The organism is Paenibacillus sp. CMM36, from assembly GCF_053570945.1.
Genome location: NZ_JBSEDY010000006.1, coordinates 173,014 through 339,935, shown reverse-complemented (window position 1 = coordinate 339,935; position 166,922 = coordinate 173,014). Strand labels below are relative to the sequence as shown.

Here is a 166,922-nt window from a genome sequence, read left to right as displayed (position 1 = left end):
GGCACTCCCTGCGGGCAACGACGCTGGTGGCCAAAATCCATCAGGAACTGGACAGCCGGATTACGCTGCGTGAGGTGTTCCAACACTTTACGATTGAGCAGCAAGCCCAGCTCATCGCAACGCACGGTACAGACACCTATACGGTGATCCCTGCGGCGACGCAACAGGCGTACTACCCGGTTTCCTCGGCTCAAAAACGACTGTACATTTTGAGCCATCTGGAAGGTGGGGATCTCAGCTACAATATGCCGGGTGTATTAACCGTGCAAGGACCGCTTCAGGCCGATCGGCTGGAGGATGCGTTCCGTCAGTTAATAGCCCGCCATGAAACGTTGCGGACTTCCTTTGAAATGGTGGAAGGCGAGGTCGTTCAGCGGGTGTATGATCAAGTGGAGTTTGCAGTAGAGCACTTGCAGGTTAGGGAGTCTGAAGCCGAAGCCTATATCGAGTCCTTTGTACGCAGCTTTGATCTTCGCCAGGCATCACTGCTGCGTGTCCGTCTTATTCAAACCGGACCAGAGCGTCACCTCCTGATGTACGACATGCATCATATTATTTCAGACGGTGTATCGTCGAACAATATCGTGCAGGAGCTGGTACAACTGTACGAAGGGCAGGAATTGGAGCCGCTGCAAATTCAGTACAAGGACTACGCCGTGTGGCAGCAGCAGGAGATGCAGCGTGAGTCATACCAACGCCGGGAACACTTCTGGCTGGAGCATTTAGCCGGAGAATTGCCGGTACTGGATTTGCCAATTGCTTATCCTAGACCTGCTGTTCGCAGCTTCGAGGGTGCGATGTATGAATTTACAGTGGACGCGAATGTATCCGAGCAACTGCACCGAATTGCGACACAAACCGGAAGTACACTGTACATGGTGCTGTTGAGCGCCTACACCGTTCTGCTGTCCAAATACAGCGGTCAGGACGATTTGATCATCGGTACGCCGGTAGCAGGCCGCTTGTTGCCTGAACTGGAGCCACTGATCGGAATGTTCGTCAACACGCTAGCCATCCGGCATCAGCCGAGGGGCAACCAAACGTTCCACAGCTACTTGCAGGAAGCCAGAGATCGTACGCTGCAAGCCTTCGAGCATCAGGATTATCCACTGGAAGAGTTGGTGGAAAAGCTGGATGTAACACGGGATGCAAGCCGTAACCCGTTATTCGACACCATGTTTGTACTGGAAAACACAGAGTCGCCGGAAGCGCAGCTTGAAACGTTGTCCTTCAGCCCGTATGTTCGGGAGCATCGTATTTCCAAATTCGATTTGACTTTGTCTATGAGTGATGAAGATGGGGAGATGAAGGGTTCGTTTGAATATTGCACGAAGCTATTTGGGGCTGACGCTATTGAGAGATTAACCAGAGATTTGATAGCGATCCTGTCCCAGATTGGAATCGATCCAGATTTGCTGTTAAGCGATATTCAGGTGAACTCGGACGAGCAGCCGGAAGGCTTCTCACCGGATTCCATCGACTTTGTTTTCTAAAATGCAATGATTTCACTTTGCGTGTGCAGAGGGTGGCGGCTTGTCCGACTGCCCTTGCCTGCAAAGTATTCTTTTTCCGACACAATGATCATCTACTAACATTAAAAAAATAGCAAAAACAATTCCATTTGAAAATTTAAGTATTATAAAACAATTCGTCGAGTTTAGGTTGATTATGCACATTATATATTAGGGGAAGAGTATAAGATGGATTAGCTCCATTTTATGCTCCGAATTGTTTAGATTATTTAAAAGGTACCACTTTGAATAAGCTCAATGAACTCTAACAAAAGAAGACCCGCGTTTCAATAACGCGGGTCTTCTTTTGTTAGAAATTGCTGGTTTGATTCATATGCAGTTTAAAGACCAATTTGATTAAACCATCATTTTAATTACGATAATTCCAATCAATGCAAGAATTAAGCCGAATATCTCTTGACGACTCATTTTTTCTTTTAGATAGAATTGAGACACGTTCTAAAAGTGTCCCTTCATTTTTTTGATTTTTTGTTTTGCTCATTAAAAGTTACATCTGTTGAAGAAGGAACTTGTCTAATCTTAATTACAAAGGCTATAAAACAAGATGGCCAGTATGCCCCATTGCCAGTCTTGATACTGTCCTACTTGCAGATCTCGCTTGTATCTAACGACGCTAAGAGAGGATAATGATGCAGAATCCGACTAGCTGCACTAAAACGGCGTCTCTTCCCAAAACAAAGCAGCTAGGCAGGATAACAAGCACAGGCGTTAGTCCCGAAAAAATGCTATGACTGAAGCTCGACCAAGAGAAACTTAAGATCGAAACAAAGAGATATGAGCATCAAGCTTCAGTCTCAACTTGGATATTACATCTTTTATCTTTCTCATGATTTGGTGATGTAGCAGAGTGTGTTAATATGCGGTCAAGTATTTTTTTAGTAAATGGCATAAAGTAATTGAGTATTAGCCCCCCTAAACAAACGGTTAACAAGGTTCCAATGCCAATGGGTCCGTTTAAAAGGACTGCTATGATCAAGAATATAAGGTAGATGAATGTTCTCGAAAAAAATAGATTTGTTTTAGTTAATTCCTTTATGATTAATGTTAATCGATCAACTGGAATGGGTGCAAAATTTGTCTGTAAATATGTTGCAGTTCCTAATCCTACAACAACTAAACCAATTCCAAAACAAACAACTTTGCTGTACCATAGTTCAGGTGTTATCAAATTGTGCAGTAAAAAAAGCCACATATCAATACCAATACCCGTTATAAATGCTGTTAACAACCCCAAAACTTCTGGTGTTTGTCTTTTTAAAAGCGAATTACAACCTATCAATATTATAGCTATTATGATTTCCCAACTTCCCACAGTAAGCCCCACATTTATAGACAGTCCTACTAAAAGTGCATCAAAAGGTGAAGCCCCAAGGTCTGATTGTATAGTGAACGAAATTCCAAGGGATAATATAAAAATTCCTAATACGAAAAAAATATATTTCAATTTACTCGACCTCTTTAAAATATTTTTTTGTTGCAAATGCAATAAAAATAAGGTAAATTCAATATATATCATTTTTATTGCATTTGCAACAAAACAGGGGTAAAGGAGTCCATTATGAAGGAAGTACTTCGTGAAATTGGAATGATCGCAAGAGCATTAGATTCTATAAGCAATATTGAATTCAAAGAATATGACCTTACAAAAGGACAATATTTATACCTTGTACGAATATGTGAAAACCCAGGAATCATTCAAGAAAAGTTAGTTGAGATGATAAAAGTAGATCGAACAACCGCATCTCGTGCTATAAAAAAACTTGTTATCAACGGATTTATTGAAAAGGAAGAGGATCAGCATAACAAAAAAATTAATAAACTCTTTCCAACAGAAAAAGGGAATAAAGTCTATCCTTTTATAAAAAGAGAACATGATTATTCGGATAATGTTGCATTAGCGGGTTTTTCGGAAAGTGAAGTAAACACCATTTTTAATCTTCTTCAAAGAGTAAGAAAAAATATAGGTGATGAATGGGAATTTGTAAAAAAAGGGAACAAGAGAAATTATTGATTTACATGAAGGAGCGATAATTTAAAGTGACTGTAAAAATAATAAAGTGCAGCCGTGAAGATCTACAAATACTCCAAGAAATAAGTATTGAAACATTCAACGATACTTTTAAGGATCTGAATTCACCTGAAAATATGAAGGCCTATCTGGAAAGAGCATTTAACTTTAAACAGTTGGAGAAGGAATTGTCCAACGACTCTTCAGAATTCTTTTTCATCTATTTCAATGAAGAACTTGCTGGATATTTAAAGGTAAATATGAACAATGCCCAATCCGAAAAAATGGGTAATGAGTCGCTCGAAATTGAGAGGGTTTATATAAAAAACAGTTCTCAAAAACATGGGCTTGGTAAATATCTGCTAAATAAAGCTATGGAAATTGCAATGGAACATAATAAAAAGAAAATCTGGCTTGGTGTATGGGAAAAAAATGAAAACGCCATTGCTTTTTATAAGAAAATGGGGTTTGTTCAAACTGGTGTACACTCTTTTTATATGGGTGATGAAGAACAAATTGATTTCATAATGACCAAAACAATGATATAAGTTTAGGGAGATATACGAATTTTTATTGATTTTATATTGTGATTGATTCACTACTGTGTATAATGTTAACTAAAATTGAATTCAAAAATGTTTTCTAGGGTTCCGCGATGTAATATCGGCTGGTCCGAGAGAAAACTCACAGTCGTCGTACTGTGCCACGGAGGGATAAAAGCCTGGGAGAAAAACTGCTGTATGCAGTATTCTCTCAGGCTTTTTTTTATTGCTGCTATAAATTCATACTACATTTCCAGCATTATCTAAAAGGAGGAAGCACAGAATGAACAAGACATGGTTATCTGTTGTAGTTGCGGCATTATTCGAAGTTGGATGGGTCATCGGCCTGAAACATGCCAGCGGCTGGTTAGAATGGGGGGGCACTTTAGTTGCCATTTTAGTAAGTTTCATACTCATGATTATGGCTTCCCGTACGCTTCCGGTAGGTACGGTGTATGCAGTATTTGTCGGGTTGGGAACGGCCGGCACTGTATTAGCAGAAATTTTGTTGTTTGGTGCTGAGGTAAAGGGATCTAAATTGTTGCTAATCGGGGTGCTTCTGCTCGGAGTTGTAGGACTCAAAATACAGAGTAAAGAGAAGAAACAAGGAAAAGAGGTGCACTGACGTATGAACTGGGTATTTCTTATTTTGGCAGGCGTATTTGAGATGATGGGAGTTCTCATGATTAATAAGCTCCATAAAGACCGGAATTTCCTGTCTGCTTTTTACTTGCTTGCAGGCTTTGGATTGAGCTTTTTGTTTCTATCCCTGGCCATGGAAACACTACCAATGGGAACGGCCTACGCTGTCTGGACCGGTATTGGAGCTTCTGGCGGAGCCATATTGGGCATGATCTTCTACAGTGAACCGCGTAATACCGCGAGGATTCTGTTCATCGCGATGGTACTCGGTTCAGCAGTTGGCCTAAAGCTGGTAAGCTGAATAATGATGGAATTAGAAAAACTGCTGCTCATCTTAGAACAGCAGCGAACTATCTGAATGCTTATGGTAGCTAGAAAAGACCAGCGTGCAGACAAAGTATCGATAAGAAATTTTGTCTGCATGTTTTTTTGCATACTCTTAGCCTTCTATCTCTGATCTTCAGGATCGCCGCGTTGTGTTTTCAGTTTTAGAAAATGAAGAGTCATTTGAAGCTTCAGGCGAATATCACCATCGCTTAGATCAACCTCGAAAAGCTCACGTATCCTGTTGATTCGATAGAACAAAGTATTTCTATGAATAAAAAGTGTTTTAGCAGCAAGATTTGGAGTGTCCACATATTGAAGATAGGCTTCAAGGGTGGGCAGTAAACTTGTTTTGTGGCCATTGTCATAAGCAATTAACTTTTGGATAACTGGATGGCAGAAGTCAGCGAGATCGTTCTGTTCCGATATGATCCTTCCAATATGCTCGCAGAGATAGTCCTCATACATATACACTGGCTTGTTTGAATTAAGTTGGAAATCAATCTCGACGGCGGTTAGGCATTGCTTATAATATTTTCGCAAAAAAGTTAAATGACTAAAGCAGTTACTCAGCGAAGCAGTTAGACCGTTTACTTGGAGAAATTCTAGAAATCGTTTGTCTTCAGCAATGATTTTACAGGATGAATCAACGAGGGAAATGAGAAATACAATGCGTCCCTGATATACGATCCAGCGGCTATCCGGTAGCAATTGGATCATATGCTGTGCAACTAACTGAACTTTCCCGTACACCAAAGCTGTTATCCAACAGTCGTTGGTCTCGGGATCGCGTGAATAATAAGGAATAAGAGCCATACGGGTGAGTTCGTACAGAATGGATTTCTTCATGCTCTCAATGAGTGGTTGGAGCGAGAAGGTGCTTATAGCGCCCTTCATAGAACGAAGCCGGAAACCCTGGCTTTTGCATTAAGTGATTCCCCGACCGGTCTTGCCAGCTGGATCGTAGAAAAATTTCGAGGTTGGAGTGACTGTGACGGAGATATGAAGAGGTCTTTTTCACTTGATCATATCCTCACCAACATATCGATTTACTGGTTTACCAATTCGCTTGCTTCTTCCATACGAATATATACTGAAGGTACTCAAATGCCACTGCATTTCACCGAAGGTCAGCGCGTTACTGTTCCAACAGGGGTTTCCTTATTTCCCAAGGAGCTGCCCACGCCTCCCCGAAGCTGGGTAGAACGCGTCTATAATATTACGTACTGGGAGAAAGCGAATAAAGGCGGTCATTTCGCCGCTATGGAAAATCCTAAATTGTTTGCCGACCATCTAAATCATTTTTTTCATACATTAAGCGTCTGATAGCCTCTATCCTTCGGGGAGCAATGCAGGGGGGATAAACAACAACGGAATGGACAAGAGAGCAGGGTACGTGCTCACGCTTTATCAGTTCTAGGGGCGGGATAACCCACTAATACTTGATGGTTGTTGGTCATTAAATATACGGAAGAATTTACGCACATAGAAGCTGTCGTTGGGGCATCTTGGTTCACTCCCATCCGTTAAAAATTTAGTTCAGAGCAATATCCTGACTCTCTCTCTTAGATATACTTTTTAATTGGAAGCAACCTTAGCACAGTGCAATACCGAACTGAGGTTGCTTCAGTTATCTAAGACATACTACCGTTTACTTCAGATAGGTTCCCGTTTCTCCAATTCCACCTCTACCATTCAATACATATACCCTTGCATTTCCTTTGCCGGAGCATGTCAGGGTAATCTTGCCATCAGTAACGGTTTTGGAATCACCGGTCACCGCATCCACATAGGTTCCGTTCGGAATTCCGGTAAACGTGGCGTTTCCTGAAATCGTGACCAATGCAAAGCTGTCAATGCCTTTGGCACTGTCGGTATATCTTCTCTTAAACGCCAGATTGCCCGACACATTCTCTGTGGAATACTGGCCTTTTTGCAAGGCGGGAACAGCTCTTCTGATTAAATTAAGCTGTCTGATATGTTTCGCCAGAGGATGGTTGAGCGATTCCGCAAGCGTGCCAGTAGCATTTGTGTATTTGCCGTAATCTTGTACCGTAACATTGCCTTCCACGTGATCGCCGAAATATGCTCGTCCCGTTTTGCTTAGCGGTGCGTTTGGACCTGTATCAATAGTTGCCCCTTTTTGAAACTCGATTTCGGAGCCGTAGAAGATAGCGGGTATTCCGCGGAAGGTGAACATCAGATCGAGATTCTCAGCCCAAGTGTCCTGTGTGCCCGCGAATCTTTGATTTTCCGGAGCCTGGTCAGGAGCATAGTCATGCGAGTCGACATAGGTTACATTCCACGTAGCATCATTATAGTATTGGTCGCCACTTCTCATATTGAATGCTTCATGCGCGGTCTTGAATGCCCAATGCATTGGAAAATCAATCACATCCATGCCCGATTTCATCGAATAGTCAGGCGTATGATAGGTATTTCCGTTTAAGAGAGCATTGTTCGAGGTTGGCTGTCCTGCTGTAGTAGAGTTGTCCGTCCACTCTTGTTCAACTGACGCTTTATTGGAGGCGTAGTCATTCTTTCCATCGCCCGGATACGATTTCGAGCTTTTCCAAGTATAGAATGGCGTCGAGATCGCCGGAATTCCACTGTTCCAAACATCTCTGTAACGTGTGGCTACTTCTCCAAAAATATAGAAATCCGAGCCGCCTCTTGTTTTCCAGGCAGGAATATAGTATTTATTGAAAATATACCGGCTCACATGCTTCACCGTATCGACACGGAAAGCGTCAACACCCATGTCAATATAGTGATTGTAGGTATCAATTAAATATTTGTTAACTGCAGGGTTTTCCGTGTTCAAATCCACGCAATCTCCCGCTATCTGACCAGTCTGAACCGTATAGGATTCCCAGGAAAGACTTTTCTCTGTATGGTAAATGTTATTGTTCGTTCCCTCGTTCTTCATTAAGGCGAGCCTTGCCTGATACTGCTGATCGGGTGTCATAGTATCATAGTTTGGTGGCAGCTTATCCGTAGTTTTCACCAAGTTGTTAGCAGTATCCGGTTTAGCCGGATCTTTCTTGAACATGGGGTACAGATTCTCTTCACCGAAATTACCCGTATGATTGACGACGATGTCCTGAATAACCTTCAGCCCTTTGGCATGGGCTGCATTGATCAAATCCTGATAAGAAGCTCCCGCCGATTCATACCGTGGGTCTACTTTGGCAAAATTTAAAGCATGGTAACCATGGTAATCATAACCGCTGGCATTTTGCACAACAGGTGTAATCCAGATGGCGCTGAATCCGAGGGCTTTGATATAATCGAGCTTTTGAATCAGCCCCTTAAAGTCTCCTCTCCAAGCCGGGTCCGAATCTGGATTGCGCGCCTTTCCATCATCCCATGCGTGCACGTTGTTGCTCGGATCACCGTCATAGAACCGAGAAGTAATCACGAAATAGATGGTGTCTTCCCGAAAATCCTTCTTATTTCCAATATTATAAACAAAGCTCTGCTTGGTTTGATTACCAGCGCCGTCTATAACGAGAAATTTTAATGTCGTAGTCTTGGAGATAAGAATAGACGGTCCAGTCAATCCGGTCAGCGCGTTGCCGAGAATATAGACTTTTGAGCTTGTGGTTGGTTCTGTACCATCCTCCGTATAGTATGCCTTGGTCGTTGCCGCCTTGTTATCTTTCAGGTTAAAGGATACAGTCACCGAGGAATCAGAATGCCCGGCAGGCAAATTCGCTGTGATTGTCGGAGCTTGCAGATCTGCATTCAGGTCAATTACATAATCAAAAGAGGATGCATTTCCAGTTTGACCGATTGAGTTGATACCGAAGGCCTTAATGGTCAAAGAGGAAGCAACTTGGATTGGAGAGGTATACAAGGTCGAGGATGTCGTAGGTGTCGAACCATCTATCGTATAGTAAATCTTATCATCACTGTTGGTGCTGGAAAGCGTCACCGTTTGGGACGAATCATATGTTTTGGGTACAGGAGAGGCGGAAATCGCCGGAATTTTAGGCATTTCCGGGCTGACATCATACCATGTGTTATCTGTGTAATACCAGCCCTCTTTCACACTGCGGGACAAGTCGGCCGTTTGTTTGCCGCTACTGTCATTGAAAATGAGGCTTGAGCCTGTGGCATCGGCAATGGTGTAGCTGTACCAGTCATTTCCATCCGACTTCATCAGGATTCCCGGCCACGCCCCGCTTATCGGAACGCTTGCCGGATTCAGATTCCAGTAATGGATTCGAATCGCTGAATTCCAGCTTGAAGGTTTCTTAAAGTGAACCGTTAACCCAGTTTGAGTTGATTTAGTTGTTGTGGTAGGTGCATACGTTGCGGTAACGGTAGACGTGATCGAAGCGGTTGTCGATGGAAGAGCAGTCGCTGTGGAATTCGTGTAGGTGGCTGTATAATCGTTGTTACTCGAAGCTACGCCGGGTAAGCCGAAGAAGTTGAAGCAAAGCGATAAAATAATCAACCAAGAAATAAAACGCCCAGTTTTTTTTCTTAGCAAGTTAACAACCTCCTGATAATATTTAGTGGAATGGATTTTGCAACCGGTTGCATTAAAAGTAAAAAAAAGAAAGGCATTTATTTGGATAAAATAGATTCATTGATCGCCTCCTCTATGGTATGTAGGGAAATAATCATTGTACGCGCTTACAAAAGAAAATATAAAAAAAAATCCACAGGGCACTATACCAATGATTTTTCCTTTTATGATTATATCAACCATACTTTTACTAGTCAATGCAATTGCAGGGACATTATTCAAATCTAAGAAAACCAGTTCGTAATTGAAGTCAACGTCCAAAAAGTCTTGAAGGCACAGTGAATAATAATGAGGGAGAAAAAAGGCCGTTGGAAATTTATCTTTAATATAAGCATTGACAAGTTGTCAAATAAATGAAATCATGTCATTGAGCTCAATTATATGCAAACGATTGCCCATTTTGGAAGCGTATACATGTTGTTTTGCCCTCTTTTATTTACTCCTAATCTCTCAAGAGAGGTTGGTTGTAAAATAAAATTTAAAAGGAGAGTTTAGTATGAGGAGGAAGACAAGCCCCATCTTGAGGCGTACCTGGAGTATCGTTCTTTTTGTCGTATTGTTGTTGCAAACGATTGGCTTTACTCCCGAAGCACAGGCGAATGCCGATGTTCGGCAGTTAGGAGGTTCGGATGCGAAGCTATCGGCTGTCGCAAACTACGAACTCCCGGAAAGAACGAAGGATGGTCTTATTTTTCATGCGTGGAACTGGTCTTTTGACAACATCACCAGGAACCTTCCGGAACTGGCTCAGGCGGGATTTAAAGCGGTGCAAACTTCGCCAATCCAAGCCAGCAAGGAAGGGTTGACAGAAGGCAGCAAGTGGTGGATTTTGTACCAGCCCATCAACTTTAAAATCGGCAACTCTCAATTGGGAAGCAGGGATGATTTCAGACAGCTTTGCCAGGAAGCGGATAAATACGGCATAAGTATCATTGTTGATGTTGTCGCCAATCATACGGGGAATGCGGGCGGTGGAAATCAGCAGTATCAGCCGGCGCATAATGTTGATTCGGCAATCAAGAATAACAGCTATTTCTGGCATGAGGCCAGAGGTGTGGAAAACTGGAATGACCGTTGGCAAGTCACACAGTGGGGAATTGGTCTGCCCGACCTCAACACGTCTAACCAGGAATTGCAAGATATCATTATCGGCTTCCTGAATGACGCCATTTCCTTGGGCGCCGACGGCTTCAGATTCGACGCCGCCAAGCATATTGAGTTGCCCAACGATCCGGGGGGCTCCAACTTCTGGCCCCGGGTACTGGGTTCGTTAAACAATAAAGATAGACTGTTTAATTACGGAGAAGTGCTTCAAGGTGGAGCTGACAACTTTGCCGGCTATGCCAATTACCTCAGCTTGGCCGCCTCCAGCTATGGGGACAGTGTCAGAAGCGCCGTTGGTTATCACGGTGGCATCAATGTTGATGCGGCCAAATCTTTTAACGCTAATAATGTAAGCCCCTCCAAATTAGTTACCTGGGTCGAATCGCATGACACTTATGCCAACGACAACAGCGAATCGACGGGGTTGAACGATTGGCAAATCAAAATGGGCTGGGCAATCATCGCCTCCCGGGCGGAGACGACCTCTCTGTTCTTCAACAGACCGACAGGAGGTGGGAAATTTGCGAATCGGCTCGGCGATGCGGGGAATACGCTCTGGAAGGACCCGGACGTCGTTGCCATTAACAAGTTCCACAATGCCATGGTAGGTCAAGACGAATACATTAGGACGCAAGGGAATCAAATTATGCAGGTTGAACGCGGTACCAAAGGCATGACGATTGTGAATCTTGGAGGCAATGCTCAAATCAACTCCCCTACCAGACTGGAGGACGGCGTTTACCAGAACAAGGCCAATGGCGGTGGATCGTTTACGGTGTCGAACGGCAGAATTACCGGCCATCTGGACGGAGGCAGGATCGCCGTACTGTATAGCGCAGCGCAACAAACTCCGTCAGTATCCGTCGATCCTGGGGAAGGATCCTTTTTCACAGATTCTGTTAACGTGAGAATGAACTATTCCAATGCAGACTCGGCAACGTACACTTTGAACGGGGGGCCGGTGACTCCGTTCAGTTCGGGAGATATGGTCAGCATTGGCGCTGGAACTCCAATCGGATCGACGTTTGTTCTGAAAATAGTCGCCGCGAATTTGTCTGGTCAAACAGAGAAGATGTTCAGATATACGAAGGAGGAACCGAGCTCGGGCATGACCGTTCATTTCTACAAGCCTTCCGGCTGGGGAGTACCGAACATCTACTACTACGATGATTCCGTGACTCCGCTCAGGGAAGGCTCAGCTTGGCCGGGCGTGGCCATGCAGAATGAAGGCAACGGCTGGTATGTGTATAGAGCCCCGGACTGGACGCAGGCGAAGGTCATATTCAACTCAAATGGAAATCAGATACCCGGATCGCAAATGCCTGGATATGCCGTAAGTGGCGAGAGATGGATCAAGGAAGGACGGATTACTCCGCAAAATCCCGATGGGACAAAACCGACGGTTACGATCGATAAACCGGAAGGAACATTCCAAGGGGATAGTCAGGAAATCACGCTCAATTACACCGATGTCGACAGTGGTACTTAGAGACTGAACGGCGGTTTTTTACTACCGACCACAAACTAACGATAGGCACGGGTGATCTGCCCGGTGCCCGCTATACGCTGGAAGTGACAGCTAGCAACGCTATAGGGAAAACGAACAATAGCTATACTTTCGCCAAAGCACAAAGCCCAAGCGAGAAGATGTTGACTTCCAAGAAAGAAAATACAGCTGGGTCGGGAGGTCCAGGGGAGCGGCTTGTATGAATGGCTTTTGGGAAACCTATCTCATTGCATGAATTCTTTTACCCGCTAATGCAAGGTTGCGGCTCGGTCGTTTTGCAATGCAATATTGAGCTTGGCGGTTTAGATCAGCATTTGTCGAGGGACAAGAACATAGTCCTATTAAAAGTCGCTATTTTGGCGGCTTTTTTTGTTGTATAGGCTTTTCAAAAAAACTGAAACTTATTTAAGTTCGCACTTAGCCAGCTTTAGAAAGTTTTTTATATTATTTTGCTGCTATCCTTCCACTGAGAAAGCTAGTATAGAATCAGGATTTTGAGGCTTCTTTAAGGATGTTATTACATAAGAACGGATCTTAATACAATCTTAATGCTGTAGGCAAATTCGTAATACGGTACTGATTTTGCCCATGATATACTAAGGATTGAGAGATATATAATAGAGGGTGGGCACAGGATGGCAGCAAAACAGAACGATGCCGAGTCCATATTTGATCAAATTACTGACTTGCCGGTAAGGAAAAGAAGAGGAAGATTGAAGGTTTATGTTGGATATGCACCAGGTGTTGGGAAGACCTGTGCGATGCTTAGCGACGCCCACGAAGAGCAAAAAGAGGGTATAGATATCGTAGTTGGATATATTGAACATTATGCCCGGCCATACACTGCGGCGCTGTTGGAAGGACTTGAACTTCTTCCTTACATCAAAATTTCAAATAAAGAATCCTCAACTAAGGAATTTGATCTGGACCAAGCGCTCCAGAGAAGCCCTGACCTTATATTATTGGACGATTTGGCCCATACCAACGCGGCAGGATGCCGACATAAAAAAAGATATCAAGATGTCGAGGAGCTTCTTCGCGCAGGAATTCATGTATATACGACGATGAATGTTCAACAGCTCGAAAGCCTAACGGATATTGTTTACTCCATTACTGGCATTTCCGTTGACGAACGCATACCGGACAGTGTATTTGACAGTGCTGATCAGGTGGAATTAGTCGATATTGAACCGGATGATTTAATAGGACGTTTGAATAGGGGAAAGATTTATCCTGAGGGGGAGAATACACAGGCTCATTTATTTACCAAGGAGAAGCTGACGGCTCTACGTGAAATTGCTTTGCGTAATACAGCAAGTCAGTTAAACCGAATTGCGGAGCAAATCAGTGAGCAGGCGATAACAAATGAATCTGATACGAAAGAACATATTCTGGTCTGCCTGTCTTCGGCTGCTTCCAATAAGAAAGTGATCCGAACAGCAGCAAGAATGGCGGCAGCTTTTCATGGTCATTTCACCGCGTTGTTTGTGGAAACACCAGAAGTGAGAGAATTGACATCAAAAAATAAAGCGGAGTTAAGGGAAAACCTTAGGCTGGCTGAGCAAATGGGTGCACAAATCGCAACGATGTATGGAGACGATATTCCAGGACAGATTGCCGAATATGTCAAAACAAGCCATGTATCGAAAATTGTCCTAGGACGCTCCTCTTACAAGAGGAGAGGGCTTGCAAAATCCAATGTAATGGATAAACTAACGGCCTTGCTTCCTAATATTGAAATCTATATTATCCCCTATACTCAGTCCTCCTTATATAAAAGATTGCCTTTTTACGAAAAATACCCAATGCTGTCGTTGGCAGATACTATCAAGACCATTGTTATCTTGGCTGTGTGCACAATTATTGGCTTGTGGTTTAAGTATTTGGAATTCCGAGAAGCTAACATTATCACCGTGTACATTCTAGGGGTTTTGTTAAATGCAATTGTGACCAAGGGCAGAATGTATAGCGCCATTTCTTCGGTTATGAGTGTACTTGTGTTTAATTATTTCTTTACCGAGCCTTATTATTCTTTACAGGCTTATGATTCAGGCTATCCGGTCACCTTTCTGGTCATGCTGGCTGCTTCTTTCATGACGAGTACACTAACTATGCGAGTAAGAGAGCAGGCTCGGCAATCCGCGCAAAAAAGCTTACCGTACCGAGGTGCTTCTGGAAACAAGCCGGAAATTGCAACAGGCCAAAGACTCTCCGGCTATTATTAATGAAATGGCGCATCAAATGGTGAAGTTGTTGGACAGAATGGTCATTTTCTATTCAGTTGACCAAGGGGTACTGTTGGCGCCGCAGTTTTTTCCAAAGAAAGAATCTGCAGTTGATCCAGGGGTCTACACAGGAGGCTACGAACGTGCAGTTGCAGAGTGGGTATATAAAAACAACAAGCGTGCAGGAGCTACGACGGATACTTTTTTTGGCGCTAAGTGTCTATATCATGCGGTGCGTGGAGGAGATCAGGTTCTTGCGGTGGTAGCTATTGTAATGGATAAGGAAGAACCTTTAGAAGTTTTTGAAAATAGCCTAATGCTTGCCATGCTGGGAGAATGCGCGCTGGCGCTGGAGAAAGAAAAACTGAACCAAAGACAACAAGAGATCTCCATGCAAATCCAGCAGGAGCAACTCCGTGCCAGTCTGCTTCGGTCCATTTCTCATGATTTACGCACTCCTCTTACCAGCATCTCAGGCAATGCGGGGATTCTTCTTGGAAACTCAGAGGTACTAAACGAGGAACAAAAAAAAGGTCTATATACGGATATATATGACGATTCCATGTGGCTGATCAATTTAGTAGAAAATTTGCTGTCCATTAGTCGAATCGAAGGTGGTACTCTAAATCTTAATTTTCAGGCAGAATTAATGGAGGAAGTCATTTCGGAGGCTCTGCTTCATGTGAATCGCAACAGTGTGAAGCATGTCATTCAGACGGAATTGGATGATGAATTGATGATGGCTCGAATGGACTCCCGACTTATTGTTCAGGTATTGATCAATATGATTGATAATGCAATCAAGTATACCCAAGATGGCTCTCACATCACGATTTCCGCAAGACACGAAAGACATATAGTCGTTGTAGAAATCTCAGATGATGGCCCCGGTATTTCTTCAGAAGAAGTCAAGGTCAGACTGTTTGAGATGTTTTATACGGCAGACAACATTCATGGGGACGGACGCCGTGGATTAGGGCTGGGGCTTTCTCTGTGCAAATCAATTGTGAATGCTCATGGAGGTACTATTGGTGTTAAGGATAATGTCCCTAAAGGGACGGCTTTTTATTTTACCCTGCAAGCTGATTACGACAACCCTAGAGACACAGGGTTATAAATACCATACGGCTGAAACAGGGGAAGCATCGATTTTAGAAGCAGTATCCAAGCAGCCGGACCTAATGATTCTGGATTTGGGGCTGCCGGATATGGACGGTGTAGATATCATAAAAAAGCTTCGTGCATGGTCGAATATGCCTATTATCGTGGTCAGCGCACGCAGCGAAGATCGGGATAAAATAGATGCGCTGGATGCCGGAGCGGACGATTATCTAACAAAGCCCTTCAGTGTAGAAGAACTGCTGGCCAGACTTCGAGTCAGTTTACGAAGAATTCGAAATGACAGTGATAAGCTCCTGAAGGATGCTTCCAGCTTTATTAATGGAAATTTGAGAATTGATTATGCAGCAGGATGCGTATGGATTGGAGAAGAAGAAATTCACCTGACCCCAAGCGAATATAAACTGCTTTGCCTGCTGGCAAAACATGTAGGCAAAGTACTGACCCATAATTTTATTCTGCATGAAATCTGGGGCAGCCACAGCTATGACATTCCTGCCCTGCGTGTGTTTATGGCAACGCTGAGAAAAAAAATAGAAAAAACATCATCACAAACTAAGTTTATTCAAACACATATCGGAGTTGGTTATCGTATGCTTCAGGTTGGAGATGATGGCTAGGTAATCATATTATAATGATGTAATTAGAGATCATGCTCTTTTGGAGCATGGTCTCTTTATTTTTCATCTGTCATCTAAATCTTAAGGTGATCTTTATACCTATATGAAAACCCTAATCCTAAACTAATGGTGAAAATGTTACGCTGAATTCGGAAGTAGAGAGGATAAGGAGGTTTGGCATGTGAGATGGGCACTCCCATGTTCGTCTGTTTCATCGGCTAAGCTGTCAACTGAGTGGAAAGGGAAAGAGGTATGGGGAATGAATGAAATTTTAACAATTGCGGGTCTGATCTCAATTGTGCTGGCGGTGCTGTATTTCGTTAAAAAAATATATGATTTTATCGATTTGCAGAAGGTGACACGGAAGGATATCTATGAGAACTATGATATCTATAAAGCAGCTCAGAAGTTTGCTCTCGGTACACCCGTCGATGAGATCAGAGAAATCCTGACAAACAGCTATGAGTTAGACGATAACCAGGTTGAAGAGACAATGCTTTTGGCTCTTCCTCATCGGCACGATACAGATGGTGGTTATCTTGCCTTTATCAAGGCTGTAAATCGGGTGCTGGAACAAGAGGTTTACAGCTAAACGTTAGTAAGAAGGAAAAATATGAATCGTTAGGCCGCGTTACTGGTGTTTGCTCCCAACTTGGCCAGAGAACAATTTCTACAAGTGCTGAGTGAAGGAGAGAAATTATTTGTTGCTTTGGCATCCAATCCTGATCAACAACAACATTTGTAAGAATTAGGAGTAGAAAATGTTATTGAAAGCTTAGAAGGCTTATTCCACTTGTTGAAGACGGAGTGAGTCTTTTTTACATGCAGAAAATTCAACTACAATAAGCAATTAAAAACGGCAAGTCGATGTATGCAAAGAGGAAGAGAGAATAAGTTCTATGAATTCCATGAAAGCGTTTGACATATTTGAATATCAATCTATAATTATGAACAGAATTGGACCTCCCCGAGATGGAGGTATCCTGATTTTTTCAATCTGAATCGGATTAAGATGTCGCCAATTTTCAAATAGGTCGCTGCCTATGAGGAAGACGATAATTGATAGAGCTGTTATTCATAAACAGCAAGCTCATAACCAGGGGCTTGCTCTTTCATTTACCTAAGGAGAATGGGTCGGAATGACACTTAAAAAAAAGAATCTTTTTATTGTTTTTTCTCAGCGCATTTATTCCCTTTATCAGTATATTTGCAATTTCTTACTATACCATTGATTCCATTTTTGCGAATAAAATCAATGATGGAATTAGGAGCAATCTACAGCAGGTAACTTCATCACTGGAAAATTCAATTACCAACCTGAATCATGTTACTCAGCAATTATCCTATAGTGGTACATTAGGCAAAAAACTGGATGAAGTCTTGAAGCCTTCCTCCAATATATTTGAATTGATTGAGGCTAGAGATGAATTAAAGAATGAGTTAAATGTCGTAACGTTTACTAATCCGAATATAGGTCTGACCTTATACTATTTCCAGAAAGAAGGCACTACACAGTTCGCTAACTTTCCCATCAAAGATCGTTTTTCTCCCGAGTCTTTGCCTGTGCTTTCCAAATCATATGGCATTGCGTACTATGGTCCCCATATGAGTATGAACCGATTTGATGATCAGCTTGTTTTATCTGCTATGCGAAAGGTACAGCTGCCTCAAAGGGACGATGTATATATTTACATCGAATCCGGCTTTCGTCTTACACAGGATATACTGGGTTACAATCAATACAAAGGAGCTTTATCGCATTTAATCCTGAATGGTGAGGGCAACATTGTTTACAGTGAAATTCCAGAAGCGATGAAGGTCGGAGAGAATTTTTCCAGCATATCGAAAGGTACTGCAAAAGATGGAATATCCCGTGATTACCATTGGTTTAAGGAGGACTCCAGTCAGAATTGGAGCGTCATATCGGTAATTTCGCAGGCTAAGTATCAACAGGAGAAAAACCAGTGGTTGCTTCAAATATTACTGGTCGCTTTATTTTTTCTCGGCTTTACCGTATTTCTGGCTTGGCTTCTGTGGAAGATGGTTTACAAACCACTCGGTCTGTTCCATTCGGAAATTAACGGAATGTCTCAGAATCCACAAAAGGCAGGCAGCCAGACCCGCACTCAAATTCCCGAGTTTGATTTTCTGTTGGGGGAATTCTCAAATATGCAGCATCAAATCGGCGACCTGTTCAAGGAAGTGCAGCAGAAAGAGAAGATTCGTGCAGATTTGGAAGTGGAAAAATTGTTATATCAGATCAATCCTCACTTTCTGATGAATACGCTGGATACTGTGCACTGGCTGGCCGTCATGAACGGACAAGGGGAGATTGACAAGTTGGTGCAATCCTTAAACAAGCTGTTGTATTACAATTTGGGTAAATTAGGGCAAGTATCCACGATGGAAGAGGAAATTGATGCGCTAAGACAGTACCTAATCTTGCAGCAAATTCGATATGACTTTGAATTTGACGTACGTATTTCAGCGGATGATCAAGTGCTTCAAATACCTGTGCCTCGTTTTATTTTGCAACCGTTGGTTGAAAATTCACTTTATCATGGACTGAGTGACGAAGGTTTTATTCAAATTGAAGTTACACTTGCCAAAACGCTGAATATTTTAATACAGGATAATGGAGCAGGCATGACCGAGGAAGCGATTCAAAGACTTCTGAATAATCGTATAACTGAACATAAAAAAGTAGGGATGGGCATTGGACTCAATTATGTCCACCGCATGTTGAGGGCACAGTACGGAGATCAAGCACAACTGGTGATCGAAAGTGAATTGGGTACAGGGACAAGTATACTGCTCATACTTCCTATCAAAGGAGAAGATGACTGAGGATGATTAAGGTATTGATAGTGGATGACGATAAATTAGTACGAAAAGGAATAAGCTCTGCGATGCCGTGGAACGAGTTCAATATGGAGGTTGTAGGAGAAGCAAGTAACGGGTTGAAAGCACTGGATTTTCTGAAAGCCCAACCGGTCGATCTGATGTTGACGGATCTCGCGATGCCGGTGATGTCAGGTATTGAACTGATGCGAGCTGCAAGGCAGCTCTATCCAGAACTACATATTGTCGTATTAACACTGCATCAAGATTTCGATTATATCCAGGAAGCGCTCAGACTTGGAGCCATCGACTATATAGCCAAAGTTCAGCTCGAGAAGGAGCAATTCGAACACGTGCTGCATCGAATACATGCTCGGATTGACGAGCTGGCGAATACAAGACGAAAGCTGCCTCTGCTAAGTGAGACCAATGTCCATTATCGCCATGTGTATGCACTTGTTTCACTGGATCGCAAGTCAGGACAGAGCTGGCCGATTGAACTGACATCCAATGTAGACGAGATCCGATGGGAGGTTGAACGGAACTGTTGGATGTGGACGGCACCCATGGACGTAGAGGATCAGCTGTTCCATAAACTGAAGGAATCCCTGGATCAAGTTCCCCAAGGCGCCTTGCTGGTTATATCCGATGTACAAGACCGAACATGGTCGCAAATCCAAAACTGGATTATGAATTATACAGAAACGTCCTTATTCTATGCATACAACCCTTATGATCCTGTCATTGCCGTTTCGATGGATGTGGAGGACTCTTTTCCAATAGAACCGAAGGATGAAGACATGGATCGTATTAAGCAAAGTTGGTTCCTATCACCATGGACCCACAACGATAGTTACTACAACCAACTGATTGAACAGCTCAAATCACTAAGACTGCATAAAGGCCAGCTGATGGGATTGCTATACTCTATAGTTATGGAATGGAATCACCTTTTTGCCCAGACTACGCTGGGTAGAATCTCAATGATCCATTCTTTTCAATCCTGGTACGAGGTAGAAGAGTGGATCAAGCAGACCTCTGAGGGCATTCGTAAGTCAGATGAACAGACTTCGTATTCACAGGAAATTGTAGACGCCGTGAAAAAAGCGATTATGATCATGCACAATGATTTGGACCAAGCTTTTACAGCTTCAGGTCTGTCCCAGCAACTGAACATCAGCCGAAGCTATTTCAGTCAATGCTTCAAGGATCTGATGGGGAAAACCTTTAATGAGTACTCCCGATTTATACGAATAGAGAAGTCTAAAGAGTATTTATTGAATACAAACAACACGATTTTCTGGATTGCGGAGCGAGTGGGTTATACGGATGAAAAATATTTCAGCCGAATTTTTCGCGAATTGACAGGTCTGCTACCAAGCGAATATCGACACCTCGGCAGAGGGGATAAATAGCGTACTCTCCCAGATGACCAATAAACCGGGCGAAAGAGGGGAAAGCGATGATTAAGAAGATGGCTGCATGTGTTCTTGTCGTCAGCTTAATTGCAGTGACCGTATATTTCAGCAAACCATACTTCCGGGAATCGCCAATGGGACCAACGAAAACAATCTCGGACACTGCCGCTGCCGATCCATTTGGGAAATATGAACATCCCGTTTCCATCCGACTGGGATATGCGGTAGACCCAACAGGCGCGGATCTCTCTGGAGGAGAAACACTTGAGAAGAATATATGGAAAACGGTGATTAAACAAAACCTTAACATTGATGTCCAGGTATTATGGCAGGTATCGAAGGAAAATCTGAGTCAGAAAATCGACCTGGCTATCGCCAGCAATGATCTGCCGGATGCCATGATTGTAAATCAGCTGCAGCTGAACGAGATGATCAAGGCTGGTGAAATTGAAGATCTAACCGAGGCATACAATAGCAGCGCATCACCGGAAATAAAAAAAATTATTGATAGCACAAACGGATTGGCTATGGAACAAGTGACCTTCGCTGGCAAGATAATGGCTGTTCCTTCTGTGACAGCGGAAGACTTCAGCATGCTCTGGATTCGACAGGATTGGCTGGACCGTCTTGGACTGAAACCGCCGAAAACGGTAGATGATCTGGAAGCTATCGCCAAGGCCTTTGTGGAGAATGACCCAGATGGAAACAGTAAGCGGGATACGATTGGCCTTGCTTCAAGCACTGGACTGTATAACGATTTCAACAACAGTGCTTTTTCTTTTGATCTAACGCCAATCTTCGCAGCATATGGATCTTTTCCGGGATATTGGCTGAGCAAAGATGGAAAACCTGTATACGGTTCGGTTCTACCGGAAACGAAGGACGCCTTGGTCAAACTGCGTGAAATGTACGCCAAAGGCCTTCTCGATCCAGAACTGGGTCTCCGCAAAGAAGCGGAAGAAACAGTTATTAACGGTCAGGCGGGGATGTTCTTTCAAGGTTTTTATGCTGGGTACTGGCCCCTTCCGAGCGCTTGGCAGAACGAGCCGGAGGCGAACTGGCAAGCATACGCACTCCCACTGGATGCAAACGGTGCATACCATGTGAAGGTGGATAATCCGTCAAGTTCATTCTTGGTGGTACGAAAAGGATATGCTCATCCCGAAGCGATCATAAAAATTAACAATCTGTACCTTCGTGATGAGTTCAAGTACGGTACGCGTTTTATGCTGGGCCGCAATTTCTTAGCTCCGACAGATGAAGCACGATTTGAAACAAAGGCCGCGCAGGATATTCTGATGGGAACCAAAACACCCGCCGATTTCAAGGACAAGTCTGAATACAAATTGCTGGAAAATTTGGTTTCGACAATAAAACAAACCAAATTGAAGCCTTATGATCAATATGGTATTTCCTATTGGAATGAACACAGCAACAGCTTTATGCGGGGTTATTCGCTTCTAGTAGGCGGAAGAAATTTTTTCGATCCAAACATCCATAAAGTTCGAAGCCTTACCTATATACGAACTCCAACGATGGAGAAGGCTTGGGGTGAACTATCAAAACTGGAACATGATACATTTTTAAAAATTATTTTAGGCGCTGAACCGACCGATTCATTTGATCAATTTGTCGAGGAATGGAAGAAACAAGGGGGCGATCAAGTGACTGTGGAGGTGACTGCACTCCATAACCATCGCTGAAGACCATCATGAATGTGATACGATAAATTCTATAAGACACTGTTATAATTCCATTAATCAAGCCGACGATTCCTGTTTCAGGAGCTGCCGGTTTTTTTGTTCTTCACTTTGATTAGTAAGTAAGGATAGACAAATGTATGTCGGTAGGTAGGATAAATGCTTACAAGCCAACTTTGGCTTTTTGATCCCGAATGAAACCGCATACATTTCTCTATCCAAACAGACGTTCAATCCCTATCTCGATTTGTCTTCTCCGAGCTTTATAATGAAAGCGCAAACAACAATGATAGAGAAATATTCAGAACGAAGGGGAATCGAATGTGATGAGAACTAAATGGTTCATAAAAAGCAAATTGTTGACGAGACGTCTGGCTGCGCTGTCGATGTCTGCCCTGGTGATTTCAACCCTTGCAGCCTGTGGGGGCTCCTCCAACCCTCCCACTGCGGAGGAAGCGGGCAAGTATGAGGCAACACCGGGAGACCCATTCAGTGCCTATAAAGACGAAATAACCGTAACGATGGGGCGTGTGACTACAGCCAACCCGAAACTGCCGGCTGGAGATACGTATGAGAACAACGCGTATACTCGGCTGGTCAAAGAAAAGTTTAACGCTAAGATTAAAGACCAATTTGAAGCCAACGGAGAAGATTACAGCCGTCAGGTTTCTCTCGCCATCGCCTCTGGGGAACTGCCTGACATGATGCGTGTTGATTCCAAGGATGAACTCAAAGAACTGGTTGATAATGATCTGATTGAAGATATGACGGAAATTTACAAACAATATGCCACAGATAACATCAAGAACATTTACGACTCTTATGAGGGCCGTGCATTAGACAGTGCAACGATAGATGGACGTTTAATGGGACTTCCGGCTACTTCCCTAGATTCCGCGCCAACCATGGTCTGGGTTCGTCAGGATTGGCTGGATCTACTGGGAATCCAACTTGACGCAGACGGAGACGGGGCCATCAAGCTGGATGATGTGGAGAAAACGGCTGAGGAATTCCTGAAAAGAGATCCTGGCCAATCCGGGAAACCGGTAGGTATTCCCTTTGTGAACACCCTGAATACAAGTGACTATAATGCTTCTGCCTATACCATGCTGGGAGTTGCCTCCACCAAGGGTGCATTCCCTCAATACTGGATGAAGGGGAAGGACGGCAGCATTATTTATGGCTCGACAACAAAGGAAACCAAGCAGATGTTAGGCGTCATGGCAGATTGGTTCAAGAGAGGCCTCATCGACCCGCAATTTGGAACACGCACATTTGATGATATTACGGCACTGTACACCAACGGCCAAAGTGGTATTGCTTTTGGACCATGGCATATTCCTGACTGGGGTCTGAGCAGCGTGAAGCAGATGGATAAGAATGCGAAATTCACGGCTTACACTTTGGAGGATGCAGACGGAAAGGTAAACGTGGCACACGCCAATCCAGCTAATCAGTTTATCGTTGTGAGAAAAGGATATGAACACCCGGAACTCGCCGTTAAAATAGTAAACCTTTTCTACGATAAATTGGCAAATGATAAAAATGTGGAAACATCTATGCCAGAAGCCGCCAAGTATCAAGAGAACGGCGTAGACGGTTCTACCAGACCTTTTAATATTGAAGTCAACTCGGCTACCTCGCTGCTGGATGATTACTCTGACATTGTTCGCGGAATTAAAGGGGAGATTAGTTTGGATCAGGTCCGGACAACAGAATCAAAGAACAATATTAAAAGTATTCAAACCTACTTGAGCGATATGGATACGGATAACGTAACATCCTGGGCGAAATATCACTCGCGTATCAACGGAGTGGGACTCATCGACAAACTGACACGGGAAAACAAATTCGTTTGGATGACACCCGCCTTCTCTGGCACTACACCAAGCATGAAACAGACATGGGCTAATCTGACCAAGATGGAGCAGGAATCTTTCATCAAAATCGTGACTGGTGCAGAATCTCTGGATTACTTCGATACTTTCGTTAGCAATTGGAAGAAACAAGGTGGTGACCAGGTAATTCAGGAAATTGAAGACGAAGCTGCATCCGAAAAATAAACAATCATGAACTGCTAGAAGGGCTGCGATAAGCAGCCTTTCTTCAGGAAAGGGGTCCATCCATGAAACAGGGAAATGATAGAGCAAAAGGTCGGTTGGGCACGGGTGCCATGTATCATTTGATGATGCTTCCGGGGATTTTATTTTTACTGGTATTCAGCTATGTTCCGATGGTCGGTGTCATTACGGCGTTTCAGGATTATATACCAGCCAAGGGGATGTTTGGCTCCAAATTTGTAGGGCTGAAGCATTTTATTTATATGTTTAAGCTGCCGGACATCGCACAGGTTTTTAGTAATACGTTGGTGATTGCCATTGCCAAGATTCTATTGGGAACAATGATGGCTATCATTTTTTCCATCTTGTTAAATGAGATCCGCATCAAATTCGTTAAAAAATCCGTACAGACAATTGTTTATTTGCCACACTTTTTATCCTGGGTAGTTCTAGCATCCGTGGTTGTTAACATGTTCAGTTTGGATGGAATAGTGAATCAAATTTTGGCTTTTTTCGGTCTGGAGAATATTAATTTTCTCGGCAGCAACACCTGGTTCCAGCCGCTGATTATTGGGACAGACGTGTGGAAGGAGTTCGGTTACAGTTCCATCGTCTATTTGGCTGCAATTACTTCGATTGATCCGGGTCTGTATGAAGCGGCAGGAATGGATGGAGCCAGCTGGTGGAGAAAAGTATGGCATATTACATTGCCAGGTATGCTGCCTATTATCCTGCTCATGGGAGTGATGAGTCTGACCAATATTTTGAGTGCCGGCTTCGATCAAATTTATAATCTGTATAATCCGGTTGTCTATGAATCGGGGGATATTCTGGATACTTATGTATATCGGATTGGACTCGTTGGGCGACAGTATAGCTTCGGTACGGCTGTTGGTCTGTTTAAGTCAGTGATCGGTATTGTTTTGCTATTATCCGCCAACCATTTGGCCAAGAAATACACCGACCGAAAAATATTCTAAGGAGGCAAAGCCTATGCCGTATTCTGTAAGCCTAAAAGATCGAATTGGCCGGTTTGTCATCAATACCATCGTCATATTGCTGGCATTGATCTGCCTTCTTCCTTTATGGAATATCGTTGCGATTTCATTCAGCAGCAGCGAGGCCGTGTCAGCTAATGCTGTAGGTCTCGTACCGGTCAATTTTACAACAGCAGCGTATACGAAAATTATTGATGATGCTCAGTTCTGGCGTTCCTTTGGCATATCTGTTCTACGTGTTGTGCTTACACTTATTCTCAACATGATTCTTATTATTTTAATGGCATACCCGCTCTCCAAGTCGAGAAGGGAATTTAGAGGCAGAAACATTTATATGAATGTCATGATTTTTGCCATGCTGTTCAGCGGCGGGATGATCCCGAGTTATCTACTGATCAAAAACCTCGATATGCTTAATACAATTTGGTCGCTTGTTCTGCCGGGTGCGGTCCCTATATTCAGTGTCATCCTTGTCATGAACTTCTTCTCTGCTGTACCTAAGGCGCTAGAAGAAGCAGCATTCATCGATGGGGCGAATCCGCTCCAGGTCCTGTTTAAAGTGTATGTTCCCGTGTCCATCCCTGCGCTGGCGACGGTAGCACTATTCAGTATCGTGGGAACGTGGAATGATTTCTTCAGCGGTTTGATCTATATGACCCAAGTTAGCAATTATCCGCTAATGACTTATATTCAGTCCCTTAATGTGAACATTGCGGAACTTCTTCAATCCGGCACCAACTCAGCACAACTCAGCAACTTGACTGAAATTTCAAACAAAAATTTAAATGCGGCCAAAATCGTAGTCGCTGTCATCCCGCTGCTGCTGATTTATCCGCTGCTTCAAAAATATTTTGTGACTGGAATTGTTGTAGGATCGGTAAAAGAGTAATTATATGCTGTGACTTGCTTAAGATAAAAATACTATTTGTGTATTGGAAGGGTTGAAATGAACAATGGAAAATAAAAATTGGTGGAAAGAAATCGTTGTATACCAGATATATCCACGGAGCTTTCAAGATAGTAATGGTGATGGAATCGGCGATTTGAAAGGAATTGTTTCCCGTCTGGACTATTTGCAGCAACTTGGTGTCGGTGCAATTTGGCTATCACCAGTTTGTAAATCCCCTCAGGATGATTTTGGTTATGATATTTCGGACTATCGGGATATTGATCCGATGTTCGGGTCTTTGGATGATATGGGGATGTTAATTGATGAAGCTGGGAAGCGTGACATTCGAATCATAATGGATTTGGTGTTAAACCATACTTCCGATGAGCATCCCTGGTTTCAAGAAGCAAAAAAAAGCAAAGAAAATCCGTACCATGACTATTATGTCTGGAGAGATGGCGTTGAAGGAATACCACCAAACGATTTGGGTTCCATCTTTGGTGGTTCAGCTTGGGAATGGGTACCCGAGATAGGGCAATATTATTTACATCTTTTTTCTGTAAAACAGCCGGATCTCAACTGGGAAAACCCAAAAGTCCGACAAGAGATTTACGAAATGATCAATTGGTGGATAAGCAAGGGTGTAGGCGGTTTTCGACTTGACGTAATTGACTTAATCGGAAAAGAGCCAGATTTGAAAATTACCAGCAACGGGCCGAATCTGCATAAGTATATCAGGGAACTCAGCAAGGAGACGTTTCAAAAAGCTGGAGACCTGCTGACGGTTGGAGAAACATGGGGCGCTACGCCAGAGATCGCCAAATTGTATAGCAACCCGGACGGCAGTGAGTTCTCAATGGTATTTCAATTTGAACATATTAGTTTGGACGAACAAGAGGGGAAAGGGAAGTGGGATCTTAAGCCTCTAGATTTTCTAGAATTAAAAAAAGTGTTGTCTAAATGGCAGACAGAGCTGAAGGGGGATGCCTGGAACAGTTTGTTTTGGAATAATCACGACTTACCCCGAATCGTTTCTCGTTGGGGAGATGACGGAGAATACAGGATAGAATCGGCTAAAATGTTGGCAACCCTTCTTCATGGCATGCGAGGCACACCATACATTTATCAGGGGGAAGAATTAGGAATGACGAATGTTCAATATCCAATTGAAGACTATCGGGATATTGAGTTACTAAATTTCTACAAAGATAGAATTGAGAAAGGATACCCTGAAGATAAAGTTATGGAGTCAGTCTTTGCAAAGGGGCGTGATAACGCTCGAACACCAATGCAGTGGGACGCTTCCGACAACGCTGGTTTTACATTAGGGAACCCTTGGATTAAAATAAACCCGAATTATAAGGATATCCATGCACAAGAAAGTTTAAATAACCCTGAATCCATATTCCATTATTATCGGAAACTAATCCGATTAAGGAAAGATCATGAAGTGATCATATATGGGGATTATGAGCTGATATATCCCAAGAATAAAGATTTGTTCGCGTACACTCGAACGCTGAAAGGAGCCAAACTACTTGTAGTATGTAATTTTCAAAAATACACAACCCATCTCCCACTTCAGAAAGAGCTGGCAGAGACTAAGCAGCTGCTAATATCCAATTATCCAAGTAACATGTCTGAAATAGAAATGCGCCCTTATGAAGCGAGAATGTACCTTATCGATACACTCCATAAATGAAAAGGTCTCAGCTTTTTAGATTTTTTTTTTTGATGACAATAACCACAAATAGTAACAAAGGGAGGAGAATTTGAAAAATAGGAAACCAGGAATTAAGAACAAATTTCCGACCGATTACCATGTGATGAGTATAGTTAGGCGACAAAAAAGAAAGCCCATAAATAAGTGCAGCAAGGGGAAGAATCCATTTTTTAAATCCGACTCCAGTTATTTTTTCAAGTCCTATCACTGCACCGTTAAAAAATAAAGACATTTTGATGATCAAGCCAAGAAAAAGAAGCAAGGTGAAAAGGGCATCCATTCGTTCGAACAGATCTGCTAATTCAATCAACTGAACGGTTTCCAAAAGTGGAAGTGTGCTATTAGCGGCGATCTTAGGTCCCAGAACAAAAATATCCAATTGATTAATAAATGTTAGAGCAAGTGCGGTCACTATATAGGCAAAGAAAACGGGTTTTGTGAGATTCCGGCCTTTATGTACGAGCGGATAAAATACAAGAAATAACACAGTTTGTCCGAATGGAAAGGAGATAAGCTCAGGAATAGCGGCTTTAAATATGGGTTTCCATCCTTCCTCTAAAACTGGAAGGGAATTTTCCAAGTGAAAGAGACCAGTTGCCGGAATTAATATACTAATTATGGCGTATCCAAGTACAAAAAAAGGGAAAAGGAACAAGCAAAATAAGAAAAATGCTTTGTAGCCGTAACGAACCGTGTTGGATACAACCACGATTGTGATCAAGATGATGATCCACAAAGGGGTTTGGCGGAGCAATGTCATTACTGTCACCTCGCCTAAATCGCGTATGTTCCGAGAAGCTTCATATGTAAAATACAGCACAAAAAGTAAATTGATGAGTGTGCCCACATATTTCCCAGTGTAACGGCGAAACAACATGAACAAATCTAATTCAGGATCTTGATGGTGAATAACAAGATGGAGCTTTAGCAGAAGTAGTCCTGCTAAAGCTCCTATCAACATGACTAACCAAGCATCTTGATTTGCTTCAGCCCCCATTAAAAACAAAGTTGTACTTCCAACTTCAAATAAAGACATACAAATGATCAACTCGGATAGTCGGATTGTATTTTGACGCATGGCTTCAATTCACCTCTCCCTGTTTATCTTATTTCAACAGTTCGTTAAAAGATTTTTCGAATAATCCTGGACGTGCAAGCTTCATTTTTACATCTATTTTTATATCCATGTTTGCTAACTCTCCAGGCCACGTCTCTTTTATTTTTTTCCAGTCTTTTGGATACTTGTGATGGATTTTATTTCCAATACCGATAAGGTCGATATTCTTTTGCTGTAAGGCTTTCCAGCCTTCCTGAATTTGCAATTTGATCGTTTCTGCTGCTTGCATCTGCAATTGATGTGTACTTTGCATATTTTTCATTTCTCTTTGGGAAGAGGCTGACAGAAGATCACCGGTAGCTTTAACGTCAACGTTTAGGTAATAATGATTTAAATTCTTGATTGGCGTAACCTTAATCTTGGCTTTCCGGATGAGGAAAGCGGACGTAACATTCCCATCTACATAGTTTACAGTAGTGTTTTTAATCTGGTTGTTTAACCATGAAACCCCCATACTTTCCTTTTCATTTAGAAAGCCGACTCTCTTGTCTTTCTGAAAAATGCTTAAACCCGATAACTTGAGTTTATTTTTGGCGGAGGTTTCCTTGAAAACATCAACAGAGTCTAGTTTCTCCGGCTCTGAACCCTCAAGAGATATTTCTGGAACTCCGGCTGCGCCACTATCGGAGCTAATTTTCGAAATAAATTCATACATGGATATTGCGGGGTAGATTGATCCTAATTTGCTATCTCTTTCTATAATCTTTTCTAAAGCTTGACCAGGAATTTTCTCTGGTGGTACAAGCTTTTTTAAAAAATCACGAGCCTCTCCGTTGGCAATGAATACTTTTACAGTTTCTCGTGAATCAAGGTTGCGGAGGTAAATATCAATAATCTCTTCAATGCCTTGTTCTGCTGCTTTTTTTCCAATAACGAGTATATTATTTTGGGCAAAATATAGTTTACGCGGGTATTCCAGGCTACTCTTCGTAACGGTTTCTCTCAATGTTTTTCCATGTGTAGAAAAGGTATGTACAGCGCTTTGCGATGCCCCGGTGGAAGAACCACCTGATCCAGTCGTCATAGCTGATGGAATTATGATTTGATAGGTATTGATCCAGTCGCCCTTATGGCCATCAATTCCAGTTGCTGTTGTGATGGCTAATTCGTTCAATTCTGTACGATCTACGCACCCTGTAAGTAATAACCCTGCAATAAACAGAACATAACTAACTCTTAATTGCCGCACCATTGATCTCTCCTATTTTTGGGTATCAGACTTGTCATTATTTTTGATTTCATCCGAACTAGCAGGGTATTGGTGAGCTGCCTGTCTTGTCTGGTTATGGCCTGATTTTTCGCTAGGTCTGGTTTTCATAGCCCACCACGGAGCTCTGATGATAAGGTCCTTCATATTAGATTTAAAGGTGGGGCTGTAGGGCACAAAATAATCAACTCCGAATGATTTGAGAGATACAAGATGAACAAGAAGGGGGATAATTCCTATCAGAATACCGAATAAGCCCAGAGCCCCCGCCAGTAGCATAAGTGCAAAACGCAACAACCTGACTGCTGAAGCCATACCAAAATACGGGATGACAAAGTTCGATATAGCAGTGAAGGCAACAACGATAACCATTGCACCTGAGACCAGTCCGGCTTGCACCGCTGCCTGCCCGATAACCAGAGCTCCTACAATGGAAACGGCTGGTCCGATGACCCGTGGCATTCGCACACCTGCTTCACGAATCACTTCAAACATCAATTCCATCATTAATGCTTCAATTAATGCAGGAAAAGGAGTTCCTTCCCGTTGAGCCATCAGCGTAATTAACAGCGTGGTGGGGATCATTTCCTGTTGGAAAGTCGTCAAGGCTATAAATAGAGAGGGAAGCAACAATGAGACTAGAAAAGATACCACACGAAGAGCCCTTAAAAAAGTTGAAATGTCATATCTCTGGTAGTAGTCTTCGGCCGTTTGAAAGAAATTGAAGAAAGTTACAGGTGCAATCAGAGCGAATGGCGTCCCATCAACCAGAACAGCTACTTGTCCGTCTAAAAGGCTACCTGCGACAGTATCCGGACGCTCTGAGTTTAGCATGGTGGGAAAGAGACTAAGTGGTTCATCCTGTATGAATTCTTCGATATAGCCACTTTCAAGTATGCTGTCTGTATCAATGGATTGAAGCCGTTTTGTAATTTCCCGTATTACTTCTGGATTAGCGACATTTTCAATGTAAGCTAATATGACTTTAGTTTGTGTATATCGTCCAATAACGTGACTTTCAAATTTAAGGTCAGGTGTCCGCAATTTTCTTCTGATCAGTGTAATGTTAGTTGAGACATCCTCTGTAAATCCTTCTTTAGGACCCCGTACTACGGTCTGAGTACTGGGTTCCTGAATAGCCCGTCTTACTCCGCCTGCGATGGAAACTGCCAAAGCATAGTTGTTTCCGTTGATGACAATGACAGCATTCCCGGAGAGAATGGCTTGATATACCTCATTTTGCGAATGTATCATTTGAATATTTCCTGCTGGAATTGTCTTCTTTAATAGAGAGACCGTGCTATTTTCACCAAGCTTAGAGGAAGATTCAGAGAGTTTTTCTGTAATTAAACCTTCCATTAAATCGGAAAGTAAGTTTTGATCAATTAATCCCTCGATATAACATACTGCGAGATGACCGGCATGGGCAGGATTTTCGGAAAAATTACGAATGATAAAATCAGGACCTTGTCCGAGTTTCGATTTGAGTAAAGACAGAGTTTGGGGCAATGACGGATTAATGGGGTCAGTTGTTTGCTGATTGGACTTTTCACTATCTTGTCTACGCCTTCTTTCAGGTCTCAGAACGTTTCTAAACCAACCTAACAACACAAGTTAACCCCCTTGCTTTATTGATAAAGCATATTTTATCCTCTAAGACCTAAAATATACTTCTTAAGAGCAGTTGATTCCAAAGTTAACCATTAAAATCTAAAAAATCAAAAGCGGGCGCCGTCCAACAGAGGAGAGCGCCCGCTTTTGATTTTTTGGAAATAACTAAATTCAACTAGCAGGTCAGGGAATCAACTCGAGCCCTTCTCCCGGTTCCAACACTTTCCCTACCCCTTCCTTTAGAAGCGAGGCGAAGTAGTGAGGGTCTTGTTTGATATGAGGGAACGTATTGAAATGGATCGGCACAACTTGTTTCGCTTGAAGCCATTCAGTTGCCAGCGCAGCATCTTCTGGACCCATAGTATGGTTGTCTCCGATCGGCAGAAATGCCAAATCGATATTGCTGAGTTCTCCAATCACCTTCATATCGTAGAACAAACCTGTGTCTCCTGCGTGGTAAATCGTTCTGCCCTCTGCTGTGAACAGAATCCCTGTAGGCATTCCCGTATAGATGATTGTTTTAGTCTCCAGATTAACGAGGCTTGAGCTATGAAAAGCCTGGGTTAATTTCACTTTTCCAAATTCGAATTGATAAGCTCCCCCAATGCTCATGGCGTGGGTTCGTACACCTTGCCAACTGAGAACATCCGCTAGCTCTGCCGATGCGATTACCAGCGCGTCATTTCGTTTTGCAATTTCCACAGTATCTCCAACATGATCCCCGTGGCCATGGGTCAGAAGGATTACATCAGCCTGCACGTCGGCTGCTTCCAGATCGGTGTTGGAGTTGCCTGTAATAAAAGGATCAATAAGAATAATTGTGCCATGGGTTTCGATTTTTACAACGGAATGTCCATGATAAGATACTTTCATTTTTCTTCCCCCTTGGTCAAATCGGCGGTGCCGGGTTTATTAATGTGATGTAACAAACCATTGCCACGATATTGACTAATCTCCAATCGCTATCGAAACATACTCTTAGAAATTCTTCGCAGCATTGCGCGCTTTTTCAATTGCTTCGGCTTTGATTTGGGGAGCGCGGTCTCCCGCCGTGGACAGACCTTCCACAAATAGGCTATCAAAGTCTGTTACGCCGACAAAATTCAAAACCGTCTTCAAATGACGGCTTCCATTCTCGCGTTCCGCCACAGGACCTTCCGAATAGATGCCGCCGCTAGCTTGAATGTGGAATGCTTTTTTGTTATGCAGCAGTCCAACGGGGCCATTCTCCGTGTATTTGAATGTTTTGGCTCTGACGCAAAAGGAATCAATGTATGCCTTCAATACCGGAGGGTAAGAAAAGTTCCACATGGGTGTAACGAACACGTACTTGTCCGCAGTGACAAACTCTTCGAGCAAATGATTCAGTTGGGTTATTTTTTCTTGATGCGCGGCAGTCAATTGATCAAACGATGCTCCCGTTTGAAGCTTGCCCCATGCCTCCAATACATCTGCATCGATATGCGGAATGTCTCGTTGATACAGATCTACGTGCACAATCTTATCTTCTGGGTGACTTTCTTGATAGGCTTGTACAAATTGCTCGCCAACGGAAAGGCTGTAAGATGCTTCAGGATTACCAGGATGCGCAGTGATATAAAGAATAGTCGACATAATTATATTTTCTCTCCTTCTTATATAAAATTACGATTTAAACAATAAAAGGGGCGATGCCGTTGCCATAAGACCAGTTGTCTTTCGTGACTTCAATTAAATTGATAAAAACATCCTCGGTTCTAATGTTGCACTGCTCATGCAGTTGTTCAGCTAATGCCGCATAGAACTCTTTTTTTACTTCAGACGATCTGCCGACATTCAAAATGATTTGAACGATGAGAAATCCATCGCTTCTTTCAATGTCCAGACAGTTTGGATCAAAGTTGAAGTTCTCTCGGTTGTGTTCCTCGATAATCAAAAAACGATCATTTTCAGGCACTTGCAGCTTGTCCACGATCGTTTGCGAGACAGCCTCTTTAATACGGGCTTTAGCTTCGCTCGAACGTCCTTCCAACGTGACGATACGCGTTAAAGGCATGTAGATTACCTCCTCTTTTTGTTGATATGCTTTATTCTATCTGTTAAAATCCAGAACACGAATGTACATGAGTTCGTGTTAGTTCGTGTCAGAGATGCTCAAACTATTGAAGCCAGGTGATAAGATGGAAGACGAAAAATCTTTGAAAGATTGGCCCCATGATTGGATTAAAAAAATTCGTTCCAGGCCCGCTAGACATAACCTTTCCAAACGAACACGGCAAGTTGACTTGGCAAGGCAAGTTGGCGTCGATCCACGAACCGTTCAACAGTGGGAGAACGGAGATCGTCTTCCCAGCGTTGGCAGCCTCAAACGTTTGATTCAAGTCTTTTTGGAGGAAGGACTCTTCCTGGAGGGAGCCCAGCGGAAAGAGGCTGAGGAGCTTTGGCTTGCAGTAAAACGCTTTTCGGAAGTGCGCTCTGCAACAAAACGGGAGTTTCCGGATTTTGATGTCACTTGGTTTGAAACCGTTGCTTCGTTCGAAGGTTCCGCGCAGGAAGGTCGGGTTGCCACGCAAGCCGTTTCACTTGCAAGGCAAAGTCAGTTACCGAAGCCTCCTTCTCTCTTTATAGGAAGAAACCAATCCATGGCTGACCTGAAAGAACAGCTGAAGTTCCATTCCCTTGTGTCAATCGTAGGACCCGGAGGGATAGGGAAAACATCACTTGCTGTTCGAGTCGCTTCAACGCTTGCTGAAACGTATCCGGACGGTATTTGGATGTTCGAATTCGGCGCCGTAAAGGATCATCATTTTTTGGGCCAGTATCTGTTATCCACTATGGGACTGCAAAATCAAGGGAATCGAACTGATCTCCAAACCATATTAGATGTAATCTCCGAGAAAAGAATGATGTTTATTTTCGACAACTGCGAACACATCATTGATGCATGCGCGGCTTTAGCTGAATCACTCCTGATGGCTGCGCCAACACTAAGCATCATGGTCACGAGCCGAGAAGCCTTGAACATTTCGGGGGAATACGTCTATCGGATTCCCCCGTTATCCTTTCCAGGTGAGGAGTATTCGCTGGAGGTGCTTTCCGAAGAAGAAATCAAGGAATTTGAAGCCGTGCAACTGTTTATGGAACGTGCGCTTTTGGTTGCTCCTAAGCTTCAACCCACGCTGGCAAACTTGCAGCTTGTAGGTGCCATATGCAAAAAATTAGAAGGGATTCCGTTAGCCATTGAGCTTGCGGCTTCCAGAATGAGTATGTTGACATTAGAACAGATGGAAGAACGTCTGGCGAGTCTGCTGACATTATTGACTGCTGGAAAACGAAATGCTGTGCCTCGGCAAAAAACGCTGAAATCTACAATCGATTGGAGCTACGATCTACTAACCGGCAAGGAGCAACTGCTTCTGAGAAGGCTCAGTGTATTTTCGGGAGGGTTTACGTTGGAGGCAGTGGAGCGGATCTGTAGCTGCGAACCCGCATTGCCCACCCGTGATGATAAACTTGCTCGGGAAGATATGCTTGATCTGTTATCCGGACTGGTCAACAAGTCACTCGTCTCAATCGAAACCAGTGATGACTACCGCTATATCCGTTATTTCATGCTGGAAGCCATTAAGGAATATGCTGGCGAGAAGATGCGGGAAGAAACTGACGGCCGTAACAGACATGTTCTTCTTGAACGTCATGCTCAATATTACAGCCAAATTTTGAATCGTGCCGAGGCCAAGTTCAGGACTCGCGAGCGTGATGCCTGCCTTGATGAAGTGAGACGAGAATATGCAAACCTGCGCTCAGCCATGCAATGGTGTTATCAGAATGATGCACATACCAACTCAATTGGATTTCATATGGTTTCAAACCTTTACTGGTTCTGGCTTCATGAAGGCAGATTAAAGGAGGGGATTTTTTGGCTTAATCGTTTTCTGGAAAGTACCGTTCATAAAGAACTGCCTGGTGGAGATTTTGCCAAAGCATTGCATGGGCGGGGCGTCATTCAATTGGTTCAAGGAAACGTTGAAGAAGCCATGGTTTCAGCTGCACGCAGCGCTGAGCTCGCCCGTGATCTGAACCATTCTGCACAATTAGCCTCTTCTCTTCGTCTCATGGCATTTATTTATATCAACCAGCTACTTTTGAAAGATGTCGAGCCTCTCGTTAAGGAGAGCGTTGATATTGCCAGGAAAACGAAGGACATGTGGAATTTGGCGGCTTCGTTGCATGCTTACGGAAAGCTAAAGCTGGAACAAAAGGAGTATCATGAAGCATCCATGCTTCTAAAAGAGAGCGTGTACTTCTTCGAATCGGTTCAGGATAAATGGGAAGTATCCGGTCCGTACGAAAGCCTCGGTTATGCTGCCTTGAAACTTGGGCAGACCGATCAATCCATTGAATGCTTCAAAAAAAGCATTGCGATCAGCCAAATTTACAAAGGGACATGGATTCTCTCTCGCGGAATAGAAGGGTTGGCTATAGCTTTATGGGCAAAGAAGGCTTATCCAGAAGCGGTCATCCTTCTGAGTGCTGCTGAGAAATGTCGCGAAAGCTTCGGAGCTGCTGCCGTTCCGAATTTTCCCGTGGAGCATAATGCAGTGCTTCTTGATCTTCAACATGTTTTAATTGAACAGGAAATACGCGATATTTGGAACAAAGGAAAGAGTCTAACGAAAGACCAGATTCTCGCATATTCTTTAGAAACTTAGGTGTGATAGCCTCCCTGAAAATCTGATCGTCCAAACGATGGACAGCCTCATTGACAACACGAACAAGGTGATAGTACAAAGAAACCGTTCCTTTCGTAAATGGTGGGTCGCACTTCCATTTACCAAGACGGTTTCTTTTTGTTTTACATCTTTGAGAAAAGCGGTCTTCCTGTGGGGTATGCAGTTTATGAACGACCAATAAAAGTCAAAAAATTGGTGTCTGCATTTCAAGATCCCTCTTGACACTCATTTTTTTCTGTAACTATAATGATTACATTAAGAAGGGAGTTAGTAATGATAATATTCAGCGGATTTTCAATAGGACTCGAAAAAGTTCCACTGCTGAATGTTTACCAGACAGTGGAAGTCATGGAGTAGGGGAAGCTCTTTCATATCCACGAACAGCATAGCTAGAATTGCTATTAATAGCATTGTATCCTCAATTATTTTAATCATAACATAGGAGTGGATTTATCATGGCAACTGTATTGTACGTAACCGCGCATCCTTTAAAAGACGGTACATACAGCTTATCAGTCGGCAAACAGTTTATCGAAACCTATCAGGAGGCCAATCCAGGAGATGAGGTCATTCATTTGGACCTGTATCGCATGGATCTTCCGCAAATCGACGCCGATCTTCTAAGACGCTGGGGGCAGCCACCAAGTGGTCTTTCTTTCGATGAACTGAGCGAGGGATCGAAGGTCAAAGCGGTGCGAATGCGCGAGATTGCGGACCAATTCATGACTGCGGATAAAATCGTCATTGTCAATCCGGTATGGAATTATTCTTTCCCGTCGGTTCTGAAAGCGTACATTGACGCGGTTATAGTTCCGGGAAAAACTATTAAGCGAGCCGATAATGGGCTGCGGGGTTTGTCCGGTTTGATTGGGACGCAGCAGGACAAAAAAGTGATGCACATTCAGGCTTCCGGCACGGTCTCTCCCATGGGAAGTTCAAAGATGTAGAGCACAGCCATAGTTATGTAAAAGCTATCATGAATTTACTGGGCATTGACGATGTGCAGGCTATCTTTGTTGAAGGTATCAGTGAGCAGCCGGACCAAGCGCAGAGCATAAAGGAATCAGCAATCCGGCAAGCCATATTGGCAGCCAAAGCGTTTTGATGTGACAGCCTAAAGAAAAAGCGGAAAAATTCCAGGATTTTTTTCTGGTTTTTCTTTCTCTTTTTTGACCATGATGGGGGAATGTATTGTTGTTACACCTGATGTACGTTACCCAAATAAGTTGCATTATTACAATCCTTGATACTTAGGCAATTCCTTTGTTTTGGCGGCCACAATGCGGTCATCATTATGGAGCCGCTATGAGCCATAAGTGGAAATATAATGGTTAAACCCCAGGGACCTTATCCATCTGGAAGAAGCCCTGAGGTTTTTTGTTATTGAGCAGGGAGGTCTTGCCTGTAGTAATACGAAGCGGTCTCAAAATCTTTTTGGTGATAATAAGCTTCAGCTATAAGGATATACAATTCACTCATTTTTTTGTGCGCTTGCTTTTGTTATTGAGTTGGGCTTTTAAATCAGCTTCTTCCTCTGTGATTTCTATACTCTTTATTATGTTTAGAAACTCATTTAACAAATTGCTTTCAAGATATTGTTCCGCCCTTACCAATTGAGCAGGAATGGAGGGAGGAAGAGAAACGGTTTCCGGGGCCTCTTAAAAGTAATAGAGCAATTTAATCGCTCCGCAAGCTTGCTAATGATCTCAAAAGAGGGCATCGCATTTCCTTTCTCAATTTGACTAATCAATATCAGATGATGAATTGACCCGCAGCTGGTTAGCAGCAGGGATAAGCAAGGATTATGACCGGACTCGACCGTAAAATTCGCGAGGAAGGGGCGGAAGATCTAAGTACTGATACTGTAATGAGGGTGACTGTGAAGGCGCCTGTCTCCTTCCAACAATTTGCACAGAGACACGCAGAAATCTGGATGCGGGAATTAGACAGTACTATGACATTTTAGCCAAACTCAAACAGCGTGCACCAAGCTTGGAAAATTCCCTTGGAATCCTCGGCACTTCGCGTAGATATTTGTGTGTCCCAGCTTCCAACTGACAAAACCGAAAATATCTAGTCACGAACACAAGTTGAGAATTGCGCTAACAGAGACACTCGTTGAATAAATCAGTCTAAATCTTCTATAGAATTATTGCTCTAATAGGGGGGATTATGATTAAGCGAAAGGTGGCATCTTATAAAGCTGAAAAGCAAATCCAAGGGTCAATTCAAGTAAAAAAAGGACAGGGTTCACTTCAAACCGCCCTGCCCTTTCTTTATAGATGAGGATAAACGAGTGATAAGTTTATGGTTCGATCAAGGTTTACAGATCGATTCTCCAGTTGCCCATCATCTTGGCGACTTCCGGGTCGCGATACGATAAGAAAAGACTTTCCCGCGTATCGAGGGCCGAGATTTGTTCGATATCATCCGCGCTCAACTCAAAATCGAAAATGTCAAAGTTTTCGACGATCCGCTCTTTTCTCACCGATTTTGGAATTACAACGACTTCACGCTGAACAAGCCAGCGCAATACGACCTGAGCGACGGACTTGTTGTATTTTTCTGCGATCGAGAGCAACACTTCGTTTTTGAACATGTTGTTAAGTCCCTCAGCGAATGGGGCCCACGACTGGTGTTGAACTCCGTGCTCTTTCATAAAAGCTGCGCTCTCTGTTTGCTGGTAGAACGGGTGCGTTTCGATCTGGTTGACGGCGGGTACGATTTCGTTATGAACGATGAGGTCCATCAGGCGGTCGGGTAGGAAGTTGCTGACACCGATCGCCCTAATCTTGCCTTCGCGGTACAGGTCTTCCATCGCACGCCATGCACCGTAGTAATCGCCAAATGGCTGGTGAATAAGGTACAGATCGAGATAGTCGAGTTGAAGCTTCTTCAAGGATTTGGCAAATGCGTGCTTGGTACTCTCGTAGCCGGCATCCTGAACCCAGAGCTTGGTCGTGATGAACAGCTGCTCACGCGGTACGCCGCTGCGGTTAATCGCACGACCGACCGCTTCCTCATTCAAATAACCGGAGGCGGTGTCGATCAGGCGGTAACCAGCCATCAGCGCTTCATATACAGCGTTCTCGCATTCTTCAGCATCTGGAACTTGGTAGACACCAAAGCCGATGATCGGCATTTTCACACCATTGTTTAATGTTACGGTTTGCATTGTATTTCCTCCCATTGTCCAAATGTAAAACGCAAACGGCCGCAAAACTCGGAAATCGGGCACCTCAGTGGGCTTCCGCTTACGGTCGACTTGCATTACAATAAGCCTAACGCCTTCGTGTTACACGAAGTCAAGCCATCTTCAAAAATTTTTATTTTTCCAAGGAGGATTCCACATGCATACAGTCAAAGAAGCTGCCCAGATAACGGGACTCACCGAGCACGCTGTACGCTTTTACACGGATAAAGGCCTGGTACCAAGCGTACAGCGCAATCAAAACAACATTCGGATGTTCGACGAAGAATCGATCAACTGGTTGCATGGCGTCAAATGTCTCAAGCAATCCGGGATGCCGATTGAAGTCATTAAAATGTACGTCGATTTCTGTCTCGAAGGGGATTCGACCATTCCGCAACGCTACACACTCATGATGGAGCATAAGGAAGCGGCGCTCATTAAGCTCGAAGAAGCCAAACAGCACGTTGCCCATTTGGAACAAAAAACGGCTCTATATCAGGCCATTCTGGAGCACCGCTCTCCAGACACGACCAATCCTGGCAACTGGGATAAAATTCAGCATATGCATAGTGACGTTTTTTACTCGCCCTCTGTTCGGAAGGCTAGAGATCTACGTGAGACACAACCACTCGAAGAAAATCCTCTGTTTTAAATTTCTGGTTGGCTTAGGATGAACAAGATTCAGAACAGTCTAGATTGGACTAACGAGAGACGATAACTTAATCATAACGAGAAGGCAGCAGGCCAAATGGACCCATTGCCTTCGTTCAAATCCTCTGTTTTTACACCAAATAACAGCACTGAACGCATCGTAAAAGATCATAAAATGGTAACGTTGTTTCAAACATGAGTCGAACCGTCTGGGTAACTTAGTTCTCGGACTGATCTTCCCAATGTATGTATTTACCTTTTTGCGGGATCAGTCGATCAGCTAACGCACTTTCAGGAAAGCTTTCTATGCATCGTATGTACACATGATTTAAAAGGAGGCAGCACCCCACGCCAGCGGTAGAATTGACTACTACAGAGATTAGAATGTAAAGAAACGTAAGTCTGAAATAACAAGGGGCAGACTGAAAGATTTAATGGAACTGCGTCCAAGACTTAAACAGGCACAGTATGCAAAAATACTTGGGCTAAGCCAATTCAGTGTCTCACATCATATGCGAAAATTCAGAGAAGATTCAACTTGTGAATAGCTCACTTAACTACGTAATTGACCATTGCCCAATTATAATATACTATTGGTTAAAAATGTAATCAGGAGGCAGCTATATGTTTAACTCGGCAGTTTTAGAATCAATAAGTGACATAAACCTTTTGTATGAAATGCTGCAAGCAGAGTTTTCACTAGATGGTTGGGATGCTATGGTACATATTGCGGATAAACTCCACCACTCAATCAACGCATTCTATGAAGAAGACCAACTTAGACAAGCAAAAGGGCAGCCGAGAATTGATACTAAAAGACTTAAACGAAGTGTTGCTTTTTATTTTGGATATTCTATGGTGGCGAAAGGTATCGCATTGCAAAAGATGGGCGATTACTCAGCAGCCAGGGATTGTATTGAAAAGTACTCTGAATTGGGATGGATATCTGGATTGGACGATGAGGGGAAGGAGGATGTAGCACATTTCAGGATGATTGCAAATGCCAATACATATGTTTTGAATTTGCTGGAAGGTAATATGGAGACGCTTCCTGAATATGTGCAATTTATACACAATGCCGAGGAAGAAGAGTTGTTGCCGGGGATTATTACGATACTGGAGTCAGCTTTAAAACATAACTGTAACGTTGATTGGGCATTAAAAGAATTTGAGCCTAATTTGGACGCTCTGGATGGAGAGTACGAAACGGAAGCCAATATTCGTTATTATATAGATCATTTATATCTTATGTCCCTTTACCACTTTACTAATGGTAATATTTACAATGCATTAAATATATCCCTCAAGGGATTGCGAATGTCTGATAAACTTAAGGATGATACTGGATATAAAAAAATCAATGCATTATTTGTTTCATTTAGTGTTCATGCAACTAAAGAACAGCTGAATGAATATAATGTATTGAACAAAACTATCCTAGAAAGGGTGTTAAAAGATGAAAAAGGCATTAGGTATGATGGCAGTAGTATTGTTTCTGTTAGGTAACGTAATCATCCCTACTGGTGCAGCAACGATCCAACCTAACAATCACGGCATGAATAGCTTCCAACAACTTAATAATCATGGCATGAATAGCTAGGTTCGTATATTTGAAACCCCTTCTACAAAGAAGGGGTTTTTATTTGGTAGAATAGTTCCAAAGAATCATAACAATCTTCTAGAAATCTACTGATTTTTCTGAAGGATATCCACTCAATTCACAGAACACTATCATTGAGGAGAGGCGTGTCGAGGCAGGGGGTGCTTCGTGCCCTCATAAAGCCATTTCAGCAGCACAAAGACTTAATGTCTCGGCCGTCAATTCAAATATATCGGTTACATTGGGCGTTTTACATTGCAATAAAAACGATGGAGGGCGCTCAACGTGATAACACTGACTAGTAATCGTTACTGATAATATTCCCTCCATTCCTATTCCAGTCATAGGTTCAATATCAATTAACCCCATGCATACTAAATAATGAAAAGTTAAGTGTCGTTCAGTATTTAGTTCTAGCGGACCTGACAAAAGGCATTGTCAAACAGTTTTCTGGGAAATTTTAAGCGATCGTTATAGACGCTCCAAAGCAGATTAGCTTTTTATAATCACCCGAAAAGGTGGCTATGGAAAGCTTTTTTACCGGTTTAATGAATCATTAATACAATGATGGATGTAGTCGGTACGACGTACATACACAAATTTCGTTAGAGCGACGAGCATAGGTTTTGCTGAAATACAATAGTTCTTTGTACAATAAAGTTGTTTTCTAATGTCTAACAATTTCTTAATCCTGATGTCATTGGACTGTCCAATTAAGTGCAGCCTAAAAAAATTCGAAGAAAATCTCCCGAGCATGATACAAAAAAGGAAGAAGGTTCGTCTTCCTAATAGCTGCAGCTTAAAAGGAGGCAATTATAAAATGAGTATTCCGGAATCCTCACCATTCCGCAACATATTTTATGAGCATTATCCAACCGTACGCAGAAAACTGGCTGCGCTTGTGCGAGATGAAGCAGCAGCCGACGATCTGGCGCAGGAAGTATTTCTGAGGCTGTACAGAAATCCGCCGGACAACCCGGCAACCCTGGGGGCATGGCTACACCGGGTACTGACAAGAATCGGATACGATTATTTAGAGAAGAGAGCAAGAGAGAGAAAGCTGCAGAATAAGCAGGAGATAATGTATGAAGGGGAAGTCGCTTCTGAATCCGGCGAAGAGGCGCTGATGCGTCGATTGGATCAGGAAGAGGTTCAGGCTTGGCTGGACAGACTGCCCGAACGAGACCGCCAAGCGCTGCTTCTGCGCTACTCCGGCTACAGCTATGCGGAGATCGCGGAAGAGCTTAATGTCAGGTCGCCGCTAATAGGCAGTCTGCTCCAAAGAGCGACACGCAAGCTGCAGGCCACATCCAGCAAGGCTATAGCAAGGCAGGACTAATCAAATATTCGGAAAGGATTGAAATGATATGACAACTAAATTGCAGCATTCAGAAGCTGACAAAAGTACACATGAAGCCTGGGAGAGGTTGCTACAGAAGCTGGCCATGGAGCCGGTAAACGCCAAGTGGGAGACCGGGGACGCAAATAACAAAGAGGACGTTCTGAGGCTTGCCGATACCCTTAGGCCGCCAGCGGACTCAGCTGCAATTCAGGATTCGGAATCCAGTTTGAAAGTTGATGCTCCGGCTCCGGTTGCTTCTTTCCGCCGGCGGGCAGGCAAGGGCCGAAAGTGGGCCGCAGCGGTGGCGGCAGCCGTTATCTTTGGCGTCGTACTTACAACCCCTGTGGGAAATAACGCGCTGGCGGCATTTTTAAATCAATTCCGGGTGCAGGATATCGCTACAGTTGACGAAAGCACGCTCGAAGGTATGTTTAATCAACTGGTTCCGGGAAAATCGGCCGACATAGAAAACACCTTTGGCCAGTTTACATCGGAAAGCGGAAACGTACAGGGTGATTTTACGCGTGAACAAGCCGTCTCTAAGCTCGGATATCAGCTTCTTCCAGTAAATGTGGCCGGAACGAAGGAAAGTGTGTACGTTACTCCTTCACAAAAAATTACAATGATGCTGAATGTGGATGAGCTCAATAAAGCTATGCAGCGTGTAGGGGCAACGAAGCTGCTGCCGGAGTCGATGGACAATAAAGAAATAGCGTTTAGTACACATGAAAGCGTAAATTACGATTTGGGTACCGATCAGGACCACTGGGCAACTCTGACACAGATGCAGGCTCCAGAAATTACGGTAGATCCGTCCGTTGATACAGAAAAAGCGGTGGATGCCGTTCTTCAGCTTCCGATTCTGCCTTCCGATCTGAAAGAGAAGGTAAAGCGCAGCCGCATTCTGGCAGGTTCCATTCCTATGCCATATGTGGTTAATAAAAGTGCTGAAACTTCTGAGATTACCATTGGAGGAACCAAGGTTCTGGTTACAAACATGAAGTACAGATCAATGACGAATCGTACCGCTATCTGGATCAAAGACGGACAGGTCTTTTCCTTTGAAGGTGGGAGCGCCTATGAGTCAGAGTTTGATTTCATGAACAAGCTTAAGGAGCTGGTTGAGGCATGAGTAAGCCGACAATCGACGCTAAAGGATTAACCAAGGAATACAGCAACGGGCGCGGCTGCCGCAACGTGACCATCACCGTAGGGAAAGGGGAAGCCTTTGGCTTCCTCGGCCCCAATGGAGCCGGGAAAAGCACATTTGTGAAAATGCTGGTCGGGCTCATCCATCCGACGGCCGGAGGAGCAACCCTGATGGGTGCACCCATCGGAACGCTCGAAGCGAAACGGCAAATCGGGTATCTCCCCGAGCTGTACCGGTATCAGGAATGGCTTACCGGTGATGAGGTCGTCCGGTTGCATGGGCGATTATGCGGTTTGGACAAGCAGGTGATCGACAAGAGAGTTCCTGAGCTATTGCACATGGTAGGTGTGGGTCAACGGGGGAAGGACCGTGTTAAGCATTATTCCAAAGGCATGCAGCAGCGGCTTGGACTGGCTTGCGCGCTGGTGAATGATCCGGCCGTGATTTTTCTTGACGAGCCTTCTTCCGCCATGGATCCGGTTGGACGAATGCATGTACGTAATATACTTGAGGAACTGAAGCAGCAGGGGAAAACGATTTTCTTAAACTCCCATCTGCTTGAGGATGTGGAAGTATTATGCGACAGAATGGCACTCTTGAATAACGGACAGGTTCTCCGCCATGGGCGGGTAGCCGAAATGCTCCAGAAGCGAGTCTGCTGGCGTTTTAAAGTCGGCGGATTTTCGCCTTTTTTGCTGTCCTGGCTTATGGATACGACAGAGCTCAGCTTTCGAGTAATAACAGATGGAAAAGCCGAAGGCGGATTTACAGGAGAGAGGGGCATAGATGATACCGTCTGGCTTGAAGCGGAACTGGAGAGCGAAGAACAGGCAGGCTGGATCAATACGTTGCTGATCGGACAGGGGATGACGTTATATGAAGTCACCAAAGTTCGAGAACGGCTTGAAGAGTGGTTCATGAAGGCTGTTGCAGGGCTGAATCATAGGGGGGAACAGGAATGAGGATTATTTGGACCATGACCTGGAAGGAGCTACTGCGCAAACGGGTCCTCCTGCTGACACTTTTATTAACTGTTGTATTCCTGCTGGGATTTTGGTTTATTGCCGGCGCCATCGCAGGAGATTCTACCTCTAGGGTGATCACAGGCGGTACGAATAATGAAACTATGATCCAGGAATTTACGCTCGGGATGTTCATTTTGATGCTCGGTTTTTTCTTCGCAAGTTTTGTACTCGCCTTTTTAGCGATTTTTAGCTCATTTTCCACGATTGCGGGTGAGGCGGAGCAGGGGGTCATGCAGGCGATGCTGCCACGGCCGATTCCGAGGTGGAAATGGTATACGGGCCGCTGGCTGGGCTATGTTTCGCTTGGTGTAATCTATGCCTTGGTATTGTACAGCCTGATTTTGTGGATCACCGATGTGCATGCTTCGATCCCGCGTGATCCGGTAGTGCTGGTGCAGTCTTTTTTGCTATTTGCTTCAGTCGTTCCCTTGCTTGTAACCGTGTCCATGTTCGGATCCGGCTATTTGTCATCGGTTGCGAATGGTGTCGTCATGACGATGCTTTATGGGGCTGGTTGGCTCGGTGGCATGGTTGGAAAAATCATCGGCTCTGTGGGTCTGGAGCCAGGTCCCATGCAGACCCTGAACAATATAACGGGTGTCCTGTCCCTGATCATGCCTGCCGATGGACTGCAGCGTAAAATGCAGGCAGTGTTGTTCAGCTTTGAGAATATTAATGGACTCATCCCGGTAAGCACAAGTGGACCGTTTGGTATCGGCGAGATTCCTTCAACAGCCTTTTTGATATACGCGGCATTTTACACGGCTGTGCTCTTTGGACTCGGGTTGCGCAGCTTTGTCCGCAAGGATTTATAGGTTCTACTTTGAAGTTTCAGACTTCAGCAGCCATTCAAAAAAATTGTTTTAAAAGACCTTCTGAGAATAAAAAAGGTGGTCTAAAAAGACCGCCAAATTGCTTGCTTTATTCCAATAAATGAATCTATGAGTCTGTTTATCTATTTCGATCGTTCATTAGTTTCAGCCTCGTCTTTACGCCATAATCACGCTTAAAGCGATCAAAAAGGGCGCTAAGGTCTCCAAGTCTATAGAAGGTGATAACGACATTATTGCAACCATATCTACACAGCGATAATAATATTTTAATTGGGGCAGAACAAGATGGACTGCTGCTAGTTACTATTCTGACAATATGCATCTTAATTACAGTTTGATGTTACCCGTTAGAGAGCATCGGGTACAAGCTCAAACTTTAATCATTTGATGTTGACCTCTATGGATAATATTTCTATTTTCAAAAGACGTTTTAGGATAACCTAGAGCGTTTTTTTATTTTGAAAATCACCTGGGTATATGCCCATTTCTGCAAACGATGCTTATCTTTCCAGCGTAACAATCAATAGAAACCTACTATTTTGATTAACCATGTCAAGTTGGAGTTTTTCATCCTGTACAATAGAAAAAGACAGTGGTTTAGAATTTCTATTTGGCCAAAAGTATTCAAATATGACAGGCGAAGAACTGGTCATGGACGTGGAAAAACTATTAATCGCTTGAGCTTCATAAAATACAAATGCAATTGCTCTACATAAAAAGTTGACCTGATTTTTGCCCGCCAGCTACAGCATCTTCCGAAAATATTTTTCCACATCGTAGCCGATCATGGCAAGCATCCTTCCATCACAGGTTGCAAGTGAGCCGTCATTTGTTATCTCCCCAAATCAAATGTTTGAAAGGTCAGAAGTTTGTCAAAAATGGATATTATATCCTATATTTGCAATTCGAATAATCTTCAAAGGGGAGCTATACATGGTAAAAAAAATTCAGTTGCCATTGCAAACCTTAAGTCTGGTTGTCTCCTTTATGGTCTGGGTCTTGATCTCTTCCCTGATTTCTTACATAAGTCAGGATATTCCGCTGACGCTCGGACAAAGAGCGTGGTCCACCGCGATCCCGGTAATCTTGGGCTCTTTGCTGCGAATTCCGGCGGGGATTCTGACCAACCGCTTCGGGGCAAGGCTGATGAATACAGTCAGTTTCTTTATTCTGCTTGTTCCTGTCTACTATTTGAGCCAGGCCAATACTTTTCTGGATTTGGCGGTCGGGGGCTTCTTTCTTGGGATAGGTGGAGCCACGTTCTCGGTCGGTGTGACTTCACTGCCCAAATATTATCCCAAAGAAAAGCAGGGCACCATCAACGGGATATACGGGATCGGGAATCTGGGTACGGCCATCTCTACCTTTGGTGCACCGTGGGTGGCTGATGCGATCGGCTGGTCAAGAGCCCTTCAGTTTTTTTTGATTTTGCTCGCCCTTTTCGCTCTACTGAATCTGTTTTTAGGGGATAAGCACGAAGAGCGCGTACGAAGGTCCTGGAAGAATCAACTCAAGCAGGTTTATCGCAACGAAAAGTTGTGGTTTTTCAGCATATTTTACTTCATCACCTTCGGCTCCTTCGTAGCTTTTACAATCTATCTCCCCGGTTTTCTGGTCAGCTATTTTGAATTAAGCAAGGTGGATGCCGGACTCAGGACGGCGGGTTTTATCGCCTTGGCTACCTTTCTCCGTCCAGTAGGCGGGATACTGTCCGACAAGTTCAATCCTTTTGTAGTTCTTATGTTCGTGTTTGCCGGCCTAACCTTGTCAGGAGTTTTACTCTCTTTCGGATTGACCATGCCTCTTTTTACGTTGGGTTGTTTGATGGTAGCCGTGTGCGCCGGTATCGGGAACGGCGCGGTGTTCAAGCTGGTCCCGCTATACTTTTCAAAGCAAGGGGGCATCGCCAGCGGGATCGTCTCTGCCGCGGGCGGTCTGGGCGGTTTTTTTCCTCCACTGCTGCTTACCCTGCTGTTTGGGTGGACAGGCCACTACGCAATCGGCTTTATGGCCTTGTCCGAGGCCTCGCTGGCCAGCCTGATACTTGTTCTGTGGGTATTTTTCAGCAACAAGCTGGAGTTTGCGTCGGATATTATCAAGTCCACAGCCGATGCCGTGATGGTCACTGATGCCAAGGGCGTGATCCATACCGTAAACGCCGCCTTTACCGAGGTCACCGGATATCCCAAAGAAGCGGTGATTGGAAAAACTCCCAATATACTCAACTCCGGCTTCCAAGATCGCTCTTTCTATAATGCCTTTTGGGTCACTTTGCTGACCACCGGAAAATGGCAGGGAAAGATCGTCAATCGCAAGGCAAGCGGGGAGGTTTTTCGAGAGTGGCTCTCGGTAACGGCAATTACGAACGAGCAGAATGTCACTCATTATGTGGCTATATTCAGCGACCTTTCGCAGGCTGACTCCGTAATCGAGGAAGGTGAAGGCGGCGGGCTAGCGCAAAATCATTTCTCAAAAAAAGCAACAGGAAAGGAGGCGGGGGATTCATGTCAGGACCCGCATTGAGACATGTGGACAGTCATTCGATGATTCATGAGGCGGCCTTAGGCGAAGCAAGAGAACTTACCGAGCTGTTGGACAGAAGTATAAAAAAAGGTGAATTGGACAAAGCGGAGGAAATTGCCTACATCACGGTGGAGCATTGGGAGGGGCGTACGCTCCAGCACGCAGCCAGCGAAGAGGAAGGATTATATGTAGAAGCTGTGGGCATCAAGTCGGAGTTGAAGAACGTCATTATTTCCCTGACTCGCGATCATCAATTAATGCGAGAAATTGTCGCTGAGATTAAGGAACTGCTGGCGCAGAGCAAGGTGGGTGGCGAGCTTCTTGCTCGTTTTCAGGCTTTGATTATCGTTGATGAACTGCATAACCGGGATGAAATGAACATGCTGGAAAAAGAAGTGGAGGGACTGCTCCATGAAAAATGAGACCTATACACTGGCGGCGATGCTTCCCGACAAACCACTTCAATCTGTGGAGCCGAGACTGTATCGGCTACTGGTACAAGAGCTCGAGATGCTCCACCTTCATCCTTATGATGTGAAGGCGGGTGGCCGGACCGATGATCACGGCATCACCGTCTACCTCCGATTTGGCGAGGAATTGGGGCAGGTCACCAGCAGGAAATTTTCCTGGGCATTGGTGGAAGACGGCGATGAAGAGGTCTTGACCTTTTTTAAACAGTCGGCGGAAAAGATTAAGAAATCGATGATTGCCGATTATTTTAAAATGATGAAATTCTAACAAAGGTCGGCAGAATGAGTTGGAAAAATGGATACGAAAGAAGGCGAACCAGATGAATCAGGTGGAAACGGAACAATTTGTCCGGGATGATCGGAATGATTTGCTTGCCTTGCTTGAGATGAGATTCGGCGGAGTGCCGCAGCCTGTGCAAGAACAAATCTGCCGGCTGCAGGATCTGAACGAGCTTCAGCGCCTGATTATCGCGGCTTGCAACGCAGCGGATTGGGAAGTGTTTATGGAAGAGCTTCAGTTGGGACAAGACAGCTTCAAACTGACGGGGGAAAGGTTTAACCCGGTAAACCAGCATGGAAAGGAGCATCTGTGCAATGGCTGAGCATAAAAACAAGCTGCTTGATGCGTTGAAATACTTGCAACGCGGAGAGGCCATAAACGAGGGATGGACCGAGGAGAGCCCAAGATCCCGGGATTGGGAGAGCCTATACCGTGGCCGCTGGCAGCATGATAAGGTCGTTCGGTCGACACATGGCGTCAACTGTACCGGTTCCTGCAGTTGGAATGTTTTCGTCAAGGACGGCATTATCACCTGGGAAACACAAAAAACGAACTACCCAACCACAGGAGTCGACTTCCCCGAGTATGAACCCCGGGGCTGCCCGCGCGGGGCAAGCTTCTCCTGGTATACCTATAGCCCGATCCGGGTGAAGTATCCCTATATCCGCGGTGATTTGTACGACATGTGGCGTGAGGAGCTGGCAGTTGTTGAGGACCCAGTCACGGCCTGGAAAAACATCGTCAGCGATCCCAAAAAGCGTGACAGATACGTCAAGGCCAGGGGGAAAGGCGGCTTCGTTCGGGCGGATTGGGATGATGCCTGTCAGATGATTGCCAGCTCTATTATCCATACCATTCAACAATACGGTCCAGATCGTGTTGTTGGTTTTAGCCCGATCCCGGCCATGTCCATGGTGAGTTATTCGGCAGGGACACGCTTCCTGTCGCTGATTGGCGGGACCATCCTCAGTTTTTATGATTGGTATGCAGATCTTCCCCCTGCCTCGCCACAGGTTTGGGGAGAACAAACAGATGTGCCGGAAAGCGGCGATTGGTATAACTCCAAGTATTTTATTATCTGGGGGACCAACATTCCGCAAACCCGGTCTCCTGATGCGCATTTCATGGTGGAAGCCCGTTATAACGGCACCAAGGTGGTCGGGGTCAGCCCCGATTATGCCGAGTATGAAAAGTTTGCGGACATTTGGCTGCCAGCTAAAGCCGGGACCGATGCCGCGCTTGCCATGGCTATGACCCACGTCATTCTCAAAGAATTCTACGTGGATCAGCAAGTCCCTTATTTTACGGATTACGCGAAAAAATTTACAGACCTGCCTTTCCTCGTGATACTAGAGAAACATGCCGATGCGTTTCGTTCGGGCCGCTTCCTCCGGGCCTCCGACTTGGGAGATGTCCAGGAGTTGGCCGAATGGAAAACGGTAGTCTGGGACGAGGCATCAGGAGCGCCGATGGTTCCGAGCGGCAGCCTGGGCTTCCGTTGGGATCGAGACAGCAGGTGGAACCTTGATCTAGAAAAGCCCGACGGGACAATAGTGGATCCTCTGCTGTCATTTATTGATGCGGCGGATGAAGTGGCTCTCATTGACTTTCCTTATTTCGTGGAATCAGAGGGAGGGACAGTTCGGCGCGGAGTTCCTGTAAAGCATTTGCCGAGTGTGGAAGGCGGGACGATCAGAGTCGTGACGGTTTACGACCTCATGATGGCTCATGTGGGAGTACCCAGGCAGCAACTGCAAGGCGATTATCCGGCCGATTATAACGATCCGAAGCCTTACACTCCGGCTTGGCAGGAGGCGATTACCGGCGTCAAGAAATCTCATTGCATTCAGGTAGCGAGGGAGTTTGCCGAAAATGCGGCCAAGACAGGTGGGAAATCGATGATCGCCATGGGCGGAGGAACGAATCATTGGTATCACAGCGACCAAATCTACCGTTCCATTCTGAATTTGGTTCTGCTCACGGGCTCCCAGGGAGTAAATGGCGGCGGATGGGCCCATTACGTAGGTCAGGAAAAGGTGAGGCCAGTGGAGGGGTGGCAGCAGATCGCATTTGCAGGAGATTGGATCAAGCCTCCCCGCTTACAAAACGGAACCTCCTTCTTCTACTTCGCGACGGAGCAGTTCCGCTATGAGGCCAAGGTCAATGAGGAACAGAAACCATCCTGGGGCGGGCGGTTTAACCATATGCATCCTGCGGATGTCAATGCGCTGGCCGTAAGGCTCGGGTGGCTGCCTTCATTCCCGCAATTCAACCAGAACTCCATCGATGTGGCCAGACAGGTTCGAGAAAAAGGGTTTTCGGACGATCAGGAGGCCGTACAGGAAATTGCGAGAATGGTTAAAGAGGGAGAGCTAGATTTTGCGGTGGAGCACCCCAATGATCCGAACAATTTCCCGCGTGTCTTTTTCAACTGGCGGTCCAATCTGCTTGGCGATAGCGGTAAAGGGCATGAATACTTTGCCAAGCATTTGATCGGGGCGGACAATCAGGTGTTGACGGACCCGAGCCATTCGTGGCGGCCGGAGACGGTGAAGACGGATGATGTTCCGCCGGAAGGCAAAACCGATTTGTTCATCAGCATGGATTTTAGAATGACGAGTTCAGGGCTGTTTTCGGATATCGTGCTGCCAGCAGCGACCTGGTACGAAAAATACGATTTAAGCACGACCGATATGCATCCGTTTGTCCATCCGTTTAATCCGGCTATTGAACCACCTTGGCAAAGCAAAAGCGATTGGGACGCTTTTCGGGAAATCGCCAAAACGTTCTCCCAATTGGCGGAGAAACATTTGCCAGCCTGCGAGGATGTTCTCATGACTCCGCTCGGACATGACAGTCCAGATGAAATCGCCCAAGTTCACGGAAAAATCCGCGATTGGCGCAAGGGAGAGACGGAGGCAGTGCCCGGCAAAACGATGCCCCATTTTTTATTGGTGAAGCGTGACTATCCGAACGTGTATGGAAAAATGATTACCATCGGACCGAACATTAAAAAGGGCTATGGAACAAAGGGAATTAAAATTCCCGGCGACAAGGTGTACAGCCAGCTCATGGAGCGGCTGGGGGCATCGAAACATGAGGGGATTGGCAAAGGACAGCCGGATCTATTCCGGGATAAACAGGTAATCGAAGCGATTCTGCTGATGTCTGGCGCCACGAACGGAGAACGGGCCGTGGAAGGCTGGCGTTCGTTAGAGACCAAAACCGGCAAAAAGCTGGAGGACATCTCAAAACCTCGGGAAGAAGAGGCTTTCACGCTTCTGGATATTACTGCTCAGCCCCGGCATACGATCTCAACTCCGGTCTGGAGTGGCTTGGAGAAGGACAATCGGAGATACTCGCCCTTTACCTTAAATACGGAGTACAGCATTCCATGGCGCACTTTAACAGGCAGACAAAGCTTTTATCTGGACCATGAGATGATTTTGGATTTCGGTGAAGGGCTGCCGCTTTATTTGCCGCCGCTGGAGCACGTTCCTTTTTTTAAGGGTGAGAAAGAAGTGCCAGCGAATGGAAAAACGATGACGATCCGTTATTTGACCCCGCACCAAAAATGGGGAATTCATACGATGTTCATCGACACCAATCAAATGTCGACGCTGTTCCGCGGATGGCAGGTCGTCTGGCTGAACGAAAAAGACGGGGCTTCGATCGGGATCAAGGATAACGATTGGATTGAGGTATATAACCGGAATGGAGTCATCGCAGCAAGAGCGGTGCTGACTTACCGGATTCCAGAGGGGATCGCTTATATGTATCATGCCCAGGATCGCACGCTTGGCGTGCCGGGTACCTCTATCACCAAGCAGCGCGGCGGTACCCATAACAGTGTGACTCGAATTACGATGAAGTCGACACATATGATCGGAGGCTATGCCCAACTGAGCTACGGGTTTAATTACTACGGGCCGACAGGAAGTCAGAGAGATACGATGACAATCATCCGACCGTTAAAGGAGGTTGACTGGCTTGAGGATTAAAGCGCAAGTCGCCATGGTCATGAACTTGGACAAATGCATCGGCTGCCATACCTGTTCGGTGACCTGCAAGAACACGTGGACCAATCGGCCCGGAACGGAATACATGTGGTACAACAATGTGGAAACCCGGCCGGGTCCCGGTTACCCTCGGGCATGGGAAGACCTGAGGAAATTTAAAGGCGGGTGGGTTCTGCGCAACGGAAAGCTGGCACTCCGGGCGGGGGGGCCAATCACCAAACTGGCGAATATTTTTTACAATCCGAATATGGCCAGCCTGGACAACTTCTATGAGCCGTGGACCTATGATTACGATAACTTGATTCATAGCCCCAAGCGGAAGCATCTTCCGGTCGCGCGGCCTGTATCACTGATTACCGGAGAATATATGGACAAGCCGGAATGGGGCCCGAACTGGGATGACGACCTGGCTGGCGGGAGTGAGATCGTACCGCTGGACCCGAATGTCAAGCAGCTTCAGGAACAGATCGCCATGGAGTATGAGAAGACGTTCATGATGTACCTGCCCCGCATTTGCGAGCACTGTCTGAACCCTTCCTGCGTGGCTTCCTGTCCATCCGGAGCTCTGTACAAGCGGGAGGAGGATGGCATTGTACTTGTAGATCAAGACGCCTGTAGGGGGTGGAGATTCTGTACCAATGGCTGTCCCTACCACAAGGTATACTACAACTGGAATACGCACAAGGCGGAAAAATGCAATTTCTGCTACCCGCGGACAGAAGCGGGCATGGCCACGATTTGCTCGGAAACCTGTGTGGGCCGGATTCGCTATATCGGTGTCGTCTTCTATGACGCAGATCGAGCCAAGGCGGCAGCTTCCGTGGAGAATCCGCAGGATTTGTATGAATCCCAGCTTTCGGTGTTCCTTGACCCCTTCGAGCCGGAAGTGATCAAGGAGGCGAGAAGAAGCGGGATCAACGATTCCTGGATCGATGCGGCACAGCGCTCGCCGATCTACAAGCTTGCCATGAAGTGGAAGGTTGCTCTGCCACTTCATCCGGAATACCGCACGCTCCCTATGGTGTGGTATGTTCCACCGCTTAGCCCGATTATGAACCATATTGAAGAAGACGAGCTTCAGACCGATCACTATATTCCCGCCGTCGATCAAATGCGGATTCCAATGGAGTATCTGGCATCTCTGCTTACGGCAGGGGATACCTCCGTCATCCGTAGAGTGTTGCTTAAAATGACCGCCATGCGTGTACATAGGCGGCAGCAAGCCGTTGGCGGCATGGATGATCTCAGACACAGCCAGCTTTTGGGAGAGGCGGGAATTACAGTGGAGGAAATTGAAGAGATGACCCGATTGTTCGCTGTTGCCAAATATAACGAAAGGTTTGTGATCCCAACCGCTCGGAGGGAAATGGATGGCGCGAAAGAGCTTCATTACAAGCAGGGGGCCTGCAGCATCGAATCCATTACCCCGTCAAGCGCGGTCACGTCACATCTTTTCGCAAGGGAGGACATGGATGATGGAACATAAGCCCGTTTTGCTGGCGGCCTGCGCCAGATTGCTAGGATATCCCTGTGAGGATTTTCAGGAAATGAAGGAGGAACTGCTTTCAGCTGTCCAAGAGGAAATGAAAGATAATGAGCTGGCGAGCAGGTTTGGCCAGGCGGCCGAGGCTATCTTCTCGGTTCCTCCCAAGGAGCTTCAGGAAATTTATGTTTGGACGTTCGATTGGAAGGAAAAGACCGGACTCTATCTGACCGCTCATGAATTGGGTGACAGTCGGGAACGTGGGGCAGCTCTGATTTTGCTTCAGCATATTGTCCGGGATGCGGGCTTTATGATGCCGAGCGGGGAGCTGTGCGACTTCATTCCGCTGTTGTACGAGCTGCTGGCGGTAAGGTCCGACAATGTTCATGTACGCGCGCTTGAACTCCGGCTGGCCGCAGCCACAGAGCGGATTCGGAAGCATCTGTCTGAAGACAGTCCCTATTCCGAGTTGTTGAACTTTCTGATGACCGATGTTTTCGAGGTCCCTACGGAAGAAGAAATTCGCATGCTGGAGAGCAAGCGGGAGAGCGCCGATCTGGATGAACTGCCTTACCCTATCCTGTTTGGCATGGACGGTACGGCTCGTAGTGATTCAGGCTTACCTGTCTATAAAACGTGCAATGGAATGGGGGTATAATGATGACTGGTATCTTTTGGTGGGTCGTGTTTCCCTATCTTACCTTGGCGGTGATGATCGTCGGCTTGCTCTATCGGTTTGCTTTTCGTCAGGTCAGCTGGACGGCGCCTTCTACGGAGATTTTTGAAAAAAGATGGCTCAGAATCGGTTCGACTGTGTTCCATTACGGGATCATTTTCGCGTTTGTTGGCCATATCATGGGTGTGTTGATCCCGCGCAGTGTTTATCATTTCTTCGGCATATCCGATGAGACCTATCATATATTTGCGATCGCGGGGGGCGGCTTTGCCGGTCTGATGGTCGTCATCGGTCTGGTTCTTCTGCTTATGCGCAAAATCCTTAACCGTCGGGTAAGGGCCCATGCGGGTTTTGGTGATTATTTTGCAGTGATTTTAGTCCTGATCATCGCAGCCATCGGTACCTATATGACCATCGTGTATAATACGACTGTGGTGGCCTATGAATACCGTACGACCATCGGGCCTTGGTTTCGCAGCCTGTTCACCTTTAATCCGCAATACGGGTTGATGCACATGGTTCCTTTCGTGTTTCAGCTTCACATCATCCTGGCGTTTCTTCTGTTCGCTTCCATTCCGTTTACCCATCTGGTCCATATGTTTTCTTTTCCCGCACGTTATCCGGCAAGATCTCCGCAGCAGTACCGTTCCAGAAACAGTTACCGGAAACGGGAGAGAACCTGATTTCTATTTCGATATGGACGAAAATTTCTGATGACAATAATAGCTGTTCATGAAGAGCATCTCTGCTTAACCAATGAGAAACTGATTGAAAAATATGCTTCAGCTTTTGGAAAACCAGCTTTATCCGTGCATTCTCTGAGACATTCATTTGCAACCCGTTATCACCTAGAGAACATTAATGTGCCCAGATTGAAAAACAACCTTTATTGATGGTGGGCGATCAAATTAAGATTGAAGCTCTTGGAGGACAGAACATAGGATGTAGAAAGTCGCCCTTAATGGCGGCTTTTTTCTATAGTAATGGATTCAGAATGATGGTTTGCGTCCAAGGAGAATTCTTTTATGGAATACATAGACAAAATTGTATAATAATATATAATTCCCCACTTGCAAGAGGTGATTTCAGTTTCATCATTGATCAAACGACCAAAGTGATGAACTTATAGGTGGGGAGGTTTATCAGTGCTTCTGAACTATTGCCATGACTATATTATGTTTTTTGATTGGTTAGTTGCAGAAAACTTTACTAAGGAATCTATGATTGATGAGGTAGGATTCAATGCTCAGCGCGTACTGATGGAGTACATGAAGATAGCTTTTGCAGACATTAATTGGGTAGAGACGATGGTAGATGATGAAGACGAAGGACTCACCGGAGACGAAACGGAGGCTTTAAGTATTCAATAAACCGATTCCTGAATATCGTAAGAACCCACATTGTTCTGCCAAGAGATGCTTAAATTCTTTCCTGACGATTGGCAGGCAAGCACTCTTATGGATTTAGCAAATAATCCTCGTGTTTCAGTCTGTTCAGGTCAGAGTGTAGGAAAACCGGGCTGGAAGCAGCAACGACCCTTTATTTTCTGCGGTGGATTTTTGTGTTAATGAAGGGGCAATTTTTTACCCTGCCATCGCATTAACTTACCATTGAGGATGACATGGATAGTGTTTTATTATCAAATAACAGCCCCCTTACAAAATTTAATATAAAACAAACATTTTGAATTGAGCAATTTTTTTCCTATGGCAAGGGTTGTATGTCCATCCAATCCTACGGGTGGTCAAAAGGGGCTTATTGAAGGGAGCGAGAAGTGGTGAAGTGGGGCAATAACCTTCTTCGGAGAAAGTAATAGGAGGGCAGTTGTTTTCGAACAAAAATTACCGGCCAATGTCGGTAACGAACATTTTTTTTAATTAAATTGGAACCGGTTTCATAATATTAGGAGGAGAGAAATATGGATTACAAGCAAGTTGCAGCTGACATCCTGGATGCCCTGGGAGGTAAGGAAAACATAACGGCAGCTGCTCATTGTGCGACGCGATTGCGGCTCGTTCTTGAAGATGAATCTTTGCTTGATCAAAAAGCGCTTGATCAAATGGACGTTGTTAAAGGGACTTTTTCTATAGCAGGGCAATATCAAATTATCCTTGGAGCCGGGATTGTAAATAACGTGTATGGCGAGTTCGCCAAACTTACGGGTCTCGGAGAAATGTCCACCGGCGATGTAAAGACGGCAGGAGCAGCTAAAATGAATCCGCTTCAACGACTTGTGAAAGCACTTTCCGACATTTTTGTTCCGATCATTCCGGCGATTGTTGCCGGGGGTCTATTAATGGGGATCAACAACGTTCTGACTGCCAGCAATCTGTTTGGTCCCAGGTCTCTGGTCGAGATGTACCCTGGTATTGCCGATTGGGCAAGCATTATTAATTTATTCGCCAACGCTCCATTTGTTTTCCTTCCCATCCTGATCGGCTTCTCGGCCACTCGCAAGTTTGGTGGAAATCCTTATTTGGGTGCGGCGCTGGCCATGATTATGGTTCATCCCGATCTGCTTAATGGTTACAGCTACGGCCAGGCACTTGTAGATGGAACAGTACCCACCTGGCAACTGTTCGGTTTCTCAATCGAAAAGGTTGGCTATCAGGGAACGGTTCTGCCAGTACTGGCCGTATCCTATATTTTATCGGTAATCGAGAAAAATTTGCGAAAGGTAATTCCATCTTATCTTGATAATCTGTTGACTCCCTTGCTGTCTGTCCTCGTTACCGGCCTCTTGACCTTTGCTGTTGTTGGACCGGTCCTTCGCGCCGCGGGCAACGGACTGACAGATGGTCTCTTCTGGCTCTATGATACGACGGGTTTCATTGGAGGAGGTATTTTCGGTTTTTTCTATTCTTCGATTGCCATAACGGGAATGCATCACAGTTTCCTCGCTGTGGATACCCAACTATTGTCGGACGTTGCTAAGACGGGCGGATCCTTCTTGCTTCCGATTGCCTCGATGGCGAATATCGCTCAGGGCGCGGCTACGCTGGCCGTCTTTCTCATCACACGCAACAGCAAGACGAAGAGTATCGCCTCAGCTGCCGGCATATCCGCGCTGCTCGGTATTACCGAACCTGCAATGTTCGGAATCAACCTGAAGCTTCGCTACCCGTTCATTGCTGCGATGATCGGTTCCGGCCTGGCTTCCGCCTATATTGCTTACGCACATGTGCTGTCCATTTCGATGGGACCGGCGGCGCTACCCGGTATTATCGCAATCCGCCCACAGTCCATCGCTGATTTCTGTATCGGCATGGGCATCAGCTCTCTGGTTACGTTTCTCATCACCCTGCTCTGGGGCAAGCGGAAAAATGCGTCAGCCTCAGGGGAGACTTCAAACGAAGCAGCGGATCGACCGTAAGTTTAGGCATGCTTGGAACTATTTTGCAGTAAGGAGGTTGCTGTGGAGTGGACGAAAGAAGAGAGATACAGAAGATTAGAAGATACCAATCCGGAGGAAATCTCCGGTCTGGCCGCCAGAGTGGTAAGGTGCCCCTGGCGCCAGGGGTATCATATCCAGCCTGAGACAGGGTTGCTGAACGACCCGAATGGATTTGCTTTTTTTCATGAAGAGTATCATTTGTTCTATCAATGTTTTCCTCTCGGTCCTGTGCATGGTCTCAAATATTGGTATCATACCAGCTCTCCGGATCTCGTTCACTGGACGAACCGGGGGGTGGCGTTAAAACCGGACCGGGATTTTGACAGTCATGGAGTATACTCGGGCAGTGCAATCGAACACAATGGGCAATTGTACCTCATGTACACCGGCAATACACACGTGATAAGAGTTGGGAGCGAATTCCTTATCAGTGTATGGCTCAAATGGAGAGAGATGGACGTATACACAAGTTCTCCTCCCCGGTTATAAGCGGACCTCCGTCCGGGTATACCGATCATTGTCGCGACCCCAAAGTATGGAAACAGAAAGATTGCTTTTATGCCGTTTGGAGCGCAACGTTCCAATCTTACCGGCTGAGCCATGCTCTATCGCTCCATTGATCTTTACAAATGGGAAGAGGGTTTACTCTACGAGTTCAGACCGGTGACAAAATCAAGAAAGGACAGCTGCTGGAATTTGATATTTCCGAAATCGAGCAGGCGGGCTTTCCGGTGATCACACCAGTGTTGGTCCCGGACGACCAGGAAATGGTGAAACCGGTGGAGACGATGGAAGGCGCTGGGGTGGTAGACGGTGTCCCCACTGCTTCGTGTTCACTTAAAATGATAGTGTAGCTTGGATTTATCGGAGAACCGGCAAGCTGTTACAGCACATTTGCCAGTTGATTTTTGCTTCTCAAAATAATATAACCACGGCGAAGGGGCATAGCGAGCAGGGCCTGAAATCTCATGATTTCAGGCCCTGCTTTCTGTTGGACTTCTAATTTTTTTGCTTTGATACATTCATTGCTCGTCGATCTTACTAAACCGCCAGAACAGGCTGATAAAATCCCCTTTTATTCTTGGAAGTGTCAAACCGGCGTACATCAGCTCGTCACCTCCGTATATCTTTCCAGTTTCGTGATGGCGGTACAGGTAACGCGAATTCAATCCTTTGCATTTCAGAATAGGCACCCTTTCACCCGGCTGGCTCAGCACTCGGAAGAAAGCAAGTACAGCTTCGCTCTGGTCATCAGAAACAAAGGCCCAGGCCACCTCGTTGCCCTCGAACGGACTTAAAATGCGATAAAATTCTCCGAATTGGATAAGGGGGCGAATTGCTTTATATAGCGCAACTTGGGACTTGATCGCTATCTTTTCCTGCGGCGACATCTTGGTAAGATCGAGTTCGTAGCCAAGGTTTCCCGACATCGCGACATGTCCTCGGGTGTCAAGAGGAGTAACTGCGGAAAGGAACGCTCTGCTGGAATGAGGTTAAGGTTACGCCAGAGGTGCCGTTTACGCAAAAAACGAATGATGTTCTGCTTGAAATTGAAGCGGATATCGACATTCGTTCCGAAGACGAGGTTCATATTAAAATGAAGTCCTCTGGGCAAAGTGAGACTATTATCGGTTATGACCCTGTGCGCCAATGGCTATTCATCGACCGCTCGAAATCGGGCCTGAGTGATTTCCACCCGTCGTTTGCGTGCAAGCACGGTGCTAGAATGGTTTCGGAGAATGGGAAGATCAAGCTGCATATCTGGCTGGATCGCAACGCGGTTGAAGTGTACGCGAATGAGGGCTTGGTTGCACTGACGGATCAAATATTCCCTGATGCTCCGATGGATCGTATTGAGATAAGTGCGAAATCAGGGGAAGTTGTAGTGAACTCGTTTTATATGCATGCTCTTAACTCCATTCATATTCCTAATGGTCCAACGGAGCAGACATCCAGGAGGGTTGAAGTATGAGCCATGCAACCGATAATCGGGGATTGATTATGTATTGGGCCTTCAATGAAGGAACCGGTACAAGCGCTCTGGAGAGCGTATCCCAAGTCCAGGATAATATCCAGTACGTGTTTAACCAAGCGGAGTTTACTCAACCTTGCCCTCCACGGTGGAGACAGGGGGTAATTGGAAATGGGCTTCTGTTCGATGGTTATTCGACTTACATTGCGCATTCGTTCGATGAGGGAAATCAGAACACCGAGCCAGAGTATCGATCAGCGTTAAGCATAGGAGTATGGGTAGCCCCACGCTCCTATGAATGGGGGGATGATGGCAAATTGTCCGCCATCGTGAACCGTTACAACCTGGATCGCAAGCAGGGTTATCTGCTCGGCATGTTCCGTCACGGTTCCTGGTCCTTCCAAGTCGGGCTGGAAGGAGGAGACTGGAAGGAACTTTGGTCGCCGGACGGCCATGAACTGCCCAAGAATGAATGGTCATACGTGAATGCTGTGTTCGATGGGAACCAAGGGGAAATCAAGCTGTATTTAAACGGCAGTGAAATCGCTTCAGCTGCCGTGCCTCGTGGTTCCCGCCTGGCTGAGGCGGCGGACACGGATCTTCTTATCGGCAAGAATAACCATAGCAGCCTGCTGGCGGAAGTGTTCAGCCTGCACATGTTTAGCGGTATCATTGATGAACTCAAGATTTATAATCGGGCGCTGAGCGCGGAAGAAGTGGCCGCTTCTTATCGGCATGTGCTGGATACCTTTCATGAAGGTATCCGGCCACAATTAAACTATGACGAGATCAAGCTGGACCGAACGCCACTGCTACTTGATCGGCACAGACCGCAATATCATATTAGCCCGCCGGCCCATTGGATGAACGAACCTCATGCACCGATCTATTTTGACGGGCAATATCATTTGTTCTATCAGCATAACCCGCAGGGGCCGTTCTTTCATCAGATCCATTGGGGACATTGGGTAAGTCAGGATTTGGTGCATTGGCGTGATCTACCCGTGGCCCTGGCGCCCGAAAAGGATCAGCTCGCACCGGACGGGATCTGGTCGGGAAGCGCAACCTATGATGCTGACGGACTTCCTGTCTTGTTCTTTACGGCAGGTAATGACAGCGCTTCTCCGAATCAGAGCGTAGCGCTTGCCCGAAGCACTTATACCCTTGACGGAAACCCGGATCTGGTTCAGTGGGTCAAACATCCAGAGCCGTTGATCGTGCAGAAGAAGGGAATGGGCGCATTTGGGGATTTCCGAGATCCATTCGTATGGAAGGACGATGACGGCTGGTATGCTCTGGTCGGGTCCGGAATTGAAGGTGGAGCAGCACTGGCATTTGCGTCACAGGATATGCTGAATTGGACGTATAAAGGGCCGTTTTTTAAAGCGGATATTCAGAAGTTTCCTTACCTTGGACCCATCTGGGAGCTCCCTGTGCTTCTTCCCCTTGGCAGTGACAAGCAGGGAGTGAACAAACATCTGCTGCTTGTCAGCCCTGTGGGGAAGGGAGCGGATGTCGAGGTGTTCTATTGGATCGGACAACTTGACAAGCAAAATCTTTCGTTCATCCCCGATCAAGAAGAGCCTCAATTGATTGATGTCGGGGATTTCCATTTTACCGGACCGAGCGGAATGGTTGATCCGAAGACCGGCAGAAATATCGTCTTTACGATAGCCCAAGGCGACCGGACCTCCGAGATGGAATATAAGTCGGGTTGGGCTCATAACGGAGGCTTGCCGTTAAGCGTGTATTTGAGGGATGACGGACGTCTGGGAATAGAGCCGATTCAGGAGCTTCAATCGCTGCGTGGCCCTAAGCGGCTATCGCTTCGGGACCAGTCATTGGCTGAAACTAATGTGCAGCTTAGGAATGTTCATGGTGACATGCTTGAGATTCAATTGGAATTGGAGCCCGGCAGCGCCAAAAAATTCGGAATCAAGGTCCGTTGTACGCCGGACGGAGAGGAAGAAACTCTGCTGTATTATGATTGGAATCAAGCGTTGCTCATGGTCGACCGCTCGAAAACGACCCTGCATCCTGGAGAAAAGTGCGGAGGGATTCAAGGCGGTAAGTTGGAGCTGCTTGGGGAGAATCTGAAGCTTCACATTTATTTGGACCGCTCCATGGTCGAAGCTTATGCAAGCGGATTGAAAAGCCTGACAACCCGGGTATATCCGAGCCGTATGGATGCTTTGGGACTCGAGATTTGGGGAGATGGAGAACCGTTTGTTAAATCCTTGGATATATGGGATATGAAGTCCGTTTGGTAAGACGGTTGTTTAGGCGCTCCTTACGAATGGGGTATGCACAAATGATCAAGAAACTTTGCATTCCTCCGTTTGGAAACGTTTCATTCATATTCTCCCTTCTTCATGACTATTCATCTTTGTACAAGGAGAGCATTTCGAAATGAGGTATCGATGTTCGCAAGTATAACAAGTTTCGAAGGAGGCTCGAGAATGAGGAAAGTCAAAAGAGGAAAATGTTGGATATCGGGAATGGTTATATGGGCTATGGTGCTCCAGCTTGTTGTTCCGGGAATCTCTGTCGCGTCCGAAAATAGAACTGTTGCTGGAGAAACGCTCATTCCTAAGAATGATGTGAAATCATCGGTTACGGATGCGATTTATCAAATCAAGAATATTCCTAAGAATGACATGGGATTGTCAGTTACAGATTCAGTCTATCAAATCCGGAATCCTGGATTTGAAACAGGAGATTTGACGGGATGGACCGTTATCAAAGGCGATGCGTTCGGTCCGAATAGCGTAACCGACGAAACGACTTGGTGGGCAGAAAAAATACCGTATAACCAGGAAGGAGCTTATCATTTAAACGGCTGGAAGTATGACGAATCTGCGACAGGTGTACTTCGTTCCAGCACTTTCGAGCTGGGCGGAAGCGGCTGGATCAGCTTCAAGCTTGGCGGTGCGAAGAACCCAGACAAGGTATTTATAAATATTGTGGAAGTCGATACGGGACAAGTTATTGCCCGATACGGAAATAGCGCATTCGCCGACGTTGACTTCCCGGATCCTGCGCAGGGCATGCGGCTTGCCAATATGGTGCAATACAAGGCGGATCTTTCCACACAATTGGGCAAGAAACTGTATGTGGAGGTCGTCGATAATGCAACCTCGGATTGGGGAGTCATTTTTGCGGACGCATTCTCCATGTACCATGAGTCGGAGCCAGCTGAAGGAATTGTTGCGACGGATATCAAGCCGGATTTCAAGCGCTATGAAATCGATAATCCAAGCTTTGAAACCGGAAATCTCGATGGCTGGACGGTTGAGGAAGATGCTTTTGAAGTGACTGATGAAGCTCATGCGAGCAAAGAAGGGAACTTTTATGCCAAATCCTCCCTGCAAGGAAAGGGCTCCATCACTTCTAATACTTTCACGCTTCAGGGAACAGGAACAATTAATTTTACTGTTTTGGATATCCTCAAACCGGAAAATGCATATGTTGCACTTTTCGATGCGAACAGCAACACATTGCTTATGAAAACCGGGAATGTCAGCGCGAACGAGAAAATCTCATGGAAAGTGCAAGAACACTACAACAAGAAGCTCTATGTAAAGGTTGTCGATCATTCCAATGAAGCCAGCATTGCCGTTGATAGTTTCCAAGCAAGTGGTAGGGGGACTATTTTCTACTTAAACCTTGATGAAGGCGCAGGAAAGAAAGCGTTGGAGAAAGTACACAATCTTAGGCACGATGTGAACTATGTATTTAACAACGCCAGGTATATGGCATCGAAGGATCCGAGATGGACTCCGCGTGGAATAAAAGGCGGCGCCTTATTGTTCGATGGATCCTCGAATTATATTGAGGTCAATGCAAGCGTTACTGTGCCTGTAAGCGACGCGTTAACCATCGAAGCTTGGGTTGCACCGCGTAGCTATGAGTGGGGAGACGGAAACAAGCTGTCTGCGATCGTAAACCAATCCGACCAGGATAAAGCGGAAGGCTTTTCTCTTGGTATGTATCGGCACGGTACATGGTCGATGCAAGTAGGCATCGGCGGTCAGTGGATTCAGGTATGGGTAAAGGATCACCCGTTGGAAAAATACAAGTGGAATTATGTGGCCGCTACTTTCAGTAAAGAAGATGGAAAAATTAAGTTATATCTAAACGGTGAGGAAGTGGCTTCCCAAGCAACCCCCGTCAACGTTCCGATCACACCATCTACCGAAAGCCTGATCATCGGGAAAAATAATAAACCTGTAGAGTTAGCAGGGGTGTTCTCCTTCAATATGTTCAGCGGACTCCTAGATGAAGTGAAGCTGCATAATAAAGCCCTTACGAACCAGGAGATACTTGCTGGATATGAGAGCGTGAAGGCGCTTCATGGAGGTTCAATTCCGAAAATTCCGAATGCGGACATTGATGAGGATCCAAGTGTGTTTGACGGAGATCAGCACCGACCCCAGTACCACGCGATGCCTCCGCAAAACTGGATGAATGAAGCACATGCACCGATTTACTATAACGGCAAATACCATTTATTTTATCAACATAACCCGCAAGGTCCATTCTGGCATCACTGATCAGGAGGCACCCTCCAAAATGGATGTAGGTGACGGCTATTTAACCGCAGAGAGCGGTCTGGTCACACCCGACGGAAGAACGGTCGTATTCTCTATGGTGCAAAATGTAAGAACACCGCAAGCCGAATATCAATCTGGATGGGCTCATAATTTATCTTTGCCGGTTTCCCTAAGCCTCAATAAGTATGATAAATTGCATATCGAACCGATTAAAGAACTGCAGAGCCTTCGAGGGGAAAAATGGGTTGATTTTTCGGACAAAAATTTGGAGAGTGCCAATCAATTGATTAAGAATGTCAAAGGCGACATGCTAGAGATTGTGATGGAGATTGATCCGCGTGAAGCCCAGAAATTTGGTCTCAAGGTGCGACGCTCGGAAAAAGGCCAAGAAGAGACGCTCATTTACTACGACAAGAAGAACGGGACGTTTAATGTGGATCGAACCAAGAGCAGCATTGATCCGGATGTGCGTGTAGACGGCATTCAAGGAGGATATGTAGATCTTGAAGGAGAGAACTTGAAACTCCATATCTTTCTTGATCGCTCGGTCATTGAAGCCTTTGCAAATTACAAGAAGAAGCTGACAACTCGTGTCTATGTAGGCAGATACGACTCCTTAGGCTTACAGATCTGGGCCGATGGCGATATCAATATCAAATCCATGCAAGTATGGGATATGAATGCCTTAACGGGTAAACCGGCTGCTCCGGTCTATGTACCCGATAAGTGGGGTAATTCTGTGTATAAGGATATTACAGAGCTGCCTAACCATGATTTTGCTACGGGCGACTTAACAGGATGGATGACGGAAGGAGACGCCTTCCAGAATGTCCATGTGACCAATACCCAGTTCTTCTGGGACAACATTTTCTTCAACCCGTCGCATAAAATTCCGGGCAGCTACCATTTGTGGGGCTTCAACGAGCAAGCCGGCGGCGACAGCTTAACAGGAGCGCTAAGATCTCAAAATTTCGTCCTTGGTGGGAACGGTAAGATCAACTTCCTTATCAGCGGAGGCCGGGATATAGATCGTCTGTATGTTGCGCTGGTTCGGGCGTCGGACGACAAAGAGTTATTTAAAGAGACAGCGACCAATTATGAGGAATATCAACGTAAGATTTGGGATGCGACGGATTATATCGGGGAGGAGCTTTATATAAAGGTGGTTGACCACTCCAAAGGCGGGTTTGGACATATTAACGTCGATGATTTTAATGTACCTGTTCAGGTACAGAAGAAAACTAACAACTGACTCTTGTTAATACAGAATACCCGTGAGTCCTGTAGTCACTCCAAGCAAATCGAATAGTCAAATAGCTTATCATTCGAAATGGCATCGGTATTGTATCTGATTCTGGAATTGAGCTTTTGATAAATGGGAAGTAAATAATGTAAATCTCGAAACCCCTTATCTTATCTATGGATAGGGGGTGAATTATTGTTGTCAGAATGCAACGTATTGTGTAGAATTAAAGAAAATTATGGAAACATAATTGAGGTGGGGGTGGTCCCTCTATACTCAACTTATACAGAGGAATGAATAAAAATGCTTGGGAGAGGGGGGGAGTGTGTGTATAAAGAGCTTCTGAGTATAGCACAGCTAATGGGGGAAACAATGCGATTGGTTGGGTATGCCCGATACTACAAATCCCTTAACATTGATGGTTTACATTACATACATCAAGTAGAAGGTACCCAAGTGATCGCTATTGTTAAACCAAATCATAGTACTCATCATGAAGCTACAACATTTTTAATGAATCTATTATTAACGGAAAAGCTAAAAATGAATACGGTTACAGGGCATGCCCAGAATCTGAAAAAGTTCTTGGATTACATGATGTTCTGGAGGCTAGAGGAAGATTTTGAACATATCCATAATATCGAAGTAAAAGCAGGTGGACCGTATCCTATTGAAGTAATATTACTGGGATTTGCGGATTACCTTCGATGTATTCCAAAAGGTTACAAGCCATTTGAAGATTTAAAGGTGGCGACTCACGGGATTCATTGGTCTATGTTAAAGAATATCCCCCTTAACAAACATGCAATGGCAGAAGGGAAGCTATCAACCGTAATTCGAAGCAGTCATAACGATTTAAAGAAAACCAACTGGTGTGAGTACCCGTCTGGTGCACTTGCTCCGATCATCTATACTGCATGTGCATATCTGAAGTTCTTGCGTGATAGAACAACAAGATTTAAATACCTGCCATTAGAGCAGGTTCCGAGAAAAGAAATAAGAGATAATCATTCATTAATAGCGGGTACTGCGGGTAGTAGGGTGCGGATAGTGTTTGATGTGGAAAATATTGCTCGAGATTCCGGTACTGCAGGACCTGGAGGAGGGAAGAGCAGGCAAGCCTCTCCCATTAACCACGACAAGGTCTTTAGTGAGACCGAAGCAGACATGTTCTTTGAATTGATCGATCCGTATGAAAATGCTTTGGATCTTCTTCTCTTTGCGATATTGCGTTACTTTGGATTACGCCCTGGTGAAGCAGCTGAGATTCGAATTGAGCCGTCAACAATTCCTTCCAACTTAAACGTGTATCATACAGCAAGAGAGGAATTAACCGAGTCTCTTTCCGGGAACTTGCAGTTTGTAAAAGAACGCGGGTTGCGGGGGAATTGGGTCATTGATACGGGATGGAAAACGAAGGCTTCCTGCAGGGACGTGGCGTTGATAACTCACAAAACAATTGATCCATTTAGCAGGAAAAATATCCGATTTCCAACACAAGAGGAGTTCACTGATCTTCTGTATTGGGCACTTCTTCAGCGGCGGGAACTTTTGTCTTATTACACAAGTGAAGATCATGGCTATCTATTTGTATCAGAGTCAAACAATTCAAAAGGGAAGCCATTAAGTAAGAAAGGCGTTTACAGTAAGTATAATAATTTGGCTGATGACTTATTTCAACGAACTGGGGGAAGCGTAGACCTACGTTCCTACTATCCACACACCTTCCGACACTTATTCGCGACATCACTTCTCCTAAGATATCGCAGACCAATCGAAGAGATCAGCAAGTGGTTGGGGCATTCTTCTGTCGTGATTACGCGCGATACATATATTCATTGGATACCTGAGTCAAATAATGACACAGAAAAAGGTAAAGTAGATCATTTAGGGAGGGTATTTATGCGACAGGCGGAGATCTCAGAGGGAATCCACGCGCATGAGGAGGACTCGGAATGATACTAGAATGGACTCCATTATCGGAATTTCGCAAATTTTTAAAAAACACGCTGCGTTTGAATCATGTGAATCAAGTATTTTCCTCTATAAAAAATCCCGTCCTTCAATTATTTACTACATTTCCGGCCCCGGATAACTGGTTAGCTGTACCGCCTGAAGAGAGACCAACCTTTCGGCATCGCGACAGTCGAGACCTATGGTATGTCATTTTCTGGGCTTGGCATACAGGTTTTTGCAAGGGAAATGATGTAGTAGCACAATATCGTCGAAACGACTTGGTTTGTTACCTGTCAACCAGAGGTCGTGTTATCTGTCGGATTTCCCCGTCAAAATGGGCCTCCTCAAAAATTCAGAAGCAGAACACATCCGCAAAAAAGACTCAAACCGTATAGGTTTGTTCAACAAACTATCTATACACCTTCTAGGTGTTATGAAACCGCTGGGCGATTTCACGGAAGAAGATATAGCGTTAGCGGATGTAATGCGTCCGAACGACAAACGTTATAACGCCAAGTGTTTAAAGGACATTCTTTTTGAGCTTGGATATTCGGATGAACCAGGAAGACGTAGGCAAAGAATACTGTTTGACGATTGCTGTGAGCATCCAAAGTGGGGGGATATCGCACGTGAGTTTCGCGAGCATTTAAAACGAAGTAATTCGCTAGACTATTATATTCGTAAAGCGGGCAGTGCTTTGCATAAATTTTTCAAATGGCTTGACCAGCACGGGGAGTCGGATGCTTCATCTCTCGAGTATGAAGATTTTCTCGATTTGTTTGATTACATTTCAAAGAATAACGATGGAGAGGAGTTTTCAGCTAAGTATACCGGGAACAATCTTCTACACATAAAGTTATTCTTTGATTGGGGGAAAGGTTCTCATACATTTTTTCCAACATACGTTGACTGGCCCAGTGATTTATATTCTGGAATTCATCGTGAGGCCCAAGAAGAAACATATTCCGGTGATGGCCTCGCTTTTGATGACCCAAACTTCCCGATGCTCATGAAGGAAGCAATTGAAAATTATCATCCCGAAGATGATGTTGAAGTTTTATGTCGCGCTTTTTGGTTAATTATTGCCTCATCACCGGTGCGTAAAACGTATCTGCTCAATCTTCAGGCTGAAGAATGTATGCTGCCATTGCCTAATGCTCCATCAGCGGTAGGATTATACAGCCCATATTCAGGTATTGAGAAAGCTAAACATCGTAACGGCCAATTTCCTATAATTGATTCTGCAGGTCTTAGAGCGGTCGAATTTTTACAGAAAAGATCGAGCGATAAAGCCTTCCGACCGATACGGAACGAAAGAGCGGATGCATCGTATGTTCATCTTTTTCAATTGGAGAAATATCCCTGGATTTTGAATGAAAGACAAATATATAGGTTTTTTGACAAGATAGCAGAATTTATTGGACATGGAGATAAAAAAGGGAAGGCTCATGGTTACAGACACTATCTCATAACTCACATTGCAATCGAAACCGGGAACAGTGAGTTAGCACGACTTGCTGCAGGTCATGAAAATCAAACCATGCTGAATCGATACTTACGAAGTAATCTCTCCCGTCAAGCATTGTTATTTGCTACTATTAAGAAATATCAGGATGGTGAGATTGCGGGACGGTTTATTTGGCGAATCTTCGAAGCACTTGCCAGCGAACAAACTGAGCCTGACGAATTGATAAAAGCTTTGGGATCTGAAGAGCTATCTTTAGATGAATTCTTTGCAAAATTCGGGCTTCCAGCTCCTACAGGTGTAGGAAGATGTTTAATACAGGGGGCTTGCCTTTTTGAGGCAAAGTGTTTTTCCTGTCATCATTTCGCCATACGAAAAAGTGAAGCAGCACAGGCATTTCATACTTTGGCCAGATTAACCAAGGACATGTGGAACATGATGCGAGGCAGTCGGGATTTTACAACCAAAAACGCCAAGGCGGCCGGATTAGCTACGCAAATAGCGTTGCTTGGGGACATGATTCGGCATTTCGGCTATAGTGACGAACAGATTCAAATAGAGGTTATCAGTCGACTAGTCTGAGCTTAGATTGGAAAGAGGTGAAATCGTGTCGCAAATATTAGCTTGGCAATCCCTGAGATTTGGACCCATTACTGTAAGGTGAAAGGGACAATTCGAGAGTAGAGAGCATCTGACAAGATCGGAGTATGAACAATACAGATCGGCAGAGACTTGGGGACGGGTTGAACCTATTTTATCAAGCTCCTTAACGGATTTGGTACAACCCACAATATTTTTCAAGTTACCCGGCACCCAAAGAGATTACGTATTACTGCTTGCCTTTTTACAACGGATCAGTTTGCCTTTAGAGATCGTATTTCCAACCAAGACCGAATTCAATAAATTTCCTTTTCCCGAGTTACCGAATTTTGAGTACTTTGATGCGCTTTACGATAAATACTATCCGGTATTGTATCCGATGGATAGCGAAAAACAACTACAAAAGGCAAAGAAAAGGATTCCTTTGCTTCGAACTGTAGTTTGCTTATGGTTCGCAGGTTACGCCCTTAAGGAAGGGTTAGAGGGTAATCATATTATTACTTCCTCTGTATTAGCAAAAGCAAGTAAGATCGCTAAATATCATAGAAGTAGTTTAACCCTCCTAGGTAAGATGTTAGCTAAAGAAACAGATTCCTTGATTGAAAATAAACCGGTCATACCTTGCGATGAAGCGGAAAGAAGTGTCTGGATAGCCGCGGGAATATATCCAACCCAAACGCCGTTTGAGGAGAGTCTCTATACCTTTGCATTTTCTTACTTGAGGCAACGTGTGAATGATTCAATAACTGATGATTATTACGACGATGAAGGAAATTTACTTTTCAGATACGGTAAAAAAACTATCAGCATAAATTATTGGAAAGCGATAGTCAAGTACATCCGGTATTTTGCAATCAAATGTCGATCAAAAGGTCTTACTGACATAAGCGAGAATTCAATATCAGAAGTATACACAGAGATTTTTGGCCAGATGAAGGGACAAGAAGATAAGACGTTTTTCCGAGTGGCGCTTCGACATTGGCTTAGGTGGCTTATAAGAACTACAAATGCTTCATACAACATAGAACGGATTATGCCAAGACCTAGACGTGTTATGTCAAAAGATCATGGACGAGTATTTAGTATGTCCAAAGCTTATATTCTTGTGCAGACCTTAATGAACGATCAAACTCCTTTAATTAACGAGAACATTCTGATGGACTTTCGTCATAGGCGGGCTTGCCTGTTGATGTTATCAACTGCAGCAAGGCCTCATGAAATAGTTAATTTGCTTCAGAATGCTTTATTTATAGATTCGCAGGATAATTCCTGGATTCGTTTTCACAAAACCAAGACCATTCGCAATCAACCCGATCGAAACGGCTATGAATGGGTTCATCACGCTCTAGTGAAGAGCGATGCTGCAAGATGGTTTAACGAATTGATTCATTTTGCCCCATCAGAACCTATATTTTTTCCAAGAGAGTGGGGGGGGGATGGCCTTACGGAACTTCGTTTACTGGCTTCAAAACATAATGATGGCCCTATACGAACTAGCGGACTGTATAATTTTTTAACTCGCAATCAATCGAAGTTATGGCCTGAACTTAGGAAGCCATATTTCACACCCCATAATCTAAGAGCGCTCCATCTTACTTATCGGCGTATCTTAGGAGACAATGATGAGCTACTAGAGAGGCAGGCAGGACATAGTCATCCTTCCTCAAAAAAGCCTTATACGGAAACAATGCCTGCAGAAGAAGTTGCAAAGTTTGGTCATCTACTTCAAAAAGGCGTTTGGAGAAAGAAACCGGAAGGGGAGGATGCTGATAAGACAGAAGGGGCTGGAATTTCGTCTACTGAATATGTAGCCATTGATGAGATAACCGAAATTTCATCTAAGTTTGAGGTCACGCCTCAAAAGCTAGATGAAGCATATAAATTAACCCAGAAAATTATAGAGGAATCACCACGTTTCCAAGGTAAAGTTATTGATTTGGAAGATGAGTTACACGAGGTTAACGTAGGTGGTTATACGCATAATTGTAATGCACATGTCTTGCTAAACTGTGGTCATACACCCGGGCATTGTAGAGCATGTGATGATTATAGTCCTGATGAGGGTACAGAAGATGCGCACAAGGCCGACATATTTCGTGAAATGTTGCATTATTACTATTGTCTCGATGCAGAGAAAAATTTCAAGTCCACAGGACAACGAAAAATGGTTTTTCAGAAGGCTGAGGATATAAGGAACGGTTGAACAAAACAGAAAGAAGTCTCTGGGTAAATAAATTTAAAATGCCGCCAAATGAGGCGAAAAAACTGCATTCATTGCTCTTTGAGAAAGCAAAGGCATACTTTCGTGAACAGTCTAAAGAGAAGCCTAATCCAACTAATGCAGAAGTGCTTTGTTATATTTTAAGTGGGGAGGTAAAGTAAATTGGCTCGTCCGGTTTCTTTCAGTAGCAGCGACTTGGCATGGGAATGTGCACAAGTAAAAAGAAAGCTTTTAAATGATGTCAAAAAGGGGCGATTATCGCGTCTTTCAAAATCAGATGTGTACGATATGATTGCAAAACGCCCGCGAATCAGATTGAAAAGCTCGCGAATCAGATTGAAAAGCTCGCGAATGTTGTGGACGGGTTCCTATAAGGAATATTTGGAAAAATGGTTCACCAAATTGAATGAGGAAATACAATTAATCCTAGACTCGGCCTCTGAAGGAGAACCAACGATTACAAGTCCTGAGATTGTAGCCCAGGAGCACCGGGAATTGCAAGCCAAGGTTACTCATTTAACACAGCTTATAAGTACGTATAAAGATGCTTTGGACGAATTACGCATAGAGAACGGACAGTACCGAGAATTAATCAGCCAGCGTTTCGGAGATATTGACTTATTCTAATGATCCTGAATGTCCCGTGTACTGATACCCTTCGCATACATATGTGCTCCTCAATGCCGGTCACATTCGTTTGATTTTTCTTCACGACTACAGGTTCAAATTCTACATCACCGTATTCGGAGGTTACGGTTTTCTTACTGTTGTAGCCGTCGCGGCTGTTTCTCGTTTGTTTGTTTTTACATCATGTTTCTCATAACCGGGATGCGTATCCAGTTCGGCTTCTAATGCTTCTTGAAGTACATCTGCAAATAATTCCTTTAATGTCCATTGAATATCTTCTGCCGATTGAAAATTATGCTCTTTTACGAATTGACGTAATTCTTGTTTTGACAATAATCCGCTTCAGGTCACCATGTGCTTATTCCTCCAACTTTGATCTAGTAGTCAGTATTGACAAATTTATCTCAGTTGAAGTAAAGATTATGTCCAAACTAAATTGTTACTTCAAGCCTTGTACGGAATTGAATTACAAATGGGTGAATCTCTCCCGGAGCGACTATTCTTTGGTGTGACGGTTCACTCGCAATTAATGAAAGCAGGCCGCGTGATAGATTTGAGGGCTGAACGCATTCTTATCATTGGAAATAAAACTGTATTTCATGAATATATCCAATCGTTATCGAGAATTGGTAATTTGTTAGAGAAGAAGATCATTGTTGTTTATCTTGGAAGTTTTCCAGGACCGGATAAACGATTTTTTCTTCGGCAAATCCAAGATAAATTTGATAAAAATGGTCTTCAGATTGAAGTTCAGTTTTGGGGCGACATCGATTGGGGAGGGTTCCAAATATTCCGGCATTTGCAAAAATCAGTGTTTCCACAACTACGACCCTATCGTATGGATAAGACTACTTTCCATCAGCATTTGGATTGGGCAGAAACCTTCACTGCAGATTATCAAGTCAAATTGGAGCAGCTACTGGAAAACACGGATAATTCCTAGTTTCACGGATTAATTCGAGAGATGTTGTGTACGGGCAAGCGTTTAGAGCAAGAAGCTATACTATTATAAACTGTATTTCAGCCACTGGTTGTTGCCGAATTCTATAAGATTCGTGGTAATACTTTGTATTGACAGTGTATTTCACAATAGCCGCGACTTTTGCGGCTTTTTTCATTTATTGTTATTAGTTGTTTTCTTGGACTGGGACAAAAATCAAAATTGAGCCTTCTATTTTTACCATAAAAATGCAAGTAAATCCGTAACTGGCCGATCAAGGAAACAAGGTTGTTACCAGGTTGGTGTAGAGCAAGGTAACGTCTGGGTATCTTGGCGGCTTATTTAAATGGGGGATGAAGAGCCAGTTGCAGACTACATTCTCAGTTCCCGGCTACAGCAAGCGATCAAAGCGTGATCGTGTGCTGACACCGGCGGTTACTCCTATTCGTGGTCGGTGGAAATTTCTCTTACGGGGTCACCGCTTGCGGCATGTTGTTAATCGGGGTCGGGACCGGTTTATTCCTTACCCCCAATACGACGGAGATCATGTCAAGCGTTCCGGAGCAAAGCCGCGGGGTGGCGAATGGACTGCGGTCCATGCTATATAACTTGGGTCAAGTGCTGAGTACGGCTCTTTCTTTAACCATCGTCGGCGCAGCGCTGCCAGCCCACCTGAAGAACGTGCTGTATTCCGGAAAGAACAATGTGATTTCTGCCGTTGATTTTGCTTTCGTCATTCACGGTTACCGCTGGGTCATCATCGCACTAATAGGGACTTCTCTACTCGCTCTTGCTGCCTCGTGGTTCCGTCCGCAACAGAAAAAAGCTTACGAAAGCTCTTCAGCGGCCTCTTGACTTTGACGCATTGATGCCGCGTCAATCCGTCCGATCCTCATCGATCGGTCCTGCGGCTGCCGCCATAACCCCAGCGCGTCCGGTAAGCCCAAACTTCTGGAGCTAGCGATATATATCCGGCGGGTAGTGGAGCGTTGACGATAATATTGCTTACCAACCTGTAACTAAAGAAGTTTTTATTAGAAGGATACCTTTTTACTTCTACAAACCCGATACACGCTCAAAAAATGTAGGTGGCTTCCTTGCTATAATACGTTGCTCTCATTTTAAGATTTCCGGCCTGATAAAAATTTCAAGTAAAGTAGAACTTATGACCTATTGGAATTATTTTCATATTACTGTATTATCATTGAGTGTAAACATGATCGATCAGGACTTTTTAAAAGAACACATAAAGGATAAATACGGATACGAAAGACTCATCACTTATTTCTCAAGACATGAAGTAATTGGGGAAGAAATTTTTCCGTATCTTGGTACTGCCATTCACTAAACGGACTGGTATATTTGCGTTTATGGGAGGATTTCACGGAATGTCGCTGGGGAGTCTGGCTGTTACCAGCAACATTCAGAAAAGATCTTCCTCCGGCATAGCATTATCCGATGTTACCTTTTTCCCATACTCCGAGAGTCCAATTGACTCATTCGATACTATTGAATACATGGAAGCCGTTCTAAACGACGGTCACTCGGGAATCGAAAAACCGGCGGCTATTATATTTGAAACCATTCAGGCGGAAGGCGGCGTAAATATAGCTTCACCCGAATGGATGCTCAGGCTGAGGGAACTTAGCGACAGACACGGTATTCTACTGATTTGCGATGACATTCAGGTTGGCTGCGGACGCACCGGACCGTTCTTTTCATTTGAACGTGCCGGGATGATCCCTGATATTGTACTGCTTTCCAAGTCAATCAGCGGGTATGGCCTTCCCATGTCTATTCTGCTGATGAAACCGGAACTTGATGTCTGGAAGCCTGGTGAGCATAACGGTACGTTCCGGGGAAACCAGCTTGCTTTCATTGGAGCTACAGCTGCGTTGGAATATTGGGAAATGAATAATTTGGAACAGTCTGTGAAATATAAGGAAGCATTTGTAAGAGAATATTTAACCAAGCAGATTTTGTCATTACATAAGGGCCTGACCATTCGGGGTGCAGGTTTGATTTGGGGTATTGATTTTTCCAATGTGGAGGATGAGCGAATCACGCAAAAAGTAGTAGAGGAATGTTACCAAAACGGTTTAATCATCGAAAGCGCAGGAAGAAAAGACAGTGTTATAAAACTTATGCCTCCGTTAACCATCGAGCTTGAACTTTTGCAGCAGGGTTGTTCAATTATCAGACAAGCTATTCAAGAGAATATAAATAAAGTATTGGAGGTCGAAAGTTATGGATAAAATCGCCATTATAGGAATAGGATGCCGTTTGCCAGGAGGAATAAGGGGGCCTGAGGAGTTCTGGGAAGCATTGACTGCGGGAAAAGATATGACTTCCGATTTACCCGAAGGCCGCTGGGATTTAGAAAAGTTTTATGATCCTGACAAATCAAAGCCAGGCAAGCATTACACCTGTCATGGTGGATTTTTAGATAAAATAGATGAGTTTGACCCTTTGTTTTTTGGTATTTCTCCAAGGGAAGCGGCCTTTCTTGATCCACAGCAAAGACTGATGCTGGAGACATCATGGGAAGCAATGGAAGATGGAGGCTTGGATCCGGCCAAGCTAGCAGGAACCAATACCGGTGTCTTTGTAGCGGGCTTCACCCTTGACTATCAAGCAATACAATTTAAAAACGAATCGGTTGAAAGTTTAGATACACATTCGGCAACGGGTATGATGATGACAATGTTGTCCAACAGGATTTCATATATATATGATTTCAGAGGTCCAAGTTTGTCTGTAGATACAGCGTGTTCGGGCTCTTTGGTTGCAACACACCTTGCATGCGGGAGTTTATTGAATAATGAATGTAATCTCGCAATAGCAGGCGGAGTAAGTGTTATAGCTACACCTGAGTATACCATAGCGGAAAGTAAGGGTGGTTTTTTATCTCCCGATGGACGGTGCAAAACTTTCGATTCCAGTGCAAACGGCTATGCAAGAGGAGAAGGAGCCGGCGTTGTGGTTTTAAAACGCCTGTCAGATGCTATCGAAGACGGAGATAGGATTTATGCCGTAATAAGTGGATCGGGTGTAAACCAGGACGGCCACACAGACGGGATTACTGTTCCAAACGGGCAGGCTCAGGAAAACTTAATGAAGGAGGTATACAAAAAGGCAGGAATATCACCTTCAGATATAACATATATTGAAGCTCACGGCACCGGCACTCCGGTTGGAGACCCTATTGAGGCTAATGCAATAGCACGAGTGGTTTCAACAGACAGGCCAAAAGATAAAAAGTGTATTGTCGGATCTGTTAAGACAAACATTGCCCACCTTGAGGCCGCTGCAGGAGTTGCCGCACTGATAAAAGCTTCACTAATCATAAAGCATAAGCAAATACCTCCACATCTGCACTTTAAGAATCCAAACCCTAAAATTCCCTTTGACGATTTATGTATACGAATTCCTCAGACCCTGGAGCCTTTGCCGCAACCCGCATTGGTTGGCATAAATTCATTCGGTTTTGGAGGAACAAATGCCCATATCCTCTTGGAGGAAGCTACAGATCTCCAAAAACAGGGTACTCCTGAAGTTAATGTAAATACCGGATGGCCATATATGATTCCCATATCTGCGCGCTCAGAAAAGGCGCTAAAAAACTATGCGCAAAAGTATGTTGATTTTATTAATGGAAGTGGAGAAAGTATTTCTTTATATGATATTGGAAGCATGATGAGCAAAAAGCGCACCCATCATGACTATAGACTAGCGGTTTCGGCATCTTCAAAGGAAGAACTTGCAGGAAACCTGGAAGCGTATATTAAAGGACAAGCACGCCAGGGGATGTCTGCGGGAAATGTTGAGGCAGGAAAGTACAATAAAGCTGTTTTTGTATATACAGGTATGGGGCCCATATGGTGGGCTATGGGCAGACAGCTCCTTGAAAAAGACCCTGTGTTTAGAAATATGATAGAAAAATGCGATAAACTTACACGTCAGTATGCTGGATGGTCTCTACTGGAGGAACTTCTCGCCGATGAGGAGAATTCACGTCTGGACCAGCCCCAGTTTGCTCAACCTGCCAATTTTGCTGTTCAGGTGGGTTTGACTGAAGTATGGAAATCCTTGGGTATTATACCCCATGCGGTGGTAGGACACAGTGTTGGAGAAGTGGCTTCTACATATGTTGCAGGAATTTACAGCCTTGAAGATGCCATGTTGGTAAGTATTCACAGAAGCCGTGCACAGCAAAAAGCAGTAAACAAGGGCACAATGCTGGCGGTAGGTTTACCAGAAAAAGAAGTTGTGGCCCTGCTGGATGAGAACATAAAAGGTGTTTCAATGGCAGCAATCAATAGCCCAAATTCGGTAACTTTGTCAGGTGATCCTGATGCCCTTGAGCAGATCCAAAAACAGTTGCAGGATAAGGGGGTTTTTGCGCGGCTTTTAAAGGTCAATGTAGCGTATCACAGTTACCAAATGGAACCATATGAGCAGGAGCTATTGGAGGCATTAAAAGGAATAAAGTCCCAGCCTGCCGGGATACCGATATATTCCACGGTTACAGGGAAAATGCTGACGGGTACAGAGTGTGATGGACATTACTGGTATAAAAATGTAAGAGAGCCGGTACGTTTTGAAGCAGCAATGTATGAAATGATTTCGTTGAATTATAACTTATTTATTGAGGTGGGCCCTCACCCTGTTTTAGCAGCTTCTATTTCTGATTGTCTGTCAGCTAAAAACGTTGAAGGTAAGAAGTTGTTCTCTATAAAAAGAAATGAAAACGAACAGGTTTCAATACTGGAGAACTTAGGGAATCTATATGCACTGGGATACCCTATAGATTGGAACAAGATTTACCGGTACCAAGGTGAGTTTGTAAGTCTCCCTCTTTATCCATGGCAATGGGATAAATACTGGATGGAAACGCAGGAATCAAGTGAATTTAGGCAGGGAAAAAATAAGCACAAGTTTTTAGGACGCCGTTTGAAAACTTCCAGCCCTATATGGGAGATTGAACTTAATACTACCTATATGACGTATCTTTCTGATCATAAAATACAAGGTATAGAAGTTTTCCCCGGAGCAGGGTATGTAGAGCTGGGAATGGCTTGTGCCAGAAGCTATTTTGGAGAGGGTTTTTATACAGTTGAAGATATAAAGTTTGAAAATGCTTTATTTTTAAATCAAGGAGTATCACCTGTGGTGCAGGTGGTTTTGGATCCAAAAACCGCAAAATTCGAGATTTCAAGCAGGATACCGGGACAAGATAAGACTTGGACATGCAATGCATCCGGCACAATAAGAAAACGGCAAAACATAAAGATCACTGCTAAAGATGAGTTGATTCAAATACTTGGCAATTGTACCAAAGAATACGGAAAAGAAGTATGTTATAAAACCTTCTATCAAATGGGTTTCCATTATGGTCCTTATTTCCAAGGTATAGACAAGATATGGAAAGGCGATAACGAAGCTCTTGGCAGGATTGAGATCCCTAAAATACTGGAGATTGATAGCTCTATCTACGGTCTTCACCCGGCGGTATTGGACGCCTGTTTCCAGGTTACCATTGCGGCAGTTGCACCACTTAATGAAGATGAAAATAACGAAGGCCAATCATTCCTACCTGTAGGAATAGACAGGGTGCAGCTTTATGGAAGGCCGGAGCCTGTCATGCTTTGTCATACGCAGATGGTAGATAGGAAAGATAATAATTTGAACGCCAACATCCGTCTATATAGTGAGGACGGAAATCTAATCGCCGAAATACTGGGCATAAGAACTAAGGAACTTGGAAATAGTGGAGGGTCTGATGCTGGAAGAGTTAAGGATTATCTTTATGAGATAAACTGGGAGCTTCTAAAAAGTGAAGAAGTTGATACCCGCACAGCTGCTGCTAACTCTGGAGCATGGCTTATTTTTGTGGATCATAAAGCAGCAGGAAAAGAACTGGCAAATCTCCTTGAAAAAAGGGGAGAAGAATGCTTTATGGTATATCCTGGTGAGAATTTTGGTTGGCAGTATGAAGAGCGTGAGATATATATAAACCCTCGAAGCATTGAGGATCTTAGAGCGTTGTTTGATGAATTCTCAAAAATTAAAACGAAGCTAACAGGTATTGTATATATGTGGAGCCTCAATATCCTTGAGATCCAGGAAGTTAGCAATACAGCTATAGAAAAAGCTTGTTTTGAAAACCTGTTTGTATTAAAACACCTGGTACAAGCAACCACAAATCTGGGATTAAATTTTAAGCTGTGGGTTATTACAAGAGGAGCCCAAATGATCAACAGGGCTACTCCAAATTCTGCATTCTTACAGTCGTTGGTATGGGGCCTTGGCACCGTCATAGGTTACCATGAGTTGCCTTCAAATTGGGGAGGCCTTGTAGACCTTGACATAGAGGCCAATGCGGGTGAAATGGAAATGCTGTTAAAAGAAGTCTTAGGTAATGGAGAGAACCAAATTGCTTTCCGTAATGGGAATAGACTTGCAGCAAGAATCGATAAACTGCGGATTGATATGCAGCATCAAGTACCCGTACATCTTCGCCCCGATGGAAGTTATGTTATTACAGGTGCTTTTGGTGGCATAGGTATGATTACAGCCCAGTGGATGGTTGCCAAGGGAGCAAGACATCTGGTACTGCTTGGACGCGGAGAATTTCCAAAACGTTCTGAATGGAACAATGTAGAGCCAGGCAGCAGCCTTGCAGAGAGGATTGAGTTTGTTCGTAAGCTGGAGTCCCAGGGGGCAACAGTATATATTGGATCAGTGGATGTAACTGATGAGGAAAAGCTTGCTGGATTTTTTAAAGATTTTGATAAGGAAGAAAGGCCTCCTATTCGAGGTGTTGTACATTCTGCTGGTATTACGGATGATCAATTTCTTGAGGTTAGTAAAGATGAGACTTTTTATAGGGTCCTTTCGCCTAAGGTAAATGGTGCATGGAACCTTCACCGTATGACAGAGGGACGGCCTATTGACTTCTTTATTTTATTTTCTTCAGTTGCTTCTGTATTTGGTTCACCAGGCCAGGGAGCATATGCAACTGGGAATGCCTTTTTGGACTCACTTGCACATTACCGTTTATCGAGAGGACTTCCTGCACTGAGTATCAATTGGGGACCATGGTCAGAGGTTGGAATGGCTGCAAGGTTTATGGAACGTGATCCGGAGTATTATATACAAAAATCCATAGAATCTGTAACGGTAGAAAAGGGAATTAGGGCTATGGAGCACCTTGTTGGAGAAGCTGTTGCACAGTCTGTGGTTCTACCTATACTCTCGTGGCAAACGTTTGGGGAAAAATGGTTCTCACCCATGAGTTCTCCACATGTGCTTAAAACTCTTTTGCAAGATGAGTCAGGACAACAAGAGAATATAAATAAATCAAAGGTGGATGTTGATATCCTGGAGGATATTATTTCATCTCCAATACAGAGCAGGCAGAATATCGTTGAAATGCATATTAAAACAATAGTAGCGAAGGTTTTGCGTTATAATCCTGAGGATCTAAGTACCAAACAACCACTAACTGTTTTTGGGATGGATTCATTAATGGCCACCGAAATAAAAAACAGGATGGAGGTTGCCTTTAAAACACCTGTTTCCATAGTAGAACTTCTTAAGGGTTCCAGCATATACGATCTTTCCGAGCAAATGATATCAAAGCTATACGAATCGGGAAAGATTTCAGAACAGGGTTCCCTAAATATGGGTAAGGCTGAGCTTGAAAGAATACCTAAAGTTTCTGAAAAAGAGTACTATGAAACCTCATCTGCACAAAAGATGATGTATATCATTAATAATCTTGAGGGTAACAACATTGGGTATAACATACCTGTGGGAATTTTATTTGAAGGTGGGATTGAAAGGGTTGCCCTTGGGGAAGCATTAAAAACATTGATACAAAGGCATGAAGCATTTAGGACATCCTTTGAGATGATTGATGGGGAGCTTGTGCAAAGGATACAAGATGAAGTTGATTTTACTATAGAATATTTTGAGTCTGAGGAAGACGGAGTAGAGAAAATAATCGATGAATTTGTAAGACCGTTCGATTTAAGCAAAGCACCCTTAATAAGAGTAGGTCTTATAGAAATCCATGCTAGCAGGCAAATACTTTTGCTTGATGTACATCATATAGTCTCGGATGGAACTTCAATAATCAGGACTTTTGATGAAATAGTTTCTATATTAAGTGGTGAAAGCCTTCCGGCAATGGAGGTGCAATATAAGGATTTTGCCCAGTGGCAGAATGGCTTGTTTAGCACTGAGGTTTACAAAAAGCAGGAAGAATACTGGCTTAATAGGTTCAAGGGTGAAATTCCTATCCTTGATATGCCTACAGATTATCCTAGGCCTGTCCTTCAAAGCTTTGAAGGAAATAGGTTGCTATTTGATTTAGACAGTCATTTGATGGATAAATTAAATGTACTTTCCTCCCAAACAGGAGCCACCGTGTATATGATACTTCTTGCGGCATTAAATACACTAATGTATAAATACTCAGGACAGGAAGACATAATTATTGGTACTCCTATAGCGGCAAGAACTCATTTTGATACTGAAAGAATACTGGGGATGTTTATAAATACCCTGGCATTAAGGAATTTCCCAGAGGGAAATAAGGCCTTTACTGAGTTCTTGGAAGAAGTAAAAGAAAGCTCCTTAGAAGCATATGAAAATCAGGAATACAGGTTTGATCAGTTTGTGACAAAACTTAACGTAAAGAGAGATTCAAGCAGAAATCCTTTATTTACTGTTATGTTTAATATTGTTCCTTCTGATGAGCATATTATGGAACATCGTGGTGAATTAAAGTATTCCAAATATCCGGTTGAAAGTAAAACATCAAAATTTGACCTAACATTCCAGTTGATACCAAATGGTCATAATATAATATTATGGATGGAATATGCTACACGTCTGTTTAAGAAGGAGACGGTAGAAAGGCTTGTTCAGCATTACTTTAATATCCTTGAAGAGATAACCTCAAACCCTGAAAAAAAACTATCAGAAATCAATATGTTATCCCAAGAAGAAAAGGAGCGAATAATATACGGCTTTAACGATACGAAGGTTGAATTTGAACATCACCTGACGGTACACCACCTGTTTGAGCAGCAGACGAAAGTACGTCCAGACAATATAGCAGTAGCGTATGAAGGCCGTAGATTTACATATGGCCAGATTAACCAAAGGGCAAACAGGATAGCAAGGTACATGCTAAAGGCTGGCACTGGTAGAGAAGAAGCCGTAGTTGTCATGCTGGAGAGGGGACCCTTATTTGTAGAATCGGTACTTGGTATATGGAAAGCAGGGGGGGCTTACATACCTGTAAATCCAAAATACCCTACACAAAGGGTGCTTGATATATTTAAGGAATCTAAAGCTGCCTATGTGTTGACCTTATCAGATTATGTGACCCAGCAGCTTAGTGAGAACTATAAAGGCCGAATTATATACCTTGACCAGTGTGAAAAAGAGATTGAGGCTGAAAGTGGCGAAAACCTAGATCTAGATATAGACATAAATAGTTTGGCCTATGTTATATATACATCTGGTTCAACTGGTGTACCAAAGGGAGCTATGATAGAGCATCTTGGCATGATAAACCACATCCATGCGGAAATAAAGGAACTTTGTATAACTAACAACAGCATAATATCCCAGAACTCACCTCAATACTTTGATGTATCTGTATGGCAGTTCTTTGCAGCCCTAACCATAGGAGCTCAAATTATCATCTATCCAGATGAAATAGTAAAGGATGTTGCAAGGTTTACGAATCGGATCATAGAAGATGGCATAACGGTCCTTGAGGTGGTACCTTCATACCTTGCTTTAATGCTTGAGTATGTGGAAAATACAGGGAATAAACCGGAAAAACTTCATTACTTGCTGATAACGGGAGAAACCGTAAAATCCGGCATAGTAAGGAAATGGTTTGACCTATGTCCAAATACTAAAGTAGTTAATGCCTACGGACCTGCAGAGGCAGCGGACGATATTACTCTATATACTATGGAAGCTGCTCATGAAGGAGAGAACATTCCTGTAGGCAAGCCTATACAAAATATGAATCTATATATAACAGATAAAAACATGAACCTGTGCCCTATCGGAGTAAAAGGAGAGATCTGCGTCTCTGGAACAGGTGTAGGAAGGGGTTATTTAAATGACCCTGAAAAACAGCCCATGTATTCCTTGAAGATCCTTTCAGAGAAGAAAAGGGGATAAGGCTGTACAAAACAGGAGACCTGGGAAGATGGCTGCCTGACGGGAATATCGAATTCCTGGGCAGAATAGACCATCAGGTTAAGATCCGCGGATACCGAATAGAGCTTGGAGAAATAGAAGCTCAGCTTCTAAAACATTCTTCAATAAAAGAAGTTGTGGCAGCAACAAGGGAAGACCCCCAAGGGAACAAGTACATCTGTGCATATATAGTTGGAGAAAGTGAATTGACAATACCGGAATTAAGGGAGTATCTCTCCAAAGATCTGCCAGACTACATGATCCCTTCATATTTTGTACAGTTGGAAAAACTGCCTTTATCAGCGAATGGCAAGGTAGATAGAAATGCCCTGCCTGCCCCTGATGGAAATATTAATACAGGGGTAGACTATGCTGCACCATTCGGTGAAATTGAGGAGAAGCTTGTACTGATATGGAGCCAAATCCTTGGAGTCCAGAAGATTGGAGTAAATGATAACTTCTTTGAATTAGGAGGAGACTCATTAAAGGCAACCAATCTTGTATCAAGGGTTCATAAAGAATTTGACATAGAATTTGCATTAAAAGAAGTGTTTATGGGTCCTACAATTTCGGCAATAGCAAAAAGTATTAAAAATAGACTTAACGATACAGTGGAAATCGAAGAAATTTTAAGCATGATTGAAAATCTATAAATAGGAATTAAAAGAGATGAAATAGAGAAGAGGGACGAAGTTATGGATAATTTGATGAAAAGAATAGAATCTCTTTCTCCAGAAAAAAGAAAGCTATTTGAGACGATGCTAAAAGAAAAAGGAAAAGATGTTTCAAAATATACGCCAAATGCCTTTTCTGGAATACCTTCTGCCAGAGAGCAGGAATTTTACCCTATGTCATCTGCCCAGAAAAGGCTGTATATACTAAACGAGCTTGAAGGAGCAGGTACTGCATATAACATGCCAGGCGTCGTACTGCTGGAAGGAAACATTGATGCAGTACGCTTCGAACAGGCATTCAAGGAGCTAGTAAAAAGACATGAGGCTCTGCGCACATCATTTCATATGGTTGAGGGTGAACCAGTACAAAAGGTTCATGATTACGTGGATTTCAGTATTACGTACCTGGAACTGGATGAAGAAAAAGCAGCAGAAATAGTCAAAGAATTCATAACGCCCTTTGATCTTAGCCAAGTTCCATTACTGAGAGTAGGACTTGTAAAAACGAACGAAGACAGGCGTGTTATGATGTTTGACATGCACCACATAGTATCAGATGGTATATCAGTCAATATACTTATGAGTGAGTTTTTGGATTTGTACCAAGGGAAGACCCTTTTGCCACTACGGATACAGTACAAGGATTTTTCTGTATGGCAGAAGGAGATGTTTGCCGGAGACTCAATAAAGAAGCAGGAAGAATACTGGCTCCAGACATTTAAGGGTGATATACCGGTACTGGATATGCCTACTGACTATCCAAGACCGGCGGTACAAAGTTTTGAAGGAGATGCTGTAAGCTTTGAAATAAACCCTGAACTTTCAGTCAAACTAAATAAGCTTGCAACAGATAATGGAGCTACCTTATACATGGTACTGATGGCTGCATATAACGTACTCCTGTCCAGATACACTGGACAGGAAGACATCATAGTTGGAAGTCCTGTAGCCGGAAGGCCCCATGCTGACCTGCAGGGTATCATTGGTATGTTTATAAATACCTTGGCCATAAGGAACTATCCTGAGGGAGAAAAGACCTTCGTCCAATTCTTGCAGGAAGTAAGGGAAAATGCGTTTTTGGCTTTTGAAAATCAGAACTACCAGTTTGAAGAACTTGTAGAAAAACTTAATCTCATGAGGGACATGAGCAGGAATCCTCTTTTTGACACTATGTTTGCACTGCGCACTTCAAACAAGACAGAATTTGCAGCATCGGGTATAAACTTCAAACAATACAACAACTGGCTGGAAGGCAGAAAGGCAAAATTTGACCTTATGCTTGAAGTGGTAGAGGGTCAAGAAGGTATAACATTTAACCTTGAATATTGTACCAGGCTGTTTAAGAAGGAGACAATAAAAAGTTTTGGAACCCATTACATTTCCGTTCTTGAAGAGATAACGGCATGCCCTGAAAAAAGGTTGTGGGAAATTGATGTACTGTTACAGGAAGAAAAACAGCAAATCCTATATACCTTTAACGCTACAGAGGCACAGTATCCTAAAAACAAGACTATCCATCAGCTTTTTGAAGAGCAGGCAGAGAAGAACCCTGATCATGTAGCTGTGGTATTTGAGGGTAAAAAGCTTACATATAGTGAACTCAATAAAAAATCAAATGGGTTGGCCCATGTATTAAGGGCTAAAGGAGTCAAACCGGACAGTATCGTAGGTATTCTGGCAGAACGCTCACTTGAGATGATAGTAGCAATCCTAGGGGTATTAAAAGCAGGAGGGGCATATCTTCCCATAGATCCAGATTATCCTGAGGAAAGAATAAGTCATATGCTGGAAGACAGCCGGGCAGTGATCCTGTTGACCCAATCACATTTTATAGACAAATATACATCAATAGGTACAGTAATAAATTTAGAAGATGAGCAGGAATATTCAGATGAACAATATAACTTATCGGAGGTAAATAAACCTTCCGATCTAGCTTACTTAATATATACCTCAGGCTCTACAGGTAAACCCAAAGGGGCAATGATAGAGCATAGAAACATAGTAAGGCTGTTATTTAACAGTAAAATGCAGTTTGATTTTAACGAAAATGATGTATGGACTATGTTTCATTCTATGAGTTTCGATTTTTCCGTATGGGAGATGTACGGGGCGTTGTTATATGGGGGCAGATTGGTGGTAGTTCCTAAAATGACAGCACGCAGTAATGTAGAGTATCTGAGACTTCTAAGGAATGAGAAGGTGACCGTATTAAATCAGACACCTTCAGCCTTCTATAATATAGCCAATGAAGAAGTATCATATGAAGAAAAAGAACTTAAGATAAGATATGTCATATTCGGAGGGGAAGCATTAAAGCCTGCATTGTTGAAGGAATGGAGAAAGAAGTACCCGCAGACTAGACTCATCAATATGTATGGAATAACCGAGACAACAGTGCATGCCACATATAAAGAGATAGAAGAGGAAGAAATTAGATCTAATGTGAGCAGCATAGGAAGGCCTATACCAACCCTTACAACATATGTAATGGATAAGAACATGAAAGTTGTTCCCATTGGAGTAGCCGGAGAGCTTTGTGTAGGAGGAGACGGAGTTTGCAGAGGATATCTTGGAAGACCGGAGCTTACAAAGGAAAAGTTCGTTCAAAATCCGTACAAGCCGGAAGAGAGGTTATATAGATCTGGAGACCTGGTCCGGTTATTATCTGATGGAGAAATGGAATACCTGGGTAGAATAGACCACCAGGTAAAGATAAGAGGCTTTAGGATAGAGCTTGGTGAAATAGAAGCACAACTGTTAAAGCATCCTTCAATTGAGGAATCTTTGGTGATTGCAAAGGAAGACCATCAGGGCAGTAAATACCTGTGTGCATATATAGCGGGAGAAAATGAGCTGACAATATCAGAACTAAGGGAGCATCTCTTAAAAGAACTGCCCGAATACATGGTACCATCATACTTTGTGCAGCTTGAAAAAATGCCATTGACAGCTAATGGCAAGATAGACAGGAAGGCATTGCCTGAACCCGAAGGTAATATAAATACGGGAATAGAGTATGAAGCGCCTATAGGCGAATTTGAAGAGAAGCTTGCACTGATTTGGCAAGACATCCTTGGAATTAAGAAGATAGGAAGAAATGACAACTTCTTTATGTTAGGTGGACACTCTTTAAAGGCTACAAGCCTTGTAGCGAGAATTCACAAAGAGTTCAATATAGACATGCCTCTTAAGGAAATATTTAAGGCTCCAATTATAGCGGAAATAGCAAGGTATATGAAGGAAGCAAAGGAGAGTATATATCAATCCATCCAAACTGCTAAAGAGATGGAATACTACCCTATGTCATCAGCCCAAAGAAGGCTGTATATATTAAATCAGTTTGAAGGAGCAGGGACAGCATACAATATGCCAGGCAGCTTGCTGGTTGAAGGCAGTATTGATCTAGAGCTTTTTCAGAAGACCTTCCAACAGCTTATAAATAGGCATGAGACCCTTCGAACATCTTTCCATTTCATAGAGGGTGAACCCGTCCAGAAGATCAATGATCCTGTGGGTTTTAGTGTAGTGTATCTAGAATCTGACGAAGAAAAAGTGGGGGAAATCGTAAAAGAATTTATAAAGCCGTTCGATCTTGGAATTGCTCCGCTGCTAAGAGTAGGCCTTGTGAAAACGGGAAAAGACAAGCATGTCATGATGTTTGACATGCACCATATCATATCTGACGGTACGTCCATGGATATACTGGTACATGAGTTCATGGATATGTATGGAGGAAATAACCCTTCTTCCCTCCGTATACAGTACAAGGACTATTCTGTTTGGCAGAAGGAACTATTTGCTGGGGACAAAATAAAGAAGCAGGAGGAATACTGGCTCCAGGAATTTAATGGAGAAATTCCTGTGCTGAATATGCCAGTAGATTACCAAAGGCCTGCGGTTCAAAGCTTTGACGGAGGTTTTATCCGTTTTGAAGCAGGCAGTGAGCTTACGGGAAAACTTATTAAGCTTGCAAGGGATAATGGGGCTACTCTTTACATGACATTGCTTGCTTCATACAACATACTGCTGTCTAAGTATACGGGGCAGGAAGATATTATAGTGGGAAGCCCTATAGCTGGAAGACCTCATACAGATTTACAAGACATAATAGGTATGTTTGTAAATACTTTAGCCATGAGGAACTATCCCCAGGGAGAAAAGACCTTTGCTGAGTTTCTAAAGGAAGTAAGGGAAAACTCTATAAGGGCTTATGAAAATCAGGACTACCAGTTTGAAGAACTGGTGGAAAAGCTTAATGTAAAGAGGGATATGAGCAGGAATCCTCTTTTTGATACTATGTTTGTATTGCAAAATACCGGCTCATCAGAATTGAAGATAGATAGGCTTAAGTTTATACCCTATACAAATGAATTTAGAATATCCAAATTTGACTTGACATTAAATGCTCGGGAAACCCAGGAAGGTATTGCATTTGATTTGGAATATGCCACAAGGCTGTTCAAGAAAGAGACTGTAGAAAGGTTTGCAGCCCATTACCTTAATGTTCTGGAAGAGATAACGGTTTATCCTGGAAAAAGGTTGTCAGAAATTGATATGCTTTCACAGGAAGAAAAGCAGAAAATACTATATGACTTTAACGATACAAAGGTCCGGTATCCTAAGGATAAGACTATACATCAACTGTTTGAAGAGCAGGTAGAAAAGACACCCAATAATATTGCTGTAGTGTTTGAAGATAAACAGCTGACTTATAGGGAGCTAAACGAAAAGGCAAACCAACTGGCCAGAAAATTAAGAGAAAAGGGAATAAAACCTGATAGTGTAGTGGGAATTATGGTAGAACGTTCCCCGGAAATGATCATAGGGATCATGGCTGTCCTAAAAGCTGGGGGGGCTTATTTACCCATAGCTCCTGAATACCCTGAAGACAGGATCCAGTTTATGCTTGATGACAGTGGCAGCCAAATTATTCTGATACAGGATAAATTTATAAATGCTAAAGGTAGTTACAGAAATGCTGAATTTATTAGCATAGAAAATCAGGAACTATTTACTGGGGATGTATCAAATCCAAAGTTAATTAGTAAACCTGAAAACTTGGCTTATGTAATATATACATCCGGTTCTACCGGCAAACCCAAAGGGGTAATGATAGAGAACTACTCCGTAATCAACCGGATCAACTGGATGCAGAAGCAATACCCGATAGCTGAAGGTGATGTGATCCTGCAGAAAACTCCCTATACCTTTGACGTATCGGTATGGGAATTATTGTGGTGGAGCTTTACTGGGGCCAAAGTCTGCCTGCTGATACCGGGAGGAGAAAAAAATCCGGAAGAAATCGTGAAGGCAATCGAAAAAAATAAAGTTACCACAATGCACTTTGTACCATCCATGTTGAGTGTATTTTTAGAGTATGTAGAGGAAAAGGGGATAATAGAGGAAATAGCAAGCTTAAAGCAGGTATTTGCCAGTGGAGAAGCACTGAACCTGAAGCAAGTAGAAAAGTTCAACAAGCTGCTGTACAAAGAAAAAGGAACAAGCCTGCATAACCTGTACGGACCAACAGAAGCAACAGTAGATGTATCCTACTTTGGCTGCTCTACGGAAGAAGAATTGGAGCTTGTACCTATAGGAAAGCCCATAGATAACATTAAGTTGTATGTTGTCAGTAAGGAAAAGGGCCTGCAGCCGATAGGAGTAGCGGGAGAACTATGCATAGCAGGGGATGGACTGGCAAGAGGGTACTTGAACAGACCGGAACTTACAGAAGAAAAATTCGCAGCAAACCCATTCGCACCGGGTGAAAGGATGTACAGGACAGGTGACCTGGCAAGGTGGCTGCCTGACGGCAACCTAGAATACCTGGGCAGGATCGACCATCAGGTAAAGATAAGAGGCTACAGGATAGAACTGGGTGAAATAGAGAACCGGTTATTAAAGCATGAAACAATAAAAGAAGCAGTGGTATTGGACAAAGAAGGAGCTGACGGAAATAAGTATCTTTGTGCGTACGTCGTACCGGATCAAGAAATAACCGTACAGGGGATGAGGGAACACTTGTCAAAAGAGCTCCCGGACTACATGATCCCTTCTTACTTTATGCAGATGGAAAAGCTGCCATTGACCCCTAATGGAAAAATAGACAGGAAAGCATTGCCCGAGCCTGACGGAAGTATGAGTACGGGAACAGAATATGTAGCGCCGCGGAATGAAGTGGAAGAGAAACTGGTTGAAATATGGCAGGAAGTGCTTGGAGCAAAACAGGTAGGAATAAGGGACAACTTCTTTAAAATAGGCGGAGATTCTATACGTGCAATATCATTAGTCAGCACAATATGCAAAAAGTTGGATATAAACATCCAAATCAGGGATATATACATGAATCCTGATATTGAGAGATTGTCTGCATTCTTAAAAGTAAAAGATACGGAAGCTTTTAACAGTAAGATGGGTAAAGCAAGGGAAGAACTGGAGTTATTTAAACAGCGAATATTGATGAATGAAACTCTCTCAGAAAAGTTACCTTCGGACATGGAAGATATATATCCGATGAGTCACATAGAGCTGGGTATGATTTATCATTCCAAAAAAGACTATGAAAATGCAGTTTATCATGACCAATTTGCATTTCATCTGAATGACAAAGACTTTGATTTCCCAGCATTTAAAGAAGCGATGCTTCTAATGACGTCAAAACATGATATTTTAAGGACGGTTTTTAATTTAGAGGATTTTGAAACTCCTGTGCAAATTGTTTACAAGGGCAGTAGTCTTGATATTGAGCAGATAGATATCATGAATTTTAGCAGGACAGGGCAGGTTGAGTATATAAACAAATATTTGGAAAATGACAGAGCGAATCCGTTTGATATATCAAAGCCCCTTTGGAGGATAAGAATATTCAAACTTGACGCAAACCATATTTGTCTGGTTCTGATATTCCACCATGCTATCCTGGATGGCTGGAGTGTTGCTTCATTGATTACGGAAGTTTCAAACCTATACTCTAAGCTTAAGCAAGAAAAAGATTATATACCAACACGGCTTAAATGCAGCTATAAAGATTATATAGCAGACCAAATGACAATTAAGGACAACCAGGAAGTAATTAATTATTGGAGAGAGGAATTAAGTGAATATAAAAGGTTGAATATGCCTGCAAATATTCATGGAAAAACAAAAAAATCTTATAAAGTAGACCATGTAACACGCCATTTAAGTCAGGAATTTTTAGGTGATTTAAGAAGTACTGCCAGAAGATATGATGTAAGCTTAAAGACACTTTGCTTTGCTGCATACACTTATATGCTCAATATGCTTTCATACGAGGATGACTTTGTCGTAGGTTTGGTAGAAAATAACAGACCTGTATGCGAAGATGGAGATAAGATGCTGGGGTGCTTCTTAAATACGGTTCCCGTCAAAATGTGTTTTGATAAAATCGATATATGGGAGGAATTGATAAAAGTTGCAGAAAAGAAATTAATAAACTTAAAGCTTTATGGAAGACTGCCTTTATTTGAGATCATAAATATCCTGGGCGGAAAAGAAAACAAAGAGGAAAATCCTTTATTTGATACCATATTCAATTATGTGGATTTTCATATATATAACGAGATAATAAACAAAGAAATCGGTGATGTTAAAGATAGAATTTCAGTTGATGAATATGAAGCAACCAATACAAGTCTTGACTTTACAGTAAGTAATACATTCGATGATCTTAATATAAGCTTGATCTACTCGGACAAAGTATTGGAAAGAAAACAGGCAGAAGAGTGTATAGACTATTTTATTAATATTTTAAATATGTTTATCCATAACCCCAAAGGGTCAGTTGACAAGCTTATTATATTAAGTCATGAAGAAAGAAAGCAGTTGCTGATAGACTTTAATGATACTAAGAAAGACTATCCGCAGGACAAAACCATACATGAGCTGTTTGCTGAGCAGGTGGAAAGGACACCTGACAACATAGCTGTGGTATATGAAGACAAGCACTTGACTTACAGGGAATTGAACGGAAAGGCAAATCATTTGGCCAGAGTATTGAGGAACAAAGGGGTAAAGCCTGACCGTATTGTAGGAATTATGGCCGAACGTTCATTTGAGATGATTGTGGGGATATTTGCCATATTGAAAGCTGGAGGGGCGTATCTGCCGATAGATCCTAATTATCCTGATACAAGGATAAAGTATTTGTTGGACGATAGTGGTTCCCAGATCCTTTTGACCTCCAGGACCTTTATGGAAAATAAGCAGATTGATGCGGATATTATATATCTGGAGGAAGAATATTTAAATGAAGAGAACTCAAAGCTTGAAAATGTAAACAAACCCTCGGACCTTGCGTACGTCATTTATACATCAGGTTCGACAGGGAAGCCCAAAGGTGGAATGATTGAGCATACTAGCGTTGTAAACATAATTACAGCCCTCCAGGCCATGTATCCGCTTAAAGCGGAAGACGCTTTTCTATTTAAAACAACTTATACCTTTGACGTATCCGTAGCTGAGATATTTGGCTGGTTCCTCAACGGAGGAAAGCTTGTAATATCACGCCAAGGTGTGGAAAAGGAAGCTATGGAGTTAGTAGAGGTAATAAACAAGCATAAGATAACCCATGTAAACTTTGTACCATCAATGCTGAATATAATGGTACAAACTTTAAAAGATAATGGTATAAAACTGCCATCAACTCTCAGGTATATTTTTGCTGCTGGAGAAGCGCTGCCCAAAAAGCTTGTCCATGAGCTTTTCGATGTCTCAGAGAACACATCTCTGGAAAATATCTATGGGCCTACAGAGTCCACGATATATGCAGCGGGTTACAGTATAACAAAGAAAATAGCAGAAGAACTTATAACAGTACCTATAGGGAAAGCTTTACAGAATGTATACCTTTATATACTGGACAAGCACAACCAATTAACTCCTGTAGGAGTGGCCGGTGAACTTGTGATAGGTGGAAGCGGTCTTGCAAGGGGCTATTTGAATAGACCTGAACTGACAGCAGAAAAATTTGTACCTAACCCGTTTATTCCCGGCGAAAAAGTGTACCGCACAGGGGACTTAGTAAGGCGGCTTCCTGATGGGAACATCGAATTCATGGGCAGGATCGACCACCAGGTAAAGATAAGAGGCTTTAGAATAGAGCTTGGAGAAATTGAAGCACATCTGGTGAAGCACACTGCTATTAAGGAAGCAGTGGTTATTGCAAAGGAAGAGCAGCAAGGGAAGAAGTACCTGTGTGCATATATTGTAGGGGAAAATGAATTGACCATTTCCGAGCTAAGGGAGCATCTCTTAAACGAACTACCTGACTACATGGTACCAGCATATTTCATGCAGCTGGAACAGATGCCATTTAATGCCAACGGTAAAATTGATCGGAAAGCATTGCCTGAACCACAGGGGAATATTAATACCGGAGTAGAGCATGTAGTTCCTAGAAACGAAAGAGAAGAAATACTGGCCAAAGTATGGGAAGACGTACTAAAAACTGAAAACATCGGGGTAAAAGATAATTTCTTCAGCCTTGGAGGAGACTCAATAAAAGCCATACAGGTAATGTCGCGTCTTAACGTCCATGGGCTAAAGCTCGAAATGCGGGACTTATTCAAACATCCTGTAATTGAGGAACTCGTCGAATATATACAATCTACAAGCCGAAGAATTCATCAAGGCCCGGTAGAAGGCATAGTACCGATAACACCTATACAAAGATGGTTGTATAAACAAGACAGCAAGGATATCCATCATTTTAATCAGGAAATAATGATATATGGGCGTAACGGATTTGAAGAAGCTATTATTCGAAAAGTATTGTCAAAGCTTGTAGAGCACCACGATATTTTTAGAACAGTGGTAAAAATAGAGGATCAAAATATACTCCAATACAACAAAAACCTTGAAGGTGAACATTTTTCATTGGAAATTGTAGACCTTAGGGACAGCTATAATTACCGGGAAAAAATAGAGCTGGAAGCGTCGAGGATTCAGAGGAGCATGGACTTGTATAACGGTCCTTTAGTTAAGGTTGGTCTGTTTAAGACTAAAGAAGGGGACCACCTGCTAATAGCTATTCACCACCTTGTAGTTGATGGGGTATCGTGGAGAATCATACTGGAAGATTTGGACATAGGATACAGACAGGCGCTAAACAATGATGAAATAAAATTCAGCAACAAGACCGACTCTTTCAAAGATTGGGCACAGAGGCTTGATGAGTATGCCAATAGCCCTGAACTATTAAAAGAAATAAATTACTGGACCAATTTGGAAAAAACTGAAACAATACCGCTTCCAAAAGACCGAGAGATTGAAGAAAGAAGGTATATGAATAACAATAGCGTCAAGATCGAGCTGAGTATTGAAGAGACTGAGAAGATGCTAAAGCGGGTAAACCATGCTTATAACACAGAAGTAAACGACATATTGCTTACCGCCTTGGGATTAGCAGTGAGGGAATGGACCGGAAATGATAAGGTTCTGATCAGTCTGGAGGGGCACGGCAGGGAGGAAATCATTAAAGACATTGACATAAGCAGGACCGTGGGATGGTTCACCACCCAGTATCCCGTGGTGTTAGATGTCAGCGGACAACTCGATATTTCCCGCATGATCAAATCGGTAAAAGAAAACATCAGGCAGATACCTAACAAAGGGATAGGTTACGGCATACTAAAATATCTTACCTTGCCGGAAAACAAAGCCGATTTAAATTTTAATCTAAACCCTGAAATAAGCTTCAATTACCTCGGTCAATTCAACCAGGATAATGTAGACAATTTATTTGGAGTGTCTGATATTCCTGCCGGAGAGTCTACAGGACCAAACTATAAAAGTGAGTATTGTATTGATATTAACGGCGGAACTGTAGAAGGCGGGAAGCTGGAATTAAACTTTAGCTACAACCAGGGCGAGTATGAGAAGAGTACTATTGAAGGGGTAGCGGTGAGTTTTAAAAAGCATTTAGTAAACATAATAACCCATTGTGCAGAAATGGACTATTCAGAAGCTACACTCAGTGATTTTACAGTAGACGATCTGAATATGGATGAGTTTGAAGACGTATTGAATAACTTCGAATAAAAAGAGTTTGTATTTAAGGAGGAGTACTTATGAGTGATTTGAAGAAACAAAACATAAAAGATATGTACCGGCTCACTCCTATGCAGCAAGGGATATTGTACCACTATATGATGGATAAAAATTCAGACGCCTACTTTGAGCAGATATCACTTTCTATAAAAGGCATCCTGGACATTGATTGTGTTGAAAAGAGCGTTAATATCATTATTGAAAAGTATGACGCTTTGAGAACAATTTTTTTGTATGAAAATGTAGCCAAGCCCTTACAAGTAGTCATGAAGGAAAGAAAGCTGTCTGTCAGCTATGAGGATATTACCTCCCTTGCCGAAGAACTAAGGGATAGGTATATAGAAGAATACAGGGTTAAAGACAGAAAAAAGGGCTTTGACTTATCAAGGGATATTTTAACAAGATTAAGTGTAATTAAAACAGGCTACCAATCTTATAACATGGTATGGAGCTTTCATCACATCATTATTGATGGGTGGAGTCTCGCAAATATATTTAGAGAATTTATGGAAAACTATGAAGCCCTGATGAATAGCCGGGAGCCGGAGTCAGGAAAGGTATATCCTTACAGCCGCTATATCAAATGGTTGGAAGGCAGAAATCAGAACGAGGCCGCAGATTACTGGGAAACCTATCTTAAAGGTTACGAGCATCAGACAGTCCTTCCCCAAAACGGCAAGTCTGCAAGTGATGATTTCAGGATTGAAGAAACGGAGTTTAAAATATCTGAACAAATAACTAGCGATCTTGAGAAGTTTGCAGCCAAAAACAATACAACCATGAGTACCATTATAAAGACCATATGGGGGATATTATTACAGCGGTATAACAATACCGATGATGTGGTGTTTGGTGAGGTGGTATCGGGAAGGCCTCATGAAATACAGGGAATTGAGAGCATGGTGGGTTTATTTATAAATACCGTTGCAGTAAGGGTGAGTTGTGATGAGGATAAAACTTTTACCGAACTGATCAAAGAGATGCAGCAATCGGTGCTTGAATCTGACCGGTACAGTTTCTATCCTCTGGCGGATGTGCAGTCAAAAACATGCTTGAAAGATGCCTTGATACATCATGTTATGGCTTTTGAAAATTACCCTATGGATGAAGCGGTTAATGCTTCATCCAGTAATGGCATTTTAAATGTAGTTGGAATGGAAATATTCGAGCAGACGAATTATGATTTTGGGATACTCGTTGATGGCGGTAAGGAATTATCTATTAAATTCAGTTACAACTCACTGGTATATGATGGTAATTTCATAGAAAAAATCAAGGGACATTTTCAGTCGGTAATAGAAATTGTAACCGATAGTCCCGATATGCATATTAGGAATATTGATATACTCACCGAAGTGGAAAAGAAAGAAATAGTACACTGCTTCAATAATACAACGGAGGAATACCACAGGGAAAAGACCATTCACCAACTATTTGAGGAACAAGCGGTGAAGACACCTGACAATGCGGCAGTGGTGTTTGAGGGTAAGCAGCTAACCTATAGGGAACTCAATGAGAAGTCAAATCAGCTTGCAAGAGTGTTGAGGGATAAGGGAGTTAAACCAGACAGCATAGTGGGTATTATGGTAGAACGCTCACTGGAGATGGTCATAGGTATATTTGGCATACTTAAAGCCGGAGGGGCATATATGCCTATAGATCCTGACTACCCTAAGGCAAGAATCGAATATTTACTCGAGGACAGCGAGATAGGGGGGCTGATTTCCCAAAAGCAATTCCTGGAGAAAGTGGAGTTTTACGGGAAGTATATAGACATAGAAGATGAAAGCCTTTATGCCGGAAACCCTATGAACCTGGAAGTGGTATGTTCACCGCAAAATTTGGCATATATCATTTATACATCTGGGTCTACAGGAAAACCTAAAGGGGTTATGGTAGAACATAAAGGGGTAGCAAATCTGGAGGCGTTTTTCAAGACCCGCTTAAATGTAAGTGAAAGCGATAGGATTATTCAATTTGCATCAATTTCATTCGACGCTGCAGTTTGGGAAATATTTATGGGACTATTGGCAGGAGCAACACTATATATATCTTCAAGCGATATTATCAATGACTATCGAAGATTTGAAGAATACCTAAATGAAAATGAGATAACTATTGCTACTTTACCACCTCCGTATCTGGCAAATCTGGACCCGGAAAAAGTAACTTCCTTAAAGAAGGTAATTGCAGCAGGTTCGGCTTCCACTCCCGAACTTTTAAAGAAATGGAGCAACAGGATTTCATATATAAATGCTTATGGACCTACTGAGACAACCGTATGTGCAACGGTATGGAAAGCAGATGATTGTGAGACGGCCGATAAGTCGGTACCTATTGGTAAACCTATTACCAATACCCGGGTGTTTATAGTTGATGAAAACAATAATCTTAAGCCCATAGGTGTTGAGGGTGAACTCTGTGTTTCCGGGGCAGGATTGGCGAGAGGATACTTGAAAAAACCGGAACTTACCAGGGAAAAGTTTGTACCGAACCCATTTATGCCTGGAGAACTGATGTATAAAACAGGAGATCTTGCAAAGTGGCTTCCTGACGGGAATATTGCATTTGCCGGCAGAAAAGACCACCAGGTTAAAATAAGAGGGTATAGAATCGAGCTTGAGGAAATAGAAGCAGCCCTTTTGAAGCATGCTGATATAAATGAGGCGGTGGTCATTGACCGGGAGGATTCAAGTGTAGGCAGGTATCTTTGCGCTTATATAGTGTCTGACCGAGAAGTGACAGTGACCGAAATAAGGGAGCTTATATCTAAAGAGCTGCCCGATTATATGATTCCATCCTATTTTATGAGGATAGCAAAAGTACCGTTAACCATAAATGGAAAATTGGACAGAAAGGCGCTGCCGCTGCCTGATGGAAGAATAAATACAGGAACAGAGTATGCAGCGCCTTCAGGTGAAGTGGAGGAAAGGCTTGCGCTGCTGTGGCAGGACATCCTTGGAATAGAGAAGGTAGGAAGAAATGATAACTTCTTTATGCTCGGAGGACACTCGTTAAAGGCAACAAGCCTTGTAGCAAGAATTCACAAAGAGTTCAATGTAGACATACCTCTTAAGGAAATATTCAAGACACCAACCATCTTAGAAATTGCCAGCTACATTGAAGACTCAAAGGAGAGCCTATATCAGTCCATTCAACGTGCTGGGGATATGGAATATTATCCCATGTCATCCGCCCAGAAAAGACTATATATATTAAACCAGCTTGAAGGAGCTGGAATCGCCTACAATATACCTGGCATAATATTGCTGGAAGGTACTGTTGATAAAGCACGTTTTGAGCAGGCTTTTCATAGTCTGATAGAAAGGCATGAGAGCTTTCGAACCTCCTTCCATATGATCGAGGAAGAGCTGTCTCAGAAAGTCCATGACAAGGCGGACCTAAGTATCATGTACCTGGAAACCAGTGAAGAGAAGGTTCCCGAAATAGTGGAGAAATTCATAAGGCCCTTTGACCTTGGAAAGGCTCCACTATTAAGAGTTGGACTTGTAAAGATTGGAGAAGCCAGACATATTATGGTGTTTGACATGCATCATATCATATCGGATGGAGTGTCCAACGACATACTGGTAAGAGAGTTTATAAGCTTATATGAAGGGAAAATACTTCCTCCACTGCGTATACAGTACAAGGACTACTCAGTTTGGCAGAGGGAATTGTTTGCAGGAGCTGCCATAAGTAAGCAGGAGGAATTCTGGCTCCAGACCTTTCAGGGAGAGATCCCTGTGCTGGATTTATCCACCGACTACCCAAGACCCGCAGTACAAAGCTTTGAAGGAGACTACATCAGCTTTGAAGCTGATAGCGAGCTTGCGGTTAGACTTAACAAGCTTGGATCAGACAATGGAGCTACATTATATATGACGCTTCTTGCTGCATACAATGTGCTGTTATCTAGATACACTGGACAGGAAGATATTATTGTGGGAAGTCCTATAGCTGGAAGGCCTCATGCTGACCTTCAAGACATCATAGGTATGTTTGTAAACACTCTGGCCATGAGAAATCACCCGCAAGGAGAAAAGACTTTTATTGAATTCTTGAAAGAAGTTAAAGAAAATGCTTTGAAAGCATACGACAATCAGGACTATCAGTTTGAAGAATTAGTGGATAAGCTGGACATAAGGAGGGATATGAGCAGGAATCCCCTCTTTGATACCATGTTTGCCATATACAATGTTGGAAAAGCAGAGCTCATAACGTCTGATCTAAGCTTCAAGCCGTACAACAAACGGATAGAAGGCAGAATATCAAAATTTGACATCACCTTAAATGCATTTGAGACTGAGGATGGTATAGCCTTTGAACTCGAATACTGTACAAGACTGTTTAAGAAAGAAACAGTTGAAAGACTTGGGGCTCATTACATCAATTTGCTGGAAGAAATTGCAGCATACCCCGAAAAAAGGCTTTATGAAATCGAAATGTTATCACAGGAAGAAAAACAGCAAGTATTATACAGCTTTAACGATACTGCTCTCGAATATCCCCTGGATAAAACCATACACCAAATGTTTGAGGAGCAAGTGAAAAAGACTCCTGATCATATTGCAGTGGTTTTTGAAGGTAAACAATTAACCTACCGAGAACTGAATCAAAAGGCAAACCAATTGGCCAGGGCATTAAGAGAAAAGGGAGTAAAGCCTGATGATATTGTAGGCATAATGGTGGACCGCTCGCCTGAAATGGTTATAGGTATAATGTCAGTAATCAAGGCTGGGGGGGCGTACCTTCCTGTAGATCCTAATTATCCATTGGAAAGAAAAAGGTATATGATGGAGGACAGCAAGGCCAAAATTTTACTCACCCAAAATCATCTTATGGATCGTGATGATTTCGATGGTGAGATTATTGATTTATCTGATTATGATTATAATTTTATAAACGATGTGAATATAAAATGTATAAATAAGCCTGGTGATACAGCGTACATCATCTATACCTCTGGCTCAACGGGAAACCCTAAAGGTGTTTGCATTGATAATAAGAGTGTATTAAACCTGGTAGAGGGTCTGTTCCAGAGAATATATAGCAAATATGAATCACCGTTGAATGTTTGCCTCATTGCCCCTTATGTTTTTGATGCTTCGGTGCAGCAGATTTTCGCAGCACTGCTAATGGGGCATGCATTGTACATTGTACCGGAGGAAGCAAGGAAAGACGGTAAAAAGCTGCTGGACTTCTATAGTGAAAATAGGATTGATATTTCGGATGGAACGCCCATACACGTAAATATGATGTTAAATTCTCCTCCTATAGATAATAACCTAAAAGTGAGACATTTTATTATAGGCGGAGATGTTCTTCCATTTGATGCAGTAAAAGACTTCCTAAGCAGATTTGAGGATGTGCAACCTTGCATCACAAATGTTTATGGTCCTACCGAATGCTGTGTGGATTCTACGGAATATTTGATTACTGCGGCGGGGCTTAGTAGATTGGATAATATCCCCATAGGCCGTCCTTTGCCAAACACCAGAGCATTCATACTTGGTAAGAAATTAGAAGTAAATCCTATAGGTATCGCTGGGGAATTATATATATCTGGGGATGGTCTTGCCAAAGGCTATTTAAACAAGACGGGGCTTACTGCAGAAAGATTTGTATCTAACCCGTTTATAAAGGGAGAAAGAATGTATCGTACTGGGGACTTGGCAAGATGGCTGCCTGACGGGAATATAGAATTTTTAGGCAGGATGGACCACCAGGTAAAGATAAGGGGATTTAGAATAGAACTTGGAGAAATAGAGGCTCAGCTATTAAGACATGCTTCAATAAAAGAAGCTGTGGTTATTGTAAAGGAAGACCAACAGAAGAACAAGGATCTGTGTGCATATTTCGTTGGGGAAAATGAACTGACAATAACTGAACTAAGGGAATGCCTTTCAAAAGAATTGCCCGAGTATATGATCCCGGCATACTTCATGCAGCTGGATGAAATGCCTTTGACAGCCAATGGTAAGATAGACCGGAAGAACTTGCCCCACCCTGCTGCTCATTTAAATACTGGAGTAGAGTATGAAGCACCTTCAGGTGAAGTGGAAGAGAAGCTTGTACAATTGTGGCAGGATATCCTGGGGATTGAGAAAATAGGGAGAAATGATAATTTCTTTGTGCTTGGGGGGCACTCATTAAAAGCAATAAACTTTGCAGCCAAAATTCACAAAGAGTTCAATGTAAATATATCTCTTAAGGAGATATTCAAGCTGCCGACAATTGCAGAAATTGCCAAGTACATCCAGGAAGCCCAAGAGAGTATTTATCAATCTATCCAGCCCACTGGAGAAATGGAATACTATCCTATGTCGTCTTCCCAAAGAAGGCTGTATATATTAAATCAGCTTGAAGGAGCAAGGGTGGTATACAATATGCCAGAGTTTATGTTGTTAGAAGGCAGTATTGATATAGAACGTTTTGAGAAAGCCTTAGATCAGCTGGTAAAAAGGCATGAGGCTTTCCGGACCTCCTTCCATATGGTAGATGGTGAACCGGTGCAGAAGGTCCATGATGAGGTGGAATTTAGTATCATGTACATGGAAACCGGCGAAGAAAAAGCCTCAGAAGCAGCAAATGAATTCATAAGGCCATTTGACCTTGGCAAGGCTCCTTTACTAAGAGCAGGGCTCGTAAAAATTAGAGAAGACAGGCATGTCATGATGCTTGATAAACACCATATCATATCTGACGGGGTGTCGGATGAAATACTGGTAAGAGAATTCATAAGCTTGTATGAAGGAATGAATCTTCCAGCACTTCAGATTCAGTACAAGGACTATTCCGTATGGCAGAATAAATTGTTTGCTGACGGCACAATCAGTAAACAAGAAGAATACTGGCTCCAGGCATTTAGGGGAGAAATACCAGTACTTGATATGCCGGTAGACTACCCAAGGCCGGCTATACAGAGTTTTGAAGGCGATATGGTCAGTTTTGAAACAGGCCGGGAACTTGCACATAAACTGAACAAGCTTGCCGTGGATCATGGAGCAACACTGTATATGGTGCTTCTAGCTTCATACAATGTGCTTCTTTTCAAATACACCGGACAGGAAGATGTCGTAATTGGAAGCCCTATAGCAGGAAGGCCACATACAGATTTGCAGGACATCATAGGCATGTTTGTCAATACCCTAGCTATGAGGAATTACCCTCAAGGTAAAAAGAATTTCAGCGAGTTTTTGATGGTAGTAAAAGAAAACGCTCTAAGGGCTTATGAAAACCAGGATTACCCATTTGAGGAACTTGTGGAGAAGCTTAGCATTAAGCGGGATTTGAGCAGAAATCCGCTGTTTGATACTATGTTTGTCTTGCAAAATAAAGAGGCATCAGAATTTAAGATGAATGGGCTAAGGTTCATGCCCTATGATAATGAGTTCAGGGCGTCCAAATTTGATTTGACCCTAAACGCCCAAGAGACCCAGAATAATATTGTATTTGGGTTAAAGTATGCTACTCGTCTGTTTAAGAAAGAGACAATAGAAAAACTTGGGGTCCATTTCATCAATGTACTGGAAGAGATCACAGCTTACCCCGAAAAGATGCTGTCCGAAATAAATATACTATCTCAGGATGAAAAACAGCAAATACTAAATAGTTTTAATGATACAAAGGCAGAATACCCTAGGGATAAGACTCTACATGAGCTGTTCCAAGACCAAGTGGAAAGGACACCTGATAATGTAGCTGTAGTGTTTGAGGACAAGCAATTAACCTACAGGCAGCTCAATGAAAAGGCAAATCAGCTTGCCAGAGCACTAAGAAGTAATGGTGTAAAGCAAAACAGCATAGTTGGAATAATGGTAGAAAGATCCGTAGATATGCAGGTTGGAATACTGGGAATTTTAAAAGCAGGAGGTGTATATTTACCAATTTCAACCAAACTTCCTGAACTAAGAATAAAAAAAATACTGGAAGATAGTAATGCAACTATGCTGTTGACGCAATCACATTTAGCGGATAAAGCAGAGTTTTACGGTAATATATTACTGCTTGATTCCCCTGAAATATACATTGGAAGTGCTGAAAACCTTGATAAAATAAATAAACCAGAGGACTTAGCTTATATCATTTATACATCGGGATCTACTGGAGTTCCGAAGGGTTCAATGATAGAGCATCGAAGTGTAGTTAACTTGGTTTATGGACTAAGAAAGCTTGTCTATGAAAATTATGATAATTATTTAAATGTTGCCCTTGTGTCCCCTTACTTTTTTGACGCATCTGTAAAACAAATATTTGCGGCTTCTCTCCTTGGCCATACGCTGTTTATAGTTCCTGAGGATACAAGGCTAGATGGTGAGGGCCTTCTAAAGTACTATAACAGGAATTCAATTGTTGTTTCAGACGGAACACCAGCACATATAAAGCTTTTAACAGATACTGCCAGTCCTGGCGAAAGTCTTTCAGTTATGCAGTTTATTATCGGAGGGGAAGAACTTTCATGTAAAGGTATACAAGGTTTCTATGATCGGTTTAAAGATAATAACCCTACTATAACAAACGTTTATGGTCCAACAGAATGCTGCGTAGATTCAACTTATTACCATTTAAGCCGTGAGAAGGTGAGAAATCTAACAAGTATACCTATAGGTATGCCATTGCAGAATTATAAGATATATATACTTAATGAAGACATGAATATCTTACCGGTTAATACAACTGGTGAAATATATATATCTGGAGATGGGCTGGCAAAAGGCTATTTGAACAAACTTGAATTGACTACGGAAAAATTTGTAGCTAATCCTTTCAGCTCTGGAGAAAGAATGTATCGTACCGGTGATCTTGGAAGGTGGCTTCCTGACGGAAACATCGAATTTATAGGCAGAGTAGACCATCAGGTAAAGATTAGGGGCTTTAGGATAGAGCTTGGGGAAATAGAAGTGCAGCTATTAAAGCATCCTTCAATAAAAGAAGCTGCGGTAATTGCAAAGACAGACCAGGAGGGCAACAAGTATTTGTGTGCTTATATAGCAGGGGAAAGTGAATTTACAATATCAGATTTAAGGGCGCTTCTCTTAAAAGAACTTCCCGATTACATGATACCACAATACTTTGTTCAGCTGGAAAAGCTGCCTTTGACAGCCAATGGCAAAATAGATCGGAATAATTTACCCCAAAATGACGGTACTTTAGCTACATCAGTAGAGTATGTAGAGCCTTGCGGTGAAGTTGAGGAGAAGCTTGCACTGCTGTGGCATGATGCCCTTGGAGTACAAAAAATTGGTGTGAATGATAACTTCTTTGAACTGGGAGGATACTCACTGAAGGCAATATCCCTTATAAGCAGAATTTATGAACAGTTAAATGTTGAGGTACCACTAAAAGACTTTTATATGGCCCCAACCATAAAGGAAATTGCCCGTTTTATACACAATACGTACGCCAATGATTATATTACACCAAGTCCGGCAATTCATTTTAATTCAGCAATGGAGAGTCTTATGTTTGCATTCCCTCCAGGAGGAGGAAATGGAATAGCTTATGGTAGTTTATCAAAACAAATGAATGCTTATTCCATATATTCCTTTGACTTTATAGAAAATGAGAGCAGGATGGAGGAGTATGTGAAGGCAATTACTTCTGTCAAACCCGAGGGCCCATATATTCTATTTGGTTACTCGGCAGGAGGTAATCTGGCATTTGAAGTTGCTAAAGTATTAATTGAAACTGGACATCATGTATCCGATATAATCTTTCTGGATTCGGCTAAATCATTTGTCCTTATTGAGGAAGAAAGCGAAGATGCTAAGAAACTTGCTGAGCAACAGGATAAAGAATTTATAGAAGAAAATGAGAAACTTATAAAAGGCATGTTTGGAGATAACCAGGCAGTTATTGAAAAGGCCATTGAAAGAATGAGAAATTATCATAAATACACTAGAAGTGTTATAAACTCGGGACAGATAAACTCCAATATCCATCTTATTATATCACAGCAGCAAGACAATGAAGGTGAAGCTGATTTATGTGAAGGATGGAGAGAGGCAACAACGGGAGAGTTCAAAGTATATAACGGATTTGGCAGTCATTTTGATATGTTAAGTACAGGATATATAGATAAAAATGCGGCTATTATTAAAGAAATATTGGAAGAGATCAACCAATAGTTCAGATATAAGGGGTAGATATAATGGATAAGATTAAATTGTTTTGTCTGCCGTATGCAGGAGGTTCTGCAGCAGTATATAAATATTGGGAACAATACTTGCATGATAGGATTGAGCTTTTCCCGATTGAGCTTGCGGGAAGAGGCAGCAGGATTGGTGAACCGTTTTACGGAAGTGTTGAGGAAGCGCTTGAAGATATACACCGTATTATCATAAGCAACCTTGAAGAACAACCTTATGCGTTGTTTGGCCACAGTATGGGCAGTGTACTTGTATATGAACTTGCCTATAGAATAAAGGAGCTCGGACATCCATATCCTGTCCATATGTTTATTTCCGGCAGATATCCTCCGGGTTTTGTAAGTAAGAAGAAGGTACTCTATGATTTGCCGGATAAGGAGTTTGTGGATGAGGTATTTAAGCTGGGAGGCACGCCCAAAGAGGTTCTGAAAAGCAATGAATTAATGGAGTTGTTTTTACCGATACTCAGAGCGGATTTTAGAATTACTGACACATACAGGCACATTGAAAAAAACGCTAAGCTTGACTGCGATATAAGTGTATTGTGGGGAAAAAGAGAAAAGGGAGCCACTATTTTTGACGTTGCAAAATGGCATGATTATACGTCCAAAAGTTGTAAAATTCATATGTTTGACGGGGATCATTTTTTTATACACGATTACAAAAAGGATGTAGCAGCAATAATAAATAGTAGTCTCATCGACTTTGCAGACAATGGTATGTGAAGACTGAAGTTTATTTAAAATTTAATATGAAATCAAGAGGCTAAGTTTTTAGGTTGACTTTAATGACCTGTAGACTTAGCCTCTTTCTAGTCTAATCAAAAATTTCAAGAAAGTAGAACCTACGTCCTATTGGAATTATTTTCATGTTTCTGTATTACCAGAATTGTAATCATTTGTTTAAGCGCTTTAATTATGGAATGAACTTGAAGTATTTGTGAAAACAAAGGGGGGAAATAGTGCTGATAAATGTTGAAAATGAGCAACACAGGAAAATATCAGAAGAAAAATACAAGGAGGTTTGAAAATGACTAGCAAAAAGTTTTCTTTTAAAGCCACATCACTTTTGGTAGTTTTAGCAGTATTCTTATCCACCTTTTGCGCAGTCTTGCCGGTGAGCGCAGCCGCTAGGGGAGCATGGGCACCAAATACTGCCTATGCAGTAAATGATACAGTAACATATAGTGGAAGTACTTATACCTGTCGTCAGGCACATACTTCCCTCGTAGGTTGGGAACCACCTATTGTTCCTGCTTTATGGGAGAAAGGCGGCAGCGGAACTACGCCACCTACAACACCGCCAACAACGCCACCAACAGGTCCTTCAGTAACAAAGCCTTCCGAAGTTCCAAGCCACATATGGACATACACAATGAATGCGGGCGATAAATTCGGTAAAGGCGGAGATTTTGCTTTATTGCTGAGTGCTGTGATCAAAAAGGAAAGCAGCTTTGGAGCAGGCTTACCAGGCAGTCCATCAGCCGGCGACGGATTGATGCAGGTAGAACCAAACACACGTAATGCTTATTTATCTCAATTCAGTTCAAAATTTGTCCCTGCTTATAATCACGGCAGTGAACAAGATCAGGTATACTTGGGCGCCCTGATTTTAAATGAAAAGATTATTAAATTCGGCAATATATATAACGGCTTATTACACTATAACGGAGGAGATTACTGGTATCCGGGAGCTACAGATTCTTATGGCCGTCCTATTCTGGCCAATCAATATGCAGATGCAGTTTACTCTACTTATAAGGGCTATGGCGGTAAGAACTAAGGTGGATTTTAAAAAAAGATAAGCAAAATCGGGCTGAAAAATGCGTTTTTTCAGCCCGATTTTTTTAGGGCCTGTACGCAAACTGTACAACTCGTAGAAATCTAGTAAAATAAGGCACATGAGACGAAGATACGAGTTAACGGATGAAGAATGGAATATAGTTGACCCCCTGTTGCCCCCAGCCCGAAAAAAACAGGGAGGACGTCCGCCCAAGGATCGGCGCCAGATGCTCAATGCCGTGCTTTGGGTTGCTCGAACGGGCACGCCATGGCGGGATTTACCGAGTTACTATGGCCCTTGGTCTTCAGCCTACAGCTTTTTCTGGCGGCTACAAAAAGCGAATATTTGGGGTGAAATACTGAAGCATGTCGCCATCGAGCCGGATTGGGAGCAGGTCATGGTCGATGCCACCATCGTCCGCGTCCATCAACATGGAGCGGGCGCAAAAGGGGGCAGGACCGGCAAGCAATCGGACGTTCGCGCGGAGGATTAACTACCAAAATTCATGCGATGGTGGATGCGCTCGGCTATCCGCTGCGTTTCGAATTGACGCCAGGACAAGACCACGATTCTGTCATCGGCTATCGCCTTCTTCATGAACTGGACTTCTGCCCGGGCGAAGTGTTGGCTGATCGCGCCTACGATACCAATGCCATTCTGGAGCTTTTGCAAAGCCGAGCGATCACTCCGGTTATCCCAAGCAAACGCAATCGGCGGGTAAAGCGCCCGTTAGATTCTGAAACGTATAAAGAGCGACACTTAATTGAATGCTTTTTCAACAAAGTAAAAAACTATCGACGCTTGGCCACTCGCTATGAAAAAACAGCGCACATGTTCATGGCTTTTTTGACGCTGCTTTCAATTCGTTTATGGCTCAAATAGGTTTGCGTACAGGCCCTAGAGAATTGTACAATTAAATTTTTGAATAAGAACAAAGAGAAGGTTCTAAAACAGGCATTCTCTCTAAAAAATATGTACAATATACTATTTGTGAAAAGTTATGTAGATACTCGAGCATTTGAAGTCCAAAGAAGAAGCGGTTATTATCAACACGACTTCGTCACTTGGATTCGTGCCACTGGCGGGTGCTGCTGTTTATAGTGCGACGAAAGCAGCGCTCCATTCCTATACGCTATCCCAACGGTACATGCTTAAAGACACATCGGTGAAAATCCTGGAAATTGCGCCGCCAGGGGTTCAAACGTATTTCAATAACGATCCGAGCTCTATGCTACTAGCATCATTCATTGATGAAACGATGAAGGTACTTGGTACGGATGCGGACGAGGTTCTAGTGGAAGAAGCGAAAGTATTTCGAAACAACCCGGGCCCGAACGAAGGTATTTTTGTGAACCAGTTAAACAATATGATGTTTGAGCCGCCAAAGGGTCATTAATCCGTTTAATACTTAGCGTATATTTTCGTTAATTATCTCAACTCGCTTTTAGAAAATCCTTGATTATCAAGGGCGTGTACATCGAAGACATGTAAACAACGTATTCGCCTTGACAATGAGCCTCGCGGCATCGGAGTCTAAACACGTGCGCCGATGCCCATAGGACACGGTTTACCTAGGGCTTGCTGAACGAATCAAAACTCCAACAGGCACAAGGGTTTAGGGCCTCTTATGTCGAAGGAAAACGGGGCAGCCCCGTGAAAAACCGTGCACTTGGAGGCGTCAGGATTGTATCAGCGAACCGAGAACCAGATGAACCTGCCCGTCGACTTTTTTCTGCCGTTCGGCGGAAAGCTCGCAGAAGATAACCGCTGGGTGCTGCTGGCCCAGATGATTCCGTGGTGGATGCTCGAAGAGAAGTATGCGAAAAACTTCAAGAAAAGCCTCAAGGGCCAAAAAGCCGTTTCGATCCGTATCGCGCTCGGCGCACTCATCATCCAGGAGCGGCTTGGCACCGATGATCGGGAGACACTTCGTCAGATTCTGGAGAACCCGTATCTGCAGTACTTCCTCAGTCTGCCGGAATATCGGTACCGCCGCCCGTTTCATCATTCTCTCATGACGCATTTCCGCAAGCGATTGGGTGGCGAAATTCTGGATGAAGTGAATGAATGGATCGCTCTGGAAGAAGCGCGCAAGTGTCAGATGATTCATCGGACGACGATGAACCTGGCAGCGGAACTGACGCAGCGTCCGGTAAGCCTTCAGAAACGCAGCCACAGCAGATGGAACTGACGAACGAGGGCGAACTGCTGCTGGACGCTACCTGCGCGCCGGCGGATATCGCCTACCCGACGGATTTGTCGTTACTGAATCAGGCCAGAGAAAAGCTGGAGAAGATCATCGACATCCTGCACGAACCGGAACGTGGAAAGACCCGCAAGCCCAGAACATACCGAGAGCGTGCCCGCAAAGCCTATCTGGCGGTTGCCAAGCAGCGGCGCGTGAAGCCGCGCGCGATACGAAAAGCGATCGGCAAGCAGCTCAGGTTCGTTTCCCGTGATCTACGCATGATCGCCGAACTCGCCGATATGACGAGCGGCCTGCCGCGGCGTTTGTACAAGGAACTGCTGGTCATTCAAGAGCTTTATCGTCAGCAGCAAACGATGTATGACAAGCGGACACACAGCATATCGGATCGGATTGTCAGTATCGCACAGCCACATGTCAGACCGATCGTGCGCGGCAAAGCCAGGGCAAACGTCGAGTTCGGAGAGAAGCTGGCGATTAGCGTGGTGAACGGCTACGCTTTCCGCGAGCATCTGTCGTGGGATAGCTACAACGAAGGGCAGACATTGCAGGACGCCGTAGAGCGTTACCGCGCCAGATTTGGTTATTATCCCAAAGCGGTGCTGGCCGACCAGATCTATCGAACCCGCGACAACTTGCGCTTCTGCAAAGAGGGAATTCGCTTAAGCGGACCGCAGTTGGGTCGTCCGTCAGCCGATCAGCAGGAGAAAAAGAAAATCGCCAAGACGGATGCAGCCGCACGCAATGCGGTGGAAGGCAAGTTCGGCGAAGGCAAGCGCAGTTATGGGTTTGGCCGTATTCGAGCACACCTTCAGACGACGAGCGAGACCGTGATCGGGCTGCAACTGCTGGTGATGAACCTCGAAAAGAGACTTCGGGTTCTCTTTTTGTCTATTTTGCAATGGCTGTGGTTGAGACTCGCGGTCCGCTTGCTCGTTCCACTGTAAAATGTGACCCGTTCAGCAAGCCCTACCTAGCAAGGTTATCCGATGCCTCTCATTGTAAAGGCACCACTACGCTGAATACGTTGTTTACAGAGTTAAGATATCCCGTAAACAAAGTAACATTATCGGTGAAATTCGTTACTTTGTTTACTATTAATAGCATGGTTTAAGCTAGTCAAGATAAAGTTAAAATGTTGGCGGATCGCCAATAGGACTAATGACAAATTGAAGGTGAAATTGCATATCGACAGCGGACACGATGCCGGGGCGATGTGGTTTGCGTACTCGACCGTCTATTCTTCACCGGACGGAAGCGGCTGGTATTCGCTCGTTATCATTGAAAAAAATGGTTTTTTTCCAATGCGCCACACGGAGCAAAAGCCAGTGCAACGATCTACAGTGTCATTGAAACAGCGAAGAAAAACGGGCTAAATCCTTTCAAGTATTTGACGGACCTGCTCGAACAGCTTCCGCAGCTTGCGAATCCGAAAGATCCGGTTGAGCTAGACGAATTGTTGCCATGGTCGCCTTCGCTCCCACTGACGTGCCGCCTATTTCAATCAAACTAAGACTAACAGGCCCTCATCTTGGGAACAAGGTGGGGGCTATTTTGCGCTTACACAACTGCTGGTGATGAACCTGAAAAGAGACTTCGGGGTCTCTTTTTGCCTCTTTTGCAATGGTTTTTGTCAAGGCTCGCCGTTCATTTGCTCGTAACATCGTAAAACATGATCCGCTAAGAAAGCCCTAATTATCAAGATTCAATGTGATGTCTGAAAAGAAAATTGAATTTACCTAAGAATGGATATAAAAAAAGAATTACCAAAATAATGTAAAAATGTACCCGGAGTTTCAACAGTATCTCCGTGAATATCAGCCGCCCTTGCTAGCAGTCTGGGGTGAAAATGATGTTTCCTTTATTCCGGCTGGTGCTGAGGCTTTTAAGAAAGATTTACCTAAAGCCGAGATTCATTTATTAGATACTGGGCACTTTGAATTGGAAACACATGCATATGAAATTGGAGAACTAATGTTGGATTTTTTAGGAAACAATAGAATTTGACGATTCAAAAGTTGGTAAATCACGGATGGTGTCTACCGTCATTTCTTTGTTATATTAATTGATTTTTTTAATGTTAACTAGGATTTATGTTCATATTAATTGATGTATTGAGAGGTAAATTGAATTTAGAAGGGTACAGGTCAGTCTCATGGAGAATTCAGGAGCTAAAAATGCGAAATTGTTTAATTCCACAAAGACCATGATCGGTGGTTTAGTTATGCTCATTATTGCAATGGGAATCGAACGTTTTTCATATACTTCCATACTTCCATTGATGCAATCACAAGCTCATCTATCCGCTACGGAATCCGGATATTTGGCAGGGAGTAATAACTTGGGTTACCTTATCGCTGCCTTTGGTGCAGGTTTCATAACCTGGGGATCCCGAAGAGCCTATCATCTTCGGATGCAATTGGTACTCTGCATCATTTTAACGGGACTTATGGGAATCCTTCATCATTTTTATGGTGGATGATTTTGCGCTTTCTTGCTGGAATTAGCAGCGGCCTTATTTTCGTTCTATCATCAAGTTTAGTGTTGGACGCGTTGTTTTCAGATAAGCGTGAAAAATGGGTAGGTATATTTTACGGAGGAGTTGGCGTTGGTATTGTTTTAGTTGGTTTACTTACGCCTTTTCTTAGCATTTTCACTTGGAGGGGGCCTTGGATCGGCCTTTTGATCATTAGTATCATCCTTATCATACCCGTTTGGTCATTTATCCACGATAAAGAGCCGAAACCTATAACTCAAAATGCTGAATCCCTGAGTTCATCAGCGGAAAATCCATCTATTTTCGGCTGGCTACTTATTGCTTATGGACTCGAGGGGTTAGGTTATATTGTAAGCGCGACGTTTCTTGTAGCAATGGTTAAGCAAATGCCTCATATGTCGATTTTTGCTGACTTTAGCTGGATTATCGTTGGGATAGCGGCGGTACCATCAACAGTGATCTGGTCCTGGTGGGCGAGTAAAGTCGGTTACATCAAACCATTGATTATTGCGCTTATCCTGCAGGCTGTTGGGGTCATACTGCCGGTATGGCTTCCCAATATATTCGGCGTGACGTTAGGATCTGTCCTTTTTGGAGGCACTTTTATGGGCATTTCCATGCTTGCTCTCGCCGCGGCTCGTACGTCTAGACCATCCAGTGGTAATAGAGCAATTGCTTTGATGACAGGATTTTATGGCATAGGTCAAATACTCGGTCCAATCGGAGCCGGAATCGTGTTGGAAATGGCGCATAGCTACAACCTATCACTACTTCTTGCCGCTTTGGTGCTTGTTGTTGCTGCTATAATATTGCTATCCGGTGCAGTCATTTCAAGTCAAAAAGGAGCGATAGGAAATTTGAACCATGCTCGTATTCATCCTGATCAAGAGCTTAGTTAGTTCCTAGGTAATTTACATTGGAACCAGATACAAATGGAATTGGTGAATTAATTTTGAATTAACCGATAGATATATAAATTGATTCCTTTATTGGAGGAATAGAAATGCAAATAGGTTTTTTTGATTCTGGTATTGGAGGCATTACTGTATTGCATGATACATTAAAAGTTTTACCTAATGAAGATTATATGTATTACGCAGATACAATAAATGTTCCATATGGGCACAAAACGAAAGATGAAGTTAAAAAGTATGTTTTAGATGCTATAGAATTTATTAGCCAGCAAAAAGTAAAAGCGATAGTGATTGCTTGTAATACTGCCACAAGCGCAGCAATCGAAGAAATAAGGGCAAAATACAGTATTCCAATCATTGGTATGGAGTCTGCCGTAAAACCAGCTGTTAAAACAAAAAAAAATATAGATAAACGAGTTTTAGTAACTGCTACTGCTTTGACTATAAGGGAAGAAAGACTTCAAAATCTTATTACTAAATTAGATAACGAACATGTTGTTGATTTATTACCTCTTCCGAAATTAGTTCAGTTTGCAGAAAGTTTTGAGTTTAACGAGCAAATAGTGCTGCCTTATCTTCAAGAACAATTATCTATATATGATTTAAGTAAGTATGAAACTATTGTTTTAGGATGTACTCACTTTTCTTACTATAAAGATGTATTTAGAAAATTATTTTCATCGGATGTTAATATAATTGATGGAAATAATGGTACTGCAAAAAATCTAAAAAAAGTACTGGAAGAAATGAGTTCTTTAGATGGAGGCAACGGTAATATTTCTTTCTATTGTTCAGGAGTCAAAGTCGAGGATAAGGCTAAATTAAAAGAGTTTAATAAACTGTTCAAAAGATTGGATGCTATTAACGAATATAATTGAAAAGTCTGAGATTTTATTATCATTGATTATTGCGCTGATCCTGCAAGTCGTTGGTGTCATGCTGCCAGTATGACCTTCCCAATATATTCGGCATGAGGTTAGGGTCTGTCCTTTTTTGGAGGCACGAGTTCGTCTAATTTTCAATAAAAGGAGGTTTTTAAAGGTGTTTGAGACTGATTTGACGCGTGCTCTTAAAATTCGATACCCGATTTTTCAAGCGCCGATGGCTGGTGGCGTTTCGACGCCCGAATTAGTAGAGGCTGTTTCAAATGCCGGTGGGCTAGGCAACCTAGGGGCGGATACTTAACACCGGAGCAGCTCCGTAGCGAGATCCAAAAGATCAAGCAACGAACGGACCAGCCTTTTGGAGTAAACTTGTTTGTGACTGAGCAATCAGAAGATTCGGAAGAAGCAATTTACCGGATGACAGATTATCTGAATAAATACCGCATCAAACTTGGCACTGCTCAAAATCCATCTCTTATGAAGTTTTCAGAATCATTTGAGGAGCAGCTACAGGTAGTGTTGGAGGAGCGTGTACCTGTATTTAGTTTCACTTTTGGCGTACCATCCCAAGACGTGATCCAAACCATGAAACAGCATGGAATATTCATCATTGGAACTGCAACAACTGTTGATGAAGCCAAGCAATTGGAAGCAGCTGGCGCAGATGCAATTGTGGCTCAAGGGAGCGAAGCAGGCGGGCATAGGGGGACCTTCATGAAAGACCCTTCCCATGCTTTGATAGGCACTATGGCTACTGTTCCGCAGATCGTTGACCATGTGTTGATCCCGGTCATCGCAGCAGGGGGAATCATGGATGGGCGGGGACTTGTAGCAAGCCTTACATTAGGAGCCGCTGCAGTACAGATGGGCACTGCGTTTCTAGCCTGCCCCGAGAGCGGCGCCCATGAAACGTACAAACAGAAAATCCTCTCGTCAAATGAGGACTCCACTGAAATTACACGTGCTTACTCTGGAAGAGCTTCAAGAGGCATTCAAACAAAATTTATGATTGACATGCATCAGTACCCAGGAACAATCCCGGCTTACCCCATTCAAAACGCGATGACCCGGGACATTCGCCAAGCGGCTGCAAAAGCGAACAACCCCGAGTACATGTCACTTTGGGCGGGACAGGGTCTTCGGTTAGCAGGCGACCAACCTGCCGCTTCAATTGTAAAACAAACCATCGATCAAGCCAGTGTTCTTGTCCGGAAATTTTCTTTTATTAGAATGGTTGATAATAAATAGGGAAAAATAATTTTTATTAAAGGGAGGAAGTTAAAATGCCATTACTTCGTTTTGATCTTATTAAAGGACGAGATAAAGCAAGCCTGAAAAAACTTTTGGATGTTGCCCACCAAGTTGTTGTGGAAGCTTTTGACGTTCCTGAGCGAGATCGTTACCAAATCATTCACGAACACCCGGCGGACCATATGATTATTGAGGATACTGGGCTAGGATTTAACCGTACCGATAGTCTAGTTATTCTCTCCATAATAAGCAAAGCCCGGCCAAAAGAGAAGAAACAAAAGCTCTATTCCTTGCTGGCTGAAAGGTTAGAAGCTGAATGCGGCATCGCACCAACCGATTTAATGGTATCTATTGTTGAAAATAATGATGATGATTGGAGTTTTGGACTGGGGGAGGCACAATTTTTGACCGGTAAGTTAAGCTGATTCAATGCTAGTCGTTTCGATCTTAATCGGTAATATCTCTAATTCTAATCGCCCTTCAACTGGCCTAGTAGGCTAGTTGAAGGGCGATTTCCATGAGGTTTGGTATTGAGATGGTAAAATAGGCTTATGGATGGTCCAAAATTACAATTACATCCAATCATTCTGATGTGTAACAACCCAATTCATAGTAAGTATTATTGTTGTAATCAAAGCTTTTAATCACGTCAAGACCAAGCTTTTTGGTGTGGGCAGCGTATGATCTGTGATTGATGTGGTTTATAAAAGTTATCAATATCGGATATTTTTTACTCATTTGCATTCTGGAAAAATCAAAAACCTTTCGGAGTACTACCGTCCCCCTGTAATCCATATCAATGCAAATTGGCCCATACTGATAAGTGTTTTCAGTAGAAAGCGTAGTTCCCTTATATTCTGTATCTTTCAAATCGTCAATCATAAATTGAAAAAAAGGCCACTTAGCCCAATACTTCCATGAGGCAGCCATCACATAAGCAACAATCTTCTGGTCATGACATGCAATCGTAATTCCATTTTCTTTTTCAATTAATTCCTTAAATTGTTCTTCTGTAAATAAGGTTGTTACGAAGCCATCAGGTTTGTCTTTTTCACTAATGGTTGTAATGTGATATTTTTTTTGTAATTCCACTATAGCAGATATATCATCAACAGTAGCGTTTCTATAAATCATTGTTATCCTCCTATATGAAATGAGCTTAAAAAAACTTTACTTCAGCATTCGACATATTGCAACCATTTTAAGTTGTAGGTTTTTGCGAGAGGAAGGCTACACTATGATCAGGAGAGCGTTAACAGGGGGAGAGCGACTGGAATTTCTATTATCCTACCTGTCTTACAAGGGAACATTGGAAAAGTTTTTTAACAATTTTCCCAGGAGGGAGAGGATTTTCAGATCGACCCACTGCAGATTAGTGTAGCCCCTGACGAATAAGTAAATGGAGTTAGTTATTAGATCGCGGCGGGTAAAAGAAAATAAAGTTTTAGACTGACGATGCTTCATTAAGCTAACGGGCAAAATTTCAATGCTAAGTGTATAATTTAGAAGACGTAAAGAATCTAATTTGGAGGCTTCTATGATTAGAGATCTTTGGTTTACAGTGCAACGGATTGATGATAATACATACGCAATTAGTGAATACGGACATTGGGAGAAAGTACATTCATTTTTATTATTGGGAGATCAAGAAGGGGTATTAATTGATACAGGGCTTGGGATTGATAGTATCAAAAGAATAACAGAGCAGTTGACATCTTTACCTCTAAAAGTTATTACGACACATGTCCACACTGACCACATAGGTAACCATGGCGAATTTGAACGGATCTTTGTCCATAAAGGAGATGAAGACTGGCTAATTAACGGGATTCAAGGCTTAACAATAGAGCAAATCAGGAAGAATATTAGAAGAGATATAACCTTGCCTACTCCAGAAAGGTTTAATCCGGATACATACCAACCCTTTAAAGGAAAGCCGACAGGTTTGTTGAAGGATGGTGATATATTCGATCTAGGGGACAGAAGATTAATTATATATCACACTCCAGGACATTCTCCTGGCCATATTTCAGTTTTCGATGAAACAAAAGGGTATTTATTTACTGGCGATCTGCTCTATGATGAAGTGCCAATATATGCCTTTTATCCTTCAACGAACCCTGTCGATTTAGTGAATTCATTAGAAAAGATTGCAAGAATACCCAACGTCAAAATGGTATACGGTTCTCACAATACATTAGGACTTAATCCAATAATTTTAGATGAAGTAAAAATTGCAGTTAAATTTCTGAGGGAACATGATCTCGTCAAATTTGGAACTGGGATTCATAAATTCAACGGATTTAGTGTTCAGTTCTAATAATCTTGTCAAACTAACGGGAAACGTTAGCTCAATAAAATAGCGACAGTCTAGGACTTTATTTCGTGTTATTAGGTCAATCAGAGATTTCTGGTTGGCCTTTTTTCTTAGGCACCATATGATGGCGGTAGCCGAGAGAACGTTGACTTTATTGGGGCGGGCCCGTCGTGAAAACAGTTCTCTCACTGCCCTCAATGACCATGTTTGAGCTGGTTGAGACAGGGATCTCGTATCACAAGCGAAGCTATGAGGGAACCATCGTGGGAGTGGCCGCAACTTTAATATTAGGGAGTGTGTTATGGAGCCGGTTGTAGGATTAGATGTGGATTAGTTTCCTATTTTAATACGCGAGGAGTGCAAGCATTTTATAATCAATCCACTTCAAACTAAACGTGCGAGAAACACGCAACTACGAAAAGTAAAAACCGACACTGCAGATGTCAAAAGATTGAATTTATCAATAAATAGGCAAAATGAATAAAGTCCCTGGACTCTTAATGCGATGTGCATGCGGACCGGGGACTTGCTATGTGAAATACACAATATAAGCAATTTGCTTATCTTTTAAAAAACACTTATAAACACTTAACAAAAAGCGTGTAATCGCTTATGATGAATATAGGGAAAGGGGGAGGGGTTATATTTACCAAGAGGAACGACTTTTAAAAATTATGGAGTATCTCCAAAGCCGTAACCAATTATCAAATTCGGAAATTTGCGATTTATTGAACATCTCGAGAGATACGGCAAGAAGGGATATTATTAAGCTTGTTCATGAAGGGGGGGTTATCAGAACCCATGGAGGTATTGCCTTACCCTTATTAAAAGAAGAAATAAGAGCCTATAAGGAACGTGTAACCTCAGCAACAAAGCAAAAGATGCTTATTGCAAAAGCAGCTTCTGAGCATATCGCTGACGGAGATGTATGCTTCATGGATGTATCGACTACCATTCAACTGCTCTGTGGGCAATTGGACAAGAATCTGACGGTTTACACACACTCGTTGGATAATGCAGAAGCTTTATCAGCAAAAAGTGAAATTAACATAAATTTGCTCGGGGGCAAATTTAATCATGAAAACCGTTTTTTTTATGACTACGACACGGCTATGCAGTTGAACGATGTTTTTTTTGACAAAGCTTTTTTAGGAGCTGCCGCCATTATGGAAGACGGAGTGTATTTTGCGAACCGTGATGATGCTTTAGTTAAAAAGCTGGTATCGAGGCGTGCCAGAGAAGTATTTTTACTTGCCGATTTCAAAAAATTTAATTTAACAAGCCCGTTTAAAGGTCTGAATTTTTCCGAAATTGATATTCTAATTACAAATCAGGATGCCCCGAAGCATTCATTGCTGATGTTGCAGGATAGCGGAGTAGAAGTTATCAAGGTGCTTGAGGAAGAAAAGTGATAAAAAATCGCAAGGGAGCATGGGCCATGATACAAGCAATCTTTAGCGATATTGACGGGACGTTGTTAAATTCAAAACATCAAATTACATTCGACACCAAAAATACAATCCAAAAGGTTGTGGGAGGAAATATCCCTTTTGTACTCGTTTCAGCGAGAATGCCAAGCAGCATTTTTCCTCTTCAGCAAGAGCTCAATATTAACGCTCCCGTCATTTGTTATAGCGGTGGTCTAATATTGGGCTGTAATAGGGAAATCCTCCATAGCATCTGTTTATCGAAAAAGAGCATTAAACAAATATACGATATTGTATCGGATCATTATCCTTCTATTAGTTTTAACTTATATGGCTATGACCAGTGGATCGTTGATAACACTCAAAATCCTTGGGTAATTCAGGAAGCGGGAATTATTAATGGCTCTCCCATACAGAGGGTGCTTTCCTCATATATAGAAGAAGATCATGATACTCACAAAATTTTATGCATGGGACCTCCCGAAGACGTTGAGCGGCTTGTACAACAAATCAAAAATGAAGTTACTGGTATCAGTGTCTATAAATCCAAGGGAACCTATCTGGAAATTATGGATGAGATGGTGTCCAAATCGTATGCCATTCAGGAACTCGAGGGGATATTTAATATTACTTATCGTGAATCGATGGCCATTGGAGACAACTATAATGACATGGATATGATTTTGTACGCAGGCCTAGGAATTGCAATGGGGAATGCGCCAGAGGAAGTTAAGAAAATTGCCGACTGGGTCACATTGAGTAATGATGAAGACGGTTTGAAAATAGGCTTGGAGAAATACATTTTGTCCGTTTGAAATGATCCAGTGACATTGTATATCCAAACACCAAAAAACTGTAGGCATTAGAAATAGAACAGAGGGGGACACATAACCCTGAGGATACTGAGTTTGTATCTTCTCGGTCTGCGAGTGACGAGAACGGTAGAAAAAGAAAAGCAGAGTGAGACGACAAAAAGAGATCAACGTGTTCCGACCGTTGATCTCTTTTTTGTTGTGCTCAATCAGCACGACAGATTACAAAAGAGATGAGGAAAGTTAGGTTGGGAGTTTGGTCGTCTGGATTTGTAGTGAAGAGCTTATTTACCTGTAATGCAGAAGAGCAGAAGGGATTAGCGATGCACGTTCTTATTATGCGCATCAAAAATCTAGTTTAATGAATATATAAGTATACTAAATATCACATTCACATAGGAAATCATACGAAAAGGTCCCTAAATATCCATTTTTCATCAGTAAGATCAGAAAATAATTTGGCAAAGTTCATTTACTTCTAGATGGAGGTGAGTTGCATTTTGTTTTAGGTGTGTTTTTAAATAATCTTCTCCAGCTAATTGACAATTTATCATTTGTCGGGTGACAAGAACATTGTTACATTCCCGATAGGATTTCATCGACGGCGACAGAGGCCCTTTTATTAAACTAAAGGGCAGGATAGTCAATTTTTTCACAAATACTTTACATTTGAAAGAAATTTGCGAAATTCGTAGATAAGAGGTTATGAGAAAGTAATGTAAAATAGATATTAATTGTAATTTGCAAGAAATATGTCGTACCGTTCGGCACAATAGCATGCAGCGCTTCCATGAGCTTGAGTGAGGAAACTAAATCATTTCCAGGGAACTTAATGATTAAGTGGATCAATTCGAAAGATCCCAGGAAATAAAGAAATGATCTCGCCAAATTTGGAACTGGGATTCATAAATTCAACGGATTAGCATTCAGTTCTAATAATCTTGTCCAACTCACGGGAAACGTTAGTTCAATAAAATAGCGACAGTCAGTAAGAAGTTCTCTTGTTTTCAACTATCCATTCCCCTTTATATATTAATACCAATTACAAAAAAGTCCCAAAAACAAATGTTTTTGAGACTGGGTTAAAAACCAAGTATTCTTGTTTACTAACTGGTACCCTATGCTACATATTCATTTTTTCCTGCGCCTATACCCGTGATAAAGATAATAACAGAAGTTAAAACTAACATCAGTAAGGAAGTATTCCAATTATGTGTCACATCATGCAACCATCCAAATAAGACAGGGCCGATAGCAGACAAAAGATAACCTAATGATTGAGCCATACCGGATAATTCTGCTGCCCCATTCGTATCTTGAGTACGTAAACTAAAAAACATCATAGCTAAACTAAAGGCAAATCCCACTCCAATTCCAACCATAATTATCCATATTGGAATAAGGATCGTGCTTCCGTGTAAGATACCGAATACCCCTCCAATAAGCAAGACGACTGAAACCAGTACTAATGAATGCTGCTTCTTTAAACGTCCAGCTAAAATAGAGACAATAAACGTAGTAGGAAGCATAGCAAATTGCATTAAAGACAACATCCAGCCAGCTGCATGAGTGTTCAGCCCTTTTTGTTCAAGAATTTCAGGAAGCCACGTTATCATGGTATAAAAGATTAAGGATTGAAAACCCATAAATAACGTGACATTCCATGCTAGTTTAGAATGCCATAAGTTTATAGATTTAACTTTCTTTTTAGTTTGTACAAATCTAATAGATTTATGTTGATTTTGTATTAGTGGTAACCAAAAGAAAAGTGTAAGAAGAGATAAGATTCCCCAGCATCCGAGACCTCCTGACCATCCTAACCCTGATAATGAGGAGATGGAAATACTTATACCGGATCCAATAGCTCCACATAAATTCATAGAGACTATATAAATCCCTGTTATCATTCCTACATTTTGTGCAAAGTTATGTTTAATAAGACTGGGGAGTAATACATTACCAATGGCAATACATGAACCAATTAAGATTGTTCCTATAAATAAGGTTATTACACCACCAAAAGAACGTATTCCAAATCCAATGGTTAATAAGATTAAAGAAATAAATAGGATAAACTCCGTACTAAAACGTTGAGCTAACTTAGGGGCAAAAGGGGATAAGAATGCAAAAGTAAGTAAAGGTACTGTAGTTATTGTCCCTGCTAGTATATTAGATATGCCTAAACTGTCACGTATAGAATTTATTAGTGGACCCACTGATGTTAGTGGGGCTCTGAGATTGGCTCCCATTAGGATGATACCTATAATAAGTAATCCTATTCTAGGCATTAGATCCGGTTTCGGTTGTCCTAGTTGATTGGTTTTTTGTGAAATACCCATGATCGCTATAGATCCTCCGTATTTAATACTAAAGCTTTTCTAAATTAGGTAATCAATTCATTTATTGTTTGGATTGCCACACTTCCATATTGTTCCACAATAGTAACCGTAAAGCAGAGAACATAATAAAATGTTGTTTTCTACTTGACGGTTACTTTTAAACATTTTAATTAAATTAAGCGAATTTTTGGACTTCCCCCGTTAGTTAATAGGAGAACGACAAGCTCCTACTTTTATACCTAAAGAATTATAGTGATTTTTTATGTTTATGATGGCTTGACCACTTGTAACTTTATTAATTAATTGTTTTATCTTCCAAAGGTCTACTGGTTTATTCATTAATAAGTCATTAAAAATTTGTTTGATTTCTTGTGGGTAAACATTTCCTACCATACTAGAAAGTCCATTACATCCATTCATTATCTTTTCTATAAGATTTACATCTCCACCAGCGAACATGATGAAATCATCTGGTAAGTCAGTATTATGGTGACGTTTGGCATCACTCTCTTCTTTAAGTCCTACAAGGTTAGAGTACTTCTGGTTAATAACAGTCTTTAATGATTCAGCACTTAGCTCAAATCCTGTTCGGAAAGGATTATTATAAAGGACAACGTTTTTGGTGGTATGTTGTAGCAGCTCATTGATATAAGAAATAGCTTGTTGTTGTGTCGGCTGAATGTAAGGTGGAAACTGAATTAGAATAGAATCAAAAACAGATTCCTCAAGCTTTTTAACCAGTTTTATTGCATTTCTTGTTGTTGTAGCTGATACGCCAAACATCAGTTCAACATTTTCAAATTTTTGTTGATTAAAATAATCAATAATATGGATACGCTCTTCAATGCTCATTGAATTTTGTTCGCCTGTCGTAGCAGACACAAGTAGTGAATCTATCCCGTTATCTGTTAAATGTTTAACAATAGGATTGAATCCTTCTAAATATAAGCTCTCATCATCACGAAAGGGAGTTGGAATAGCAACATTAAAATTTTTCATCAGTTATATCCTCCAGTGTATATACATTACAAGAACTAATTTGTACATAAGGTCAAATACTAAATCCTTTCAGATAATTTTTAAAAGGTATATTTGAATGACTAAATTGTTCTATGTTCATGTTGTTTAAAGTTTGGTTACATTCTTCAGGCCAAAAGTATTAACCAATCTTTTCTAGTTATTCTTTATTTGTGTATCTGGTTTGACTATGTGACGAGGTGTACTACCCACCGGTTTCTCTAAAAACCAAGTGCCCATTGAAGTAAGAACCGGTACATTTTGAAACGTGTAAATAATAGCATCCTCTGTTTGCTAAGTGTTGCAATGCTCATGAGCAGAGCAAGGAGGAGCTAAGAATAGGTCGCCTTTTTTCAATTCAATCTTTTCTCCATCCACGATAATATAACCCTCGCCCTGAAATACTAGATTGAGAGCTACATTAGTATGACGATGAGCTTTATTATGCCCACCAGGTTTAAAAATTTGGACGACTACTTTCATAGTTGATGAAGTTCCATGCGTATCCCCTGTATGATTATGAATGAGTGACAATGTTCCACGGCCACTTTAAAGAAAGCCTTCCGATACAGATTAATTGAGTAATGGATAAATGTCTTTCCATTTCCATGAACATGCTCGAACGGCAGGCTTACTACTCTTTATTAAAAACTCACTGTAGTAGATAATCTCTGTTTTTTGACTACCCATCTTATCACCCCCACAAAATTTTTACACAGTTTAAAGAATTTATACTTTTAGGATTAAATGGATCTCTGTGCAACTAATAGTCTAAGACAGTTCAATCAATAGTACAATTCAATTATTTATATAATAACCATAGGTTTAACCTATGATATAATGTGTAATATCTAAGATTGTTTATAGTATTCCTATTGAAATTCATGTTAATAAACTTGCAAAATGTAAAGGTAGGAACTATTACCGTTTAAATCAGGAGGCTTAAGAATGGAGTTAAGACAACTTGAATATTTTTACGCTGTGTGCCAAGAGCTACATTTTACAAGAGCAGCAGAAAAGGTAGGGATTTCTCAACCTTCTTTAAGTCAACAAATTCGTTTGTTAGAACATGAAATTGGCACACTTTTATTTGATCGCATTGGTAAAAAGACGGCTCTTACGGAATCAGGGGAATTACTCTTAAAGTATACACGTAACATTTTTCATGAACTGGAACAGGCAAAAACCTCAATAGATGAACTAAATGGCCTTCAAAGAGGAACCATTTCTATAGGCACCTTGTTAACCGTTGAAAATTACCTCATTCCGCCCACATTACGTAGTTTTCATCATCTATATCCTGGTGTTAAGATATCTGTGTTTGGATTACGTACTGGGGATATTCAAAAACAATTGTTAGAAAATAAGCTGGATATAGGCATTGTTTTTTTACCTATGAAAGGGGATGAATTAGAAACCATTTCTTTATATAGAGAGGAAATGGCGTTTGCAGTGCCTGTTGGACACCCGTTAGAGAATCAGGATAAATTAGGTATAGAAGTCTTGCAAACAACACCTTCCATCTTACTTCCTGAACAATATTTTATAAGACAGCTTATAAATAAAGCTTGTAAAGATGTGGGGTTTATTCCAGAACCGGTCTTTGAAATTACAACCATGCAATCTTTAATTAATATGGTTATAGATAGGATAGGGGTAACTATATTACCGCGACCTTACTTAGAGTACCTTAACCATCCTCGTATCAGAATTATTCCCATTTTAAATGTTAATCTTGCTCGATATATAGGAATTATCTACAGGAAAGATAAATACCTGAGTGCTGCGACACGTATTTTTATTAATACTCTAAAAGAGACTTCACTCCATTTGACTCAGAATTTTATGAAAGGCACTGATTAAACAGTCCACTCATTTTATTAATCTTTATTTATATACTACTGGACATATAAAAGAAAGAAGCTACGACGGTCAGTTCTTTTTTGGTTTGGAAAAGTCAGAGGGAATAGCTTCAGGTGCTATTAATATGTAAAGAACGGAAAAGTCACCCTTTCAAAAATAATAAGGTCACCTTGAATCACTGATTGAATCGTACCAAAGGGCAATCGCGTAGGTAAAGATGCGTACGAAAAACCGTATTGTGATGGTGGGCAGACTTGAATTATCTCGATTCAGATATGAATTTGACTTTTGAGAAAATAATGAGGTTTATACTAGATGCCATCGCTCCATTTAAGAAGGAATGACCCATTTTGCGTTAACAGACTTGGATCTAAGTCTACAGAACAAATTTCCAAGGAGTGCATTGGTACTTAGGGGAGCGGTCGAGGATTCAGCCGCTCCAAAAAAGTCAAACAGTCCTCCTTTTATTAATGGCTATGATGTGCATGTGCATCCGGCGCACCTGACTCTATAGTGCACATAATGGATTCATCGTGTCTATGCTGTTCGGACTCGATCTGCAAAGTAGAGTGAGGAATGTTCTTATGCTCCAGCATATGCTCGATACTATGCAGTAGGGCCTCGGTTTCATACACTGTTTTATTTCCATCAACTACAATATGCGCAGTCAGAGCGTTTAAGTTGCTAGTAATTGACCAAATATGCACATCATGTACGGCTTTCACACCTTCGAACTGCGAAATGGCTTGTACGACTTCCTCTACATCAATGTTACGGGGTGTTCCTTCCATAAGCACATGCAGGGAAGACTTACTAACAAAGTAACCACTGCGAAGGACAAGTACTGCGACAATTACACTAGCAAGTGGGTCTGCCCAACCCCATCCCAAGAACATCATCAGAAGAGCGGCAATAATCGCTCCAACAGATCCCAGCATATCGCTGAGGACGTGCAGATAAGCACCTCTCATATTCAGGTTGTGCTCTGTATCGCTACCTCGCATCATAATCCAGGCAACGAGTATATTAATGAACAGGCCAACAATACTGATAACTAGCATCCCTACTGTAGCTACTTCTGGAGGATTTATAAACCTTTCAATCGCTTCGTAAAAAATGTATAAGGCAATCGCAATCAGAGTAACACCGTTTAGCATTGCAGCCAATATTTCAAATCTCCTGTAACCAAAGGTTTTTTCCTTATTGACAGCTTTCTCTCCAAACTTAAACGCGAACAAAGCGATCGCCAACGCAAGAGAATCCGATAACATATGACCTGCATCCGAGAACAAAGCTAAACTATTGGTAATAAATCCACCAAAAGCTTCGACCAGCATGTAAGTAGTGATGATGATGAAGGAGATCAGCAAAACTTTTTTATTGTTGTGTCGATGTCCATGATTATGTCCTGCCATACATATCCCAGCTTTCTATTTTATTAACATATGAGCAACTGTTCATATGTTTTATTGACTTCAATTATATGTGGGGAAAATATACACGTCAAGTGCAGCATGGCGCAACTGTACAGTGACAACAAGTTTATCCCTTACGAGGAATTTGTAATATTTAATGCGGCGGCTATTAGATAGAGTTACTTATGGGAATGACATAAGATAATTTCGCTTTAATCGAAATTATAGGATTTATTTCGACATAATTAGATTCTCTTAGAAAAAGGAATATTGAAGTATTTGACGAATCATTCCATTGATACAATTTCTCCCATAATGGGGTGAATGTATGTACACACCTACCAAGTTAAATAAGATTGGGGTAAATAGATGGTTTGCTTTTAGTAAGAAGCTTAACTGAGAAGTCACGTTTTATGGAGAGCTAGAATATGATCACTAGGTATTAATTGGAATGGATCTAGAGGTAACAAATTATTGCGAAAAACCATTTGAAATCAACCACTCATATTTAAAATCTGATTTTTTGGCTCTGAATTACTATGCCAGTGACACAGCCAAAGCCTGTCCAGAGGTTGCCGATGAACAGTGGTCGGGAGTTAATGTCTCTGGTATCAAGGGAGAAATATCTGGCTTCGAAACACATCCGGGCTTCTATGAAATGTGCGAGAATCCTGCTCTGGAGACTACAGACTGGGCTATAGATCCAACTGGACTGGAATACATTTTGCGTGATATTTATACAAGATATAATATGCACTTGATGATCACAGAGAATGGTCTTGGTGCATACGACGAGTTGACCATTGATGGGAGGATTCATGATGATTACAGAATTGATTATTTGAAAAAACATATCCTCGCAGTTAAAAAAGCGATTGATTTTGGTGTAAAGGTCATTTCCTATAATCCGTGGTCTGCCATCGATTTATTATCCACTAGTAACGGATATAAAAAACGGTATGGATTAATTTATATAGATCGAACAGATGATGATATCAAACAATTAAAGCATTATAAAAAAGATTCTTTTTATTGGTACAAAAAAGTTGTTGAGTCAAATGGGAAAGAAATTTAAGGACCCGTTGAACAAGAAACTCCGCTGAGAACTTTAATATGAGTCCCTTATAAACTCCACGAACAAGCCACTAATCTGTTAGTCTAGGATTAGTGGCTTGCTGTTGTTGGTAGACAATACAAAGTTGCTCTAGAAGTCGTCTAAATGGAGGCTTTAGGGGCAATGAAACCGTCACATATCAGCTGAGTCTTCTCGGTTCATTAATATCTAAGCCAGGTTTATGATTAGAGCATTCTTCGAAGAAGCAGAAGTGTGAATGTTCAAAATTTGTTCAGTTATACCATGCTAAAATCTTCGTATCAAAATAACAGCCAAAACATACAAAGGAGACAGTAATTGTGTGAACAGGAAAGCAGCATCGTTTCATATATAATATTTATTTAATGTATGTCGATATTGCAATGCATATAATCGCATCCTGATTTTAGTAGGCCAGGGGAATGTTATTTAAGGCAGCGGCGATAAAACAAACTGAAAAGCGGGTAACCGTTCTTTCAATGAACGGTTATTTTTCATGCTTAAATTTAAATTTTTCCTTGAGAGAAAATAGCGTTGCTGTACTTAGTACTATATGAGATGAGGTGGCATTAGCCTAAACAATTCAGATGATTTTATTTGTCGCATAAGAAGGAGGAACTTTTATTGTTACCATTAATTAAGGAATTTCGTCTAAACCAAAAGCTTACTTCTTATTTAAAATTAATCCTAGTAGTCATTATTCTTGCCGCAGCTATTGTTCCCGTCGCCCCTTCACGGGCACATGCTTTTTACGGAACGGGAAACGGTACGGAACATAACCCTTATATCATCACGACAGCGGCGATGCTGGATGATATCAGGACTAATCCGAACGCTTATTACAAATTGGGTGCTAATATCCAATTAACGGATTGTACTTGGAACCCGATTGCCAATTTCTCGGGTGTGTTCGATGGGAAAGGATACACGATTTCCGGCTTGACGATTAATCAGCCCTTGTCAATGAATGTCGGTTTTTTGGCAATTTAATGGCTACAGGTATTGTTCGTAACGTTCGGTTAATGGATGTTAACATAATCGGAAATAGGAACGTAGGAAGTGTTACTGGTATAAGTTTCGGTCAAATCAGTAATGTATTTGCATCCGGCAGTGTAGAAGCGCTCGGAGAGGGCACCTATGATTATGCGAGTGGTCTGGTCGGGTGTTAACAACGCGTCGATTACTAAGTCTATATCGGCTGTCAACGTGAGGGGAACCAAATCTACTGGATATGTTGGAGGAATTGCAGGCTATAATATTCAAGGCACCGTCAGCCAAAGTTATGCGACTGGCCAAGTGGATGGACTGTCCCGCGCTGGTGGTTTAGTCGGATACAATTCTAACGGAACCGTGAGCAATTCTTACTCAACGGGTTCAGTCACAACGACCTTCAACCGAGCTGGAGGACTTGTTGGACAAAATGCTGGCTAGGTAACAAACAGCTATTCCAAAACAACGGACACATCACTTTCACATCAGGCGAAGATTTCGTTATTTATGATTGACCTTTCGAATAGGCCAATAACAGCCGGAACTGGGATGAACTTCCTATAAGCAACCTTAGTTTGTTTATCGCTTATGTTGCTTAAGTTTTTATCGAAAAACGCTCATGGTACGGCTTCTTATAACAGAAAAGGTGGGGCTATATGCTGATAGTGGGTATGAGGATTTACAATATACATTTGATTGTTTTCCCCTGAATGATTAATATAATGGACAATGTCATAAACCTACCGTATTAAAAAAAGAGATGAGGATTACGATGAATAAAGCAAAGATTCTTATTATCGAAGATGATGCCCCGATTGCCGACTTGCTTTCGTACGGGCTTTCTATGGAGGGGTTCCAGACACGCACAGCGGCCAGTGGAGCAACGGGAATGCATGAGCTGCAGTCGTTTCAGCCCGATTTGCTGCTGTTAGATTGGATGCTACCTGACCAGAGCGGTCTAGACATTTGCAAAAAGGTGACAACGGACTATAACATACCGATCTGCATGATTACAGCCAAATCGGACATTACCGATAAAATTCTAGGCCTTGAATTCGGTGCCGATGATTATATTACCAAGCCTTTTGATCTGCGCGAAGTTGTTGCACGCATTCGAACCATTTTGCGCAGAGTGGAGCAGGCGAACAGCTCGGACAGGGAAGAAGCCACGAAAGCCGTCATTCGGTTTGACAATATTGAAGTGATCGAAGAAGAACGACTCGTCCAAATAGAAGGCCGTCCTGTTGAATTGACCCCCAAGGAATTTGATCTGCTTATGATGCTGGTTAAACATCAGGGCAAAACCTTTACACGTTCCGAACTGCTTGATCTGGTGTGGGGTTATCATTTTGTCGGAGATACCCGTACGGTTGATACGCATATCCAGAGACTCCGCAAAAAGCTAGACGCCACCGAATGCATTACTACCGTCTTCGGAATCGGGTACAAATTTAAAAAAATGGGTGGATAAGCATGATACGTAAAATCAGCATCAAATTCCTGATCGGTTTTTTTCTGATTTTTTCGCTTTCTTTTGTCGTGCTCAATCAGACAGTCAAGGAATTTATCCGGACAAGCAATCAGAATCTGGTTACCTCCGAACTGATCGGACTGAAAAATAACAGCAACGTGTATGTGCGTCAGGCTTTCCTGATTAACCATTTCAGTAGCAATGAGCTGTATTTTGGAGAAATTGCGAGGGAAATAGCAACTAATCTGAACCATACCACGGACAGCAGTATTGGCGTGTATACGGTGGAGGGCAAATTGCTTTATGCCCCGGACAGCTCCATTTTTCAGCAGCACATGCAAAGCGATCTGCAGCAGGCGATTGGTGGCAATACAGCGTACAGCATTACTTATGATCGTAATAAGACGACTGTCCTTTTCTCCTATCCGGTTGTTATAGACGGTTCAAAGGTGGGCATACTGCGTTTTTACAAAGATTTCAGCTCACTCTACGAACAAACCGGACAGATTCGGCAGATTACCCTCTATATTGCCCTGGCGATTTTTGCGGCAGCTTTTCTGTTTTCCTATATTCTTTCCAGGCATATTACCATCCCGCTGACCAGACTGACGCAAGCCTCCACTGAGGTGAAAAACGGGAATCTGGATATCCGCCTTCACTTTAAACGCAGGGATGAAATTGGCCGACTGGCTGAGAATTTTAACGATATGATTGATCAAATTAGTAGACAGATTCATATTATTGAGAAGGACCGGGACCATTTGAAAGAGCTTCACCAGCAGGAAAAGCGCTTTTTTGACAATATTACTCACGAACTGAAAACGCCATTAACCTCCATTCTGGGATATGCGGAGCTGATCAGAATGAACGGTGAGAAAGACCGTGCTTTTTTTGGCAAAGGGATGAATCATATTATCGAGGAGAGCAAGCGCCTGCATGCGATGGTGCTAAAACTACTGGAAGTTTCACGCAAAAATATCATGATCAATGAGCTTGATCGGGTAGATATCGGGCTAATTCTGCAGGATGTATGTGAATCGATGATGATCCGGGCACAGCGCTATAAAAAGACCATTGAATATGAGATGAATGAGGAATTGATGATGTTGGCCGATAGGGACAGAATCAGACAGCTGTTCATCAACTTGATAGATAATGCGATAAAATATAGTTTGCCGTTTTCGGTAGTAACGGTAAAAGCAGTACGGGCAGAAGAAAAGATCCGCTTGATTTTCAGCAATCCAAGCGATCCGATTGAGGCAGAACATCTGTCACACCTGTTACAGCCATTTTATCCAGCTCATTCCGACAGTGCGGAGGAAGGCAGTGTAGGATTGGGGCTCAGCATTGTGAAATCCATCGTTGAAGAATTTGCGGGTTCCATCTCGATTGCAAACGAGCATAATGAAACCATCGTTACGGTAGAATTTAAAGCGCTGGAAACCGCGGGGAACGGAGAATGAATAATGGGCAATAAATATGTTGTAATGCTGCTGGTCCTATCTCTCGTGGTATTACTGCTGTCAGGATGCGGTTCAGAACCAAAAACAGAGACCGTCGTCATCGCCGACAGCAATGAAGTTTCCAGTACCGATCAAAGCTCTCGGCCGTTTCAGGTTCAAAAAATATATCGGCTTCCGGATCGTTTTGCAAATCGGGGGGAGCTACTGGGATGGTCGTCTGGAAATGCCGTTATCGCATCGTTCGGAGCCATGACCATACTGAAGCGAGGCACGGTGGAACGTTTAACTTATCCGTATGAGCAGAGCAAGGCCATACCCGGAATCGGTAAGGTAACTTCCAATACGACACTTTCTCCCGATGGGAAATATATTTGCGAATTTTCTCGTTCTTCCTCGGAGACAACCCTAAGGCTTATTTCCTTGCAGGATGGCAAGGAAAAGGAAATAGACAGGATCAGTACTAGAAACGAGTCTTATGTACAATATGTTTCCTGGTCGGCCAACAGTTCGTATATCGGCTACCTGGTAGAAAATCCGTTTGATAATGGAGCGGATAGCCTGTACATCTACGATATGGGGTCTCAAACTTCTGGCAAGTATCAGTTAAAAGGCATTATGAAGGAAGACACGCTTTTGAGTGTTAACATTGCAAATGATGGCCGCAGCATACTGGTGGAGTTGTTTGGTGCAAAAAAAGGTCAGAAAAAGATACTAACCATGGGGAAGGTTTCCGGGAAGAATATTGAATTTCAATACGAGCGTCAGATTGGTGGAGATTCAGTAGCCTGGATGAATAACGACCAGTTTGTGTTTCTCGGAACGGATAATTCACTGTATGAATATGATCGGCGAAACGGCGAACTCTCCGTCATTCTGGAAAAAGTGTTTGATTTTGAATTCTCGCCTGACAGGAAAAATATCGCATACACCGAGTATGATCAAAATGTTACTTACGTAGGCAAGGTGCAGGGAAGAAATATACTGTATAAGGAACCGGTGTATCGCGGAATTGTGCCGACGCATATATACTGGAATCCGAACAATAAAAGTGTACTGCTTCAAGGACAAAAACAATTGGATTCCTCGCAGACTGCGTCAACGGATTCTCCTAGCAAGGAGTCATTGATCATTGAATTGAAATAGCGGTGAGGATCGCCATGTTTGTAGACGTCAAAAACCTTATTTCGGTTGTTCAGCCGGAATAAGGTTTTTCTTTTTGCAACCGTTGTGACAATTTGTTTACATGTTGATCAAACTTTCGCGACATCTTTTTTTTTATAGTAAATGAAGCAAGATCATTAGCCTATAAGGACAAGGAATGGACCATAGTGAATGGAAACCGGAATTTGCACCTGAATCAACCCATAAAACGTTATATGACCGGCCTGGATGGGCTAAGAGCCATCTCTGTGCTTGCTGTTATTGCTTATCATCTTCATTTCAGATGGGCAGAAGGTGGGCTGCTGGGGGTGGAGATTTTCTTCGTCCTATCAGGATATCTGATTACGGATCAGATTCTTTTCGAATGGAGGATGCGCAGTGGTTTCTCCATTATACAATTCTGGATCAGACGAATGCGCAGACTACTGCCGGCCATGATCTTTATGCTGACTGCAGTGGCACTGTGGCTTTTAATTACTGATTTCTCCAGACTGCAGGCGTTAAGAGGCCATTTTGTATCCTCGCTTTTTTACGTAAACAACTGGTATCTCATTTTTCATCATGTTTCATATTTCGAGAGCTTTGGCCCGCCTTCTCCAATCGGTCACCTCTGGTCGCTTTCCATTGAGGAACAGTTTTACGTCATCTGGCCGCTTGTTCTACTGATCGGTCTGTGCCTTGCGCCGCGACGAGGAAGACTGATGTTATACATTCTGGGTTGCGCCGCCGTATCCGCCATAGCCATGGCCGTGATATACGAACCCGGAACAGATCCGAGCAGGGTGTATTACGGGACGGACACGCGGGTGTTTGCCATTTTGATCGGAGCGGCTCTGGCGATAATCTGGCCCAGCTGGAGACTGAGCGAAAATGTATCCTCTTCGTCACGGACCATGCTGGATATGACTGGCGTGCTGGGCATTGTAATGCTGTTTATCATGATCGGTCAGACCAACCAGTTTGATGATTCGCTGTATCGCGGCGGTTTTCTTTATTTATCACTCATTACTGCAGTTATTATTGCTGTACTTGTTCATCCGGCCAATCGACTGGAACGATGGCTCGGCTGCCGGCCTCTGAGCTGGATCGGTAAGCGATCTTACAGTCTGTATATTTGGCATTATCCAATCATTATTTTGTCAAGTCCGGTGATGAATACCGAAGATGCCAGCTATATACGTATTGCTCTGCAGGTAACGGCCAGTTTCATAATGGCAAGTCTTTCCTACAGATACATCGAAGAGCCCATTCGTCGCGGGACCCTAAAATCACTCCGCAGGTCAGGCGCTGGCAGCCAGTTAGGCCTTGTCGTCATTGTTATCGCCATTATTCTGGTCCTGACATCATGGAAGACGAATTCACCAGATCCTGTGCCTGATGCTCCAGCAACTGTAAGCCGGGAACCCGTCCAGACAGAAAAGGTGCAATCCGGCTTTTCCGATGTAAATACAGGCCATTCCGCAGAAGGAGAGGGGGTCACGGCGATCGGAGATTCCGTCATTCTGGATGCCGCCCCGTTTCTGGAAAAGCAGCTCCCCGGTATGACCATTGATGGCAAGGTGGGACGGCAAATGTCACAGGCTGGGAATGTGCTTGATGACCTGCGGGCACAGGGCAAGCTTGGCAATAAAATTATTATTGAACTCGGCACCAACGGCGTGTTTAACCAGAGTCAACTGAAGTCCTTGCTGACTTCACTACAGGATTCTCGGCAAATTTATCTGATAACGACCAGAGTACCGAGAGGGTGGCAGAATACCGTAAATGACAATCTGCGTGAAATTGCTGGTGAATTTCAAAATGTACGACTTATCGACTGGTATTCGGCCAGCGAAAACCGCAACGATCTATTTTATGACGATGGTGTCCATCTGAAACCAGAAGGAGCTCAGTATTATGCCTCGGTTTTGATTGATGCTATCAAACAGGATAAAACCTACTAGCATGTTAAAGGAAAGGATGAACTAGGTATGAACAAAAAAAATGTCAGAAAAGTGAGGGCATTATGGGGTTTTATGATTCTTCTTATCGTCATAGGAGCCATAGGCCTCCATCTACATTCAAAGCAAAATTCGGATGATAACGAACCACGCGGCAAGGATTCTTCTCTATACAATTTTGATGCGATGCAGCCTGCTGCACAAAAGCCTGGGGCTTCCAGTACCAGCGGAGAACAAGCTCAACCATCCGCGTCCTTAAACGGCGAGGGCGTCACGATGATTGGAGATTCGGTTACGGTCGGAATTGAGCCTTATTTAAAAGAGCAGCTTCCGAATATGACGGTAGACGGCAAGGTTGGCCGGCAGATGTCTCAAGCTGTAAAAGTCATTAATGAATTAGCCACCCAAGGCAAACTGGGAGACCAAGTCATTATCGAACTCGGCACCAATGGTCCGTTTAGCAGAGACCAACTGCACGACGTACTGCAATCCCTTTCTGGAGCCAGACAGGTAATCTTGGTCACCACCCGGGTTCCGAAAGGATGGCAAAACACGGTGAATGACACGATTGCACAGGTTGCCGATGAGTTTAGCAACGTCAGCGTGGTGGACTGGTATTCGGCCAGTGTAGGCAAAGATGAATACTTTTATAGAGATGGCGTCCATTTAAAACCAGGGGGTAGCCGATATTACACTTCACTCCTCGTAGCAGCCTTGCAAAAATCTTAAATACAGAAGGGACAGGCGCGTTCATAATTCGGAAAGGAAGAATGACATGACACAGAGGAAAAAGAGGATATTAATTGTAACATTGTTACTTGTGGTCGCTGCTGTAAGCTTTATTTTTTATTATTTCTTTTCGATTTACAAAGGGCTGGAAGGATTTAATAAGGCTCCGGCAAACTCCCCGTTCATTAATGTAAGCACCGATAATACCGAAGCTCTGGAAGCTCCAGCATGGGAGGGAACTGAGCCTGTCAATATTTTGCTGATGGGTGTGGATGCCCGTGGAAGCGACAAGGGCGAGGTACCCAGATCCGACAGCATGATGGTTGTTTCGTTGAATCCTACCGATAAGCATATCCATGTGTTTTCGATTTTGCGTGACACTTATACGGATATTCCCGGATACGGCAAAAACCGAATCAACACGGCTGTTACGCATGGGCCGGATACGGCGATGAAAGCAGTCAGTGAATTGCTGGGGGTGCCTGTTCATTTTTATGTATATACCGATTTCCAGGGGTTTATTAAACTCGTGGACTCTGTAGGCGGACTCGATTTTTATGTCGAAAAGGATATGTACTATGAAAGCAAGGCCGATCTGCATGAGTACGATATTAATTTAAAGCAGGGACAGCAGCATTTCAACGGCAAAACGGCGCTTCAATATGTTCGTTTTCGTCATGATGCCATGTCCGATTATTCCAGAACAGAAAGACAGCGCGAATTTATTACGGCATTAGCCGAGAAGGTCAAAACAACGACTTCCATTATGAAGCTTCCTTCCATTCTAGAGGAAATCAGTCCGTATATCGATACCAATTTGTCAGTCTCCGATATGTGGAATTTGGCTTCGGTAGGGTATCAAAGTACGTTAAAGGGAAATGAACAAATACCGCCAATGAAGCTATTAAAAGAAACTTATGTGGGCAAAGCAGCTGTTCTGGATGTAAAAAGTCGAACTGATTTGAAGCAATTTGTGCAAAGTACCATAAACTCCGACGCTTCTCATTCGATGACAGACAATCCTTCCGGGCAGAAAACAGATCTTGAATAGGATTGGACAATATATAAAATCGTAATTTGCCGGACAATAGTCTGTTAAATGCTCTTTATGAGCACAACATGGTCTTCCGGTTATCCATAGGGGGAAAAAGAATGGGTACAAAACCAATAGTAAGGTTCTGCTTGGCGTTAACCATATCCGCCGCCATGCTTCTGGAGATCACTGCTCCGCACATGGCTATGGCTGATGCTGCACAACGTACAGAAAGCACGTTGTTAAACGATAAACAGAGTCAATCAACAAAAACAATCTCAACGCAGGTTAAAAATATCCCGACACTGAAATTGGATAACAATCTGGCATCCATGACGAAGAAAAGAACCATTAAAGCTAGATTTAAGCTTCCGAAGGGTACCAATATAAAGAAAATAAGCTGGACTTATGGTGGCAAGCCATTATCGGAATGGAAATCGTACAAGGATCACGATTATAATGGCGCCCCCTTTATCACCGTTACTCAGGTCAAAGCAGAAAACGGAGAAGTCACTGCCAATATCAATTTTGGTCTTACTTACGGTACGGAAAATCTTGCCGAACCGAGTCTACAGCGTCCACTGTACGCCTCATTGATGGGAACCTATGAACTGGCTGCAGCAGTCAACGGCAAAACCGTTGCCCAGGCCCCCATTAAGTTGGTCCCATACGACAGCTTCCGTACGTATGATGAACTGAAGCCGGAGATTGATGCGATTACGGCACAAGCAGCTCAAAAAAACGACAGATACATTAAAACGATGTCGATCGGCAAATCCGTTGAAGGCCGCGATATGTATATGACTGTGGTTGCCAAAGATCAAGCAACGATTGACAAATATCAGAATGTAACTCATCCTGCCATGCTGAATGATCCTGCAAAGCTGGAGAACGATATTCAATCCGGTGCATTCGGAGATTATCAAGTGCCCATCTGGATCAACAATATTCATCCAAATGAAGCGCCGGGCTTTGATGCGATTATCAATTATTTTAAGACCATGGCTCTCGATAAAAATGTTACGTACAAGACCACCTCGTCCAATGGAAAATCGAGTACGGTCACTCTGAATATGGATGATGCGCTTGAACATGTGTTTTTCCTGTTCCTGTATACGGAAAATCCAGATGGAAGGGTGCATACCGAACGTTATAATGCTGAATACTTTGACTTGAATCGGGATAATTCTTATCAAACCCAGCCTGAAACACGCAGTGTTACAGAGCAAATTGCCAAGTGGTCGCCGATTTCTTTCCTAGATCTGCATGGCTTTGATAAGAATTTTCTGATTGAGCCTACCACACCGCCTCACGATCCGAATATTGAATACGATCTGCTTATGGATAACATGGTAGAACAGGCAAAAGCGATGGGTGAAGCAGGTATAGCAAACACAAAGTATGATTACTACCATATTCCTTATGAAGAACATCGTAAAACAGTCGAAAATCCTAAATATGTTTCCAAGGGGACTTCTTCAGGATGGGACGATGCGTCTCCAGCCTATACAGCTGTCTTCGCCATGCACCATGGTGCAATGGGACATACGCTGGAAACACCTGAATCGAATGAAGAGTCGACCAAAGCATTGTATTATAGTGTCGCTGCAGCAACCGATTATGTTATGCAAAAGAAAGAAAATTTATTTTTGAACCAGCTAAAAGTATATGAACGTGGAATCAATAACATCGATGATTATGCCGTAGATCGGTATCTAGTCAATGTCAAAAATCAAGTTATTGGCCGCCCTCGTCACGGTAATGAGAATTTTTTTCCTGAGTATTACGTTTTGCCGATCGATAAGAGTCTTCAAAAAAATCCGCTGGAAGCTTATCGGATGATTGAATATCTTATCCGCAATGGATTAACGGTTGAACGCTCGACAGAAGCTGTAAGTACTGCTGGCAAAACCTACCCTGCGGGTTCATTTATCATAAATATGCACCAGGCCAAACACGGCATTGCAAACATGGTTTTATATGATGGTATTAACGTCTCAGATTATGCTTCCGTAGCTGGCGAGATTGTGCAGGATTTTCCTGTCCTGCGAGGATTTGAACGTGATGTGGTTAGAGAAACCGGAGTGTTTGCGGGCAAAACTTCTCCGGTGACTTCCGTATCGATTCCGGCCACACCAATGCCGAATGATTCTGCCTATGTCTTAATCCTAAACACCAATAACGATGCCATCAAAACGGTTAATGAATTGCTTAAATCCGGCAAAGTGGTTACGATGCTATCCAAAAGCGGAACAGGATATGAAGCGGGTGACTTTGCAGTCGCCTATGATGATCTGAACCCGCTGGCCTCGAAATACTATCTTGATGTCACGGCATTCGGCAATAACAAACCCGTTGGTAAAGTTCTTAAACCTTCTACGGTAGCCGCTCTCGGCGAATCGGCTTATGTGCTCAAAAATCTCGGTTTTAAAGTGACCGATGATCAGCAGCATGCCGATGTGTTGGTGAATACATTCGATTCCGATAAACTTGTCGAGAAAGGGAAACCATACATTGCTTATGGAAATATGGGGATGGGTAACGTGAAAAACTGTATTCCTCAATTTGCGTTTGCTGGACCGACATGGGAAAGATACGAAGGGGTCTTCCTAGCGAATGTCAAACAGGATAATGTGATTACAGCCCCTTACGATAACGAAGAATACTTCTACACCGTTACAGGTTCTTACATTACGAAACTACCTAAAGCTGCAAAAATTCTTGCAACCATTAGTAATAAAGAAAACTTCTTCAAAGCGGGCTGGTGGCCAGGTCACGATGCTGCAAGAGGAAAGATTATGGCCTTCACCTATATAGAAAACAAAAAGAATATTACTGTGTTCTCTAATGATCTCACCAATGGTGCTCATTCGCAGCAACAATTCCGTTTGCTGGCCAATTCCATTTTTAATGCTGTTCCCAGCAAATCCTAAGTAATTTTGCAAACAGCCTTATTCCAGTGATCAACTGTGAATAAGGCTGTTTTCGCGATAAAACGGTTTCGCCTACTGTGACATTTTGTTTACAACTTGATCAAACTTTAGCGACATCTGCAGGATATATTGGACTATAGCGTAACATCATCCTGTACATGCGGGTTGATGAAAAATACGAGTCCAGGATTTTCAAGGAGGAATGCAAGTTGCTAAGCAGTATCAAACTGATAAGCAGATCCGTCAGAGAGTATGAGGAAGAGGCCAATATCAAAATACGAGCCTTTTCCGTAAATAGCCAATTGAATGAAAATCAAGTAAATGAAAAGACGGTTGCTAATAAATTAGATGATAAAGAAGTAGATACAGCAGGTATATCCAATTCATCCTACGACGTTACACAAACCGATATTCCTTCTCGAAACTCTGTAGAAGAGTCGAAAAGAAGGCGGGGCACCGGGCGTCTTGTAGCACTTGATGCAGTACGAGGAATGGCGGTGCTGGGAATGTATTTGCAGCACTTCGGATCGAACCCAAACGTTTCTGCGATTGTTTCCGGAAACACGACACTATTATTTGTATTGTGCGGGGGTATATCTTATTCCATTATGGCACAGCGCATGATGGAATGGGGAGCGGAAACGGCCGCTTTCCGTGCGCGAATGCTAGCCCGTGCAGTATTTGTTGATATTATTGGTTATTTGCTTATTATGCTGAACACTCCATATGGCATCATTTTGCCTGCCTATTCAGCTATGTTTGTGCTGGCCCTTATGTTATTTCGCCGTTCGACCCGCACCATTGTTACAACAGCAGCAGTTTTGCTCGTGACAGCCCCGCCGCTAATGATTCTGGGATCAAGTATTTTCTCAAAAGCTTATCTTCTTGGTGATATTGCAGGGGGTCCAATGTCTGCTATCGCCTTGATCCCTGCATTTGTTACTGGTATGGCCATTGGCCGCTTTGACCTGACCAGATTACGCACAGCTCTCATACTCGCAGGCAGTGGTATCGTTATGCTTGTTATTGGCAAAGCACTGGCTGCTTTTGTACTTCCGAATTGGAGTCTCCACTTTGAACAATGGCTGGTAAGGATGCAAGGAGTTGCTCCTGTACAGCCACCGGATGAATACGCAATTTGGCCGCTTAATACGGAATCGCCAATGTGGCATATGCTCTTGCAGTCGGCTCCGCACACCGCTTCGACCTTCCAAACGATGATAGGATTAGGAATTTCATTCTTGGTATTGGGCGTTGCATGTCTCATATCCAAAAAAGCCTCTACTGTATTATTGCCTTTTGCAGCAGTCGGACGTATGGCTCTGACCATGTATGCCATTCAATTTGTAATAGTTTGGTTTCTGTATCTGGCAAAGATTGGGCACAGTCTGGACGGAGTTCCGTTCGGCGACGTAATAGTTGCAGTTGTTACACTGTTGCTGGGATTGTTGTTTGCTAAGCTTCCTGTTGGTCCGCTTGAAGGATTGATGCGCCGTTTTGACCGATTGTTCTGCCCTACCCAACCAGTCTCACAAACAGTAAAGTAGATAGCCTTCTTGATACTCTATATTTATAGTCATAGAAAACATCGGATTTCAATTAAAACGGACTGATCAAAATCACAACAGATAAAAAAAATAAAGGTTTTGTGAATTAATTTAGTTATTTATTTCCAGGTTTTAAGTATTGCCTATGTTGTACAATGACAACAAGTTTACCCCAACTAAGTCCTGATAATATCAGGATTTTTTTATATTTAGGGGAGAATGACAACAAGTTTGCCTCTTTCGAGGAATTTGTAATATTTAAAGGGGCGGCTATAGTTAGAGTTACTTTGTGGAATGACATGATTATTTTTTGTTCCAATCTACAATACATATCGATGTTTTGTATCTGTTACATTTAATTTTTTTGTCCAATTAAAGTGTAGAAGATTCAGGTTTTATAATCCACTACTATGAAAGTTTAAAAAATTCGGTCTACCGTGACTTTTATGCTATTAGTTCTAAAATGAAGATTAAAGGCGTTCAAAATGACCGCATAAATGCCTGCTTATTCGAATGAATCCATATCTTCAACCGTATGATTTTGCTCGTCGTTTCTAATATGGGTGTAAAGTGTGGTTGTTTTGGGATCAGAATGACCGAGCATTTAAGTCCACAGAAGTTTGGGCTTTTCTTTGATAATTAGAAATTCTTTTTTGTGGTATGAGAGCCCTAAAACCCCAGATGATATTTGTATCTTTATCCCACATCAAGCATCTCTTTATAAGACGAGTAATCTCTTTTTCATTAATACCCGCAGCTTTAAAAATTTCTTTGTTCGTTAGAGCATGATGCTAGTTGGCAAGATAGAGAAGTTGAACTTAGAGATTTTTAACTCAATACAAGACACAATGATTCAAATTCTAATATCACATATTTTTTTGCCTTAACTTCCATCATATTTATTTTGTGACAGTTCCGTACGAGCACTTAAGAAATAGCACCATCTTTACCGTCGGGTCAAAAGAAGAAAAAACTTTATCGCTAACGCCTTCTTACAATTGGTGTTTAACAATCCTGTCTCCCTCAATAAAGCTATCGGAAATGTAACCTCTGCATCAGACGCCCGTAATAACTAGCACTCTCATTATGTTGGGCAAGTTTTATTAATTACTGGAGTAGAGGGTTGGTATCAAGTAGACGGAAAACCAGTTCAATTCCTTAAAACAGGCGATGTGGTGAACATTCCACCGAACGTAAAATATTGGCATGGGTTACGAAGGATAGTTGGATTTGTATACTTAGTACTCACACTGGGGTGATACAGACCGGTTAGAAAACGTAACCGAGAAAGAATATGAAAACTCTAACAAAAAAAATGAAAAAACAAGCAGAAGCGGCAGCCAATCGGCTGCCGTTGTTTTAGTGTTTCGTTATATACTGTGACCTTTATTGAAAAGGAAAAAGGTCATTTTCTTTACAGAATATAATACCGATTAAAAACTTCTTTCTAACAAGGTGCCAACTTGCGTGGCCATGACTTGCGGTGAATAGGGCATTCCATTTCGAATCCACCATTCAATGACCCCTACATAAGCAGTCCCAGCATATTGCAACATCACATCTTCGACTAATTCCGTATTTTTCCCGCTTTCTTTGTCAATCTCCCCTTTGAACCCTTCCATGAAATAAGCAAGTAGCCGCGTTCTAAAAGATGAAGGTGTACCTTTTGATGCTGCTAGCATGGTTGAAAAAAGCAAATAATTTTTCTCAAAGTACTCGAAATATGGAACAAGAGCATCAGCCCACTCCATCTGACATGCCCACGTATCCATTTCTTTTAATTCATTAATGTGTGTTTCCATGATTTGATCTAATAAATCATATTTGTCCTGATAATGAAGATAAATTGTACCGCGGTTTACGTTTGCCTTGTTTGCAATGTCTTGAATGGTAATGTCATCGAAGTTTTTTACAGCCATCAGTTCAATAACGGCTTTTTTTAAGGATTCTTGCGTTTTTAGGATTCTCCGATCCACTTTAATCATCTTGTCTTTTCCCCCTGATCAAAAAATAATGAACACTTTTCGTGATGATGTTGCTATTTCAACAAATTGCGCTTTTTTAACCATTGAACTTAGGTTTCTTTTTTTATAATAATAGACATAAGTTGATAAAACAACCAGTATTGTTTATTCGCTCTCCGTGGCTTACTTACCTAAAAAAAGGAGAACTTAAATTTAGAAAAGAGGGTGTTCACATGGTGTTTAATAAAGAAGTGTGGATAATCATTACTAATTTCTAAATAGCTAACTGATAAAAATTCTATTCATTGGAGGTTATATATGATTAATGCTAATGCACGTGCTGTGTTCGGTCCAGAAGGTTCTACAGTTGAGCGCAGGGATCTTAAGCCGCATAATATTCTCATTAAGATCAAGTATGCGGGTATTTGCCACTCTGACATCCATACTGCCCGTGGAGATTGAGGGCCAGTCCAATATCCTCCCGTTCCAGGACACGCTGGAATTTTCGCCCAGATTGGTTTGGAAGTCACAAAGTATACTGTTGGTGACCGAGTAGAAGTTGGCTGTATGGTTGATTCCTGTGGAGAGTGCGAGAGTTGCCGTAGAGGAAAGGAGCAATATTGTCTTAATGGACATACGAGTACCTACGGAGTCATCGATAGATATGGACAATATACGCAGGGAGGTTATTCCACCCATATCGTTGTAATAACGGAGGATTTCGTGGTTCGAATTCTAGACGGCATTAATCTTGATGTCGCCGCTCCACTTTTATGTACTGGGATCACAACGTATCCGCCGCTGCGCCATTGGGGTGTTGATTCCGGCTAAAATATAGCGGTCGTTGGATTTGGTGGACTCGGACACATGGTGTGAGATCGCTCATTCTATGGGGGCAGAAGTAACAAACCCATAACATCTAAAGCAAATGCGTTAGTTTAAAGAAAGCATTAAAACAATCATAGGAGTAAAAGGAATGAAATATAAGACCCAAAAAAATTCTCTCGGTTTTGCTCTAATATTGGCCATATTTTCGGCGTTGGGGCCGTTTACCGTCGATATGTATCTTGCATCACTTCCGCAAATCGCTGTTTTTTTTGGAACAAGCGCAACTGCGGTTCAAGCGAGTTTAACCACTAGTCTGTTAGGATTAGGGCTAGGACAGTTGATAATGGGACCTTTAAGCGACATTTATGGAAGACGCCAGCCTTTGTTGATTTCCATGATACTATATATCCTTTCCTCTATTGGATGCGCTTTTGCACCAAGCATAGGATGGTTTATATCTTTAAGATTTATACAAGGGGTTGCTGCGTCCGCTGGACTCGTTATTTCGCGCGCTATTGTTCGAGATCGGTTTAGTGGGATTGAAATGACTAAGTTTATATCGTTGCTGACAATGATAAGCAATGTGGCACCGTTAATTTCCCCTACGGCTGGAAGTACGGTTATGTCATACAGCTCTTGGTTAGGTGTATTTATATTTTTAGGGGTGCTAGGCATAGGGTTAACTGGGATAACCATATGGGGGTTAAAGGAAAGCTTACCTGTACAACAACGTATTTCAGGCAGTCCCCGTGCGTTGATGAAAAATTATAATAGCTTATTCCGAAAGCGGTCTTTTATAGGGTATGCTCTAGTCAATGGCATATTGTTCGCAGGTGTTTTTGCCTATGTTGCAGGTACCCCATTTATTTATCAAAACATATACGGCGTGTCGCCGCAACTGTTTTCAATCCTCTTTGCGTTGAATGGCCTTGCTATTATCTTGGGATCTCAATTCGTCAAACTGCTTGCAGACCGGGTAACGGAAAGTCGATTGTTTTTGATCGGAATAATACTAGCGTTTATATCTTCTGCTGCAGTCTTATTTATAGTACTAGTACATGGAGTATTATCAGCTATGTTTATTTCGATCTTCTTATTCGCTTTATCCATTGGGATCATTGGCCCCATCTCTTTTACATTAGCAATGGAATCGCAGGGGCATATTGCAGGGGGCGCGTCCGCCGTGCTCGGCACTTTACAATTCGCATTAGGTGCCGTTACGTCTCCACTTGTGGGAATTGCAGGCGAAAATTCTGCTATACCTTTTGGAATTATTATTTTTTCTACAAGTTTATTATCTATAATTACCTATCTCATTCTGGTTAAAGGGATAAAAAAATTATCCGGTACCAAAAATAGTTTTGAATCCAATACTTAACCAATCGCTTGCGAACATTAAGATCTATGCGAGGCCCCAGCATTCTAAGACTTGAGTATAAAAAACAGGAGGATCTAAAATGCAAAGTGTTACACTAAACAATGGTGTCGAGATGCCGATACTCGGATTTGGGGTTTATCAAATTGATGATGAAAATGTATGCGAAGAATCGGTTTGTAATGCCCTAATGGAAGGTTACCGCTTGATTGATACCGCTGCTGTTTATAGCAATGAAAAAGCAGTCGGTCGTGCCATCAAGCAGAGTGGCGTGCCCAGAGAGGAAATATTCGTTACAACAAAGCTTTGGATTCAGGATGCAGGTTACAAGAGTGCTAGGAAAGCATTCGAAACATCACTGAAAAAACTGCAACTGGATTATTTGGATCTGTATCTCATTCATATGCCCTTTGGCGATATCCATGGTTCATGGCGTGCGATGGAGGAATTATATCATGAGGGGAAGATCAGGGCAATCGGCGTAAGTAACTTCCTAAATGATCGCCTGATGGATTTAATCGTTCATCATGAAATCGTTCCTACTGTAAACCAAGTTGAAACGCATGTATTTACACAACAAGTAGAAAATGCTCAATTTATGAAGGATCACCATGTTCAGATTGAGTCCTGGGGACCATTTGCTGAAGGGAAAAATGACATTTTCAAAAATGAAGTATTGGCATCAATAGCTGAGAAACATCATAAATCCATGGCTCAAGTTGCTTTACGTTGGTTGATACAAAGAGGAATTGTTGCGATTCCAAAGTCCGTTCATAAGGAAAGAATTATCGAAAACTTTAATATCTTTAACTTTGAAATGAGTAGGGAAGATATGGAAAGGATTGCTACGTTGGATTCCAAAGAGAGTTTAATCTTATCCCTTCACGATCCTGAAAACGTGGAACGGCTCAGCAACATGAAAATTCGTAACTAATTTTGGGGAGGCCTTATCACAAAATGCTCAAACCCAACAACACTATGTTCACGTAACAGTACCCAAGTCCTTCCCATATATCGATTCAATTCCACATATAAACATATGCATATAGAACTGCTTAATGGTTATAATGGCAGAGAAGTGTGTGAAAAAGTAAACTGAAAGAACGGTATTTAAGATGGTAAGTTAATTACTAGGACATATTGAATCTATTCATAAGCACATATTGTCAACAGGGGGAAACATGGAGTTAAGAGTGCTTCGTTATTTTCTTACAGTCGCTCGTTTGGAAAGTATTACGCATGCAGCAAATGTACTACATGTAACACAGCCGACATTAAGCAGACAATTAGCTGACTTAGAAAAAAATTTAGGAACTCAATTGCTTATTCGCGGTAAAAAAAAGGTGTCATTAACGGATGCTGGCATGCTTTTACGTCAGAGGGCAGAAGAAATCCTAACGATTGCGGATAAAACAGAGAGAGAATTCAAAGATCAAAATAATCTGGTTGGAGGGACTATCTCTATAGGAAGCGTCGAATCACTAACATCGCATTATTTATTTCAAACATTAAAAGCTTTTCATGAAGAGTATCCACAGGTTAATTATTATATTTATAGCGGAACAGGGGATGATATAAAGGAAAAAATAGACAAAGGATTACTTGAAATTGGGATTTTATTAGAGCCCATAAATATTGAAAAATACGATTTCATCAGATTGCCTCAAAAGGAACGATGGGGAATTCTAACACAGGCTTCATCCCCTCTTGCACAAAAAGAATATGTTACTCCCAATGATCTTGTTGGAGTTCCTTTACTTCTTTCTAGTCGTCCAACAGTACAAAATGAAATTGCTAATTGGTTTGCTGATGAATATGAAAATATACATGTTCTAGCCACATACAACTTAATTTCTAACATAGTTAATTTTGTAGATAATGGTATGGGAACTGCTATTTGTATTGAAGGTGCTCTTGCGATGACAGGTTCAAAACATCTTTGCTTCAGACCATTTTTTCCAGAACTCAAATTTAGTTGTGTTATTGTTTGGAAGAAACACAAGATTTTTAACCAGGCTACTTCTCACTTAATTCAATTAATCAAGTATGCCTCACAAGCATAATAAAACATAGATTATAGGTATTGGATAAGGTTATTTATCTAGTGATATCTTAAAGGTGCAGCTTGAATGAAGCCTTTAAATATTACTGATAAATAACTTTTTTTATTTAGCAGGTAAAGTTGTTTATGTTTAATAAATAAAAGGCGTAATTCATTGTTCAACAACAAGAAGAGGGGGCATTTTCTAATGAGCAAAAAATATGAAAAATTAGCTCAGGATATTGTAGAGAAGATTGGTGGTAGTGAAAATGTATCAACACTAACTCATTGTATGACAAGGCTTAGATTCGCACTAAACCAAAATAAAAAAGCCGATCAAGACGCTATTAAAGCTTTAGATGGCGTGATTGATGCGATTGAAAGCGGCGGACAATTTCAGGTGGTTATTGGCACCCATGTTGAAGAAGTATATGAGGAAGTGATCAAATATATAAAACATGCAGAAAATATAGATGATACATTATCTAACGAAAAAAATGTAAGCGTTTTGGCAAATTAATCGATTTTATTTCAGGTACATTCAGTCCAATCGTTCCGGCTATTGCAGGCGCGGGAATGATAAAAGCGCTATTGGCTTTGCTGATCTTATTTAATGTAGTTTCAAAAGCGTCACAAACTTACTATGTAATCAATTTCATGTCGGATGCCATTTTTTATTTCTTACCCTTCTTATTAGCATATTCGGCTGCAAACAAATTAAAATGCAGCCCTGTACTGGCACTTGTGTTGGCTGGGATATTGCTTCATCCGAATCTGGATCTATTGAGAACTGCGGGTAATAATGTTAGCGTTTTTAATATTCCATTGACACTTGTTGCTTACAGTTCATCGGTTGTTCCGATTCTATTAACCGTGTGGGCGCAATCCTACATTGAACCATTCTTTAAAAGAGTCATTCCTAACGCTGTAAAAATTATTTTTGTTCCGATGTTTACCATTCTGGTTGTTGGATTTATTTCCTTAACTGCACTAGGACCGCTAGGTTCTTTCTTCGGAACATATTTGGCAATGGGGTTTGATTTTTTGGGATCGCACGGAGCATGGGTGGTCATTTTCATAATTGCAACCTTCTGGCCACTCCTTGTTATGTTTGGACTTCATCACAGTATCGTTCCGTTATCATTGGCTCAAATCACGACATTGGGATATGAAAATATCATTGGACCTGGAGCCATGATATCCAATATTTCGCAAGGTGTAGCCGCGTTGATTGTCAGTTGGAGAACAAAGGATACAGTATCCAAGCAAATCTCCACTACAAGTGGAATTACAGGCTTAATGGGAATTACAGAAGCAGCACTTTACGGTGTTAATTTACCTAAAAAATATCCTCTTGTTGCGGCTATGATTGGATCCGCTGCTGGAGGGCTTTACGCAGGGGTTATGGAAGTTTCACGTTATGCAACAGGTTCATCAGGGCTTCCAGCTATTCCGCTTTATATTGGAGAAAACATTTGGAATTTCTATAATATACTCATCGCATTATTAATTACAACGGTTATAACTGCAGTGCTTACCTACTTATTAACCTTAAAATATGAGAAAGAAACGTCTGAGCAGAATAAAGTCACCACAAACGATAAAATCATCACACTTAAAAATACGGTTATTACAAGTCCTATCAAAGGTGAAATGATTCCATTGAAGGATGTTCAAGATGCGGCCTTCTCCACAGAAGCAATGGGAAAAGGAGTTGCCATTGAGCCAAGCGAAGGAAAAGTGGTCGCTCCTTTTGATGGGAAAATTGTTTCGCTGTTTCCCAAGAAACACGCAATCGGTTTACTCTCCGATGATGGGGTTGAAATACTCATCCATATAGGATTGAACACCGTTAAACTGAATGGGAAGTACTTTGAAGCTCATGTTGAAGAGGGTCAGAGAATTACCAAGGGACAGACACTAATCACGTTTGATTTGGAGAAAATCAGAGAGGAAGGATATGTTACCCAGACCCCGGTGATCGTTACGAATACTTACAGTTATGCTGATGTGCTAACTAATAACAGTAGTGCAGTCACTGATTTTAACAATGAGTTGTTAGTCCTAATAGTGTAACCATATCAAATTCAAGGAGTGGATTATAAATGACTTTAGTCAAAGACTTTTTATGGGGAGGAGCAACTGCTGCAAACCAATGTGAAGGTGGATATTTGGAAGGGAATAAGGGATTGTCAACCGTCGATGTTATACCCGCAGGACAGGATCGCGTTTCTGTAATGAAAGGTAAGATGAAAATGATGGAATGTGATGATGAACATTTCTATCCAAGCCATGAAGCCATCGACTTTTATCATAATTATAAAGAAGACATTGCTTTATTTGCAGAAATGGGCTTCAAATGCTTCCGCTTATCTATTGCATGGACACGAATCTATCCAAATGGGGATGATCCATTACCCAACGAAGAAGGTTTGAAGTTCTACGATGATGTTTTTGATGAGTGTTTAAAATATAATATAGAGCCTTTAGTAACGATCACTCATTTTGATGTGCCGATGCATTTGGTAAAAACCATCGGTTCTTGGAGAAGCCGTAAAATGGTTGATTATTATGAAAGACTATGCGAAACACTATTCACTCGCTACAAAGATAAAGTGAAGTATTGGCTAACTTTTAATGAAATCAATATGTTATTACACCTACCATTCGGGAGCTCAGGATTGGTGTTTGATGAAGATGAAGATGTAGAAGCTGTGAAGTATCAGGCAGCTCATCACCAATTGGCCGCGAGTGCTAAAGCTACTGAAATTGCACGCAAAATAAATTCCGAATTCAAGATAGGATGTATGTTGGCGGGTGCCAGCACTTATCCCTATACTTGCGCTCCTGAAGACGTATGGAAAGCCATAACAAGGGATCGAGAGCATTACTTCTTTGTGGATGTACAATCTCGTGGTGAATACCCGAATTATGCCAAAAAAATGTTCGAAAGAATGAATATACATCTGAAAATGGAAGATGATGATGAGGAGCTTCTGAAAAATAATACAGTTGACTTCGTTTCATTTAGTTACTATGGTTCGCGATTAACAAGTGCCGACCCAGCAGTTAATACTCAAACCGCTGCCAATCTCTTTCCGACATTACGAAATCCCCATTTAAAAAGAAGTGAATGGGGCTGGCAAATTGACCCACTCGGGCTGAGAATTACATTAAATGCATTGTATGATCGCTATCAAAAACCATTATTTATTGTCGAGAATGGGTTGGGAGCTGCGGACAAGCCTGATGAAAATGGATGTATCTCGGATGATTACAGAATCGAGTATATTCGTGAACATATCCGAGCATTTAAAGCTGCTGTAAAAGAAGATGGCGTAGAGTTGCTAGGATATACAACCTGGGGGTGCATTGATTTAGTAAGCTCAAGCTCTGGAGAAATGAACAAAAGATACGGTTTCATCTACGTGGATAAAGATGACCAGGGAAATGGTACGTTAAGTCGTAGTAGGAAAAAGTCCTTTAATTGGTATAAGAAAGTAATTAGTAGCAATGGAGAAGATTTAGACTAAGTTTATACAGCCATAGCTAGTTGATGATGGAATCACAGTCGACCAGATGTGACGCTTACAAACTTTTTCTAAACAAGACCCTTAATTTAAAATGCGATATATTCTCTTGTTCTCACTAACATGAGCAAGTCTTCTTGTGGTAAGCATTTTCTTGTTATTCGGGATCGTGTTCTCAATAGGAAATAAAGTTATGAATTTAAGTACAAAACATGGAGCGGGTGCCGCTTCATGTTTTTGTACTGTGCCGGGTATGGGCCTTATCTCTAGTGTTCAAGTTCCGAATGCGAGAACAATATTCAAAACCCTACCCTCATCACAAAATTAGGATGAGAATTTTGTTTAAATAACCTCAGTACAAGAAATTACTCGATTTACTAGATTTGTTGGGAATGCAATTTAAAAATTTCTATCTAACAATATCCCAGTTTGTTCTGCCATGACACGAGGGGGGACTGACATTCCATTCTTAAACCACCATTCTACGATCCCCACGACCGCGGCCCCAAAAAATTGAAGAATGACATCTTCACTTAAGCCTTGATTTTTTCCTTCTGTTACATCGACTTCTACCTTGTACTCCTGGACGACTAAATCAAGGAATTGAGTACGAAAATAAGCTGAACTCTTCGTGTTTAGCATGGTTGAAAAGAACAAATGATTGTCTGCAAAGTATTCGAACCAGACATAATTTCCTTCTTGGAAACTCATTTCAGATGCTGTGTGGCAAAGTTCACGGAGATTGTTTATATGTTCTTCAATTATCTTATCTAGCAAGTCAAATTTATCCATGTAATGGAGATAGATTGTTCCTCGATTAACATTTGCCCTATCAGAAATATCCCGAATTGTAATGTCATCAAAGTTTTTTTCAGTCATCAGTTCAAGTATTGCTTTCTTTATGGCTTCTTGAGATTTGAGTACCCTTCTGTCCACTTTAGTCATTTTTAAAGTCCCCTTACTGAGATAATCGGCAATTACGGATAATTTGTTGAGTAATCCACACATCGAAAGAAATTGATTATTGCAAGCATTTTGTTTCCGTTTAGAATTATAAACGTAAGTTGATTAAACAATCAATGTTCATTTTTTATTTGGAGTTATCTAAACTCAATGATCAGTACGCGTACCCGTTCTGAGGCAAGTCAAGATCGCACCAAACGAAAGGAAGGAACCATGAAATGGATTATACGAAACTTGGAAATACTGGCTTGGATGTATCCCGGATTTGTCTTGGTTGTATGGGTTTTGGAGACGCACGAAAAGGTCATCATCGATGGGTACTTGATGAAGAACGCGCTCGTCCGATCATAAAAAAAGCTCTGGAGCTTGGAATCAATTTTTTTGATTCTGCAAACGTGTACGCTGAAGGGACAAGTGAGGAAATAATTGGAGGTGTATTAAAGGATTTTTCGAACCGTGATGAAATTGTCATCGCGACTAAAATACATGGACGAATGCATCAAGGACCCAATGGCGCTGGACTTTCCCGCAAGGCGATCATGAGCGAAATCGATAAGAGCCTTAAGAGATTGAAAACCGACTACGTCGATCTGTATCAAATTCATCGTTGGGATTATAACACGCCTATCGAAGAGACGATGGAGGCATTGCACGATATAGTTAAGGCTGGTAAGGCAAGATACATCGGAGCCTCTGCAATGTGGGCATGGCAGTTTGAGAAAGCTTTACATATAGCTGAGAAGAATGGGTGGACCCGATTTGTATCAATGCAGAATCATTTAAATCTCATTTACCGTGAAGAGGAGCGAGAGATGCTCCCACTTTGTAAGGAAGAAAAAATTGGGGTCATTCCTTATAGCCCGCTCGCAGGAGGAAGATTGGCGCGGGAGACAACAACACATCGTGCCGAAACTGATGAAATTGCAAAACAAAAATATGATGCAACAACAGATGCGGATCAATTGGTGGTGAACCGGGTTGCGAGTTTGGCAGAGAAACATGGTGTTCGCCGGGTTCACATCGCACTTGCGTGGCTTCTGCATAAAGACCGGTAACCGCTCCTATTGTCGGTGCGACAAAAATATCCCAGCTCGAAGATGCAGAAGCTGCTCTATCTATTCAATTAACTGCTGAAGAAATTGCGTTTTTGGAAGAACCATATGTACCGCACCGAATCGTTGGTCATTTTTAAATTCATATAAATTGGTGTCGCACGGTCTCTTTGATAAGAGAGATGCACATGAGTTTTTGTGTCAGCTCGTCGTCATTAGACATAAACTCACAATAAAGGAGAATAAATTATGCCTGTAATTACAATTGAAGCAGCTAAATTAACTAAAGAGCAAAAAAGAAAGTTAGTAAAAGACCTTACTACATCAGCTTCAACTATCATGAATATACCTAAACAAGCATTCTTTGTGTTCGTAAGGGAAAATGAACTAGATAATATAGGTGTTGCAGGACGGATTTTAGCAGACAAAGCTGTAAATAGTCCACTGAAAAATGAGGAGTAAAATAGTTAACTTGGTAATACCGGATTAGAAGTACATCGTCTTTGTCATGGCTGTTTGAGCTTTGGTGAGCAGGTCGTGATTCCCATCAATGAGTACTAAATAAAGAACACAGTTGCCCAATTATTAAACTAGCTCTTGAACTTGGTATCCATTTAAATAATTGATAGAAAAAAAATTCTTGGATGGAGAAAATTTAAAATGAAAATACTCATTCTTGTTTTTCACCCTGATTTAACTGCTTCCCGTGTTCATCGTCGCTTAACGGAAGAAATGGAGAAGCAAGCTGGTGTTACAATTCATCGTGTTTATGAGGCATACCCGAATGAGAAGATCGATGTCGCTGCCGAGCAGAGGCTATTGGAGCAGCATGATCGCATCGTTTTGCAATTCCCTTTCTACTGGTACAGTACGCCTTCATTGTTGAAAAAATGGGAGGATGTAGTCCTAACTCATGGCTGGGCATTTGGAAGCAAAGGGGACAAGCTGCACGGAAAAGAGCTGCTGATTGCCGTTTCTACCGGCGCTGCTAAAGAAAACTATTTACCAGACGGTAATTTTAAATACACCGTTTCCGAGCTGCTGCGACCTCTTCAGGCAACCAGTAACTTGATTGGAACACGCTATTTGACACCATATATCTTGTATGGTGTAATGCAACACCTGTCAGATGAGGAGCTAGAGCAAAGTGCCAAGGATTATGTGGCTTATGCGCTGAATCCTAAACTTGTCTAGAAGAATGGTGATGCTAAGCCTGTTGGCTTCATCATAGAGACGGGAATTGGAGGTTACCGCGTCGCAATTATCGTCATTCTTTCAGTGGGTCTTATTCATCCACAAAAAAAACAAGCAGGAGGCACAGTTATGAATCGAATTGAAAAGAGTGAAGAAACATTTAAACAGCTATTTGGTAATGGAATGCCGGGAGCATACGCTACTGATCCTGATTTTCAGGACATCCTGAGCCGTTTTATTTTTGGGGAAGTTTTTTATCAAGGGAAGTTGGACGATAAACAACGTGAGCTTATCACTCTGGTGGTGCTTGTAACGAATCAAACGTTACCTCAGCTCAAGGCGCATGCTCATGCTGCACTGAACGTTGGACTAACTCCGGTAGAAATTAAAGAGGCCATTTACCATTGTGCCCCTTATTTAGGATTCCCTAAAACGCTAAATGCCATCGCGGAGATTAATGAGGTTTTCCAATCCAGAAATATCGAGTTACCTCTCGAAAGTCAAAAGCAGGTTGAAGAAGAGAATCGGTTAGACAAAGGCCTTGCAGTGCAGGTAGAAATCTTTGGCGATATCATTGAAAAGAACAGGAAGAATGTCCCATACAATCAAAAGCATATACAGGACTATCTTTCTGCCTTCTGTTTTGGTGACTTCTATACTCGTGGAGGCCTTGATCTGAAAACACGGGAGTTGCTGACCCTCTGTATTGTGAGTAGTCTCGGCGGTTGTGAAAGTCAAGTCAAGGCACATGTGCAAGGCAACCTGAATGTAGGCAATGACAAGGATATGATGATCACGGCCATCACTCATTGCCTTCCTTATATGGGTTTTCCGAGAACATTAAATGCTTTGAGTTGTGTGAATGAAATCATTCCAGAATAGAAAGAGAAATTAAGCGAAAAAATAGATTTTTTTTATAGATGAAAGTGTACCTAAAATTAAGAAAGGATGTTTATCTAAAATGTCAAATATTCAAGAAAAAGTAGTTATTATTACAGGAGCGTCCAGCGGTATTGGAGAAGCAGCTGCAAAAGAACTGGCATCCAAAGGAGCAAAATTGGTTCTTGCCGCTCGCCGCGAAGACCGGTTAAAGAAATTACAAGATGAAATTGAACAAAGCGGCGGACAAGCTATATATAAAGTGACGGATGTAAGTTCGCACCAACAAATGGAGGATCTTGCTGCATATGCGCTTAACGAGTTTGGAAAAATTGATGTTTTAGTCAATAATGCTGGAATCATGCCGCAGGCTTTTCTTGCTTTGAAAAAGGTTGATGAATGGGACCGAATGATCGATGTCAATATCAAAGGGGTTTTGTACGCAATCGGAGCAGTCCTTCCATCTATGAGAGAACGGAAATCAGGTCATATTATTAACCTTTCATCCGTAGCTGGACACAACATCTACCCAGGCGGAACAGTTTATTGTGGTACCAAACATGCCGTAAGAGCAATCTCTGAAGGCTTGCGTCAAGAAGAAGCGATGAGTGGTACAAATATTCGTGTGACCAATATTTCGCCGGGGGCTGTGACCAGCGAACTGCTGGAGACGACAACCGATCCGGCAATGAAAGCGGGCTTGGATGATTTTTACAAGATAGCAATCGATGCAGACAGCATTGCACGTGCCGTTGCCTTTGCCATCGAACAACCATCGGATGTGGGCATTAATGAGATGATCATTCGACCAACAGCTCAAGTTGGATAACGTTAAAAATATAAGAAAGTAGAGATGAAAAATGAAGAACGAGCACTTAAGCCATAGCACACTCTTCCCATTGGGGCAAAAAGTCGAAAAAAACTTTATCGGAGACGCATACTTACAAATGGTGTTTACCGATCCAGCACCACTCAATACAGCAATCGGGAATGTAACCTTTGCTCCCGGTGCCCGTAATAACTGGCACTCTCATCATACCGGGCAAGTGTTGTTAGTTACTGGCGGTGAGGGGTGGTATCAAGAAGATGAAAAGCCAGCTCAATTACTTAAAACAGGCGATGTGGTGAACATTCCACAGAACGTAAAACATTGGCATGGGGCTACAAAGGATAGCTGGTTTGTTCACTTAGCTCTTACACCAGGACAAACAGATTGGTTAGAACCCGTACTGGATGAAGAATATATTAAGCTATAGTAAATGGATTAACACATATAAACGGCAGCCGTTAATGCCGCCGTTTATATAGAAGCTTCTAATAAATCTGGAACCCGCTGTTGCTATTCTGCGAATTATGGGGTCATGGAATATTTGAAGCTAGCACTGAGCGATTGGAGACAGTATTATGCAAACGATCGATCAACAAATGCTTACCGGAGAACGAGCACTTTTCAAGAGAAAGAACCTCATGGTCACTAATTCCATTTTTGCAGATGGCGAGTCTCCCCTGAAGGAAAGCAACGATATTACTATCGATAATAGCATTTTTAAATGGAAATATCCCTTGTGGTATTGCAATAATATTCGTGTTGATCGTAGCACTTTCCTTGAAATGGCCCGATCGGGAATATGGTATACAGACCAAATTGTCATCAGTGACAGCGTAATAGAGGCGCCAAAGACATTTCGGCGTTCGAGCGGAATCCGACTGACGTATGTCGATCTGCCCAACGCGCAAGAAACCTTATGGAATTGCGAAGATATTCACTTGCATCATGTGACCGCAAAAGGTGATTACTTTGGAATGAATAGTGCAAATATCAATATCGACAATTTCACATTAGCGGGGAACTACGCATTCGACGGAGCTAAGGATATGGAGATTCGCAATGCGAAGATTATTTCAAAGGACGCCTTCTGGAATTGCGAGAATGTCACCGTCTATGATTCATTGATCATCGGAGAATATTTAGGCTGGAATTCGAAAAACATCTCCTTTATCAACTGTACTATCGAAAGCAATCATGGAATGTGCTACATGGACCGTCTCGTAATCGAGAACGGAACGATTCTGAATACCGACTTGGCATTCGAATATTCAACCATTGATGTGGAAACCAAGACCTCAATTGATAGCGTGAAAAATCCAATCTCAGGGAAAATCAAAGCAAAGGATATCGGCGAAATCATCATCAATGACGAAGAAATCAACGCTGCCTACACCCGATATGAGCTGGATATAGCAGGTGATCGATTTGTCCTTTAATTTTGATGAAATGACGAACCGTTTGGCCACTAACTCTTATAAATGGGATGTTGAACCAGAAGAGCTGCCGATGTGGGTGGCGGATATGGATTTTGAGACTTCGCCTGCTGTAGTCGATGCTCTGCAAAAGAGATTAGACCATCATATTTATGGATATACCTCGATACCAGATACTTATTATAATGCGGTTGCCCATTGGTGGGAAAAGAGACATCAATATCAGATCCAAAAAGAATGGATTATGTTTTGCACGGGGGTAGTGCCGGCAATATCATCTATCGTACGCAAAATGACCAAAGCCGGTGACAAAGTGCTAGTGCTTGCGCCTGTCTATAACATTTTCTACAACTCCATAAAGAACAATCAACGAGAAGTTCTCGTAAGTGAGTTGATTTACAAAGACAATGGATATTCGATCGAATTTGACGATGTGGAGAAAAAGCTAGCCGATTCTGACACAACGCTTATGATTTTCTGCAATCCGCATAACCCCATAGGCAAAGTGTGGGACAAACAAATTCTTGAGAAACTCGGCACGCTCTGCGTCAAGCATCAGGTCCTTATCCTTTCCGATGAAATTCACTGCGATTTAACACACCCAGGCCACCCATACATTCCTTTCGCTTCAATATCGGAAGAGATCGCCCAAAATTGCATCACCTGTGTGGCGCCGACGAAAACTTTCAATCTTGCGGGAATTCAAACTTCAAGTATTATCGTGCCGAATTCGAAGATTCGTAAACTTGTACACCGTGGCATTAACACCGATGAAGTGGCCGAACCTAACTTTTTTGCGATTGAAGCAGCAATCTCTGCCTTTACGGAAGGCGAACCCTGGCTGCAAGCCTTATTGGAATATCTCATGGCGAACAAGCAATATCTCGAACATTATTTGGCTAGTAAACTTTCGCAGCTCCAAATTATCCATTCGGAAGCGACTTATTTGGCTTGGATCGATTGCCGGAACATAACTTCTAATGTAAGTCAACTGTGTAAATTCATAAGGAAAGAAACGGGGCTGTATGTCACGGAGGGCGCCATTTATGGCGGCAATGGATACGATTTCATTCGATTGAACTACGCCTGCCCTAAAAAACGACTAGTTGATGGATTGCAGCGCTTGAAGATTGGGATTCAGGCATATCAAAGAGTGAATGATTGATTCAATAATGGTTACCGGACACTCCTCCACGAAATGAATGGGAATTTGGGATAAAGTTGCACGATCACTTAATGAAGTTGACGCCGATTTTGTCGTGTTCACAAAAGTGGAGCCACTGTCCACGGCCGACTGTGCATTGAGAGGGCAAAGCGTCGCGTGAGGAACAATACAATCTAATTCTGGCATTGGGGGCGGATTATCTGGATGCCGCCAATGCCAGCGAACTCGTAACTGTTTCGAAAATCTCTTTCTTGGGGTTACCTTTCTAACTAGAGTCTTACCGCTGCCGGTTTGCAGTCCCAAAGCGATATCATAATGGTTTCCTATAACTTTTTTATAATTTTGTTTCTTATGGTGTTGATCCCAGGGATACAAGGGGAGCCCACTTATGAATGTCATTGCAGCAAAAGCTGTGGCACTTGGAGAAGCACTACAACCAGATTTTGTGACCTATATAGAAAGAGTTCTTGACAATGCCAAGGTATTTGCAGAATCGCTGATTATATGGAGCGAGTATTTGGACTATTATTATTTGATGTGCAGCAAGCGATGAATACATATTTTAGAATCTCATGTATTGGGACAGGTTGCCTGAGTTTGAGGAAATGGAACTTGCCAAGTACATTGGATCAGCTATCAAAGCCGGGAAGAAAAACGACTATTCGGCTATTTTAATTATTGGTCAGCGCAGGAAGACAACGCAGATGTACGTGATCGATGGCAATATCTATAAACTGCTGCCGGATGATTTGTTCCAAGTCGCAATTGATAAGTTAAAGCCTTATCTTTAGATAAGCCGGACTTTGAAGTCCCAGATAGTTTATGTGGGGTTGTTCAATTGAGTCAGTCTGTGAAAAGTTTATAATTTTGTGATCGTAGTTCGTTGTTTTGAGGGTCAGGCAGTTTAGACTACGGATTGATAATGAACTGCAAGAGATAATATTGATTTCAAGCATAAGAGTTATATCATAAAATACCAACTTCAATGTAAACTTGAACCTGAAACCCTGTCATAATAATCTGAGTACTGGCGCATTCTGGGGATTTTTGTTTTAAGGGAGGAATTAAATTGTTAAATGATAATGAAAGAAAAGGAATATTTAAAGCCATTTTTGAAGGGAGAGATATTCGATCATTTAATGGAAAACCCATATCCAAAGATAAGTTAAACAACATATTAATGGCTGGTCATCATGCACCTTCCGTTGGTTTTATGCAACCTTGGGATTTTATTGTAATTGACTCTCAAGAAGTTAAAGAACGATTGGCGTATGCATGTCATAAAGAAATACAGGCCTTGTCCATACACTATGAAGATGAAAAAAAGACAAGATTTCTCTCGTTAAAATTAGAGGGTATAAGGGAAGCACCTATAACGATCTGTATTACATGTGATCCAACTAGAGGTGGGGGACATGTAATTGGGCGAAATTCTATTCCTGAAACAGATATTCTATCCGTCGCCTGTTGTATCCAAAATATGTGGTTGGCGTCTTATGCAGAAGGAATAGCTATGGGATGGGTGAGTTTTTACAAGAAAACAGACGTACGGGAAATACTAAATATTCCACCACATATTGATCCTATTGCTTTGGTTTCATTAGGTTATACGGATTTTTATCCTACAAAACCAATCCTAGAGCAAGTGAATTGGGAGAGACGTCGTAATCTAAATAATCTAATATACCATAATTCTTGGAAATGATTGAAATATAAGTTAATTTGCCTTTTTGGATATGATGCTCACAGAAACGATTGTTTCATAAGCATCATTAAGCAAGGACAAATGAAAAAGATAAATTTATTCGAGATTACAAAATTATGCGAACTTTGAGTTACTTATTGCAGATTAGAGAATCCAGATATATCCCAGAAAAAAATGAAAGCTTTTTGTTTATTGCAGCTCCCATAGGTCGTAAAGGAAAAAGCCGACGTTTAACTCAGCGATCCATTGAAAAACTAATTGAAAAGTATGCTTCAGCTTTTGGAAAACCAGCATTAATCGTGCATTCTCTAAGACATTCATTTGCAACGCGTTACCACTTAGAGAGCAATGATGTGCCTAGATTGAAGAACCAATTAGGACATTCCTCAATACAAACAATCATGATCTATACACATTTAACAGATGAAGAAATGTGAAATGCGGTTAATAATATGGATAAGTAATGTAGGGCTCGTCAAATAAGTGACACAAAGTTTCCTACTTAGTTTGATAATAAAAAAATCACCTCATTCGCTTGGAGAAAAAAACTAAGTTACTCAAAATTCCGATTAAACTGCTTAAGTAGGGAACTTTGTGTCAATGTACAAATGTACAACAACGCCGCTAAAGCCAAGCTGTTATACGGTTTTCTTTATACATGTTCACAAAACCCGTATTTTGTACATATGTAAATATAGATAATGTAGACTTCTGTTGTACATTGACACAAAGTTACCTACTAAAATTACTCTTTATTCATTGGTGCAGGAATTAAAATGTCATGATATGTACGCATATATTTCCTTCCAGAACCGTTCACCAACACATTTAATTATGTCCAATCGGTTTTTAACCTATTCCTATACCAAACGTTCAACCTTACTTGTTTCTGAAGCAATGGTGGATTCTGAATAACATGCCTCAATCGCCAAATGATGTGGCTGATCAATTATGGGAGCTGTTAAAAAGGAATCAAGTCATAAATTAAAACGTAAGAATTAAGCCTCTATTGCCTCCTCCCGCGAAAAAACGGCACCAAAACGGTGTCGTTTTCATTTCAAAACTTGAATCAGCGATGATGCAACAATCTGAATCATGGATTACTAGATTTCACACTTAAAAGTAACGAATTTCTTTGTATTGTGCATTACAAAAATTGACATTCTACATGAAAATAAGTAGTATAATTAGAAACATTTATGCTATAAAAGTGCCTTTCTCATCCCTCTCTTTTTAAATTCCTGATCCTACCTAATTTTAAGGAGTGAAATGCTATGTACGCACGAACGCTAAAAGCGAATACAAGGTATGTAGTCAGCAACTATTGCAAATGGATTGCAGTTGGTATGATTTTAACTTTCACGGGATGCCCGCTTGCATCCGCCGCTCCTTCACCCTCATCCTCTAGTAAAACTAGTGACCCCGCCTCCTCTCTAGTCACATTTCAATTGCAAGAGGCTACGATTGCTCAAATGCAGGAAGCGATGAAGTCAGGAGCACTGTCAAGTGTCGAGCTCACCGCCCTGTACCTTAACCGGGTATATGCCTATGATTCTAGTGGCATTCGACTGAATTCCATCCCTGTTCTGAACCCCGACGTACTAAAAGAAGCTGCTCAGGCTGATCAACTTAGGGCGCAAGGTATTAAAACCGGGCCTCTGCAAGGCATCCCCTACACGGTTAAAGACAGTTACAAGGTTAAGGGACTTACTGTCGCTTCTGGATCTCCAGCTTTCAAAAACCTGATGTCAAAGGACGATGCCTTTACAGTAGAGAAGATACGTAAATCCGGTGGGGTGCTCATTGGTAAAACCAACATGCCGCCAATGGCAGCAGGGGGAATGCAAAGAGGTGTTTATGGCCGTGCTGAAAGTCCGTACAATCCAAATTATTTGGCTGCAGCCTGGTACTCCGGCTCCTCTAACGGATCTGGTGTATCAACAGCCGCCAACTTCGCTGCCTTCGGCATGGGGGAAGAAACGGTATCCTCTGGAAGATCACCAGCATCGAACAATGGTTTAATTGCCTACACGCCATCGCGAGGCCTAATCTCCATTCGGGGGAATTGGCCTCTCTTCCCTATACGGGATGTCGTTGTCCCACATACGAGGACTGTCGAGGACATGCTCCGCTTGCTTGACGTGATCGTTGTAGAAGATAAGATTACCAAGGGTGATTTCTGGCGAGAACAGAAAGCCGTTCGGCTCCCTTCCGTCAACAGTGTCCGTCCCAAATCCTATTTAGAACTACGAGATATTCAAGCTTTGCAAGGCAAACGCATTGGCGTTCCGAAAATCTATATCGGTAAGGACCATGAAACCTCAACTCCGATCAAATTCAGACCTTCGATACAGGCATTATGGGAAAAAGCTGTAAAGGATTTAACTGCTCTTGGAACTGAGGTTGTGGAAGTTGACTTCCCCTTGCAGGCCAACAGCGAGAAGGACCGGGCAACAGCGAAAACACCTGAAGAACGTGGTTTAATGCCGGCAAAGTGGGCTGAAAAGGAATTCGGGCTGCTTAATCCCTATGCAGCTGAGGAATTCCTTAAAAGTGTGGACGATCCGAATTTCCCGTCATGGGCTAATATAGACCCTGCAACCGTCTTCCCGAATCCACCCGGTTCGGTAGATGCCAAACGTGGCAGAGACCTTGGCCACTATGACATATTTATTGAAACCATAAAGAAAGGCGTCACCCCTTACGAACAAATTCCTCAGTTTCAAGAAGGACTACGGGGGCTTGAAAATGTACGAAAGATTGATTTTGAAAATTGGATGAAGCAAAACAACCTTGATTTTATTGTATTCCCGGCAAATTCGAATATCGGTAAAGCTGACTCCGATGTGAATGAAACATCCTATGAGGAGGCTTGGGAGAATGGCAACTATTTCTCCAATACGAATTTTATTCTACGCGAGTACGGGATCCCAAGTGTGTCTGTGAGTATGGGCGCTATGAAGGATACCGGAATGCCCGTTAATCTGACAATGGCAGGTGCCGCATACAGCGATAACGACCTGCTTCGTTACGCTTATTCCTATGAGCAGGCTACCAAAAACCGTCCTATTGCAGCACGCACGCCAGCTCTTGAGGATGAAACGTTTTCCTATAACCCGCAAACTTCTCTCCCACCCTCTAAACGCAAGGAAACAGGAACCCCTGAACTTAAGTTGAATGCTTCAATCACGGATGATGTTCTCGCTTTGGAAGGTTCAGTCACAGATCAAAGCGATATCGCACAGCTTAAAGTTTATGTCAATGGCATTCGTGTCGTTATTACAGAAGATAAAACCAATTGGTCAGCAACGCTTCCAACTACTAAATATAAACAGGATGGTGCCTCCCAGGGCGATACGCTGCATATTCTCGTGCTGGCTAAAGATATTTACGGAAATACCTCTGCTCAAGTCAAGTCTGTCACTTTACCCCAATAACGTAGGACATCATAGAAATCACTTTTGGATTTTGTTGAATAAAAACACTTCGGTGTGTCTTCCTCTGCATGTACGCATAAATTAGATGATCATAAATAATCACACAGCAGCACAAGAGATTTAGATCGGATCAGCTATGTATAAATCATTGTGTTGATCGCAGCAAGGGAACCATTGATAACTCCTAAAGGTTCCTGATTATTGTTACACATTAAATAATGTGTTTTTTCGATCATCAAATAAATAAGTTCTTAAATTATTCCCCCCAAAAATTAAAATCAGTTGATATTTTTGGGGGGTACTTTGTGTCATGGATAAAAGGACGACAGGATAATCGCCCTTTTATCCATGACAGGTTGCATTTAATACCGTCCATTATGACAGAGGCTATTACTTAGCGTATTCAGCCATTACAATATTTCGATATACCCTTCGGTTCCATGCACGCGAATTCGTTGCCCATCTTTTATCAGTTTGGTCGCATTCTCCACTCCGACAACGGCTGGCAAGCCATATTCACGTGCGATAACGGCTCCATGGGTCATCAGTCCACCCACCTCCGTAACCAAGCCTTTTATGGATAAAAACAATGGAGTCCAGCTAGGATCGGTAAAGGCGGTGACTAGTATATCGCCATCTTCCAGATCAGCCCCTTCTATATTCAGGATCACACGTGCCCGCCCCTCTACAATACCCGAAGAAACAGCGAGGCCTACAATAGCTTCGGCAGGGATATTTTCTCGTTTGTACTGACCCGTAATGATTTCGCCATCAGACGTGATAACACGTGGCGGAGTTAGTTTTTCATATAATCTGTACTCATCTTTTCGTTTGTCGATGACCTGGTAATCCAGTTTATTTGTGCGTATGGTTTCCTGCAATTCTTCAAAAGCGAGATAGTAAATATCTTCTTTTTCATGAAGAACGTTGGCTTGTACGAGTCGTTCCGCTTCCTTTAGTAAAGCCTGTTTATAAATAAAATAGCGACTAACAATGTCGTATTTCGGATATTCACGATAACCGATGAAGTTCCGGATCAGGTCGATCATTTGTTTTGTCTCTTCGGCTTTTTGTTCACCACCCGGTAATTGTTTCAATCGGGCTAATAAGTCCTGTTCTTTGTTCAAAGCTTCCTGTCGCCCTTGCTCAAACTTTCGTTTACTGGCGCCAGGATCAAGGTTTTTGATGTTACTGAGGATCATAGGTACCAGTGTACTTGGTTTTTCACTCCAGCGTGTTCTTGTAATATCGATCTCCCCGGCACATCGCATTCCATATTTGTCGAGATAAACAGCAATAGCATCACGCACCTGCTGCCCACCTTCGAATTGAACCAGTTCATCCAAAAAGTTATCATCCTTTACCTGTTGTAAATACTCAATTATTTCCGGATAGGGACGAATCACATCTGCAACATCCAGTAGCTCCATACCCATTTCCGAAGTGACGTTGTTAGGTACAGATAGGGAAAGTGTGTCTGCTACGTTTTTTTCACCTAACCATTCATTCATTTTTTCATTGATCCATGCTGAAGCATGCATGGCGGCCATAATCACATTCAAATTTTTCAGTTCTGACGCTCGCTGCCTCCGTTGCTGCATATCTTCCAGGATACAATCAAATACATCCAATCCTGATTTCGTTTGGATATTATGTTTTAATGCTGATAACGATGTCTCACTACTCTTAATCAAAACAGCAACAATTTCCGGGTCGTTTCCTGCTTCTTCCAGAATATCCGCAGACGACATACCCTTATGGCTTTTAACGGGCCCCGGTTCGCTTGTGTCATATGGGTCCGATTTTATAAAATCTCCCCGCTCTATGATGGTAATAAGCGCGTCTTTTATGAGCGGATCGGAGTGCCCTAGAACATCCAATAAATTTTGCCTGCCAGTCGGTGAAGCCAGGCCCATCGTGATATCCACAAACAGCCTTCCGCCACCAGTTCTAAACATGGGCGTGGCACCTGTTAATATCCAAACAGATATCCCCAGTGGTTTAATAGGATCAGTCATCATTTGCTGATGGCCGACAGATACATACACGTGATTCTCCTGGTCATTTGCTTCAGGAATGGGATATAAAGTGGTGATCGGCCGGCTCTGGACAATATAAAATGTATCATCAGCCAAACACCATTCGATGTCTTGGGGGCAGCCGAAGTGTTCTTCGATCTGTCTTCCAATTCGTGCCAGTTGTAAAATTTGTTGTTCCGTAAGGGTTTGAGTCCTTTGCTGATCGAGATCAATTTGCTGAGTCTCTGTTCCGCCTTCTCTTCGCCCATAGATAGCCAATTTTTTGGTTGCTATCCTCTTATCGACGATTTCCCCTTCCTGTACTTGATAACAATCGGCAGAGACTAAGCCAGAGACCAGTGCTTCTCCAAGTCCGAAACTGGCATCGATAGAGAGCAGCTTTCGGTTGCAAGTGATGGGATCAGCGGTAAATAAAATCCCTGAAGCCTGTGGGAACACCATTCTTTGAACGATAACAGATAAATAAACTTGGCTGTGATCAAATCCATTCTGCATTCGGTAAATTACCGCGCGTTCCGTAAATAAAGAAGCCCAACATTTGCGGATATGCTCCAAGATGGATTCTTTGCCGATAATATTTAAATAAGTGTCTTGTTGACCAGCAAAAGAAGCATGTGGCAAATC

At 42.6% G+C, this 166,922-nt stretch carries 107 protein-coding genes, 18 pseudogenes and 1 riboswitch (1 of these 126 running past the window's edge); of the genes and pseudogenes, 104 read left to right on the top strand and 21 right to left on the bottom strand.

Features of this window, described 5'->3' with window-relative positions:
• On the top strand, positions 1-1,493 hold a 1,493-nt coding region (locus ACWA2B_RS15235), incomplete at its 5' end, for a condensation domain-containing protein (RefSeq protein WP_449292361.1).
• A gap of 820 nt (positions 1,494-2,313) precedes the next feature.
• Here ACWA2B_RS15235 and ACWA2B_RS15230 read toward each other — a convergent pair.
• On the bottom strand, positions 2,314-2,976 hold the full coding sequence (locus ACWA2B_RS15230; RefSeq protein WP_340885403.1) for a YczE/YyaS/YitT family protein: 663 nt from the start codon (positions 2,974-2,976) through the stop codon (positions 2,314-2,316).
• Between the two features lie 114 nt (positions 2,977-3,090).
• Here ACWA2B_RS15230 and ACWA2B_RS15225 point away from each other — a divergent pair, with 114 nt between their 5' ends.
• The 4 genes from ACWA2B_RS15225 (at position 3,091) to ACWA2B_RS15210 (ending at position 5,025) form a co-directional block, all read left to right on the top strand.
• Positions 3,091-3,543 carry a MarR family winged helix-turn-helix transcriptional regulator gene (locus ACWA2B_RS15225; protein WP_340885407.1) on the top strand — a complete coding sequence of 151 codons (453 nt, stop codon included), beginning with the start codon at positions 3,091-3,093 and terminating at the stop codon, positions 3,541-3,543.
• A gap of 26 nt (positions 3,544-3,569) precedes the next feature.
• The gene (locus tag ACWA2B_RS15220) at positions 3,570-4,088 is read left to right on the top strand and encodes a GNAT family N-acetyltransferase (RefSeq protein ID WP_449292360.1); all 519 of its coding nucleotides are present in this window, start codon (positions 3,570-3,572) and stop codon (positions 4,086-4,088) included.
• 83 nt (positions 4,089-4,171) lie between these two features.
• A riboswitch (guanidine-I (ykkC/yxkD leader) is annotated at positions 4,172-4,270 on the top strand.
• Positions 4,271-4,365: 95 nt separating this feature from the next.
• Positions 4,366-4,707 carry a DMT family transporter gene (locus tag ACWA2B_RS15215; protein WP_029515332.1) on the top strand — a complete coding sequence of 114 codons (342 nt, stop codon included), beginning with the start codon at positions 4,366-4,368 and terminating at the stop codon, positions 4,705-4,707.
• A gap of 3 nt (positions 4,708-4,710) precedes the next feature.
• On the top strand, positions 4,711-5,025 hold the full coding sequence (locus ACWA2B_RS15210; protein ID WP_023988641.1) for a DMT family transporter: 315 nt from the start codon (positions 4,711-4,713) through the stop codon (positions 5,023-5,025).
• A 146-nt stretch (positions 5,026-5,171) separates the two neighbouring features.
• Here the strand turns inward: ACWA2B_RS15210 and ACWA2B_RS15205 are convergent, their stop codons facing one another.
• Entirely contained in the window at positions 5,172-5,897 is a 726-nt protein-coding gene (locus ACWA2B_RS15205) for a helix-turn-helix domain-containing protein (protein WP_449292359.1), read from the bottom strand.
• A 15-nt stretch (positions 5,898-5,912) separates the two neighbouring features.
• On the opposite strand from ACWA2B_RS15205, the gene ACWA2B_RS15200 reads away from it, so the two are divergent.
• Positions 5,913-6,374 carry a hypothetical protein gene (locus ACWA2B_RS15200; protein WP_165181879.1) on the top strand — a complete coding sequence of 154 codons (462 nt, stop codon included), beginning with the start codon at positions 5,913-5,915 and terminating at the stop codon, positions 6,372-6,374.
• A 325-nt stretch (positions 6,375-6,699) separates the two neighbouring features.
• Here ACWA2B_RS15200 and ACWA2B_RS15195 read toward each other — a convergent pair whose 3' ends face one another.
• Positions 6,700-9,546, bottom strand: a complete 2,847-nt coding sequence (locus tag ACWA2B_RS15195; RefSeq protein WP_449292358.1) for an alpha-amylase family glycosyl hydrolase — start codon at positions 9,544-9,546, stop codon at positions 6,700-6,702.
• A gap of 535 nt (positions 9,547-10,081) precedes the next feature.
• Here ACWA2B_RS15195 and ACWA2B_RS15190 point away from each other — a divergent pair.
• The 13 genes and pseudogenes from ACWA2B_RS15190 (at position 10,082) to ACWA2B_RS15130 (ending at position 27,768) form a co-directional block, all read left to right on the top strand.
• A complete protein-coding gene (locus tag ACWA2B_RS15190) occupies positions 10,082-12,178 on the top strand; it encodes a starch-binding protein (protein WP_449292357.1) in 2,097 nt (698 codons plus the stop codon).
• 221 nt (positions 12,179-12,399) lie between these two features.
• Positions 12,400-12,516, top strand: a pseudogene (locus tag ACWA2B_RS15185) (hypothetical protein); the annotation flags it as partial.
• A gap of 315 nt (positions 12,517-12,831) precedes the next feature.
• Positions 12,832-14,421, top strand: a complete 1,590-nt coding sequence (locus tag ACWA2B_RS15180; protein WP_449292356.1) for a DUF4118 domain-containing protein — start codon at positions 12,832-12,834, stop codon at positions 14,419-14,421.
• Positions 14,363-15,538 carry a sensor histidine kinase gene (locus ACWA2B_RS15175; RefSeq protein ID WP_449292355.1) on the top strand — a complete coding sequence of 392 codons (1,176 nt, stop codon included), beginning with the start codon at positions 14,363-14,365 and terminating at the stop codon, positions 15,536-15,538. The genes ACWA2B_RS15180 and ACWA2B_RS15175 overlap by 59 nt, the downstream gene beginning before the upstream one ends.
• Positions 15,465-16,160 carry a response regulator gene (locus ACWA2B_RS15170; RefSeq protein ID WP_449292366.1) on the top strand — a complete coding sequence of 232 codons (696 nt, stop codon included), beginning with the start codon at positions 15,465-15,467 and terminating at the stop codon, positions 16,158-16,160. Before ACWA2B_RS15175 ends, ACWA2B_RS15170 begins: the two co-directional genes overlap by 74 nt.
• Positions 16,161-16,341: 181 nt before the next feature.
• Positions 16,342-16,752 carry a hypothetical protein gene (locus ACWA2B_RS15165; protein WP_340844450.1) on the top strand — a complete coding sequence of 137 codons (411 nt, stop codon included), beginning with the start codon at positions 16,342-16,344 and terminating at the stop codon, positions 16,750-16,752.
• Positions 16,753-17,327: 575 nt separating this feature from the next.
• On the top strand, positions 17,328-19,007 hold the full coding sequence (locus tag ACWA2B_RS15160; protein WP_449292354.1) for a sensor histidine kinase: 1,680 nt from the start codon (positions 17,328-17,330) through the stop codon (positions 19,005-19,007).
• Positions 19,008-19,009: 2 nt separating this feature from the next.
• A complete protein-coding gene (locus ACWA2B_RS15155; RefSeq protein ID WP_165150634.1) occupies positions 19,010-20,416 on the top strand; it encodes a response regulator transcription factor in 1,407 nt (468 codons plus the stop codon).
• Between the two features lie 47 nt (positions 20,417-20,463).
• On the top strand, positions 20,464-22,122 hold the full coding sequence (locus tag ACWA2B_RS15150; protein ID WP_318628318.1) for an extracellular solute-binding protein: 1,659 nt from the start codon (positions 20,464-20,466) through the stop codon (positions 22,120-22,122).
• Between the two features lie 323 nt (positions 22,123-22,445).
• Positions 22,446-24,182, top strand: a complete 1,737-nt coding sequence (locus tag ACWA2B_RS15145; protein WP_449292353.1) for a sugar ABC transporter substrate-binding protein — start codon at positions 22,446-22,448, stop codon at positions 24,180-24,182.
• Between the two features lie 62 nt (positions 24,183-24,244).
• Complete coding sequence (locus ACWA2B_RS15140; protein WP_029515318.1) at positions 24,245-25,159, top strand: ABC transporter permease; 915 nt, start codon at positions 24,245-24,247, stop codon at positions 25,157-25,159.
• A gap of 13 nt (positions 25,160-25,172) precedes the next feature.
• Positions 25,173-26,066, top strand: a complete 894-nt coding sequence (locus ACWA2B_RS15135) for a carbohydrate ABC transporter permease (RefSeq protein WP_449292352.1) — start codon at positions 25,173-25,175, stop codon at positions 26,064-26,066.
• A 64-nt stretch (positions 26,067-26,130) separates the two neighbouring features.
• Positions 26,131-27,768 carry a glycoside hydrolase family 13 protein gene (locus ACWA2B_RS15130; RefSeq protein WP_449292351.1) on the top strand — a complete coding sequence of 546 codons (1,638 nt, stop codon included), beginning with the start codon at positions 26,131-26,133 and terminating at the stop codon, positions 27,766-27,768.
• A 7-nt stretch (positions 27,769-27,775) separates the two neighbouring features.
• Here ACWA2B_RS15130 and ACWA2B_RS15125 read toward each other — a convergent pair whose 3' ends face one another.
• The 6 genes from ACWA2B_RS15125 to ACWA2B_RS15100 form a co-directional block, all read right to left on the bottom strand.
• Positions 27,776-28,867, bottom strand: coding sequence for a GerAB/ArcD/ProY family transporter (locus ACWA2B_RS15125; protein ID WP_449292350.1), 1,092 nt, complete (start codon positions 28,865-28,867; stop codon positions 27,776-27,778).
• Between the two features lie 28 nt (positions 28,868-28,895).
• Positions 28,896-30,098, bottom strand: coding sequence for a Ger(x)C family spore germination protein (locus ACWA2B_RS15120; RefSeq protein WP_165150641.1), 1,203 nt, complete (start codon positions 30,096-30,098; stop codon positions 28,896-28,898).
• Positions 30,099-30,107: 9 nt separating this feature from the next.
• Positions 30,108-31,724 (bottom strand): spore germination protein, encoded by a 1,617-nt coding sequence (locus tag ACWA2B_RS15115; RefSeq protein WP_029515313.1) that lies wholly within the window; start codon positions 31,722-31,724, stop codon positions 30,108-30,110.
• Between the two features lie 183 nt (positions 31,725-31,907).
• Positions 31,908-32,597: a metal-dependent hydrolase gene (locus ACWA2B_RS15110; protein ID WP_069011459.1), complete on the bottom strand. Its 690-nt coding sequence runs from the start codon at positions 32,595-32,597 to the stop codon at positions 31,908-31,910.
• A gap of 105 nt (positions 32,598-32,702) precedes the next feature.
• Positions 32,703-33,338, bottom strand: a complete 636-nt coding sequence (locus ACWA2B_RS15105) for an FMN-dependent NADH-azoreductase (protein WP_029515311.1) — start codon at positions 33,336-33,338, stop codon at positions 32,703-32,705.
• Positions 33,339-33,375: 37 nt separating this feature from the next.
• Positions 33,376-33,759, bottom strand: coding sequence for a tautomerase family protein (locus tag ACWA2B_RS15100; RefSeq protein WP_029515310.1), 384 nt, complete (start codon positions 33,757-33,759; stop codon positions 33,376-33,378).
• Between the two features lie 124 nt (positions 33,760-33,883).
• Between ACWA2B_RS15100 and ACWA2B_RS15095 the strand changes: the two genes are divergently transcribed.
• On the top strand, positions 33,884-36,415 hold the full coding sequence (locus ACWA2B_RS15095; RefSeq protein ID WP_340932217.1) for an NB-ARC domain-containing protein: 2,532 nt from the start codon (positions 33,884-33,886) through the stop codon (positions 36,413-36,415).
• Positions 36,416-36,891: 476 nt separating this feature from the next.
• Positions 36,892-37,541 (top strand): annotated as a pseudogene (locus tag ACWA2B_RS15090) (FMN-dependent NADH-azoreductase).
• 501 nt (positions 37,542-38,042) lie between these two features.
• Here the strand turns inward: ACWA2B_RS15090 and ACWA2B_RS15085 are convergent.
• Entirely contained in the window at positions 38,043-38,186 is a 144-nt protein-coding gene (locus tag ACWA2B_RS15085; protein ID WP_412178872.1) for a helix-turn-helix domain-containing protein, read from the bottom strand.
• A gap of 54 nt (positions 38,187-38,240) precedes the next feature.
• Between ACWA2B_RS15085 and ACWA2B_RS15080 the strand changes: the two genes are divergently transcribed.
• Positions 38,241-38,402, top strand: coding sequence for a hypothetical protein (locus ACWA2B_RS15080; protein ID WP_430025841.1), 162 nt, complete (start codon positions 38,241-38,243; stop codon positions 38,400-38,402).
• Positions 38,403-38,759: 357 nt separating this feature from the next.
• On the opposite strand, the gene ACWA2B_RS15075 is transcribed toward ACWA2B_RS15080, so the two are convergent.
• Positions 38,760-39,611 (bottom strand): aldo/keto reductase, encoded by an 852-nt coding sequence (locus ACWA2B_RS15075; RefSeq protein ID WP_029515308.1) that lies wholly within the window; start codon positions 39,609-39,611, stop codon positions 38,760-38,762.
• 175 nt (positions 39,612-39,786) lie between these two features.
• Between ACWA2B_RS15075 and ACWA2B_RS15070 the strand changes: the two genes are divergently transcribed.
• The 19 genes and pseudogenes from ACWA2B_RS15070 (at position 39,787) to ACWA2B_RS14980 (ending at position 59,929) form a co-directional block, all read left to right on the top strand.
• Entirely contained in the window at positions 39,787-40,281 is a 495-nt protein-coding gene (locus ACWA2B_RS15070; protein ID WP_029515307.1) for a MerR family transcriptional regulator, read from the top strand.
• Between the two features lie 623 nt (positions 40,282-40,904).
• Entirely contained in the window at positions 40,905-41,786 is an 882-nt protein-coding gene (locus tag ACWA2B_RS15065) for a hypothetical protein (RefSeq protein WP_029515306.1), read from the top strand.
• Positions 41,787-42,700: 914 nt separating this feature from the next.
• Positions 42,701-43,219 carry a sigma-70 family RNA polymerase sigma factor gene (locus ACWA2B_RS15060; protein ID WP_029515305.1) on the top strand — a complete coding sequence of 173 codons (519 nt, stop codon included), beginning with the start codon at positions 42,701-42,703 and terminating at the stop codon, positions 43,217-43,219.
• 28 nt (positions 43,220-43,247) lie between these two features.
• Positions 43,248-44,354 carry a hypothetical protein gene (locus ACWA2B_RS15055; protein WP_241113509.1) on the top strand — a complete coding sequence of 369 codons (1,107 nt, stop codon included), beginning with the start codon at positions 43,248-43,250 and terminating at the stop codon, positions 44,352-44,354.
• Positions 44,351-45,334 carry an ABC transporter ATP-binding protein gene (locus ACWA2B_RS15050; protein WP_029515303.1) on the top strand — a complete coding sequence of 328 codons (984 nt, stop codon included), beginning with the start codon at positions 44,351-44,353 and terminating at the stop codon, positions 45,332-45,334. Before ACWA2B_RS15055 ends, ACWA2B_RS15050 begins: the two co-directional genes overlap by 4 nt.
• Positions 45,331-46,212, top strand: a complete 882-nt coding sequence (locus tag ACWA2B_RS15045) for an ABC transporter permease subunit (protein WP_209950302.1) — start codon at positions 45,331-45,333, stop codon at positions 46,210-46,212. The genes ACWA2B_RS15050 and ACWA2B_RS15045 overlap by 4 nt, the downstream gene beginning before the upstream one ends.
• Before the next feature lie 951 nt (positions 46,213-47,163).
• Entirely contained in the window at positions 47,164-48,753 is a 1,590-nt protein-coding gene (locus ACWA2B_RS15040; protein WP_029515300.1) for a nitrate/nitrite transporter, read from the top strand.
• A complete protein-coding gene (locus ACWA2B_RS15035) occupies positions 48,735-49,175 on the top strand; it encodes a hypothetical protein (RefSeq protein ID WP_029515298.1) in 441 nt (146 codons plus the stop codon). The genes ACWA2B_RS15040 and ACWA2B_RS15035 overlap by 19 nt, the downstream gene beginning before the upstream one ends.
• The gene (locus ACWA2B_RS15030; RefSeq protein WP_039274876.1) at positions 49,165-49,491 is read left to right on the top strand and encodes a hypothetical protein; all 327 of its coding nucleotides are present in this window, start codon (positions 49,165-49,167) and stop codon (positions 49,489-49,491) included. Before ACWA2B_RS15035 ends, ACWA2B_RS15030 begins: the two co-directional genes overlap by 11 nt.
• Positions 49,492-49,543: 52 nt before the next feature.
• On the top strand, positions 49,544-49,825 hold the full coding sequence (locus ACWA2B_RS15025; protein ID WP_318628304.1) for a hypothetical protein: 282 nt from the start codon (positions 49,544-49,546) through the stop codon (positions 49,823-49,825).
• Positions 49,818-53,504: a nitrate reductase subunit alpha gene (locus ACWA2B_RS15020; RefSeq protein ID WP_449292349.1), complete on the top strand. Its 3,687-nt coding sequence runs from the start codon at positions 49,818-49,820 to the stop codon at positions 53,502-53,504. The genes ACWA2B_RS15025 and ACWA2B_RS15020 overlap by 8 nt, the downstream gene beginning before the upstream one ends.
• The gene (gene narH, locus ACWA2B_RS15015; protein ID WP_069011448.1) at positions 53,494-55,008 is read left to right on the top strand and encodes a nitrate reductase subunit beta; all 1,515 of its coding nucleotides are present in this window, start codon (positions 53,494-53,496) and stop codon (positions 55,006-55,008) included. The genes ACWA2B_RS15020 and narH overlap by 11 nt, the downstream gene beginning before the upstream one ends.
• On the top strand, positions 54,995-55,663 hold the full coding sequence (narJ, locus tag ACWA2B_RS15010) for a nitrate reductase molybdenum cofactor assembly chaperone (protein WP_029515290.1): 669 nt from the start codon (positions 54,995-54,997) through the stop codon (positions 55,661-55,663). Before narH ends, narJ begins: the two co-directional genes overlap by 14 nt.
• A 2-nt stretch (positions 55,664-55,665) precedes the next feature.
• Positions 55,666-56,364: a respiratory nitrate reductase subunit gamma gene (gene narI, locus ACWA2B_RS15005; RefSeq protein WP_029515288.1), complete on the top strand. Its 699-nt coding sequence runs from the start codon at positions 55,666-55,668 to the stop codon at positions 56,362-56,364.
• Between the two features lie 75 nt (positions 56,365-56,439).
• Positions 56,440-56,568, top strand: a pseudogene (locus tag ACWA2B_RS15000) (tyrosine recombinase XerS); the annotation flags it as partial.
• Between the two features lie 258 nt (positions 56,569-56,826).
• Positions 56,827-57,051, top strand: a complete 225-nt coding sequence (locus ACWA2B_RS14995) for a hypothetical protein (RefSeq protein ID WP_029515287.1) — start codon at positions 56,827-56,829, stop codon at positions 57,049-57,051.
• A 548-nt stretch (positions 57,052-57,599) separates the two neighbouring features.
• A complete protein-coding gene (locus ACWA2B_RS14990) occupies positions 57,600-59,054 on the top strand; it encodes a sucrose-specific PTS transporter subunit IIBC (RefSeq protein ID WP_029515285.1) in 1,455 nt (484 codons plus the stop codon).
• A 42-nt stretch (positions 59,055-59,096) separates the two neighbouring features.
• A pseudogene (locus tag ACWA2B_RS14985) lies at positions 59,097-59,669 on the top strand (sucrose-6-phosphate hydrolase); the annotation flags it as partial.
• Positions 59,670-59,704: 35 nt separating this feature from the next.
• Positions 59,705-59,929: a PTS glucose transporter subunit IIA gene (locus tag ACWA2B_RS14980; protein ID WP_449292348.1), complete on the top strand. Its 225-nt coding sequence runs from the start codon at positions 59,705-59,707 to the stop codon at positions 59,927-59,929.
• Between the two features lie 168 nt (positions 59,930-60,097).
• Here the strand turns inward: ACWA2B_RS14980 and ACWA2B_RS14975 are convergent, their stop codons facing one another.
• A complete protein-coding gene (locus tag ACWA2B_RS14975; RefSeq protein WP_449292347.1) occupies positions 60,098-60,505 on the bottom strand; it encodes a GH36 C-terminal domain-containing protein in 408 nt (135 codons plus the stop codon).
• 80 nt (positions 60,506-60,585) lie between these two features.
• Between ACWA2B_RS14975 and ACWA2B_RS14970 the strand changes: the two genes are divergently transcribed.
• From ACWA2B_RS14970 to ACWA2B_RS14930, 9 genes are all read left to right on the top strand, one after another.
• Positions 60,586-61,047: a GH32 C-terminal domain-containing protein gene (locus ACWA2B_RS14970; protein WP_449292346.1), complete on the top strand. Its 462-nt coding sequence runs from the start codon at positions 60,586-60,588 to the stop codon at positions 61,045-61,047.
• A complete protein-coding gene (locus ACWA2B_RS14965) occupies positions 61,044-63,317 on the top strand; it encodes a GH32 C-terminal domain-containing protein (protein ID WP_449292345.1) in 2,274 nt (757 codons plus the stop codon). The genes ACWA2B_RS14970 and ACWA2B_RS14965 overlap by 4 nt, the downstream gene beginning before the upstream one ends.
• Positions 63,318-63,506: 189 nt before the next feature.
• Entirely contained in the window at positions 63,507-65,600 is a 2,094-nt protein-coding gene (locus ACWA2B_RS14960; RefSeq protein WP_449292344.1) for a LamG-like jellyroll fold domain-containing protein, read from the top strand.
• Positions 65,601-65,619: 19 nt separating this feature from the next.
• Positions 65,620-66,852, top strand: coding sequence for a GH32 C-terminal domain-containing protein (locus tag ACWA2B_RS14955; RefSeq protein ID WP_449292343.1), 1,233 nt, complete (start codon positions 65,620-65,622; stop codon positions 66,850-66,852).
• 318 nt (positions 66,853-67,170) lie between these two features.
• Positions 67,171-68,802, top strand: a complete 1,632-nt coding sequence (locus ACWA2B_RS14950; protein WP_039274859.1) for a tyrosine-type recombinase/integrase — start codon at positions 67,171-67,173, stop codon at positions 68,800-68,802.
• A gap of 430 nt (positions 68,803-69,232) precedes the next feature.
• The gene (locus ACWA2B_RS14945; RefSeq protein WP_338532415.1) at positions 69,233-70,846 is read left to right on the top strand and encodes a hypothetical protein; all 1,614 of its coding nucleotides are present in this window, start codon (positions 69,233-69,235) and stop codon (positions 70,844-70,846) included.
• A gap of 193 nt (positions 70,847-71,039) precedes the next feature.
• The gene (locus tag ACWA2B_RS14940; RefSeq protein ID WP_449292342.1) at positions 71,040-73,067 is read left to right on the top strand and encodes a hypothetical protein; all 2,028 of its coding nucleotides are present in this window, start codon (positions 71,040-71,042) and stop codon (positions 73,065-73,067) included.
• Positions 73,064-73,246: a hypothetical protein gene (locus ACWA2B_RS14935; protein WP_449292341.1), complete on the top strand. Its 183-nt coding sequence runs from the start codon at positions 73,064-73,066 to the stop codon at positions 73,244-73,246. The genes ACWA2B_RS14940 and ACWA2B_RS14935 overlap by 4 nt, the downstream gene beginning before the upstream one ends.
• 1 nt (position 73,247) lies before the next feature.
• The gene (locus tag ACWA2B_RS14930) at positions 73,248-73,712 is read left to right on the top strand and encodes a hypothetical protein (RefSeq protein WP_029515263.1); all 465 of its coding nucleotides are present in this window, start codon (positions 73,248-73,250) and stop codon (positions 73,710-73,712) included.
• Here ACWA2B_RS14930 and ACWA2B_RS14925 read toward each other — a convergent pair.
• Positions 73,712-74,045, bottom strand: a pseudogene (locus ACWA2B_RS14925) (transposase); the annotation flags it as partial. The gene ACWA2B_RS14930 and the pseudogene ACWA2B_RS14925 sit on opposite strands and share 1 nt — an antisense overlap.
• A 118-nt stretch (positions 74,046-74,163) precedes the next feature.
• On the opposite strand from ACWA2B_RS14925, the gene ACWA2B_RS14920 reads away from it, so the two are divergent.
• The 19 genes and pseudogenes from ACWA2B_RS14920 to ACWA2B_RS14830 all read left to right on the top strand — a co-directional run bounded on the left by ACWA2B_RS14920 (position 74,164) and on the right by ACWA2B_RS14830 (position 116,739).
• Positions 74,164-74,655, top strand: coding sequence for a Wadjet anti-phage system protein JetD domain-containing protein (locus ACWA2B_RS14920; RefSeq protein ID WP_161626963.1), 492 nt, complete (start codon positions 74,164-74,166; stop codon positions 74,653-74,655).
• Positions 74,656-75,198: 543 nt separating this feature from the next.
• Positions 75,199-75,507, top strand: coding sequence for a hypothetical protein (locus ACWA2B_RS14915; protein ID WP_185156378.1), 309 nt, complete (start codon positions 75,199-75,201; stop codon positions 75,505-75,507).
• Positions 75,508-75,998: 491 nt separating this feature from the next.
• Positions 75,999-76,907 (top strand): annotated as a pseudogene (locus tag ACWA2B_RS14910) (aminotransferase class III-fold pyridoxal phosphate-dependent enzyme); the annotation flags it as partial.
• Positions 76,900-84,867: an SDR family NAD(P)-dependent oxidoreductase gene (locus tag ACWA2B_RS14905; protein WP_449292340.1), complete on the top strand. Its 7,968-nt coding sequence runs from the start codon at positions 76,900-76,902 to the stop codon at positions 84,865-84,867. The pseudogene ACWA2B_RS14910 and the gene ACWA2B_RS14905, both read left to right, overlap by 8 nt.
• Complete coding sequence (locus tag ACWA2B_RS14900; protein ID WP_449292365.1) at positions 84,864-85,538, top strand: non-ribosomal peptide synthetase; 675 nt, start codon at positions 84,864-84,866, stop codon at positions 85,536-85,538. Before ACWA2B_RS14905 ends, ACWA2B_RS14900 begins: the two co-directional genes overlap by 4 nt.
• A 42-nt stretch (positions 85,539-85,580) precedes the next feature.
• Entirely contained in the window at positions 85,581-96,620 is an 11,040-nt protein-coding gene (locus ACWA2B_RS14895; RefSeq protein WP_449292339.1) for an amino acid adenylation domain-containing protein, read from the top strand.
• A gap of 29 nt (positions 96,621-96,649) precedes the next feature.
• Positions 96,650-106,759: a non-ribosomal peptide synthetase gene (locus ACWA2B_RS14890; RefSeq protein WP_165146412.1), complete on the top strand. Its 10,110-nt coding sequence runs from the start codon at positions 96,650-96,652 to the stop codon at positions 106,757-106,759.
• A 23-nt stretch (positions 106,760-106,782) separates the two neighbouring features.
• Positions 106,783-107,505 carry a thioesterase II family protein gene (locus ACWA2B_RS14885; protein ID WP_025721395.1) on the top strand — a complete coding sequence of 241 codons (723 nt, stop codon included), beginning with the start codon at positions 106,783-106,785 and terminating at the stop codon, positions 107,503-107,505.
• Between the two features lie 304 nt (positions 107,506-107,809).
• Positions 107,810-108,562, top strand: a complete 753-nt coding sequence (locus ACWA2B_RS14880; RefSeq protein ID WP_029515254.1) for a carbohydrate-binding protein — start codon at positions 107,810-107,812, stop codon at positions 108,560-108,562.
• A 148-nt stretch (positions 108,563-108,710) separates the two neighbouring features.
• Positions 108,711-109,441: pseudogene (locus tag ACWA2B_RS14875) on the top strand (IS5 family transposase); the annotation flags it as partial.
• A 130-nt stretch (positions 109,442-109,571) separates the two neighbouring features.
• Positions 109,572-109,958, top strand: a pseudogene (locus tag ACWA2B_RS14870) (SDR family NAD(P)-dependent oxidoreductase); the annotation flags it as partial.
• Between the two features lie 288 nt (positions 109,959-110,246).
• Positions 110,247-111,715, top strand: a pseudogene (locus tag ACWA2B_RS14865) (IS5 family transposase).
• Between the two features lie 222 nt (positions 111,716-111,937).
• On the top strand, positions 111,938-112,144 hold the full coding sequence (locus ACWA2B_RS14860; protein ID WP_080771912.1) for a hypothetical protein: 207 nt from the start codon (positions 111,938-111,940) through the stop codon (positions 112,142-112,144).
• Positions 112,054-112,281 (top strand): annotated as a pseudogene (locus ACWA2B_RS14855) (transposase domain-containing protein); the annotation flags it as partial. The gene ACWA2B_RS14860 and the pseudogene ACWA2B_RS14855, both read left to right, overlap by 91 nt.
• Positions 112,282-112,529: 248 nt before the next feature.
• Positions 112,530-112,775 (top strand): annotated as a pseudogene (locus ACWA2B_RS14850) (alpha/beta fold hydrolase); the annotation flags it as partial.
• 148 nt (positions 112,776-112,923) lie between these two features.
• Positions 112,924-114,164 (top strand): annotated as a pseudogene (locus ACWA2B_RS14845) (YbfB/YjiJ family MFS transporter).
• 104 nt (positions 114,165-114,268) lie between these two features.
• The gene (gene murI, locus ACWA2B_RS14840; RefSeq protein WP_449292338.1) at positions 114,269-115,057 is read left to right on the top strand and encodes a glutamate racemase; all 789 of its coding nucleotides are present in this window, start codon (positions 114,269-114,271) and stop codon (positions 115,055-115,057) included.
• A gap of 163 nt (positions 115,058-115,220) precedes the next feature.
• Positions 115,221-116,311 (top strand): annotated as a pseudogene (locus ACWA2B_RS14835) (NAD(P)H-dependent flavin oxidoreductase).
• Positions 116,312-116,346: 35 nt separating this feature from the next.
• Complete coding sequence (locus ACWA2B_RS14830) at positions 116,347-116,739, top strand: tautomerase family protein (RefSeq protein WP_029515243.1); 393 nt, start codon at positions 116,347-116,349, stop codon at positions 116,737-116,739.
• Positions 116,740-116,896: 157 nt separating this feature from the next.
• Here ACWA2B_RS14830 and ACWA2B_RS14825 read toward each other — a convergent pair whose 3' ends face one another.
• On the bottom strand, positions 116,897-117,448 hold the full coding sequence (locus ACWA2B_RS14825) for a GNAT family N-acetyltransferase (protein ID WP_029515242.1): 552 nt from the start codon (positions 117,446-117,448) through the stop codon (positions 116,897-116,899).
• A gap of 403 nt (positions 117,449-117,851) precedes the next feature.
• Here ACWA2B_RS14825 and ACWA2B_RS14820 point away from each other — a divergent pair, with 403 nt between their 5' ends.
• The 4 genes and pseudogenes from ACWA2B_RS14820 (at position 117,852) to ACWA2B_RS14805 (ending at position 120,873) form a co-directional block, all read left to right on the top strand.
• Complete coding sequence (locus ACWA2B_RS14820; protein ID WP_341070843.1) at positions 117,852-118,634, top strand: MBL fold metallo-hydrolase; 783 nt, start codon at positions 117,852-117,854, stop codon at positions 118,632-118,634.
• Positions 118,635-119,236: 602 nt separating this feature from the next.
• Positions 119,237-119,437 (top strand): annotated as a pseudogene (locus tag ACWA2B_RS14815) (DeoR family transcriptional regulator); the annotation flags it as partial.
• Positions 119,438-119,512: 75 nt separating this feature from the next.
• The gene (locus tag ACWA2B_RS14810; RefSeq protein ID WP_230585219.1) at positions 119,513-120,043 is read left to right on the top strand and encodes a DeoR/GlpR family DNA-binding transcription regulator; all 531 of its coding nucleotides are present in this window, start codon (positions 119,513-119,515) and stop codon (positions 120,041-120,043) included.
• 26 nt (positions 120,044-120,069) lie between these two features.
• The gene (locus ACWA2B_RS14805; RefSeq protein WP_318628277.1) at positions 120,070-120,873 is read left to right on the top strand and encodes a Cof-type HAD-IIB family hydrolase; all 804 of its coding nucleotides are present in this window, start codon (positions 120,070-120,072) and stop codon (positions 120,871-120,873) included.
• Between the two features lie 1,115 nt (positions 120,874-121,988).
• Here the strand turns inward: ACWA2B_RS14805 and ACWA2B_RS14800 are convergent.
• From ACWA2B_RS14800 to ACWA2B_RS14790, 3 genes are all read right to left on the bottom strand, one after another.
• A complete protein-coding gene (locus ACWA2B_RS14800) occupies positions 121,989-123,209 on the bottom strand; it encodes a CynX/NimT family MFS transporter (RefSeq protein WP_449292337.1) in 1,221 nt (406 codons plus the stop codon).
• 201 nt (positions 123,210-123,410) lie between these two features.
• On the bottom strand, positions 123,411-124,208 hold the full coding sequence (locus ACWA2B_RS14795) for a dihydrodipicolinate synthase family protein (protein ID WP_029515236.1): 798 nt from the start codon (positions 124,206-124,208) through the stop codon (positions 123,411-123,413).
• Positions 124,209-124,520: 312 nt separating this feature from the next.
• On the bottom strand, positions 124,521-124,709 hold the full coding sequence (locus ACWA2B_RS14790) for a cupin domain-containing protein (RefSeq protein WP_318627357.1): 189 nt from the start codon (positions 124,707-124,709) through the stop codon (positions 124,521-124,523).
• A 465-nt stretch (positions 124,710-125,174) separates the two neighbouring features.
• On the opposite strand from ACWA2B_RS14790, the gene ACWA2B_RS14785 reads away from it, so the two are divergent.
• Positions 125,175-126,089: a LysR family transcriptional regulator gene (locus tag ACWA2B_RS14785; protein WP_029515234.1), complete on the top strand. Its 915-nt coding sequence runs from the start codon at positions 125,175-125,177 to the stop codon at positions 126,087-126,089.
• Positions 126,090-126,556: 467 nt separating this feature from the next.
• Here the strand turns inward: ACWA2B_RS14785 and ACWA2B_RS14780 are convergent, their stop codons facing one another.
• Positions 126,557-127,504 (bottom strand): cation diffusion facilitator family transporter, encoded by a 948-nt coding sequence (locus tag ACWA2B_RS14780; protein WP_025679519.1) that lies wholly within the window; start codon positions 127,502-127,504, stop codon positions 126,557-126,559.
• 451 nt (positions 127,505-127,955) lie between these two features.
• Here ACWA2B_RS14780 and ACWA2B_RS14775 point away from each other — a divergent pair, with 451 nt between their 5' ends.
• From ACWA2B_RS14775 to ACWA2B_RS14725, 11 genes are all read left to right on the top strand, one after another.
• Positions 127,956-128,579, top strand: coding sequence for a family 1 glycosylhydrolase (locus tag ACWA2B_RS14775; RefSeq protein WP_342435140.1), 624 nt, complete (start codon positions 127,956-127,958; stop codon positions 128,577-128,579).
• A 642-nt stretch (positions 128,580-129,221) separates the two neighbouring features.
• The gene (locus tag ACWA2B_RS14770; RefSeq protein WP_342435141.1) at positions 129,222-129,587 is read left to right on the top strand and encodes a hypothetical protein; all 366 of its coding nucleotides are present in this window, start codon (positions 129,222-129,224) and stop codon (positions 129,585-129,587) included.
• 147 nt (positions 129,588-129,734) lie between these two features.
• Entirely contained in the window at positions 129,735-130,028 is a 294-nt protein-coding gene (locus ACWA2B_RS14765; protein WP_342435142.1) for a GLUG motif-containing protein, read from the top strand.
• Between the two features lie 331 nt (positions 130,029-130,359).
• Complete coding sequence (locus tag ACWA2B_RS14760; protein ID WP_069011890.1) at positions 130,360-131,058, top strand: response regulator transcription factor; 699 nt, start codon at positions 130,360-130,362, stop codon at positions 131,056-131,058.
• A gap of 2 nt (positions 131,059-131,060) precedes the next feature.
• The gene (locus ACWA2B_RS14755; RefSeq protein WP_029515228.1) at positions 131,061-132,521 is read left to right on the top strand and encodes a sensor histidine kinase; all 1,461 of its coding nucleotides are present in this window, start codon (positions 131,061-131,063) and stop codon (positions 132,519-132,521) included.
• Positions 132,522-132,524: 3 nt separating this feature from the next.
• A complete protein-coding gene (locus ACWA2B_RS14750; RefSeq protein WP_029515227.1) occupies positions 132,525-133,664 on the top strand; it encodes a hypothetical protein in 1,140 nt (379 codons plus the stop codon).
• Positions 133,665-133,849: 185 nt separating this feature from the next.
• Positions 133,850-135,625: an acyltransferase family protein gene (locus tag ACWA2B_RS14745; protein ID WP_342435143.1), complete on the top strand. Its 1,776-nt coding sequence runs from the start codon at positions 133,850-133,852 to the stop codon at positions 135,623-135,625.
• Between the two features lie 27 nt (positions 135,626-135,652).
• Complete coding sequence (locus tag ACWA2B_RS14740; protein ID WP_340885513.1) at positions 135,653-136,351, top strand: SGNH/GDSL hydrolase family protein; 699 nt, start codon at positions 135,653-135,655, stop codon at positions 136,349-136,351.
• Positions 136,352-136,397: 46 nt separating this feature from the next.
• Positions 136,398-137,402 (top strand): LCP family protein, encoded by a 1,005-nt coding sequence (locus ACWA2B_RS14735; protein WP_029515222.1) that lies wholly within the window; start codon positions 136,398-136,400, stop codon positions 137,400-137,402.
• Between the two features lie 101 nt (positions 137,403-137,503).
• Entirely contained in the window at positions 137,504-140,317 is a 2,814-nt protein-coding gene (locus ACWA2B_RS14730; protein WP_449292336.1) for a M14 family metallopeptidase, read from the top strand.
• 209 nt (positions 140,318-140,526) lie between these two features.
• A complete protein-coding gene (locus ACWA2B_RS14725) occupies positions 140,527-141,864 on the top strand; it encodes a DUF418 domain-containing protein (protein ID WP_342435145.1) in 1,338 nt (445 codons plus the stop codon).
• Between the two features lie 1,433 nt (positions 141,865-143,297).
• Here the strand turns inward: ACWA2B_RS14725 and ACWA2B_RS14720 are convergent.
• Positions 143,298-143,849 carry a TetR/AcrR family transcriptional regulator gene (locus ACWA2B_RS14720; RefSeq protein ID WP_069011876.1) on the bottom strand — a complete coding sequence of 184 codons (552 nt, stop codon included), beginning with the start codon at positions 143,847-143,849 and terminating at the stop codon, positions 143,298-143,300.
• A 297-nt stretch (positions 143,850-144,146) separates the two neighbouring features.
• Between ACWA2B_RS14720 and ACWA2B_RS14715 the strand changes: the two are divergent.
• The 7 genes and pseudogenes from ACWA2B_RS14715 to ACWA2B_RS14685 form a co-directional block, all read left to right on the top strand.
• A pseudogene (locus ACWA2B_RS14715) lies at positions 144,147-144,735 on the top strand (alcohol dehydrogenase catalytic domain-containing protein); the annotation flags it as partial.
• Between the two features lie 69 nt (positions 144,736-144,804).
• Complete coding sequence (locus ACWA2B_RS14710) at positions 144,805-146,034, top strand: multidrug effflux MFS transporter (protein WP_069011874.1); 1,230 nt, start codon at positions 144,805-144,807, stop codon at positions 146,032-146,034.
• Between the two features lie 79 nt (positions 146,035-146,113).
• On the top strand, positions 146,114-146,965 hold the full coding sequence (locus ACWA2B_RS14705) for an aldo/keto reductase (protein WP_069011872.1): 852 nt from the start codon (positions 146,114-146,116) through the stop codon (positions 146,963-146,965).
• 247 nt (positions 146,966-147,212) lie between these two features.
• Positions 147,213-148,094: a LysR family transcriptional regulator gene (locus ACWA2B_RS14700; protein ID WP_029515212.1), complete on the top strand. Its 882-nt coding sequence runs from the start codon at positions 147,213-147,215 to the stop codon at positions 148,092-148,094.
• A gap of 186 nt (positions 148,095-148,280) precedes the next feature.
• Positions 148,281-148,592, top strand: coding sequence for a PTS transporter subunit EIIB (locus tag ACWA2B_RS14695; RefSeq protein ID WP_449292335.1), 312 nt, complete (start codon positions 148,281-148,283; stop codon positions 148,590-148,592).
• Positions 148,593-148,648: 56 nt separating this feature from the next.
• On the top strand, positions 148,649-150,148 hold the full coding sequence (locus ACWA2B_RS14690) for a glucose PTS transporter subunit IIA (protein ID WP_449292334.1): 1,500 nt from the start codon (positions 148,649-148,651) through the stop codon (positions 150,146-150,148).
• A 29-nt stretch (positions 150,149-150,177) separates the two neighbouring features.
• Entirely contained in the window at positions 150,178-151,605 is a 1,428-nt protein-coding gene (locus ACWA2B_RS14685; protein WP_449292333.1) for a 6-phospho-beta-glucosidase, read from the top strand.
• Positions 151,606-152,001: 396 nt separating this feature from the next.
• On the opposite strand, the gene ACWA2B_RS14680 is transcribed toward ACWA2B_RS14685, so the two are convergent.
• Complete coding sequence (locus ACWA2B_RS14680) at positions 152,002-152,547, bottom strand: TetR/AcrR family transcriptional regulator (RefSeq protein WP_069011866.1); 546 nt, start codon at positions 152,545-152,547, stop codon at positions 152,002-152,004.
• Between the two features lie 236 nt (positions 152,548-152,783).
• Here ACWA2B_RS14680 and ACWA2B_RS14675 point away from each other — a divergent pair.
• From ACWA2B_RS14675 to ACWA2B_RS14620, 12 genes and pseudogenes are all read left to right on the top strand, one after another.
• A pseudogene (locus ACWA2B_RS14675) lies at positions 152,784-153,757 on the top strand (aldo/keto reductase).
• Positions 153,758-153,866: 109 nt separating this feature from the next.
• On the top strand, positions 153,867-154,079 hold the full coding sequence (gene dmpI, locus ACWA2B_RS14670; RefSeq protein ID WP_449292332.1) for a 4-oxalocrotonate tautomerase DmpI: 213 nt from the start codon (positions 153,867-153,869) through the stop codon (positions 154,077-154,079).
• A 198-nt stretch (positions 154,080-154,277) separates the two neighbouring features.
• A complete protein-coding gene (locus ACWA2B_RS14665; RefSeq protein WP_069011864.1) occupies positions 154,278-154,811 on the top strand; it encodes an NAD(P)H-dependent oxidoreductase in 534 nt (177 codons plus the stop codon).
• 129 nt (positions 154,812-154,940) lie between these two features.
• Entirely contained in the window at positions 154,941-155,693 is a 753-nt protein-coding gene (locus ACWA2B_RS14660) for a carboxymuconolactone decarboxylase family protein (protein ID WP_069011862.1), read from the top strand.
• 79 nt (positions 155,694-155,772) lie between these two features.
• Positions 155,773-156,519, top strand: coding sequence for an SDR family oxidoreductase (locus ACWA2B_RS14655; RefSeq protein WP_069011860.1), 747 nt, complete (start codon positions 155,773-155,775; stop codon positions 156,517-156,519).
• A 31-nt stretch (positions 156,520-156,550) separates the two neighbouring features.
• Positions 156,551-156,946, top strand: a complete 396-nt coding sequence (locus ACWA2B_RS14650; protein ID WP_069011858.1) for a cupin domain-containing protein — start codon at positions 156,551-156,553, stop codon at positions 156,944-156,946.
• 148 nt (positions 156,947-157,094) lie between these two features.
• Positions 157,095-157,955 carry a DUF3737 family protein gene (locus ACWA2B_RS14645; RefSeq protein ID WP_449292331.1) on the top strand — a complete coding sequence of 287 codons (861 nt, stop codon included), beginning with the start codon at positions 157,095-157,097 and terminating at the stop codon, positions 157,953-157,955.
• A gap of 10 nt (positions 157,956-157,965) precedes the next feature.
• Positions 157,966-159,117, top strand: coding sequence for a MalY/PatB family protein (locus ACWA2B_RS14640; RefSeq protein ID WP_340885527.1), 1,152 nt, complete (start codon positions 157,966-157,968; stop codon positions 159,115-159,117).
• 367 nt (positions 159,118-159,484) lie between these two features.
• Positions 159,485-159,902: pseudogene (locus tag ACWA2B_RS14635) on the top strand (hypothetical protein); the annotation flags it as partial.
• A 284-nt stretch (positions 159,903-160,186) separates the two neighbouring features.
• A complete protein-coding gene (gene bluB, locus ACWA2B_RS14630; protein WP_449292330.1) occupies positions 160,187-160,822 on the top strand; it encodes a 5,6-dimethylbenzimidazole synthase in 636 nt (211 codons plus the stop codon).
• Between the two features lie 134 nt (positions 160,823-160,956).
• Positions 160,957-161,259: pseudogene (locus ACWA2B_RS14625) on the top strand (tyrosine-type recombinase/integrase); the annotation flags it as partial.
• A gap of 837 nt (positions 161,260-162,096) precedes the next feature.
• Complete coding sequence (locus ACWA2B_RS14620) at positions 162,097-164,259, top strand: amidase (protein WP_069011849.1); 2,163 nt, start codon at positions 162,097-162,099, stop codon at positions 164,257-164,259.
• A gap of 410 nt (positions 164,260-164,669) precedes the next feature.
• On the opposite strand, the gene ppsA is transcribed toward ACWA2B_RS14620, so the two are convergent.
• A protein-coding gene (gene ppsA / locus ACWA2B_RS14615; RefSeq protein ID WP_039273092.1) for a phosphoenolpyruvate synthase crosses the window boundary here: on the bottom strand, positions 164,670-166,922 show its 3' portion. The gene runs 366 nt beyond the window's last position; only the last 2,253 of its 2,619 coding nucleotides appear in the window; the start codon falls outside the window, past its right edge; the stop codon is at positions 164,670-164,672.

Coding starts and splice junctions, on each gene's coding strand:
- ACWA2B_RS15225 (WP_340885407.1), top strand. CDS start 3,091: ATGAAGGAAGTACTTCGTGAAATTGGAATGATCGCAAGAGCATTAGAT.
- ACWA2B_RS15215 (WP_029515332.1), top strand. CDS start 4,366: ATGAACAAGACATGGTTATCTGTTGTAGTTGCGGCATTATTCGAAGTT.
- ACWA2B_RS15210 (WP_023988641.1), top strand. CDS start 4,711: ATGAACTGGGTATTTCTTATTTTGGCAGGCGTATTTGAGATGATGGGA.
- ACWA2B_RS15205 (WP_449292359.1), bottom strand. CDS start 5,897: ATGAAGAAATCCATTCTGTACGAACTCACCCGTATGGCTCTTATTCCT.
- ACWA2B_RS15190 (WP_449292357.1), top strand. CDS start 10,082: ATGAGGAGGAAGACAAGCCCCATCTTGAGGCGTACCTGGAGTATCGTT.
- ACWA2B_RS15180 (WP_449292356.1), top strand. CDS start 12,832: ATGGCAGCAAAACAGAACGATGCCGAGTCCATATTTGATCAAATTACT.
- ACWA2B_RS15170 (WP_449292366.1), top strand. CDS start 15,465: ATGTCCCTAAAGGGACGGCTTTTTATTTTACCCTGCAAGCTGATTACG.
- ACWA2B_RS15155 (WP_165150634.1), top strand. CDS start 19,010: ATGATTAAGGTATTGATAGTGGATGACGATAAATTAGTACGAAAAGGA.
- ACWA2B_RS15150 (WP_318628318.1), top strand. CDS start 20,464: ATGATTAAGAAGATGGCTGCATGTGTTCTTGTCGTCAGCTTAATTGCA.
- ACWA2B_RS15145 (WP_449292353.1), top strand. CDS start 22,446: ATGAGAACTAAATGGTTCATAAAAAGCAAATTGTTGACGAGACGTCTG.
- ACWA2B_RS15140 (WP_029515318.1), top strand. CDS start 24,245: ATGAAACAGGGAAATGATAGAGCAAAAGGTCGGTTGGGCACGGGTGCC.
- ACWA2B_RS15135 (WP_449292352.1), top strand. CDS start 25,173: ATGCCGTATTCTGTAAGCCTAAAAGATCGAATTGGCCGGTTTGTCATC.
- ACWA2B_RS15130 (WP_449292351.1), top strand. CDS start 26,131: ATGGAAAATAAAAATTGGTGGAAAGAAATCGTTGTATACCAGATATAT.
- ACWA2B_RS15125 (WP_449292350.1), bottom strand. CDS start 28,867: ATGCGTCAAAATACAATCCGACTATCCGAGTTGATCATTTGTATGTCT.
- ACWA2B_RS15120 (WP_165150641.1), bottom strand. CDS start 30,098: ATGGTGCGGCAATTAAGAGTTAGTTATGTTCTGTTTATTGCAGGGTTA.
- ACWA2B_RS15110 (WP_069011459.1), bottom strand. CDS start 32,597: ATGAAAGTATCTTATCATGGACATTCCGTTGTAAAAATCGAAACCCAT.
- ACWA2B_RS15105 (WP_029515311.1), bottom strand. CDS start 33,338: ATGTCGACTATTCTTTATATCACTGCGCATCCTGGTAATCCTGAAGCA.
- ACWA2B_RS15100 (WP_029515310.1), bottom strand. CDS start 33,759: ATGCCTTTAACGCGTATCGTCACGTTGGAAGGACGTTCGAGCGAAGCT.
- ACWA2B_RS15095 (WP_340932217.1), top strand. CDS start 33,884: ATGGAAGACGAAAAATCTTTGAAAGATTGGCCCCATGATTGGATTAAA.
- ACWA2B_RS15080 (WP_430025841.1), top strand. CDS start 38,241: ATGACCGGACTCGACCGTAAAATTCGCGAGGAAGGGGCGGAAGATCTA.
- ACWA2B_RS15075 (WP_029515308.1), bottom strand. CDS start 39,611: ATGCAAACCGTAACATTAAACAATGGTGTGAAAATGCCGATCATCGGC.
- ACWA2B_RS15070 (WP_029515307.1), top strand. CDS start 39,787: ATGCATACAGTCAAAGAAGCTGCCCAGATAACGGGACTCACCGAGCAC.
- ACWA2B_RS15065 (WP_029515306.1), top strand. CDS start 40,905: ATGTTTAACTCGGCAGTTTTAGAATCAATAAGTGACATAAACCTTTTG.
- ACWA2B_RS15060 (WP_029515305.1), top strand. CDS start 42,701: ATGAGTATTCCGGAATCCTCACCATTCCGCAACATATTTTATGAGCAT.
- ACWA2B_RS15055 (WP_241113509.1), top strand. CDS start 43,248: ATGACAACTAAATTGCAGCATTCAGAAGCTGACAAAAGTACACATGAA.
- ACWA2B_RS15050 (WP_029515303.1), top strand. CDS start 44,351: ATGAGTAAGCCGACAATCGACGCTAAAGGATTAACCAAGGAATACAGC.
- ACWA2B_RS15045 (WP_209950302.1), top strand. CDS start 45,331: ATGAGGATTATTTGGACCATGACCTGGAAGGAGCTACTGCGCAAACGG.
- ACWA2B_RS15040 (WP_029515300.1), top strand. CDS start 47,164: ATGGTAAAAAAAATTCAGTTGCCATTGCAAACCTTAAGTCTGGTTGTC.
- ACWA2B_RS15035 (WP_029515298.1), top strand. CDS start 48,735: ATGTCAGGACCCGCATTGAGACATGTGGACAGTCATTCGATGATTCAT.
- ACWA2B_RS15030 (WP_039274876.1), top strand. CDS start 49,165: ATGAAAAATGAGACCTATACACTGGCGGCGATGCTTCCCGACAAACCA.
- ACWA2B_RS15025 (WP_318628304.1), top strand. CDS start 49,544: ATGAATCAGGTGGAAACGGAACAATTTGTCCGGGATGATCGGAATGAT.
- ACWA2B_RS15020 (WP_449292349.1), top strand. CDS start 49,818: ATGGCTGAGCATAAAAACAAGCTGCTTGATGCGTTGAAATACTTGCAA.
- narJ (WP_029515290.1), top strand. CDS start 54,995: ATGATGGAACATAAGCCCGTTTTGCTGGCGGCCTGCGCCAGATTGCTA.
- narI (WP_029515288.1), top strand. CDS start 55,666: ATGACTGGTATCTTTTGGTGGGTCGTGTTTCCCTATCTTACCTTGGCG.
- ACWA2B_RS14990 (WP_029515285.1), top strand. CDS start 57,600: ATGGATTACAAGCAAGTTGCAGCTGACATCCTGGATGCCCTGGGAGGT.
- ACWA2B_RS14980 (WP_449292348.1), top strand. CDS start 59,705: ATGGGAAGAGGGTTTACTCTACGAGTTCAGACCGGTGACAAAATCAAG.
- ACWA2B_RS14975 (WP_449292347.1), bottom strand. CDS start 60,505: ATGTCGGGAAACCTTGGCTACGAACTCGATCTTACCAAGATGTCGCCG.
- ACWA2B_RS14965 (WP_449292345.1), top strand. CDS start 61,044: ATGAGCCATGCAACCGATAATCGGGGATTGATTATGTATTGGGCCTTC.
- ACWA2B_RS14960 (WP_449292344.1), top strand. CDS start 63,507: ATGAGGAAAGTCAAAAGAGGAAAATGTTGGATATCGGGAATGGTTATA.
- ACWA2B_RS14955 (WP_449292343.1), top strand. CDS start 65,620: ATGGATGTAGGTGACGGCTATTTAACCGCAGAGAGCGGTCTGGTCACA.
- ACWA2B_RS14945 (WP_338532415.1), top strand. CDS start 69,233: ATGAAACCGCTGGGCGATTTCACGGAAGAAGATATAGCGTTAGCGGAT.
- ACWA2B_RS14915 (WP_185156378.1), top strand. CDS start 75,199: ATGTCAAGCGTTCCGGAGCAAAGCCGCGGGGTGGCGAATGGACTGCGG.
- ACWA2B_RS14905 (WP_449292340.1), top strand. CDS start 76,900: ATGGATAAAATCGCCATTATAGGAATAGGATGCCGTTTGCCAGGAGGA.
- ACWA2B_RS14895 (WP_449292339.1), top strand. CDS start 85,581: ATGGATAATTTGATGAAAAGAATAGAATCTCTTTCTCCAGAAAAAAGA.
- ACWA2B_RS14890 (WP_165146412.1), top strand. CDS start 96,650: ATGAGTGATTTGAAGAAACAAAACATAAAAGATATGTACCGGCTCACT.
- ACWA2B_RS14885 (WP_025721395.1), top strand. CDS start 106,783: ATGGATAAGATTAAATTGTTTTGTCTGCCGTATGCAGGAGGTTCTGCA.
- ACWA2B_RS14880 (WP_029515254.1), top strand. CDS start 107,810: ATGACTAGCAAAAAGTTTTCTTTTAAAGCCACATCACTTTTGGTAGTT.
- murI (WP_449292338.1), top strand. CDS start 114,269: ATGCAAATAGGTTTTTTTGATTCTGGTATTGGAGGCATTACTGTATTG.
- ACWA2B_RS14830 (WP_029515243.1), top strand. CDS start 116,347: ATGCCATTACTTCGTTTTGATCTTATTAAAGGACGAGATAAAGCAAGC.
- ACWA2B_RS14825 (WP_029515242.1), bottom strand. CDS start 117,448: ATGATTTATAGAAACGCTACTGTTGATGATATATCTGCTATAGTGGAA.
- ACWA2B_RS14820 (WP_341070843.1), top strand. CDS start 117,852: ATGATTAGAGATCTTTGGTTTACAGTGCAACGGATTGATGATAATACA.
- ACWA2B_RS14810 (WP_230585219.1), top strand. CDS start 119,513: ATGCTTATTGCAAAAGCAGCTTCTGAGCATATCGCTGACGGAGATGTA.
- ACWA2B_RS14805 (WP_318628277.1), top strand. CDS start 120,070: ATGATACAAGCAATCTTTAGCGATATTGACGGGACGTTGTTAAATTCA.
- ACWA2B_RS14800 (WP_449292337.1), bottom strand. CDS start 123,209: ATGGGTATTTCACAAAAAACCAATCAACTAGGACAACCGAAACCGGAT.
- ACWA2B_RS14795 (WP_029515236.1), bottom strand. CDS start 124,208: ATGAAAAATTTTAATGTTGCTATTCCAACTCCCTTTCGTGATGATGAG.
- ACWA2B_RS14790 (WP_318627357.1), bottom strand. CDS start 124,709: ATGAAAGTAGTCGTCCAAATTTTTAAACCTGGTGGGCATAATAAAGCT.
- ACWA2B_RS14785 (WP_029515234.1), top strand. CDS start 125,175: ATGGAGTTAAGACAACTTGAATATTTTTACGCTGTGTGCCAAGAGCTA.
- ACWA2B_RS14780 (WP_025679519.1), bottom strand. CDS start 127,504: ATGGCAGGACATAATCATGGACATCGACACAACAATAAAAAAGTTTTG.
- ACWA2B_RS14775 (WP_342435140.1), top strand. CDS start 127,956: ATGGATCTAGAGGTAACAAATTATTGCGAAAAACCATTTGAAATCAAC.
- ACWA2B_RS14765 (WP_342435142.1), top strand. CDS start 129,735: ATGATTATGCGAGTGGTCTGGTCGGGTGTTAACAACGCGTCGATTACT.
- ACWA2B_RS14760 (WP_069011890.1), top strand. CDS start 130,360: ATGAATAAAGCAAAGATTCTTATTATCGAAGATGATGCCCCGATTGCC.
- ACWA2B_RS14755 (WP_029515228.1), top strand. CDS start 131,061: ATGATACGTAAAATCAGCATCAAATTCCTGATCGGTTTTTTTCTGATT.
- ACWA2B_RS14750 (WP_029515227.1), top strand. CDS start 132,525: ATGGGCAATAAATATGTTGTAATGCTGCTGGTCCTATCTCTCGTGGTA.
- ACWA2B_RS14740 (WP_340885513.1), top strand. CDS start 135,653: ATGAACAAAAAAAATGTCAGAAAAGTGAGGGCATTATGGGGTTTTATG.
- ACWA2B_RS14735 (WP_029515222.1), top strand. CDS start 136,398: ATGACACAGAGGAAAAAGAGGATATTAATTGTAACATTGTTACTTGTG.
- ACWA2B_RS14730 (WP_449292336.1), top strand. CDS start 137,504: ATGGGTACAAAACCAATAGTAAGGTTCTGCTTGGCGTTAACCATATCC.
- ACWA2B_RS14720 (WP_069011876.1), bottom strand. CDS start 143,849: ATGATTAAAGTGGATCGGAGAATCCTAAAAACGCAAGAATCCTTAAAA.
- ACWA2B_RS14710 (WP_069011874.1), top strand. CDS start 144,805: ATGAAATATAAGACCCAAAAAAATTCTCTCGGTTTTGCTCTAATATTG.
- ACWA2B_RS14705 (WP_069011872.1), top strand. CDS start 146,114: ATGCAAAGTGTTACACTAAACAATGGTGTCGAGATGCCGATACTCGGA.
- ACWA2B_RS14700 (WP_029515212.1), top strand. CDS start 147,213: ATGGAGTTAAGAGTGCTTCGTTATTTTCTTACAGTCGCTCGTTTGGAA.
- ACWA2B_RS14695 (WP_449292335.1), top strand. CDS start 148,281: ATGAGCAAAAAATATGAAAAATTAGCTCAGGATATTGTAGAGAAGATT.
- ACWA2B_RS14690 (WP_449292334.1), top strand. CDS start 148,649: ATGATAAAAGCGCTATTGGCTTTGCTGATCTTATTTAATGTAGTTTCA.
- ACWA2B_RS14685 (WP_449292333.1), top strand. CDS start 150,178: ATGACTTTAGTCAAAGACTTTTTATGGGGAGGAGCAACTGCTGCAAAC.
- ACWA2B_RS14680 (WP_069011866.1), bottom strand. CDS start 152,547: ATGACTAAAGTGGACAGAAGGGTACTCAAATCTCAAGAAGCCATAAAG.
- dmpI (WP_449292332.1), top strand. CDS start 153,867: ATGCCTGTAATTACAATTGAAGCAGCTAAATTAACTAAAGAGCAAAAA.
- ACWA2B_RS14665 (WP_069011864.1), top strand. CDS start 154,278: ATGAAAATACTCATTCTTGTTTTTCACCCTGATTTAACTGCTTCCCGT.
- ACWA2B_RS14660 (WP_069011862.1), top strand. CDS start 154,941: ATGAATCGAATTGAAAAGAGTGAAGAAACATTTAAACAGCTATTTGGT.
- ACWA2B_RS14655 (WP_069011860.1), top strand. CDS start 155,773: ATGTCAAATATTCAAGAAAAAGTAGTTATTATTACAGGAGCGTCCAGC.
- ACWA2B_RS14650 (WP_069011858.1), top strand. CDS start 156,551: ATGAAGAACGAGCACTTAAGCCATAGCACACTCTTCCCATTGGGGCAA.
- ACWA2B_RS14645 (WP_449292331.1), top strand. CDS start 157,095: ATGCAAACGATCGATCAACAAATGCTTACCGGAGAACGAGCACTTTTC.
- ACWA2B_RS14640 (WP_340885527.1), top strand. CDS start 157,966: ATGACGAACCGTTTGGCCACTAACTCTTATAAATGGGATGTTGAACCA.
- ACWA2B_RS14620 (WP_069011849.1), top strand. CDS start 162,097: ATGTACGCACGAACGCTAAAAGCGAATACAAGGTATGTAGTCAGCAAC.